219 protein-coding genes and 7 tRNA genes (2 of these 226 only partly in view) are annotated in these 224,009 nt (G+C 73.5%); 145 read left to right on the forward strand and 81 right to left on the reverse strand.

The genetic code is table 11. The annotated features are described in order from the left end of the window. Positions 1-334 carry the final stretch of an ATP-dependent chaperone ClpB gene (gene clpB / locus QWJ41_RS01315; RefSeq protein WP_302705331.1) on the forward strand. It extends 2,291 nt beyond the left edge of the window, so the window shows 334 of its 2,625 coding nt (coding positions 2,292-2,625); its start codon lies off the left edge, out of view; its stop codon occupies positions 332-334. A 37-nt stretch (positions 335-371) separates the two neighbouring features. Here the strand turns inward: clpB and QWJ41_RS01320 are convergent, their stop codons facing one another. Further along, positions 372-782 (reverse strand): DoxX family protein, encoded by a 411-nt coding sequence (locus QWJ41_RS01320; protein WP_302705332.1) that lies wholly within the window; start codon positions 780-782, stop codon positions 372-374. 101 nt (positions 783-883) lie between these two features. Here QWJ41_RS01320 and QWJ41_RS01325 point away from each other — a divergent pair, with 101 nt between their 5' ends. Next, positions 884-1,993, forward strand: a complete 1,110-nt coding sequence (locus tag QWJ41_RS01325) for a hypothetical protein (protein WP_302705333.1) — start codon at positions 884-886, stop codon at positions 1,991-1,993. Positions 1,994-2,233: 240 nt separating this feature from the next. On the opposite strand, the gene QWJ41_RS01330 is transcribed toward QWJ41_RS01325, so the two are convergent. Next, the gene (locus QWJ41_RS01330; protein WP_302705334.1) at positions 2,234-3,460 is read right to left on the reverse strand and encodes a pyridoxal phosphate-dependent aminotransferase; all 1,227 of its coding nucleotides are present in this window, start codon (positions 3,458-3,460) and stop codon (positions 2,234-2,236) included. A 43-nt stretch (positions 3,461-3,503) separates the two neighbouring features. Between QWJ41_RS01330 and pyrE the strand changes: the two genes are divergently transcribed. Together pyrE and QWJ41_RS01340 are read left to right on the forward strand one after the other, a co-directional pair. Further along, a complete protein-coding gene (gene pyrE, locus QWJ41_RS01335; RefSeq protein WP_302705335.1) occupies positions 3,504-4,058 on the forward strand; it encodes an orotate phosphoribosyltransferase in 555 nt (184 codons plus the stop codon). Further along, the gene (locus tag QWJ41_RS01340) at positions 4,055-5,017 is read left to right on the forward strand and encodes a DUF368 domain-containing protein (protein ID WP_302705336.1); all 963 of its coding nucleotides are present in this window, start codon (positions 4,055-4,057) and stop codon (positions 5,015-5,017) included. Before pyrE ends, QWJ41_RS01340 begins: the two co-directional genes overlap by 4 nt. An 83-nt stretch (positions 5,018-5,100) precedes the next feature. Here the strand turns inward: QWJ41_RS01340 and QWJ41_RS01345 are convergent, their stop codons facing one another. Further along, the gene (locus QWJ41_RS01345; protein WP_302705337.1) at positions 5,101-5,754 is read right to left on the reverse strand and encodes a DedA family protein; all 654 of its coding nucleotides are present in this window, start codon (positions 5,752-5,754) and stop codon (positions 5,101-5,103) included. An 88-nt stretch (positions 5,755-5,842) separates the two neighbouring features. Between QWJ41_RS01345 and QWJ41_RS01350 the strand changes: the two genes are divergently transcribed. Beyond that, on the forward strand, positions 5,843-6,490 hold the full coding sequence (locus tag QWJ41_RS01350) for a TrmH family RNA methyltransferase (protein WP_302705667.1): 648 nt from the start codon (positions 5,843-5,845) through the stop codon (positions 6,488-6,490). A 72-nt stretch (positions 6,491-6,562) separates the two neighbouring features. On the opposite strand, the gene QWJ41_RS01355 is transcribed toward QWJ41_RS01350, so the two are convergent. From QWJ41_RS01355 to QWJ41_RS01380, 6 genes are all read right to left on the reverse strand, one after another. Further along, positions 6,563-8,734, reverse strand: coding sequence for a M14 family zinc carboxypeptidase (locus QWJ41_RS01355; RefSeq protein ID WP_302705338.1), 2,172 nt, complete (start codon positions 8,732-8,734; stop codon positions 6,563-6,565). A 170-nt stretch (positions 8,735-8,904) separates the two neighbouring features. Next, positions 8,905-9,291 carry a cupin domain-containing protein gene (locus tag QWJ41_RS01360; protein WP_302705340.1) on the reverse strand — a complete coding sequence of 129 codons (387 nt, stop codon included), beginning with the start codon at positions 9,289-9,291 and terminating at the stop codon, positions 8,905-8,907. Between the two features lie 51 nt (positions 9,292-9,342). Beyond that, positions 9,343-10,104 carry a septum formation family protein gene (locus QWJ41_RS01365; protein WP_302705342.1) on the reverse strand — a complete coding sequence of 254 codons (762 nt, stop codon included), beginning with the start codon at positions 10,102-10,104 and terminating at the stop codon, positions 9,343-9,345. 131 nt (positions 10,105-10,235) lie between these two features. After that, positions 10,236-10,739: a SigE family RNA polymerase sigma factor gene (locus QWJ41_RS01370; RefSeq protein WP_302705343.1), complete on the reverse strand. Its 504-nt coding sequence runs from the start codon at positions 10,737-10,739 to the stop codon at positions 10,236-10,238. Further along, positions 10,736-11,662 carry a hypothetical protein gene (locus tag QWJ41_RS01375; RefSeq protein WP_302705344.1) on the reverse strand — a complete coding sequence of 309 codons (927 nt, stop codon included), beginning with the start codon at positions 11,660-11,662 and terminating at the stop codon, positions 10,736-10,738. The genes QWJ41_RS01370 and QWJ41_RS01375 overlap by 4 nt, the downstream gene beginning before the upstream one ends. 58 nt (positions 11,663-11,720) lie before the next feature. Then, positions 11,721-12,212: a DUF2867 domain-containing protein gene (locus tag QWJ41_RS01380; RefSeq protein ID WP_302705346.1), complete on the reverse strand. Its 492-nt coding sequence runs from the start codon at positions 12,210-12,212 to the stop codon at positions 11,721-11,723. A gap of 110 nt (positions 12,213-12,322) precedes the next feature. Here QWJ41_RS01380 and fbaA point away from each other — a divergent pair, with 110 nt between their 5' ends. Both fbaA and QWJ41_RS01390 read left to right on the forward strand, forming a co-directional pair. After that, entirely contained in the window at positions 12,323-13,354 is a 1,032-nt protein-coding gene (gene fbaA, locus QWJ41_RS01385) for a class II fructose-bisphosphate aldolase (protein WP_302705347.1), read from the forward strand. A 33-nt stretch (positions 13,355-13,387) separates the two neighbouring features. Continuing rightward, positions 13,388-13,810 carry a DUF3151 domain-containing protein gene (locus tag QWJ41_RS01390; RefSeq protein WP_302705348.1) on the forward strand — a complete coding sequence of 141 codons (423 nt, stop codon included), beginning with the start codon at positions 13,388-13,390 and terminating at the stop codon, positions 13,808-13,810. A gap of 61 nt (positions 13,811-13,871) precedes the next feature. Here the strand turns inward: QWJ41_RS01390 and lysS are convergent, their stop codons facing one another. Further along, the gene (lysS, locus tag QWJ41_RS01395) at positions 13,872-15,629 is read right to left on the reverse strand and encodes a lysine--tRNA ligase (RefSeq protein ID WP_302705349.1); all 1,758 of its coding nucleotides are present in this window, start codon (positions 15,627-15,629) and stop codon (positions 13,872-13,874) included. A gap of 273 nt (positions 15,630-15,902) precedes the next feature. Between lysS and QWJ41_RS01400 the strand changes: the two genes are divergently transcribed. After that, the gene (locus QWJ41_RS01400) at positions 15,903-16,895 is read left to right on the forward strand and encodes a helix-turn-helix domain-containing protein (RefSeq protein ID WP_302705350.1); all 993 of its coding nucleotides are present in this window, start codon (positions 15,903-15,905) and stop codon (positions 16,893-16,895) included. 24 nt (positions 16,896-16,919) lie between these two features. On the opposite strand, the gene QWJ41_RS01405 is transcribed toward QWJ41_RS01400, so the two are convergent. Continuing rightward, the gene (locus QWJ41_RS01405) at positions 16,920-17,846 is read right to left on the reverse strand and encodes a diacylglycerol/lipid kinase family protein (protein WP_302705351.1); all 927 of its coding nucleotides are present in this window, start codon (positions 17,844-17,846) and stop codon (positions 16,920-16,922) included. A gap of 129 nt (positions 17,847-17,975) precedes the next feature. Here QWJ41_RS01405 and QWJ41_RS01410 point away from each other — a divergent pair, with 129 nt between their 5' ends. From QWJ41_RS01410 to QWJ41_RS01425, 4 genes are all read left to right on the forward strand, one after another. Beyond that, complete coding sequence (locus QWJ41_RS01410; RefSeq protein WP_439117291.1) at positions 17,976-19,271, forward strand: adenylosuccinate synthase; 1,296 nt, start codon at positions 17,976-17,978, stop codon at positions 19,269-19,271. Positions 19,272-19,321: 50 nt separating this feature from the next. Next, positions 19,322-20,581, forward strand: coding sequence for a phosphoribosylamine--glycine ligase (purD, locus tag QWJ41_RS01415; protein ID WP_302705669.1), 1,260 nt, complete (start codon positions 19,322-19,324; stop codon positions 20,579-20,581). Positions 20,582-20,782: 201 nt separating this feature from the next. After that, a complete protein-coding gene (gene purB / locus QWJ41_RS01420; protein ID WP_439117292.1) occupies positions 20,783-22,228 on the forward strand; it encodes an adenylosuccinate lyase in 1,446 nt (481 codons plus the stop codon). 111 nt (positions 22,229-22,339) lie between these two features. Next, the gene (locus QWJ41_RS01425) at positions 22,340-23,035 is read left to right on the forward strand and encodes a type 1 glutamine amidotransferase domain-containing protein (RefSeq protein WP_302705354.1); all 696 of its coding nucleotides are present in this window, start codon (positions 22,340-22,342) and stop codon (positions 23,033-23,035) included. 48 nt (positions 23,036-23,083) lie between these two features. On the opposite strand, the gene QWJ41_RS01430 is transcribed toward QWJ41_RS01425, so the two are convergent. After that, positions 23,084-24,565 (reverse strand): MFS transporter, encoded by a 1,482-nt coding sequence (locus QWJ41_RS01430; protein ID WP_302705355.1) that lies wholly within the window; start codon positions 24,563-24,565, stop codon positions 23,084-23,086. 132 nt (positions 24,566-24,697) lie between these two features. On the opposite strand from QWJ41_RS01430, the gene QWJ41_RS01435 reads away from it, so the two are divergent. From QWJ41_RS01435 to QWJ41_RS01460, 6 genes are read left to right on the forward strand one after another with little or no spacing between them, the layout of a single operon-like run. Continuing rightward, on the forward strand, positions 24,698-25,333 hold the full coding sequence (locus QWJ41_RS01435) for a CDP-alcohol phosphatidyltransferase family protein (RefSeq protein ID WP_302705356.1): 636 nt from the start codon (positions 24,698-24,700) through the stop codon (positions 25,331-25,333). Continuing rightward, positions 25,330-26,598 carry an ABC transporter substrate-binding protein gene (locus QWJ41_RS01440; RefSeq protein WP_302705357.1) on the forward strand — a complete coding sequence of 423 codons (1,269 nt, stop codon included), beginning with the start codon at positions 25,330-25,332 and terminating at the stop codon, positions 26,596-26,598. Before QWJ41_RS01435 ends, QWJ41_RS01440 begins: the two co-directional genes overlap by 4 nt. Further along, a complete protein-coding gene (locus QWJ41_RS01445) occupies positions 26,595-27,455 on the forward strand; it encodes an ABC transporter permease subunit (protein ID WP_302705358.1) in 861 nt (286 codons plus the stop codon). The genes QWJ41_RS01440 and QWJ41_RS01445 overlap by 4 nt, the downstream gene beginning before the upstream one ends. After that, the gene (locus QWJ41_RS01450) at positions 27,452-28,249 is read left to right on the forward strand and encodes an ABC transporter permease (RefSeq protein WP_302705359.1); all 798 of its coding nucleotides are present in this window, start codon (positions 27,452-27,454) and stop codon (positions 28,247-28,249) included. Before QWJ41_RS01445 ends, QWJ41_RS01450 begins: the two co-directional genes overlap by 4 nt. Beyond that, positions 28,242-29,366 carry an ABC transporter ATP-binding protein gene (locus QWJ41_RS01455; protein WP_302705360.1) on the forward strand — a complete coding sequence of 375 codons (1,125 nt, stop codon included), beginning with the start codon at positions 28,242-28,244 and terminating at the stop codon, positions 29,364-29,366. Before QWJ41_RS01450 ends, QWJ41_RS01455 begins: the two co-directional genes overlap by 8 nt. After that, complete coding sequence (locus QWJ41_RS01460) at positions 29,363-30,037, forward strand: TVP38/TMEM64 family protein (RefSeq protein WP_302705361.1); 675 nt, start codon at positions 29,363-29,365, stop codon at positions 30,035-30,037. Before QWJ41_RS01455 ends, QWJ41_RS01460 begins: the two co-directional genes overlap by 4 nt. Here the strand turns inward: QWJ41_RS01460 and QWJ41_RS01465 are convergent. From QWJ41_RS01465 to QWJ41_RS01475, 3 genes are read right to left on the reverse strand one after another with little or no spacing between them, the layout of a single operon-like run. Next, entirely contained in the window at positions 29,955-31,505 is a 1,551-nt protein-coding gene (locus tag QWJ41_RS01465; RefSeq protein ID WP_302705362.1) for a dihydrolipoyl dehydrogenase family protein, read from the reverse strand. The genes QWJ41_RS01460 and QWJ41_RS01465 overlap by 83 nt on opposite strands. Further along, positions 31,502-31,789: an anti-sigma factor family protein gene (locus tag QWJ41_RS01470; RefSeq protein WP_302705363.1), complete on the reverse strand. Its 288-nt coding sequence runs from the start codon at positions 31,787-31,789 to the stop codon at positions 31,502-31,504. The genes QWJ41_RS01465 and QWJ41_RS01470 overlap by 4 nt, the downstream gene beginning before the upstream one ends. Further along, a complete protein-coding gene (locus QWJ41_RS01475; protein WP_302705365.1) occupies positions 31,786-32,352 on the reverse strand; it encodes an RNA polymerase sigma factor in 567 nt (188 codons plus the stop codon). The genes QWJ41_RS01470 and QWJ41_RS01475 overlap by 4 nt, the downstream gene beginning before the upstream one ends. 120 nt (positions 32,353-32,472) lie before the next feature. Here QWJ41_RS01475 and QWJ41_RS01480 point away from each other — a divergent pair, with 120 nt between their 5' ends. The 6 genes from QWJ41_RS01480 to QWJ41_RS01505 all read left to right on the forward strand — a co-directional run bounded on the left by QWJ41_RS01480 (position 32,473) and on the right by QWJ41_RS01505 (position 38,206). After that, on the forward strand, positions 32,473-33,090 hold the full coding sequence (locus QWJ41_RS01480; RefSeq protein ID WP_302705366.1) for an antibiotic biosynthesis monooxygenase: 618 nt from the start codon (positions 32,473-32,475) through the stop codon (positions 33,088-33,090). Positions 33,091-33,243: 153 nt separating this feature from the next. Beyond that, positions 33,244-34,908, forward strand: coding sequence for a M28 family metallopeptidase (locus QWJ41_RS01485; protein WP_302705367.1), 1,665 nt, complete (start codon positions 33,244-33,246; stop codon positions 34,906-34,908). Positions 34,909-35,060: 152 nt separating this feature from the next. Further along, a complete protein-coding gene (locus QWJ41_RS01490; RefSeq protein WP_302705670.1) occupies positions 35,061-35,933 on the forward strand; it encodes a phosphoribosylaminoimidazolesuccinocarboxamide synthase in 873 nt (290 codons plus the stop codon). Then, positions 35,927-36,385 carry an SRPBCC family protein gene (locus tag QWJ41_RS01495; protein ID WP_302705368.1) on the forward strand — a complete coding sequence of 153 codons (459 nt, stop codon included), beginning with the start codon at positions 35,927-35,929 and terminating at the stop codon, positions 36,383-36,385. Before QWJ41_RS01490 ends, QWJ41_RS01495 begins: the two co-directional genes overlap by 7 nt. Positions 36,386-36,434: 49 nt before the next feature. Beyond that, complete coding sequence (locus QWJ41_RS01500) at positions 36,435-38,006, forward strand: long-chain-fatty-acid--CoA ligase (protein ID WP_302705370.1); 1,572 nt, start codon at positions 36,435-36,437, stop codon at positions 38,004-38,006. Next, complete coding sequence (locus QWJ41_RS01505) at positions 38,003-38,206, forward strand: hypothetical protein (protein ID WP_302705371.1); 204 nt, start codon at positions 38,003-38,005, stop codon at positions 38,204-38,206. The genes QWJ41_RS01500 and QWJ41_RS01505 overlap by 4 nt, the downstream gene beginning before the upstream one ends. 147 nt (positions 38,207-38,353) lie before the next feature. On the opposite strand, the gene QWJ41_RS01510 is transcribed toward QWJ41_RS01505, so the two are convergent. Continuing rightward, entirely contained in the window at positions 38,354-38,857 is a 504-nt protein-coding gene (locus QWJ41_RS01510; protein WP_302705373.1) for a YflT domain-containing protein, read from the reverse strand. A gap of 102 nt (positions 38,858-38,959) precedes the next feature. On the opposite strand from QWJ41_RS01510, the gene purS reads away from it, so the two are divergent. Genes purS through QWJ41_RS01525 form a run of 3 tightly spaced genes read left to right on the forward strand, consistent with a single transcriptional unit; the run spans position 38,960 to position 40,352 of the window. Further along, positions 38,960-39,223, forward strand: a complete 264-nt coding sequence (gene purS, locus QWJ41_RS01515) for a phosphoribosylformylglycinamidine synthase subunit PurS (RefSeq protein ID WP_302705374.1) — start codon at positions 38,960-38,962, stop codon at positions 39,221-39,223. Continuing rightward, positions 39,220-39,888 (forward strand): phosphoribosylformylglycinamidine synthase subunit PurQ, encoded by a 669-nt coding sequence (gene purQ, locus QWJ41_RS01520; protein WP_302705376.1) that lies wholly within the window; start codon positions 39,220-39,222, stop codon positions 39,886-39,888. Before purS ends, purQ begins: the two co-directional genes overlap by 4 nt. After that, entirely contained in the window at positions 39,885-40,352 is a 468-nt protein-coding gene (locus tag QWJ41_RS01525) for a DUF3817 domain-containing protein (protein ID WP_302705378.1), read from the forward strand. Before purQ ends, QWJ41_RS01525 begins: the two co-directional genes overlap by 4 nt. Positions 40,353-40,413: 61 nt before the next feature. Here QWJ41_RS01525 and QWJ41_RS01530 read toward each other — a convergent pair whose 3' ends face one another. After that, on the reverse strand, positions 40,414-41,847 hold the full coding sequence (locus QWJ41_RS01530) for a glycoside hydrolase domain-containing protein (protein WP_302705379.1): 1,434 nt from the start codon (positions 41,845-41,847) through the stop codon (positions 40,414-40,416). Between the two features lie 191 nt (positions 41,848-42,038). On the opposite strand from QWJ41_RS01530, the gene purL reads away from it, so the two are divergent. The 3 genes from purL (at position 42,039) to QWJ41_RS01545 (ending at position 45,959) form a co-directional block, all read left to right on the forward strand. Further along, a complete protein-coding gene (gene purL / locus QWJ41_RS01535; RefSeq protein ID WP_302705380.1) occupies positions 42,039-44,384 on the forward strand; it encodes a phosphoribosylformylglycinamidine synthase subunit PurL in 2,346 nt (781 codons plus the stop codon). Between the two features lie 136 nt (positions 44,385-44,520). Further along, the gene (arfB, locus tag QWJ41_RS01540; RefSeq protein WP_302705381.1) at positions 44,521-44,943 is read left to right on the forward strand and encodes an alternative ribosome rescue aminoacyl-tRNA hydrolase ArfB; all 423 of its coding nucleotides are present in this window, start codon (positions 44,521-44,523) and stop codon (positions 44,941-44,943) included. Between the two features lie 152 nt (positions 44,944-45,095). Next, the gene (locus QWJ41_RS01545) at positions 45,096-45,959 is read left to right on the forward strand and encodes an alpha/beta hydrolase family protein (RefSeq protein WP_302705382.1); all 864 of its coding nucleotides are present in this window, start codon (positions 45,096-45,098) and stop codon (positions 45,957-45,959) included. A 20-nt stretch (positions 45,960-45,979) separates the two neighbouring features. On the opposite strand, the gene QWJ41_RS01550 is transcribed toward QWJ41_RS01545, so the two are convergent. Together QWJ41_RS01550 and QWJ41_RS01555 are read right to left on the reverse strand one after the other, a co-directional pair. After that, positions 45,980-46,792 (reverse strand): DNA-formamidopyrimidine glycosylase family protein, encoded by an 813-nt coding sequence (locus QWJ41_RS01550; RefSeq protein ID WP_302705383.1) that lies wholly within the window; start codon positions 46,790-46,792, stop codon positions 45,980-45,982. A gap of 15 nt (positions 46,793-46,807) precedes the next feature. Further along, a complete protein-coding gene (locus tag QWJ41_RS01555) occupies positions 46,808-47,656 on the reverse strand; it encodes an SCO6745 family protein (protein ID WP_302705384.1) in 849 nt (282 codons plus the stop codon). Positions 47,657-47,749: 93 nt separating this feature from the next. Between QWJ41_RS01555 and QWJ41_RS01560 the strand changes: the two genes are divergently transcribed. The 5 genes from QWJ41_RS01560 to QWJ41_RS01580 all read left to right on the forward strand — a co-directional run bounded on the left by QWJ41_RS01560 (position 47,750) and on the right by QWJ41_RS01580 (position 54,255). Then, positions 47,750-48,109, forward strand: coding sequence for a sterol carrier family protein (locus tag QWJ41_RS01560; RefSeq protein ID WP_302705385.1), 360 nt, complete (start codon positions 47,750-47,752; stop codon positions 48,107-48,109). Between the two features lie 29 nt (positions 48,110-48,138). Continuing rightward, on the forward strand, positions 48,139-49,839 hold the full coding sequence (locus tag QWJ41_RS01565; protein WP_302705386.1) for a phospholipase D family protein: 1,701 nt from the start codon (positions 48,139-48,141) through the stop codon (positions 49,837-49,839). 49 nt (positions 49,840-49,888) lie between these two features. After that, positions 49,889-51,268, forward strand: coding sequence for a dipeptidase (locus QWJ41_RS01570; RefSeq protein ID WP_302705387.1), 1,380 nt, complete (start codon positions 49,889-49,891; stop codon positions 51,266-51,268). A gap of 143 nt (positions 51,269-51,411) precedes the next feature. Beyond that, the gene (locus QWJ41_RS01575; protein ID WP_302705388.1) at positions 51,412-53,763 is read left to right on the forward strand and encodes a molybdopterin cofactor-binding domain-containing protein; all 2,352 of its coding nucleotides are present in this window, start codon (positions 51,412-51,414) and stop codon (positions 53,761-53,763) included. 12 nt (positions 53,764-53,775) lie between these two features. Further along, complete coding sequence (locus QWJ41_RS01580; RefSeq protein WP_302705389.1) at positions 53,776-54,255, forward strand: (2Fe-2S)-binding protein; 480 nt, start codon at positions 53,776-53,778, stop codon at positions 54,253-54,255. Positions 54,256-54,261: 6 nt separating this feature from the next. On the opposite strand, the gene QWJ41_RS01585 is transcribed toward QWJ41_RS01580, so the two are convergent. Further along, positions 54,262-56,037, reverse strand: coding sequence for a sensor histidine kinase (locus QWJ41_RS01585; RefSeq protein ID WP_302705390.1), 1,776 nt, complete (start codon positions 56,035-56,037; stop codon positions 54,262-54,264). A gap of 126 nt (positions 56,038-56,163) precedes the next feature. Further along, positions 56,164-57,921, reverse strand: a complete 1,758-nt coding sequence (locus QWJ41_RS01590; protein ID WP_302705392.1) for a sensor histidine kinase — start codon at positions 57,919-57,921, stop codon at positions 56,164-56,166. A 119-nt stretch (positions 57,922-58,040) separates the two neighbouring features. On the opposite strand from QWJ41_RS01590, the gene purF reads away from it, so the two are divergent. The 4 genes from purF (at position 58,041) to QWJ41_RS01610 (ending at position 62,174) form a co-directional block, all read left to right on the forward strand. Continuing rightward, positions 58,041-59,588, forward strand: a complete 1,548-nt coding sequence (purF, locus tag QWJ41_RS01595; RefSeq protein WP_302705393.1) for an amidophosphoribosyltransferase — start codon at positions 58,041-58,043, stop codon at positions 59,586-59,588. An 18-nt stretch (positions 59,589-59,606) separates the two neighbouring features. Continuing rightward, entirely contained in the window at positions 59,607-60,686 is a 1,080-nt protein-coding gene (gene purM / locus QWJ41_RS01600) for a phosphoribosylformylglycinamidine cyclo-ligase (protein ID WP_302705394.1), read from the forward strand. Between the two features lie 130 nt (positions 60,687-60,816). Continuing rightward, the gene (locus tag QWJ41_RS01605; RefSeq protein ID WP_179614518.1) at positions 60,817-60,996 is read left to right on the forward strand and encodes a DUF3073 domain-containing protein; all 180 of its coding nucleotides are present in this window, start codon (positions 60,817-60,819) and stop codon (positions 60,994-60,996) included. Between the two features lie 203 nt (positions 60,997-61,199). After that, positions 61,200-62,174 (forward strand): type IV toxin-antitoxin system AbiEi family antitoxin domain-containing protein, encoded by a 975-nt coding sequence (locus QWJ41_RS01610; RefSeq protein WP_302705397.1) that lies wholly within the window; start codon positions 61,200-61,202, stop codon positions 62,172-62,174. A 119-nt stretch (positions 62,175-62,293) separates the two neighbouring features. On the opposite strand, the gene QWJ41_RS01615 is transcribed toward QWJ41_RS01610, so the two are convergent. From QWJ41_RS01615 to QWJ41_RS01660, 10 genes are all read right to left on the reverse strand, one after another. Then, positions 62,294-63,394 carry a Glu/Leu/Phe/Val family dehydrogenase gene (locus QWJ41_RS01615; RefSeq protein ID WP_302705399.1) on the reverse strand — a complete coding sequence of 367 codons (1,101 nt, stop codon included), beginning with the start codon at positions 63,392-63,394 and terminating at the stop codon, positions 62,294-62,296. Between the two features lie 86 nt (positions 63,395-63,480). Beyond that, on the reverse strand, positions 63,481-64,896 hold the full coding sequence (locus QWJ41_RS01620) for a hypothetical protein (RefSeq protein WP_302705400.1): 1,416 nt from the start codon (positions 64,894-64,896) through the stop codon (positions 63,481-63,483). Between the two features lie 92 nt (positions 64,897-64,988). Continuing rightward, positions 64,989-68,303, reverse strand: coding sequence for a response regulator (locus QWJ41_RS01625; protein WP_302705401.1), 3,315 nt, complete (start codon positions 68,301-68,303; stop codon positions 64,989-64,991). Between the two features lie 123 nt (positions 68,304-68,426). After that, a complete protein-coding gene (locus QWJ41_RS01630) occupies positions 68,427-68,774 on the reverse strand; it encodes a hypothetical protein (RefSeq protein WP_302705402.1) in 348 nt (115 codons plus the stop codon). A 64-nt stretch (positions 68,775-68,838) separates the two neighbouring features. Further along, positions 68,839-69,042, reverse strand: coding sequence for a hypothetical protein (locus QWJ41_RS01635; RefSeq protein WP_302705403.1), 204 nt, complete (start codon positions 69,040-69,042; stop codon positions 68,839-68,841). A gap of 393 nt (positions 69,043-69,435) precedes the next feature. Beyond that, positions 69,436-71,901 (reverse strand): hypothetical protein, encoded by a 2,466-nt coding sequence (locus QWJ41_RS01640; RefSeq protein WP_302705405.1) that lies wholly within the window; start codon positions 71,899-71,901, stop codon positions 69,436-69,438. An 11-nt stretch (positions 71,902-71,912) separates the two neighbouring features. Further along, positions 71,913-72,821: a hypothetical protein gene (locus tag QWJ41_RS01645; protein ID WP_302705406.1), complete on the reverse strand. Its 909-nt coding sequence runs from the start codon at positions 72,819-72,821 to the stop codon at positions 71,913-71,915. A 154-nt stretch (positions 72,822-72,975) separates the two neighbouring features. Continuing rightward, positions 72,976-73,998, reverse strand: a complete 1,023-nt coding sequence (locus tag QWJ41_RS01650; protein WP_302705407.1) for a CNNM domain-containing protein — start codon at positions 73,996-73,998, stop codon at positions 72,976-72,978. Further along, positions 73,995-75,419 carry a hemolysin family protein gene (locus QWJ41_RS01655; RefSeq protein WP_302705409.1) on the reverse strand — a complete coding sequence of 475 codons (1,425 nt, stop codon included), beginning with the start codon at positions 75,417-75,419 and terminating at the stop codon, positions 73,995-73,997. The genes QWJ41_RS01650 and QWJ41_RS01655 overlap by 4 nt, the downstream gene beginning before the upstream one ends. A 57-nt stretch (positions 75,420-75,476) precedes the next feature. Beyond that, on the reverse strand, positions 75,477-76,271 hold the full coding sequence (locus QWJ41_RS01660) for a TspO-related membrane protein (RefSeq protein ID WP_302705411.1): 795 nt from the start codon (positions 76,269-76,271) through the stop codon (positions 75,477-75,479). Positions 76,272-76,416: 145 nt separating this feature from the next. On the opposite strand from QWJ41_RS01660, the gene QWJ41_RS01665 reads away from it, so the two are divergent. From QWJ41_RS01665 to QWJ41_RS01675, 3 genes are all read left to right on the forward strand, one after another. Continuing rightward, a complete protein-coding gene (locus tag QWJ41_RS01665) occupies positions 76,417-76,845 on the forward strand; it encodes a CBS domain-containing protein (protein WP_302705412.1) in 429 nt (142 codons plus the stop codon). A 103-nt stretch (positions 76,846-76,948) separates the two neighbouring features. Next, positions 76,949-77,650, forward strand: a complete 702-nt coding sequence (locus QWJ41_RS01670; protein ID WP_302705413.1) for an ANTAR domain-containing protein — start codon at positions 76,949-76,951, stop codon at positions 77,648-77,650. Further along, positions 77,647-78,345: a GAF and ANTAR domain-containing protein gene (locus QWJ41_RS01675; protein WP_302705414.1), complete on the forward strand. Its 699-nt coding sequence runs from the start codon at positions 77,647-77,649 to the stop codon at positions 78,343-78,345. Before QWJ41_RS01670 ends, QWJ41_RS01675 begins: the two co-directional genes overlap by 4 nt. A gap of 1 nt (position 78,346) precedes the next feature. Here QWJ41_RS01675 and QWJ41_RS01680 read toward each other — a convergent pair whose 3' ends face one another. Next, positions 78,347-79,087, reverse strand: a complete 741-nt coding sequence (locus tag QWJ41_RS01680; RefSeq protein WP_302705415.1) for a GAF and ANTAR domain-containing protein — start codon at positions 79,085-79,087, stop codon at positions 78,347-78,349. Positions 79,088-79,293: 206 nt separating this feature from the next. On the opposite strand from QWJ41_RS01680, the gene QWJ41_RS01685 reads away from it, so the two are divergent. Then, on the forward strand, positions 79,294-80,031 hold the full coding sequence (locus QWJ41_RS01685; protein WP_302705416.1) for a helix-turn-helix transcriptional regulator: 738 nt from the start codon (positions 79,294-79,296) through the stop codon (positions 80,029-80,031). Here QWJ41_RS01685 and QWJ41_RS01690 read toward each other — a convergent pair. The 4 genes from QWJ41_RS01690 to QWJ41_RS01705 form a co-directional block, all read right to left on the reverse strand. Continuing rightward, positions 79,994-80,731 carry a GAF and ANTAR domain-containing protein gene (locus QWJ41_RS01690; protein WP_302705417.1) on the reverse strand — a complete coding sequence of 246 codons (738 nt, stop codon included), beginning with the start codon at positions 80,729-80,731 and terminating at the stop codon, positions 79,994-79,996. The genes QWJ41_RS01685 and QWJ41_RS01690 overlap by 38 nt on opposite strands. Continuing rightward, on the reverse strand, positions 80,728-81,513 hold the full coding sequence (locus QWJ41_RS01695; RefSeq protein ID WP_302705418.1) for a sigma-70 family RNA polymerase sigma factor: 786 nt from the start codon (positions 81,511-81,513) through the stop codon (positions 80,728-80,730). Before QWJ41_RS01695 ends, QWJ41_RS01690 begins: the two co-directional genes overlap by 4 nt. 222 nt (positions 81,514-81,735) lie before the next feature. Continuing rightward, a tRNA-Phe gene (locus QWJ41_RS01700) sits at positions 81,736-81,809 on the reverse strand. A 34-nt stretch (positions 81,810-81,843) separates the two neighbouring features. Beyond that, the gene (locus QWJ41_RS01705; protein ID WP_302705419.1) at positions 81,844-82,878 is read right to left on the reverse strand and encodes a LacI family DNA-binding transcriptional regulator; all 1,035 of its coding nucleotides are present in this window, start codon (positions 82,876-82,878) and stop codon (positions 81,844-81,846) included. 131 nt (positions 82,879-83,009) lie between these two features. Between QWJ41_RS01705 and QWJ41_RS01710 the strand changes: the two genes are divergently transcribed. The 3 genes from QWJ41_RS01710 to QWJ41_RS01720 all read left to right on the forward strand — a co-directional run bounded on the left by QWJ41_RS01710 (position 83,010) and on the right by QWJ41_RS01720 (position 83,709). Further along, positions 83,010-83,082, forward strand: a tRNA-Glu gene (locus tag QWJ41_RS01710). A gap of 107 nt (positions 83,083-83,189) precedes the next feature. After that, positions 83,190-83,266, forward strand: a tRNA-Asp gene (locus QWJ41_RS01715). 68 nt (positions 83,267-83,334) lie between these two features. Next, complete coding sequence (locus QWJ41_RS01720; RefSeq protein ID WP_302705420.1) at positions 83,335-83,709, forward strand: metallopeptidase family protein; 375 nt, start codon at positions 83,335-83,337, stop codon at positions 83,707-83,709. Positions 83,710-83,725: 16 nt separating this feature from the next. Here QWJ41_RS01720 and QWJ41_RS01725 read toward each other — a convergent pair whose 3' ends face one another. Genes QWJ41_RS01725 through QWJ41_RS01735 form a run of 3 tightly spaced genes read right to left on the reverse strand, consistent with a single transcriptional unit; the run spans position 83,726 to position 85,432 of the window. After that, positions 83,726-84,058 (reverse strand): CrcB family protein, encoded by a 333-nt coding sequence (locus QWJ41_RS01725; RefSeq protein WP_302705422.1) that lies wholly within the window; start codon positions 84,056-84,058, stop codon positions 83,726-83,728. Then, entirely contained in the window at positions 84,055-84,462 is a 408-nt protein-coding gene (locus QWJ41_RS01730) for a CrcB family protein (protein WP_302705423.1), read from the reverse strand. The genes QWJ41_RS01725 and QWJ41_RS01730 overlap by 4 nt, the downstream gene beginning before the upstream one ends. A 52-nt stretch (positions 84,463-84,514) precedes the next feature. After that, a complete protein-coding gene (locus QWJ41_RS01735) occupies positions 84,515-85,432 on the reverse strand; it encodes an ATP-binding protein (protein ID WP_302705425.1) in 918 nt (305 codons plus the stop codon). A 284-nt stretch (positions 85,433-85,716) separates the two neighbouring features. On the opposite strand from QWJ41_RS01735, the gene QWJ41_RS01740 reads away from it, so the two are divergent. Both QWJ41_RS01740 and QWJ41_RS01745 read left to right on the forward strand, forming a co-directional pair. After that, positions 85,717-87,210: an NAD(P)/FAD-dependent oxidoreductase gene (locus QWJ41_RS01740; protein WP_302705426.1), complete on the forward strand. Its 1,494-nt coding sequence runs from the start codon at positions 85,717-85,719 to the stop codon at positions 87,208-87,210. 61 nt (positions 87,211-87,271) lie between these two features. After that, entirely contained in the window at positions 87,272-88,417 is a 1,146-nt protein-coding gene (locus tag QWJ41_RS01745) for an MFS transporter (protein ID WP_302705427.1), read from the forward strand. A gap of 30 nt (positions 88,418-88,447) precedes the next feature. Here the strand turns inward: QWJ41_RS01745 and QWJ41_RS01750 are convergent, their stop codons facing one another. Together QWJ41_RS01750 and QWJ41_RS01755 are read right to left on the reverse strand one after the other, a co-directional pair. Then, the gene (locus QWJ41_RS01750; RefSeq protein WP_302705428.1) at positions 88,448-90,010 is read right to left on the reverse strand and encodes a hypothetical protein; all 1,563 of its coding nucleotides are present in this window, start codon (positions 90,008-90,010) and stop codon (positions 88,448-88,450) included. A gap of 54 nt (positions 90,011-90,064) precedes the next feature. Beyond that, on the reverse strand, positions 90,065-90,799 hold the full coding sequence (locus tag QWJ41_RS01755; protein WP_302705429.1) for a TetR/AcrR family transcriptional regulator: 735 nt from the start codon (positions 90,797-90,799) through the stop codon (positions 90,065-90,067). 74 nt (positions 90,800-90,873) lie between these two features. Between QWJ41_RS01755 and QWJ41_RS01760 the strand changes: the two genes are divergently transcribed. The 3 genes from QWJ41_RS01760 to QWJ41_RS01770 are packed head-to-tail and all read left to right on the forward strand — an operon-like array spanning position 90,874 to position 93,454. After that, on the forward strand, positions 90,874-91,734 hold the full coding sequence (locus QWJ41_RS01760; protein WP_302705431.1) for a 3-hydroxybutyryl-CoA dehydrogenase: 861 nt from the start codon (positions 90,874-90,876) through the stop codon (positions 91,732-91,734). 8 nt (positions 91,735-91,742) lie between these two features. Continuing rightward, positions 91,743-92,915 (forward strand): acyl-CoA dehydrogenase family protein, encoded by a 1,173-nt coding sequence (locus QWJ41_RS01765; protein WP_302705432.1) that lies wholly within the window; start codon positions 91,743-91,745, stop codon positions 92,913-92,915. Positions 92,916-92,968: 53 nt separating this feature from the next. Beyond that, the gene (locus QWJ41_RS01770; protein WP_302705433.1) at positions 92,969-93,454 is read left to right on the forward strand and encodes a VOC family protein; all 486 of its coding nucleotides are present in this window, start codon (positions 92,969-92,971) and stop codon (positions 93,452-93,454) included. A gap of 49 nt (positions 93,455-93,503) precedes the next feature. On the opposite strand, the gene QWJ41_RS01775 is transcribed toward QWJ41_RS01770, so the two are convergent. Further along, the gene (locus tag QWJ41_RS01775) at positions 93,504-94,727 is read right to left on the reverse strand and encodes an ATP-binding protein (RefSeq protein WP_302705435.1); all 1,224 of its coding nucleotides are present in this window, start codon (positions 94,725-94,727) and stop codon (positions 93,504-93,506) included. A gap of 197 nt (positions 94,728-94,924) precedes the next feature. On the opposite strand from QWJ41_RS01775, the gene QWJ41_RS01780 reads away from it, so the two are divergent. The 3 genes from QWJ41_RS01780 to QWJ41_RS01790 are packed head-to-tail and all read left to right on the forward strand — an operon-like array spanning position 94,925 to position 98,162. After that, complete coding sequence (locus tag QWJ41_RS01780) at positions 94,925-96,061, forward strand: glutathione-independent formaldehyde dehydrogenase (protein WP_302705436.1); 1,137 nt, start codon at positions 94,925-94,927, stop codon at positions 96,059-96,061. Positions 96,062-96,064: 3 nt separating this feature from the next. Next, on the forward strand, positions 96,065-96,841 hold the full coding sequence (locus QWJ41_RS01785; RefSeq protein WP_302705437.1) for an MIP/aquaporin family protein: 777 nt from the start codon (positions 96,065-96,067) through the stop codon (positions 96,839-96,841). Next, positions 96,834-98,162: an NAD(P)/FAD-dependent oxidoreductase gene (locus QWJ41_RS01790; RefSeq protein ID WP_302705438.1), complete on the forward strand. Its 1,329-nt coding sequence runs from the start codon at positions 96,834-96,836 to the stop codon at positions 98,160-98,162. Before QWJ41_RS01785 ends, QWJ41_RS01790 begins: the two co-directional genes overlap by 8 nt. Here QWJ41_RS01790 and QWJ41_RS01795 read toward each other — a convergent pair. Then, positions 98,137-99,822, reverse strand: coding sequence for a ribonuclease J (locus QWJ41_RS01795; protein ID WP_302705439.1), 1,686 nt, complete (start codon positions 99,820-99,822; stop codon positions 98,137-98,139). The genes QWJ41_RS01790 and QWJ41_RS01795 overlap by 26 nt on opposite strands. 90 nt (positions 99,823-99,912) lie before the next feature. On the opposite strand from QWJ41_RS01795, the gene QWJ41_RS01800 reads away from it, so the two are divergent. Further along, complete coding sequence (locus tag QWJ41_RS01800) at positions 99,913-101,484, forward strand: peptide chain release factor 3 (RefSeq protein ID WP_302705440.1); 1,572 nt, start codon at positions 99,913-99,915, stop codon at positions 101,482-101,484. 3 nt (positions 101,485-101,487) lie between these two features. Here the strand turns inward: QWJ41_RS01800 and QWJ41_RS01805 are convergent, their stop codons facing one another. Then, on the reverse strand, positions 101,488-102,864 hold the full coding sequence (locus QWJ41_RS01805; protein WP_302705441.1) for an FAD-dependent oxidoreductase: 1,377 nt from the start codon (positions 102,862-102,864) through the stop codon (positions 101,488-101,490). A gap of 100 nt (positions 102,865-102,964) precedes the next feature. On the opposite strand from QWJ41_RS01805, the gene QWJ41_RS01810 reads away from it, so the two are divergent. The 7 genes from QWJ41_RS01810 to QWJ41_RS01840 all read left to right on the forward strand — a co-directional run bounded on the left by QWJ41_RS01810 (position 102,965) and on the right by QWJ41_RS01840 (position 109,936). Continuing rightward, complete coding sequence (locus tag QWJ41_RS01810) at positions 102,965-103,834, forward strand: helix-turn-helix domain-containing GNAT family N-acetyltransferase (protein WP_302705442.1); 870 nt, start codon at positions 102,965-102,967, stop codon at positions 103,832-103,834. A 45-nt stretch (positions 103,835-103,879) separates the two neighbouring features. Next, on the forward strand, positions 103,880-105,028 hold the full coding sequence (locus QWJ41_RS01815; protein ID WP_302705443.1) for an NAD(P)/FAD-dependent oxidoreductase: 1,149 nt from the start codon (positions 103,880-103,882) through the stop codon (positions 105,026-105,028). A 25-nt stretch (positions 105,029-105,053) separates the two neighbouring features. Further along, positions 105,054-105,491: a hypothetical protein gene (locus QWJ41_RS01820; protein ID WP_302705444.1), complete on the forward strand. Its 438-nt coding sequence runs from the start codon at positions 105,054-105,056 to the stop codon at positions 105,489-105,491. Between the two features lie 8 nt (positions 105,492-105,499). Continuing rightward, positions 105,500-106,879, forward strand: coding sequence for an MFS transporter (locus QWJ41_RS01825; RefSeq protein WP_302705445.1), 1,380 nt, complete (start codon positions 105,500-105,502; stop codon positions 106,877-106,879). Between the two features lie 10 nt (positions 106,880-106,889). Next, positions 106,890-107,285, forward strand: coding sequence for a MerR family transcriptional regulator (locus QWJ41_RS01830; RefSeq protein WP_302705446.1), 396 nt, complete (start codon positions 106,890-106,892; stop codon positions 107,283-107,285). 184 nt (positions 107,286-107,469) lie between these two features. After that, entirely contained in the window at positions 107,470-109,008 is a 1,539-nt protein-coding gene (locus QWJ41_RS01835; RefSeq protein WP_302705447.1) for a SulP family inorganic anion transporter, read from the forward strand. Positions 109,009-109,030: 22 nt separating this feature from the next. Continuing rightward, entirely contained in the window at positions 109,031-109,936 is a 906-nt protein-coding gene (locus QWJ41_RS01840; protein ID WP_302705449.1) for a YihY/virulence factor BrkB family protein, read from the forward strand. A gap of 79 nt (positions 109,937-110,015) precedes the next feature. Here QWJ41_RS01840 and disA read toward each other — a convergent pair whose 3' ends face one another. Continuing rightward, on the reverse strand, positions 110,016-111,098 hold the full coding sequence (gene disA / locus QWJ41_RS01845; protein WP_193668094.1) for a DNA integrity scanning diadenylate cyclase DisA: 1,083 nt from the start codon (positions 111,096-111,098) through the stop codon (positions 110,016-110,018). A 110-nt stretch (positions 111,099-111,208) separates the two neighbouring features. Next, positions 111,209-112,612, reverse strand: coding sequence for a DNA repair protein RadA (gene radA, locus QWJ41_RS01850; protein WP_302705451.1), 1,404 nt, complete (start codon positions 112,610-112,612; stop codon positions 111,209-111,211). Between the two features lie 104 nt (positions 112,613-112,716). Between radA and QWJ41_RS01855 the strand changes: the two genes are divergently transcribed. Beyond that, on the forward strand, positions 112,717-113,763 hold the full coding sequence (locus QWJ41_RS01855) for a LacI family DNA-binding transcriptional regulator (RefSeq protein WP_302705453.1): 1,047 nt from the start codon (positions 112,717-112,719) through the stop codon (positions 113,761-113,763). Positions 113,764-113,794: 31 nt separating this feature from the next. Here QWJ41_RS01855 and QWJ41_RS01860 read toward each other — a convergent pair whose 3' ends face one another. The 3 genes from QWJ41_RS01860 to QWJ41_RS01870 all read right to left on the reverse strand — a co-directional run bounded on the left by QWJ41_RS01860 (position 113,795) and on the right by QWJ41_RS01870 (position 116,031). Then, the gene (locus QWJ41_RS01860; RefSeq protein ID WP_302705454.1) at positions 113,795-114,511 is read right to left on the reverse strand and encodes a class I SAM-dependent methyltransferase; all 717 of its coding nucleotides are present in this window, start codon (positions 114,509-114,511) and stop codon (positions 113,795-113,797) included. 11 nt (positions 114,512-114,522) lie between these two features. Continuing rightward, complete coding sequence (locus QWJ41_RS01865) at positions 114,523-115,161, reverse strand: VOC family protein (RefSeq protein ID WP_302705455.1); 639 nt, start codon at positions 115,159-115,161, stop codon at positions 114,523-114,525. An 84-nt stretch (positions 115,162-115,245) separates the two neighbouring features. After that, complete coding sequence (locus QWJ41_RS01870; protein ID WP_302705456.1) at positions 115,246-116,031, reverse strand: DUF3109 family protein; 786 nt, start codon at positions 116,029-116,031, stop codon at positions 115,246-115,248. Positions 116,032-116,077: 46 nt separating this feature from the next. Between QWJ41_RS01870 and QWJ41_RS01875 the strand changes: the two genes are divergently transcribed. The 8 genes from QWJ41_RS01875 to QWJ41_RS01910 are packed head-to-tail and all read left to right on the forward strand — an operon-like array spanning position 116,078 to position 122,910. Next, the gene (locus tag QWJ41_RS01875) at positions 116,078-117,025 is read left to right on the forward strand and encodes a Ppx/GppA family phosphatase (protein WP_302705457.1); all 948 of its coding nucleotides are present in this window, start codon (positions 116,078-116,080) and stop codon (positions 117,023-117,025) included. A 13-nt stretch (positions 117,026-117,038) separates the two neighbouring features. Next, positions 117,039-117,842 carry a sugar phosphate isomerase/epimerase family protein gene (locus QWJ41_RS01880; RefSeq protein WP_302705459.1) on the forward strand — a complete coding sequence of 268 codons (804 nt, stop codon included), beginning with the start codon at positions 117,039-117,041 and terminating at the stop codon, positions 117,840-117,842. Then, entirely contained in the window at positions 117,814-118,563 is a 750-nt protein-coding gene (locus QWJ41_RS01885; protein ID WP_302705461.1) for an ABC transporter ATP-binding protein, read from the forward strand. Before QWJ41_RS01880 ends, QWJ41_RS01885 begins: the two co-directional genes overlap by 29 nt. Beyond that, positions 118,560-119,297, forward strand: a complete 738-nt coding sequence (locus tag QWJ41_RS01890) for an ABC transporter permease (protein WP_302705462.1) — start codon at positions 118,560-118,562, stop codon at positions 119,295-119,297. The genes QWJ41_RS01885 and QWJ41_RS01890 overlap by 4 nt, the downstream gene beginning before the upstream one ends. A 35-nt stretch (positions 119,298-119,332) precedes the next feature. After that, the gene (locus QWJ41_RS01895; RefSeq protein ID WP_302705464.1) at positions 119,333-120,283 is read left to right on the forward strand and encodes a proline dehydrogenase family protein; all 951 of its coding nucleotides are present in this window, start codon (positions 119,333-119,335) and stop codon (positions 120,281-120,283) included. A 43-nt stretch (positions 120,284-120,326) separates the two neighbouring features. Further along, on the forward strand, positions 120,327-121,133 hold the full coding sequence (gene proC / locus QWJ41_RS01900) for a pyrroline-5-carboxylate reductase (protein WP_302705466.1): 807 nt from the start codon (positions 120,327-120,329) through the stop codon (positions 121,131-121,133). Positions 121,134-121,186: 53 nt separating this feature from the next. Next, positions 121,187-121,927, forward strand: coding sequence for a mycothiol-dependent nitroreductase Rv2466c family protein (locus tag QWJ41_RS01905; protein WP_302705467.1), 741 nt, complete (start codon positions 121,187-121,189; stop codon positions 121,925-121,927). A gap of 59 nt (positions 121,928-121,986) precedes the next feature. After that, positions 121,987-122,910, forward strand: coding sequence for a haloalkane dehalogenase (locus QWJ41_RS01910; RefSeq protein WP_302705468.1), 924 nt, complete (start codon positions 121,987-121,989; stop codon positions 122,908-122,910). Between the two features lie 21 nt (positions 122,911-122,931). Here QWJ41_RS01910 and trpS read toward each other — a convergent pair whose 3' ends face one another. Beyond that, a complete protein-coding gene (gene trpS / locus QWJ41_RS01915) occupies positions 122,932-123,921 on the reverse strand; it encodes a tryptophan--tRNA ligase (RefSeq protein WP_302705470.1) in 990 nt (329 codons plus the stop codon). Between the two features lie 246 nt (positions 123,922-124,167). On the opposite strand from trpS, the gene QWJ41_RS01920 reads away from it, so the two are divergent. The 5 genes from QWJ41_RS01920 to QWJ41_RS01940 all read left to right on the forward strand — a co-directional run bounded on the left by QWJ41_RS01920 (position 124,168) and on the right by QWJ41_RS01940 (position 128,383). Continuing rightward, positions 124,168-125,379: an acetoin utilization protein AcuC gene (locus tag QWJ41_RS01920; RefSeq protein ID WP_302705471.1), complete on the forward strand. Its 1,212-nt coding sequence runs from the start codon at positions 124,168-124,170 to the stop codon at positions 125,377-125,379. Between the two features lie 202 nt (positions 125,380-125,581). Next, positions 125,582-125,788 (forward strand): helix-turn-helix domain-containing protein, encoded by a 207-nt coding sequence (locus QWJ41_RS01925; RefSeq protein WP_193668073.1) that lies wholly within the window; start codon positions 125,582-125,584, stop codon positions 125,786-125,788. A 90-nt stretch (positions 125,789-125,878) separates the two neighbouring features. Continuing rightward, positions 125,879-125,980 (forward strand): 30S ribosomal protein bS22, encoded by a 102-nt coding sequence (locus QWJ41_RS01930; protein ID WP_008356322.1) that lies wholly within the window; start codon positions 125,879-125,881, stop codon positions 125,978-125,980. Positions 125,981-126,069: 89 nt separating this feature from the next. Further along, on the forward strand, positions 126,070-127,155 hold the full coding sequence (locus QWJ41_RS01935; RefSeq protein ID WP_302705482.1) for an NAD-dependent epimerase/dehydratase family protein: 1,086 nt from the start codon (positions 126,070-126,072) through the stop codon (positions 127,153-127,155). Continuing rightward, positions 127,148-128,383 carry a lysophospholipid acyltransferase family protein gene (locus QWJ41_RS01940; RefSeq protein ID WP_302705483.1) on the forward strand — a complete coding sequence of 412 codons (1,236 nt, stop codon included), beginning with the start codon at positions 127,148-127,150 and terminating at the stop codon, positions 128,381-128,383. Before QWJ41_RS01935 ends, QWJ41_RS01940 begins: the two co-directional genes overlap by 8 nt. Before the next feature lie 87 nt (positions 128,384-128,470). On the opposite strand, the gene QWJ41_RS01945 is transcribed toward QWJ41_RS01940, so the two are convergent. The 3 genes from QWJ41_RS01945 to QWJ41_RS01955 all read right to left on the reverse strand — a co-directional run bounded on the left by QWJ41_RS01945 (position 128,471) and on the right by QWJ41_RS01955 (position 131,684). Next, positions 128,471-129,694, reverse strand: coding sequence for a DUF5667 domain-containing protein (locus QWJ41_RS01945; RefSeq protein ID WP_302705485.1), 1,224 nt, complete (start codon positions 129,692-129,694; stop codon positions 128,471-128,473). A 121-nt stretch (positions 129,695-129,815) separates the two neighbouring features. After that, positions 129,816-130,670, reverse strand: coding sequence for a sigma-70 family RNA polymerase sigma factor (locus QWJ41_RS01950; RefSeq protein WP_302705487.1), 855 nt, complete (start codon positions 130,668-130,670; stop codon positions 129,816-129,818). Positions 130,671-130,799: 129 nt separating this feature from the next. After that, positions 130,800-131,684 carry an HAD family hydrolase gene (locus tag QWJ41_RS01955; protein WP_302705488.1) on the reverse strand — a complete coding sequence of 295 codons (885 nt, stop codon included), beginning with the start codon at positions 131,682-131,684 and terminating at the stop codon, positions 130,800-130,802. 132 nt (positions 131,685-131,816) lie between these two features. Here QWJ41_RS01955 and QWJ41_RS01960 point away from each other — a divergent pair, with 132 nt between their 5' ends. The 7 genes from QWJ41_RS01960 to hemB all read left to right on the forward strand — a co-directional run bounded on the left by QWJ41_RS01960 (position 131,817) and on the right by hemB (position 139,629). Further along, entirely contained in the window at positions 131,817-133,505 is a 1,689-nt protein-coding gene (locus QWJ41_RS01960) for a class I adenylate-forming enzyme family protein (RefSeq protein WP_302705489.1), read from the forward strand. Beyond that, on the forward strand, positions 133,502-133,750 hold the full coding sequence (locus tag QWJ41_RS01965; protein WP_302705491.1) for a glutaredoxin family protein: 249 nt from the start codon (positions 133,502-133,504) through the stop codon (positions 133,748-133,750). Before QWJ41_RS01960 ends, QWJ41_RS01965 begins: the two co-directional genes overlap by 4 nt. Positions 133,751-133,946: 196 nt before the next feature. Further along, on the forward strand, positions 133,947-134,654 hold the full coding sequence (locus QWJ41_RS01970) for a redox-sensing transcriptional repressor Rex (RefSeq protein WP_439117293.1): 708 nt from the start codon (positions 133,947-133,949) through the stop codon (positions 134,652-134,654). Next, positions 134,651-135,946 carry a glutamyl-tRNA reductase gene (locus QWJ41_RS01975; RefSeq protein ID WP_302705493.1) on the forward strand — a complete coding sequence of 432 codons (1,296 nt, stop codon included), beginning with the start codon at positions 134,651-134,653 and terminating at the stop codon, positions 135,944-135,946. The genes QWJ41_RS01970 and QWJ41_RS01975 overlap by 4 nt, the downstream gene beginning before the upstream one ends. A gap of 47 nt (positions 135,947-135,993) precedes the next feature. Then, positions 135,994-136,959 (forward strand): hydroxymethylbilane synthase, encoded by a 966-nt coding sequence (gene hemC / locus QWJ41_RS01980; RefSeq protein WP_302705671.1) that lies wholly within the window; start codon positions 135,994-135,996, stop codon positions 136,957-136,959. After that, the gene (locus tag QWJ41_RS01985) at positions 136,956-138,605 is read left to right on the forward strand and encodes a bifunctional uroporphyrinogen-III C-methyltransferase/uroporphyrinogen-III synthase (protein WP_302705494.1); all 1,650 of its coding nucleotides are present in this window, start codon (positions 136,956-136,958) and stop codon (positions 138,603-138,605) included. Before hemC ends, QWJ41_RS01985 begins: the two co-directional genes overlap by 4 nt. A gap of 19 nt (positions 138,606-138,624) precedes the next feature. Further along, complete coding sequence (gene hemB / locus QWJ41_RS01990) at positions 138,625-139,629, forward strand: porphobilinogen synthase (RefSeq protein ID WP_302705495.1); 1,005 nt, start codon at positions 138,625-138,627, stop codon at positions 139,627-139,629. Positions 139,630-139,709: 80 nt separating this feature from the next. Here hemB and QWJ41_RS01995 read toward each other — a convergent pair whose 3' ends face one another. Beyond that, positions 139,710-140,924, reverse strand: a complete 1,215-nt coding sequence (locus QWJ41_RS01995; protein ID WP_302705496.1) for a lytic transglycosylase domain-containing protein — start codon at positions 140,922-140,924, stop codon at positions 139,710-139,712. Between the two features lie 353 nt (positions 140,925-141,277). Between QWJ41_RS01995 and hemL the strand changes: the two genes are divergently transcribed. The 7 genes from hemL (at position 141,278) to QWJ41_RS02030 (ending at position 147,678) form a co-directional block, all read left to right on the forward strand. Further along, positions 141,278-142,567, forward strand: a complete 1,290-nt coding sequence (hemL, locus tag QWJ41_RS02000; protein ID WP_439117298.1) for a glutamate-1-semialdehyde 2,1-aminomutase — start codon at positions 141,278-141,280, stop codon at positions 142,565-142,567. Continuing rightward, a complete protein-coding gene (locus tag QWJ41_RS02005) occupies positions 142,564-143,244 on the forward strand; it encodes a histidine phosphatase family protein (RefSeq protein ID WP_302705500.1) in 681 nt (226 codons plus the stop codon). The genes hemL and QWJ41_RS02005 overlap by 4 nt, the downstream gene beginning before the upstream one ends. 2 nt (positions 143,245-143,246) lie before the next feature. Continuing rightward, positions 143,247-143,837 carry a TlpA disulfide reductase family protein gene (locus QWJ41_RS02010; protein WP_302705501.1) on the forward strand — a complete coding sequence of 197 codons (591 nt, stop codon included), beginning with the start codon at positions 143,247-143,249 and terminating at the stop codon, positions 143,835-143,837. Then, positions 143,834-144,589 (forward strand): cytochrome c biogenesis CcdA family protein, encoded by a 756-nt coding sequence (locus tag QWJ41_RS02015; protein ID WP_302705502.1) that lies wholly within the window; start codon positions 143,834-143,836, stop codon positions 144,587-144,589. The genes QWJ41_RS02010 and QWJ41_RS02015 overlap by 4 nt, the downstream gene beginning before the upstream one ends. Next, positions 144,586-146,199 carry a cytochrome c biogenesis protein ResB gene (gene resB, locus QWJ41_RS02020; protein WP_302705503.1) on the forward strand — a complete coding sequence of 538 codons (1,614 nt, stop codon included), beginning with the start codon at positions 144,586-144,588 and terminating at the stop codon, positions 146,197-146,199. Before QWJ41_RS02015 ends, resB begins: the two co-directional genes overlap by 4 nt. Beyond that, positions 146,199-147,212: a c-type cytochrome biogenesis protein CcsB gene (gene ccsB, locus QWJ41_RS02025; RefSeq protein WP_302705504.1), complete on the forward strand. Its 1,014-nt coding sequence runs from the start codon at positions 146,199-146,201 to the stop codon at positions 147,210-147,212. The genes resB and ccsB overlap by 1 nt, the downstream gene beginning before the upstream one ends. 115 nt (positions 147,213-147,327) lie before the next feature. Next, positions 147,328-147,678, forward strand: coding sequence for a hypothetical protein (locus tag QWJ41_RS02030; RefSeq protein WP_302705505.1), 351 nt, complete (start codon positions 147,328-147,330; stop codon positions 147,676-147,678). A gap of 84 nt (positions 147,679-147,762) precedes the next feature. On the opposite strand, the gene QWJ41_RS02035 is transcribed toward QWJ41_RS02030, so the two are convergent. Then, on the reverse strand, positions 147,763-147,993 hold the full coding sequence (locus QWJ41_RS02035; protein WP_302705506.1) for a hypothetical protein: 231 nt from the start codon (positions 147,991-147,993) through the stop codon (positions 147,763-147,765). A 44-nt stretch (positions 147,994-148,037) separates the two neighbouring features. Here QWJ41_RS02035 and QWJ41_RS02040 point away from each other — a divergent pair, with 44 nt between their 5' ends. Further along, positions 148,038-148,298 carry a DUF4229 domain-containing protein gene (locus tag QWJ41_RS02040; protein ID WP_302705507.1) on the forward strand — a complete coding sequence of 87 codons (261 nt, stop codon included), beginning with the start codon at positions 148,038-148,040 and terminating at the stop codon, positions 148,296-148,298. 24 nt (positions 148,299-148,322) lie between these two features. Here the strand turns inward: QWJ41_RS02040 and QWJ41_RS02045 are convergent, their stop codons facing one another. The 3 genes from QWJ41_RS02045 to QWJ41_RS02055 are packed head-to-tail and all read right to left on the reverse strand — an operon-like array spanning position 148,323 to position 150,683. Then, positions 148,323-148,457, reverse strand: a complete 135-nt coding sequence (locus tag QWJ41_RS02045) for a hypothetical protein (protein WP_302705508.1) — start codon at positions 148,455-148,457, stop codon at positions 148,323-148,325. 37 nt (positions 148,458-148,494) lie between these two features. Continuing rightward, the gene (locus QWJ41_RS02050) at positions 148,495-149,367 is read right to left on the reverse strand and encodes a 1,4-dihydroxy-2-naphthoate polyprenyltransferase (RefSeq protein ID WP_302705509.1); all 873 of its coding nucleotides are present in this window, start codon (positions 149,365-149,367) and stop codon (positions 148,495-148,497) included. Between the two features lie 29 nt (positions 149,368-149,396). Next, positions 149,397-150,683 carry an MFS transporter gene (locus tag QWJ41_RS02055; protein ID WP_302705510.1) on the reverse strand — a complete coding sequence of 429 codons (1,287 nt, stop codon included), beginning with the start codon at positions 150,681-150,683 and terminating at the stop codon, positions 149,397-149,399. 36 nt (positions 150,684-150,719) lie between these two features. Here QWJ41_RS02055 and QWJ41_RS02060 point away from each other — a divergent pair, with 36 nt between their 5' ends. Genes QWJ41_RS02060 through QWJ41_RS02075 form a run of 4 tightly spaced genes read left to right on the forward strand, consistent with a single transcriptional unit; the run spans position 150,720 to position 156,275 of the window. After that, a complete protein-coding gene (locus QWJ41_RS02060; RefSeq protein ID WP_302705511.1) occupies positions 150,720-151,763 on the forward strand; it encodes an AMP-binding protein in 1,044 nt (347 codons plus the stop codon). 1 nt (position 151,764) lies between these two features. Then, a complete protein-coding gene (locus QWJ41_RS02065; protein ID WP_302705512.1) occupies positions 151,765-152,754 on the forward strand; it encodes an o-succinylbenzoate synthase in 990 nt (329 codons plus the stop codon). Beyond that, on the forward strand, positions 152,747-154,378 hold the full coding sequence (menD, locus tag QWJ41_RS02070) for a 2-succinyl-5-enolpyruvyl-6-hydroxy-3-cyclohexene-1-carboxylic-acid synthase (RefSeq protein WP_302705513.1): 1,632 nt from the start codon (positions 152,747-152,749) through the stop codon (positions 154,376-154,378). The genes QWJ41_RS02065 and menD overlap by 8 nt, the downstream gene beginning before the upstream one ends. Positions 154,379-154,403: 25 nt before the next feature. Next, positions 154,404-156,275 (forward strand): Na+/H+ antiporter, encoded by a 1,872-nt coding sequence (locus tag QWJ41_RS02075; protein ID WP_302705514.1) that lies wholly within the window; start codon positions 154,404-154,406, stop codon positions 156,273-156,275. Here QWJ41_RS02075 and QWJ41_RS02080 read toward each other — a convergent pair. From QWJ41_RS02080 to QWJ41_RS02095, 4 genes are read right to left on the reverse strand one after another with little or no spacing between them, the layout of a single operon-like run. After that, entirely contained in the window at positions 156,272-157,132 is an 861-nt protein-coding gene (locus QWJ41_RS02080; RefSeq protein ID WP_302705515.1) for an NmrA family NAD(P)-binding protein, read from the reverse strand. The two genes, QWJ41_RS02075 and QWJ41_RS02080, sit on opposite strands and share 4 nt — an antisense overlap. A gap of 52 nt (positions 157,133-157,184) precedes the next feature. Beyond that, on the reverse strand, positions 157,185-158,417 hold the full coding sequence (locus QWJ41_RS02085; protein ID WP_302705516.1) for a cytochrome P450 family protein: 1,233 nt from the start codon (positions 158,415-158,417) through the stop codon (positions 157,185-157,187). Then, on the reverse strand, positions 158,414-158,968 hold the full coding sequence (locus QWJ41_RS02090) for a GNAT family N-acetyltransferase (RefSeq protein ID WP_336623270.1): 555 nt from the start codon (positions 158,966-158,968) through the stop codon (positions 158,414-158,416). Before QWJ41_RS02090 ends, QWJ41_RS02085 begins: the two co-directional genes overlap by 4 nt. Beyond that, positions 158,965-159,645 carry a LysE family transporter gene (locus QWJ41_RS02095; protein WP_302705517.1) on the reverse strand — a complete coding sequence of 227 codons (681 nt, stop codon included), beginning with the start codon at positions 159,643-159,645 and terminating at the stop codon, positions 158,965-158,967. Before QWJ41_RS02095 ends, QWJ41_RS02090 begins: the two co-directional genes overlap by 4 nt. Here QWJ41_RS02095 and QWJ41_RS02100 point away from each other — a divergent pair. Next, positions 159,644-160,288, forward strand: a complete 645-nt coding sequence (locus tag QWJ41_RS02100; RefSeq protein WP_302705518.1) for an MBL fold metallo-hydrolase — start codon at positions 159,644-159,646, stop codon at positions 160,286-160,288. The genes QWJ41_RS02095 and QWJ41_RS02100 overlap by 2 nt on opposite strands. A gap of 64 nt (positions 160,289-160,352) precedes the next feature. On the opposite strand, the gene QWJ41_RS02105 is transcribed toward QWJ41_RS02100, so the two are convergent. The 4 genes from QWJ41_RS02105 to QWJ41_RS02120 all read right to left on the reverse strand — a co-directional run bounded on the left by QWJ41_RS02105 (position 160,353) and on the right by QWJ41_RS02120 (position 164,957). Continuing rightward, positions 160,353-161,219, reverse strand: a complete 867-nt coding sequence (locus QWJ41_RS02105) for a hypothetical protein (protein WP_302705519.1) — start codon at positions 161,217-161,219, stop codon at positions 160,353-160,355. Next, positions 161,216-162,514: an aryl-sulfate sulfotransferase gene (locus tag QWJ41_RS02110; RefSeq protein ID WP_302705520.1), complete on the reverse strand. Its 1,299-nt coding sequence runs from the start codon at positions 162,512-162,514 to the stop codon at positions 161,216-161,218. Before QWJ41_RS02110 ends, QWJ41_RS02105 begins: the two co-directional genes overlap by 4 nt. Before the next feature lie 174 nt (positions 162,515-162,688). Beyond that, complete coding sequence (locus QWJ41_RS02115; RefSeq protein WP_302705521.1) at positions 162,689-163,975, reverse strand: isochorismate synthase; 1,287 nt, start codon at positions 163,973-163,975, stop codon at positions 162,689-162,691. A gap of 82 nt (positions 163,976-164,057) precedes the next feature. After that, the gene (locus tag QWJ41_RS02120; RefSeq protein ID WP_302705522.1) at positions 164,058-164,957 is read right to left on the reverse strand and encodes a L,D-transpeptidase family protein; all 900 of its coding nucleotides are present in this window, start codon (positions 164,955-164,957) and stop codon (positions 164,058-164,060) included. A 126-nt stretch (positions 164,958-165,083) separates the two neighbouring features. On the opposite strand from QWJ41_RS02120, the gene QWJ41_RS02125 reads away from it, so the two are divergent. From QWJ41_RS02125 to QWJ41_RS02205, 17 genes are all read left to right on the forward strand, one after another. Next, positions 165,084-165,773 carry a demethylmenaquinone methyltransferase gene (locus tag QWJ41_RS02125; protein WP_302705523.1) on the forward strand — a complete coding sequence of 230 codons (690 nt, stop codon included), beginning with the start codon at positions 165,084-165,086 and terminating at the stop codon, positions 165,771-165,773. Positions 165,774-165,958: 185 nt separating this feature from the next. Beyond that, positions 165,959-166,318 (forward strand): NADH-quinone oxidoreductase subunit A, encoded by a 360-nt coding sequence (locus tag QWJ41_RS02130; protein WP_302705524.1) that lies wholly within the window; start codon positions 165,959-165,961, stop codon positions 166,316-166,318. A 29-nt stretch (positions 166,319-166,347) separates the two neighbouring features. Further along, on the forward strand, positions 166,348-166,902 hold the full coding sequence (locus tag QWJ41_RS02135; RefSeq protein ID WP_302705525.1) for a NuoB/complex I 20 kDa subunit family protein: 555 nt from the start codon (positions 166,348-166,350) through the stop codon (positions 166,900-166,902). A 104-nt stretch (positions 166,903-167,006) separates the two neighbouring features. Next, entirely contained in the window at positions 167,007-167,681 is a 675-nt protein-coding gene (locus tag QWJ41_RS02140) for an NADH-quinone oxidoreductase subunit C (RefSeq protein ID WP_302705673.1), read from the forward strand. After that, positions 167,681-169,060: an NADH-quinone oxidoreductase subunit D gene (locus tag QWJ41_RS02145; RefSeq protein ID WP_302705526.1), complete on the forward strand. Its 1,380-nt coding sequence runs from the start codon at positions 167,681-167,683 to the stop codon at positions 169,058-169,060. The genes QWJ41_RS02140 and QWJ41_RS02145 overlap by 1 nt, the downstream gene beginning before the upstream one ends. Next, on the forward strand, positions 169,057-169,845 hold the full coding sequence (nuoE, locus tag QWJ41_RS02150; protein WP_302705527.1) for an NADH-quinone oxidoreductase subunit NuoE: 789 nt from the start codon (positions 169,057-169,059) through the stop codon (positions 169,843-169,845). Before QWJ41_RS02145 ends, nuoE begins: the two co-directional genes overlap by 4 nt. A 1-nt stretch (position 169,846) precedes the next feature. Then, positions 169,847-171,157 (forward strand): NADH-quinone oxidoreductase subunit NuoF, encoded by a 1,311-nt coding sequence (nuoF, locus tag QWJ41_RS02155; protein WP_302705528.1) that lies wholly within the window; start codon positions 169,847-169,849, stop codon positions 171,155-171,157. Next, positions 171,154-173,607, forward strand: a complete 2,454-nt coding sequence (locus QWJ41_RS02160) for an NADH-quinone oxidoreductase subunit G (RefSeq protein WP_302705529.1) — start codon at positions 171,154-171,156, stop codon at positions 173,605-173,607. The genes nuoF and QWJ41_RS02160 overlap by 4 nt, the downstream gene beginning before the upstream one ends. Next, on the forward strand, positions 173,604-174,890 hold the full coding sequence (gene nuoH / locus QWJ41_RS02165) for an NADH-quinone oxidoreductase subunit NuoH (RefSeq protein WP_302705530.1): 1,287 nt from the start codon (positions 173,604-173,606) through the stop codon (positions 174,888-174,890). The genes QWJ41_RS02160 and nuoH overlap by 4 nt, the downstream gene beginning before the upstream one ends. Before the next feature lies 1 nt (position 174,891). Beyond that, a complete protein-coding gene (gene nuoI / locus QWJ41_RS02170; RefSeq protein ID WP_302705531.1) occupies positions 174,892-175,482 on the forward strand; it encodes an NADH-quinone oxidoreductase subunit NuoI in 591 nt (196 codons plus the stop codon). Next, positions 175,479-176,342, forward strand: coding sequence for an NADH-quinone oxidoreductase subunit J (locus tag QWJ41_RS02175; RefSeq protein ID WP_302705532.1), 864 nt, complete (start codon positions 175,479-175,481; stop codon positions 176,340-176,342). Before nuoI ends, QWJ41_RS02175 begins: the two co-directional genes overlap by 4 nt. Beyond that, positions 176,342-176,644: an NADH-quinone oxidoreductase subunit NuoK gene (gene nuoK / locus QWJ41_RS02180; RefSeq protein ID WP_302705533.1), complete on the forward strand. Its 303-nt coding sequence runs from the start codon at positions 176,342-176,344 to the stop codon at positions 176,642-176,644. The genes QWJ41_RS02175 and nuoK overlap by 1 nt, the downstream gene beginning before the upstream one ends. Before the next feature lie 13 nt (positions 176,645-176,657). Beyond that, positions 176,658-178,589, forward strand: a complete 1,932-nt coding sequence (nuoL, locus tag QWJ41_RS02185; RefSeq protein ID WP_302705534.1) for an NADH-quinone oxidoreductase subunit L — start codon at positions 176,658-176,660, stop codon at positions 178,587-178,589. Continuing rightward, positions 178,589-180,178, forward strand: coding sequence for an NADH-quinone oxidoreductase subunit M (locus QWJ41_RS02190; protein WP_302705535.1), 1,590 nt, complete (start codon positions 178,589-178,591; stop codon positions 180,176-180,178). Before nuoL ends, QWJ41_RS02190 begins: the two co-directional genes overlap by 1 nt. After that, positions 180,178-181,764 carry an NADH-quinone oxidoreductase subunit NuoN gene (gene nuoN / locus QWJ41_RS02195; protein ID WP_302705536.1) on the forward strand — a complete coding sequence of 529 codons (1,587 nt, stop codon included), beginning with the start codon at positions 180,178-180,180 and terminating at the stop codon, positions 181,762-181,764. Before QWJ41_RS02190 ends, nuoN begins: the two co-directional genes overlap by 1 nt. Beyond that, on the forward strand, positions 181,761-182,783 hold the full coding sequence (locus QWJ41_RS02200; RefSeq protein WP_302705537.1) for a polyprenyl synthetase family protein: 1,023 nt from the start codon (positions 181,761-181,763) through the stop codon (positions 182,781-182,783). The genes nuoN and QWJ41_RS02200 overlap by 4 nt, the downstream gene beginning before the upstream one ends. Positions 182,784-182,922: 139 nt before the next feature. Continuing rightward, a complete protein-coding gene (locus QWJ41_RS02205) occupies positions 182,923-183,294 on the forward strand; it encodes a hypothetical protein (protein ID WP_302705538.1) in 372 nt (123 codons plus the stop codon). 79 nt (positions 183,295-183,373) lie between these two features. On the opposite strand, the gene rarD is transcribed toward QWJ41_RS02205, so the two are convergent. From rarD to QWJ41_RS02225, 4 genes are all read right to left on the reverse strand, one after another. Continuing rightward, the gene (gene rarD, locus QWJ41_RS02210) at positions 183,374-184,282 is read right to left on the reverse strand and encodes an EamA family transporter RarD (protein ID WP_302705539.1); all 909 of its coding nucleotides are present in this window, start codon (positions 184,280-184,282) and stop codon (positions 183,374-183,376) included. Between the two features lie 9 nt (positions 184,283-184,291). Then, on the reverse strand, positions 184,292-185,416 hold the full coding sequence (locus QWJ41_RS02215) for a 2-oxoacid:ferredoxin oxidoreductase subunit beta (RefSeq protein ID WP_439117294.1): 1,125 nt from the start codon (positions 185,414-185,416) through the stop codon (positions 184,292-184,294). Beyond that, positions 185,413-187,383 carry a 2-oxoacid:acceptor oxidoreductase subunit alpha gene (locus tag QWJ41_RS02220; RefSeq protein ID WP_302705540.1) on the reverse strand — a complete coding sequence of 657 codons (1,971 nt, stop codon included), beginning with the start codon at positions 187,381-187,383 and terminating at the stop codon, positions 185,413-185,415. Before QWJ41_RS02220 ends, QWJ41_RS02215 begins: the two co-directional genes overlap by 4 nt. A 192-nt stretch (positions 187,384-187,575) precedes the next feature. Beyond that, entirely contained in the window at positions 187,576-188,067 is a 492-nt protein-coding gene (locus QWJ41_RS02225) for a YajQ family cyclic di-GMP-binding protein (RefSeq protein WP_302705541.1), read from the reverse strand. A 151-nt stretch (positions 188,068-188,218) separates the two neighbouring features. Here QWJ41_RS02225 and QWJ41_RS02230 point away from each other — a divergent pair. Next, positions 188,219-188,301: transfer RNA gene (locus tag QWJ41_RS02230), tRNA-Tyr, on the forward strand. A gap of 229 nt (positions 188,302-188,530) precedes the next feature. On the opposite strand, the gene QWJ41_RS02235 is transcribed toward QWJ41_RS02230, so the two are convergent. Further along, positions 188,531-189,337 carry an alpha/beta fold hydrolase gene (locus tag QWJ41_RS02235; protein WP_302705542.1) on the reverse strand — a complete coding sequence of 269 codons (807 nt, stop codon included), beginning with the start codon at positions 189,335-189,337 and terminating at the stop codon, positions 188,531-188,533. Positions 189,338-189,459: 122 nt separating this feature from the next. Between QWJ41_RS02235 and QWJ41_RS02240 the strand changes: the two genes are divergently transcribed. Beyond that, complete coding sequence (locus QWJ41_RS02240; protein ID WP_302705543.1) at positions 189,460-190,998, forward strand: LVIVD repeat-containing protein; 1,539 nt, start codon at positions 189,460-189,462, stop codon at positions 190,996-190,998. Positions 190,999-191,031: 33 nt separating this feature from the next. On the opposite strand, the gene QWJ41_RS02245 is transcribed toward QWJ41_RS02240, so the two are convergent. From QWJ41_RS02245 to QWJ41_RS02265, 5 genes are read right to left on the reverse strand one after another with little or no spacing between them, the layout of a single operon-like run. Beyond that, a complete protein-coding gene (locus QWJ41_RS02245) occupies positions 191,032-191,973 on the reverse strand; it encodes a metallophosphoesterase (protein WP_302705544.1) in 942 nt (313 codons plus the stop codon). A 10-nt stretch (positions 191,974-191,983) separates the two neighbouring features. Further along, on the reverse strand, positions 191,984-192,820 hold the full coding sequence (locus tag QWJ41_RS02250; RefSeq protein ID WP_302705545.1) for a siderophore-interacting protein: 837 nt from the start codon (positions 192,818-192,820) through the stop codon (positions 191,984-191,986). Positions 192,821-192,849: 29 nt separating this feature from the next. Continuing rightward, complete coding sequence (locus QWJ41_RS02255) at positions 192,850-193,326, reverse strand: nitroreductase family deazaflavin-dependent oxidoreductase (RefSeq protein WP_302705546.1); 477 nt, start codon at positions 193,324-193,326, stop codon at positions 192,850-192,852. Positions 193,327-193,345: 19 nt separating this feature from the next. Then, positions 193,346-194,497 carry a fumarylacetoacetate hydrolase family protein gene (locus QWJ41_RS02260; RefSeq protein WP_302705547.1) on the reverse strand — a complete coding sequence of 384 codons (1,152 nt, stop codon included), beginning with the start codon at positions 194,495-194,497 and terminating at the stop codon, positions 193,346-193,348. After that, positions 194,494-195,327, reverse strand: a complete 834-nt coding sequence (locus QWJ41_RS02265) for a hypothetical protein (RefSeq protein ID WP_302705548.1) — start codon at positions 195,325-195,327, stop codon at positions 194,494-194,496. The genes QWJ41_RS02260 and QWJ41_RS02265 overlap by 4 nt, the downstream gene beginning before the upstream one ends. 71 nt (positions 195,328-195,398) lie before the next feature. Here QWJ41_RS02265 and QWJ41_RS02270 point away from each other — a divergent pair, with 71 nt between their 5' ends. After that, positions 195,399-196,574 (forward strand): homogentisate 1,2-dioxygenase, encoded by a 1,176-nt coding sequence (locus tag QWJ41_RS02270; RefSeq protein ID WP_302705549.1) that lies wholly within the window; start codon positions 195,399-195,401, stop codon positions 196,572-196,574. A 95-nt stretch (positions 196,575-196,669) separates the two neighbouring features. Here QWJ41_RS02270 and QWJ41_RS02275 read toward each other — a convergent pair whose 3' ends face one another. Continuing rightward, complete coding sequence (locus tag QWJ41_RS02275) at positions 196,670-197,839, reverse strand: ROK family protein (RefSeq protein ID WP_302705550.1); 1,170 nt, start codon at positions 197,837-197,839, stop codon at positions 196,670-196,672. A gap of 83 nt (positions 197,840-197,922) precedes the next feature. Between QWJ41_RS02275 and zwf the strand changes: the two genes are divergently transcribed. The 4 genes from zwf to QWJ41_RS02295 all read left to right on the forward strand — a co-directional run bounded on the left by zwf (position 197,923) and on the right by QWJ41_RS02295 (position 202,299). Beyond that, complete coding sequence (gene zwf, locus QWJ41_RS02280; protein ID WP_302705551.1) at positions 197,923-199,437, forward strand: glucose-6-phosphate dehydrogenase; 1,515 nt, start codon at positions 197,923-197,925, stop codon at positions 199,435-199,437. After that, the gene (edd, locus tag QWJ41_RS02285; protein ID WP_302705552.1) at positions 199,434-201,323 is read left to right on the forward strand and encodes a phosphogluconate dehydratase; all 1,890 of its coding nucleotides are present in this window, start codon (positions 199,434-199,436) and stop codon (positions 201,321-201,323) included. The genes zwf and edd overlap by 4 nt, the downstream gene beginning before the upstream one ends. Further along, complete coding sequence (gene eda / locus QWJ41_RS02290; RefSeq protein WP_302705553.1) at positions 201,307-201,933, forward strand: bifunctional 4-hydroxy-2-oxoglutarate aldolase/2-dehydro-3-deoxy-phosphogluconate aldolase; 627 nt, start codon at positions 201,307-201,309, stop codon at positions 201,931-201,933. Before edd ends, eda begins: the two co-directional genes overlap by 17 nt. A gap of 72 nt (positions 201,934-202,005) precedes the next feature. Further along, positions 202,006-202,299: a DUF1905 domain-containing protein gene (locus QWJ41_RS02295; RefSeq protein ID WP_302705554.1), complete on the forward strand. Its 294-nt coding sequence runs from the start codon at positions 202,006-202,008 to the stop codon at positions 202,297-202,299. A gap of 29 nt (positions 202,300-202,328) precedes the next feature. Here QWJ41_RS02295 and QWJ41_RS02300 read toward each other — a convergent pair whose 3' ends face one another. Beyond that, positions 202,329-203,117, reverse strand: coding sequence for a DUF2189 domain-containing protein (locus QWJ41_RS02300; protein ID WP_302705555.1), 789 nt, complete (start codon positions 203,115-203,117; stop codon positions 202,329-202,331). Between the two features lie 179 nt (positions 203,118-203,296). On the opposite strand from QWJ41_RS02300, the gene QWJ41_RS02305 reads away from it, so the two are divergent. The 11 genes from QWJ41_RS02305 (at position 203,297) to QWJ41_RS02355 (ending at position 209,894) form a co-directional block, all read left to right on the forward strand. Continuing rightward, a complete protein-coding gene (locus tag QWJ41_RS02305; RefSeq protein ID WP_302705556.1) occupies positions 203,297-204,295 on the forward strand; it encodes a pirin family protein in 999 nt (332 codons plus the stop codon). Continuing rightward, positions 204,292-204,903 (forward strand): DNA-3-methyladenine glycosylase I, encoded by a 612-nt coding sequence (locus tag QWJ41_RS02310; RefSeq protein WP_302705557.1) that lies wholly within the window; start codon positions 204,292-204,294, stop codon positions 204,901-204,903. Before QWJ41_RS02305 ends, QWJ41_RS02310 begins: the two co-directional genes overlap by 4 nt. After that, positions 204,888-205,268, forward strand: coding sequence for a CidA/LrgA family protein (locus QWJ41_RS02315; RefSeq protein ID WP_302705558.1), 381 nt, complete (start codon positions 204,888-204,890; stop codon positions 205,266-205,268). Before QWJ41_RS02310 ends, QWJ41_RS02315 begins: the two co-directional genes overlap by 16 nt. Continuing rightward, positions 205,265-205,972: an LrgB family protein gene (locus QWJ41_RS02320; RefSeq protein ID WP_302705559.1), complete on the forward strand. Its 708-nt coding sequence runs from the start codon at positions 205,265-205,267 to the stop codon at positions 205,970-205,972. The genes QWJ41_RS02315 and QWJ41_RS02320 overlap by 4 nt, the downstream gene beginning before the upstream one ends. A 58-nt stretch (positions 205,973-206,030) precedes the next feature. Then, positions 206,031-207,440 (forward strand): amidase, encoded by a 1,410-nt coding sequence (locus QWJ41_RS02325; protein ID WP_302705560.1) that lies wholly within the window; start codon positions 206,031-206,033, stop codon positions 207,438-207,440. Positions 207,441-207,501: 61 nt separating this feature from the next. After that, positions 207,502-207,574, forward strand: a tRNA-Thr gene (locus tag QWJ41_RS02330). A 51-nt stretch (positions 207,575-207,625) separates the two neighbouring features. After that, positions 207,626-207,699, forward strand: a tRNA-Met gene (locus QWJ41_RS02335). Positions 207,700-207,753: 54 nt separating this feature from the next. Further along, positions 207,754-207,924, forward strand: coding sequence for a 50S ribosomal protein L33 (gene rpmG, locus QWJ41_RS02340; protein ID WP_179614404.1), 171 nt, complete (start codon positions 207,754-207,756; stop codon positions 207,922-207,924). 86 nt (positions 207,925-208,010) lie between these two features. Further along, positions 208,011-208,415, forward strand: coding sequence for an FAS1-like dehydratase domain-containing protein (locus QWJ41_RS02345; RefSeq protein ID WP_302705561.1), 405 nt, complete (start codon positions 208,011-208,013; stop codon positions 208,413-208,415). Beyond that, positions 208,412-208,819: a MaoC/PaaZ C-terminal domain-containing protein gene (locus QWJ41_RS02350; protein WP_302705562.1), complete on the forward strand. Its 408-nt coding sequence runs from the start codon at positions 208,412-208,414 to the stop codon at positions 208,817-208,819. The genes QWJ41_RS02345 and QWJ41_RS02350 overlap by 4 nt, the downstream gene beginning before the upstream one ends. Further along, entirely contained in the window at positions 208,812-209,894 is a 1,083-nt protein-coding gene (locus QWJ41_RS02355) for a UDP-N-acetylmuramate dehydrogenase (protein WP_302705563.1), read from the forward strand. Before QWJ41_RS02350 ends, QWJ41_RS02355 begins: the two co-directional genes overlap by 8 nt. Before the next feature lie 33 nt (positions 209,895-209,927). On the opposite strand, the gene QWJ41_RS02360 is transcribed toward QWJ41_RS02355, so the two are convergent. Together QWJ41_RS02360 and QWJ41_RS02365 are read right to left on the reverse strand one after the other, a co-directional pair. Beyond that, complete coding sequence (locus QWJ41_RS02360; protein ID WP_302705564.1) at positions 209,928-210,353, reverse strand: hypothetical protein; 426 nt, start codon at positions 210,351-210,353, stop codon at positions 209,928-209,930. Further along, the gene (locus QWJ41_RS02365) at positions 210,350-211,405 is read right to left on the reverse strand and encodes an adenosine deaminase (RefSeq protein WP_302705565.1); all 1,056 of its coding nucleotides are present in this window, start codon (positions 211,403-211,405) and stop codon (positions 210,350-210,352) included. Before QWJ41_RS02365 ends, QWJ41_RS02360 begins: the two co-directional genes overlap by 4 nt. Positions 211,406-211,579: 174 nt before the next feature. On the opposite strand from QWJ41_RS02365, the gene QWJ41_RS02370 reads away from it, so the two are divergent. From QWJ41_RS02370 to rplA, 5 genes are all read left to right on the forward strand, one after another. Further along, positions 211,580-211,652, forward strand: a tRNA-Trp gene (locus tag QWJ41_RS02370). 52 nt (positions 211,653-211,704) lie between these two features. Beyond that, the gene (secE, locus tag QWJ41_RS02375) at positions 211,705-211,944 is read left to right on the forward strand and encodes a preprotein translocase subunit SecE (protein WP_179614398.1); all 240 of its coding nucleotides are present in this window, start codon (positions 211,705-211,707) and stop codon (positions 211,942-211,944) included. Positions 211,945-212,028: 84 nt separating this feature from the next. Then, entirely contained in the window at positions 212,029-212,889 is an 861-nt protein-coding gene (gene nusG / locus QWJ41_RS02380; protein ID WP_302705675.1) for a transcription termination/antitermination protein NusG, read from the forward strand. 137 nt (positions 212,890-213,026) lie between these two features. Beyond that, positions 213,027-213,455, forward strand: coding sequence for a 50S ribosomal protein L11 (rplK, locus tag QWJ41_RS02385; RefSeq protein WP_193668660.1), 429 nt, complete (start codon positions 213,027-213,029; stop codon positions 213,453-213,455). Positions 213,456-213,568: 113 nt separating this feature from the next. After that, entirely contained in the window at positions 213,569-214,288 is a 720-nt protein-coding gene (gene rplA / locus QWJ41_RS02390; RefSeq protein ID WP_302705566.1) for a 50S ribosomal protein L1, read from the forward strand. An 89-nt stretch (positions 214,289-214,377) separates the two neighbouring features. On the opposite strand, the gene QWJ41_RS02395 is transcribed toward rplA, so the two are convergent. Then, positions 214,378-215,661 carry an aspartate aminotransferase type Ic gene (locus tag QWJ41_RS02395; protein ID WP_302705567.1) on the reverse strand — a complete coding sequence of 428 codons (1,284 nt, stop codon included), beginning with the start codon at positions 215,659-215,661 and terminating at the stop codon, positions 214,378-214,380. Positions 215,662-215,927: 266 nt separating this feature from the next. On the opposite strand from QWJ41_RS02395, the gene rplJ reads away from it, so the two are divergent. From rplJ to QWJ41_RS02440, 9 genes are all read left to right on the forward strand, one after another. Beyond that, positions 215,928-216,575 carry a 50S ribosomal protein L10 gene (gene rplJ / locus QWJ41_RS02400; protein WP_302705568.1) on the forward strand — a complete coding sequence of 216 codons (648 nt, stop codon included), beginning with the start codon at positions 215,928-215,930 and terminating at the stop codon, positions 216,573-216,575. Positions 216,576-216,667: 92 nt separating this feature from the next. Then, entirely contained in the window at positions 216,668-217,057 is a 390-nt protein-coding gene (gene rplL, locus QWJ41_RS02405) for a 50S ribosomal protein L7/L12 (RefSeq protein ID WP_193668657.1), read from the forward strand. A gap of 290 nt (positions 217,058-217,347) precedes the next feature. After that, complete coding sequence (locus QWJ41_RS02410; RefSeq protein ID WP_302705569.1) at positions 217,348-218,301, forward strand: ABC transporter ATP-binding protein; 954 nt, start codon at positions 217,348-217,350, stop codon at positions 218,299-218,301. 16 nt (positions 218,302-218,317) lie between these two features. Next, positions 218,318-219,103 carry an MlaE family ABC transporter permease gene (locus QWJ41_RS02415; protein ID WP_302705570.1) on the forward strand — a complete coding sequence of 262 codons (786 nt, stop codon included), beginning with the start codon at positions 218,318-218,320 and terminating at the stop codon, positions 219,101-219,103. A gap of 5 nt (positions 219,104-219,108) precedes the next feature. Then, entirely contained in the window at positions 219,109-219,936 is an 828-nt protein-coding gene (locus tag QWJ41_RS02420; RefSeq protein ID WP_302705571.1) for an MlaE family ABC transporter permease, read from the forward strand. Between the two features lie 4 nt (positions 219,937-219,940). After that, the gene (locus QWJ41_RS02425) at positions 219,941-221,224 is read left to right on the forward strand and encodes an MCE family protein (protein WP_302705572.1); all 1,284 of its coding nucleotides are present in this window, start codon (positions 219,941-219,943) and stop codon (positions 221,222-221,224) included. Continuing rightward, positions 221,221-222,258 (forward strand): MCE family protein, encoded by a 1,038-nt coding sequence (locus tag QWJ41_RS02430; RefSeq protein WP_302705573.1) that lies wholly within the window; start codon positions 221,221-221,223, stop codon positions 222,256-222,258. Before QWJ41_RS02425 ends, QWJ41_RS02430 begins: the two co-directional genes overlap by 4 nt. Further along, positions 222,255-223,235, forward strand: a complete 981-nt coding sequence (locus tag QWJ41_RS02435; RefSeq protein ID WP_302705574.1) for an MCE family protein — start codon at positions 222,255-222,257, stop codon at positions 223,233-223,235. The genes QWJ41_RS02430 and QWJ41_RS02435 overlap by 4 nt, the downstream gene beginning before the upstream one ends. Then, a protein-coding gene (locus QWJ41_RS02440; RefSeq protein WP_302705575.1) for an MCE family protein crosses the window boundary here: on the forward strand, positions 223,232-224,009 show its 5' portion. It continues 374 nt past the right edge of the window; the window shows 778 of its 1,152 coding nt (coding positions 1-778); the start codon lies at positions 223,232-223,234; the stop codon falls past the right edge of the window. Before QWJ41_RS02435 ends, QWJ41_RS02440 begins: the two co-directional genes overlap by 4 nt.

Consider the following 224,009-nt stretch of genomic DNA (forward strand, 5'->3'; position numbering starts at 1 on the left):
CTCGTTCAAGCCCGAGTTCCTCAACCGGCTCGACGAGATCGTCACCTTCGAGTCGCTGAGCCAGGAGGCGCTGACCCACATCGTCGACCTGCAGCTGGCGCTGCTGGAGAAGCGGCTGGCGGTGCGACGCATCTCGATCGAGGTCACCGACGCCGCGCGCCGCTGGCTGGCCGAGACCGGCTACGACCCGGCGTACGGCGCACGGCCGCTGCGCCGGCTGATCCAGACCGCGATCGGCGACCGGCTCGCGCGGATGCTCATCGGCGGCGAGGTCGTCGACGGGGGAGCGGTGCAGGTCGACGTCGGTGACGACGGACTGGTGCTGCGCGCCTGACGTCCCTGCGCGCGACCGTCGGCGGGGGCGGCCGGGCTCAGGCCCGGTCGTCCCCGCGACGCCGGTCGAACCAGCCGCCGCCGAAGAGCGCCCACGCCACCAGCAGCGGCTGGAAGAACAGCCGCACGAGGCGGGCGCGGTCGGTGGTGAGGCCGAACGCGTCGGTGCCCTCGACGTACTGCGCCACGTTGCCGGGGAAGATCACCACGAAGAACGCCGCGAGCAGCGCCCCGACGAGCCGGCGCCGGCGCGGCAGCGCCACGAACGCCGCGCCCAGGGCGATCTCCACGACGCCCGAGCCGACCACGACCAGGTCGTCGTCGAGGGGGAACCAGTCGGGAACCTGGGCCTGGAACTCGGCGCGCTGGGCGGTCAGGTGCAGCACCCCGGCGCCCACCATCGCCGAGCCGAGCAGGAGTCGCGAGGCGGTGCGCAGCGTCGAGGACATGGCGCCAGCCTAGGAGCCCGCCGCAGGCCCCGCGGGCCTCTCACCTGTCGTCTGGTGGAATGGGTGTCATGTCAGATGCCGCTCCCGCCCGACCGCGGCAGGTGACCGTCGCTGCCTGGCTGATCATCCTCGGCTCGGTCTTCGTCGTCTTCTCCGCCTTCGGCCAGGTCTCGGCGGGCAGCTCGCTCGAGACCCGCGAACGCATCGAGACCCTGCTCTCCGAGCCGCCCGCCGACGGGCTGGGCCTCGCGGTCGACACCGTCCTGGAGATCCTGCGGGTCGTCGCGATGGTCGCCGCGGCCGCCGCGACCGCCACCGCGATCCTGGGCACGCAGGTGCTGCAGCGCTCGCGCTCGGCCCGGCTGTGGCTCTCGGTGCTGGCGGTGCCGCTCTTCCTCTCCGCCGCCTTCATCGGCGGTTTCATGGGCGCGCTGGTCGCGGCCGCCGTGGTGATGCTGTGGCTGCAGCCGGCCCGCTCCTGGTTCGCCGGCGAGCCGCTGCCCGAGCGCTTCAACGCCGACGGCACCCTGCGCAAGACCGAGGAGGCGCCCCGCAAGCCGACGCCTCCGCCCGCCGCTCCTCCGACGCCGGAGCGGGAGCACCACCCGGTGGGCCACGGCAGCGCGCCGCAACAGCCCCCGACCTACCCCCAGCAGCCGTACGGCCAGCCCGGCCAGCCCGCTCAGCCCGGCCCGGCGCCGTACGCCGGCTTCGGCCAGGCGCCGGCGGAGCGCGAGCAGGCTTCCCCGTACGCCGGCGCCGCCGAGCGGCCCGCCCCCACCCGTCGCCCGGGCGCGCTGTCGTGGGCCTGCGCGCTGACCTGGATCGGCAGCGGCCTGGTCTCCGGCTTCCTGCTGCTGGCCTCCCTGGCCTTCGCGGTCATCTCCGAGGCCGACTTCGTCGAGGCGACCGCCCAGCAGCCCGAGCTGGCAGAGCAGATCGACGACATCGGCTGGACGACGATCTCGCAGATCGTCTTCGCCACCACCGTCGTGAGCGTGCTGTGGAGCGTCTTCGCGGTCGTCGTCGCGGTGCTGGCCTTCCGCGGCTCGGTCTGGGCGCGGGTCGCCCTGACCATCTCCACCGGCGCCCTGGCCGGCGTCCTCGCGGTGCTCAGCGTGGGCAACCTGGCGATGCTGGTCGTGCTGCTGCCGGTCGCCGCCACCTTCCTGCTCCTGCTGCGCCCCGACGTCCGCTCCTGGCGCACCTGACCCGGCCCGAGCTTCCCGCTGACCCGGCCTGAACTTCCCGCTGACCCGGCCCGGATCTCACGCTGACCCGGCCTGAACTTCTCGTTGACCCGGCCCGGATCTCACGCTGACCCGGCCTGAACTTCGCGCTGACCCGGCCCGGATCTCCTCTCCGGACATCCGGGCCGGCTCGATGCGAAGTTCGGGCCGGCTCGACGCGAAGTTCGGGCCGACTCGGCGGATGTTCGGGCCGGGTCGGCGTCAGGCGGTGAGGTCGGCGGCGGCGAGGCGGGCGAGCCCGTCCTCGATCACCGGCACGGTCTTGCAGAAGGCGAAGCGCACCAGGTGCCGCCCGGCGTCGGAGTCGGGGTAGAAGCCGCGCAGCGGGATCGCGACGACGCCGGCGCGCTCGGGCAGGGCCAGGCAGAAGGCGGTGGAGTCCTCCCAGCCCAGGTGCTCGACGTCGACGCTGGCGAAGTAGGTGCCCTGCGGCACCCGCGCCGGGAGGCCGGCCGCGCCGAGGCCCTCGCAGAGCAGGTCACGCCGGGACTGCAGGTCGCGGGCCAGCTCGAGGGGGAAGTCGGCCTCCTCGGTCAGCGCCTGCGCGACCGCCGGCTGCAGCGGCGAGCCGGAGGTGAAGGTCAGCCACTGCTTGGCGCCCAGCACCGCCTCGACCAGGTACGACGGCCCCGTGGCCCAGCCGACCTTCCAGCCGGTGAACGACCACGACTTGCCCACCGACGACAGGCTCAGGGTGCGCTCGGCCATCCCCGGCAGCGTGCTGATCGGCGTGTGCACGGCGTCGTCGAAGACCAGGTGCTCGTAGACCTCGTCGGTGATCACCACCAGGTCGTGCTCGACCGCGACGTCGGCGACCGCCTGCAGCTCCGCGGGCGACAGCACGGTGCCGGTGGGGTTGTGCGGGGAGTTCAGCAGCACGAAGCGGGTGCGCGGGGTGATCGCGGCGCGCAGCTCGTCCACGTCGAGGCGGTAGTCGGGCGCGCGCAGGGTGACCGGGCGTCGTACGCCGCCGGCCATCTGGATCATCGCCACGTAGGAGTCGTAGTAGGGCTCGAGCACCACGACCTCGTCGCCCGGGTCGACCAGGCCGAGCAGCGCGGCGGCGATGCCCTCGGTGGCGCCGGTGGTGGCGCAGACCTGGGTGTCGGGGTCGAGGTCGATGCCGTAGTGGCGGCGCTGGTGCTCGGCCACGGCCTGGCGCAGCGCGGGCACGCCGAGGCCCGGGGCGTACTGGTTGGCGCCCTCCTCGACGGCCCGAGCGACCCGCGCACGGCTGCTGGCCGGCCCGTCGACGTCGGGGAAGCCCTGGCCGAGGTTGACCGCCCCGGTGCGCATCGCCAGCGCCGACATCTGGGTGAAGATCGTCGGCGGGATGCCGTCGAGACGGTGCGCCGGTGAGGCGCCGCGGGGCCGAGCGGGGGTCGACGCGGCGGAGGAGGAGGCGGACGACGTGCCGGGTGCAGCCATGGCCCCACCGTAGCCAGTGCGCCGGTCGGGTTGAATGTCCCGCGTGAGCGACCTTCCCCCGCACCCCCAGCCCGCCCCCGACGAGGCCCTCGCCGCCGACGTCGACGCGCTGTGCCGCCTGACCGGCACCTTCACGCTGCGCTCGGGCCAGGTGGCCTCGGAGTACTTCGACAAGTACCTCTTCGAGTCCGACCCGGCGCTGCTGCTGCGGGTGGCGCGCCAGATGGTGGGCCTGCTGCCCGACGACACCGAGCTGCTCGGCGGCCTCGAGCTGGGCGGCGTGCCGATCGCCACCATGGTCTCCAGCCTGACCGGCAGCCCGGCGCTGTTCGTGCGCAAGAAGGCCAAGGAGTACGGCACCTGCAAGCTCGCCGAGGGCCCCGGGGTCGAGGGCCGCCGGGTCACGCTCATCGAGGACGTCATCACCACCGGCGGCGCCGTGCGCGACGCGACGAACGCGCTGCGCGCCGCGGGCGCGGTCGTCGAGGTCGTCGTCTGCGCGATCGACCGCAGCCCCGAGGGCGAGAACCCGCTGGCCGACGTCCGCCTCGAGGTGCGCCCCGTGCTCACCAAGGCCCAGCTGGACGCCGTCTCGTGACCGAGGCCCGCACCCTGGCGACCAACCGCCCGCGCCACGCACTGCCCCTCGACCTGGCCCGCGGCTTCCTGATCGGCTCCGCCGAGCTGGTGCCCGGCGTCTCGGGCGGCACGGTCGCGCTGGTCACCGGCGTCTACGAGCAGCTCATCGACTCCGCCCACCACGTCGTCTCGGCCGTACGCCGCCTGGTCACCGGCCCCGACCGGTTCGCCTCCGCGCGGGCCGAGCTCAAGCGCACCGACTGGTTCCTGATCCTGCCCGTGCTGGCGGGCATGGCCACGGCGCTGGTGACGATCGCCGGCCTGATGGGCTCCTTCGTCACCGACCACCCCGAGCTGTCGCGCGGGCTGTTCCTCGGCATGGTGGCGGTCTCGATCCTGGTGCCGCTGCGGATGATGCCCGCGGGGCACCGCCCGGCCTGGGTCGACGCGGTGCTGGTCGCACTGGTCGCGGCCGCCACGTTCTGGACCGTCGGCCTGGCCGGCGGCGGCGCCGAGGCCGACCCGTCCCTCGTCATCGTCTTCGGGGCGGCCGCGATCGCGATCTGCGCGCTCGTGGTGCCCGGCGTCTCCGGGTCGTTCTTCCTGCTGACGGTGGGTCTCTACACCACCACGCTCGAGGCGATCAACGGTCGCGACCTGGTCTACCTGGCCGTTTTCGCAGCGGGCGCGACGCTGGGCCTGGCCTCCTTCGTGCAGCTGCTCAACTACCTGCTCGACCACCGGCGGCGCACCACGCTGCTGGTGATGGTGGGGCTGATGCTGGGCTCGCTGCGGGCGCTGTGGCCCTGGCAGGCGGTGCCCGAGGCGTCCGCCGACGGCGAGGCCCACGGTCCGGGGGCGCTGCTGGCGCCCTACGCGCCGGTGGCCGGCCCGGTGCTGCTGGCGCTGCTGGGCGCCGCGGTCGTGCTGGTGCTCGTGGTCATCGAGTCGCGCGCGAACCGCGACGCCCCCGCCTGACGTCGACCCGGGCCGGCTCGAGGGGAAGTTGGGGCCGGGTCAGCGGGAAGTTCGGGCCGGGTCAGCGGGAAGTTGGGGCCGGGTCAGGTGGCGCGCGACTCGCGGCGCCACTCGAGGACGAGCGGCACGGCGAAGACCGCGAGGATCAGCAGCAGGGCGAAGTCGAGGTTGTCGCCGAGCCAGGCGATCCCGCCGAGGAAGTAGCCGAGCAGGGTGATCGCCAGCACCCACAGCACGGCGCCGACGAAGCTCCAGAGCCAGAAGGTGCGCCGCGGCATGCCGGTCGCGCCGGCCACGACGGTGATGAAGGTGCGCACGAAGGCCACGAACCGGCCCAGCACCAGCGCGGTCGAGCCGTGCCGGTCGAAGAACTCGTGGGTCTGGTCGAAGTGCTTGCGCTTGATGATGCGCCCGTCGCGGGCGTAGAGCGGCGGCCCGATGCGGCGCCCGATCTCGTAGCCGACCACGTTGCCGCCGAAGGCGGCGGCCACCAGCAGCACCATCGAGATCACCAGCTCGGCGACGACCCCGCCGGGGAACAGGTCGATCTGGCCGGTGGCGATGAAGAGGCCGAGGCTGAACAGCAGCGTGTCGCCGGGCAGGAACGGGAACAGCAGCCCGCACTCCACGAAGATGACGACCAGACCGATCCAGAAGAGGGTCTCGCCGAAGTGGCCGAGCCACCACTCCAGCTGGAGCCAGTCGATGCCGAAGAGGAACGGCTCGATACCCAGCACGAGGTCAGACTATCCGGCGGCGCCGACTAGCCTGCGGCGCGTGTCCTCCTCACCACCCGACGACGTCCGCCGAGCGCCGTACGACCCGATGCCGCACGGGCCGGTCGAGGTCGGCGTCGGCCCGTGGGAGGGCGCGTGGCCCACGGGCCCGCAGTGGGACCCCGAGCTGCTCGCCGGCGGCGACCGGCGCAACGTCGTCGACCGCTACCGCTACTGGAGCCTCGAGGCGATCCGCGCCGACCTCGACACCCGGCGCCACGACTTCCACGTGGCGATCGAGAACTGGCAGCACGACTTCAACATCGGCACCGTGGTGCGCAGCGCCAACGCGTTCCTGGCCGCCGAGGTGCACATCGTGGGCAACCGGCGCTGGAACCGGCGCGGGGCGATGGTCACCGACCGCTACCAGCACCTGCGCCACCACGAGGACGTGCCGGCGCTGCGCGACTACCTGCACGCGCTGCCGGGCGGGCCGGTCGAGCTGCACGGCATCGACAACCTGCCGGGCTCGCGGCCGCTGGAGTCCGGGCCGGTGCCGCGGCGGGTCTGCTTCCTGCTGGGCCAGGAGGGCCCGGGGCTCTCGCAGGGCGCCCGCGAGGCCTGCGACGCGACGTTCTCGATCGCCCAGTTCGGCTCGACGCGCTCGATCAACGCCTCGGCCGCCGCGGCGATCGCGATGCACTCGTGGGTGCGCGACCACGCCGACCTGGGCGACGAGCGCACCTGGCGCGGCTGAGCCGGCCCCCGCTGGTGCGCGGGAGCCGGCTCAGGGTGCTGCTGTCGTGCGGTGCTGCCGGGTGCTGTCGGGTCAGCGGCAGGCGCGCTTGAGGTTGAAGCGCTTGACCTGGCCGCGGTCGATGAAGACCTTGCGGTTGGCCATGGTCTTGCCGTCCACCTCGCAGCTGAGCGTGTACTTCTCGCGCTTGCCCTCGGTGAAGGACGCCGTGCTCGCGTACTGCCCGATCTCGACGGTGTACGACGGGCTCACCGAGGCGTAGTTGACGACCCGGACCACGTAGGTGCCGGCGGGAGCGTCGGGCACCTGGACCTGCTCCTTCTCGCCCGGCGCGTTGCCCGAGCTGCCCACCTCGACGAGCTCGCCCGAGGCGTCCTTGCGGTAGACCTCGAGGTCGAAGTCGTCGGGAGTCGGCCAGTCGAGGTCGATGCGCAGCACGTCGGAGGCCTTGGCCGCGACGTACTCGTGGTCGACGGTGCCCACGACGGGCTCGGTGGCGCCGCCCTCGATGGTCTCGCCGGCGAAGGGCTCCTCGTCCAGCTGCTGGATCGGGCGCGACTGCTGCAGCGGGCGCGTGGACGGGTTGACCACCCACGAGAAGCGTCCCTTCCTCCCCACGGTGATCGTCGAGTCGAGGAAGTCCTCGAAGGAGGACTCCCAGGTCGGCGACTCGAAGTCCTTGCGCAGCCGCAGCGTCGCGCCCTTGGGCGCCTTGCCCTTGAGGACGCCGTGCTTGGCGGTGTTGACCGCGTGCTCGAGGGCCAGCAGGTACGCCGCCCGGTTGCCGAGGCCCTCGTGCTCACCGGCGCCGAGGTACTCGTCGACGACGGAGGGGAACGGCGGGTGGAACTCGTCGGGGCCGATCTCGAAGGTGTAGCCGTAGCCGCCGGTGGCGTTGTAGGACCAGTCCTCGGTGGTGCCGGTGGTGTCGTAGAGCTGCCAGCTGTTCTGGTTGGCGTAGCCGTTCTGCGCGCTCATCTCGGCGCCGAGCGCCTTGAGCCCCTTCTCGTCGGGGGCGTTGCCGACCGGGTTGCCGTCGGGGCCGATGGTGGTCGGCGCGACGCCGTTGGGGCGCAGGATGAGGTTGGAGAAGGTGTGGTTCGAGATCATCATCGTCACCTGGCGCTCGCGCACCAGGGTCTGGACGTTCTGGGTCTCCGGCTCGGAGAACGCCGACGCGCCACGGTACGTCGGGTCGAGGAGGCCGGTGTCGACCTCGCCCGGGTTCGGGAACGTGCCCGCCGCCCCGGGGCCGCCCCAGAAGCCGCCGTAGTTGCGGTTGAGGTCGACGCCCAAGGCGAATCCGCCCGGGCTGGCCAACGTCGCGCGGCAGGAGCCGTCGGGGATGTCCTGGCCGTCGACCACGCGGCAGTTCTTGCGCTTGTAGGCCTGGCCGGGGGTGGCCAGGATGGCCGTGGAGCCGCCGAGCGGGTCGGCGCCGGTGTCGTTGAGCGCGCGCAGGTCGACGTACTCGCCGTCGGTGCGCGAGAGGTCGAAGCCGTCGGGGTTGACCACCGGGACGACCAGCACGCGGGACTTCTTCAGCAGCCGGGTGATCTGCTTGTCCTTGCCGAAGCTGGTGGCCAGGTCGATGGCGAACTCCATCGCCAGCTCGCCCGAGGGCCACTCACGGGCGTGGTGCAGCCCCATCAGCAGGAAGGTCGGCTTGCCGGAGGCCGCCTTGTCGACGTCGGCGCCGATCTCGACGGCCTTGACGGTGTTGCCGTCGAGCGTCGGGTTGGCCAGGTCGAACATCCGCACGTGGCCGGGGAAGTCGGCCGCCAGGGCGGTCATGTCGGCCTCGTAGTCGGCCAGGGTGCGGTAGGTGTCGCGGCCCGAGGGCAGCGGCGAGACGTCGACCGAGGCGGCGTACGCCTCGTTGAGCTCGGCGATCTCGACGCCGCGCTCGACGAGGTTCTCGATGCGCACGTCGTAGGTGAAGCCCGCGGCACGCAGCGCGTCGCGCTCGGCGGCGGTGTGCACGATGACCTCGACGTAGTCGTGGCCGGCGTGCTCGGTCAGGTCGAGGCCGAGCTTCTGCAGCCGGGTGCGGTCGGAGCGGTCCGGCGTGTCGACCGTGATGAGCTGCGGTGCGAAGACGCTGGGGGCGCCGGGGTTGGCGGCGGTGGCGCCGACCGTGGCGGCCATCGGCGCGGTCACCGCGAGCGCGGCGAGGGTCGCCAGGCCGGCGACGCGGCGGCGCGCCCGGTGGCGGTGGGGGACGGGGTGGGGTCGGCGGGTCATCGTCGATCTCCTGGCGGGGTCGGAGTGGAGCGGGTGTGCTCCTTCAACGCGCCTTTGCCGCAGAGGTGACGCCATACCCCGCCCGGCACACGCCGAGTCGGCGCCAGTTCCCGCCGACCCGGCGCCAGTTCACGCCGAACCGGCGCCAGTTCCCGCGCAGTCCGGAGCTCTCACTCCTCGTCGGTGAAGACGTACTCCACCTCGTCGAACCGGGCGGCCGCGAAGACGTAGAACACCCGCAGCCGCCCCGGCCCGTCGTTGCGCACCGAGTGCTCGCTGTCGCTCGGGATGTAGGCGACCGAGCCGGGCCCGAGCCGGTGCTCCTGTTGCTCGACGGTCAGGACGCCGTGGCCCTCCAGCACGTAGTAGGTCTCCGGCGGCGCGTGCCGGTGCCGGCCCAGCCACCCACCGCTCTCGAGCACGGCCACGCCCGAGCTGAGGCCCGGGGTGGGCTGGGCGTCGCCGGTCAGGGTCTGGAAGGTGACGGTGCCGCGCACGGGGTCGGCCCACGACCGGGGCTCGACGTCGCTCTCGAGGACGACCTGTGGTTCAGCCATGGCGGCGCGGTACCCCGACGCCGCCGGCGGCATGCGTGCCCGATCGGGTGATCAGCCCCGCTGGTAGCAGACGACGACGTGCTCGCGACGCGTGCCGGTCGGGGCCGCCGACCAGATCCAGGCTCGACCGGTGGTACGGCGGGGACAGCGGCGGTGGGCCACCTCGGCCAGGACGCGCTCCGCGCTGCGGGGCCGGACCCCGTCGACCACGATGGCTGCGGCGTGGACGTAGCGGTGACTGGTCGAGCAGGCGGTGTAGGTGTACTTCCTGGTCACGCATCGACCGACCGTGTCGTCGATGGCCGCCGCCCGGCGCACCCGGGGCAGCTCCTCGGGAAGCCGCAGCAGCGTGTCACCGGTCCGCAGCGACACGTCGCAGCGGAACCAGCGCGCGCCGGCCTCCTGCTCGGCGGCGTCGGGGTAGAAGTACGAGAACTGGACCAACGTGCGGGCGTGCACCCGCGGGTCGTCCTTGACGACCTCGCTGTGCGCCGGGCTGCAGGCCTTCTGCGTCAGCCGGTCCAGGCGGGCCGGCGAGCTGTCCCAGTCGAGACCGTCGGGCAGGGTGAGCACGGCGAGGACCTGGGCGGTGTGCCGGCTGGTGCAGTCGACCGGCTCGGCCGGGGTGGACACGGCCATCAGCTCGTCGTGGGTGAGCTGGTAGCAGGTGCCGACCGCCGGGGCGCCGGCCATCGGGTCCCCGGCCGGCTCAGCCGGCTCGGTCGTGGTCCCGGTGGCGGAGGCCGTGGCGGGAGCCAGCACGAGCAGGGACAGGGAGAGCGCGACGACGAGTGCGCGGGCAGGGCGGAGCACGACGGACCTTTCGACAGGTGCAGGCAGGACGCCGTGGTCCGGCGCGAGCGCATCGTAGGGCGTCGTCACCGCCGGCGCCGCTTCGCCGACCGGGCGCGAGACCCGGGGTCGGGCGCCGGGTCGGGCGCCGGTCAGTCGGTCGTGGTCAGGGTGCGCTGCAGCGCGGCGAGACCACGCGAGGAGTGGCTCTTCACGGTGCCCTCGGAGATGCCGAGCTCCTCGGCCGTCTCCGCGACCGAGAGGCCCAGCCAGTGCCGCAGCACGACCACCTTGCGCTGCTGCTCCGGCAGCGCCTGCACCGCGGCGAAGAGCTCGTCGCGCTCCTCCAGCCCCGGGCCGCTGGCGGCGGTGGGGTCGGCGGCGCCGTGCAGCGTCTCGCCGGCCTGCGACGAGGGGACCTCGCGCCGCCAGGGCCGCCGGCGCTCGTCGACGTCGGCGCGCACGATGATGCGCCGTGCGTAGGCCTCCTCGCGCCCGTCGCGGTGCAGCCGCGGCCACGCGACGTACAGCTTGACCAGCGAGGTCTGCACGAGGTCCTCGGCGCGGTGCCAGTCGCCGCAGCACGCGTAGGCCACCCGGCGCAGGTGGGTGCGCCGGGCGGCCACGAAGGCGCTGAACTCGCTGTCGCGGCTCACTGCACGCCCGCGCCACCCTGGTCGGCGTAGCGCTCGGTGGCCAGCTCGAGGAACGAGTCGATGTCGTCACCGGTCTGCGCGGACAGCGGCGTGGCGACGTAGTCGCGCTCGCCCTCGAGCTCGCGGGCCAGCACGAACCAGGTCAGCCCGTCGCGCTCGACCTGGGCCACGGCGGTGCGGGCCGAGGCCGGGGCGAAGGGCGCCGGCAGGTCGGGGTCGGGGCGCTGCTCGAGGATCGTGGTGCCTGCGCCGGCCTCGAGGGTCTGGCCCGGCCCGAAGGTGACCAGGTCGCGCCCGATGGCCTCGACCGTGTCGACGGCGTACGCCTCGAGCCACTCCTCGAAGCTCCACGCCGGCACGGTCGAGCTCTCCTGGGCGTGGCGCGGTGTCTCGCCGTCGGTCCACAGCAGGTAGCGCCACGACCGCTTGCCGTCGGTCTCCTCGATCGCCAGGGCGGTGGAGGAGACGGCTGGCTCGAGGCCCAGCGGGTCCTGCGCCACCTCGGTCACCGTCAGCCCCTCGCGCACCACGACCTCGTCGTCGACGTACCCGGCGAGCTGGCCCTTGCCCCACGACGCGGGCGCGTCGGTGGAGTACGACGGCGGCTCGGTCTCGGCGGTGGGCTCTGCGGTGGGTTCGTCGTTGGGCTCACCGGGCTCACTGGGCTCGGCCGACGCGGAGTCGCTCGCCCCACCGGCGACCAGCTCGTCCCCGCCCGGGGCGCCGGTCTGGGCCAGCACGCCCCCGAGCCCGACGACGGCCAGCACGGCCAGGGCGCCGCCCCAGGTCGCGGCACGGCGCCGGCGCAGCGCTCCGCGCCCGGCCGCGACGACCTCGTCGACCGGCGCGCCAGGAGGCCCGTCGCCGAAGGAGGCGTCGAAGCGGCGGGAGAGGTCGCGCTCGTTGCTCGTGTGCTCGTCCATGCCCTGTCTACGGATCTCGTGGCCGATCGGTTGTCATGGTGCCCCGCCGATCTCTGGATCAGGCGGCGGCGCGCCCGAGGTCGCGCAGGACCCGTCGGTGCACCAGCTCCATCAGCGTCTCGCGCGCGAGCACGTCGGTGAGCAGGTAGGCCCGGCCCAGCAGGCCCGAGGGCGTGAACGTCACCGTCTGGGCGACCCGGCAGCAGCGGGGGCCCTCGGGCGTGACCAGGGTGCTCAGCCGCACCGTGCCCGGTGCGCGCACCGCCGCCTCGAGGAGCAGGTGGTGCCCGTCCTCGGCCGGACCCGCCTCCAGCACCCGCCAGAACCCGGCGGTGTCACCGGGGCGCAGCACCGGTCGGTCGGGCACCGGCCAGCGGCGCCCGCGGCCCAGGGCCACCCGGTCGACGGCGCCGCGGAAGACGAAGGGCGCGGCGTCGACGTACCACTGCGGGCCGGTGCGGGCCGAGGCCACCAGGGCCCACGCGTGCTCGGCGTCCAGGCGCACCCGGCTGGCGCGCGTGGTGCTGCCCCAGCTCGTGCGCCGCTCCATCCTCGGAGCGTACGCCGCGCGGGCACACCCGCCCGGCGGCCCGGGACGCCCGGGGCCGGGCTCCACTAGGCTGGAGCGACCCACCCACGTCCGTGACCCAGGAGCCTGCAGTGCCGATCGCAACGCCCGAGAAGTACGCCGAGATGCTGGACGCCGCCAAGGCCGGCGGCTACGCCTTCCCCGCCATCAACGTGTCGTCGTCGCAGACCCTCAACGCCGCCCTCAAGGGCTTCGCCGACGCCGGCTCCGACGGCATCATCCAGGTCTCGACCGGCGGCGCGGAGTACCTCTCCGGGCCCAGCGTCAAGGACATGGTCACCGGCTCGGTCGCCTTCGCGGCGTACGCCGCCGAGGTCGCCAAGAACTACCCGGTCAACATCGCGCTGCACACCGACCACTGCCCCCAGGACAAGCTCGACGGCTTCGTGCGGCCGCTGCTGGAGATCTCGCGCGAGCGGGTGCAGCGCGGCGAGGCGCCGCTGTTCCAGTCGCACATGTGGGACGGCTCGGCCGTGCCGCTGGAGGAGAACCTCTCCATCGCCGCCGAGCTGCTCGAGCGGTGCATCGAGGCCAAGATCATCCTCGAGATCGAGGTCGGCGTGGTCGGCGGCGAGGAGGACGGCGTCGAGAACGCCATCAACGACAAGCTCTACTCCACCCGCGAGGACGCCATCGCCACCGCCAAGGCGCTGGGCCACGGCGAGCGCGGCTACTACATGACCGCCCTGACCTTCGGCAACGTGCACGGCGTCTACAAGCCCGGCAACGTCAAGCTGCGCCCCAGCGTCCTCAAGGACGCCCAGGAGGCCGTCGTCGGCGAGTTCGGCCTGGAGCCCGGCTCCAAGCCCTTCCACCTGGTCTTCCACGGCGGCTCCGGCTCGAGCGCCGAGGAGATCGCCGAGGCGGTCGACTACGGCGTGGTGAAGATGAACGTCGACACCGACACCCAGTACGCCTTCACCCGCCCGGTTGCCGAGCACGTGCTGCGCAACTACGACGGGGTGCTGAAGGTCGACGGCGAGGTCGGCAACAAGAAGCAGTACGACCCCCGGGCCTGGGGCAAGGCCGCCGAGGCCGGCATGGCCGCCCGGGTCGTCGAGGCCTGCGAGAACCTGCGCTCCGCGGGCCGCACCCTGGGCTGAGGCCCCGGGGGAGGTGGGTGGCACGATGCCAGCATGAACATCGGACAGGACCTGATGGCCGGACCGCCCCCCACCCACCTCCCCGAGGACCCCGCCCAGGCGCTGCTCGCCGACGGCGGCGACCGCATGGACGTGGCGCGCACGCACCCGGCCTCGCCCTTCGCGTGGGCCGCGCTCGCCGGCGCGGCCGCCGAGGCGCAGGAGGACGCGATCACCGTCTACGCCTACGCCCGCGTCGGCTACCACCGCAGCCTCGACATGCTGCGCCGCAACGGCTGGAAGGGCCACGGGCCGGTTCCGTGGGAGCACGAGCCCAACCGCGGCTTCCTGATGTGCCTGGCGCTGCTCGCGCTGGCCGCCCGCAGCATCGGTGAGACCGACGAGTGGGAGCGCTGCCGCGACTTCCTGCGCGACTCCAGCCAGACGGCGTACGACGAGCTGGTCGCCGACGCCTGAGGCCACCCGGCCCCTGACGCCGAGCCGGCTCGTTCGAACGAGCCGGCTCGGCGTTCGTCGTTCAGGGGGTGAGCAGGCTGCGCACCTTCTCGGCGCCCAGCGCGAGGAACAGCGTGGGCAGGCGCGGGCCGCGCTCGGCGTCGACGAGCAGCTGGTAGAGCAGCCGGAAGAACGCCTTCTGGTCGGCCTTCACCTCGTCGGTGGGGGCGTCGTCGAGGCCCAGCCCGCGTGCCAGCTTGGGCACGCCGTAGATCAGCGCGGTCGTCTCGTCGAGCTCGAGGCGCTCGGGCAGCCGGTCGAGCAGGTGGCGAAGCCACAGCTCCTCGTCCTCGTCGAGCACGGCGAGCCGCGCGGTGTCGGGCTCCGAGCGCACCGTGGTGCGCTCGGACTCCGGCACGTACTCCGACATCCAGGTCATCGCCCGGCTCAGCCGCGGCTCGAGGTCGGCGACCGAGTCGTGCTCGTGGCCCACGTCGCCGACGATGCGGCTGACCATCTCGGCGCTGCCGGCGGTCACGTCGGCCACCGACGACAGCAGCCGGAACGGCACCACGACCGGTGGGGTGGGCAGGGTGCCGGCGGCGGCGGTGGCCGAGGCGCGCTCGTAGGCCAGCACCTGCGCGTCGCGCTTGGCCGGGTCGGCGGCCTTGCGGGCCAGGGAGTCCCACTCGTCGTAGAGGCGCACCACCTCGGGGCCGAAGTCGACGTTGAAGGCCTGCTTGGGCTGGCGGCGCACGTAGAGCCAGCGCAGCACGGGCGCCTCGAGGATCTGCAGGGCGTCGGCCGCGGTCGGCACGCCCCCGCGCGAGGACGACATCTTCACCTGGCCGCCGGCCCCGACGAACGAGTAGCCGACGAACGACGGCGCGCGGGCGCCGTACACGGCCTTCACGACCTCCTTGCCCACGGTGTACGACGACCCGGGGCTGGCGTGGTCGACCCCGCCCGGCTCGAAGTCGACGCCCTCGACCGACCAGCGCATCGGCCAGTCGACCTTCCACACCAGCTTGCCCTCGTGGTCGGTGCGCAGGTTGGTGGTGCCCTCGAAGCCGCAGGAGGTGCAGGCGTAGGAGAGGTCGGCGCTCTCGTCGTCGTAGGCCGTCGCGGTGGTCGTGTCACGGCCGCACTCGCGGCAGTAGGGCTTGTAGGGGAACCGGGCGAGGTCGCCGGCCCCGTTGCCGTCGTCGGCGCCGCTGGCCTCGTCGTCCTCGAGCACCGAGTCGGCCAGGGCGGCGGCCTCCTGCTCGGACTCCGCGACCGGGGCGGCCTTGGTGCGGTAGCGGCCCAGGATGGTCTCGATCCGGTCGCGGTGCGCAACCGCCTGCAGCACCTGCTCGACGTAGTCGCCGCGGCGGTAGGCCTCGGTCTGGGAGACCTCCTCCATCTCCACGCCCATGGCGTGCAGGCTGGCGACCAGCGGCTCCTTGAAGTGCTCGGCCCACGAGGCGTGGCACTCCCACGGGTCGGGCACCGCCGAGAGCGGGCGCCCGATGTGGTCGGCCCAGGAGGGGTCGACCCCGGCGGGGACCTTGCGGAAGCGGTCGTAGTCGTCCCAGCTGTGCAGGTGGCGCACCGGCAGGTCGCGCCGGCGGATCTCCTCGGCCACGAAGTGCACGGTCAGGAACTCGCGCAGGTTGCCCAGGTGGACCGGTCCCGACGGGCTGGCGCCCGAGGCGCAGGTGATGGTGCGGCCCTCGGCGCGCACCGCCTCCTCGCCGCCGGCGTGGCGGATCGCGTCGTCCGCGGCCCGGGTGACCCAGTCGGTGGGAGCGGTGGTCTCGGACCGGTCGGTGCCGCGTGCGTCGCCGCCTCGTGCCATGGGGTGGGGAGCTCCTGCGTCGTGGGTGCTGTGGCGCGGCAACGCTACCCGAGGCCTGCCGGCGCCCTACGCAGAGAGCGCCGGAGCCGTCCCCTGTGGCAGCCCCGGCGCCTCTTCGTGCGGTGGTCGGAGCGACGTCATCCCCCGATGTCGTGAGGCCCCGGACCCCGACCGAGGACGGCGGGGCACCGCTGGGGACGATTGTGTCCTGACCGGTGCCTGCCAGTCGCGGCGTACCTGTCGCTGGCAGCAAGTTGCCAGTACGCTGGCTCGATGGTGCGGTCGAGCTATCCCTCGGTGATCAGTGCGCTGGGCTTCTCCCGCAACGCCGATCGCGCCTACCACCGGGTCCTGCCGCAGTCGGGGCGCGAGCTGGTCTGGGTGGCGGCCTCGCTGCTGCAGACCCCCGAGGAGCTGCTGCGCGACCTGGCGCCGCTGCGCGAGCGGGGCATCGTCACGCTCGAGGACTCCCGGCTCTTCGTGGCATCCCCGGTCGAGGTGGTGGGACGGATGGTGGCCTCGACGGCGGAGTCCGCGGCCGCCGCCCACGCCCGCCTGAGCGCCGTGGCCGAGGCGATCCCCTTCCTCAGCGGCAGCAACGCGCGCCCCGGTCCGATCGACGTCCTCGACGTCGAGCCGATCGACGGCGAGATCAGCTCGGGCGGCCAGCCCGTCGAGCTGTTGACCGCGCTGATCCGCGAGAGCCGCGGCGACATGCTCTGGCTGCGTCCCGACCAGTTCCGCGAGCCGCGGGAGGACGCGATGGCGCACCTGGTCGGCGAGGCGATCCGCAGCGGGCGGCAGTCGCGGGCGATCTACCCGGTGCGCGCGGTCAGCGAGGCGCCCGACACGTTGCGGCTGCGCTCGGAGGTGGGGGAGCAGATCAGGCTGCTGCCCGACCTGCCGACCCGGATGATCATCATCGGCACCACCCACGTGATCCTGCCCGAGCCGCTGGGGTTCATGGACGAGCCGCGCACCCTGGTGCGCCAGCAGGGCTGGGTCGAGGCGATGACGCTGTGGTTCGAGTCGATGTGGGACCGCGCGATGCCCCTCGATCTCGACGGCGCCCGCGACAGCGTCCCCGACATGCGCGAGTTCCTGCTCGAGCAGCTGGCCTCCGGCGCCCAGGACGAGCAGATTGCCCGCCGCCTCGGCGTCAGCCTGCGCACCGTGCGCCGCCGCGTGGCCGAGCTGCTGGCCGAGCTGGGCGCCGACTCGCGCTTCCAGGCCGGCGTCGAGGCCGCGCGCCGCGGCTGGCTCTGAGCGCTGCTCCTCCGGCCCGCGGGCTCAGGAGGGCCGGCGTCGCGGCAGCACCATCGAGTACGCCGCCGGCTCCAGGCGCCAGGTGCGGCGCCGCTCGGGGCCGTAGACCTCGCCGTCGGCCGCGCACCAGAACTCCTCGCCCGAGACCGACACCTCCCTGCCCCGCAGCGAGATCACGTCGTCGCGCTCGGGGTGGCGCCCGCGCACCAGCCCGGCGACGTACCCGAAGCGCGCCAGCGGGCCGACCGAGCGCGAGATCATCACGTCGAGGCGGTGGTCCTCGGTGTCGGCGTCGGGCACCAGGTCGGTGCCGCCTCCCACGCTCGAGCCGTTGCCGACCGCGACCATCAGCACCGGCTGGTCGAAGCCCACGATGCTGCAGCCGTCGACCTCGACGTGCAGGCGCACGAACGGGGGCCGGAACGCCGCCAGCGCCGCCCCGACCGGGTAGCCGAGCTTGCCGAGGTTGACCTTCTGGTAGCCGACCGAGCCCAGCCGCTCCTTCCACCGCGACCCGCGGCGGCTGGCCTGGGCGCCGGCGCCGACGTGCACGCTGTTGACGACCACCTCGCCCACCTCGTCGACGATGAGGTCGACGGGGCGGGCCTCGCCGGAGAGCACCACCCGGGCGGCCTCCTCGACGTCGAGCGGGATGCCGTTGCCGCGGGCGAAGTCGTTGCCGGTGCCCAGCGGCAGCAGCGCCAGGGTGCGCTCGGCGAGCTCGTTGCGCCGGTGCAGCGCCGAGACGACGGCGTGCAGGCTGCCGTCACCCCCCGCGACCACGATGCGGCGCGAGCCCGCGCGGTGCAGGACGCCGTTGAGCTCGCCGGGGTTCGACGTGCCGGCCACCTCGACGGAGGTCCGGGCGCGCAGGACCGCGAGGCCCCGCTCGAGCGTCTCCTCGTCGGCGGTGCCCGCGTCGCTGTTCTTGATGACGAGCAGGGGTTCCATCGCCGGTGACCCTATCCGGCACCCGGGACGGTGGATGGGGAAAGGGCCGGCCGGTCCCGGTTTTGGTAGCGTGGCGCCGCAAGAGGCCCCGGTGCGCTTGTGCCGGGGTTCTTCGATTTCTCGAGGAGAGTGAGCGAGCAGATGCCCGCGATCGCCATCATCGGTGCCCAGTGGGGCGACGAGGGCAAGGGGAAGGCCACCGACCTCCTCGGCTCGCGCGTCGACTACGTCGTGAAGTTCAACGGCGGCAACAACGCCGGGCACACGGTCGTCATCGGCGACCAGAAGTACGCCCTGCACCTGCTGCCCAGCGGCATCCTCACCCCCGGCTGCACCCCGGTCATCGGCAACGGCGTCGTGGTCGACCTCAACGTGCTCTTCCAGGAGATCGAGGGCCTCGAGGCCCGCGGCGTCGACACCAGCAAGCTGGTCGTCAGCGCCAGCGCCCACGTCATCGCCGACTACAACCGCACCGTCGACAAGGTCACCGAGCGCTTCCTCGGCTCGCGCCGCCTGGGCACGACCGGGCGCGGCATCGGCCCGACCTACGCCGACAAGATGAACCGCATCGGCATCCGCGTCCAGGACATCTTCGACGAGAAGATCCTGCGCCAGAAGATCGAGGGCGCCCTCGAGCTCAAGGGCCAGGTGCTGACCAAGATCTACAACCGTCGCGCCCCCTCGGTCGACGAGACCCTCGAGGAGCTGCTGCAGTACGCCGACCGGTTGCGGCCGATGGTCGCCGACACCGGGCTGCTGCTCAACCAGGCGCTCGACCGGGGCGAGACCGTGCTGCTCGAGGCCGGCCAGGCCACGCTGCTCGACGTCGACCACGGCACCTACCCCTTCGTCACCTCCTCCTCGGCGACCGCCGGCGGTGCCTGCACCGGCTCGGGCATCCCGCCGATGCGGATGGACCAGGTCATCGGCATCGTCAAGGCCTACACGACCCGCGTCGGCGAGGGCCCGTTCCCCACCGAGCTCTTCGACGAGTTCGGTGCGCACCTGGCCAGCGTCGGCGCCGAGTTCGGCACCACGACCGGTCGCCAGCGCCGCTGCGGCTGGTACGACGCCGTGATCGCCCGCTACGCCGCCCGGGTCAACGGGGTCACCGACTTCGTGCTCACCAAGCTCGACGTGCTCACCGGGCTCGAGCAGGTCCCGGTCTGCGTCGCCTACGACGTCGGCGGGGTCCGCCACGACGAGATGCCGGTCAACCAGACCGACTTCCACCACGCGACGCCGGTCTACGAGTACCTGCCCGGGTGGAGCGAGGACATCAGCGGCGCGCGCACCATGGACGACCTGCCGAAGGCGGCGCAGGACTACGTGCACCGGGTCGAGGAGCTGTCGGGGGCGCGGATCTCCGCGGTCGGCGTCGGTCCGGACCGTGAGGCCACCGTGGTCGTGCACCCGCTGATCTGAGAGCATCAGGGCCCGTGAGCACCCCCTCCGCGACCGTGCCGACCGGCCCCCTGACCGTCCTCGTGATCGGCACCGGTGGCCGTGAGCACGCGCTGTCGCGGGCCCTGGCCCACGACGCGGGCGTCGCGGCGGTGCACTGCGCCCCCGGCAACCCGGGCGTCGCCGCGGTCGCCGCGCTCCACGACGTCGACCCGATGGACGGCGCCGCGGTCGCCGACCTCGCCGAACGCCTCGGTGCCGACCTGGTGGTCGTGGGCCCCGAGGCGCCGCTGGTGGCCGGTGTCGCCGACGTCGTGCGCGAGCGCGGCATCCCGGTCTTCGGTCCCTCGGCGGCTGCGGCACAGCTGGAGGGCTCGAAGGCCTTCGCCAAGGACGTGATGGCCGCCGCCGGCGTGCCCACCGCGGCCGCGACCAGCTGCAGCACCGCCGAGGAGGTCGCGGCCGCCCTCGACGCCCACGGAGCGCCGTACGTCGTCAAGGACGACGGCCTGGCCGCAGGCAAGGGCGTCGTGGTGACCTCCGACCGCGACGAGGCGCTGGCCCACGCCGCCGGCTGCGAGCGGGTGCTCGTGGAGGAGTTCCTCGACGGCCCCGAGGTCTCGCTCTTCGCGATCTGCGGTTGGGACGACGAGCACGGCGCGGTCGTGCACCCGCTGCAGCCCGCCCAGGACTTCAAGCGGATCCGCGACGGTGACGAGGGCCCCAACACCGGCGGCATGGGCGCCTACACGCCGCTGCCGTGGGCTCCCGAGGGCCTCGTCGACGAGGTGCTGGCCACCGTCCTGCGCCCCACCGTCGAGGAGATGGCGCGACGCGGCACCCCCTTCACCGGCCTCCTCTACGCCGGCCTGGCGCTGACCTCGCGCGGCGTGCGGGTCGTCGAGTTCAACGCCCGCTTCGGCGACCCCGAGACCCAGCCGCTGCTCGCGCTGCTCGACTCCCCGCTCTCGCCCCTGCTCCTCGGCTCGGCCACCGGCACCCTCGCCGACGTGCCCGCTCCGCAGTGGCGCCCCGGCGCGGCCGTGGGCGTGGTGCTCGCCAGCGCCGGCTACCCCGAGTCGTCGTCGAAGGGTGACGTCATCAGGGGCCTCGAGGCTGCCGAGACACTGCCCGACGTGCACGTCATCCACGCCGGCACCGCGCTGTCCGATGACGAGGTCGTCACGGCCGGCGGGCGCGTGCTGGCCGTGGTCGGCGCCGGCGACTCGCTCGCGGCGGCCCGTGCGGCGGCGTACGCGGGGGTCGACGCGATCTCCTTCGACGGCGCCCAGCACCGCACCGACATCGCGCAGGCCGCCGCCGAGGACTGACCCCCGCCCCCTTCCGCGTCCCAGCCGGGTCGTGGTCTGAGTCGTGGCTTGGGTCGTGGCTCGGGTCGTGGTCCCTGGACGCACCATGGCGCGTCCCCAGGCACACGACCCAGACCACGACCGGGAGCACGACCCGGACCACGACCCGGACCACGACCCGCGAGTGCGGGTGCGGCCCCGGCATCGGTGACAATGGGCGCCGTGACCGTGCCGAACGTCCTCGCCACCCGCTACGCCGCCGCCGACCTGGCCCAGATCTGGTCGCCCGAGCACAAGATCGTGCTCGAGCGCGAGCTGTGGGTGGCGGTGCTCAAGGCGCAGCGCGACCTGGGCATCGCGGTGCCCGACGGGGTCGTCGAGGCGTACGAGCGGGTGGTCGCGCAGGGGGCCGATGCCGTCGACCTGGGCTCGATCGCCGCGCGCGAGCGGATCACCCGCCACGACGTGAAGGCGCGCATCGAGGAGTTCAACGCCCTCGCCAGCCACGAGCACATCGCTGTGCAGTCCATCCATGGGGGCATGACCAGCCGCGACCTCACCGAGAACGTCGAGCAGCTGCAGGTCAAGCAGTCCCTCGAGCTGCTGCGCGACCGGGCGATCGCGACCCTGGCCCGGCTGGGGCGCCTGGCCGCCGAGCACGAGACCACCGTGATGGCCGGTCGCTCCCACAACGTCGCCGCGCAGGCCACCACGCTGGGCAAGCGCTTCGCCAGCGTCGCCGACGAGATGCTGGTCAGCCTCGAGCGGGTCGAGGACCTGCTCGGCCGCTACCCGCTGCGCGGCATCAAGGGCCCGATGGGCACCGCGCAGGACATGCTCGACCTGCTCGACGGCGACGAGGACAAGCTCGCCGACCTCGAGCAGCGGGTCGCGGGCCACCTCGGCTTCCAGCGGGTGCTGACCAGCGTGGGCCAGGTCTACCCGCGCAGCCTCGACTTCGACGTGCTCTCCGCGCTCGTCCAGCTCACCGCCGGCCCCTCCAACCTGGCCACCACGATCCGGCTGATGGCCGGGAACGAGATCGTCACCGAGGGGTTCAAGGAGGGCCAGGTCGGCTCCTCGGCGATGCCGCACAAGATGAACACGCGTTCCTGCGAGCGCGTCAACGGCCTGGCCGTCGTCACCCGCGGCTACCTCTCGATGGTCGGCGAGCTCGCCGGCGACCAGTGGAACGAGGGCGACGTCTCATGCTCCGTGGTCCGCCGGGTGGCGCTGCCCGACGCATTCTTCGCCGTCGACGGGCTCTTCCAGACCTTCCTGACCGTGCTCGACGAGTTCGGCGCCTTCCCCGCGGTGATCCAGCGCGAACTCGACCGCTACCTGCCCTTCCTGGCCACCACCAAGGTGCTGATGGCCGCGGTGCGCAACGGGGTGGGCCGCGAGAGCGCCCACGAGGCCATCAAGGAGGCGGCGGTGGGCACGGCGCTGGCGATGCGCCAGGGCCAGGCCGACAACGACGTCTTCGCCAAGCTCGCCGCCGACGAGCGGCTCGGGCTCACCGAGCAGCAGCTCGAGAGCCTGGTCGCCGAGCCGATCGCGTTCACCGGCGCCGCGGTGGCCCAGACCCAGGCCGTCGTACGCCGCGTGGTCGCGCTGGCCGAGCAGCACCCGGCCGCGGCGGCGTACGCACCCGGCGCCATCCTCTGAGCCGACCTGCGCCCAGCTTTTGCCCGGCCTCACCCCTGGGGTCGGAATGGGCACCCCCGGGCATCCGTTGGGACGGGGTACGCAACTTCAGCTGATCGAAGGAGCAACCCCATGAGCAAGATCCTCTTCGTCGTCACCGGCGCTCGTCACTGGACCCTCAAGGACGGCACCCAGCACCCCACCGGCTACTGGGCAGAGGAGCTCGTCGCGCCCTTCCAGGTCTTCACCGGCGCCGGCCACCAGGTCGTCGTCGCCACTCCCGGCGGCGTGCCGCCGGTCGTCGACGAGGGCAGCCTGGCCGCCGAGGCCAACGGTGGCCAGGAGAACTCCGACGCGCTGCGCAAGGCGATCGACGACATCGAGCAGCTGCGCTCCCCGGAGTCGCTCGAGCTGGTCGACCCCACCGCCTACGACGCGGTCTTCTACCCCGGCGGCCACGGCCCGATGGAGGACCTCTCCGGCGACGCCGACTCCGCGCGGCTGCTGGTGCAGACCCTCGAGTCGGGCAAGCCGCTGGGCATCGTGTGCCACGCCCCGGCCGCGCTGCTGGCCACCGAGGGCGCGGACGGCTCGCCGTTCTCGGGCTACCAGCTGACCGGCTTCACCAACGCCGAGGAGACCCAGGCCGGGCTGGCCGAGGGCGCGCCCTGGCTGCTGCAGGACCGACTCGTCGCCCTGGGCGCCGACTTCCAGGAGGCAGAGCCGTGGAGCGAGAACGTGGTCGTCGACCGCTCGCTCTTCACCGGCCAGAACCCCGCCTCCTCGGGCCCGCTGGCCCGCCGGATGCTCGAGGCCATCGGTTCCTGAGCCGACCCGGCTCCGCGGCACCCGCATCGGACGCGCCGGTCGTGAGGCTCACGCCTCGCGGCCGGCGCGTTCGTCGCGCAGGGCCACGACGGCTGCGACCAGCGCCAGCGCCACCAGGGCGGCCGAGACCAGGAACGCGGTCCGCAGGCCGGCCTCCGACCCCCACAGCCCCAGCGCCACCGTGTAGGCGGTGACCCCGAGCGCCGAGCCCACGGCCGAGCCGATCCGCTGTCCGGTCTGCAGCGCGCCCCCGGCGGCCCCGCCCATCCGGGGCGGGACCTGGTCGAGGGTCAGCGTGAAGTTCGGCGAGATCACCGCGCCGCCGCCGAGACCGCCGACGAACAGCAGCGGCGGCAGCAGCGCCCACAGCGCTCCGCCCTCGCGGCCGGGCACCAGCACCGCCATCGCGACGACCGCCCCCACCACGGTCACCAGCGCAGCCACGCTGAGCTGGCGGCCGACCGTGGTCACCACCCGCCCCGCCAGCGGTGCGGAGACGGCCGAGCCGAGCGCGAAGCCGGTGAGCAGCAGCCCGGTGGTCAGGGGCGCGAGGCCCATCTCGGTCTGCAGGTGGATCGAGAGCACCAGCACCAGGCCGGTGAACCCGGTGAAGTAGAGGGTGCCGACCGCGATGCCGTTGGCGAAGCCGGGTGTGCGGCGCAGCAGCGTGACGTCGAGCAGCGGCGCGCCGCCGCGGCGTACGACGCGGTGCTCCCAGCCGACGAAGACCGCGACCAGCACCGGCACCAGCGGCAGCGCCAGCAGCCAGAGGTAGTTCCCGCTCTCGGCTCGGACCACTGGGTAGAGCAGCAGCAGCACGGCCGCGCCCAGCAGCACCGAGCCGAGCGGGTCCAGCCGAGGGCGGGCCTCGCCGCTCTCGCGCGGGCGGGTGTGCGGCACCAGCCGCAGCACCGCCACCAGCGCCGCCAGCCCGATCGGCACGTTGACCAGGAAGATCCAGCGCCAGCCGTCCTCCTCGCCGAAGAGCGCGATGATCAGTCCGCCCAGCACGGGGCCCAGGGCCGCGGAGACCGAGACCGTGAGCCCGAAGATCCCGAAGGCGCGTCCTCGTTCGCGACCGGAGAAGAGCTCCTGGATCAGGCCCGAGTTCTGGGGTGTCAGCAGCCCTGCGGCCGCACCCTGCAGCAGCCGGGCCAGGATCACCAGCTCGACGTTGGGCGCCAGGCCGACGGCCGCGCTGGTGACCACGAAGAGCCCGAGCCCCACCAGCAGCAGCAGCCTGCGTCCGTAGGCGTCGCCCAGCCGGCCGCCGGTGACCAGCACCAGGCCGAAGCTCAGCGCGTAGCCCGAGACCACCCACTGCACGGTGCCGGTCGAGGTGTCGAGGCCCTCCTGGATGGAGGGGATCGCCACGTTGACGATGGTGACGTCGAGCAGCGCCATGAACCCGACGACCAGCGAGACCGCGAAGATCCGCCAGCGCCGGGGGTCGGGCTCGTCCCCGCCGTCGCCGCCCGACCAGGGGGCGAGGGCGTCCGCTGCGCGCGGGGGCTCCCGCTGCTCGACCATGCCCTCCAGCCTGACCTACCACCCCAGACCCGGCGGGGTGGGTCGGCCCGGGATGATGACCGGGGTCCCACCGGGTTCCCGGTCCAGGACATCCCCGATCCGTGACCAGATCCCTGACCAGGAGGCCCCGCCGTGCTCGACGCCCCCGTGCGCCGCGTCATCGCGCCCGGCCTCGACGCCGCCGCGGCCGGTCTCGACCGGCTGGGGGTGCGCCCGCTCGCCGTGACCGGGCTCGGCTGGCTGGTCGGCCTCGCCGCCTGCGTCGCCGTGGCGACCTCGCACTGGTCGCTCGCGCTGGTGCTGTGGCTGGCCAACCGGGCCCTCGACGGCCTCGACGGGCCGCTGGCACGCCGCCGGGGAGCCACCGACCTCGGCGGCTTCCTCGACCTGCTCGCCGACTTCAGCGTGTACGGCGGCTTCGTGCTCGCCGTGGGTGTCGCGGTGCCGGAGGCGCGCCTGGCCTGCTTGGTGCTGCTGCTGACCTACTACGTCTCGGGGACCGCGTTCCTGGCCCTGGCGCCGCTGCTGGAGAAGCGCGGCGCCCGTGGTGACGGTCGCTCGGTGCTCTTCGTGGGCGGGCTGGCCGAGGGCACCGAGACGGTGCTGGCCTACGCCGTGCTCTGCCTGCTGCCGGACCACGCCGAGACCGTGCTCTGGGTCTTCGCCGCGATGGTCGCCCTCACCGCGCTGCAGCGGGTCGTCCTGGGCATCCGCGCCCTGCGTCCGCTCCGAACCACCCCCGGACCACTTCCCGAGGAGATCACGTGACCCGCCGCGCCCGCCGACCCGCCCGCCCCGCCCTGCTGACGACCGCCCTGGCCGCCACCGCGCTGCTGGCCTCCGCGTGCGGCGGCGCCCAGGACGAGGCCGCGGCGGTCGACGCCTCCGACTGGGACGCCGTGCTCGCCGAGGCGCAGGGCCAGAGCGTCGACTGGTACATGTACGGCGGCGACCAGCGGCTCAACACGTTCGTCGACGGCGAGGTCGCCGACCGCCTCGCCGACCTCGGGGTCACCCTCAACCAGGTCAAGATCACCGACACCGCCGAGGCGGTCAACAAGGTGCTCGGCGAGCAGCAGGCCGGACGCACCTCGGGCGGCTCGGTCGACGCGATCTGGGTCAACGGCGAGAACTTCGCCACCGGTGTGCAGGCCGACCTGTGGGCCTGCGGTTGGACCGCCGACCTGCCCAACGCCGAGCACGTCGACCTCGACGACCCAGCCGTGGCCACCGACTTCGGGGTCCCGGTCGAGGGCTGCGAGGCCGCCTGGCAGCAGGCCAGCTCGGCGCTGGTCTACGACAGCGCGGTGCTGGACGAGGCCGACGTGGAGTCGGTCGAGTCGCTGCTGGCCTGGACCGCACGTGAGCCGGGGCGCTTCACCCACCCCGCCCCGCCCGACTTCACCGGCTCGATGGCGGTGCGCACCTTCCTCTACGACACCCTCGGCGCCGAGACCGTCACGGCCGCGGCCGAGGGCGGCGGTCTCGACGACGACGTCTACGAGGAGGCCCGCGACGAGACCTTCGACCGGCTGCTCGACGCCTCCGACGGCTTCTGGCGCGGCGGCGAGACCTACCCGGTGAGCCAGGAGGAGGTCGAGAAGCTCTACGCCGACGGCGAGATCAGCGCCTTCCTGACCTACGGCCCCGGCGCGGTCGGCAGCCTCGTCGAGGACGGCGTCTTCCCCGAGAGCACCCGCGAGACGGTGCTCTCGGTCGGCAACATCTCCAACGTCAGCTTCGTCGGCGTGCCCGCCAACGCCGAGGACCGCGCCGGCGCGATGGTCCTGGCCGACGTGCTGCAGGACCCCGAGGTCCAGCTCGGGCTCTACGAGGCCACCGGCATCTTCCCGGTCATCGACCTCGACACCGTCGAGCCCGCCCTCGCCGAGCGGTTCGCCGCCGTCGACGCGGGCCCCTCGGTGCTGAGCCCCGAGGAGCTCACCGCCGACGCGCTGCCCGAGCTCGACAGCGCCACCCTTGCCCGGATCGAGGACGACTGGAGGGCACGGGTCCTGCGGGGCGAGGGATGAGCCCGCGCCTGCGCATCGCCCTGCTCCTGGCCCCCGCCCTGCTGGTCGTCGGGGTCTTCGTCGTCGGCGGGGTGCTGCAGGCGGTGCTGCAGAGCCTCGGCTTCGCCCCCGTGGTGGGGGAGTCGCAGTGGTCGCTCGACGCCTACCGCCGCGTGCTCGCCGACCCGGCGGTGCACGCCTCGCTGCTGCTCACCGCCCGGGTCTCGCTGATCTCCACCGCGGCCGCCGCCGTGCTCGGCACCGCCCTGGCCCTGCTCGTACGCCGCCTGGGCGGGCGCCGCCGCCTCGCGGTGCTCTTCCACGGCACCCTGGCCGTGCCGCACCTGGTCGGGGCGCTGGCCATCGGCCTGCTGCTGGCCCCCTCCGGCCTGCTCTCGCGCGCGGCGTACCGGCTCGGGCTGGTGGACTCGGTGCAGGACGTGCCGGCGCTGACCCAGGACGCCTTCGGCTGGGGGATCATCGCGGAGTACACGTGGAAGGAGACCTTCTTCGTGGCCGTCGTGGCACTGGCCGCGCTGGGTCGCCGCGTCTCCGACCTCGAGGACGTCGCCTCGACGTTGGGCGCCTCGCGCTGGCAGCGGCTGCGCGAGGTCACGCTGCCGGTGCTGGCCCCGCCGGTCGCGGCCGCGTCGGTGCTGGTGCTGGCCTTCGTCACCGCCTCCTACGAGGTGCCCCGGCTGCTGGGGCGGCCCTACCCGACGACGCTGTCGGTGGAGGCCTTCCAGCGCTACCGCGACATCGACCTGACCTCGCGGCCCGAGGCGATGGCCCTGGCCGTGCTGGTCGCCCTGCTGACCACGCTCGCGGCGCTGGCCTACTTGCGCCTCGTCGGCGGCCTGGCGAGGCGGTCGCTGTGAAGCACTCCCCATGGCGCGGCGCGGCGGTCGCCGTCGTCGCGGTGGTCACGGTGCTGCCGATGCTTCCGGTCGTGCTGTGGGCCGTTGCCGGCGCCTGGCGCTACCCGGCCCTGCTGCCGCCCGAGCTGAGCACCCGGGGGCTGCGACTGCTGCTCGGCGACGGCGTGCTGGCTGCCCTGGGCACCTCCGTGCTGGTCTCCACCAGCGTCGCGCTGCTGGCCTGCCTGGTGGGCCTCCCGGCCGGGCGGGCGCTCGGCCTGCACCGCTTCCGCGGGCGCCGGCTGGTGCAGTTCCTGCTGCTGGCCCCGATCATCGTGCCCCCGCTGGCGGTCACCCTGGGCCTGCAGGTCTTCTTCATCCGCTACGGGCTCGCCGACACCGTCGCCGGGGTGGTGCTGGTCCAGCTGGTGCCGACCGTGCCCTACGCCGCCAGCCTGCTCGCCGCCGCCCACGCCGACCTCGACACCGACCACGAGCAGGCGGCCCGGGTGCTGGGCGCCGGCCCGGTGGCGACCCTGCGCCACGTGAGCCTGCCGCTGCTGCGCCCGGCGCTGGTGACCGCCTTCCTGCTGACCTTCCTGATCTCCTGGAGCGAGTACGTGCTGACCCTCCTCGTCGGTGGGGGCCGGGTCACGACCCTGCCGCTGCTGCTCTTCTCGGCCATCGAGTCCTCCGACCGCACCGCGGCCGCCGCGCTCGGCCTGCTGGTGGTGGCGCCGCCGGTGCTGCTGGTGCTCGCCCTGACCCGGGTCGCCGGACGCGACGTCGCCTGGATGGGGGTCTCCCGTGCGTAGGCGCCGGCACGAGCGCGACCACGAGCGCGACGCCGCCGCCCGGCCGGCCGCTGACCAACCGGCCTCCGGGCCGGCCGCCCGGGTGGCGGTGCGCGACCTGGTGGTCCGCTTCGGGTCCACCACGGCCGTCGACGGGCTCGACCTCGACCTCGAGCCGGGCAGCTTCACCGCGCTGCTGGGCCCCTCGGGCTGCGGCAAGAGCACCACGCTCGCGGTCCTCGCGGGCCTGCAGCGACCCGACGCGGGCAGCGTGCGCATCGACGACGTCGACGTGCTGGGCAGCCCCCCCGAGCACCGCCCGGTCGGGCTGGTGCTGCAGAAGCCGCTGCTCTTCCCGCACCTCGACGTGGCCCGCAACGTCGGCTTCGGCCTGCGGATGGCCGGCGCGTCCCGCGCCCACGAGCGGGCCGAGGTGCGCGACATGCTGCGCCGGGTGCGCCTCGACGACCTCGGCGCCCGGCGTCCGCACGAGCTCTCCGGCGGGCAGGAGCAGCGGGTCTCGCTGGCCCGCGCGCTGCTGCGCCGCCCACGGGTGCTGCTGCTCGACGAGCCGTTCAGCCAGCTCGACCCCGAGCTGCGCGACGACATGCGCGGGCTGGTGCGCCGCCTGCACGACGAGCTCGGGGTGACCACGCTGTTCGTGACCCACGACCGCGACGAGGCCGTCGACGTCGCCGACCGGGTCGTCGTGCTCGACGAGGGCCGCGTCGTGGGCGCCGGCACGCCCGAGGAGGTCTACACCCGCCCCGACACCCTGGCGACCGCGCGCTACTTCGGCCCCGTCAACGAGCTGACCGGCGAGGTGGCCGACGGGCGCTTCACCAGCCACGACGGCACCCTGGCCGTGCCCACCGGCGCCACGGCCGGCCCGGCGGTGCTGGTCGTGCGGCCCGAGGCCCTGGCCCTGGCCGGCGACGCCGCGCCGGCGGCGTACGACGTGCGGGTCGCGGTCAAGGAGGTCCGCTTCGCCGGCACCCACCTGGTGGTCGAGACGGCGCTGGCCGACGGCACCGCGCTGCGTGCGCACCTGCCCGTCGGCTCGGCGGTGGTCCCCGGCGGCGCGGCCCGGCTGGCGCTGTCCCCCGAGCGCTGCCACGTGCTGGAGGGGCAGCGATGAGCCGGGGCGTGCTGCTCAAGGCCGGCGTGCTGCTGGCGCTGGTGGTCGCCGCGGTGGCGCTGCAGCTCAGCGTGGGCCTGCCCAGCCAGGCCGAGCTGCGCTCGACCCTCGACGGGCTCGGCGGGTGGGCGGTGCCGGCGTTCGTGGCGGCCTACGCCGCCATCAGCCTGCTGCCGGCCGGTCCCACCGCGGTGATGACGGTGCTCGGCGGCCTGCTGCTGGGCTTCGGCACCGGCCTGGTCGCCGTGCTCGGCGCCGCGGTGGTCGGCGCCGTGTCCGCGTTCCTGCTGAGCCGGGTGCTGGGTCGCGACGCCGTGCGCAGCCTGACCGGGCAGCGCTTCGCCAGCCTCGACGAGCGGGTGCGCGCCAACGGCTTCGCCACAGTGCTGCTGGCGCGGCTGGTCCCGCTGGTGCCCTTCAGCACCGCCAACTACGCCTTCGGCCTGACCTCGGTGAGCACCCGCACGTACGCCGGCGCCACGGTGCTGGGCATCGTGCCCGGCTCGGCCGTCTACGTGGCCGTCGGCGCCTTCGGCACCGACCCCGGCTCGCCGCCGTTCCTGCTCGCGATCGCCGCGCTGGTGCTGCTCACCGTGCTGGGCGTGTGGCGCCAGCGGCGGACGCGCGGTGCTGCACCCACCGACGCCGACCCCGCGACAGGACCCGTGTGACGGTCGCCGGCAGCGGACGGGCCAGCTCCTCGCGGGTGCGCGCGACGGCGGCCTTCGAGACGCCGTCGCTCCACGCGGGGTAGGGGTGGATGGTGCCGGCGACGGTGCGCAGGCTGACGCCGGCCTGCGCCGACAGGGTCAGCTCGGCCAGCACCTCCCCGGCCCGGGGGCCCACGACGCGGGCGCCCACCAGGCGGCCGCGGCCGTCGAGCACCACCGCGACCTCCCCGTCGGTGTCGCCCTCGGCGACGGCGCGGTCGATCTCGGTGGCGTCGACGCGGTGCACCGTGTGCGACGGGTCGTCGGTCTCGGTGCCGACGCCGAAGGAGGCCACCTCGGGCTGGGTGTAGGTGACCCGGGGGATGGTGTCGAGGCGCACCTTGCGGCGCAGCCCCAGCACCGCGTTGGAGGCGGCCAGGCTGCCGTGCATGCCGGCCACGTGGGTGAAGGCGGGGTGCCCGGTGAGGTCGCCGGCGGCCCAGATGCGGGGGTTGGTGGTGCGCAGCGCGCCGTCGACCACCACGTGGCCGCTCTCGCGCACCTCGACCCCGGCGGAGCCCAGCCCCAGGTCGTGGGTGCCGGGCGTGCGCCCGACCGCCACCAGCACCCGGTCCACGTGCAGCACGGTGCCGTCGGAGAGGTGCGCGGCCAGGTCGCCGGGGGTGCCCTCGACGCGCTCGAGCGAGACGTCCTCCTGCAGGTCGACGCCGTCGGCGCGCAGCGCCGCCGCGACCAGGGCGGCCGCGTGCGCGTCCTCGGGGCCCAGCACGCGCGGGCCCGCCTCGACGACGCTCACCCGGCTGCCCAGCCGGGCGAAGGCCTGGCCCAGCTCGCAGCCGATCGGGCCGCCGCCCAGCACCAGCAGCCGCCCGGGCAGCTCGGTGAGGTCCCACACGTCGTCGGAGGTCAGCGGTGAGGCCTCGGCCAGGCCGGGGATGCCGGGCACGCTGGGGGAGGAACCGGTGGCCAGCAGGGCCTGTGCGAACCGCACCGGCTCGCCGTCGACCACCGCGCTCTGCGGGCCGGTCATCGTGACGTCGCCGTGGGCGACCGCGATGCCCGCCCCGCGCAGCCGCTCGGGGGAGTCGACCGGCTCGATGCGCGCGATGGTGTCGTGCACGTGGCGCATCACCGCGGCGAAGTCGACGTGCACGTCGCCCACGTGCACGCCCAGGCGCGGGGCGCGCCGGGCGGCCGCGGCGGCGTGCGCGGCGGCCAGCATCGCCTTGCTCGGCACGCAGCCGGTCCACAGGCAGTCGCCGCCCGTGCGGTGCCGCTCGACCAGCAGGGTCCGCGCGCCGAAGCCGGCCGCGGTGTGCGCCGCCACCAGGCCCGCCGTGCCGCCCCCGACGACCAGCAGGTCCCAGGGCGCGCCGTCGGGCGTGGTGAGCGGGTCCGAGCGGCGTACGCCGGGCGCGGCGGTCGGCGGAGCGATCGAGGGGGCGGTCGCGGGGTCGGTCGCGGTCATGCGGGGTCTCCGTCGGTCAGGTCGCGGACGAGGTCGTGGGCCCGGCGCAGCGACGCCGGGGGCGGGGCGTGCTGGTCGCCGAGGCGGTCGAGGGCCGCGAGCACGCGGCGCCGCTCGGTGGCCGAGGTGGCGCACCGCTCGCACACCGACAGGTGGCGCTCGAGCCGGTCACGCTCGGCGGGCGTGAGCGGGATCGCGGGCTGCTGCTCGACGTAGCGGTCGAGCACCCGGCCCGACCACCAGCACTCGAGCATCGAGCGGGGGCCCTGCATCCTCCTGGTCACCGGCTGCCTCCTCGGGGTCGGCGGTGGGCCAGCGCGGCCCGCAGGCGGGAGCGGCCGCGGCTGACGCGCGAGACGACGGTGCCCGTCGGCACGTCGAGCACGGCCGCGGCCTCGTCGTAGGTCAGGTGGTCGACGTCGACGAGCAGCACCGCCCGGCGGAACTGCTCGCCCAGCGAGCCCACCGCCTCGGCCACGTCGGCGTCGAAGGCGCGGTCGTCGACGACCTGCTCGGGGGAGGAGGCGTGCGCGGCGCCGAAGGCCGGCCGGTGCCGGGCCAGCACGTCGTCCTCGACCAGGTCGGGGCGGCCGCGCCGCAGGCTGTTGAGGTGGGTGCGTCGCAGGATCGTCAGCAGCCACGCCCGGGGGTGGCGCCCGTCGAAGCGGTCCACCGCCCCCCAGGCCCGCACCAGCGTGTCCTGCACGACGTCGTCGGCGTCGCTCCACGACCCGGTGAGGGTGTGTGCCACCCGCAGCAGCACCTCGACCTCCGGCTCGACCCAGCGGGCGAAGGCCTCCGCACGGGTCGCCTCCCCGCGCTGGGCGGGCGCGGCCGAGGGGGTCATGTCCTCGGAACCCGGTGGGCCCTCGGGTTCCTTCCCGTCTCGCCCGGCCACCACCCCATCCTGTCGCACCCGCGTGCACCCGGTTTGGTGCCCGGGCGCGGCACCGGGAGGATCCGGGCCATGAGTGCCCCCGTCACCGTCTCCATCACCCGGCACCTCGACCCCGGGCGCGAGGCCGAGATGGTCAGCTGGCTGCAGGCGGGCACGGCGCTGGCCCAGCGCTTCCCCGGCTTCCTGGGCGCGGGCTGGGTGCGTCCCGAGGCCGACTCCGAGACCTGGCACATGCTCTACCGCTTCGCCGACGCCGAGGCGCTCGCGCGCTGGGAGGGCTCGCACGAGCGGGAGTGGTGGCGCGACGCGGCCGTCGGGCTGGGGGTGCGCGAGTCCCGCGTCGAGCGGCGTACGGGCATCGAGGGGTGGTTCGACGAGCCCACCAGCCGCGACGTGCGCGACCTGCGCCTCAACCCGCCGCCCCCGCCACGCTGGAAGCAGGCGGTGACCATCTTCCTGGTCTTCTACCCCCTCAGCGTCCTGGTCAACTGGGGCGCCGGGTCGTACGTCGCCGACGTCGCCCTGCCGCTGCGGATCCTGCTGACCGTGCTGGTGATGACCCCGGTGATGACCTACGCGGCGCTGCCGTGGATCACCCGGCAGATGCAGTGGTTCCTGCAGGGCCAGCCGCCCCCGTGGCGGCGCTCCGCGCAGGTCGACCGAACGGGCGACCGAACGGTCGACTGAACGAGAGGTCGGTAATTCGGCGTGGCCCCTTGTGGCCCGGGTCACACCTACCTAAGGTGACGCGCACATGACAGGCCCGCCCCGGAGCAGCCGGGGGTCCGGGCGGACATCTCGGAGGAACTCGTGCGTCTCAGTTCACTGTCCCGTGCCGCCGTGCCGGCACTCGCCGTCACCACGGCCGCAGCACTCGTCGCCGGTGGCGTCGGCTTCACCGCCAACGCCGACGACGACACCACCACCATCCAGGCCGCCGAGCGCGGCAAGAACGGCTCGGCGGGGGGCTTCGACCTCCCCAAGCAGCTGACCAAGCGGGTCAAGGGCGACGGCATCGACGAGCACCTCGACAAGCTCCAGGAGATCTCGGACAAGTTCGACGGCAACCGCGCCTCGGGTACCCCGGGCTACAACGCCAGCGTGCGCTACATCGTGCGCACCCTGACCAAGGCGGGCTACACCCCGGAGGTCCAGGCTTTCGACTTCGCCTACTTCGTCGAGAACGCCCCGGCCGAGCTGGCGCAGACCAGCCCCGACGCGACGACGTACGCCACGCCCGAGGACTTCTCGAGCATGACCTACTCCGGCTCCGGCGACGTGACCGCAGCCGTGGTCGCCGTCGACACCGACGGCACCGCCAACGCCGCCAGCACCAGCGGTTGCGAGGCCGAGGACTTCGCCGCGTTCCCCGAGGGCTCGATCGCGCTGATCCAGCGCGGCAGCTGTGCCTTCGGCCAGAAGGCGCTCAACGCGCAGGAGGCCGGCGCCGCCGGCGTCATCATCTTCAACGCCGGGGTCGAGGGTCGCACCGACTCCTTCGTCGGCACCCTGGGGCAGCCCGGCTACGAGATCCCCGTGGTCGGCACCTCCTTCGCCGTCGGTCAGGACCTCATCGACCCGGCCGGCACCGAGGTACGCCTCTTCGCCGACACCACCTCGGAGATCCGCGAGACCTACAACGTCCTCGCCGAGACCCGCGGCGGCGACAAGGACAACGTCGTGATGGTCGGCTCGCACCTCGACTCCGTGCCCGAGGGCCCCGGCATCAACGACAACGGCTCCGGCTCGGCGAGCATCCTCGAGACGGCGCTCAAGCTCTCCAAGTTCGACAAGAAGGGCAAGAAGAAGGGCCACGGCAAGAAGGCCAAGGGCAAGGGGAAGGGCAAGCTCGAGAACCAGGTGCGCTTCGCCTGGTGGGGCGCCGAGGAGCTGGGCCTGCTCGGCTCCGAGCACTACGTCGCCGAGCTGAGCCAGGAGGAGATCGACGAGATCGCCCTCTACCTCAACTTCGACATGGTCGGCTCGCCCAACTACGTGCGCTTCGTCTACGACGGTGACAACTCCGAGGGTGGCGGCGCGGTCGGCCCGGCCGGCTCCGACGACATCGAGGAGATGTTCAACGAGTTCTTCGCCAGCGAGGGTCTGGAGTCCGAGGCGACGCCGTTCAGCGGTCGCTCCGACTACGGCCCGTTCATCGTCGAGGGCGTCGACATCCCGTCCGGTGGCCTGTTCACCGGCGCCGAGGGCGTCAAGACCGAGGAGCAGGCGGCCATCTACGGCGGAGAGGCCGGCGTCGCCTACGACCCGTGCTACCACGCCGAGTGCGACGACCGCGACAACGTGAGCATGGACGCGATCGACGAGATGTCCAACGCCATCGCGCACTCCGTGGCGACGTACGCCGTCAGCACCGAGGGTCTGGGCGAGGACTCGCCCGCACCTGCCCCGCGCATGAGCAAGGCCGAGCGCAAGGCCGCCGAGAAGGCCGCCCGCAACGCCGAGCTGCACCCGGCGCACGACCACAGCGACGGCCTGCGCCGCTGATCGGCTGACACCCAGCACCACCCGGCAGCACCGGCGGGGCCGGTCCGGAGGAGCGATCCTCCGGGCCGGCCCCGTCGCCGTGCGTGAGGCAGCCCTAGGCTGAGCGGGTGAGCGCCGACCTCAACATCCCGCCCGCCCCCGCCCTCGACGGCATGCGCCACCTGCACTCGGGCAAGGTGCGCGACCTCTACGAGGTCCAGGAGGGCGAGCACGCCGGCCAGCTCCTGGTGGTGGCCAGCGACCGTCTCTCGATCTTCGACTTCGTGCTCGACACCACCATCCCCGACAAGGGCGAGATCCTGACCCGGATGTCGCTGTGGTGGTTCGAGCAGCTCGCCGACCTGGTGCCCCACCACGTGCTCTCCACCGACGTGCCCGCCGCGGTGCGCGGGCGTGCGGTCGTCTGCGAGCGCCTCGACATGTTCCCCGTCGAGTGCGTCGCGCGCGGCTACCTGACCGGCTCCGGGCTGCTCGACTACCGCGCCGGCGGCGCGGTGTGCGGCGTGCCGCTGCCCGACGGGCTCGTCGACGGCAGCCGGCTGCCCGAGCCGATCTTCACCCCCGCCACCAAGGCCGAGCTGGGCGAGCACGACGAGAACGTCTCCTACGCCGCCGTCGCCGAGCGGATCGGCGAGGCCGACGCCGCCCACCTGCGCGAGCTGACCCTGGCGGTCTACGCCCGCGCCGAGGAGCTCGCCCGCGAGCGCGGCATCCTGCTGGCCGACACCAAGCTCGAGTTCGGGCGCTCCGCGGGCGCCGCGCGCAACCCCGCCGGGGCGGTCGTGCTCGGTGACGAGGTGCTGACCCCCGACTCCTCGCGCTTCTGGCCCGCCGCCGCGTGGGAGCCCGGGCGCACCCAGCCGTCGTACGACAAGCAGATCGTGCGCAACTGGGCCCTCTCGCCCGAGGCCGGCTGGGACCGCGCTTCCGGTGGCGCGCCGCCGCCGCTGCCGAGCGAGGTCGTCGAGCGCACCCGGGCCCGCTACGTCGAGGCCTACGAGCTGCTGACCGGGCAGTCGTGGTGAGCTGCTCCGAGCCGGCGGGGGAGCGCACCGTGGGCGGCACCGTCGCCTTCGGCTGCGCGCCGGAGGTGGCCTTCGACTACCTCGTCGACCCGGCCAACCGGGCGCAGTGGCAGTCGAGCCTGGCCCGGGTCGAGGACGTCGTCGGCGAGGTCGGGCTGGGCCAGCGCTGGGTCGACGTCACCCGGCCGGGGCTGCGCCCGGCGATGCGGACCACGACGTACGAGCGCCCGCGCCGCTGGGCCGAGGTCGGCACCTGGCGTGCCGTGCGCGCCACCCTCGAGCTGACCTTCGCCCCGACCGCCGCGGGGTGCGACGTCACCTACGGCTTCCGGATCAGCGGGCCGGGGCCGCTGCGCCCGCTCGGGCTGCTGCTCAGCCTCGGCTCCGCGTTCCCCGTGCGCGCCGACCTGCGCCGGGCGGCCGCGATGTGCGAGGGCCCGTCGAAGGGGTGAGGCGGCGTCGGTAGGTTGGGGCCATCCCCAACGTGACGGAGGCCACCACGTGACCAGCTACAACCTTGCCAGCCTGCTCGAGGGCTCGGCCGAGAAGCACGCCGACCGCGACGCGATCATCTTCGGCGAGACCCGCCTGACCTACGCGCAGGTGAACGGCGCCGCCAACCAGGTCGCCAACCTGCTCGCCTCCCGGGGCGTCCAGCCCGGCGACAAGGTGGCACTGAGCTGCCCCAACCTGCCGTACTTCTCGATCGTCTACTACGGCATCCTCAAGGCCGGCGCGACCGTCGTGCCGCTCAACGTCCTGCTCAAGGGGCGCGAGGTGGCCTACCACCTCGCCGACTCCGACGCGAAGGCGTTCTTCTGCTTCCAGGGCACCCCCGAGCTGCCCATCGGCACCGAGGGCCACGCCGGCTTCAGCGAGACCGACTCGTGCGAGCACTTCTTCATGATCACCGCCGACCCGGCCGCCGAGTCGCCCGTCGAGGGCACCGAGACGATGGGCCGCGCGATGGCCCAGCAGCCGCCGACGTTCGAGTCGGTGGCCACCGACGAGGACGACACCGCGGTGATCCTCTACACCTCGGGCACCACCGGCCAGCCCAAGGGCGCCGAGCTGCGCCACCGCAACATGCGCGACAACGCGCTGGCCGGCAAGGACCTCTTCGGCGCCGACGCCGAGAAGCCCGACACGTTCCTGTGCGTGCTGCCGCTGTTCCACTCCTTCGGCCAGACCGTCATCCAGAACGGCGGCTTCGCCTTCGGCGGCACCGTGGTGATGCTGCCCCGCTTCGAGGCCGAGCCGGCGCTGCAGCTGATGCTCAAGGAGAAGGTCACCTTCTTCGCCGGTGTCCCGACGATGTACTGGGGCCTGCTGGGCGCGCTCACCCCCGACCACGACGTCTCGTCCCTCGCCGACAACCTGCGGGTCGCGGCGGCCGGCGGCTCGGCACTGCCCGTCGAGGTGCACAAGGACTTCCAGAAGAAGTTCGGCGTCACCATCCTCGAGGGCTACGGCCTCTCCGAGACCAGCCCGGTCGCCTCGTTCTCGCCGTACGGCGAGGAGCCCCGCGTCGGCTCGATCGGCAAGCCGATCCCGGGCGTGGAGATGAAGCTGATCAGCCCCGAGCCGGGTGACTGGAGCGAGATCGAGGAGAGCGGCCCCGAGGCCGTCGGCGAGATCGCCATCAAGGGCCACAACATCATGAAGGGCTACTACGGGCGCCCCGACGCGACCGCGGAGTCGATCCAGGACGGCTGGTTCCGCTCGGGTGACCTGGGCCGCAAGGACGAGGACGGCTGGTACTACATCGTCGACCGCTCCAAGGACATGATCATCCGCGGCGGCTACAACGTGTACCCCCGCGAGATCGAGGAGGTGCTGATGAGCCACCCCGACGTCTCGCTGGCCGCGGTCATCGGCGTGCCGCACGACTCGCACGGCGAGGAGATCAAGGCCGTCCTGATCATGAACGAGGGCTCCACCACCACCGAGGACGAGATCGTCGCGTGGTCGAAGGAGCAGATGGCCGGCTACAAGTACCCGCGCATCGTGCAGTTCAGCAAGGACCTGCCGATGACCGCGACCGGCAAGATCCTCAAGCGCGAGCTGTCGTGACCGGAGCCCGGATCCTCGGGCTGGCCGTCGCGGCCGTGATGATCGTCGGAGGGGCCGTGGTGACCTACCTCGGCCTCTCCTACGACGGCGGGGTCGGCGGGGAGACCGCCGGCGGGGACCGCACCCTGGGCACCCTCGGCCCGATCGTCGCCGGTCTCGGCGTCGCCCTGGTCATCGTGGTGCTCCAGCGCCGTCGCTGACCCGGCGCAAATGTCTCGCCGACCCGGCGCAAATGTCCCGCCGACCCGGCCTGAACTTCCCGCCGACCCGTCCTGGATCTCCCCGCCGGAGATCCGGGCCGGGTCGCTGCGAAGTTCGGGCCGGGTCAGCGCGAGATCTGGGCCGGGTCAGGCGAAGGGGTTGGGCAGCGCGCCGGGGAGGTCGGCCAGCAGCTCGCGGGCACGGGCCTGGTGCTTGTGCTCGACCAGCACCTCGTAGCGGGTGGCCACCACCTGGGTGACCGAGGAGAAGTCGCGGCGCCCGCGCGAGGCGGCGTACCCGACGAGGGCGAAGACCACGCCGAAGAGCGCACCGATCACCACCACCGGCAGGAACGTGGCCAAGAAGCCCTCCTCGGTGAAGAGCGTGAAGACCAGGCCGATGAAGGCGCCGAACCAGGCGCCGGAGGCCAGGCCGCCGAGGGCGACGCGGCCCGTGGTCAGGCGCCCGGTGATCCGCTCGACCCGCTTGAGGTCGGTGCCCACGATCATCAGGTGCTCGACCGGGAACTTGTTGTCGGAGAGGTGGTCGACGGTGCGCTGGGCGTCGGCGTAGTCGTCGTACACGGCCAGGGACTGGGGGAACTCCAGCGGCAGGGCGGAGCGGGCGCGGGAGCCGGGGTTCATGCTCATGAGCCCATTGTGCAGGCACCGCACGGGTGGGCGGCTGCCGTCGGCGCCTAGGATGGGACCGTCCCGAGCAGCTGTTCCCGCCCCACCCTCCAGGAGCGCCCCGTGCCCCGTGTCGTCGTCGACGTGATGCCCAAGCCCGAGATCCTCGACCCGCAGGGCAAGGCGGTGCTCGGCGCGCTGCCGCGGCTGGGCTTCACCGGGGTCTCCGACGTGCGCCAGGGCAAGCGCTTCGAGCTCGAGGTCGAGGGCGAGGTGACCGACGACGTGCTGGCCGAGGTGTCCCGGGTGGCCGAGACGCTGCTGTCCAACCCGGTGATCGAGAACTTCACGGTGCGCGTCGAGGAGTCCGTCGAGGTGCGCGCGTGAAGATCGGTGTCGTCACCTTCCCGGGCTCGCTCGACGACGTCGACGCGCAGCGCGCCGTGCGTCTGGGCGGCAACGAGGCCGTCGCCCTGTGGCACGGCGAGCACGACCTCAAGGGCGTCGATGCGGTCGTCCTGCCGGGCGGCTTCTCGTACGGCGACTACCTGCGCTGCGGCGCCATCTCGCGGTTCTCGCCGGTGATGGCCGAGGTCGTCGAGGCGGCCCAGCGCGGGATGCCCGTGCTCGGCATCTGCAACGGCTTCCAGATCCTCTGCGAGTCGCACCTGCTGCCCGGCGCGCTGATCCGCAACGACCACCGCAAGTTCGTGTGCCGCGACCAGCGCCTGCGCATCGAGCGCACCGACACCCCCTGGACCTCCGCCTACTCGGCCGGCCAGGAGATCACGGTCGTGCTCAAGAACGGCGAGGGCGGCTACGTCGCCGACGAGGCCACCCTCGACCGGCTCGAGGGGGAAGGCCAGGTCGTGGCGCGCTACGTCGAGCACAACCCCAACGGCTCCCTGCGCGACATCGCGGGCGTGAGCAACGAGCGCGGCAACGTGGTCGGGCTGATGCCGCACCCCGAGCACTCCGTGGAGTCGCTGACCGGCTCCGGCACCGACGGGCTGGGCTTCTTCACCAGCCTCGTCGAGGCCGTCCTCGCGTGACCCCGCGCCTGCTGTTCCGCCGGCTGGCGGCCGCCGAGGCGGTGACCTGGTCGCTGCTGCTGGTCGGGATGTTCCTCAAGTACGTCACCGAGACCACCGACCGCGCGGTCAGCGTCTTCGGGATGCTGCACGGCGTGGTCTTCGTGGCCTACGCCGTCACCGCGCTCGTGGTGGCCATCGACCAGCGCTGGGGCCTGGCCCGCACCGTGCTCGGCCTGGCCAGCGCGGTCCCGCCCCTGGCCACCCTCCCCTTCGAGCGGTACGCCGATCGACGCGGCCTGCTCGGCGACACCTGGCGGCTGCGGTCCCAGGGGACCGGCGCCACCGGTTCTGGCGCGCCCACCGGGCTCGAGCGTCCGGTCGCCTGGCTGGTGCGCCACCCGGCGCGGGGCCTGCTGACCGGTCTCGCGGCGGTCGTGGCGCTCACCGGCGCCGCGCTGGTGGCCGGCCCGCCGGTCGGCTGATCCCGCGCAGCCCCGACCCCGACCCCGACCCCGACCCGACCCGGCCCGCCCCGCCCCGGGCTCAGCTGCGCTTGCCGGCCTGGAGCTTGCGCCAGGTGGCGGCGTTGACGACGCCCGAGGCGCTCATCCCCACGCGCTTCTGCCAGTCCTTGACGGCCTTCTCCACGGCCGCGCCGTAGACGCCGGTCACGACGACCCGCGCCTTGGGGGAGGCGGCGTTGAGGCTGCGCTGCAGCCGGCGCACGGCGTCGCCGCTGGAGCCGTACTTGGTGGTCGTCTTGGAGCCGGTGGCCAGCAGCGACATCCAGTGGGTGCGCGCCCAGAGGTCCTTCTCGGCGAACCCGTGGTCGCGCTGCCAGGCCGTCGTGGCGGTGACGACGCGGCCGCCGTACGTGCCGGTGATCTCGGTGTCGAAGTAGCCGCGCTGCTTGAGCAGGCACTGCAGGGCCGCGACCTTCGCCGGGTCGGAGCGCTTGGTGCCGTTCTTCGTCTCCCGCGGCGGGCGCAGCATCTCGTAGGAGGGCCAGTTGACGCGGGTGCCGCCGCACATCTCGCCCTGCGGGCGGGCGGTGCTGCCCTTGCCCAGGTCGAGGAAGTTGGAGTCGATGTTGATCCGCACCCCGCCCCAGGTCTCGTCGTGGCCGCCGCGGTACTGCTTGACCCGGCCGCCGGGGCGCCAGCCGTCCTCGCGGACGTAGCTGCTGGAGGTGTTGGCGACACCGTCCCAGCGCGCCAGCCAGATGGCGTCGGGCAGGACGAAGCGGTCGGGGCGGTTGACGCGGGCGTCGTCGAGCGCCTTGATGCCCGAGGAGACGCTGGAGTAGACGCCGGAGACGTAGTCGAGGGTGTGCAGCTTCTGGGTCCACCCGGAGAGGAAGGACAGCGCCGACTCGCGGCAGGCGGTGTTGTTGTGGTCGAAGCCCTCGAGGTCGTACCAGAGCGTGCTGCCCTCGGCGATCTTGAGCGCCTTCGCGGCGGCCACGGCCGAGACGGCCTCGCGCCGGCCCATCTTGAGCGCCTGGACGTAGGTGCCCTTGCGGCCCGGGCGGGGGTCGATCGTGACGTCGTCGTCGTAGCGGGGGAACCGCGGCTGGCAGGAGGCCTGCGGGCCGAGGGTGATCGGCAGCAGGCGCCAGCCCCGGGTGGCCTGCTTGACCACCCAGGTGGGGGTCAGGTTGGGCTGGTCGCGGCAGGCGCGGGACTTGCCGGAGATGTAGATGCCGACCGCCGAGAACGGCGAGGTGCGCCACCAGGTGTTCATCGCCTTCTGGGTGGGCGCCAGGCACTGGTCGAAGCCGTAGCCGGTGAAGTCGCCGGGGGTGACGACCTGGCCCTCCTCGACGGTGGGCGCGCGGCGCTCGCCGGTCGAGCTGCTGCCGCCCTGGTCGGCGGCGGAGGCGAGCGGGGCCTGCGCGGCGACGCCGGTGACGGCCAGCGCGCCGCTGAGGGCGCCGGCGAGGGCGAGGCGGACCCGGGGGGAGGTCTGTCGGGACATCGAGGGCTCCTACGAGGCGGGGAAGAACGGTGCCCGACCTGCCGGGCTGCGCCACCATAACCACTCCAGTCACACGAGTAACAGCGAACGATTGAACTACAGGCGTGTAGTTCTCCCAGGTCAGAGGGGGTGTGCGCGAGCGGTGCCGGTCGGGCGCGGGCGCCGACGACGGCGCCGGTAGATTGGCCCCCGTGCCTGAGGTCCCCCCGCAGCCCCGCGTCTCCGCTCTCGACACCGTCGCCGCCGCGGCCGACGACCCGGGCCGTGAGCAGCCCTGGTCCGACCTGGGCCTGAAGGCCGACGAGTACGCCCGGATCCGCGAGATCCTCGGGCGCCGCCCCACCTCCAGCGAGCTGGCGATGTACTCGGTGATGTGGAGCGAGCACTGCTCCTACAAGTCCTCCAAGGTGCACCTCAAGCAGTTCGGGGAGATCCCGCAGGAGACCCCCGCTGGCGCGATGCTCGCCGGCATCGGCGAGAACGCCGGCGTCATCGACGTCGGCCAGGGCTACGCGGTGACCTTCAAGGTCGAGTCGCACAACCACCCGTCGTACGTCGAGCCGCACCAGGGCGCCGCGACCGGCATCGGCGGCATCGTGCGCGACATCCTGGCCATGGGCGCGCGCCCGGTCGCGGTGATGGACCCGCTGCGCTTCGGCCCGCTCGACGCCCCTGACACCCACCGGGTGCTGCCCGGCATCGTCGAGGGCGTGGGTCACTACGGCAACTGCCTGGGCCTGCCCAACATCGGCGGCGAGGCCGTCTTCGACGAGAGCTACCTGGGCAACCCGCTCGTCAACGCGCTGTGCGTCGGCGTGCTGCGCCACGAGGACCTGCACCTGGCCAAGGCCTCGGGCGTGGGCAACCAGGTCATCCTGTACGGCGCCCGCACCGGCGGCGACGGGATCGGCGGCGTCTCCGTGCTCGCCAGCGAGACCTTCACTGAGTCCGAAGACGGGGGCTCCGGCCCGGCCAAGCGGCCCAGCGTGCAGGTCGGCGACCCGTTCATGGAGAAGCTGCTGATCGAGTGCACCCTGGAGATCTTCGCCGCCGGCCTGGTCGCCGGCATCCAGGACCTCGGCGGCGCCGGGCTCTCCTGCGCCACCTCCGAGCTGGCCAGTGCCGGTGACGGCGGTATGCACGTCGAGCTCGACCGGGTGCCGCTGCGCGACTCCACGCTGGCGCCCGAGGAGATCCTGATGAGCGAGAGCCAGGAGCGGATGATGGCCGTCGTCGAGCCCGGCGACGTCGAGGCGTTCATGGCGATCTGCGCCAAGTGGGACGTCGAGGCCGTCGTCGTCGGCGAGGTCACCGACACCGGCCGGCTCGAGATCGACTGGCACGGCGAGCGCGTGGTCGACGTGCCGCCGCGCTCGGTGGCCCACGACGGGCCGACGTACGAGCGCCCGTTCGCTCGCCCGGCCTGGCAGGACGCCCTGCAGGCCGACGGCGCCGAGGCCCTGGCCCGCCCGAGCGGCGGCGAGGAGCTGCGCGAGACGCTGCTGCGCCTGGTGGCCAGCCCCAACCTGTGCGACAAGTCGTGGATCACCGACCAGTACGACCGCTACGTGCGCGGCAACACCGTGCTCTCGCAGCCCTCCGACTCGGGCATGGTGCGCATCGACGAGGAGACCAACCTCGGCGTCGCCGTGGCCACCGACTGCAACGGCCGCTTCGCCAAGCTCGACCCCTACACCGGGGCCCGCCTCGCACTGGCCGAGTCCTACCGCAACGTCGCCACCGGCGGCGCCGTCCCGCTGGCGATCTCCGACTGCCTCAACTTCGGCTCCCCCGAGGACCCCGACGTGATGTGGCAGTTCGCCGAGGCCTGCCGCGGCCTCAAGGAGGGCTGCCTCGAGCTGGGCATCCCCGTCACCGGCGGCAACGTCAGCCTCTACAACCAGACCGGCGAGACCGCGATCCTGCCCACCCCGGTGGTGGCGGTGCTGGGCGTCATCGACGACGTCACCCGGCGTACGCCGACCGGCTGGCGCTCCGTCGAGGGCGACGACCCGGGCGAGAACGTCTTCCTGCTCGGCGAGACCCGCGAGGAGCTGTCGGGCTCTGAGTGGGCCCACGTCGTGCACGGCCACCTCGGCGGCCTGCCGCCGCGGGTCGACCTGGCCGCGGAGAAGTCGCTCGCCGCGCTGCTCCACGAGGGCGTGGGCCTGCTCACCAGTGCCCACGACGTCTCCGACGGCGGACTGGCCCAGACCCTGGCCGAGTCGGCGCTGGCGAACATGTGCGGCGTGCGCGTCGACCTGGCCGCCGTCGCCGGCGGCGACCCGTTCCTCGCGCTCTTCGCAGAGTCGGCGGGCCGGGCCGTGGTGACCGTGGCCGACGCCGACGCTCCGGCACTGCTCGAGCTGGCCGCCCGCCACGGCGTGCCGGTCACCGAGCTGGGCCGCACCGGCGGCGACGAGCTCGTGGTCGAGGGCGCCTTCGAGGTCAACCTGCTGCGTCTGCGCTCCGCCTGGACGGCCACGCTGCCGGCCGCCCTGGCCGGCGACCCCGCCGCGGTCGCCGCCACCCTCTGACTCGGCCCGAACTTCGCCCCGACCCGGCCCCAACTTCGCCCCGACCCGGCCCGAACCTCGCCCCGAGTCGGCCTGAACTTCACCTCGGGACGACGGCAGGTGCGGCCACGGGGACGGCCCGCGTCATGATGGGCGGGTGCCTGACGACCTGCCCGTGACCCGGACCCTGGTGATCCCGGGGGCCGAGCTCAGCGAGCGCTTCTCCCGCTCCTCGGGCCCGGGCGGGCAGGGCGTGAACACGACCGACTCGCGCGTCGAGCTGTCGTACGACGTCGCCGCCTCGTCTCTGCCCCCGGTCGTCCGCTCGCGGGTGCTCGACTCCCTCGCCGGCCGACTCGTCGACGGGGTGCTGACCGTGAGCGCCTCGGAGTTCCGCACCCAGCTGGCCAACCGGCGCGCCGCGCGCGAACGGCTCGCCGCGCTGGTGCGCTCGGCCGCGGGCCCGCCGCCCCCCAAGCGGCGACCCACCAAGCCGACCCGCGGCTCCCAGCGCCGCCGGCTCGAGGCCAAGAAGCAGCGCAGCCAGACCAAGCGGCTGCGGCGCGGACCCGACGAGTGAGGCACGAGCGGTCACTTCCGCACCATCCACCAGTCAGTTCCGGACCGCCCCTGGGCCGACCATCGACCTCTCGATGGTGCAGAAGTGACTGGTGGGTGGTGAAAAGCTGACTGGTCGGCATCGGGGTGAGCCGCGGCTACGAACCAACGGGTGTGCGTCGACGTACCCTGCTTGCCCTGCCCGCCCTCGCCGGCCTCACCGCCCTCGTGGGAGCCTGCGCCACCGGCCCCCAGGAGGTCCCACCCGTGCCCGCACCTGCCGACGGCTCCGCGACCGAGCGGCTCACCTACGGCGACGACCCCAGCCAGTACGCCGTGCTGACCCGTCCCGCCGGCACCCCGCGCGGGGTCGTGGTGGTGGTGCACGGCGGGTTCTGGAAGGCGGAGTACGGCATCGAGTACGCCGAGCCCCTGGTGCCGGGCCTGGTCGAGGCCGGCTGGGCGGTGCTGGCGCTGGAGTACCGCCGGGTGGGCGCCGCCGGTGAGGACGGCGCCGGGGGCGGGGTGCCCGAGACCCTCGACGACGTCGCCGCCGGCGTCGACCTGCTCGCCGGCACCGACCTCGACCTGGCCACGGTGGTGGCGCTCGGTCACTCCGCGGGCGGTCACCTCGCGACCTGGGCGGCCTCCCGCACCCGCCACCAACGATGGGCGGACGGGGTCGAGCTGACCCACGTCGTCTCCCAGGCCGGGGTGCTCGACCTGGTCGGCGCGCAGGCCGCCGGCCTCGGCGGGGGAGCGGTGGCGGCGTTCCTGGGCCACGCCCCCGACCCGTCCGACCCGGCCGACGCCGCGGTCGACCCGCTGCGCCAGGTGCCGCTCGACCAGCCGGTGTGGTGCGTGCACGGCGCCGACGACACGATCGTGCCGCCCACCCAGTCGCAGCGCTACGTCGACGCCGCCCTCGCCGCCGGTGCGCAGGCCGAGCTGGTGGAGGTCGAGGGCGACCACTTCACCGTCGTCGACCCGACGTCGCCGGCATGGGCCCGCACCCTGGAGATCCTCGACGCGCTCTGAGCGGCTACGACGAGGGGCGGCTACGACGAGGGGCGCGACGGCCCCGGTTGGCAGTGCGGGCACCACCACGTACGCCGGTTAGCCGGGTCGTTCGTGATCTCGTCGACCATCTGCACCGTGGTGCCGCAGCGCAGGCACGGACGGCGCTGGCGGCCCGCGACCCAGTGCGACTCTCCGCGGCGACCCGTGCCGGTGGTGACCTGGTAGGCGCCCGGCACGAGTGCGGAGTGCCGCAGCGCGCGGGCGGCCAGGGTGACCAGGCGCTCGACGTCGACCTCCCCGACCGGGGTCCAGGGGCTGCGGCCGAGGATGAAGGCCAGCTCGTTGGCCCACAGGTTGCCCAGCCCCGCCACCCGGGTCTGGTCGAGCATCGCGCTGACCAGCGGCACCTGGGGGTCGGCGCGCAACCGGCGCACCGCCTCGGCGACGTCGAGGTCGTCGTGCAGCAGGTCGGGGCCCAGGTGGCCGACCAGCCGCGACTCCTCAGCGGTGGCGACCAGGTCGAGCTGGTGCAGGCGCAGCCCCCACGCGGTCGAGCCCTCGGTGGTCTCGAGGACGACCCGCACGTCGGGCTGGAGGCGTTGCGGGAGCCGGCGCCCGGGTCGGGTCACCGACCACTCGCCGTCCATCAGCAGGTGGCTGTGCAGGGTGACGCCGCCCGAGAAGCGGGTCAGCAGGTGCTTGCCGTGGGTGGCGTGTTCGAGGACCGCACGCCCCGCCAGGTCGCGGGTGGCCAACCGCGGCACCCGCAGGTCGGAGCGGGCCACGGTGCGCCCGAGCAACGACCGGTCCAGGCGCCGCGCGAGCTTGTGGACGCTGTCACCCTCGGGCACGTCGTGCGCGCCGCCTCAGGCCAGCACGCCCGCCGGGAAGACGCCCCCGGCGACCATCTGCTTGACCCACGGCCGGCCCAGGGTGCGCAGCCGGTCGGCGCCCTCGTCGCCGAGCGCGGCCCACGGCGCGTGCCCGGCCTCGTCGGTGGCGGTCTCGACCGCGGTGCGCAGCGCCCGGCCCTGCTCGCTGAGCGCCCCGTCGGCCTCCAGCAAGCCGCGCCGGTGCAGGTCGGCCGCGCAGGCCTCCCACTCCTCGCCCGAGTAGCCGCGGGTCGCCTGGGCCGCCGGCACGGTGAAGCCGGTGCCGGTCGCAGTGTGGGTGACCAGCGACTCCAGGCCGCTCAGGCCGTGGGACAGCAGGGTCGCCACGTGTCCGTCGCCGCGGTGCTCGCGCACCAGCGTCAGGGCGTGGAAGAGCGCCAGGTGCGGCTCCTCGGGCCAGGCCAGGTCGGCGTGGGCGGCGTACAGCGCCCGGCCCTCGGGGGTGCAGGCCTCGGCGGCGGTGCGCGCCAAGGCGGCCGCCTCGGCCATCTCGGGCGAGGCGAGCACGTCGTCGCCGAGGAGACGACGGTACGCCGCGTCGACGCCGCGCAGCCGCGCCACCAGCACGTCCTCGGGGGCCGCGGCCTCCCAGCAGGCCGGCACGAAGTGCGCGACCAGCGAGGGGGAGAAGACGTAGAACGTGGCCGCGACCGGCCCCGGCCCGACCCGGCCCATCGCCGCGGAGCGGCCGGCGAAGTAGGCCCCGCGGCCCCGGCGCACGCCGAGGGCGGTGATCTCCTCCTCGACCTCGGGCACGAAGTAGCACATCGCGTGCAGGGTCTCGAGCGAGCGGGCGGTGCGGCCGGAGGAGTGCGGGTCCATGGGCACTGTCTACCCGATCACCCCGAGCACCCAGACACCACCGGCCACCCCTCGCCCTCGCAGCCCGGAGCCGCCCCGCACTAGGCTGCCGCGGTGCCCGCCCGCCTGCGCCCCGCCGACCCCGCCGACGTCGCCGACGCGCTCGAGCGGCTGGGCGCCGGCGCCGAGGAGCGCGCCGACCTGCGGCTGCTGGTCAAGCACTTCCTGGCCGTGCTCGAGCAGCGCGCCCCCGGGCACTCGGTCGAGGTGCGGGTGCCGCCGTACGCCGCCGTGCAGGTCATCCCGGGCGTGCGCCACACCCGCGGCACCCCGCCGGCCGTCGTCGAGACCGACGCCGCGACCTGGATCGCGCTGGCCACCGGGGCGATGACCTGGGTGCAGGCCGAGGACTCCGGCCGGGTCAGCGCCTCGGGCCAGCGCGCTGACCTGGCCCCGCACCTGCCGCTGACCTGAGCCGGGCCGCCCCCGGCTAGCCTCCACGGGTGGCCCTCCGTGCAGACCCTCGCGACTGGTTCCTGTCCCGCGAGGAGCGCGGCAACGAGTGCACCCGGGTCGACGACGCCCACGCGGACGCGGCGTTCTCCACCGGCAACCGGGTCCGGGCGCTGGTGCACGGGCGCACCTACTTCGCCGAGCTGCTGCGCTGCGTCGAGGCGGCCGGTGAGGGCGACCTGGTCTGGTTCACCGACTGGCGCTCCGACCCCGACCAGCGCCTCGGTGACGAGCCGGGCAGCGAGCTGGTGGAGGTCCTGGGCCGTGCCCTCGACCGTGGCGCCGACGTCCGGGCGCTGGTGTGGCGCTCGCAGGCCGCCGCGATGGGCTACGCCCACCAGGAGCACCGCGACCTCGGCGACCTGCTGCAGGAGCGCGGCGCCGACGTCCAGCTCGACATGCGCGTGACCCGCGCGGGCACCCACCACCAGAAGTTCGTGGTCGTGCGCCACCGCGACGACCCGGACCGCGACATCGCCTTCGTCGGCGGCATCGACCTGTGCCACGGCCGACGCGACGACGCGGTGCACGAGGGCGACCCGCAGACCCTGCACGTCGCCGACGAGTACGGCGACCGCGCGCCCTGGCACGACGTCCAGGTCGCCCTGCAGGGGCCCGTGGTGCACGACGTCGAGACCGTCTTCCGCGAGCGCTGGGAGGACACCAGCCCCACGACCCGGCACCCGTGGCGGCGCCTGCGCGACGCGCGCGCCGACCTCGACGGCGCCCGGCGCCCGCTGCCCCCGCAGGCCCCGCCCCCGCCCCCCGCCGCCGACGACCCCGACGACCCCGACGACCCCGACGACGCCGCCGACCGCGAGGACGCAGAGACCGACACCGGCCACGCCGTCCAGCTGCTGCGCACCTACCCGGTGCTCGGCGCCGGCTGGGCGTTCGACTTCGCGCCCCGCGGCGAGCGGTCGGTGGCCCGCGGCTACACCAAGGCGGTCAAGCACGCCCAGCGACTGGTCTACGTCGAGGACCAGTTCCTGTGGGGCCACGAGATGAGCTCGGTGCTGGCCGACGCCCTGCGCAACCAGCCGGGGCTGCACGTGGTCGTGGTGCTGCCCCAGCACCCCGACCAGGACGGCTGGTTCGCCCGCGACCCGCAGGTCCTCGGCCGGCTGCGCGGCGTGCAGCGGCTGCTGCTGGAGGCGCCCGACCGCGTGGCGTTCTACGGGCTCGAGAACCATGCGGGCACCCCCGTCTACGTGCACGCCAAGGTGTGCGTGCTCGACGACGCCTGGGCCTCGATCGGCTCCGACAACTTCTGCCGCCGGTCGTGGACCAACGACTCCGAGCTCTCGGCGGCCATCATCGACCGCGGCGCCACCGAGGGGCGGGCCGGCTTCGCCCAGCGCCTGCGCCTGACCCTGGCCGCCGAGCACCTCGACCGCCTCGACCCCGACGAGCTGACCTCGGTCGACGACATGGACGACGCCGGGCTGCTCGAGGTGATGGCCGACTGCGTCGACCCGGTCGAGATGTTCCGGCGCTTCGCCGAGAGCGCCGACGCGCTGGAGGCCTGGCACGACGGCGGTCGGGTCGGGCCGCGACCGCCGGGCCGGCTGCGGCGCCTGCCCGAGCCCCGCCTGCCGCTGGCGCGCCAGCTGCTGGCCGTGCCGAGCTACCGCTACCTGCACGACCCCGACGGCCGCTCCTGGCGGATGCGCCGGCGCAAGACGTTCTGAGCCGCCGGCCCGTCGTCGCGCCGCGAGCCGCCACGACTACCTTGGCGCCATGAGCCACCACGCCGACACCACCGACCTGCGGGCCCGCGTCGCCGACGTGCTGCCCGGGCTGCGCAGCGACCTCGAGGACCTCGTGCGGATCGAGTCCGTGAGTGCCGACCCCGCGCGCGCCGACGAGGTACGCCGCAGCGCCGAGGCCGTGCGCGCCCTGCTGGCCGCGGAGGGCATGGACACCGAGGTGGTCAGCATCGACGGCGGGGCGCCCGCGGTGATCGGTCACAAGGCCGGCCCGGAGGGGGCGCCGACGGTGCTGCTCTACGCCCACCACGACGTGCAGCCCGAGAACGACCACGCCGACTGGGACTCCCCGCCCTTCGAGCCCACCGAGCGCGACTCGCCCAGCGGGCGCCGGCTCTTCGCTCGAGGCGCGGCCGACGACAAGGCCGGGATCGTGGCCCACCTCGGTGCGCTGCGGGTCTTCGGCGACGACCTGCCGGTCAGCGTCACGGTCTTCGTCGAGGGCGAGGAGGAGGTCGGCTCCGAGAGCCTGCCGGCGCTGCTGGCGGCCCACCAGGAGCGGCTGCGCGCCGACGTGATCGTGATCGCCGACTCCGGCAACTGGGACGTCGGGGTCCCGGCGCTGACCACCAGCCTGCGGGGCCTGGTGCGCGCCGACGTCGAGGTGCGCACCCTGACCCACGCCGTGCACTCGGGCATGTGGGGCGGGCTGGTGCCCGACGCGCTGATGACCCTGAGCCGGCTCATCTCGACGCTGCACGACGACGCGGGCGACGTCGCGGTCGCGGGCCTGCACGCCGGCCCGGCCGCCGACGTCGACTACCCCGAGGAGCGGCTGCGCGCCGAGTCCGGCGCCGCTGCCGGCACGCGGTGGATCGGCAGCGGCTCCGCCGTCGAGCGGCTGTGGACCAAGCCGTCGCTGAGCATCGTCGGCCTCGACGCCCCGAAGGTCGAGGGGGCCAGCAACACGCTGGTGCCGGCCGCCCGGGCCCGGATCTCGCTGCGCATCGCGCCCGGCGACACCACCGAGAACGCCGTGGCCCGGCTGAGCGAGCACCTCGAGCAGCACGTCGCCTGGGGCGCGGAGCTGTCGGTGCGCATCACCGACACCGGCGAGGCCACCCAGATCGACGCCACCGGGCCGGCGTACGACGCGGCGCGCGCGGCCTTCGCCGAGGCCTGGGACGGCACCGAGCCCATCGACATGGGCGTCGGCGGGTCGATCCCCTTCATCGCCGAGTTCCTCGAGGCCTTCCCGCGCGCCAGCGTGCTGGTCACCGGCGTCGAGGACCCCGACACCCGCGCGCACGGCGCCAACGAGGGCCTGCACCTGGCCGAGTTCGAGCGGGTCGTGCTGGCCGAGACGCTGCTGCTGGCCCGGCTCGCCGAGGCGGGCCGTCCCACGTCCTGAGATGCCCCGGAGGGTAAAAATCCGTCCATCTGACAGAACCGAACTCCAGATGTGCGTGACGACGCTCACGCGCGGGTAGAAAGGGGACGCCCGGTCTAGACCGGGACCCTGCCCGACCACGACATGGGGAGCTTCTCGGTCACATGACAGCGCCTGACGCCAGCACCAGCCACGCCACCACAGCGGACACCGGCCCCCCGGGAGGGGTCCGTCGCCGCTCCTTCCTCGGCTACGTGATCGGCGGCACCACGCTCGTGGCCGCCGCCGACCTCACGATGGCCCGTCCCGCCCGGGCGGCGGTCCCCTCGCTGCCGCAGGTGCCCGAGCTCTACGACCTCGAGGACCTGCAGACCGACGCGGCGCTGCCCACCTCGCAGCTGATCACCATCGAGATCAACGACGACGGCACCGCCTCGTTCGCGCTGCCCCGCATGGAGGTCGGCCAGGGCATCACCACCTCGACCGCGATGATCATCGCCGAGGAGCTCGACCTGCCCGTCGAGAAGGTGCGCGTCACCCTGGCCCCGGCCCGCCCCGAGCTGGTCTTCAACCAGCTCACCGGTGGCTCCAACAGCACCGTGTCGACGTACACGCCGATCCGCGTGGCCTCGGCCATCGCGCGCGGTGCGCTCCTCGACGCGGCCGCGCGCCAGCTCGGGTACGCCGTCGAGCGGCTGCGCACCAAGGACGGCGTCGTGATCGGCCCGGCCGGCGAGACGCTGGGCTACGGCGAGCTGGCCCGGCTCGCGGCCAGCCCGGTGACCGAGGTCGTCGACGTGCTCCTCAAGGACCCCGAGGAGTTCACCCGCATCGGCAAGCCGCGCAACCGCGACGACGCGCGGCTCGCGGTCACCGGCCAGAAGGACTTCACCCTCGACCTCGAGGTCAAGGGCGCGCTGCCCACCATGCTGTGCCGCGCGCCCACGCTCAACGGCACGCCCAAGCGGCTGCGTAACAAGAAGAAGATCCTCTCCATGTCCGGGGTCAAGCAGGTCGCGGTGGTCGACACCGGGGTCGCGGTGCGCGCCAAGACCTTCGGCCAGTGCATCGACGCGATCCGCGCGATGGACGTGGAGTGGAACGGCGGGCCGGTCGACGGCGAGTCCGACCAGACCATCCTCGCCCGGTTGAAGAAGGCCGAGCTGCCGCTGGCGGTGCCCGAGGTGCCGCTGCTGGCCAAGACCGTCGAGGAGCGCTTCGAGTTCATGTTCCGCTCCAGCGCGGCGCTGGAGCCCAACTGCGCCATCGCCGACGTGCGCGAGGACTCCGCCGAGATCTGGTCGGGGCTCAAGGTGCCGATCCTGGCCCAGCAGAACATCGCCCAGGCGCTCGGGATGAGCCAGGACCAGGTGAAGGTCAACGTGGTCACCGGTGGCGGGTCCTTCGGCCACAAGCTCTTCAGCGACGCCGCGATCGAGGCCGCCAAGGTCTCGCAGGCGATGGGCAAGCCGGTCAAGCTGATGTGGCACCGCGCCGACGAGCCGCGCCAGGGCCGGCTGCACCCGATGGTCACCTCGCGCATCCGCGCCACGGTGCTGGCCGGGCAGGTGCTCAGCTTCGAGCAGCGCAACACCAGCGTGGTCACCGACTTCAGCCACGGGCTGGGCGAGATCATCACCTCGACCATCGACGAGGCGCCCACCGAGGTGGGCAGGATGGTCGGTGGCCTGGGCTTCTCGCAGACCATCTTCACCCTGACCCAGGAGCTCGGCTACAACTTCGGCGTCGTCACCCAGCTGCTCAACGAGACCGACGACCGCTTCAACACCGGCAGCATGCGCAACATCTACTCGCCCGACACCCGGGTGGCCGCCGAGCTCGTCGTCGACCGGCTCGCCGACGAGGTGGGGCTGGACCCGCTGGAGTTCCGGCTGCGCCACGCCAAGAGCGACAAGGTCCGCAAGGCGCTGGAGAAGGTCGCCGAGGAGGGCGACTGGGGTCGCAGGATGCCCCAGGGGATGGCCCAGGGCATCGCGATCCACCAGGAGTACAAGGGCGCCACCGCCTGCCTGGTCGAGATCGACGTGCGCCCCGAGACCGTCAACCGCAAGATCCGCAACGCCGTCACCGGCCCCCGGGTCACCCGCGCCACCTTCGCGGTCGACGCCGGCCTGGTGATCAACCCGCGCGGGCTGCAGGCCCAGATGATGGGCGGGTTCGCGGACGGCCTGGCGCTGACCCTGACCAGCAGCGTGCACCTGCGCGACGGCCACTTCCTCGAGGCCAGCTGGGACAACTACTACTACACCCGCCAGTGGAACATCCCGCCGCGCTTCGACTGCTTCGTGCTGCCCTCGGAGGACCGGCTGCCGGGGGGTGCCGGCGAGGCCGGGGTCGCCGCCTCGGCCGCCTCGGTGGCCTGCGCCTACGCCCGGGCCACGGGCACCATGCCCACCCGGTTCCCCATCAACCACGGCAAGGTCACCTTCACGCCCAAGTCGTTCGTGCCGTCGGTCCCGAAGTCGCCGACCAACGGCCTCAAGTTCACCTACTAAGGAGAGGCCGACATGCCCAAGCAGACCTTCATCCTCAACGGCAAGCCGGTCACCGTGAACGTCAAGGACGACGTGCGGGTGCTCTGGGTCCTGCGTGACCTCCTCGGGGTCACCGGACCGAAGTACGGGTGTGGCATCAACGTGTGCAAGGCGTGCACGTCGCACATCAACGGCAAGGCCTTCAACCCGTGCTCGGTGCGGGTCGGCGACCTGGGTCGCCGCGACGAGGTCACCACGATCGAGGGGCTCCCCGACACGGTCGGCGAGGACCTGCACCCGATGCAGGAGGCCTGGATCGACCGCGACGTCCCGCAGTGCGGCTACTGCCAGCCCGGCCAGATCATGGCCGCCGTGGCGCTGGTCAAGAAGGTGCGCCGCGAAGGGCGCGAGATCAGCGAGTCCGACCTCGACACGATCCGCAACATCTGTCGCTGCGGCACCTACACGCGCATCCGTGAGGCCGTCGTGCAGGGCGCGCGCGGGATGGCCTGAGCCGCCTCAGCCGGCACTGTTCGTGCTGCCGGTGCTGCCGGTGCTGCCGGGGAGGGTGGCGGTGAACTCGCTGCCCTCCCCGGGAGCCGACTCCACGGCGACCTCGCCGCCGAGGTGGCGCACGATGCGCTGCACGATCGAGAGGCCCAGGCCGGTGCCGGGCTGGCTGGTCGCGGCCGGGTCGGCGGAGCGGTAGAACTCCTCGAAGAGGCGGCGCTGCTCGGCGGGCGCGACCCCGGTGCCGTGGTCGACGACCCGGAGCACCACGTGCGGCGCGGCGTCCTCGACGTGCACGGCGACCTCGCCGCCGTCGTGGGAGTACCTCACGGCGTTGCTGACCAGGTTGACCACCAGCCGCTCGAGGTCGGCGGGCTCCGCGTCGACCCGCGCGCCGCCGGGCGGGGCGTGCACCCGCACCCGCACGCCGCGTGCGTCGGCCTGCACGACCAGGCCCTCGACGACGTCGTGCACGACCGCGGCGAGGTCGTGGGGCTCGGCCGGCACGGGGTCGGTGGCCTCGTCGAAGCGGGCCAGGGTCAGGAGGTCGGCGACGATGTCGTCGAGGCGCCGGGTGGCCCGACCGATCCCACGCAGCGAGCGCAGCACCTGGGGGCCGGTGGCCGGTTCGTCGGCCAGGAACATCTCCAGCAGGTCGACGTACCCGCCGACGGCCGCGAGCGGGTTCTTCAGCTCGTGGGCCATCGTGGCGATCAGCTGTTGGCGGTACGCCGCGGCCTGCTGCTCGCGCTCGAAGCTGCGGGCGTTGAGCACGGCCCGGCCCAGGTCGTGGCCGATGTCGAGGGCCGCACTGGCCTCCTCGTCGGACCAGTCGGTGCGGTCGTGGCGGAACATCAGCAGCCGGCCGACGCACTCGGGCCCGGCGCCGAGCGGCGTCAGCAGCAGGGAGGTGTCGCCCTGGTCGTTGAGGCCGTCGAGCAGCACCGCGTGCTCCTCGGCGCTGAGCAGCGCCGGCGCGGCGCGCCGGTGGGAGACGATGGCCACCTGCTGCTCGCGCCAGCACCGCTCGGCCAGCAGCCGCGACTGCAGCGAGACCTCGTCGAGGTCGGCGACGTCCTCCTCGGCGTGCAGGTGCACCCGCACGTCGTCGACGGCGAACCCGTCGCAGACGCTGTCGATCGTGGTCTGCACCAGACGGGCCAGGTCGAGGTCGGCGGTCGCGGTGCGCACCACGCGGCGCGCGGCATGGGCGAGACGGACCTGCTCGCGCAGCCGCTCCTGCTCGAGCGCCTCGACCATGGTCCGGTTGGCGCGCTCCGCGTGCTCGCCGAGCCGCTGGCGCTGCTCGGGCCCCGGTCGCCGGCCGTCGAGCGGCAGGTCGACCCACACGATGCCCTGCAGGGCGCCGTCGTCGTCGGTGAGCGGCGCCATCAGCAGGTCGCAGGGCTGCCAGGCGTCGACCGGCGCCCCGTCGTGGCGTGCCTCGCCCGCCCCCACCCAGATGTGGTCGAGCAGCTCGACCGCCTGCTCGTGCGGCAGGAAGCGCAGCGGCCCCCACCGCTCGGCGCGCTCGAGCATGGCCATGGCCACCGGGGTCGGGGTGATGTCGCCGGTCAGCTCGGCGACCGCGTCGGGGTCGCCGTCGACGGCGACGAACTCGAGCTCGTCGCTGGCCCGGAACAGGCTGACGGCGGAGACCCGGAAGCCGCCGGCCCGGGCCATCTCGGCCGCGACCGCCCCCAGCACCCGGGCCAGGTCGTGGCGCTCACGCGGCGCACCGGGATCAGCAGGAGCCGCGGGGTCGGTGCCCGGGGGGTGGGTCACGGAGCGGCTCCGGCAGGTGGGCGCAGCGGTGGAAGGTGGTTCCCTCCACCATAAAGGCGGCTCTCAGGGGCCGGACGTCTTTCCACAGGTCGGGTCTCCCCGCAACGGACCCGGCCGGCGACGTCCTCAGCCCGCGACGGGCAGGCGCACCCGGAAGGTGCTGCCTCGGCCGAGCTGCGACTCGACCTCGGTGCGCCCGCCGTGGCGGGCCACGATGCGGTGCACGATGCTCAGCCCCAGGCCGGTGCCGGGCTGGGCCTGCGCGACGGGGTTGGTGGAGCGGAAGAACTCCTGGAAGAGCTGTTCCTGGTCGGCGGGCGAGATGCCCAGGCCGGTGTCGGTGCACTCGAGCAGCGCCTCGCCGTCCTCGACGGCCAGGCAGAGGGTCACCCGTCCGCCGGCGGGGGTGTACTTCTCGGCGTTCCCGACCAGGTTGCTGACCAGCCGCTCGATCTCCTCGAGCTCGGCCATCGCCACCACCGGCTTCTCCGGCTTCTCGACGACGACCTCGATGCCCTTGCGGGCCAGGCTGTGGCCCTGCAGCTCGAGCACGTCGTCGACGACGTCGCCCAGGTCGACGGGCCGCGGCACCACCGGGTGGTCGGGGTCGCCGACCTTCGCCAGCAGCAGCAGGTCGTCGGCCACCCGGGCCAGGCGCCGCGCGCCCCGGTCGATCGCGGCCACCGACGACGCCACGACCGGACCGGTCTCCTCGTCCTGGAGGATCTCGATGTGGCCCACGATCGCCGCCAGGGGGTTCTTCAGCTCGTGGGAGACCGTGGCGATGAGGCGGCCCTTGTAGACGTCGAGCGCCTGCAGCTCCTCGACCAGGCGGTGCTCGCGCTCGAAGGACCGGGCGTTGAGCACGACGCGCCCCAGGTCGTGACCGATGTCGAGGGCGGCCTCACGCTCGGTCTCGCTCCACGCCGGCGCCCCCGGCGGCCGGGTCAGCACCAGGTTGCCCAGCGCCTCGGGCCCGGCGCCGATCGGCACGAACAGCAGCGAGCCGACCCGGATGGCGTCGAGGAAGCCGACGATCTCGGTGACGTCGCGCTCGGTCAGCGTCGAGGCGAAGGGGTGCTCGCGCGAGACCACGTCGACGCGCTGCTGGGCCCACGCGGCCCGGGCCGCGCGCTCGGCGACCCGCACGAGCCGCCCCGGGAGGCTGACCTCGGTCTCGTCGGCCGCCACGATCCGGCCGGTGCCGTGCCCGTCGTCGTCGAAGATCTGCATCCACGCACCGACCGCCCGGAAGCCCTGCATCAGGGCGTCCGCGCTGGCGCCCATCACCTCGTCGACTCCGAGGTGGGCCGGGGCGTCGCGCACGATCTCGCGGGCCGCGGAGGCCAGGCGCACCTGCTCGGCCAGCTGCTCGCGCTCGAGGGCGAGCAGCGCGGCGCGCGCGGCCTGGTCGGCGTACGCCGCCAGCACCCGCTGGGCCTCGGCCCCCGGGCGTCGCCCGTCGTCGGGCACGTCCATCGAGAGCATGCCCAGCAGCTCGCCGTCGCGCCCGTGCAGCGGCGCGCACAGCGCGTCCATGGGGTGCCACGCGTCGGGACCCTCGACGGGCGCGGTGTCGGGCACCCAGCCCCAGACCTGCATCTCGGCAGGGAGCGCCTCGTGGGGGACGAAGAGGAGCGGGCCCCAGTGCTCGGCCAGCTCGAGCTCGGCGAGGAGGGAGACGAGGGGGGTCCGCGAGCCCAGCAGCGCGGCCCGCACCGACTCCTCGCCGGCGACCGCGACGGTCTCCATCTCGTCGCCGCGCACCAGCCCGACCGCGGCGACCTGGAAGCCCACGACCTGGGTCACGCCCTCGGCGATGAGGGTCAGGACGTCGGCACCGGGCGTCGAGGCGTCGGCGCCCGGCCAGGCTCGCTCGGTCACAGTCCCTCGTCCGTCCACGCGTGATGGTCATGCCCCCCCAGGCGCCGCGATCTTAACCTTGGGAGCGGCCGCTCGGGAGGCGAATCGGCCAGTCCGCCCCCGGTGCGTAGACTGCGGACGTGCCCTTCCAGAGCAGTGGCAGCACCCGCCGTGGTGGAGACGGGCGTCTGACGACAGCCCTCGACCCGCAGGACCAGGGGCCGCAGGACGCCTGCGGCGTCTTCGGTGTCTGGGCGCCGGGGGAGGACGTCGCCAAGCTGACCTACTTCGGTCTCTACGCCCTGCAGCACCGCGGCCAGGAGTCGGCCGGCATCGCGGTGAGCAACGGCCGCCAGATCCTGGTCTACAAGGACATGGGGCTGGTCTCGCAGGTCTTCGACGAGACGACGCTCGACTCGCTCAAAGGACACCTGGCGATCGGGCACTCGCGCTACTCCACCACCGGCGCCTCGACCTGGGAGAACGCCCAGCCGACGTTCCGCCCCACACCCGACGGCTCCATCGCCCTGGGCCACAACGGCAACCTGATCAACACCCACGAGCTGCGCGAGGCGGTCGCGGCGCTGCCCGACCCCGACGGCGAGCTCGACCTGCAGCGCCCGGCCGAGACCGCCACCAACGACACCAGCCTGGTCACCGCGCTGATGGCCCACCACCCCGACAGCACCCTCGAGGCACGGGCGCTGGAGGTGCTGCCGATGCTGCGCGGCGCCTTCTGCTTCGTGTGGATGAACGAGGACACCCTGTACGCCGCCCGTGACCCGCAGGGCATCCGCCCGCTGGTGCTGGGCCGCCTCGACCGGGGCTGGGTGGTGGCCTCCGAGGACGCCGCGCTGGCCACGATCGGCGCCAGCGTGGTGCGCGAGGTCGAGCCCGGCGAGATGATCGTCATCGACGGCGACGGGCTGCGCTCGCACACCTTCGCCGAGCCCGAGCGCAAGGGCTGCGTCTTCGAGTACGTCTACCTGGCCCGCCCCGACGCCAAGATCGCCGGCCGCTCCGTGCACGAGGCGCGCGTCGAGATGGGTCGCGAGCTGGCCCGCCAGTTCCCCGTCGACGCCGACATGGTGATGCCGGTGCCCGAGTCGGGCACCCCGGCCGCGTCCGGGTACGCCGAGGAGTCCGGCATCCCCTTCGGCCAGGGCTTCGTCAAGAACGCCTACGTGGGGCGCACCTTCATCCAGCCCAGCCAGACGCTGCGCCAGCTGGGCCTGCGGCTCAAGCTCAACGCGCTCGAGCACATGATCCGCGGCAAGAAGCTCGTGGTCGTCGACGACTCGATCGTGCGCGGCAACACCCAGCGTGCGCAGGTGCGGATGCTGCGCGAGGCCGGTGCCCTCGAGGTGCACGTGCGGATCTCCTCGCCGCCGGTGAAGTGGCCGTGCTTCTACGGCATCGACTTCGCCACCCGCGCCGAGCTGATCGCCAACGGCCTCGACGTCGACGAGATCGCGGCCAGCGTCGGCGCCGACAGCCTGGGCTACATCTCGCTGGAGGGCATGGTCGCCTCGACCGGCCAGGACCGCTCGAGCCTGTGCACCGCCTGCTTCACCGGCGACTACCCGGTCGAGCTGCCCGACGAGTCGCTGCTCGGCAAGCACCTGCTCGAGGCGAGCCTGAGCTCGCCCACCCTGGGCCGCGCGCTGCCGGTCCTCAACAACCCGTGAGCGGCCAGGAGGCCTGACGTGACCGAGACCAACGCCTACGCCCGGGCCGGCGTCGACATCGAGGCGGCCGACACCGCCATCGAGCTGATGAAGGGCTCGGTGGCGATGGCCACGCGGCCGGAGGTCATCGGTGGGCTCGGCGGCTTCGCCGGCCTCTTCGACGCCTCCGCGCTGACCCGCTACACCCGCCCGCTGCTGGCGACCTCGACCGACGGCGTCGGCACCAAGGTCGCGATCGCGCAGGCGATGGACGTGCACGACACCATCGGCCGCGACCTGGTCGGCATGGTCGTCGACGACCTCGTGGTCTGCGGCGCCGAGCCGCTCTTCATGACCGACTACATCGCCACCGGCCGCGTGGTGCCCGAGCGGATCGCTGCCATCGTCCGGGGCATCGCCGAGGGCTGCGCCGAGGCCGGCTGCGCGCTGATCGGCGGCGAGACCGCCGAGCACCCCGGTCTGCTGGCGCCCGACGAGTACGACGTCGCCGGCGCGACGACCGGCGTGGTCGAGGCCGACCGCCTGCTGGGCCCGGCCCGGGTGCGTCCCGGTGACGTGGTGCTGGCCATGGAGGCCAGCGGCCTGCACTCCAACGGCTACTCCCTGGTGCGCCACGTGCTCCTGGGCTCCGCCGCCGACGGCGGCGCCGGGTGGGCGCTCGACCGCGACGTCCCCGAGCTGGGCCGCACCCTGGGCGAGGAGCTCCTCGAGCCCACCCGGATCTATGCCAAGGCCTGCCTCGACCTGGCCGCCCGCACCGCCGTGCACGCCATGTCGCACGTGACCGGGGGCGGCCTGGCCGCCAACCTCGAGCGGGTGATGCCAGTCGAGCTGGCCGCCACGATCGACCGCGCGACCTGGACCCCCCAGCCGGTCTTCGACCTGGTGCGCCGGGTCGGCGGGGTCTCCCAGCCCGACCTGGAGGCCACGCTCAACTGCGGCGTCGGCATGGTCGCGCTGCTGCCCGCGGGCGACGTCGACACCGCGGTGTCGGTGCTGGCCGGGCACGGCGTACGCGCCTGGGTGGCCGGTCAGGTGACCGCCTCGGCCGACCGCGGCGGCCGCGTCGACCTGGTGGGCCAGCACCCCGGTTGGTGAAGCCTGGAGGCCCCTGCGCGAGCCGGGTGTGCGTGAACGCCCCCCCAGCAGGTAGCGTTGTGCCCACGAGATTGCAGAGACAGCCCGGGAGCCATAGCGCCCCGGCCAAGCGTGCGAGGGGGCTGACCCTATGGGGCGCGGCCGTGCAAAGGCCAAGCAGACGAAGGTCGCCCGCGACCTGAAGTACCGCACTCACGAGACGGACTTCGGGGCGCTGGCACGAGAGCTGCATGGCAGTGAAGAAGCGAGTGACACCGAGCAGGGCGACGAGCCCGATGAGTGGTCGGACTACGACCCTCGTCGCGACTGACCTCTGAGGTGGCCTCCGGGCCCCCGTGCGGTTTCCCCGGGTACCCGGGGAACCCGTAAGCGTTCGGGTGTTGCATCACCACAACGCCTACGGTTTCACCCCAACGCCTCGGGTCGTGGCGTCCTGAACCTGCCCCCAGGGCGGTTGTCCACAGGTGCGCGGACCCTGGGTGTGGGGTGCCCCCGCGGGGGCAGGAGGTCCCCATGCGACCTCACGACCTCACCCCACGAGCCGACCACGACCCGCGGCACGCGCCGATCAGCCTGCGCCGCGAGCTGCTGGCCAGCGGCATGTCCGACGCCAACATCCGTCACGAGATGAGGGCGGGCCGGCTCACTCGGGTGCGGCACGGTGCCTACGTCGCCACGCCCTCGTGGGACGCCCTCGACGGCGACGGGCGCCACGAGGTGACCACGCGGGCGGTGCTGCGCCAGGCCCGCACCGACGTGGTGGTCTCCCACACCTCGGCCCTGCCGCTGTACGCCGCGCCCACGTGGGGCATCGGCCTCGACGAGGTGCACGTGACCCGGCGCGACGGCCGGGCCGGTCGCCACGAGGCCGGCACCGTGCAGCACTGCGGGGCGATCCGCGACGGCGACGTGCGGATGCTGCACGGCGTGCCGGTGATGTCCCCGACCAGGGTGGCGCTCGAGGTGACCACCCGAGCGCCCCGGACCCCCGCGCTGGTCGTCGTCAACGACCTGCTCCACCGAGGCCTTACGACCACCGAGGAGCTGGAGGCCCGCTACGCCGAAGGCATCGAGCGCTGGTCGCACACGTTGGCCACCGACATCGTGCTGCGCCTGGCCAACCCGGCGTGCGAGTCGGTGGCCGAGAGCCGGGCGTGGGCGTTCTTCTTCGAGCAGCACCTGCCGCGGCCCGAGTCGCAGTACCTGGTGGCCGGCCCGGGCGGCGAGGTGGTGGCCAGGCTCGACTTCGCCTGGCCCGAGCTGAAGGTGTGGGTCGAGATCGACGGCAAGGTCAAGTACCTCGAACCGTGGCGACCAGGGCAGAGCGCCGGCGACGTCGTCATCGCCGAGAAGGCGCGCGAGGACATGGTGCGCGAGCTCACCGGGTGGCGCTGCATCCGGGTGACCTGGGACGACCTGGCCCACCCCGCCCGCCTGGCCGCGCGGCTGCGGGCGGCGCTGTTCCCGGCCGGCGGCTGGGTCGCCTGAGCCACCCGCGCCGGCGTACGGGGTGAGGCGTTGGGGTGATCCCGTACGCGTTGGGGCGTTGCAACACCCCAACGCCTACGGGTTCCCCGGGTACCCGGGGAAACCGCACGGGGCGGGGCTCAGCCCACCCAGATGGAGCGCAGCCGGCCCACGTCGCGCATCCGGGCCTCGGCGATCCGGTCGGCGGCCAGGGCGGGGGAGACGTGCTCGGCCTCGGCGTGGGCGAGGATCGCCAGCGTGGTGTCGAAGATGCCGGTGGCGCGCTGGCGGGCGCGCTCGAAGCTGAAGCCGGCGGGGTGGAGCTCGTCGGCGACCTGGATCAGCCCGCCGGCGTTGACGCAGTAGTCGGGGGCGTAGACGACGCCGCGGTCGGCCAGCGCCTTCTCGACGCCGGGGTGGGCCAGCTGGTTGTTGGCCGCGCCGCAGACGATCCGGGCGCTGAGCACCTCGACGACCTCGTCGCTGATCGCGCCGCCCATCGCGCAGGGGGCGTAGACGTCGAGCCGCGAGCCCACCAGCTCCTCCGTCGAGACGACGGAGCGAACGCCCGGGTGGGCGGCCAGCACGGCGTCGACGGCGGGCGCGTGCACGTCGGTGACGACCACGTCGGCACCGTCCTCGACCAGGTGGGCCACCAGGTGCCGGCCCACCTTGCCGACCCCGGCGACCCCGACGGTGCGACCGGCCAGCGTGGGCTCGCCCCAGGCGACCTGGGCGGCGGCCCGCATGCCCTGGAAGACGCCGTATGCCGTGAGCACCGAGCTGTCGCCGGCGCCGCCGTCGGCAACGGTGCGGCCGGTGACGAAGTCGCACTCGCGCGCGACGTGGTCCATGTCGGCCGAGAAGGTGCCGATGTCGCAGGCGGTGCGGTAGCGCCCGCCCAGGGTCTGCACGAACCGGCCGTAGGCGCGCAGCAGCGCCTCGGTCTTCAGCGTCGCCGGGTCGCCGATGATGACGGCCTTGCCGCCGCCGAGGTCGAGGCCGGCGAGAGCGGCCTTGTAGGACATCCCGCGGGAGAGGTCGAGCACGTCGCGCAGCGCGTCGTCGGTGCTGGCGTAGGGGTAGAAGCGGGTGCCGCCCAGCGCCGGGCCCAGGGCGGTGGAGTGGATGGCGACGATCGCGCGCAGGCCGGTGGCCGGGTCGTTGGCGAACACGACCTGCTCGTGCTCGGCGCCGGCCTCGAAGACGTCGACGGGGCTGCTGCTGGGGGTCACGGACATGATGGGCCGCTCTCTGCTCGGGCCACGGGGGTGGTGTGGCGGTGGTGGGCGAGACCCGCAGGGGTGGCGCAGGTCTCACTCCCAGCCTACGACGCGGGACCGGTCTCCGTGTCTTCCGCGACCGGGCTCGCCGCAGCAGGGGCCCGCATCACCACGACGTCGCCGTGGCTGCCGTAGCCCACGACCCGCCCGCCCACGCCACGACCGTTGAAGGTGAGCAGCAGCCAGCCCCCGTCGGGCAGCGGCGCCAGGGTCGGCCACGGGATGTTGGTCGGGTACGCCGCATCGAGCGGCGCGCCGTCGGGGCGCAGGTTGAGGTCGAGCACGGGGTACTGGGCCCGGTGCCGGCGTGGGTTGTCGCGCCCGTCGCTGGCCAGCACCCGCCACCGCTCGTCCCAGCGCACCAGCGTGGTGCCCTCGGTGGCGCGCCGCGAGGTCAGCGCGGCCCGCAACGAGAGCCGGTCGAGCGCCGGCCCCTCGGCGAGCACGGGGTGGAAGTCGAAGAACTCCCGGGCGCTGACGTAGCCGACCAGCCACACCGGGCCCTGCCCGAGGTCGGTGCGCACCAGGTGCGGGTCCCACACGCCGACGGAGGCGAGGCCGTCGACGGGCAGCGCCAGCGGCTCGGTGTCGAGCACGTGCCGCCCGCGCAGCAGGTCGACGTCGGTGCGCGCGAGGGTCACCTCGACGCCCGCGTCGTCGCGGCGGTGGTCGAAGTCGCCCCAGGTGCTGGTCGCGACCAGCCAGCCGTCGCCGTCGCGCACCACGTGCGTGGCGTGGTCACCGAAGACCCCCGCCCGCCCGGGCCGCCGGAAGAACAGGTCGGCATGGTGCTCGAGCCGGTAGCCGTCGAGGTCGAGGCGCCACACCGAGGTGTGCGCGGTGCCGAAGAAGCCCGGCCCGGCGCTGGTGGCGCTGAGCCACAGCACCCGGCCCCCCTCGCCCGGCCCGTCGGCGTACGCCGTGCCGTCGGCGTGGGTGATGAGCCTCAGGTCGCGCAGCCCGAGCTGGCCGAAGCCGCCGGCGCGCAGGCGGGCCACCTCGCCGGTGTGCTCGACCTCGAGGCGGGCCAGCCAGGTCTCGTCGCGGCACAGCGCCGACGGCGCCGGGCCCCGGTCGGAGTGCCCCCGCGGCTGGTCGAGCTCGCGCAGGTCAACGCGTCCGTGGGCCCGCCACCCGGTGCCGTCGTCGCCGAGGACGACGGCCTCGGTGCCGGTGAGCGTGAGTGCCAGCCGGCGCAGCCCCTCGGCTCGCGCCGAGCGCCGGCTGCGGTGCCGGCTGGTGTGCGGTCCGGCGCCGGTCGCGGTGGTGACCTCGAGCGAGCAGCGGCCGTCGGCGTGCACCGCGCTCACCGAGAGCGTGTCGTCGCCGAGGCGCAGCCGGACCGGGCCGGTGCCCGTCATCTCGGCCTCGACCGCGACGCAGGGCGCCGGCTGCGGCAGCGGGTGCCTCGAGAAGGAGCCGGGGCCGGTCTCGTCGACCTGCACCGCACCGGGCGACACCAGGTCGAGCGGCCGCCGGCGGGCGACCTCCTCGAACCTGCCCGGCGCTCCGGGCCCGCGCAGGGGGCCGGGCAGGGGGGCGGGCGCCGGGCTCAGGACCGCACCAGCCGTGAGAGCTCGTCGACGGCCCGCGCCACCTCGGCCTCGAGCTCGACGAGAAGCGGCTCGGCCTCGTCGGTGCGCCCGGCGTGCGCGTGCGCCTCGAGCGCGGCCGCGACGGCCGAGACCCGGGGCAGGCCCAGGTTGAGCGCGCTGCCCTTGACCAGGTGGGAGGCGGTGAAGGCACGGTTGGCGTCGCGGGCGTCGACCGCGTCCCGGATCGCTGCGACCTGCTCGTCGATGCGGCCGGAGAACGAGCGAGCCGTGCGGTCGAAGAAGCTCTGCCCGTCCTTGACCAGCTCGTCGAGCACCTGGCGGCGTACGTCGTCGACCACCGGCGGCTCCGGCTCGGCCCCCTCCTGGGCCACGGGCTCGGACCCGGGCTCCGACTCGGGCTCCGACTCGCGCTCGGGCACCGGCTCGGGTGCCCCGGGCGCCTCGACCCCCTGCACCTGCGGTCGCGTCCAGCGCCGCACCACCTCCTCCAGCGCGGTCGGGTCGACCGGCTTGGTCAGGAAGTCGTCCATCCCGACCAGCAGGCAGCGCTCCCGCTCGCCCTCGAGCGCCGAGGCGGTCATCGCGATGATCGGCACCCGGCGTCCGGCCTCCTCGCGGGCGCGGATCACCTCGGTGGCCTCGAAGCCGTCCATCTCCGGCATCCGGCAGTCCATCAGCACCAGCGCGTAGTCGTGCCCGTCGCGCAGCGCCTCGACGGCGCCCAGCCCGTCGTCGGCGACGTCGACGTGCAGGCCCAGCGACTCCAGCAGGCCCGTGGCGACGAGCTGGTTGACGGGGTTGTCCTCGACGACGAGCACCGCGAGGTCGAGGGAGGGCACCACCACCCGGCGCACCGACCGGGGCGCCGGCTCCCCGCCGCGCCCGGTCGCGGTGACCAGGGCGTCGTACAGCTCGGCGTGCCGCACGGGCTTGTTGAGGGTGGTGCTGATGCCGGCGGCCCGGGCGCTGCGGGTGCTGACCGCCTGGTCGGAGGTCAGCAGCAGCATCTTCAGCCCGGCGAGGTCGGGGTCGCTGTGGATCATCCGTGCCAGCTCGAGACCGTCGATGCGCGGCAGCACCAGGTCGAGCAGGGCGACGGTGAAGGGCTCGCCCGACGCGTGCGCCTCGCGCAGGGCGGCCAGCGCCTCGGCCGGCGTGGCGACCGCCACCGGGCGCAGGTGCCAGGCGGCGAGCTGCTCGGTGAGGATGAACCGGTTGGTCTCGTTGTCGTCGACGACGAGCACCCGCTCGTCGCGCAGCGGCTGGGGTCGCGTCGCCGCGCGGCGCGGGGCCACGGACGTGTGCTCGAGCCGGGCGGTGAAGGAGAAGGTGCTGCCGCGGCCGGGCTGGCTGTCGACCTGGATGCGTCCCTGCATCGCCTCCACGAGCTGCTGGGAGATGGCCAGGCCGAGCCCGGTGCCGCCGTGCCGGCGGGTCGTCGACAGGTCGGCCTGGGTGAAGGCGTCGAAGAGCCCGGCCTGGGCCTCGGGCGCGATGCCGGCGCCGGTGTCGGTGACCTCGACGTGCAGCAGCACCCCGTCGCCGTCGCTGCGCTCGACGCGGGCCCGGATCGCGACCTCGCCGTGCTCGGTGAACTTCACCGCGTTGGAGCCCAGGTTGGTCAGGACCTGGCCCAGGCGGGTCGGGTCGCCGCGCAGGAACTCGGGCACGTCGGGGTGGCAGGAGACCACCAGCTCGAGGTCCTTCTCGTGGGCCGGGCCGCTGAGCACGGCCGCGGTCTGCTCGAAGACGCTGCGCACGTCGAAGTCGACGTCCTCCAGCTCGAGCTTGCCCGACTCGATCTTCGACAGGTCGAGGATGTCGTTGATGATCGCCAGCAGCGACAGCCCGGCGCTCTGCACACCGGCGGCCAGCCGGTGCTGGTGGTCGTCGAGCTCGGTGCGCAGCAGCAGCTCGTTGAGGCCGATGACGCCGTTCATGGGCGTGCGGATCTCGTGGCTCATCGTGGCCAGGAACTCCGACTTCAGCCGCGAGGCCTCCATCGCAGCATCGCGCGCGGCGCGCACCTCGGCGGCGTCGCGCTCGCGGGTCGCCACCACCCCGAGCTGGTCGGCGACCTGCGCGGCGAGTCGCTGGTGCTCCTCCCCGACCCAGGGCCCGGTCAGCGCCTGCAGCACGGCCACGACCCGGTCTCCGGCCAGCACCGGCAGGCAGACGAGGCGGCGGGCGGCGGCGCCGGGAGCGTCGTACGGCGCCGGGGCGGGGCCGTCGCTGATGCTCGCTGTGCGCCGCGCCTGCTCGGCGAGGTCTTCGTCGGGCGGGCAGGCGGGCGGGATCGGGAGGTCCAGGCGGCGCAGCGGCTCGGCGTCGGCGTCGGCGCGGTAGCCGGCGACGGGGGACCAGTCGGTGTGCTCGACCAGGGAAGCCCCGACGACCACGACGGCCTCCTCGAGCGTGGTCGCGCTGTTGGCCGCCACGGCCAGCTCCTGCAGCAGGTGGATCCGTCCCGTGGCCTCGGCCGCGGCCTCCTGGTGGCGGTGCAGGGCGGTGACGTCGGCGGTGGTGCCGCTCATCCGCACCGGAGCGCCGGTCGCCGGGTCGCGGGTGACCCGGCCGCGGCCGTGGGTCCAGCGCACCTCGCCCGAGGGACGCAGCACCCGCGCGTCGAAGGCGAACTCCTCGGCGCCCTCGAAGGTGGCCTGCACCCGCTGCTGCACCATCTCGCGGTCGTCGGGGTGGATGCTGTCGAGGAAGCCCTGGTAGGTCGCGACGTGGGCGGCGGGGTCGAGGTCGTAGATGCGGTAGAGCTGCTCGGACCACACGACCCGGTCGGCCGCGACGTCCCACGACCAGCTGCCGATGCCCGAGATGTCCTGCGCCTCGGCGAGCTGGCGCTCGCGCTCGGTGACCTCGGCCAGGCGGCGACGCAGCGTGTCCTCGTCGCTGCTCGGGGTGCTGTCCGGGGCGATGCCCGGGTCAACGGCGGGGGCGGGGGTCAGGCGGTGCAGCCAGCGGACGGGGGCCGCGTCCTCGCGCACGGGTGCGTAGCTGACGAGCACCGGCACCAGCGTGCCGTCGGCGCGCTGCACCTGCATCGCCACGTTGTCGCGGCCCCGCGTCGCGCGCGCCAGCAGCGAGAGGTGGCGCGCGACGCGTGCTCGCGCCTCGGCCGGGAAGGCCTCAGCGGCGGGCAGGCCGACCAGGTCGTCGTCGCCTCGGCCGAGCAGCTCGCCCAGGCGCCGGTTGGCCCACACCGTCGTGCCGTCCACGTCGAGCAGCCACAGGCCGTCGGTGCCGGCCTCGACGAGGGCGCGCCACGAGGGGCCGTCGGTGCCGGCCGGCTCAGCCACGTGTCCCTCCCCGGGTGGTCGTCGCGCGTCGGGGTCGTCGCGCTGTGCCCAGTCTGGCCCGCCTCGGCGTGCCGGGTCCTGGGTTCGCACGCAGTGGTCCCTCCAGAAAGCTCGACACCCGGGTCAACGCAGCGTGACGGCGAGCCCGAGCAGCGTGGGCAACACGCCGAGCAGCAGCCACGGGGAGAGCACGGGGCGCCGGTGGATGGCCCGGGCGACCGCCACGGCGATCATCGCGAAGACACCGGCGATCACCTCGAGGCCCACGACCGGCACCAGGTCGTCCTGGTCGATCGTCCAGGCCGCCAGGAGCAGCCCGAAGGTCAGGTGCAGGATGGTGGTGGTGGCCAGCACCGAGAGCACCCACTGCTGCACCCGGCCCAGCGAGACGCCGCTCGGCGGCGGGGGCGGGTTGGCGGGGTCGATCAGGTGGCGGCGCCGCGGGCGCGTGACGGGCTCCGGTGTCGTCATGGTGCCTCCATCGTCCCACGCAGGACCCCACGGACCAGGGCCGGAGGTCCTGCGGCGGCCCGCCCTAGTTGGAGGGCTCCGGCACCTCGCAGTCGACCTCGGGGTTGACGCCCAGGTAGTTCAGGGGTCCGGCCAGGACGGTGACCGCCGTCGTGCCGGCGGTGGCGCAGCTGACCTCCTGGTCGTCGCCGAAGTAGCCGCGCTGGACGGCGGCGGCCACGCCGATGACGAGCCAGATGACGACGATCGCTCCGAGGATGCCTCGCATGGTGATGCCTCCTTCTCGCGCCGGCGGCGCTCACTGGGAGGTTGTCCTGTCGCGGGGGAGCCCACACCGCCCAAGGGGGTGAGGGCGGCCCCCTTGGGCGGCGGGGTCACGGGTGTGACGGGTGTGTCCGAAGGGGTGTCCCGCGCGGCGGCTGGTCACTGGCAGGTTGGTGCCCCACGATCAGGGTTGGGGGTCCGTCCGGGCGCCCCGCACCCCGTCACCAGGAGGAACCATGAACACTCGCACCATCGCCATCGCCGCTCTCGTCATCGCCATCATCATCCTGCTCTTCCTGGTGCTCTGACCGGCCGAGCCCCGACACGACGGGCCCCCACCCCCGCGGCGTACGCCGACGCCGGGGCGGGGGCCCGTCGTCGTCCCGGGTGGTGCCGCTCAGGGCGTGGCGCTGACCGAGGGTGACGCGGACCCCGAGGACGCCCCGGCCGGCGACGCGCTGCTCGACGGGCTCTTCGACGGGCTCGCCGACGGGCTCGCGGAGCCGGTGCTCGACGGGCTCGATGACGCGCTGGCCGACGGGCTGGACGAGGGGCTCGAGGAGGGACCGGTGCTCGACCCCGCGCCGGAGCTGCCCGTCGGACTGCCCGAGGGGCTCTGCGTGGGACTGCTCGTCGGACTGCCCGAGGGGCTGCCCGTCGGACTGCCCGAGGGGCTGGCGCCCGGAGAGGGTGAGCCCGACTCGGAGCCCGGGACCAGCGGCCCCTGTTCGGCCTCGATGACCGCGACGATCTGCTGCTCGAAGCTGGTCAGCTTGGCCCGGATCTGGTCGAGGGGCACCGACCCGATGTCCTGGCCGAAGGTCACCGCGTCGGCCCAGATCCGCTCGATCTCGGCGGTGGACTCGGCGCTGAGCGGCCCGTCGAGGGTCACGAACAGCTGCACCGCGGCCGAGAAGGTCAGGCAGCTGGTGCAGTCGTAGTTCACGGAGACGGCCGTGTTCTGCGGGACCGCCACGTCGGCCTCGCCGACCACGAGCACCACCTGGAAGGCGACCGCGACCGCCGCGCAGCGCTGGCAGCTGGCCGCGGCGTAGGCCTCGTTGGTGTTGGTCAGCGGCTCCTCGCCGTCGGCCCAGACCAGGGCGAAGGCGACCGAGTAGGCGGCCGTCTCGTCGGTGGTGTTGACCGCCAGGGCCTGGTTGTCGCCGGCGTCGGGCGCCAGCGGCTCGTCGAAGGGGAAGATCCAGGTGTCGCTGCCGGCCTGCTCGACGTCACCGGTCTCGAGGTCGTCCCCGGGTGCGGTCGCGGTGCCACCGGGGGCACCGGCGGTGCCGACGGCGCCGGTGGTGGGCACGAGCACCGCGGCCAGCGTGGGCCGCTCGCGGGTGGGTGCCGCCGCCCCCTCGGGCAGGTAGATGGTGCCGTTGCCCCGGGCGCCGACCTCGTAGCCGGTCGGCGGGCGCACCAGCGTGGCCACGTCGCCCAGGGTGCCGCCCTCCCACGCCTGCACCGGCCGGTAGCGGTCCTCCTGCGGCCACCAGGCCCAGGCCAGCCCGGCCGCCAGCGCGAGGGCGACCAGGATCGCCAGGCCGCGGCGCAGGGGGCGCCCGGAGGTACGCCGCCAGGTGGCGGTGCCGACCTGACGCAGCACCCGGGTCAGCAGGTAGCCGATGGCCAGCACCGGCAGCGCGACCACCACCATCGAGACCGCGTGCCCGGCCGACTCCAGCAGGGTCGGGTCGCCGGTGGCGCCGCCGAGCATCATCCGGCGCTGCGCGTCGGCGGCCGCGAGGGCGGTGCCGACGATGCGGGGCAGGGTCAGCACCAGCAGCACCACGACACCGAGCAGCACCGGCACGACGGTCAGCACCCAGACGGTGACGACCGCGCGGGCCCAGGTCTTCAGGTCGCGGGCGGCGGGCTCGCTCGCCCGCCAGGGCACCAGCGCGCGCAGGGTGGGTCCGATGCGCTGGAAGAGGTCGGGCACGCCGGTGAGGTCGGCGAGCACGTGGTAGCCGTCGAAGCGCACCAACGGGAGCAGCTGGCGCAGCATCTGCAGGATCTGGGTGGCGACCACCAGCAGCACCGCGTCGGAGCCGCTGGCCCACCACACGCCCATCGTGGCCACCACCACGATGGCGTTGAAGTAGAGGCCGCCGAGGTCGGTGCGCAGCCGGCCGGCCCGGCCCAGGCGGTAGGAGTCGGTGACGTCGGTGTAGAAGGCCGGCCAGACCAGGTAGAGGCCGGCGCCCATCACGCCCGGGTCGGCCCCGCCGCGGCGCGCGGCCGCCGCGTGCCCGAACTCGTGGAAGCCGCCCGAGAGCACGGTGACGGCCAGGACCGCCAGCAGCAGCCCCGGGCGGGCGAAGGCCTCGTGCGTGGCCGAGGCCAGCCCCTTGACCACCAGCACCCACACGGTGATGGCGGCGAAGCCGAGCACGACCGGCAGCACGAGGGCGGGGTGGAAGAGACGCGCGAACGGCGTCGCGAGCCGCCGGGTGCGCTCGGGGTCGGTGACCGCGACCTTGAGCCGCAGCGCCAGCAGCGGGTTGCTGCGTCGCACCACGGGCTCGGTGCCGTCGGGACGCACCGCCAGCCCCAGCTCGCGCAGCTTGTCCACCAGCGCCGCGACGTTGTCGGCGCTGACCGGTCGCCCGGTCGTCTCGCGGACCCGTCCTGCGACCTCGTCGAGGCCACGCTGCCCGTCGAGGGCGTCGAGCACCGCGTAGAGCAGTGGCGTGAGCTGGACGGTCTGGCCGTCGGAGCGCCGGGCGAGCGCCGGAGGGGTCCGGTAGCCGGACCCCTCCATCTCGCCGATCAGGCGCACCCCGTCGGCGCGCCGCAGACCGGCCGCCGAGTCGGCGAGCGCGGTCTGCGGCGGCGGGTCGGTCTGCTGGGTCACCGGGGTGCGTCTCAGGGCTGCGAGATGTCGGACGACTGGTCGGAGGTCGCCTCGGCCGCACCCTCGATGTTCTGGTTGATCACGGCGTCCTGCTGGGCCAGGGCGACGGCCTCGCTGTCGACCGAGCCGACGTTGGCGGCCACCGCGGCGTCGATCGGCGCGGCCACGTTGGCGTTGGCGGCCACGGCGCCGTTGATCGGGGCCGCGAGGTTGGCGTCGGCGGCCAGGTCGACGTTGACGTCGAGCAGGTTGCCGTCGGCCAGGTCGCCCACGGACGGCGCTCCGCTGGTCACGCCGCCCACGGCACCCCCGGCATCGCCCACGGCGCCCCCGGCGTCGCCGACGGCACCGCCGACCGTGTCGCCCAGGCCGTCGGTGGCCCCGCCCGTCGCGCCGCCGGTGGCGCCGTCCACGGCCCCGGTCGCACCGTCGACGGCACCGCTCGTGGCGCCCGCGGCCCCGTCGGTGACCCCGTCGGTGGCTCCGCTGGTGCCGCCGACCGCGTCAGGGGCGGTGGGGGTGGTGGACTCCTGCCCGGTCGGGTCGCCCGCGGCGGTGGTGGCCGGGTCGTTGCTCGCGGAGGCGTCGGGCGAGGCGCCCTGCTCCATGGTGCTGTCCTGGGTGGCGTTGGCGATCGCGTCGGCCTCGACGTTCTGGTTGATCACCGCGCCCTGGTCGGCCATCGCCTGGGCGGTGGAGCCCTCGGAGAGCACGTTGGCGCCGACGGCGGCGTCGATGGGGGCCGCGACGTTGGCGTTGGCCGCCACACCGAGGTCGATCGGGGCGGCCGCGTCGATCGCGAGGTCGAGGTCGGCGTTGAGGTCGAGGATCGAGACGACTTCCTTGTCGGGCAGCGCCGCGCCGGTCTCGGCGGCCAGCTCCTCGTCGGTCAGTCCCTGCGGTGCGCGGTTCTCGCTCATCTGGCGTCTCCTCGAGTCGGGTGGGTGCACCGTCCTCTGCCCACCTGGCGCCAAGGTAAAACGCGTGTGCACCGAGGCGATCCCCAAACCACCCGCCCGGGTAGGCCGACGTGCTTACCACCGGCGGTGCGCGCCGCGGCCCCCGGGCCGGGGCCTAGTCGGAGACGACCTGCTCGGCCCGCGCCGTCGCGGGCATCAGCCGCGAGAGCAGGTCGGCGATGGTGACCACCGCGGGCGAGGCGCCCTCGCGCACGACCAGCGCGATCTGGGTGCCCTGCTCGCGCAGCTCGGAGAGGGCCTCGAGCACGGTCGTGCTCCCGTCGAGGCGGTGCAGGTCGCGCACGAAGGGGTCCACCGGGTCGTCGTCGCCGGCGGTCAGGGTGTCGCGCACGTGCACGACGCCGGTGGGGGCGTGCCGGTTGCCGACCAGCACCCGCAGGTGCCCGGAGCTGCGGGCCTGCTCGTGCACCTCGGCGACGCTGGCCCCGCTCTCGACCACGACGAGGTCGCGGTCGCCGACGACCTGGTCGACGGTGGCGCGCGAGGTCTCCAGCGCGCTCACCAGCTGCTCGGAGGAGCCGGCGTCGAGCTCACCGGTCTCGGCGGAGTGGCGCACCAGCTCGCGCAGGTCGTCGGGATCCTGCTCGATGGCCACCTCCGCCTTCGGCTCCACGCCGAGGCGCTGCACCAGCCGGTTGGCGGCCTCGTTGAGCAGGTGCAGCGCCGGGCGGAAGGTCCACATGAAGCCCCGCATCGGCAGCGCCAGCAGGGTCGCGGAGCGCTCGGGGTGGCTGATGGCCCACGACTTGGGCGCCATCTCGCCCACCACGAGGTGCAGGAAGGTGACCAGCAGCAGCGCCAGCGCGAACGACGCCGGGGCGGCGGCGTACGCCGGCAGGCCGACCTGCTCGAGCACCGGCTCGAGCGCGTGGTCGACGGCCGGCTTGGTCACCGCGCCGAGCGCGAGGGTGCACGCGGTGATGCCGAGCTGGCTGCCGGCCAGCAGCAGCGGCACCTCCGAGGCGCTGCGCAGCGCGGCGCGGGCCGAGCGGCTGTCGGCGGCGGCGGCCTCGAGGCGGGTGCGCCGGGCGGCGATCACCGAGAACTCGGTGGCCACGAAGAAGGCGCTCGCCGCGATGATCGCGATGGTGACGGGAATGGCGGCCAGACCGGTCATCGGGCGCCCTCGCTCTCGGTGCTCGGCTGGTCGCCGGGGGTCTCGGGCTCGCTCGTGCGCAGGGCAACGGCGAGCTGGGTGGGCACGTGCCTGGCGACCTCGAGCACCTCGACCTCGAGGTGGCGACCGGGCGGGTCGTCGTCGTGGGCCAGGTCGGCGGGGTCGTCGGGCAGGGCCACCACGACGCGCTCGCCCCGGTCGGGCAGCGCGCCGAACGCGGAGATCACCAGGCCGCCGAGGGTGACGTAGTCGCCCTCGGGCAGCGCCACCCCGATCTCGCGCTCGACCTCGTCGAGCGGAGCGTCGCCGCGCACGCTCCACCGGCCGTCGGCACCGGGCGGCACCAGGTGCGGCGCCTCGTCGACGTCGTGCTCGTCGGTGATCTCGCCGACCACCTCCTCGGCCAGGTCCTCGACCGTCACCACGCCCACGAAGCCGCCGTACTCGTCGACCACGCAGGCCATCTGGTCGCCGCTGCGCTCCATCGCCGCCAGCGCCGCGGGCAGCAGCATCAGGCTCGGCACCACGGTGGCGGGGCGGGCCACCTCGGCCACCGGCCGGGTGGCGGCCGCCTCGTCGTCGCCGACGCCGTGCAGGGCGTCGAGGACGTCGACGAGGTGGACCACGCCCACGACGTCGCCCTCGTCGTCGAGCACGGGGTAGCGCGAGTGGCCACCCTCCATCGCGTCGCGGACCTCGGCGAGCGGGGTGTCCTGGGAGATGACGTCGACGCGGGAGCGCGGCACCAGCGCGTGGCCGACCGGGCGCTGCGGGAAGTCGAGCATCCGGTCGAGGACCAGGCTCAGCTCGGGCGGCAGCTCACCGGCGTCGCGCGAGACCGTGACGATGCGCCGCAGGTCGTGCAGGTTGGCGGAGTGCTCGACGTCGTGCACCGGCTCGATGCGCAGCACCTTGAGCAGCGCGTTGGAGGCGGCGTCGAAGACCCTGATCAGCCAGCCGAAGGCACCCATGTAGAGCAGCGTCGAGCGCGAGAGGCGCTGGGCGACCGGGTAGGGCCGGGCGATGGCGAGGTTCTTGGGGAACAGCTCGCCGAAGAGCATCTGCACGAAGGTCGAGAGGACCAGCACCAGCAGGGTGCCGGCCAGGATGCCGGTGGCGGCGGGCACCCCCACCCCGCCCAGGACCTCGCCGATGGCGGTGCCCAGCACCGGCTCGGCGACGTAGCCGACCAGCAGCCCGGTCACGGTGATGCCGAGCTGGGCGCCCGAGAGCATGAAGGACGTGCGGTCGGTGATGCGCAGCGTGCGGCGCGCGGCCTTGTCGCCGCGCCCGGCCATGGCCTTCAGGCGCGACCGGTCGACGGCCATGTAGGCGAACTCCTGGGCCACGAAGTAGCCGTTCGCCGCGATGATGACGGCGATCAGCAGGGTGCCCGCGACCAGGGTGAGGGCGACGTCCATGCCTCCACTGTCGCAGCCGCGCGCCGCACCGTGGGGGTGGGCGAGGCGGGCAGGTCCTCAGCCGGCCCGGCCGCGAGCGCTCGCTCGCACGGCCACGAGGGTCGCGAGCAGCAGCAGGCCCGAGACCACCGCGGTGACGAGCACCGCGGTCGTGCCGTCGCCGGCGGCCGTCACCCCGATGCCGAGCATCGCCCAGGCACCTGCCAGCGGGTAGGTGACGACGGCGCCGGTGAGCACGGTGACCACCAGGAGGGCCAGTGCCGACAGGGCCAGTGCGACGACCTGCCACCCGGTGTCGCGCACCGAGAGCGGGCCCACCTCGGCCAGCGCCGTCGAGACGTTGAGGAAGACCGCCGCGGTGACCCAGCCGGCGTACAGGCCCACGGCCGCCCGGCTCAGCAGCCGCAGCCAGTCGGGGCCGCCGCGCAGCGTGGCCACGGTCAGCACGGCGAGCGTCGCCGCCACGGCCATCACCACCAGCACCGCGGCGGTGGCCAGCACGCTGTCGACGCCGGCCACCGCGATCCACACCGCGCCGCCGACGTACAGCACGAGCTGGGCGACCTGCAGCCGGCGGCTGGTGTGCTCGGCGCCGGCCGCCAGGACCCCGATGGCCTGGGCGATGGCCAGGGCGTAGATGACGCCCCAGATCGAGAACGCCCAGCCGGCCGGGGTGATCAGCAGTTCGGGCCCGGAGCCGGCGTCGGGGGAGGAGCCGGGCCCGTTGAGGGTGATCGCGGGCGCGACCACCTCGAGGACCGCGGCGGCCAGGACCGCCCAGGCCAGCGCGCGGGTGCCGGGGGTGCGGGCGGCGGACGGTGTCGTCGAGGACTGCTGCGCGGTGCTGGGCATGGCCCCGACGCTAGGCGCGGTCAAGCACCCCTCTCACCACCCGGTCGGGCGGCTGCGCCACGGATGCGGCATGGCCGAGCGAGTGCGCGGGTACCGGGACCGCCGACCGACCGGACCCGCCGGCGGCGCGAACCGAGGAGGCAGGATGACCACTGCACGCGAGCTGATGACCCCCGACGCCCACTGCGCGCGGACCGACGAGACCGTGGCCACGGTGGCCGCCCGGATGCGCGACCTCGGGGTCGGCTCCCTGCCCATCTGCGGCGAGGACCAGCGCCTGCACGGCGTCGTCACCGACCGCGACATCGTCGTGGGCTGCGTGGCCGACGGCAAGGACCCCTCGCAGGTGCTGGTGGCGGAGTTCTGCGGGGAGGAGCCGGTGACCATCGGGGCCGACGACGACGCCAGCGAGGCGCTGCGCACGATGATGGACCACGACGTGCGCCGGCTCCCGGTGATCGACGGGCACGAGCTCGTCGGCATGCTCAGCCAGGCCGACGTGGCGCGCGCGATGCCCGAGGACGAGGTCGGCCGGATGCTGGCGGCGGTCTCCGCGCCGCCCTCCAACGCCTGAGGCGCACCGGGCGTAGGCTGGCGGTGTGTCGGACGCCGTCCGACCCGTCCTGTCCTGTCCACGCTCGTCCCGGCCCACCGGGGCGGAGACCGAGGTGGTCGCCGTGTCGCAGCATGCGCACCTGCTGGTGCAGCTGACCCGGCTGCTGGCGCGCCAGGAGCTGGCGGGGGCGCCGCTCTCGATCCGCCTGTGCACGGCCTACGTGAGCCTGGCCCGCGCCGAGCGGGGCGCGATCTCGTTGGGTGCGCTGGGCGACGAGCGCGCCCTGCTGTGCGCCACCGACGAGTCGGCCGCGCGCTACGAGGACGCCCAGGACCTGGCGGGGGAGGGCCCGACCCTGCAGGCGCTGCGCACGGGGATCGTGGCCTCGGTCGACTCCGACGAGGCGCACGTCCGGACGTGGCCGCGGCTCTCCGGGCTGTCCCCCGAGCACCCCGCCCACGTGCACGCCCTCCCGATGCGCCCCGACGGGGTGGTGGTCGGCGTCGTCACAGTGCACTTCGAGGAGGCCGGGGTGCTCGACGAGGAGCAGGAGAGCCTGCACTTCCTCGGCGACGCCGTCGGTGCCGCGTGTCTGGGCCAGGCGGCGTACGACGACGACAGCCGCGGCCTGTGGTCCGAGCGTGACCGGGTGGCCCAGGCCACCGGCGCGATCGTGGCCCAGCTGAGGATCGGCCCCGCCGACGCGGCGGCCATCCTGCGCGCCCACGCCTTCGCCCACGACGCCAGCGTCCACGAGGTGGCGCGCCGGGTCGTGAGCGGCGAGCTCGACTTCAGCCACGACCCCCACGGAGGTCCCCGATGAGCGACACGACCGTGCGGCACGCCCTCAGCGGCGCGGCGGCCGCGCTGACGCGCGGTCCCGAGGACGTCACGGACGCCCTGGCGACCCTGGTGGCCGACTGCGCCGCCGGGCTGGGGGCTGCGGCGGTGGCGGTGATGACGCGCGACGGCGACGACTCCCGGGTGGCGCTGCTCAGCGCCACCTCGCACCGGGCCGCGGAGATCGAGATGCTGCAGATCCAGCACGACCGGGGTCCGTGCGTGGAGTGCCTGCGCACCGACCGGATGGTGCGCGCGAGCGGCGAGGAGATGGTCCGGCGCTGGGGCGAGGTGGGGCACGGCATCGCCGCGGCGGGCTTCGGGTCGGTGGTGGCGTTCCCGATGCGCTACCGCGCCACGACCATCGGCGGGTTGAACATCTTCCACGCCGAGGGCCGTCTGGCCGCGGAGGACGAGGAGATGGTGCAGGCCGTGGCCGACATGGCCACGCTGCTGGTGGTCCACGCCCGTCCGGTGCCCCGGCACCACGTCGACGGACTGGTGCATGACGCGCTGCGGGCCCGTGAGGTGGTGGAGCAGGCCAAGGGCGTGCTGGCCTACCTCGAGCGGGTCGACATGGCCACCGCCTATGAACGCCTGCTGGAGCGTTCCCGGTGCGACGGCACCACCTTGACCCGCACCGCGCTCGACGTGGTCGCCCAGGCCCAGCGGGGCTGAGTCAGTCCGGTCCCTTGTCGTCCTCGGGGAGCGCGCGGGTGGCGACCACGATGCGGGCCACGTCGCGCAGCTTGGTGTTGGTGCGGCTGGAGTAGCGGCGCAGCAGCTCGAAGGCCTGCTCGTGGCCGATCTCGTAGCGCATCGCGAGGATGCCCTGGGCGACGCCGATCTCGTGCCGCGACTCCAGGGCCGTGCGCAGGTCGGTGACCAGGCGCGCCTGGTTGAGCGCGGTGGCCGCGTGCGTCGCGTAGATCTCCGCGATGTCGAGGGCGTCGTCGGTGAAGGCGCGCGGTCGGCGCGAGTAGAGCCGTAGCGCGCCGATCTCCCTGGCCTCGGTCTGCAGCCGAATCGCCAGGACCGAGCGAAAGCCCTGGTCGACGGCCGCCGCCGACCAGTCGGGCCAGCGACGCTCGTGGCGCAGGTCGTCGGACAGCAGCATCCCGCTGTCGCTCCCTGGCCAGGACGGGCCGTCGCCGTCGCCATCCAGCATCCGCTCGAGCAGCCCGAGCGCGGGCGTCGTGACGGCAGCCGGCACGGCGTCGCGGCGCCGGCGGGCGACGGTGATGGCGCCCTCGTCGCAGCCGGGGACGATCTGCACGGCCCGGCGCACGACGCGCTCGAACGTCACCGGTTCGTCGCCCGAGCTGAGCAGGCCCTCGCTGATGCGGGCGAAGTAGGCCGCGTAGATGCGGTCGTGGTGGCCGGGCTCGCCCGGACCCGGCGGTGTGGAGGCTGCAGACATGGGCCCTGAGGTGCAGGAGGACTCCGTCTTGCCGTGGTCTCCAGCAAGAGTTTCGAGGAGATAGTAAGCCGTGCTCCTGGGCGATCGCGCAGGGACCCGGCGTCTCGGGCGTGATGGTGCAGGTCACACTCGCGGGGCCCGAGCGCCAGGCATGCGCCTAACGGCAGGGGGGTACGGGGGCGACCTCACTTCCCGGGAGGTACACCATGACAACCGCCAGCCTCGCCCCGACGCCGCGTCCGGCCGACGACGGCGTCAGGATCGCCGTGGTCGGCCAGTCCGGGCTGCTCACGCACGGTCTGCGCGCGCTGCTGGAGCCGTTCGTGCCGACGGCGCGCGTCGACGTGCTCGACGCGACCCTGTCGCTGCAGGCGCCCCGGCCGGTGGTCTTCGAGCCCTCGGCGCCGATGAGCAGCGACGACCGGGCGCTCCTGCGGCGCGTCGTCGACCGGGGCTGGCTGCCGGTCGCCTACGTGTGGCCGGGCGAGCAGGGACGGCGGGCCCAGGTGCCCTGCCCCGCGGTGGGAGTGTCCCGGGCGCTGGGTGCACAGGAGCTGCACGCCGAGCTGAGCCGGCTGGCGCACCGGATGGTCGGTCTGGTCGACGTCCCGCCGTCCCGCGAGGCGGACGGGCCCTCGGGGGTTGGCGAGGGGCGCGACGAGACGCTGCGCTCGGTGGGGCCGTGCGCGGTGCCGGTGGAGCTGAGTGCGCGGGAGCGCGAGATGGTCGAGCTGATCGCGCTCGGGCTGAGCAACGAGGAGATCGCGCGGCACTGCTACGTCACGGTCAACACCGTGAAGACGTTCATCCGCTCGGCCTACCGCAAGATCGGTGTCACCCGGCGCACCCAGGCCGTGGCCTGGGCGCTCGAGCACGGGTTGGTCGACCCGTCGGCGGCCACGGGCCTCAGTGCAGCAGCGCCGCGGGGAGACCGCGCTCGCTGAGCACCTGGCGGGCCACGTCGCGCAGCTTGGTGTTGGTGTCGTTGGAGATCCGTCGCAGCAGCTCGAAGGCCTGCTCGTAGCTGATGTCGTAGGTGACGGCCAGCACGCCCTGCGCCACACCGATGTCGTGGCGCGACTCCAGGGCGGTGCGCAGCCCGGTCACCAGCCGGGCCTGGCTGAGCACGCTGGTGGCGTGGATGGCGTAGATCTCGGCCAGCTCCACGCTCTCGTCCCCGAAGGCCTTCGTCGTGCGGGAGTAGAGGTTCAGGGCGCCGATGTTCTCGACCTCGGTGTGCAGCCGGATGCTGAGCACCGAACGCACCCCTAGCCGGGTGACGGAGTCGGCCCACGCGGGCCACCGCTCCTCGTGGCGCAGGTCGCCGGAGACCAGGGTCGTGGCGTCGGAGCTGCCGCGGGCGGAGTCGAGGCAGGGGCCCTCGTCGAGCTCGTACTGCAGCCGGTCGGCCTCCTGGGCCAGCTCCGAGGTCGCGGCCACGGTGCTCTCGGAGCTGCGCCCCCGGCCGCGCAGGGTGATGCCCGCACCCTCGCAGCCGGGGACGACCTCGCGCGCCCGTTCGACGACGCGCTGGAAGGTCAGCGGCGTGGAGGGGTCGCCCAGCAGGCCCTCGCTGATCCGCGCGAAGAGGGCGGCGTACGCCGTCTCGCGGGTGTGCGGGCCGAGGGTCCCCCCTGGAGTCATGCAGCGATGTCCTTTCTCAGCTTCTCGAGGATGCGGGCCAGCAGCCTCGACACGTGCATCTGGGTGATGCCGAGCTCGCGCCCGATCTCGGCCTGGGTGCGGTCCTCGGCGAAGCGCAGCTGCAGGATGCGCCGCTCCCGCTCGCCGAGGCGACGCATCGCCGGCGCCAGGAGCAGGCGCATGTCGCTCGCCTCCTCCTCGTCGTGCTCGTCGACCATCATGTCACCGAGGGTGGTGGTTGTCTGCCCGTCGAGTGGCTGGTCGAGCGAGGTGGCGGCGAAGCACCCGTCGGCACGCTGGGAGTCGTCGTAGTCGCTGCCGTCGAGGCCCGTGTCGGCCAGCACCTCCAGGCGCGAGGGCTCGCGTCCCAGCTGCACCCGGAGCCGGTCGCGCGACTGGGCCACCAGCCGGCGCGCGTCCTGCACGCGCCGCGGCGGGCGCACCGACCAGGCGTGGTCGCGGAAGTAGCGCAGCACCTCGCCGCGGATGGTGGGCACCGCGAAGCCCAGCAGGTCGTCGCCGGCCTCCGGGTCGAAGCGGCGTACGGCGCGGACCAGGCCCTCGAGCGCGATCTGCTCCAGGTCCTCCCAGGCGACACCGCGGTCGCGGTAGCGGGCGGCGACCGCGGTGGCCACGCCCCGGTTGAGCAGCACCACCTGGTCGAGCAGCGCGTCGCGGCCCGGACCGGGCGGCTGGCTGTGGGCCTCGGTGAGCAACCTGGCGGTCGCCGTGCGGCGACGCTCCCTGGTCATGGTCGTGCTGAGGGGGGAGACGTTGTTCATGCGTGGCAACCCGTCGATGGGAGGTGCCTGCCCCGCCGTGGTCTCCAGCGAGGGTCTTTGCCCACCATCCCATCGCGGTCCTCACCCCACAAGTAGCGCCTAGGGGTGAGAGGCGGGCCGGTGCGGAGTGCGGGCCGTAGGGGTCGGGGCGCGTCGACGCGAAGAGCCCCCGTCGCTGGGCGACGGGGGCTCTCGCTGCAGGTCAGAGCCCTGCGGTGCTCGTGGGCAGGGGCGGGGTCGAACCGCCGACCTTCCACTTTTCAGGCGGACGCTCGTACCAACTGAGCTACCTGCCCGAGCGCGGTCACCTTACCGCAGCGTCCCGGGACGTCACGAATCGGTCGGGGGAGGGGCGGTGCTGCCGCGCACGACGAGCGAGGTCGGCATCACGGTCCGGCTCGCGCCGGCGCTGCCGGCAGGGGTGTCGGCGGCGCGCGCGGCGGCCATGACCTGCAGCAGGCCGGCCACCGCGAGCCGGCCCTTCTCGGTGACGTCCTGCGCCACGGTGGTCAGCGCCGGGGCCAGCGAGGTCGCCAGCGGGCCGTCGTCGAAGCCGACGACGGACAGGTCCTCCGGCACCCGCAGGCCCAGCGCCTCCGCGGCGCGCAGGGCCTGGGCGGCGAAGGCGTCGGAGAAGCACAGCAGCGCCGTGGGCCGGTCGGGGCGCTCCAGCAGCCGCAAGGCAGCGTCGTACGCCGCCTCCGGGGGCCGGAACGCCGCGCCCGCCTCGACGAGCGCGGCGCCGGCCGGCTCCAGCACCTCCGCCCAGCCGCGGGCGCGCTCCAGCGAGGGCGGGCTCGGCGGGTCGAGGTTGAGGGTCGCGATGCGCCGGTGCCCCAGGTCGAGCAGGTGCTGCGCGGCGGCCCGGGCCCCGGCGAGGTCGTCGACGTTGATGCTGGGCACGTCGGGCAGGGGGTCCTGGTCGACGGTGAGCAGCGGCAGCTCGCGGCGGCGCAGCCACTCCACGTCGGGCGAGCCGGGCTCGCTGACGTGCACGAGCGCACCGTCCATCGGCACGTCGCGCGCCGGCACCACCTCGCCGCCCACCCCGGCGACGATCAGGGTCAGCGCGAGCCCGTGGTCGGAGAGGGCGTCGGCGACCGCGACGAGGAACTCGGTGCCGACCGCGTCGCGCACGTTGTCGCCCAGCCGCCCGGTGACGAGCAGCCCCACCGTCCCGGTGCGGCCGCGGGCCAGGGCGCGTGCAGCCGGGTCGGGCCCGGCGTACCCCTGCTTCTCGGCGGTGGCCAGGATGCGGGTGCGCAGGTCGGCGCTGAGCTTCTCGGGGCGGGAGAAGGCGTTGGAGACCGTCATCCGGCTGACCCCGACCTCGTCGGCGATCGACTGGAGGGTCGGCTTCGCCATGCGGACCCGTCCCTTCCTCCTCGGCGCGCGCCCACCGTGCGGGGGCGGGCCCAGCCTGCCAGCCGTCCCGGGCCGGTCGCGAGCCGACGCACGCGGGCGCCGGGTGCTCGCGTTATGCTCGGCCGCGTCCTGCCCCCATCGTCTAGCGGCCCAGGACCCCGCCCTTTCACGGCGGTAGCACGGGTTCGAATCCCGTTGGGGGTACTGCTCAAGGCCCGTCACACGGCTCCACCGCCCTCGAATTGGGTGTGGTCGCGGTCGTGGGTTAGGGTTTCGACGCTTCGCCGGTGAGGTTGACCGGCACGAGCGATGGCCCCGTAGCGCAGTTGGTTAGCGCGCCGCCCTGTCACGGCGGAGGCCGCGGGTTCGAGTCCCGTCGGGGTCGCCAGCACGAAGCACGAGAGCTCCGGACCGTCACGGTTCGGAGCTCTCGTGCTTCTCGGGCACGATGGAGCGGTGCCACTCGACCCGCTCGACCCCCTGGTCACCGACCCGGCGCGCTTCGACGCGCTGGTCGAGGCCGCGCTCGACGAGATCCCCGAGGAGCTGGCCTCGCTGGTGCGCAACGTCGTGGTGCTCGTCGAGGAGGAGCCGCCGCCCGAGGAGCCCGACGACCTGCTCGGGCTCTACGACGGGCTGGCGATGACCCAGCGCGACTCCTGGGCGCCCGCGGCGCTGCCCGACCGGATCTTCCTGTTCCGCGGCCCGCTGCTCGACTTCTGCGACACCCCCGAGCAGCTGGCCCACGAGGTGCGGGTCACCGTGGTCCACGAGGTCGCCCACCACTTCGGCATCGACGACGCGCGCCTGCACGACCTCGGCTACGCCTGAGCCGGCCGGTCGCACCTCACAGGCGGGCCCCGACGACGAACCCCAGGGCGCAGAGGGCCAGCGAGCCCGCCAGCGTCACCAGCGCGTACGCCGCCCCTCGGCGACCCAGGTCGTGGGTCTGCACCGCGAACGAGGAGTAGGTGGTCAGCGCCCCGCAGAACCCGGTGCCGAGCAGGGCCAGGGTGTGCCCGCCCAGGGCCAGGCCGAGCAGCAGCCCGAGCAGCAGCGAGCCGACCAGGTTGGCCAGCAGGGTGCCGCGCGGGGACGCGGCCGAGTCGAGGAGGGCGCCCAGGCGCCAGCGCAGCGCCGCACCGCCCGCGCCGCCGAGGGCGACCAGCAGCGGCGTCACCGGTGCTGCTCCTGCGGCCAGCGGCGCCGCGCCAGGGCGACCGCCGCGAGCGAGGCGCCCAGCGTCAGCACCACGAGGGCGGCGGCTGCCGGCACCCGGCCGGCGTCGAGGAGCGACCGGGTCTGCTCCGAGGCCGCCGAGAGCGTGGTGAAGCCACCCAGCAGGCCCGGCCCGAGGCCCAGCTGCAGCAGCGGCGTGCGGCGTACGACGCGCAGCGCGGGGAGGGCGGCGAGCGCGAAGGAGCCGACCACGTTGACGACCGCGGTCGCCACGACGAGCGCGTTGCCGGTCGTGACGACCTCGCCGACCGACCAGCGCAGCAGTGCTCCGGCCGCGCCGCCGGCTGCGACCGCGGCGAGCGCAGCGGGCCCGGCGCTCGCGCCGGTCGGGGGGTGCGGGCTCACCCGCCGACCCTAGTGCGCACCGACTGCCGGCCCGAAGCAGTGCGGGCGTGGGTCAGACGCCGGAGTGGGTCTCGTGGGACCAGGGGACCGGCTGGTCGCCCCGGGCCTGGCGCACGAACTCGCCGAGGTACCACTGCTGGAAGCGTCGCTCCTCCTCGGAGCGGGCCAGGGAGAGCAGCCGCTGCTGGCGGCAGAACGCGTCGGCGGTGTCGAGCAGCTCGATGAAGTGCTCGGTGGTGTCGGCGCTCGAGCGCGCGACCACCACCTCGATGTCGGCCGTGACCTCGTCGTGCGACTCGGCGAGGGCGACCGCATCGGCGCCGAGGCCGTGGCGCAGCTCGCGGTCGACCTCGGAGAAGAGGTCGGAGAGCTCCTTGGCGATCGGGTAGTCGGACTCGTGGGCGAGCGCCAGCAGCCGCACCTCGCGGCGCAGCTCGCTGAAGTGGCGCTGGAAGGCCTGGTGCAGCTCGACGGGGACGTCGCCGACGCGCACGGTCACCGGGTCGGCGGGCGGCGCGACGGGCTGCTCGTCGAGCCCGGTGATGACGCCCTGCACGCCCTCGTCGTCGGCGAAGCTGGCCGCCGGGGCGAACCAGACGACCTTGCCGTCGGACTCCATCTCGGCACCCCAGGCGTCGGAGGAGCGCGCCACGATGCTCAGGCCACGACCGAAGGTGAGCAGCAGGTCGTCCTCGTCGCCGTCCTCGGGCGGCGCGGGCAGCACCGGCCGCTCCCGCGAGGCGTCACGGACCTCCACGCGGGGGTGCTCGCGGGTGCCACGCACCCGGACCCGGATCGGTGCCTCGCCGTGCAGCAGCGCGTTGGTGACCAGCTCGGAGACGCCCAGCTCGGCGCACTCGGCCAGCTCGGGCCGGTCGATGTCACGGCAGGTGTCCACGACCCAGCGCCTCGCGTCCTGGACGCTGCGGGGTCCCGCGCCCAGCAAGAGGGCGGGCCGGTTCAGCGGCACGGGCGGACTCCCACGGTGGACATCAGGACAGGCGGTGGCGACCGCTCTGGTGCCCGCTTACCCACCCGGGCTCCGGGACAAACGGCAGGTACGAGCATTTTCACCTACGTCACCGGGATGTGACCGACCATACGGATGGTGGAGGGGGCGGTGCTGGTTGAGACGATGGTGGACGGGGCATCGGGGATGATGGGGCGGACGTCCGCACGACCCGGCGCCGCACGACGACCGCACGACGTACGACGAACCGGGGCAGCGCCCCCGGACACGAGAGGTGAGCACCCATGACCGCGACCCAGGACGCATCGCCCGACGCGGGACGACGCCACCGGGTGGTGGTGATCGGCTCCGGCTTCGGCGGCCTCTTCGGCACCAAGCAGCTGCGGCGCTCCGACGTCGAGGTCACCATGGTCGCCAAGACGACCCACCACCTCTTCCAGCCGCTGCTCTACCAGGTCGCCACGGGCATCCTTTCCGAGGGCGAGATCGCCCCGCCGACCCGTGAGGTGCTCAGCGGGCAGGACAACGCCACCGTGCTGCTCGGCGAGGTCACCGACATCGACCTGGAGCAGCGCCGCGTCACCTCCCACGTGCTGGGCCGCGAGACCGTCTCGGAGTACGACTCGCTGATCGTGGCCGCCGGCGCGGGGCAGTCCTACTTCGGCAACGACCACTTCGCCGAGTTCGCGCCCGGCATGAAGAGCATCGACGACGCCCTCGAGCTGCGCGGGCGCATCTTCGGCGCCTTCGAGATGGCCGAGCTGGCCGCGCGCCGCGGCGAGGAGGTCGACCACCTGCTGACCTTCGTGGTCGTCGGCGCCGGGCCGACCGGCGTCGAGATGGCCGGCCAGATCGCCGAGCTCGCGCACCGCACGCTGCGCCGCGACTTCCGCTACATCAACACCCGCAGCGCGCGGGTGCTGCTCGTCGACGCCGCCCCGCAGGTGCTGCCGCCCTTCGGAGCCAAGCTCGGCGAGAAGACCAAGAAGGAGCTCGAGGACCTCGGCGTCGAGGTGATGCTCGGGGCGATGGTGACCGACGTCGACGAGCGCGGCCTGGAGATGTCCTACAAGGACGGCCACACCGAGCGCGTCGAGGCCATCACCAAGATCTGGGCCGCCGGCGTGCAGGGCAGCCCGCTCGGCAAGACCCTCTCCGAGCAGACCGGCGCCCCGCTCGACCGGGCCGGCCGCATCAGCGTCAACCCCGACCTGACCCTGCCGGGGCACCCGGAGGTCTTCGTCGTCGGCGACATGATCTCCCTCGACAACCTCCCGGGCGTGGCCCAGGTCGCCATCCAGGGCGCCAAGTACGCCGCCAAGGAGATCGACGGCCGCCTCAAGGACAAGCCCGCCCAGAAGCCCTTCAAGTACTTCGACAAGGGCTCGATGGCCACCATCAGCCGCTTCCGCGCGGTCGCGATGGTCGGCAAGCTGCGCCTGACCGGCTTCATCGCCTGGCTGATGTGGCTCGCGGTGCACCTCTTCTACATCACCGGCTTCAAGAACCGCGTCACCGCGGTGTTGCACTGGTTCGTCTCCTTCCTGGGCCGCGGCCGCTCCGAGCGGACCGCCACCGAGCAGCAGATCTTCGGGCGCAACGCCTTGAGCCGTCTGCAACGCGGCGCCACCGACCTGGTCTCCGAACCGGGCGAGTACGACGACCTGCGCCACCGCAGGGACTCCGAGCGCCGCGAGGAGCTCGAGGCCCAGGCCGCCGAGGAGGCCCGCCTGACCGACGCCGGCGAGCGCGGCACGAAGGTCGGCGACCGGGTCTGAGCGCCGGGACGACGGCGACGTCGTCGCCTCGCGCGGCGGGACCCGTGCGAGGCTGGGCCGGGTGACCTGGAGCCCGGATCGACGACTGGCGGTGCTGCTGCTCGCGGTGGCGACCGGGACCAACGTCCCCACCCCTCTCCTGCTGCTCTACAGGGAGCGGCTCGCGATGACCGATGCGTCGCTGACTGCGATCTTCGGCGTCTACGCCCTCGGCCTGATGCTGGCGCTGGCGTTCGCGGGCCGGGCCGCCGACCAGCTCGGGCGGCGCCGGGTCGTGCTGCCGGGGGCGGTCTGCGCGGCCGCCGCGTCGGCGCTGTTCGTCCTCGCGGTCGACAGCGAGCTGCTCCTCTACGTCGTCCGGTTCCTCCAGGGGGCCGCCTCGGGGACGGTGTTCAGCGTCGGCAGCGCCTGGCTGGTCGAGACCGCCCTGCGCCGCGGCAGTCCTGCGGGTCCTCGCACCGCCGCGGTCGCCATGACGGGAGGCTTCGCGATCGGTCCGGTCTACGCCGGCCTGATCGGCCAGTGGGGGCCCTGGCCCCTGGTCCTGCCCTACCTGCTGCACGTGGTGGTCCTGCTGGTGGCGCTCCTGGCCGCGCGGTCGGTGGCCGAGTCGCTGGTCCGGCCGCCGAGCAGCGCTGGTGCCTCCCCTCCAGGGGCGTTCCGGCCCGGTGCCCGGCGTACCGCCCTGCTCGTCGTCGCCCCACTGGCGATCTGTGTCTACGCCTTCCCGGCGAGCGCGATCGCTGCGGTGCCGGTCCTCGTCGGGTTCCCGGTCGCACCCGTGGCGCTGACGGGGCTCATGGGCGGTCTCGCCCTCGGTGCGGGAGCCCTGGCGGCGCCGCTCCAGGGTCGGCTCGGGCCGCGCACCGCACCCGTCGCGGCCGCCTGCGGAGTCGTCGGGTTGGGCGGTACGGCGCTTGCGGCGGCCGTGCCCGGTCTCCTGCTGCTGGCCGTCCCGGCCTCGGTGGCGCTCGGGGCCGGCGGCGGTCTCGCGCTCGCCAGCGGGATCTCGCGGCTGCCCCCGCTGGCGAACGAAGGCCGGTTGGGCACCGTGTCGGCGGCCTTCTACGCCACCGCCTACATCGGGTTCGGGTTCCCACTGATGATCACCACGCTCGCGCAGCGGTTCTCGGTGGCTCCTGTGCTGGCGGTCCTGGCCGGGTTGTGCGCGGTGCTCGCCGTCCAGCAGGAGCGGGCCCGGTTGTGACCCGGCTCGTCGGTTGCGCTCTCGCGCGGATCAGCTGCGCTGCCCCACGGCCTCGGTCGGAGCGGCCAGGTCGGGACGGTGGAGCAGCAGGACCTCGGTGAAGGCGGCGGGGTCGACCATCGAGGCGTCGATGACGAAGGGCGCCATCGCGCGACGGTGGAAGAGCACCTTCCAGCCGCGCGACCCGGGGCGGCCGCGGACCTCGATCGAGGTGTGCGGGTTGCCCAGGTCGAAGAGGTGGCGCCCGGCAGCGCTCTGGATCTCGAGCCGCCCCTGCTGCAGCGACATCCGGGTCGGGCTGGCGCTGGCGCGCACCGCCCAGATCACGGCGGTGAGCAGCGCCAGCACACCTGCGACGCCGAGAGCCGTCTCGGTCGGATCCTGGTAGGCGACGTAGCCGGCGATCCCGGTCGCGACCAGCGCCAGCAGGAGCAGCACGCCGGTCGCGGCGCGGACGCCGCCGGGCGAGTGCAGCTCGGTCGGCAGGGCGGTCGACGGTGGGGCGGGTGGCGTCGAGACCCTGGCGGGGGCCGGGTCCGACGCCGGGGCCGGTGCCGGTGCGGCCGGCGGGGGCGCGGGTCGGGCGACCTGCTGCTCGGGGTCTCCCGACACGGCCCGCTGCACCCCCGCCCGCAACGACGAGGCGACAGCGCCCAGGCGCGGCGTGCGGGCCGGGCGGGGCTCGGGCTCGGGTGTCGGCTCGGGCTCGGGCTCCGGGTCACCCACGGGCTCCGGGTCAGGCGTCGGCTCCGGTTCCGGCTCGGGCTCCGGGTCAGGCGTCGGCTCCGGTTCCGGCTTGGGCTCCGGGTCAGGCGTCGGCTCCGGTTCCGGCTCAGGCGTCGGCTCCGGTTCCGGCTCGGGCTCCGGGTCAGGCGTCGGCTCCGGCTCCGGCTCGGGCTCGGGCGTCGGCTCCGGCTCCGGGTCGAGCGTCGGCTCGGCCACCGGCGCCGGCGTGGCAGCGCCCAGGAGTGCGAGCACGTCGCGACCGGCGCCCACGTGGTCGGGCGGCGCCGGAACCTCGGGCTCCTCCGCCGCGTCGGGGCTGGGACCGGCCATGTCGGTCTCTGGGCTCACCACCGGCTCGGCGACCGGCTTGGCGACAGCCTCATCGGCGCGGCGTCGGCCGCGACGTGCCCGGCTGCCTCGCTGCTCGCCCTGCTCGAGCGCACGCCGGGCCGACGCGGTCAGCACCGGCTCGAAGCCCGCGAGGTCGATGCCGACCTCGGAGGCGGCGGCAGCGGCCACCGGGGTCGACTCCGGCGGCACGGCTGCCGGGGTCTCGAGCTCCTCGGCGTTCTCGGCGTTCTCGACCTCCTCGAGCTCCCGAGCCTCAGCCTCCTCAGCCTCGTCGAGCTCCTCGTCGGCCGTGACCGCGTCGGCAGGGACGTGCGCCACGCTCGCGGCCGCGGACGGACGCGGCGCGGGTGGTTCGGATGGCGCGGGCGCGTCCGGGGACGCAGTACGACCGGCCGGCTGGGTGCGCGCGATGCCGTAGGTGCGCGGCCGGGTCGCCGGGTCCTCAGCGGTCTGGGCGCGGTGCGCGAGCCACCGGTCGACGAGGTCGTCGCCCGGGGTCTGGTCCTCGGTGCTCATGGTGCACCGATGGTCCCACCGCAGGCGGCGCGCCGTGCGGGAATCGGCCCGGCCTCAGCGTGGCGCGTCGTCGGCGAGCGCGCGGCGCAGGGCCGGCAGCACCGCGTCGACGTCGTACGGCGTGCGCAGCACCACGATCGAGGTGCCCTCGTCGGCGGGCCGGGGGAGCGCGCCGTTCGGGCCGGTCCCCAGCGCCTCCTCGAGCGCCAGGCCCAGCTCCTCGACGGCGCCGGCGCCGTCGACGACGCCGCGCAGCCACCGGCGCAGCACGTGGTTGTGGGCGGTGACCACGGCCGCGGCGAGCAGCTCGGCGCGCAGGTCGCGCCCGGCCTCCTCGCCGGTCCAGGCGCGCAGCGCGTCGCGGTAGACACGGTGGTACTGCAGGGTGCTGGCCAGCTCGCGGTCGCGCAGCGTGGTCACGGTGCGGGTCAGCCGGTAGCGGGCGCGGGCCAGGTCGCCCTCCTGGAGGTAGTGCTCGAGCACCAGCCGGGTCGCCTCGGCGATCCCGATCAGGGTGGCCGCGCCGGGTGTGGTCGCGGTCTCCAGGCGGCTGCGCACCCGCTCGAGGAGGGCGGTGTGCTCGGGGAAGATCACGTCCTCCTTCGACCCGAAGGCGCGGAAGAAGGTGGTGCGCCCGACGCCCGCGGCCTCGGCGATGTCGCCGACCGTCGTGGCGTCGTACCCGCGCTCCTCGAAGAGGGCGAAGGCGGCGGCCCGCAGCCGGTCGCGGACCTCGCCCGCGCCGGGTCTGCTGGTGGGCCTGCTCGTGGGCCTGTTCGAAGCAGGCACCGGACCTCCCAGGATTGGTGAGACTCGATGCCGAGAGTACGGTACTGAGTACCGAATAGAGAGGTGGAGCGCGCGTGACGAGTGTCGAGAACGTCGGAGTGGTGGGCTGCGGCCTGATGGGAGCCGGCATCGCGGAGGTCTCCGCGAGGGCGGGCCTCGACGTGGTGGTCGTCGAGTCGAGCCAGGCGGCGGCCGAGGCCGGACGGGCCCGGCTCGAGGCCTCGCTGCAGCGCGCGGAGTCGCGCGGCAAGCTCGACTCCGCCCAGGAGGTCCTGCAGCGCATCCGGGTCGAGACCGAGCTCGACGCGCTTGCCGACCGCGGCCTGGTCGTCGAGGCGATCGTGGAGGACGAGGCGGTCAAGGTCGACCTCTTCAAGCGCCTCGACCAGGTCGTCACCGCCCCCGACGCGATCCTGGCGAGCAACACCTCGTCGATCCCGATCATGAAGCTCGGCGTCGTGACCTCGCGGCCCCAGCAGGTGCTGGGCATCCACTTCTTCAACCCGGTGCCGGTGCTCAAGCTCGTCGAGCTGGTGCCGAGCCTGCTGACCTCGGAGGAGACGACGACGACCGCGCGGTCCTTCGTCGAGGACCTGCTCGGCAAGCGCTCGATCCTCTGCCAGGACCGCGCCGGCTTCGTCGTCAACGCGCTGCTGGTGCCTTTCATCCTCTCCGGCATCCGGATGATGGAGTCGGGCTTCGCCTCGGCCGAGGACATCGACCAGGGCCTGGTGCTCGGCGCCGCCCACCCGCAGGGCCCCTTGGCCCTGGCCGACCTGATCGGCCTCGACACGACCAAGGCCGTGGCCGAGTCGCTGTACGAGGAGTTCAAGGAGCCCCTCTACGCCCCGCCGCCGCTGCTGGCCCGGATGGTCGACGCCGGTCTGCTGGGCCGCAAGTCGGGCCGTGGCTTCTACACCTACGACAAGAAGTGAGTGCACCCGTGAGCGAGACGACCGACCTGTACGCCCTCTCCGAGGAGCACCGCGCGATCCGCGGCGCCGTGCGCGACCTGGTCGAGGCCAAGGTGGCGCCCTACGCCGCCGCCGTCGACGAGGAGGCGCGCTTCCCGCACGAGGCCTCGGCCGCGCTGCAGGCCGCCGACTTCCACGCCCCGCACGTGCCGGAGGAGTTCGGCGGCGCCGGCGCCGACGCGCTGGCGACCGTGCTGGTGATCGAGGAGGTGGCGCGTGCCTGCGTGTCGTCCTCGCTGATCCCCGCGGTCAACAAGCTCGGCTCGCTGCCCGTGCAGATCGCCGGCTCGCACGAGCTGAAGGCGACGTACCTCGGCGCGCTGGCACGCGGGGAGGGCGGCTTCTCCTACTGCCTCTCCGAGCCCGAGGCCGGCTCGGACGCGCTGTCGATGAAGACCCGCGCGGTGCGCGACGGCGACCACTGGGTGCTCAACGGCACCAAGCGGTGGATCACCAACGCCGGCGAGTCGGAGTTCTACACCGTCATCGCCGTCACCGACCCCGAGAAGCGCTCGAAGGGCATCTCGGCCTTCGTGGTCGAGAAGTCCGACGAGGGCGTCTCCTTCGGTGCGCCGGAGAAGAAGCTCGGCATCAAGGGCTCGCCGACCCGCGAGGTCTACCTCGACAACGTGCGCATCACCGCCGACCGGATGATCGGCGAGGAGGGCACCGGCTTCGAGACCGCCATGAAGACCCTCGACCACACCCGCGTCACCATCGCCGCCCAGGCCGTCGGTGTCGCGCAGGGCGCCCTCGACTACGCGCTCGACTACGCCAAGGAGCGCGAGCAGTTCGGCAAGTCCATCGCCGACTTCCAGGGCCTGCAGTTCATGCTCGCCGACATGGGCATGAAGGTGGAGGCCGCGCGCCAGATGACGTACGCCGCCGCTGGCCGCTCCGAGCGCGGCGACGCCGACCTGACGTTCTTCGGCGCCGCGGCCAAGTGCTTCGCCTCCGACGTGGCCATGGAGGTCACCGTCAACGCCGTGCAGGTGCTCGGCGGCTACGGCTTCACCCGCGACTACCCGGTCGAGCGGATGATGCGCGACGCCAAGATCACCCAGATCTACGAGGGCACCAACCAGGTGCAGCGGATCGTGATGGCCCGCCAGCTCCTCGCCGGGGTCCAGTCGCAGATCTGAGCCGCACGCGGCGCGGGCGATGAGTCGCCCGCGCCGCGACGGTCCACCTCCTCATGACGAACACGACGATGTACCCCTGCCTGTGGTTCGACGGGGTGGCCGAGCAGGCCGCCGAGCACTACGTGGGGATCTTCCCCGGCAGCCAGGTCGAGAAGGTGTGGCGCTCGCCCGCCGACACCCCGGCCGGGCCGGCCGGACAGGTGCTGGTCGTCGACTTCACGCTCGCCGGCCAACGCCTCCAGGCCCTCAACGGCGGGCCCGAGTTCCGCTTCAGCGAGGCCGTGTCGCTGGTCTTCGAGTGCGACGACCAGGCCGAGGTCGACCGGCTGTGGGACGCGCTGGGTGCCGACGGCGGTGAGCCGGGGCCGTGCGGGTGGATCAAGGACCGCTTCGGGCTGTCGTGGCAGGTCGTCCCGCGACGGCTCAACGAGCTGCTGGACGACCCCGACCCCGACCGTGCCCGCCGCGCCATGGAGGCGATGCTGACCATGGGCAGGCTCGACGTCGCCGAGCTCGAGCGGGCCGCTGCCGGCGCCTGAGCCGCGGGTCGCGCGGGCGGTCCGTCGGCGCGACGCCTACTGCGCTCGCTCAGTCCTTGGCCCGGGTCTTCTTCGACCGCTCGGGCGGCATGATGAGGTCGGGAATTGCGCGAAGCATGAACTTGTCGAAGTGCGGCACGGTGAACGCCGCATACCCATGCTCAGGCGTGTAAAGCAGTCCCATGTTGATCAATTGGGCCCGAGTGGGTCCCATCTGGGTGGACTTCCGTCCGATCACGGCCGCGACGTCTTGCGCCTTCTGGGCTTCTGGACCGAGCTCAGCCATCGCGCGGAGGTAGATGCGCTCCATCTCGGTTGCGCGGTCCAGACGGACCCGGAAGAACGACTCATCGAGCTTCGCCTCATAGAGCGGCACGGCTAGCTCGACGTCGTCACGCGTGATTGTGGGGCCCGCTGCCACACCCCATACTGCGTAGCCGAGTTCTTGGATGAAGTAGGGGTAGCCGCTCGTGACCTCGAGGGCGAGGTCGAGAGCATCGTTGCTGTAGCCAGCCCCCTCGGCGTTGGCGGGCTCGACCAGGGCGGCCCGTGCGTCCCCGTCCTCGAGGTTGCCGATGTGCGGGAACTTGAACAGTCGTTCCGAGTAGGATTTGGCGTCGCCCGCCAGTTCGGCGATCTGGGGAAGGCCCGCGCCGACCATCGTGACCGGCAGCCCGCGTTGCACCGTCTTGTGGAGGGCTGAGATCAGAGCTTCCAGTTGTTTGGTCGACAGGAACTGCACCTCGTCGAAGAGCAACACCAGTCCCCGCCCGGTGTCCTGCGCGGCTTCGCCGACCGCCACAAGCAGGTCGGAGAGATCGGCCTGCAGATCCTGCTGGTCGGCGAAACCTTCGGCTGCATCGACGTCCATGCCGCCGGTCAAGGTCCCGGCCGGGTCGACCGAGATGCTGAAGGACTTGAGCACGGCTGCTGCGCGAAGCACCCTGTCGCTCCAGCGAGCCTTGGGTGACATCTCGAACAGCGATGTCCGGATGGCGCTCACCATCTGCCGGCGGAAGTGCTCGTCGTCGTGCTTGGAGACCTCGCGTTCGACCACGACCCAGTTCAGCTCTTGGGCCTTGCTGCGGAACTTGCCCAGAAGGACTGTCTTTCCGACGCCACGCAAGCCGGTGATGATCATGGACTGCTCGGTCCGGCCGACGCTCATCCGGCGAAGGAGGAGGTCGAAGGTCTGCATCTGGACGTCGCGTCCCCGCACCGCGAGGGGCTGCGCGCCTGCGTTGGGCGTGTAGGGGTTCGCGACGGGGTCCATGGCGCGACCTTAGGTTCTTTATCCACGTTTATCTACTACGCGTAAAGCTGCCTAAAGAACTTAAGGCTGCAAGTCCCGGTGGGTGGTCGCCGCCACAGCCGCTGTTCACCGCCGCGATGTTTGCAAAGGACACCGGCTGGTTACGGGTGCGCCATCGCGCTGCCGCGCGACCCGTCCCGACACCAAGGAGGAGCGAGATGCGAGCTGTCGTCTACAAGGAGCCGCACCAGGTCGAGGTCGAGGAGGTCGACGACGCCAGGATCGAGGACCCGACCGACGTCGTGATCAAGGTGACCACCGCCGCCATCTGCGGTTCCGACCTGCACATGTACGAGGGGCGCACCGGCGCCGAGGCCGGCATCGTTTTCGGCCACGAGAACATGGGCGTCGTCGAGGAGGTCGGCAGCGGCGTCGCGTCGCTGAAGAAGGGCGACCGGGTCTCGATCCCCTTCAACGTCGCCTGCGGGTTCTGCAAGAACTGCCTGGCGGGCAAGACCGGCTTCTGCCTCACGGTCAACGAGGGCTTCGCCGGCGGTGCCTACGGCTACGTGAGCATGGGCCCGTACCGCGGCGGCCAGGCCGAGTACCTGCGCGTCCCCTTCGCCGACTTCAACTGCCTCCCGCTGCCCGAGGGCGACCAGCACGAGCGCGACTTCGCGATGCTGAGCGACATCTTCCCGACCGGCTACCACGCCGCCACGATGGCGCAGGTCAGCCCGGGCGAGACCGTCGCGGTGTACGGCGGCGGCCCCGTCGGGCTGATGGCCGCCTACTCCAGCCTCATCAAGGGCGCGTCGCGGGTCTTCCTCGTCGACAAGGTCCCCTCGAGGCTCGACCTGGCCGAGAAGATCGGCGCCATCCCGGTGAACTTCGCCGAGGTCGACCCGGTGGAGGTGATCACCGACCAGACCGCCGGCGAGGGCACCGACAAGGGCATCGACGCGGTCGGCTACCAGGCGACCGTCTCGGAGGGCGAGGAGCAGCCCGCCATCGTCCTCAACCAGCTCGTGCACACCGTGCGGCCCACCGGCAGGCTCGGCGTCGTCGGCCTCTACGTCCCGAGCGACCCCGGCGCACCCGACGAGAACGCCGCCGAGGGCAAGCTGCTCTTCGAGATCGGCAAGTTCTTCGAGAAGGGCCAGACGATCGGCACCGGCCAGGCCGACGTCAAGGCCTACAACCGCCAGCTGCGCGACCTGATCATCGCGGGGCGGGCCGAGCCCGGGTTCGTGGTGTCCAAGGAGCTCCCGCTCGAGGGAGCGCCGGAGGCCTACGAGCGCTTCGACAAGCGCGAGGAGGGCTACTCCAAGGTCCTGCTGCACCCCTGGGAGTGAACGATGGCGGCGACGAACGAGTCGACCGGAGCCCGTCAGGGCCGGGCGGCTGCGGGGACCGCCGCGTTCTTCGCCGAGGTGGTGGGCACCTTCATGCTGGTCTTCGCGGGGACCGCGGCGGTGCTCGCCACCCAGCGGCTGGACCCGAGTGAAGGCTTCAGCGTCGTCGACGACGTGGCGATCGCGCTCGCCTTCGCCTTCGGGATCCTCGCGGCCGTCTACACGGTGGCTGAGATCTCAGGCGCCCACATCAACCCGGCGGTGACGATCGCACTGGCCGCGGTCGGGCGCTTCCCGTGGCGGGTCGTGCCGGCGTACGTGCTGGCCCAGCTCATCGGCGGGCTGCTGGCCGGGTTGATGAACTGGCTGATGTTCGGGGACGTGGCGAAGGAGCTGGCGCTCGGCGGGACGCAGCCGGGCGAGGGGGTGAGCTGGTGGACGGCGTTGGTCACCGAGTTCGTCATCACCGCGGTGCTGCTGGTCGTCGTGATGGCCACGGCTGTCTACGAGGGAGCCCCCGGCGCGGGGACGTTCGCCGGTCTCGCCATCGGGCTCTGGGTCGGCGCGGCCGTGCTGCTCGCGCTGCCGATCTCGGGTGCCTCCCTGAACCCGGCACGCACCCTGGGCCCCGACATCGTCGCCGGGGCCTTCCCTGGCTGGTGGATCTACGTGGTGGGGCCGGTCGTCGGTGGCATCGCCGGGGCCGCGCTGTGGACGCTGCTGCTCGAGCGGGGCGACAAGCAGGTCGTCGAGTCGATGGGAGCTGATGACGATGACTGAGACCGCGACGCGTGACGCCGCCCGACCACGGGTGGTCGTCGTGGGGGGCGGCTTCGCCGGCCTGAGCGCCGTACGCCGGCTGCGCGACGAGGACGTCGACGTCACGCTGGTCGACCGGCACACCTACAGCACGCTGCAGCCGCTGCTCTACCAGGTCGCGACCGCTTCGCTGAACGCCGGCGACGTCACCTGGTTCCTGCGCACGATCCGGTCGAAGCAGAAGAACGTGCGGGTCATCAACGCCACGGTCGAGGCGATGGACCACGACGCGCGCGAGGTCGTGCTCGACGACGGGCAACGGGTGGCCTACGACCACCTGGTCGTCGCCGCCGGGGCCACGGCCAACTTCTTCGGGATCAAGGGGGCCCAGGAGCACGCGCTGCCGCTCTACACCCGCTCCCAGGCGCTGGCGATCCGCGACGAGGTCTTCTCCCAGCTCGAGCGGGCCGCGGCTCGTGACCCCGACCGCGAGCTGCGGATCATCGTCGTGGGCGGTGGTGCGACCGGGGTCGAGACCGCGGGTGCGCTGGCCGAGCTGCGCAACCGCGACATGGCAGTCACCTATCCCGAGCTCGACCCCGCCAGGACGCACATCACGCTGCTGGAGATGATGCCGGTCCTGCTCAAGCCCTTCTCCCGCAAGGCGCAGGAGTACGCCCTCGCGTCGCTGGTCGAGCGCGGGGTCGACGTGCGGGTCGACACCGCCGTGCAGGAGGTGCGCCCCGACGGGGTCGTCGACGCCGACGGCAACCACATCCCGGCCGGCATCGTCGTGTGGGCCTCGGGCGTGACGGTCCACGACGTCGTGTCCCAGTGGGACCTCCCACAGGGCAAGGGCGGCCGGGTGCAGGTCGACGACCACCTGCGGGTCGTCGGCCGCGACGGTGTCCTCGCCGCCGGCGACATCGCCGCCGGACCCGGCGACGACGCGCTGCCGCAGCTGGCCCAACCCGCGCTGCAGGGCGGGCGGTACGCCGCAGGCGTGATCGCCGCGAGGGTCCGGGGCGAGCCACCGCCCCCGCCGTTCCGCTACCGCGACAAGGGGATGATGGCCACCATCGGCCGCCGCGCCGCGGTGGCGCAGGTCAAGCACCTGCCCACCATCACCGGCACCCTCGCCTGGCTGCTGTGGATGGCGGTGCACGTGTTCTACCTGCTGGGCGTGCGCAACCGGATCGCCACGATCGTCAACCTGTCGGCGCGCTACGTGTTCTGGCGCCACGGCCACGACGCGATCGTGGGTGAGACGGACCTGCGAGGCCCCGGTCCCGGCACCCGGGACCGGGACCTCGAGGTCAGGCGTCGACGACCACCGGGATGATCAGCGGGCTGCGGCGGAAGGTCTTGTGCGCCCACCGGCTGACGTCGCGGCTGATCATCTGCTCGAGCTGGTGGGCGTCGCCGATGCCCTCGCCGGCGGCGCGGGCCAGGGTCTTCTCGATGACCTGGACGGCCGGGTCGAAGGCCTTGGGCTCGTGCACGAAGCCGCGCACCAGGAAGTCGGGCCGGTCGGCGAGCTTGCCGGTGTCGGCGTCGACGATCGCGAGCACCGTCACCACGCCCTCCTCGGCCAGCGTGCGCCGGTCCTTCAGCGTGGCCTCGGTGACGCCGCCGACCTGCTGGGCGTCGACGAAGACGAGGCCCGCGGGCACCTTGCCGGTGATCTTGGCGCGGCCCTTGACCAGGTCGACGACCACGCCGTCCTCGGCCAGCACGACGTTGTCGGGGTTCATGCCGGTGGCGATCGCCAGGTCGGCGTTCGCGCGCAGGTGGCGGTACTCGCCGTGCACGGGCATCACGTTGCGCGGCTTGATGATGTTGTAGCAGTAGACGAGCTCGCCGGCGCTGGCGTGGCCCGAGACGTGCACCTTGGCGTTGCCCTTGTGCACGACGTTGGCGCCCCAGCGGGTCAGCCCGTTGATCACGTTGGAGATGGCGTTCTCGTTGCCCGGGATCACCGAGCTGGCCATCAGGATGGTGTCGCCCTTGCCGACCCGGATCTTGTGGTCGCGCGAGGCCATCCGCGAGAGCGCGGCCAGCGGCTCGCCCTGGGAACCGGTGCAGATCAGGGTGGCCTTGTTGGCGGGCAGCCGCTCGAGCTGGTCGAGCGGCACGATCAGGCCCTCGGGCACCTTGAGGTAGCCCAGGTCGCCGGCCACGCCCATGTTGCGGACCATGGAGCGGCCCACGAACGCGACCTTGCGGCCGTGCGCGTGCGCGGTGTCGAGCACCTGCTGGATGCGGTGCACGTGGCTGGCAAAGCTGGAGACGATCACGCGGCGCGGCGCGGTGCGGAAGACGTGCTCGATCGCCGGGGTCAGGTCGCGCTCGGAGGTGGTGAAGCCGGGCACCTCGGCGTTGGTGGAGTCGGTCATGAAGAGGTCGACGCCCTCCTCGCCCAGCCGCGCGAAGCCGCGCAGGTCGGTGATCCGGCCGTCGAGGGGGAACTGGTCCATCTTGAAGTCGCCGGTGTGCAGCACCATGCCGGCGCGGGTGCGGATGGCCACGGCGAGCCCGTCGGGGATCGAGTGGTTGACCGCGACGAACTCGCAGTCGAAGGGGGCCAGGTCGATCCGGTCGCCCTCCTTGACCTCGCGCAGCTCGGGGCGGATCCGGTGCTCCTTGAGCTTCTCCTTGATCAGCGCCAGCGTCAGGCGCGAGCCGATCAGCGGGATGTCGGGGCGCTCGCGCAGCAGGTACGGCACGCCGCCGATGTGGTCCTCGTGGCCGTGGGTCAGCACGACGCCGACGATCTTGTCGAGGCGGTCACGGATCCAGGTGAAGTCGGGGAGGATCACGTCGACGCCCGGCTGGTGCTCCTCGGGGAAGAGCACCCCGCAGTCGACGATCAGCAGCTTGCCCTCGTGCTCGAAGACCGCCATGTTGCGGCCGATCTCGCCGAGGCCGCCGAGCGCCACGATCCGCAGGGCGCCGGAGGGCAGCTTCGGAGGCGCCTGCAGCTCGGGGTGGGGGTGGCTCACTCGGTGTCCTCACGTGCGTAGGGGAAGCAGCCGGGTCACCCGGCCGCCCCGTCAGGGTAGTGGTCCCCGGCCGCCACGTAGAGTCGACGGGTGGATGAACCCGACCTCCGACCGCGCCGGACCTTCGCCGTCATCAGCCATCCCGACGCCGGCAAGTCGACGCTGACCGAGGCGCTGGCCCTGCACGCGGCCGTGATCGCCGAGGCCGGAGCGGTGCACGGCAAGGGTGGTCGCAAGGGCACGGTCTCCGACTGGATGGAGATGGAGAAGGCCCGCGGCATCTCGATCACCTCCGCCGCGCTGCAGTTCGCGTACGGCGACCACGTGGTCAACCTGGTCGACACCCCCGGCCACGCCGACTTCTCCGAGGACACCTACCGGGTGCTCTCGGCGGTCGACTCCGCGGTGATGCTCGTCGACGCCGCCAAGGGCCTCGAGCCGCAGACCCTCAAGCTCTTCCAGGTCTGCGCCCACCGGGGCATCCCGGTGATCACGGTCATCAACAAGTGGGACCGCCCCGGCCTCGACCCGCTCGAGCTGCTCGACTCCATCGAGAAGCAGATCGGGCTCCGGCCCACCCCGCTGACCTGGCCGGTCGGCGTGGCCGGCGACTTCCGCGGCGTCCTCGACCGGCGTACGGGCGGGTTCGTGCGCTACACCCGCACCGCGGGCGGCAGCACCCGGGCGCCCGAGGAGCACCTCGACGCCGAGGCCGCCGCCGCCGCGGAGCCCGAGCGCTGGGCGGAGGCGCAGGAGGGCCACGAGCTGCTCAGCGCCGACGGCGCCGACCACGACCAGGAGAGCTTCCTGGCCGGCCGGACCACCCCGGTGCTCTTCGCCTCGGCGCTGTCGAACTTCGGCGTCGCCCAGCTGCTCGGGGTGCTGCTCGAGCTGGCCCCGCCGCCGGGGCCCACCACGGCCGTCGACGAGAGCGAGCGCCAGCCCGACGACGACTTCAGCGCCTTCGTCTTCAAGGTGCAGTCGGGCATGGACACCGCCCACCGCGACCGGCTCGCCTACGCCCGCGTCTGCTCGGGCACCTTCGAGCGAGGCATGGTCGTCACCCACGCCACCACCGGGCGCCCCTTCACCACCAAGTACGCCCAGGCCGTCTTCGGCCGCGAGCGCACCTCGGTCGAGCGGGCCCGTCCGGGCGACATCATCGGTCTGGTCAACGCCTCGGCGCTGCGGGTCGGCGACACGATCCACGCCGGCCCGCCGGTGCGCTACCCGCCGATCGCCAGCTTCGCGCCCGAGCACTTCGCCACCGTCAGCGTCACCGACACCGGGCGGTGGAAGCAGTTCCGCAAGGGCATCGAGCAGCTCGACCAGGAGGGCGTCATCCAGGTCCTGCGCTCCGAGCTCCGCGGCGAGCACGCCCCGGTGCTGGCCGCCGTCGGGCCGATGCAGTTCGAGGTGGTCACCTCCCGGATGGAGGCGGAGTACCGCGCCCCGGTGCGCCTGGAGCACCTCGACTACTCCATCGCCCGCCGGGTCGACCCCGAGCAGCGCGACGAGGTGGCCGCGCTGCGCGGCGTCGAGGTCATGCAGCGCACCGACGGGGTGCTGTTGGCGCTCTTCTCCGACCGTTGGCGCCTCGAGGCGATCGAGCGGATGAACCCGCACCTCGACCTCCAGGCCCTGGTGGCGGGCCGGGGCTGAGCCCTACCTGACGGCGGGCACGCCGAGCAGCTCCGGGCCGGCGGGGGAGCAGCAGCCGGCCCCGGCCTGCGCGTCGCCCTCGGTGTCGCCCTCGATGTCGTACGTCGGTGCCGCGCCGCACACGCCGGTCTCGGGCAGCACCAGCTCGACCCGGTCGGCGGCCTCCTGGTCGCCGGCGATCTCGGCCACCACCGAGCGGACCTGCTCGCAGCCGGTCAGCGTCAGGAACGACGGCGCCCGGCCGTAGGACTTCATGCCCACGATGTAGAGCCCCTGCTCGGGCTGGCGCAGCACCGAGGCGCCGTGCGGTGAGACCGAGCCGCAGGAGTGGTGCTCGGGGTGGATCTCGGGGGCCAGCAGCCGCGGCGCCGACAGCTCGGGGTCGAGGTCGAGGTGGACCTCGCTGAGCCACGACACGTCGGGGCGGAAGCCGGTCACGGCCACCACCTCGTCGACGCCCGTGACCTCCCGACCGTCGAGCGAGGTCAGCACCAGTCGCCCGGTCTCCTCGACGCGGCGCACGGAGGTGGTCCGGAAGCCGGTGACGGTCTCGACGGTGCCCGACGCGGCGACGGCGCGGGCGCGCTCGCCCAGGGCACCGCGGGCCTCGAGCTCGTCGGCGTCGCCGCCGCCGAAGGCGTGCCCGACGTCGCCGCGCCGCAGCAGCCAGGTCACCCGGGTGCCGGGCTCCTCGGCGGCGAGCCGGCCCAGCGCGACCAGCGCGTTCTGCGCCGACGCCCCGGCCCCGGCCACCACCACGTGGCGGCCGGCCAGCCGGGCACGGACGGCGGGGTCGTCGACGTCGGGGACGGCGTACGTGACGTGGTCGGCGTGCTCGCGCTCGCCCGGGGCGGGGTAGCCGTCGGTGCCCAGCGGGCCGGGCCGGCCCCAGGTGCCGGAGGCGTCGACGACCGCGGCGGCGCTGCGCACCTCGTGGCCGCCAGGGGTCTCGACGTGCACCGCGAACGGCACCCGCTCGCGGTCGACGGCGACCAGCAGGTCGCGGCCCTGGCGAGCCACCCCGGTCACGCGGTGCCCGGTGCGGACCTCGACGCCGGCGGCGACGAGGGCCTCGGCCAGCGGGCACAGGTAGTGCTCGACCCACTCGGCGCCGGTGGGCGGGGTCGGGTCGGTGGGCCGGGTCCACCCTGTCGGCTCGAGCAGCCGCGCCGCGGCGTCGTCGACGAGCTCGGACCACGGCGAGAAGAGCCGCACGTGGCCCCACTCGGTGACGGCCGCCGCCGGGCTCGCGCCGGCCTCGAGCACGACGACGGGCAGCCCGCGCTCGTGGGCGTGCGCGGCGGCGGCCAGCCCGATGGGCCCGGCGCCGACGACGACGAGCGGCTGGGCGGTGGTGGGGGTCAGGGCGAGGTACGGCATCGGGTCCTCAGTTCATCGACGACGGTCGATGTAGACGGTATCGACTGTGATCGATGGACGCAACCATCGATCTGTGTCGATCGAGGCTAGGCTGGTCGTCATGACCAGCGCCACCCGCACCGGACCCGCCGTGGGCCTCGACCTCGACACCGCGACGACGTACGCCGAGTGGTTCGCGACCCTGGCCGACCCGACCCGGGTGCGGCTGCTGCACGCGGTGGCCTCGAGCCCCTCGGGTGCGCTGCGGGTCGGCGACCTGGCCGCCGCGCTGGGCATCAGCCAGGCCACCTGCTCCCACCACGTGCGCCGGCTGGCCGAGCTGGGCTTCGTCGTCGTCGACAAGGTCGGCACCGCCAGCCTGGTCTCGGTCAACGACGCGTGCTGCACCGGGCTGCCGCACGCGGCCGACGTGGTGATGGGCACCCTGGCCGCGTCGCCCTGCTGCCCCGAGGACCTGCCCGGCGACGTGCGCACCCGGGCGATGACCGAGGCCGACCTGCCGCGCGTGCAGGAGATCTACGCCGAGGGCATCGCCGGGCGCCAGGCCACCTTCGAGACCGAGGTCCCCTCGCTCGACGTGCTGCGCGAGCGCTGGCTGCCGGGGCACCGCTGGGTCGCCGAGCTCGCGGCCGAGCCGGGCCGGGTCGTCGGGTGGACCGGGGTCTCACCGGTCTCGGCACGCGCCTGCTACGCCGGGGTCGGCGAGACCACCGTCTACGTCGCCGCCGAGGCCGGCGGGCGCGGCGTGGGCCGCTCGCTCCTGCACCGCCAGGTGATCGAGGCCGACGCCGGCGGGCTCTGGACGCTGCAGGCCGTCGTCTTCCCCGAGAACCGGGCCAGCCTCGCGCTGCACCGCAGCGCCGGCTACCAGGTGCTCGCGGTGCGCTCCCGCATCGCGCGCCTCGACGGTCGTTGGCGCGACACGGTGCTGCTGGAGCGGCGCCGCGCGGACGATCCCTTCGAGGGCTGAGCGACCGCCCGGGCGGGTGGGGGCGCGGCTGGTTGGCTGGGAGCCATGTCGACTTCCGCACCAGCCGTCCAGGTCGAGCAGGTCCCCTCCGTCGCCTCGGGTCCGCCCCGGGTCGCGGTCATCGGGGCGGGGATCGTCGGGCTCAGCACCGCCTACGCCCTGCTCGAGCGGGGCGTCGAGGTGCGCGTCTACGAGCAGGGCGAGCCCGGCAACGGCCAGTCGGGCGGGGTGTCCCGGATCTTCCGGCACGCCCACGACGATCCGCGGCTGGTCGCCGCCGCGCGCGCCAGCCGCGCGGCCTACCGCGAGTGGGGCGAGCGGCTGGGTGTCGAGATGGTCTCCGCCGACGGGGCGGTCGCGATCGGCCCGACGGTCGACGAGCACCTGCCGCTGCTGGTCGACGGGGGCGTCGCCGCCCGCCGCATCGACGCCGACGAGCTGGCCGCCCGCGTGCCGCTGCTGGCCGGCTTCGACGGCGCGGCGATGCTCGACGAGGAGGGCGGCTCGATCCGCACCACCGCGACCATCGCCGCGCTGGCCGCGGCGCTGGGCGAGCGGCTGGTGCGCGACGAGGTGATCTCCGTGCGCCCCCTCGGGGACGGCGACGGCGTCGAGGTGCGCAGCGGCGGTCGCACCGACACCTACGACCGCGTCGTGGCCTGCGCCGGGCGCGGCACGCCCGCGCTGGCCCGCACCCTGGGGCTCTCGCTGCCCGTGGCGCAGGCCGCGCACGTGCGGCTGACCTTCGCGGTGCGGGGCGAGGCGCCCCGCACGCTGGCCACGCTCCAGGACTCGAGCGGCGTCTTCGGCGAGACCGGCGTGTACGCCGCCGCGGCGCCCGGCAACGCGACGTACGGCGTCGGGCTGAGCCAGACCACCCCGGCCCGCGACGACGCCAGCCTGCCGGTGCCCGCCGGGCTCGACGAGCTCGCCGCCCGGGCCCGCGACTACGTCGCCCGGGCGCTGCCCGGCCTCGACCCCGACCCGGTCGACGTGCGGCACTGCTGGGTCACCACGCTGCCCTGGAGCGACGACGCGATGGCGGTGTGGGAGGCCGGCGGGGTGCTGCTGCCGGTCGGGCACAACCTCTACAAGCAGGCGCCCGGGCTGGGCCGCCACCTCGCGGCCGCGGCCGACGGCGAGCCGCTCGACGCGTCGCTGCGCCCCGAGGCCCGCCTCGGATCCCCTCGGTGACCGCGTCGTCTGCGAGGCTGGGCCCATGACCTCCTGGCGTGACTCCCTGAGCAAGACCGTGGCCGGTGAGATGGACGAGCTGCTCGACGCCTCGCTCAAGGCCGCCAAGGAGCGGCTCGACGCCGACGACGTGCTGCTGCCCTTCGTGCAGGTCGTCGAGGACGACGGCAGCCAGGGCACCCGCATGGTCGAGATCGTCGAGGACGTGCGCCCCGACCAGCTGCTCGAGGAGCTCTTCGAGAAGCTGCGCACCGAGCGCGACCAGGTGCGCGCCGTCGCCGTGGTCTTCGACGCGATCGTGGGCGGCGCCCGGGCGGTGCAGGTGCTGCTCGAGCACCGCAGCCCGAAGGCCCCCGCGCTGGTGCTCGCCGCGCCCTACAAGGCCCAGAAGCGCCGTCACCAGATCGGGGAGGTCCGCGCCGCCGAGGGCGAGCGGCGGATCTGGCCCGTCGCCACCGACTGAGCCGACCGATGAGCACGTCCACGGGCGCCGGGGACCGCGCCGGGGCGCGCCCCGCCCGGACCCCGCTCCTGGGCCCGCGCTACCGCGGCGCCACCACGGGCGCCGTCGCCCTGGTCTTCCTGGCCGCCTTCGAGGCCCTCGCGGTCGCCACGGTGATGCCGGCCGTGACCCGCGACCTCGACGGACGCGCCTGGTTCTCCGTGGCCTTCTCCGCGACCCTGGCCGCCAGCGTCGTCGGCATGGTCGCGGTCGGGCTGTGGTCGGACCGCCGCGGCGCGGTGCGCCCGCTGCTGACCTCGGTCGCGCTCTTCGCCGTCGGGCTCCTGGCCGCCGGGCTCGCCCCGACCATGGGGCTGCTGGTGGTCGGCCGCTTCCTGCAGGGCCTGGGCCTCGGCGGCCTCGTCGTCGCGCTCTACGTGCTCGTCGCGCAGGTCTTCGACCCCGTCGACCGGCCCCGCATCCTCGGCCTCTTCGCCGCCGCGTGGGTGCTGCCCGGCCTGGTCGGCCCGTTCCTGGCCGGCGTCGTCGCTGACACCCTCGGCTGGCGCTGGGTCTTCCTCGGCGTCGTCGGCATCGCCGCCGCGGCGCTCGCGCTGCTGGTGCCGACCCTGCGTGCCGTCGAGCCGCCCGAGGCCGGCGCCGCGCCCCGGGGCGGCGGCGTACGACGTCTGGCGCTGGCGGCCGCGGTCGCCACGGCCGTGGTGGGCCTCAACCTCACCGGTGCGCTGCCCGCCGCGACCCGGGCCGGGGTCGCCGCGGTCGCGGTCGCCCTCGCGCTGGTCGCCGTGCGCCCGCTGCTGCCGCGGGGCACTCTGCGCGCAGGGCGCGGCGTACCGGCCGTGATAGCGCAGCGCGGCCTGGTCGGCGGCACCTTCTTCGCCGCCGAGGCATACCTGCCCTTCCTCCTGCAGGAGCAGTACGCCGCCGCCACCTGGGTCAGCGGCCTGGTGCTGACCGTCGCCACGCTGGGCTGGGCCGGGGCGTCGCACGTGCAGGGACGGCTCGGCGACCGGCTGCCCGACGAGGCGGCGCTGCGCCTGGGGGCCCTGGTGCTGGGCGCCGGCATCGTGGCGGTGCTGCTGGTGGCGGCGCTGGGCCTGCCCGGGGTGCTGGTCGGCGCGGGCTGGCTGGTGGCGGCCGCAGGCATGGGGCTGATGTACCCGCGGATCACCTCCACCGTGCTGGCGCGCACCGCCGTGCACGAGCGCGGCACTGCCTCCTCGGCGGTCACCATCAGCGACTCGGTCGGGGCCGCGGTCGCGGTCGCGGTGGCCGGGCTGCTCTTCACCGCGGTGGGCACCGCCGCCGACCGCTCGGCCTTCGTGGCGGTGCTCGGGCTCTCCGCCGGGCTGGCCGCGCTGGCGGTCGTGGTCTCGCGGCGGGCCTAGACTCGCCGCCGTGTCCGCACACATGCAGATCGGCGAGGTCGCCACGCTCACCGGCCTGAGCCTGCGCACCCTGCGCTACTACGAGGAGGTCGGGCTGGTGACCCCCTCGGCGCGCTCGGCGGGCGGGTTCCGGCTCTACACCGCCGTCGACGTCGACCGCTTCGAGCTGGTGAAGCGGATGAAGCCGCTCGACTTCTCCCTGGAGGACATGCGCGGGCTGCTGGCGGTCGTCGACGCCCTCGACGCCGAGCCCGACGACACCGAGCGGGCCCGGCTGCTGGGCGAGCTGGAGTCGCTGCGGGCCGCGGCCGAGGAGCGGGTCGACACGCTGCGCACCCGCCTGGCCTGGGCCGAGGAGTTCGCTGCTGGCCTCGACGAGCGGGTGCGCGCCCAGCGCGAGCGGTGAGCCGTGCCAGCGTCGCGGCGTAGGCCGACGATGCGCACTCTCCCGTCACGTCAGGGTAGAGTCACCCCGTCGGCGGCGGTGTCACGCACCCGCGCGCCGCTCCAGACCTCGCACCACCAGCCCGACGTCGGCCGGTCGCAGCGCCGCTCCCGGACGACGTGCCCCGCACCGCCCAGGAGAGCCCGTGAGCAACCCCGCGCCCGACCAGACCTCGCTGCTGCAGCCCTCGCCGACCCTGCCCCCGGCCGAGACGCACACCGTCATGGGTGCGCTGCGCCGCCCTGCCGTCCTGCGCCGCGAGGTCGTCGCCGGTCTCGTGGTGGCCCTCGCGCTGATCCCCGAGGCGATCTCGTTCTCGATCATCGCCGGTGTCGACCCGCGCCTGGGCCTCTTCGCCTCCTTCACGATGGCGGTCTCGATCGCCTTCCTCGGTGGTCGCCCCGCGATGATCTCGGCCGCGACCGGCGCCATCGCGCTGGTGATCGCGCCCGTGGCGCGCGACTACGGCGTCGACTACCTGATCGCCACGGTGATCCTCGGCGGCGCGATCCAGGTCGTGCTGGGCGTGCTGGGCGTGGCCCGGATGATGCGCTTCATCCCGCGCTCGGTGATGGTCGGCTTCGTCAACGCCCTGGCGATCCTGATCTTCATGGCCCAGATCCCCTACCTGGTCGACGTGCCGTGGCTGGTCTACCCGCTGGTGGCCTTCGGCGTCGCCGTGATCGTGCTGCTGCCGCGGGTGACCAACGCCGTGCCCGCCCCGCTGGTGGTCATCGTGGCCGTCACCGGTGCCGCGCTGCTGGTCGGCTGGGCGCTGCCCGACGTGGGCGACGAGGGCGACCTGCCCGAGACGCTGCCGGCGCTGTTGATCCCCGACGTGCCCTTCAACCTGGCCACGCTGGAGATCATCGCGCCGTACGCGCTGGCGATGGCGCTGGTGGGCCTGCTCGAGTCGCTGCTGACCGCCAAGCTCGTCGACGACATCACCGACACCCACTCCCAGAAGACCCGCGAGGCGTGGGGCCAGGGCGCGGCCAACATGATCACCGGCTTCTTCGGCGGCATGGGCGGCTGCGCGATGATCGGCCAGACGATGATCAACGTGAAGGCCTCGGGCGCCCGCACCCGCATCTCCACCTTCTCCGCCGGCGTGCTGCTGCTCGTGCTGGTCGTCGGCTTCGGCGACCTGGTCGCGCAGATCCCGATGGCCGCGCTGGTCGCGGTGATGATCATGGTCGCGGTGGGCACCTTCGACTGGCACTCGGTCGCCCCGCGCACCCTGCGCCGGATGCCCAAGAGCGAGACCACGGTGATGCTCTCGACGGTCGTGGTCACCGTGACCACGCACAACCTGGCCATCGGGGTCGGGGTGGGCGTGCTGGTCGCGATGACCCTCTTCGCCCGCCGCGTGGCCCACCTGGCCACCGTGGAGCGCGAGCTGGTCGAGGTCGACGGGCGCCCGCAGGCCCGCTACACCGTCGTCGGCGAGCTGTTCTTCGCCTCCTCCAACGACCTCTACACCCAGTTCGAGTACGCCGACGACCCCGAGCACGTGGTCATCGACCTCGCCGACTCCCACGTGTGGGACGCCTCGACCGTGGCCGCGCTCGACTCGATCACCTACAAGTACGAGCGCAAGGGCAAGACCGTCGAGATCCACGGCCTCAACGAGCAGTCGCTGCACATGCACGGCCGGCTGAGCGGCCAGCTGGCCGCGCACTGAGCCGGGTGCGAGGCTCGGTCCCGTGACCCGTCGTCGTGACCTCGTGCTGGCCCGCGGCCGCTCCCTGGGGGCCGTGCTGGTCGACGAGGTCCGCAAGGACCGCGTCGCGGGGCTGGCCGCCGAGATCGCCTTCTTCGCGGTCCTGAGCCTGTTCCCGGCGCTGCTGATCGCCGCCAGCCTGCTGTCCTACCTCGAGGCGCTCGTCGGTGCCGAGGTGGCCGCGCGCACCGAGGCCCGCGTCGTCGACACGCTCGGGCTGGTGCTCACCGAGCGCGGCGAGCCGGTGCTCGACTCGGTGCGTGCCGTCTTCGATGGCGAGTACGGCGGCCTGCTCACCATCGCCGCGCTGGGTGCGCTGGTCACCCTGTCGGGGGCCTGGGCGGTCGTGGTGCAGGCGCTCAACCTGGCCTACGACAGCGACGAGCACCGCCCGTGGCTGCGCCGCCGGCTGCTGGGCCTGGGGCTCGGACTGATGACCGTCCTGGTCGTGGTGGTCGCCCTGGCCGTCGTCGTGGTCGGCCCGCTGCTGGGCCGCGGCACCGACGTGGCCGACGTCGTCGGTCTGGGTGGCGCCTTCGAGTACTTCTGGGACCTCGCCCGGCTGCCGGTGCTGGCCCTGGTGCTCGTCGGCTGGCTGGCGCTGGTCTTCCACCTGGCACCCAACCGGCGTACGCCGTGGCGGGCCGCGCTGCCCGGCGCGGTCGCGACCACCGTGCTCTGGCTGGCCGCCAGCGGCGGCTTCGGCCTCTACCTGCGCACCATCGGGGAGGGCAACCCGCTGCTAGGCGTCTTCGGCGGCGGCATCGTGGTGCTGACCTGGGTCTACCTGCTCGCCCTGGCCCTGCTCCTCGGCGGTGAGCTCAACGCGCTGCTGCACGACGGCAAGCACCGCGCCCGCGAGCGGGGAGATTCATCGGCCGGCCGATGAATCTGGCGGGTGGACGATGAAGCTTCATCGGCCACCCAGGAGATCTGTCGGCCGGCCGATGAAACTCCCCGCGGGCGGCTCAGACGTAGCGCTCGAGGATCGTGGACTCGGCGAGGCGGGAGAGGCCCTCGCGGACGCTGCGGGCGCGCAGCTCGCCGACGCCCTCGACGGCCTGGAGGTCGTCGATGCCGGCGGAGAGAAGCTTCTGCAGGGTGCCGAAGTGGTCGACGAGGCGGTCGACGACGGGGCCGGGCAGGCGCGGGACCTTGGCCAGCAGCCGGTAGCCGCGGGGGGCCACGGCGCCGTCGAGGTGCTCGCCGTTGCCCAGGCCCAGCACCTTGGCGGTGGCGGCGGGGTCGACCAGCGCGGTGGGGGAGAGGGCCTCGAGCTGGTGCAGCAGCTCCTCGGGGGTGGAGGCCTTGCGCCCGGCCGGCAGGTAGTCGCGCACCACCAGCTCGCGCTCGGTGTCGACGCCGGTGATCAGCTCCTCGAGCTGCAGCGAGAGCAGCCGGCCGTCGGTGCCGAGCTCGAGCACGTAGTCCTCGATCTCGCGGGCGATGCGGGTGACCATCTCGAGGCGCTGGGCGACCACCGCGACGTCGCGCACGGTGACGAGGTCCTCGATCTCGAGCGCCGAGAGGGTGCTCGAGACCTCGTCGAGGCGCAGCTTGTAGCGCTCGAGGGTGGCCAGGGCCTGGTTGGCGCGCGAGAGGATCTGGCCGACGTCCTCGAGCACGTGGCGCGTCGAGCCGACGTACGCCGCGATGATCTGCATCGACTGCGACACCGAGATCACCGGGAAGCCGGTCTGGCGGGCCACCCGGTCGGCGGTGCGGTGCCGCGTGCCGGTCTCCTCGGAGGGGATCGTGTGGTCGGGCATCAGGTGCACCGCGGCGCGCACGATGCGGGTCAGGCCCGCGTCGACGATGATCGCGCCGTCCATCTTGGCAAGCTCGCGCAGGCCGGTGGCGGTGAAGGGCACGTCGAGGTCGAAGCCGCCGGTGCTGATCTCGTCGACCCGCTCGTCCTGGCCGATCACGATCAGGGCGCCGGTGCGACCGCGCAGGATCCGCTCGAGGCCGTCGCGCAGGGAGGTGCCCGGGGCGATCGAGGCCAGCGTCTCGCGCAGGCGCAGCAGGTCGTCCGAGCGTTCGGCGGGCACGGGGGCTCCTCCATGGGGGGACGGGCGGTCGATCCGCCCTGACCTGCGAAGTCTAGAGCGGCGCGCCCGGGTGCGCGTCATCATTCCGGGCGGCGTCGGATCGTGGTGGCTCAGCCGGGCCGGTCGGTCAGGCGCAGCACCTCGAGGGCGCTGGCGATGCCGGGCACCTCGAGCACCCGCATGCCCTCGATCTCGCGGGGTGTGCCGACCCCCTGGCCTCGGCGGCCGGGTTCGGTCGGCACGACCGCGTGCCGGAAGCCGAGCCGGGCGGCCTCGGCGATGCGCTGGGGCAGGTCACGGACCCGGCGCAGCTCGCCGGCCAGCCCGAGCTCGCCGATCGCGACCACGCCGGTGGGCGGCGCGATGGCCAGGTGCGAGGAGACCAGCGCGATCGCCACCGCCAGGTCGCTGGCCGGCTCGTGCAGACGCGCGCCGCCGACGGTGGAGGCGAAGACGTCCTGCATCGAGAGTCGCAGCCCGCAGTGCCGCTCCAGCACCGCGAGCACCATCGCCACCCGCGAGCCGTCCAGCCCCGACGTCGTACGCCGCGGCCGGTCCAGGGGCGAGGGGGTCACCAGGCCCTGCACCTCGGCCAGCATCGGTCGCCGGCCCTCCATGGTCACCGCGACGCAGGTGCCGGGCACCCGGCCGTGGTGCTGCTCGACGAAGAGCCCGGTGGGGTCGGCCACCGCGCTGATGCCGTCGGGGCCGAGGTCGAAGCAGCCCACCTCGTCGACCGGGCCGAAGCGGTTCTTCATCGCGCGCACCATGCGGAAGCGGGAGTTGCGGTCGCCCTCGAAGTGCAGCACCACGTCGACGAGGTGCTCGAGCACCCGGGGCCCGGCGATCGCGCCGTCCTTGGTGACGTGGCCGACGAGCACGGTGGTGATGCCGCGGGTCTTGGCGACCCGGATCAGCGCGGCGGCGACCTCCTTGACCTGGGTGACGCCGCCGGGGACCCCGTCGACCCCGGAGGCACCGATCGTCTGCACCGAGTCGACCACGATCAGCTGGGGCCGGGTCTCCTCGATGTGGGTCAGTACCGCCCCGAGGTCGGTCTCGGCGGCCAGGTAGAGCTCGTCGTGGACGCCGCCGGTGCGGTCGGCGCGCAGGCGCACCTGGGAGGCCGACTCCTCACCGGTGACGTAGAGGGTGCGGCGCTGGTAGCGCGCGGTCTGGGCGGCCACCTCGAGCAGCAGCGTGCTCTTGCCGACCCCGGGCTCGCCGGCCAGCAGGATCGCGGCGCCGGGCACCAGGCCGCCGCCGAGCACCCGGTCGAGCTCGGGCACCCCGCTGGTGCGGAAGCCGGCCTCCTCGACCGACACCTCGCCGATCGGGACCGCGCGGGTGGTGACCGGCGAGGCCGCGGTGCGCAGCGTGGGCGCCGCGGCGGCCTCGGCCACCGACCCCCAGGCCTGGCACTCGCCGCAGCGCCCGACCCACTTGCCGGTCTCCCAGCCGCACTCGGAGCAGCGGTAGGTGGGCCGAGCGGCACGTGCGGAGGACTTCGCCATGACCGGCACGCTAGGCCAGGGCGCCGACAGCGCCGAGCGGCCGTCGTGGTTACAGTGCTCCCGTCGGACTTGGAACGATCAAGAGGTGGCGAGGGGTGGTGACCGTGTCCCGCACCAGCTCCCGCACGTCCGGGCCGCCGCCCACGCTGGCCGACGTCGCCGAGCGCGCCGGTGTCTCGCGCCAGACGGTCTCCAACGCGGTCAACAACCCCGACCTGCTGCGCGCCGACACGCTGCTGCGCGTCCAGCAGGCCATCGCCGACCTCGGCTACCTGCCCAACCGCGCGGCCCGCAACCTGCGCACCCGCGCCTCCCACCTGATCGGGCTGCGCATCCAGGCCGCCCAGGAGGGCACCGCCAACGCGACGATGGACCGCTTCGTGCACTCGCTGGTCGAGACCTCGCGCGAGGCCGGCTACCACGTGCTGCTCTTCACCGGCGACCCCACCGACCCGCTGTCGGGCTACGAGGACCTGCTGCGCTCGACCGCGGTCGACGCCTTCGTGGTCACCGACACCTACCTCGGCAACCCGCAGGCCGAGTGGCTCGACGGGCGCCGGGCGCCGTTCGTGGCGTTCGGCCGGCCCTGGGAGAACTCCGAGGCCACGCACGCCTGGGTCGACGTCGACGGCGCCGCCGGCTGCGAGAGCGCCACCCGCCACCTCCTCGCCAAGGGCCACGAGCGGATCGCCTGGATCGGCTGGCGCAAGGACTCGCGCATCGGTGAGGACCGCCGCGCCGGCTGGCACCGCGCCATGAAGGAGGCCGGGCTGCCTACCTCGGGGCTGGCCTCACGCGTGGAGGACACCGTGGCGAGCGGCCGCGAGGCCAGCGAGGTGCTCCTCGACGAGGCCGCGCCCACCGCCTTCGTCTGCGCCTCCGACACCCTCGCGATGGGGGTGCTGCACACCCTGGGGCTGCGCGGGCTGCGCGTCGGCGACGACGTCGCGGTCGTCGGCTTCGACGACTCGCAGGTCGCCCAGGTCGTGCGACCCGGGCTGAGCTCGGTGCGCCAGCCCCTCGAGGACGTCGCCATCGAGGTCGTCACCGCCCTCGAGGGCCTGCTGGGCCGGCCCCGTGTCGCCCAGCAGGGCGTGCTGCTCACCCCGTCGCTGGTCGTGCGCGACTCCTCGGGCCCCGACCGGTCCTGATCGGCCCCGACCGGGCCCGATCGGGCTGCGCTCAGAAGCGGCGCCACCACACGTCGACGGCGTAGTCGACCTCGGTGCCACCGCCGGCGGCGGCGTGCTCGGCCAGCGCCTGCTCGGCGGCCGGGCCGGGCAGCTCGATGCGCACCACGGCCTCGAGGTCGGCGAGGGTGTCGAAGGCCCAGCGGGTCAGCACCGGCTCACGCTGCCAGCCCTGCGCGGCCCAGAACTCCTGCTTCACCGCGGGGCTCGGGTGCTCGGGGAAGCCACGGGCGAACCAGGCGCCGAAGGTCGAGCGGCTCGCGTCGTTGTCGACGACGTACGCCGTCGCCCCGGGGCGCGCGACCCGCTCGAGCTCGGCGAGACCGGGCTCGCAACCGGGTCCGAAGAAGTAGGCCCAGCGCGCGTGCACCACGTCGATGCTGGAGTCGGGCAGCGGCAGGTCCTGGGCGGTGCCCTCGAGCACCGTGACCTTACGGTCGGCCGCCAGCCGCCGGGTGCGGCGCCCGGCGATGGCGCGCAGGTCGGGGTGCGGCTCGACACCGGTCACCGACGCGGCGGCGCGCGCGAAGCGGGTCAGGTGGAAGCCGGTGCCGCAGCCGACGTCGAGGACGTCGCGGTCGGCCCAGCCACCGAGCTCCTCGATCACGGCCTCGACGCGCCGGTCGGGGTCGAAGGCGTGGTTCTCGAGCTCGTAGGTGTCGGTGTGGTGCCAGATGTTGGGGCTGGGGCGGGTGCCCTCCGGCAGCACCGTCGGCTCCCTCAGAGCCGGACCAGGCCGCCGGGGGTCTGGATCTGCACGGCGATCACGCCGGGGGTGCCGTGCGGGGCCACCCAGTCGACCTTGACGTCCTCGAGGGGCGCCTCGACCGGCTCGCCCAGCCACTCGCTGACGCGCAGCGGGTCGCCGGCGATCTCGAGGCAGGCCAGGGCGTAGGCGTCGTCGGCGCCGTGGCTGGGGTGCAGGTCGGCGGGCACCTCCCACTGCAGGAAGAACGGCAGCTGCGGGTCGGCCATCAGGCCGTTGATGCCGATCTGCTTCCAGCGCAGCTCGGTGCCGTCGGGGCGGTGCCGGCTGCCCTGCGCGGCCTCGCGGCCCAGGCGCTGCTCGGCCACCGAGATGTCGTCGACCGCGACGGCCCAGCCCAGCCAGCCGCCGCCGAGCGCCGAGCGGGCGCGCACGGCCTGCCCGAAGGGCGCCTTGTCGGAGGCGGGGTGGTCGAGGACCTCGACGATCTCGAGGTAGGTGTCCTGCGCCAGCGGCAGCACCATGTTGCGGGTGCCGAAGCGCGGGTGGATGCCGCCGTCGGTGAAGTCGCGGCCCAGCAGCCCGCCGATGCGCTGCGCGGTGCTGGCGAGACCGTCGGGGCCGGCGGCGTAGGAGAGGTGGTCCAGGCGCATGCCTACGATTGTGAACTCCGCAACGTCACGGGGCGACGGCGGGGTCGGTTCTCTCGATGTCGAGAAGCCGAGAGGGCCGAGGGGTCAGTGCGGGTCGGCGGGGTGCAGCGCCAGCGCCGAGCGCGAGCGCAGGTGCGCCTCGCAGTGGCGCACCAGCTCGTCGTACGCCGCCGAGCCCATCAGCTCGCGCAGCTCGGCCTCGTTGGTGACGTAGACCGGCTCGACCGCGACGTGCGCCTCGGTGTTGCCCGAGCAGTACCAGTCGAGGTCGTGCCCGCCCGGTCCCCAGCCGCGTCGGTCGTACTCGCCGATGCTGACCTCGGTGTACTCGGTGCCGTCGGTGCGCTCGACCTCGCGGAAGGTGCGGCGGATCGGCAGCTGCCAGCACACGTCGGGCTTGGTCTCGAGGGGGTGCAGCCCCAGGTCGAGGGCCAGGCCGTGCAGGGCGCAGCCCGCGCCGCCGGGGCCGGCCTCGGGATCCTCGGGGGCGAAGCCGGGCCGGTTCTGGAAGATGCAGGCCTGCTGGCCGTCGACCTCGGTGACCCGGGTCTTGCGGGCGCCCTCGTCGTCGAGCTCGACCCAGTCGTCGCGCGCAACCGCGCGCCCCGGGTGCTGCTGCCACTGGTGCGGGGACAGCTGGTCGACGAAGCCCGCGACCCGCTCCTCGTCGCTGTCGTCGGCGAAGTGCGCGCCGAGCGTGCAGCACCCCACGTCTGGGGCGTCGGCGAAGATGCCGGGGCAGCCCTGGCCGAAGATGCAGGTGTACGACGACGTCAGCCAGGTGAGGTCGCAGCGCAGCACCTCGTCGTGGTCGTCGGGGTTGACGAACTCGACCCAGGCGCGGGGGAAGACGAGGTCCACTTCGGGCACCGGGCCACCCTACGTTCCGGGGAGGTCCCGGGAGTACGTTGGACCCATGCGGCTGGGCGTCCTCGACATCGGCTCGAACACCGGGCACCTGCTGGTGGTCGACGCCCACGGTGGTGCGGCCCCCCTGCCGGCGTACTCCTACAAGGAGCCGCTGCGCCTGGCCGAGCACCTGGTCGAGCACGGCCCCGACGAGGGCGCGGTCTCCGAGGCGGGGGTGCAGGCCCTGACGGCCTTCACCGCCCAGGCGGTCACGGTCGCCGAGGACAAGGGCTGCCAGGACATGCTGGCCTTCGCCACCTCCGCGGTGCGCGACTCGGCCAACGCCGACGCGGTGCTCGACCACGTCCACGAGCAGACCGGGGTGCGGATCGCGGTGCTCTCCGGCGAGGACGAGGCGCGCCTGACCTTCCTGGCCGTACGCCGCTGGTTCGGCTGGTCGGCCGGGCGGCTGGCGGTCTTCGACATCGGCGGCGGGTCCCTCGAGATCGCGGGTGGGCCCGACGAGGCGCCCGACGTGGCGTGGTCGCTGCCGCTGGGCGCGGCGCGCCTGGCCCGCACCCACTTCGGCTCGGGCGCACCCGACGACGAGGCGATCCGTGAGCTGCGGCGCCGGATCCGCGCCGAGATCGCCCGCGACGCCGGCCACCTGCTGCGCGCCGGGGCGCCCGACCGGGCGGCGGCGACCTCGAAGACCTTCCGCTCCCTGGCCCGCATCTGCGGGGCGGCGGCGTCGTCGGAGGGCCCGCTCGTGCCGCGGGCCCTGCCGCTGGCGTCGCTGAGGGAGTGGATCCCCAAGCTGGTCGCGATGAGCCACGACGAGCTGGCCGCGCTGCCCGGCGTCTCGCCCAGCCGCGCCCACCAGGTGCTGCCCGGCGCGCTGGTGGCCGAGGCCTGCATGGACATCTTCGACCTCGGCGAGCTCGAGATCTGCCCCTGGGCCCTGCGCGAGGGCGTCATCCTCGAGCGCCTCGACCAGCTCAGCGTGCTGGGTTGAGGCGGGAGCGGTCGTGACCACCCGGATCGGGCTGTCCACCTCGTCGGTCTACCCCGAGTCGACCGCGCACGGGTTCGCCTACGCCGCGCAGCTCGGCTACGACGCCGTCGAGGTGATGGTCGGCATCGACGCGCTGAGCCAGCAGACTTCTGCGGTCCAGCAGCTCTCCGAGCACCACGAGATGCCGGTGTGCGCGGTGCACGCGCCGTGCCTGCTCTTCACCCAGCGGGTCTGGGGCACCGAGCCCTGGGGCAAGCTCGAGCGCTCCGCCGAGATGGCGCACGCGGTGGGTGCGCGCACCGTCGTGGTGCACCCGCCGTTCCGCTGGCAGAAGGACTACGCCCGCGGCTTCGTCGACGGCATCGCCGCGCTCGAGGAGTCCACCGGGCTGTTCTTCGCGGTCGAGAACATGTACCCCTGGCGCGCCCAGGTGACCTCGCGGGCCGCGACCGGCATGCAGATGTACCTGCCCGGCTGGGACCCCTCCTCCGAGACCTACGCCAGCACCACCATCGACCTCTCCCACGCCGCGATCGCCGAGGACGACCCGGTCGAGATGGCCGAGCGGCTGGGGGAGCGGCTGCGCCACGTGCACCTGACCGACGGCACCGGTTCGCCCAAGGACGAGCACCTGGTGCCCGGACGCGGCGAGATGGACGCCGCCGGCTTCCTGCGCCACCTCGCCGGCACCGGCTTCGACGGCGACATCGTGCTCGAGATCAACACCCGTCGCTGCGACTCGCGCGAGGAGCGCGAGGCCGACCTGCGCGAGTCGCTGGAGTTCGCCCGTGAGCACTTCGCGGTCGCAGCCACCTGACCGGTCGGTCGAGGCGCCGGTGGCCGAGGTCACCGGGCTCGTCGTACGCCGCGGCGGGCGCACCGTGCTGGCCGGGCTCGACGCCCGGCTCGGGCACGGGGTGACCGGGCTGCTGGGCCCGTCGGGCTCGGGCAAGACGACGCTGATGCGGGCCCTGGTCGGCAGCCAGGTCGTCAGCAGCGGCAGCGTGAGCGTGCTCGGCCACCCCGCCGGCAGCCCCGCCGTGCGCGGCCGGGTCGGCTACGCCACCCAGGCCGCCGGGGTCTACGACGACCTCACCGTGGCCCAGAACCTCGCGTTCTTCGCGCGGGTGCTGCGCGCGGGCGCCGCCGAGGTCGACCGGGTGCTCGAGGTCGTCGACCTGCACGAGCAGCGGGGCCAGGTGGTGGCCCGGCTCAGCGGTGGCCAGCGGGGCCGGGTCGGGCTGGCGCTGGCGCTGCTGGGCCGACCCGAGCTGCTGGTGCTCGACGAGCCGACGGTGGGCCTCGACCCGGTGCTGCGGGCCCGGCTCTGGACCCGCTTCCACGAGCTCGCCGAGGCCGGTGCGGCCGTGCTCGTCTCCAGCCACGTGATGGACGAGGCCGAGCGCTGCGACCGGCTGCTGCTGGTGCGCGAGGGTCGGCTGGTCGCCGACGGCACCCCCGCCGGGCTGCGCGAGCGCACCGGCGCCGGCACCATCGAGGAGGCCTTCGTCGCCCTGGTCCACCAGGAGCAGCCGTGAGCGCCCGCGTCACCGCCGCGGTCGCGGTGCGGGTGCTGACCCAGCTGCGCCACGACCACCGCACGATGGCCATGCTGCTCCTGCTGCCCGCGCTGCTGGTCTCGCTGCTGTGGTGGATGTTCGAGGACGTCGACACCGGGGCCTTCGACCGCGTCGGCCCGGCGCTGCTGGCGATCTTCCCCTTCACCGTGATGTTCCTGGTCACCAGCGTCACCACGCTGCGCGAGCGCACCAGCGGCACCCTCGAACGGCTGCTGGTGCTGCCCACCGCGCGCCTCGACCTGCTCGGCGGGTACGCCGCCGCCTTCGGGCTGGTCGCCGTCGTGCAGTCGCTGGTCACGGTGCTGGTCAGCACCACCCTGCTCGGCCTCGAGATCACCGGGCCGGTGGCGATGCTGGTGCTGGTGGCCGTGGTCGACGGGCTGCTCGGCACCGCCCTGGGCCTGTTCGTCAGCGCCTTCGCCCGCAGCGAGTTCCAGGCCGTGCAGTTCATGCCCGCCGTGGTGATCCCCCAGCTGCTGCTCTGCGGGCTGTTCGTGCCCCGCGACGCGCTGCCGCCGGTGCTCGAGACGGTCTCCGACGTGCTGCCGCTGTCCTACGCCGTCGACGCGATGCTCACCCTGTCGACCTCGACCGGCACCGGGGAGGTCTGGCGCGACCTGGCGGTGGTGGCCGGCTTCGTGGCCGGTGCGCTGGTGCTGGGCGCCGCGACGCTGCGGCGGCGTACCGCCTGAGACGGGGGTGGGGGCGCCGACGTAGCCTGCTGCCCATGGCCCTCCTCCGGCAGCCGCTGCTCCTGCTCGCCCGCAGCCAGCAGGTCAAGAACCTCGTCAGCACCCTCCCGGTCTCGGCCGGCATCGTCCGGGGCTACGTGCCCGGCGAGGGCACCGAGGACGCGGTGCGTGCGGCCGGCGAGCTCGCCGCCGACGGCCTGACCGCGACGCTCGACTTCCTCGGCGAGGACACCAGCGACCGGGCCCAGGCCGATGCGACGGTGGCGGCGTACCTCGACGTGCTCGCGGCGCTGTCGGCGAAGGGCCTGGCCTCGGGCACCGAGGTCTCGCTCAAGCTCAGCGCGATCGGGCAGTTCCTGCCGCCCGACGTCGCGCCGGAGGGCGGGCACCGGGTCGCGCTCGAGAACGCGCGCACCATCTGCCGCGCCGCGCGCAACGCCGGCACCACGGTCACCCTCGACATGGAGGACCACACCACCACCGACTCGACGCTGGCGACCCTGCGCGAGCTGCGCAAGGACTTCCCCGAGACCGGCGCGGTGCTGCAGTCCTACCTGCACCGCACCGAGGACGACTGCCGCCAGCTGGCCCACGAGGGCTCCCGGGTGCGGCTGTGCAAGGGCGCCTACGCCCAGCCCGAGTCGGTGGCCTACCAGGACGCCGCCGACGTCGACCGCTCCTACGTGCGCTGCCTGAAGGTGCTGATGGAGGGCCAGGGCTACCCGATGGTCGCCACCCACGACCCCCGCCTGGTCGAGATCGCGACCTCGCTGGCCGGTCGCGCGGCGCGCCCGCAGGGCAGCTACGAGTTCCAGATGCTCTACGGCGTGCGGCCCGACGAGCAGCGCCGCCTGGCCGCCAGCGGCGAGCGGGTGCGGGTCTACGTGCCCTACGGCCAGGAGTGGTACGGCTACCTGATGCGCCGCCTCGCCGAGCGCCCGCAGAACCTGGCCTTCTTCGCGCGCTCGCTGGTCTCCAAGAAGTGACTCCTGCCCGCGCCGGGCGGCGCGGGCTGGGAGGATGGGCGCCATGACCTCTCAGACAGCGATCCTGGGCGCCGGCGTGATGGGGGAGGCCCTGCTCTCGGGCCTGGTCCGTGCGGGGCGTCGTGTCGACCGGCTGATGGTCGGCGAGAAGCGGCCCGAGCGCGCCCACGAGCTCGAGGAGCGCTACGGCGTGGCCGTGCTCGACAACCGCAGCGCCGCGGCGAAGGCCGACACGATCGCGCTGGTCGTCAAGCCGCAGGACATGGCCGACCTGCTCGAGGAGATCGCGCCGGTGCTGCGCCCCGGCGTGCTGCTGGTCAGCCTCGCCGCCGGCATCACCACCGCCTACATCGAGTCGCGGGTGCCCGAGGGCGTCGCGGTCGTGCGCGTCATGCCCAACACCCCCGCGCTCGTCGACGAGGGGATGACCGCCATCTCCCCGGGCTCGCACTCCAGCGAGGCCGACCTCGCCGAGGTCGAGACCCTGATGTCGTCGGTCGGCAAGGTGCTGCGCATCCCCGAGCGCCAGCAGGACGCCGTGACGGCGATCAGCGGCTCGGGGCCGGCGTACATCTTCTTCGTCGTGGAGTCGATGATCGAGGCCGGCGTGCACCTGGGCCTGCCCCGCGCCACCGCCACCGACCTGGTCATCCAGACCCTGGTGGGCAGCGGCAAGATGCTGCGCGAGACCGGCACCCACCCCACCGTGCTGCGCGAGCAGGTCACCTCGCCCGGCGGCACCACCGCCTCGGCGCTGCGCGAGCTCGAGGTGCACAAGGTCCGCGCCGCCTTCCTGGCCGCCATGGAGGCCGCCCGCGACCGCTCCCGCGCCCTGGCCCAGGGCTCCTGAGCGCCCGGACAGGTGGTGGCCGGGCCGACCGGCGGGCTGGCAGGGTGGGTCCCATGAGCGACACAGCGGTGCAGCCGCACGTCCGGTTCTGGTTCGACCCCGTGTGCCCCTTCGCCTGGATGACCAGCAAGTGGGTGCGGATGGTCGCCGAGCAGCGCGGCCACGAGGTGGAGTGGCGCTTCATCTCGCTGCGCCTGCTCAACGCGCACGTCGACTACGACTCCCACTTCCCGCCCGAGTACGAGGCCGGCCACACCTCCGGCCTGCACCTGCTGCGCGTGTGCGCCCGGGCCCGCGACGAGCACGGCCCCGACGCGGTGGCCCGGCTCTACCCGGCCATCAGCTCGCGCATCTTCGACGTCGACCCCGGTGAGAGCGGCGGCGGGATGCCCGCCGGCGAGCGGGTCCAGGAGCTGCTGGGCGCCGCGCTCGAGGAGGCCGGTCTGCCGGCCGAGCTGGCCACCGCCTACGACGACGAGTCGTACGACGCGCAGCTGCGGGCCGAGACCGACGAGGCGCTCGCGCTGACCGGCAAGGACGTCGGCACCCCGATCCTGCACATCGCCCCGCCCGAGGGCGCGGCCTTCTTCGGTCCGGTGATCAGCCGGCTGCCCAGCGAGGAGGAGGCCGGCGCGCTGTGGGACCACGTCGTCGGGCTGGCCACCTTCCCCGGCTTCGCCGAGCTCAAGCGCAGCCTGCGCGAGCTGCCCCAGCTGCGTGCCTTCGGCGTCGACGAGGGCGAGGCCGGCGTGCAGGAGGACTGGCACGGCGGCTCGCGCCGCCAGAAGAAGTAGTCGCCCAGCCCTGCCACACTCGCCCCCGCCCGACCCTCCGACCAGATGGAGAGCCACCCGTGAAGACCCTGCGCACCCCTGACGACCGCTTCGCCGACCTGCCCGACTTCCCGTGGCAGCCGTCGTACGCCGAGCTCACCGACCCCGACGGCGGCGAGCCGCTGCGGATGGCCTACCTCGACGTGGGGCCCGCCGAGGGCTTCGACGACGCCCCGGTCGCGCTGCTGCTGCACGGCGAGCCGTCGTGGTCGTTCCTCTACCGCCACGTGATCGGGGTGCTGGCCGCGGCCGGCGTGCGCTGCATCGCCCCCGACCTGATCGGCTTCGGGCGCTCCGACAAGCCCACCCGGCCCGAGGACCACAGCTACGCCCGCCACGTCGAGTGGGTGCGCGAGCTGGTCGTCGACGACCTCGACCTGCACGACGTCACCCTGGTCGGCCAGGACTGGGGCGGGCTGATCGGGCTGCGCCTGGTCGCCGAGAACCCCGACCGGTTCGCGCGCGTCGTGGCGGCCAACACCGGTATGCCCACCGGCGACTTCGACATGCCCGAGATCTGGCACCAGTTCCGCAAGGCCGTCGAGAGCGCCGACCACCTCGACGTGGGCCGCTTCGTGGAGTCCGGCTGCGTGCGCGGGCTCAGCGACGAGGTGCGTGCGGCGTACGACGCCCCGTTCCCCACCCAGGAGATGGTCGCCGGGCCGCGGGCGATGCCCGGGCTGGTGCCGACCAGCACCGACGACCCGGCCACCAAGGCCAACCGGGCGGCCTGGGAGTCGCTGGGTCGCTGGGAGAAGCCGTTCCTGGTCGCGTTCTCCGACTCCGACCCGATCACCGGGGCGATGGCGCCGCTGATGAAGAAGCTGGTGCCGGGCACCCGCGAGGTCGAGCACCCGGTCATCGAGCGCGCCGGGCACTTCTTGCAGGAGGACGCCGGCGCCGAGCTCGGCCACGCGGTGGCCGAGTTCATCGCCGCCACCTGAGCCGGCGGTCGCCGCGGCGGGTCACAGCCCCATCGCCGCCTCGGCGGCCGCCAGCACGGGCGCGGTGACCCCGCGGCACCGCTCCTGCCCCGCGTCGTACGCCGCGTGCAGACGCGCCGGGTCGGCGAGCAGGTCGGCGTGGCGACGCTGCACCGGCTCCAGCACCGCCACGACGGCGTCGGTGACCGCGCGCTTCAGCGCGCCGTAGGTGCCGATGCCCTCGGCGGAGCCGCCACAGGCCACGAGCACGTCGAGCAGGTTGGTGACACCGGGCTTGGCCGCACGGTCCGCGCGCACGGCGGTGGGCCCGGTGTCGCTGTCGGTGACGGCTCGCGCGATCTTGCGCCGCACCACGTCGGGCGGGTCGAGCAGGCCGACCACGCCCGACAGGTCGGTGCTCGACTTGCTCATCTTGCTGGTGGGCCGCTGCAGGTCCATCACCCGCGCCCCGGCGGGTGCCACCACGATCTCGGGCACCGTGAACACCTCGCCGTAGGTGCGGTTGAAGCGCACCGCGAGGTCGCGCGCCAGCTCGACGTGCTGGCGCTGGTCGTCACCCACGGGCACCTGGTCCGGCCGGTAGAGCAGGATGTCGGCGGCCATCAGCACCGGATAGGTCAGCAGCGCCGCCCGGCTCGATCCGTCGGCGCGCCGACGCTGCTTGAACTGGATCATCCGCCCCAGCTCGCCGCTGGACGCGACGCACTCGAGCAGGAAGGCGAGCTGGCGGTGCGCGGGCACCCGGCTCTGCACGAACAGGGTGCTGCGCTCGAGCCCCACCGCGAGTAGCAGCGCGGCCAGGTCGCGGCTGCGCTCGCGCAGCAGCCGCGGGTCGTGGCCGTCGGTGAGCGCGTGCAGGTCGCTGACGCCCACGAAGCAGTCGTGGGCGTCCTGGCCCGCGACGAGGGGGCGCAGCGCGCCGAGCAGGTTGCCGAGGGTGGGGCTGCCGCTGGGGGTGACCAGCGAGAGCCGGCGGGTGCCGGCGCTGGACGGTGCGAGGTGCGTGGACATGTCGTCTCCTGGTGGGTGCGTGCCCACGCGAGGCTGTCCGGAGAAGACGAACGGCCGCCCGTGGACGGCCGTGGGATGAGGAAGGTGCGCTCGATCGGTGGTCCGCCGTCAGGCGGCCCACCACGGGGAGCACGGCACGAGACCCGCGCAGGCGGGGCTCGGGACGGGGCTCGGGGTGGTGACCAGCACGTGGGCACAGTAGCGCCGCGAGTGGCCGGCGTCACCCGCGGCGGTAGCGTCGGGGCCGTGCTCGCCTGCTCCGGACCCTCCACCGTCGTCTTCGACCCCCGCCTCACGGAGTACGACTTCGGTGTGGGCCACCCGATGTCGCCGGTGCGGGTGGACCTGACGATGCGGCTGGCCCAGGAGCTGGGCGTCGTGAACGGCGCCGGCGGCGCCGGCGGCGCCGGCGGCCTTCGGCAGGTGCCGGCGCCGATCGCCCCCGACGACCTGCTGCTCACGGTGCACGAGCCGGTGCTGCTCGAGGCCGTCCAGGACGCCGGGCGGCGGGTCCGGCCCCGGCTCGACGTCGGGCTGGGCACCGACGACAACCCCGTCTTCGCCGGCATGCACGAGGCCGGCGCGCACGTCGTGGGCGCCACGGTCGAGGCCTGCCGGCAGGTCTGGAGCGGCGAGTCGCTGCACTCGGCCAACATCACCGGCGGCCTGCACCACGCCATGCCCGACCGGGTCAGCGGCTTCTGCGTCTACAACGACATCGCCGTGGGCATCCGCACGCTGCTCGACCAGGGCGCCGAGCGGGTGGCCTACGTCGACATCGACGTCCACCACGGCGACGGGGTCGAGAAGATCTTCTGGGACGACCCGCGGGTGCTGACGATCTCGTTGCACGAGACCGGCCAGATCCTCTTCCCGGGCACCGGCTTCCCCAACGACCTCGGCGGGGCCGGGGCCGAGGGGAGCGCGGTCAACGTCGCGCTGCCGCCCGGCACCTCCGACGCCGGCTGGCTGCGCGCCTTCCACGCCGTGGTCGGGCCCCTGCTGCGGGAGTTCGCCCCGCAGGTGCTCATCAGCCAGCACGGCTGCGACTCCCACGCCGACGACCCGCTCGCCCACCTGATGCTCTCGGTCGACGGACAGCGCGCCGCGCACGAGGCCCTGCACGACCTGGCCCACGAGGTCGCCGACGGGCGCTGGGTGGCGCTCGGCGGCGGTGGCTACGAGCTCGTCTCGGTCGTGCCGCGCTCGTGGACCCACCTGCTGGCCTGCGTCGCGGGCACCCCTCTCGACGTGCAGACCGCGACCCCCGGCGCGTGGCAGGAGCACGTGCAGCGGCTGCTGGGCCAGGTGGCCCCACGGCGGATGACCGACGGCGTGACCCCGGCCTACCGTGACTGGGCCGAGGGCTACGACCCCGACACCTGGCTCGACCGGGCCGTGCAGGCCACCCGGGTCGCGGCCTTCCCGCTGCACGGGCTCGACCCGCAGGCCTGGTAGCGCGGGGAGCGCCGGGCGAGCACTGGGGTAGAACATGACCCATCTGGGTCATTTGCAAGCCGACACGCCGACGAATGCCGAGTCACTTGCGATTGCCCCTTCCCCACGAGTCACTCCAGGCCCTATTCTCACCACTGCGTGGCCGTGGAGTCGCCGGCGGGGAAGCCGGCGGACGTGCCACCCAGGAAGTCGGTGCAAGCTCATGGTGACCAGCTCTTCGGGAGACATCTCCGAGGCCAAGTTCCTGACCGTTGCCGAGGTGGCCGCGATGATGCGGGTCTCGAAGATGACGGTCTACCGCCTCGTGCACAACGGCGACCTGCCCGCGGTCCGGGTCGGGCGCTCGTTCCGGGTGCGCGAGGAGGACGCCAACGAGTACATCCGCAAGTCCTTCTACGACGCGGGCTGAGCCGATTCTCCCAGCCCGCCACCGGCCCAGTAGGCTGTCGGCGTCCTTCGCGCCTCTGCGCGGGACCACCAGCTGGGAAAGGAACAACCTGTGGGTTCGGTCATCAAGAAGCGGCGCAAGCGCATGGCCAAGAAGAAGCACCGCAAGCTGCTGAAGAAGACGCGCGTCCAGCGTCGCAAGCTCGGCAAGTAGTCGCGGGCCACCGCGCGGGCCACGGGCCCGCGCAGGTGGCGCACCACCCAGCACGACGTCGATAGCTCTCGAGGGAATCGGACGCGAACATGGGCAAGGTCGTCCTGGTGACCGGGGTCTCACGAGACCTCGGTCGTCGTTCCGCGCGCTCCCTCGCCTCCGACCCCGCGGTATCGCGGGTGATCGGGGTCGACGCCGTGCCCCCTCGCGGCGACATCGGCGAGGTCTCCTTCGTGCGTGCCGACATCCGCACCCCGGTGATCGCCAAGGTGATCGCCAAGGAGGACGTCGACACCGTCGTCCACATGAGCGTCATCGCCACCCCTGGCAGTGCCGGCGGGCGGGGCACGATGAAGGAGCTCAACGTCATCGGGACGATGCAGCTGCTCGCGGCCTGCCAGCGCGCACCCAGCGTGCGCGACGTCGTCGTGAAGTCGACGACGACCGTCTACGGCGCCAGCAGCCGCGATCCCGCGATGTTCACCGAGGACATGGAGCCGCGTCGCGCCCCGCGCGCCGGCTACGCCAAGGACGTCGCCGAGGTCGAGGGCTACGTGCGCGGCTTCGCGCGCCGTCGCGGCGACGTGCGGGTCACCCTGCTGCGCTGCGCCAACGTCGTGGGCCCCCACGTGCAGAGCCCGCTGACCTCCTACCTGCGCCTGCCGGTCGTGCCCACGGTCGCCGGCTACGACCCGCGCCTGCAGCTGCTGCACGAGGACGACCTCTTCGCGGTCCTGCACCACGCGGTCACCCACGAGGTGGCCGGCACCTTCAACGTCGCCGGCGACGGGGTCGTGATGCTCTCCCAGGCACTGCGCCGGCTGCGCCGCCCGACCCTGGCCCTGCCGGGCTTCGCGGTCGGCTCGCTCGGCTCGGCGCTGCGCTCGGCCCGGGTCGCCGACTTCTCGCCCGAGCAGGTCAGCTTCCTGACCTACGGGCGCGGGGTGGACACCACGCGGATGCGCACCGAGCTGGGCTTCCACCCGGTCCGCTCCACCGCGGAGGCGCTCACCGACTTCGGGGCCACCCTGCCGCGCACCGGCGGGCGGGCCGAGCGCCTGCTCGACGGGTTGGCCGCGGCCTTCCCCGAGCAGGGCGAGACCCCGGACCGGCCCGAGCCGCTGCGCCCGGTCGACGACGACGAACGACGAGTCCCGGGAGGTCGGCATGGGTGACGCCGAGATCATCCCCATCGGCACCCGCGGACGCCCCGGTCGGGGCACCGGCACGCAGCCGTCCTCGGCCGCCCGCGGGCTGGCCGGGCCGCCGCGCCGCCGGTCGACCCCGCCCCCGGGGGAGGACGCCCCCACCGACAGCCCGGACGTCGCGGACCCGTCGGAGTCGGACAACCCGCCCTCGCCCGAGGAGGCGCCGCAGCCGCCCGCTAGCGACCGGCCCGCCGCCTCCGACCGGTCCCAGGATCCGGCCCAGGCCCAGCAGACCCGGTCCGGGCAGGACGGCGCGGACCCGCGTCCGCCCACCACGACCGAGGAGCGCCACCCCTCGGCCGGCATCCCCGTCGGCGACTGGCTCTCGGCCTTCCAGCACGCCGCCCGCGAGCTCTTCGGCGAGGAGTGGGAGGGTCAGCTGGCGCGCTTCCTCGCGTTCCTGCGCCGCCGGGTCACCGGCGACTACGTCGTCGACGAGTACGGCTTCGACGCCGAGGTCACCCAGCGCTTCTTCATGGCCGCCCTGCGGCCCATCGCCCAGAAGTGGTTCCGCATCGAGGTGCGCGGGATCGAGAACATCCCCGCCGACGGCGGGGCGCTGGTGGTCTCGAACCACTCCGGCACCGTGCCCGTCGACGGGCTGATGACGATGGTCTCCATCCACGACCACGCCGAGCGGTTCCTGCGCCCCCTGGGTGCCGACCTGGTCTTCCGGCTGCCCGTGGTCAACGCCCTTGCCCGCAAGGGCGGCGCCACCCTGGCCTGCCAGGAGGACGCCGAGCGGATGCTGCGGGGTGGCGAGCTGGTCGGCGTGTGGCCCGAGGGCTTCAAGGGCATCGGCAAGCCGTACGCCGAGCGCTACAAGCTGCAGCGCTTCGGTCGCGGTGGCTTCGTCTCGGCCGCGCTGCGCACCGGGGTGCCGATCGTGCCGTTGTCGGTCGTGGGCGCCGAGGAGATCTACCCGCTCGTGGGCAACGTGCCCTCGCTGGCGCGGCTGCTCGGCGTGCCCTACATCCCGATCACGCCGCTGTTCCCGCTGCTGGGCCCGCTGGGCCTGGTGCCGTTGCCCTCCAAGTGGCTGCTGGAGTTCGGCGAGCCGATCCGCACCGACGAGTTCGAGGACGGCGCGGCCGACGACCCGATGCTGGTCTTCAACGTCACCGACCAGGTGCGCGAGACGATCCAGCAGACGCTCTACACCCTGCTGCGCCAGCGCGAGTCGGTCTTCCGCTGACCAGCGCCCCGACGACGTCGGGGCGGCACGGACCGCAGCGGGTGCCAGGTCGGGTGAGACCAGTTCGTCAGTCCAGGTCCGGTCGGATCAGGGGTGCAGCGGGTCGGTGAGGCCCTCGACGAGCCCGTTGACGCCGTCGACGACGTCCTCGACCGTCTCGGACACCACACCGCCGCCGCCCTTGCCGCCGCCACCGTTGCCGGTGGAGGTGCCGGTGCCGGGCAGGTTGCCGGTGACGCCCGACAGCGGGTGCTGGCCGGTGCCGGAGCCCGAACCACCCTGCTGGTCGCCGCCGCCCGCGCCCTGCGAGGGCGCGGAGCCCGGGGTCGGCAGCGTGACGGTGCCCGGAGGGGTGCTGGTCGACGGGGCGTCGCCCGAGCCGGCGCCGTTCTTCTTGGGGCCCTTGCTCGGTCCGGAGCCCTCGCGCGACCCGTCCGCCGCGCGGCTGTCGTCGGAGGAGGGGGTCACCAGGTCGCCGAGCAGGGCCTCGGCGGCGCTGACGAGGAACGCGGGCACCTGCCCGATCGTCGAGCCGGGGCAGGCCGGGCAGAGCTGCTGGGTGGCCTGGTCGATCTCGGCGAGCAGGGTGCCGGCCGTGACCAGCACGTCCTGGGCCGGCGCCGGCAGCACCGCGGAGAGGTCCTCGAGGGTGTCCATGCTCTCGACCGTGAACTCCTGGAGCTCCACGATCGTGGACTCGTCGCCGGTCTCGGCGTAGTCGCTGATCAGGACCTGGCTGGCCTCGGCGGCCTGCTCGGTGAAGGTGACCAGCGTGCTCTCGATCGCCTCGAGGTCCTGGCCGTCCTGGGCACGGGAGAGGGCGTCGACCTCGGCGAGACGGCCGGCGGCGTGGGAGAGCAGGCTCCCGCCGCGGCGCTCGTCGCTGGTGCTGACGCCGGTGGAGACGTTCTCGATGGCGCGCTTGAGCGGGTAGAGCACGTCGCCGGGCAGCGCCGACTGGGAGGCGACCGCCATGGTGCTCGACGCGCCGACGATGGCCAGTCCGCCCACGGCGGCGGCCAGGCGGCGGTCGCGGCGGGTGCGCTGGGGCGCCACGGTGAGGCGCGCGGCGGTGGCCGGCGAGGCCGTGGCGGCCGGGCGCAGCTCGGTGGCAGCGGCGGTCATCAGCTGCTCGCGCAGGTCGGCCACGAACTCGGGGCGGGCCTGCGGCTGGGGGGTGGAGCGCAGGGCGCCCACGACGTCGAGGAGGTCGTCGAACCGCGCGTCGTCGACCGGCCGGCCCGCGGTGCGGGCCTCGACCAGGGCGTCGAACTCCTCGGCACGTCGTCGTGCCGCGAACACGGGGCTCATCGGTGGGTTCCTTCTCGGTGGGCGGGGCTGGGGTGCGAGGCGTCAGCACGACGACTCGACACCCGGCTCAACGACCGGTCGCGAGGGTTGGTTACGGCCTGTGACGCAGGCGTCATCGGGCTCATCGCAGGCCCTCCGGCATCAGCTTGGCGAGGTTGCGCACGCCGCGCAGCTGCAGCTGCTTGATGGCCCCGTCGCTGCGACCGAGCACCGCCGCGGTCTCGGCGATGCTCATCCCCTGCAGGAAGCGCATCACCAGGCAGTCGCGCTGCTCGTCGGGCAGCTCGGTCAGGGCCTTGAGCAGGATCTCGTTGGTCAGGCCCGCCAGCACCATCGCCTCGGGACCCTCGGTCGCGTCGTCGTGCTGACCCATGTCCTCGGTGGTCATCTCGAGGCGCGTGCGGCCGGCCTTGAAGTGGTCGGTGGCCAGGTTGCGGGCGATGGTCATCAACCAGGCGCCGAAGTCCTTGCCCTGCCAGCGGAAGCCCTGCATCGAGCGCAGGGCCCGGAAGAACGTCTCGGAGGTGAGGTCCTCGGCGAGCGTCGCCGAGCGGGTGCGGTGGAAGAGGAAGCGGTAGACCGAGCCCTGGTAGTGGTCGTAGAGCAGGCCGAAGGCCTCGACGTCGCCCTTGCGGGCCAGCTCGACGAGGGCGATCAGGCGCTGGCGGTCGGTCGCGGACTCCTCCGACGACGTGGCCAGGGCGCTGTCGTCGTACGCGCCGCCGGGCGTGGCGGGGCCGGCCGGGCCGGCCGGACCGTCGATGTCGGCGTGCAGGCTGTCGTCGGAGACCGTCGCCATCAGCAGCGCGAGCAGCCGCGAGGGCGAGGCGCCGGGCGTGGCCGCAGAAGCCAGGGCCGGGGTCAGGGCGGGGAGCGGTGCGAGGGTGGAGGTCGCGCGAGCGGCGTCGTCGAGGGCGCGGATGACCAGGCGTCGCAAGGCGTCGAAGCCAGGCTTCACGTCGGCGTGCGGCGCCATCGAGTGTTCCCTCCCATGCATGCTCTCTCCCAGAGCGACTTCGAGGGTACGACGGATCCGGGGGTCTGGGAACCGAAACAGTCGTATACCGAAAATCTTTCTGCGAGGGCGTGAGGCGCGCGGGGCCGGTCAGTGTCGGCGGGAGCGGAGCGCCACCCCGGCCGCGACCGTGCCGCTGACGGCGCCCGCCGCCGCGCCGACCAGCAGCCCGGCGCGCGCTGCCTTGCGTCCAGTGCGGTAGTCGCGCACCCGCCACCCCGCCTCGCGGGCGTGCGCGCGCAGCCGGGAGTCGGGGTTGATGGCGCAGGGGTCGCCCACCATGGTGAGCATCGGCAGGTCGTTGAAGGAGTCGGAGTACGCCGAGCAGGCCTGCAGGTCGAGGCCCTCGCGCTCGGCCAGGGCCCGCACCGCCTCGGCCTTGGCCGGGCCGTGGAGCATGTCACCGACGAGGCGGCCGGTGTAGACGCCGCCGTCGTGCTCGGCCACGGTGCCCATCGCGCCGGTCAGGCCCAGGCGCCGGGCGATGACCTGGGCGATCTCGATGGGGGCGGCGGTGACCAGCCAGACCCGCTGGCCCTGGTCGAGGTGCAGCTGGGCCTGGGCCCGGGTGCCGGGCCAGATGCGGTGGGCCATCGCCTCGTCGAAGATCTCCTCGGTGAGCTCCTGCAGCTCGGCGACGGTGTGCCCGGCGATGAAGCCCAGCGCGGAGTTGCGGGCGTCGGCGACGTGCTCGGGATCCTCGACCCCGACGACCCGGAAGTAGGCCTGCTTCCAGGCGGCGCCGGCGATCTCGCGAGTGGTGAAGAACTTGCGTCGGTGCAGGCCGCGGGCCAGGTGGAAGATGCTGGCGCCCTGCATGATCGTGTTGTCGACGTCGAAGAAGGCCGCCGAGGTGGGGTCGCTGGGTGTGGTCAACGCCGTCTCCACCTCGGCGGCGGCCGCGGCCGCCTCGCCCGCCAGCGTCGAGCGTTGCTGGAGGTTCGGCAGGGTCCGGCGCTCGGCGGGCGGGGTCACGTCGCCACCCTAGGAGATCGCGGCCCCGGCTCCCAGGGCTCCCAGGGCTCTCGTCGGCCTGTCGGGCGCGGGAGCGGTGACCGGTTCCTGCACCCGCCTGTCGTGCCGCCGACGATGTGGGAGCATCGCCGGATGGACCAGGGCAGCACGCGGGGGCGTCCCGATGACGACGCCGACCAGGTCGCGCCGCTCCCCGAGGACCTCAGCGACCTCGTCGTGGCCGCCGCGGCCGAGTCGCCCGACAAGCTCGCCCTCGTCGAGGCCGACGGCCGCAGCGTGACCTGGGCCGAGCTCGAGGACGAGGTGGCGCGGCTGGCCCACGGGCTCGCGGCGGTCGGCGTGGTCGCCGGCTACCGGGTGGTGCTGGCCCTCGAGAACACCATCGAGCTCGTCACCACCTATCTCGCCGTCCTGCGCGTCCACGCCGTGGCCGTCCCGGTCAACCCGCGCTCCACGCCCAGCGAGCTGACGCGCATGCTGGCCGACTCCGGCAGCCGCCTCGTGGTGGCCGGGCCCGCGGCCATCGACGTCGTACGCCGCGCGGTCGCCGACCTCGCGGCCGCTCGTGCCGGCGAGGCCCCGGGCGAGGAGCTGCCGGCCGAGCTGCTGGCGCGGGCGGCCGATCCCCGGGTCGTGGTGGTCGGCGCCGAGCCCGGTCCGGGGGAGTGGGCCTTCGCGCGGCTGCGCGCCGACGCGACCCCCGTCGAGGTGCCCCGGGTGCGCGACCGCGAGCGGCTCGCGGTGCTGCTCTACACCTCCGGGACCTCCGGGCACCCGCGCGCGGCGATGCTCAGCCACCGGGCGCTGCTGGCCAACATCGAGCAGGTCGGCGCCGTGCGCCCGCCGATGATGCACGGCGACGACGTGGTGCTGGGGGTGCTGCCGCTCTTCCACGTCTACGGGCTCAACGCCGTGCTCGGCAGCGCGCTGCGCCACCGCGCCAAGCTGGTGCTGGTGCGCGAGTACGACCCCGAGACGATCCTCGACGTCGTCGACGACGAGGCCTGCAGCGTGCTGCCGGTGGCGCCGCCGGTCTTCCGCCACTGGCGTGCCGACGAGACGCTGGCCGAGCGGCTGGGCCCGGTGCGGCTGATCCTCTCCGGCTCCGCGCCGCTCGACCCGGCCGCCGTCGCGCGCTTCACCGCCGCGACCGGGCTGGTGGTGCACCAGGGCTACGGGCTGACCGAGGCGGCCCCGGTCGTGACCAGCACCCTGTGCGTGCCACCGCCCGCCGGGGCGGGCGAGCCGGCCCGGCCCACCCCGGGCTCGGTCGGCAGCGCGCTGCCGGGCATCGAGCTGCGCCTGGTCGACGAGTCGGGGCGCGCGGCCGAGCCGGGCGACCCGGGCGAGATCCGGGTCCGCGGCGACAACCTCTTCAGCGGCTACTGGCCCGACGGGGCCGACGGTCCCGACGCCGAGGGCTGGTTCTCCACCGGCGACGTCGGGCTCCTCGACCCGCGCGGTGAGCTGTTCCTGGTCGACCGGGTCAAGGAGCTGGTCGTCGTCTCCGGGTTCAACGTCTACCCGACCGAGGTCGAGGACGTCGTGCGCGAGGTCGAGGCCGTGCGCGAGGCCGCCGTGATCGGGGTCGACGACGACGTGACCGGCGAGGCGGTGGTGGCCTTCGTGGTGGCCCCCGAGGCCGACCCCGCCGAGGTCGTCGCCGCCGTGCAGGCGCACTGCGCCGAGCGCCTGGCCAGGTTCAAGGTGCCCGGCCGCGTCGAGGTCGTCGACTCGCTGCCGGTGACGGTGACCGGCAAGGTGCGCAAGGGCACGCTGCGCGCCCAGGAGCGCCGGCGCGCGCTGGAGCTGCTGTCGTGAGCGCCCCCGAGCCGCGGGTGCGGCTGCTGACCCGACCGGGCTGCCACCTGTGCGACGACGCGCGCACGGTCGTGGAGGCGGTCTGCGCCGAGCTGGGCGAGCGCTACGACGAGGTGTCGATCGACGACGACCCCGAGCTGACCCGCCGCTACGGCGAGGAGATCCCGGTGACCTTCGTCGACGGCCGCCAGCACGACTACTGGCGGGTCGACCCGGTGCGGCTGCGGCGGGCCCTCGGCGCCTGACGCGCGTCGACCGCGGCCCGCGCCGGCCTCGTGGGGCCCGGTGGGGGTGGGGGTTCTCACATGTGCTAGCCCACCTGCCGGACCGGCTCCGGCTCGGTTTGTTCTCGCGTTCACAAACTCCTACAGTGGCGAGGTCGCTCGGACGATCCGGGGCCCCTCGGTCCCCGTCCCGCGGCTGGGCATGGAGAGCACTGAAGTGACCGAACGGACCCCCTCCGAGGCGTCGCGGGACATCCCCGAGGCGACCGTCGCACGGCTGCCGGTCTACCTGCGAGCCCTCACCGGCCTCTCCGAGGCCGGCACCGCGACCTGCTCCAGCGAGCACCTCGCGACCGCGGCCGGTGTCAACAGCGCCATGCTGCGCAAGGACCTGTCCCACCTCGGCAGCTACGGCACCCGCGGTGTCGGCTACGACGTGGAGTACCTGCGCTACCAGATCGCGCGCGAGATCGGCGTGACCCAGGACTGGCCCGTGGTCATCGTCGGGATCGGCAACCTGGGCCACGCGCTGGCGAACTTCTCGGGCTTCCGCAGCCGCGGCTTCCGGGTCGTCGCGCTGCTCGACGCCGACCCCCGCCGCCACCAGGAGGTCGTGGCCGGTGTCGACGTGCGCCCCTTCTCCGACCTCGAGGCGATCGTGCACGAGCACGGCGTCGCGATCGGCGTGATCTCCACCCCGGCCCCCGCGGCCCAGGACGTCGCCGACCACATGGTCGCCGCCGGCATCCGCAGCATCCTCAACTTCGCGCCGACCGTGCTCGCCGTGCCCCCCGGGGTCGACGTGCGCAAGGTCGACCTGTCCATCGAGCTGCAGATCCTCGCCTACCACGAGCAGCGCAAGGCGCTGGGTGCTGCCGCCGTCGAGCGTCCCGTCGACGGGGCGCTGGAAGGAAGGCCCGCATGAGCGTCCTGGTCGTGGGCCTCTCCCACAACTCCGCCCCCGTCTCCCTGCTCGAGCGGGTCGCCGGCACCGACGACGACAGCGTCGCCAAGCTGGTCGGCGCCGCCTCCGGCGCGGCCCACGTCGCCGAGGCCACGGTGATCTCGACGTGCAACCGGCTGGAGATCTACGCCGACGTCGACCGCTTCCACGGCTCGGTCGAGGAGCTCTCGACCCTGCTCATCGAGCGCGCCGGCGAGAGCACCGAGGCGATGCTGCCGCACCTCTACGTGCACTACGACGACGGCGCGGTCTCGCACCTCTTCCAGGTCGCGGCGGGCCTGGACTCGATGGCCGTCGGCGAGGGCCAGATCCTCGGCCAGACCCGCGAGGCGCTGCGCCTGGGCCAGGAGCTCGGCACGGTCGGGCCCGCCCTCAACAGCCTCTTCCAGCAGGCGCTGCGCGTGGGCAAGCGCTCGCGCGCCGAGACCGACATCGACCGGGCCGCCCCGTCGCTGATCGCCTCGGCCCTGCGGCGCGCCAGCAGCACCCTCGGCGACGTGGCCGGGCGCCGCGTCGCGGTGCTGGGGGCCGGGTCGATGGCCGGGCTGGCCACCGCGACCCTGGCCCGGCACGGCGCTGCCGACATCGTGGTGCTCAACCGCACCGCCGAGCGCGCCGAGCGGCTGGCCCGCGAGTACGGCGCGCGCACGGCCCCGGTGGACCGCCTCGCCGACGAGGTCGGCGAGGTCGACCTGCTGGTGACCTGCACCGGCGCCACCGGCGTGCAGGTGGGCGCCGCGATGCTCGAGGAGACGCTGGCCGGCCGCCCGCTGACCATCATCGACCTGGCCCTGCCCCACGACGTCGAGCCGAGCGCCGCGGACCTCGACGGGGTCACCCTGATCAACCTCGCGGCCCTGGCCAGCGAGGTCGACGACAACGAGGCCGGCACCGAGGTGCGCGCGGTGCGCGACATCGTCACCGAGGAGGTCGCCGCCTTCCTGACCGCGCGCCGCCAGGCCAGCGTGACCCCGACCGTGGTGGCGCTGCGCTCGATGGCCACCGGCGTCGTCGACGCCGAGATGTCGCGTCTCGAGACCCGGCTGCCCAACCTCGACCAGGCCGCGCGCGCCGAGGTGCTGCACACCGTGCGACGCGTCGCCGACAAGCTGCTGCACGAGCCGACGGTGCGGGTGCGCGAGCTGGCCAACGAGACCGGCGCGGTGTCGTACGCCGCCGCGCTCGCCGAGCTCTTCGCGCTCGACCCCGAAGCCGTCTCCGCCGTCACCAGGCCGGAGGGACTGTCCTCATGACCGACATCACCGACCAGACCACCAACCCCGCTGTGGACCCTGCTGCGCTGCCGCCGGTGCGGGTCGGCACCCGCCGCTCCACGCTGGCCACCACCCAGTCGGGGCACGTCGCCGAGATGATCCGCCAGCGGCTGGGCCGCGAGGCGGTGCTCGTCGAGGTGACCACCGACGGCGACCGCAGCCAGGCGGCCAGCACCTCGCTGGTCGGCTCCTCCTCCACCGGCGTCTTCGTCAGCGCCCTGCGCGACGCGCTGCTGCGCGGCGAGGTCGACGTGGCGGTGCACTCCCTCAAGGACGTGCCCACCTACCCCGCGGAGGGGATCGTGGTGGCGGCCGTGCCGCTGCGCGAGGACCCCCGCGACGTCGTCGTCGCCCGCGACGGCCTGACCCTCGGCGAGCTGCCGGTCGGCTCCGTGGTCGGCACCGGCTCCCCGCGGCGCGCCGCGCAGCTGCACGCCCTCGGGCTCGGTTTGGAGGTGGTCGGCGTTCGTGGCAACGTCGACACCCGGATCGGCAAGGTCCGCAGCGGCGACTACGACGCCGTCGTGCTGGCTCGGGCCGGCCTGTCCCGCATCGACCGGCTCGCGGAGGTCACCGAGGTGCTCGACCCGCTGCAGGTGCTGCCCGCCCCCGGGCAGGGCGCGCTCGCGGTCGAGTGCCGGGCCGACGACGAGCTGGCCACGGCGCTCGCGGTGCTCGAGGACGTCCCGACCCGGGCAGCCGTCGACGCCGAGCGGGCCGTGCTGGCCACCCTCGAGGGCGGCTGCTCGGCCCCCATCGGGGCACTGGCCGAGGTCGTCGAGGGCGAGGACGAGGAAGAGCTGTGGGTGAGGGCCGTGGCGCTCTCGCCCGACGGGACGCTCTCGGTGCGGATGTCCGCCACCGGGAGCCCCGCCGACGCCGTGGGCGTCGGGACCCGGTTGGGAGCAGAGATGCTCGCCGACGGGGCAGGACAGCTGGGCCAGCCAGGTCCAGCGGCCACCACCGAAGCAGACAAGGTGCGAGAAGCATGACGCGAGGCAAGACCACGACCGAGCCGACCGAGCGGGCACGCGGCTGGGTGTCGTTCGTCGGCAGCGGCCCCGGCGACCCCGACCTGATGACCCTGCGCGCGGTCGAGCTGCTGCGCCAGGCCGAGGTGGTCGTCACCGAGTCACCCGAGCACGAGGAGCTGGTCAGCCGGCTGCTGGGCACCGAGGTGGGCGACGGCGAGCCCGGCGCCCCCGAGGTCGTCGACGGCGGCTTCGGCGAGGACGGCCAGCCGCTGACCCACGCCGCACGCGCCAAGGTGGTGCTCAAGCACGCCAAGAAGGGCCGCCGCGTGGTCCGCCTGATGACCGGCGACCCGTTCCTCTACGCCTCCGGGCCCGAGGAGGCCCAGGCCTGCGCCAAGGCGGGCCTCGGCTTCGAGATCGTGCCGGGCGTCTCCTCGGTCGGCGCCGTCCCGGCGTACGCCGGCATCCCGCTGACCACGAAGGACCACCGCGAGGTCGCGGTCGTGACCTGCGACGGCACCGTCGACTGGAGCCAGTACGCCGACGACCGCACCCTGGTGCTGCTCTCGGGCGTGGGCCAGGTCGCCGAGATCGCCAAGGCGCTCGTCTCGGCGGGCCGCTCGCCCGCCACCCCGGTCGCGATGACCCGGGTCGGCACCACCACCGAGCAGGCCACCGTCACCTCGACGCTCGCCGACATCGGCGCCGACGCCCGCGCGGCCCGGATGGCGCCCCCGGCCGTCATCGTGGTCGGCAAGGTCGTCGACCTGCGCGAGACGCTGTCGTGGTTCGAGACCAAGCCGCTCTTCGGCTGGCGGGTCCTGGTGCCGCGCACCAAGGACCAGGCCGGTCCGCTGACCACCCGCCTGCGCGGCTACGGCGCGGTGCCCGAGGAGGTCCCCACGATCTCCGTCGAGCCGCCGCGCAACCCCCAGCAGATGGACAAGGCCGTGCGCGGCCTGGTCGAGGGCCGCTACGAGTGGATCGCCTTCACCTCGGTCAACGCCGTCAAGGCCGTGCGCGAAAAGTTCGAGGAGTACGGCCTCGACGCCCGCGCCTTCTCCGGGCTCAAGATCGCCGCGGTCGGCGACAAGACCGCCGGCGCCATCGCCGACTGGGGCCTGCGCGCCGACCTGGTGCCCTCGGGCGAGCAGTCGGCCGCCGGGCTGCTGGCCGACTGGCCCGAGTACGACGACGTGCTCGACCCGATCAACCGGGTCTTCCTGCCGCGCGCCGACATCGCGACCGAGAACCTGGTCGCCGGCCTGATCGACCTGGGCTGGGAGTGCGACGACGTCACCGCCTACCGCACCGTGCGCGCCACCCCGCCGCCGGCGCCGACGCGTGACGCGATCAAGTCGGGCAAGTTCGACGCGGTCGTCTTCACCTCCTCCTCCACGGTGCGCAACCTGGTCGGGATCGCGGGCAAGCCGCACCCCTCCACCGTCATCGCGGTGATCGGTCCGGCCACGGCCAAGACCGCCGAGGAGCACGGGCTGCGCGTCGACGTGCTCTCGCCCAAGCCCGACGTCGACGTGCTCGTCGACGCGCTCGCCGACTTCGGCGCCGCGCGCCGGCTCGCGCTGCTCGAGGAGGGCCAGCCGGTCACCAAGCCGTCCGAGCGCAAGCCGGCGGCCCGGCGCCGCGCGACCTCGCGGTCCTGAGCGGGGCGGGGGAGCCACGGTGAGCAGCGACGGGCTCGAGGGCGCGGTGGCCGGACCCGTGGTCCGGCCACGCCGGCTGCGCACCACCCCGGCCATGCGCCGGATGGTCGCCGAGACCCAGGTGGCCCCGCGCCAGCTGGTGCTGCCGCTCTTCGTGCGCGAGGGGATCAGCGAGCCGCAGCCGATCTCCTCGATGCCCGGGGTCGTGCAGCACACCCGCTCCAGCCTTCTCGCCGCGGTCGCCGAGGCCGCCGAGCTCGGGCTGGGCGGGGTGATGCTCTTCGGCATCCCCGAGACCCGCGACGCCACCGGCTCGGGGGGCGTCGACCCCGCCGGCATCCTCAACCTGGCGATCACCGACGTGGTCGGCGAGGTCGGCGACGCGCTGACGGTGATGAGCGACCTGTGCCTCGACGAGTTCACCGACCACGGGCACTGCGGGCTGCTGACCCCCGACGGGCGCGTCGACAACGACCGCACGCTCGCGGCGTACGCCGAGATGGCGCGCGCGCAGGCCCACGCCGGCGTCGACATGGTCGGGCCCAGCGGGATGATGGACGGCCAGGTCGCGGTCGTGCGCGAGGCGCTCGACGCCGCCGAGCACACCGACGTCTCGATCCTGGCCTACTCCGCGAAGTACGCCTCCGCCTTCTACGGGCCCTTCCGCGAGGCGGTCGACTCCTGCCTCGAGGGTGACCGGCGCACCTACCAGCAGGACCCAGCCAACGCGGTCGAGGGCGTGCGCGAGGCGCTGCTCGACGTCGCCGAGGGTGCCGACGTGGTGATGGTCAAGCCGGCCCTGGCCTACCTCGACGTGGTGCGCCGGGTGCGCGACGCCGTCGACGTGCCGGTGGCGGCGTACAACATCTCCGGTGAGTACGCGATGGTCGAGGCCGCCGCCGCGAACGGCTGGATCGACCGCGAGGCCGCGATCCTCGAGACGCTCGGCTCGATCCACCGCGCCGGCGCCGACGTCATCCTGACCTACTGGGCGGCCGAGGCCGCACGGCTGCTGCGCACCTGAGCACCTGAGCCGCACAGACGCGAGGAGCCCCGACCGGTGACCGGTCGGGGCTCCTCGCTGATGTAGTGCTGGGTGGTGGGCTACTTGCCCATGTACTTGTTCACGCACTTGTCGAAGGGGTCGTTGCTGCTGAGGATGTTGTCGACGTAGCCGTCGAGCGTGCACTGCAGCACCGCCTGGGCGTAGCTGAGCACCTCGTCGACGACCGACACGCTGGTCGAGGGCAGGGCCGGCAGCGTCGGCGTCGGGGCGCCGGGGATGCCCAGGCCGCCGCCGCCGTTGCCGCCGTTGCCGCCGCCGACCGGCGGGGCCGGCGACTCGGGCTCGGGCTCGGGGGCGGGCTCGGGCGCCGGCTCCGGGGCCGGCTGCGAGGGGCCGGGGCCCTGCTGCGACGGGCCCGGCTGGGGGCCCTTGGTCGGCCTGGCCGGCTTCGGGGGCGTGAACGTCGGGTCCGGGGCGAAGGTCTGCGCGGCCATGGTGTTGGTGGGCACCGAGGTGTAGTCGCCCGACATGTAGGCATCCATGATCGAGAGCACCAGGTCGACGTACTCGTCGGAGTTGTTGTAGCGGAAGACCGCCTTCTCCTGCCCGGCGGTCGTCGACAGGTCGTCGTCGCCGGAGCAGAGGTAGACGGCGGTGCCGAGCGCGGCGTCGTCGACGTCCTGCGGGTTGCGCTGGCCGTCACCGTCGGCGTCGACGCCCACGACCGACCAGGTGGAGGGGATGAACTGCATCGGGCCGATCGCCCGGTCGAAGGTGGTGTCCTTGTCGAACTGGCCGGCGTCGGTGTCGCGGATCAGCGCGGTGCCGCGCTTGCCGTCGAGCGGGATGCCGTAGATGCCGGGACGGGCCACGCCCTCGTCGTCGAGCACGTTGCCGCCGTAGCGGCCGTGGTCGGACTCGACGCGCCCGATCGCCGCGATCAGCTGCCAGGTGACGTTGCACGACTTGTCGGCCTCGTTGATGACCGTCTCGGCACGCTGGTAGGCGGCCAGGGCGGCGGAGGGGATGTCGGAGTTCGAGGCGGTGGCCACCACGCGCTGCGCGTTCTTGCCGCGCAGGCCCGCGGCGACGACGTCACCGGTCGACACGCTCGCCGGGGCCTCGATGGCCTCGGTCGGCACGCTGGTGCCGTCGGGCAGGGCGGAGACCTCGGTGGGGCTCACGACCTGCTCGGAGGCGTTGATCGTCGCGGGGGAGGCGCCGACCAGGCTGGCGGTGACCGCTGCCGAGAGCAGGCCGAGCGGCACCAGGGCCGTCGTCCTCTGCAGGCGGCCTGTTCGCTGTGCGGGCATCGCGTCGTCTCCCCTTGTCGTCCTGCCGGCTGCTTCGCGCCGGCGCTGCTGGTAGGTGTGCTCCCTCAAGCACCTGTGACCGACCTAACGATCCTCCCATACCGACGTTACGGGCACAGCCGTTCGCCGGAGCCCGGGCCGCGGACGGCCGGCCGCCCGCACCAGGACGGTGCCCCCCGTCCGGGCAGGGCAAACCCGGCCACGAGGGGGTGGGTGGCCGGGGCTCGGGCAGTGGGCTGGACCACCCCGCCCGTCGGGGCCGTCGGCACCGGCGTGACGCGCTTTTCGGTGATGGGGACAATGGCCGGGTGAGCGCAGGCCAGCAGCACGTGACGACCGACGCCTCGGCGGAGATGTTCCGCCGGGCCCACCGCGTGACCCCGGGCGGGGTGAACTCGCCGGTGCGCGCGTTCAACGCCGTCGGCGGCACGCCGCGCTTCATCCGCTCCGCCCAGGGGGCGTGGCTGCACGACGTCGACGGCAACTCCTACGTCGACCTGATCTGCTCGTGGGGCCCGATGCTGCTGGGCCACGCCCACCCCGAGGTGCTCGAGGCGGTGCAGGCGGCGGTCGCGCGCGGCACGTCGTACGGCACCCCGACCGAGCCGGAGGTGGAGCTCGCCGAGGAGATCGTCGAGCGCACCTCGGTCGAGAAGGTCCGCTTCGTCTCCTCCGGCACCGAGGCCACGATGTCGGCGATCCGGCTGGCGCGCGGCTTCACCGGCCGCGACGTCGTGGTGAAGTTCGCCGGCTGCTACCACGGCCACGTCGACGCGCTGCTGGCCTCGGCCGGCTCGGGCCTGGCCACCTTCGCGGTGCCCGGCACCCCCGGCGTGCCCGCGTCGTCGACCGAGCTGACCCTGGTGCTGCCCTACAACGACCGGGCCGCGGTCGAGGCGGTCTTCGCCGAGCACGGCGACCGGATCGCCTGCCTGGTCACCGAGGCCGCCGCCGGCAACATGGGCGTGGTGCCGCCCGAGCCGGGCTTCAACGAGTTCCTCGCGGCGACCTGCGCCCGCCACGGCGCGCTGTTCGTCAGCGACGAGGTGATGACCGGCTTCCGCGTCTCGCGGCAGGGCCAGTGGGGCCTCGACGGCGCCGTCGAGGGCTGGCGCCCCGACCTGGTCACCTTCGGCAAGGTGATGGGCGGCGGCTTCCCCGCTGCGGCCTTCGGGGGGCGCGCCGACGTGATGGGCCACCTCTCCCCGGAGGGCCCCGTCTACCAGGCGGGCACGCTGTCGGGGAACCCCGTCGCCACCACCGCCGGCCTGGCCACCCTGCGCCTGGCCACCCCCGAGGTCTACGACCACCTGACCCGCGCCGGCGAGACCATCAAGGCCGCCGCCGCCGAGGCGCTCGAGGCCGCCGGCGTCGCGCACACCATCCAGTCGACCGGCACGATGTTCTCGGTCTTCTTCGCCGAGGGCCCGGTCCGCGACTTCGACGACGCCTCGCGCACCGACACCGCGGCGTACGGCGCCTTCTTCCACGCGATGCTCGAGCGCGGGGTCTACCTCCCGCCGTCGGCGTACGAGGCGTGGTTCCTCTCCGCAGCCCACGACGACCGCGCGGTGCAGACCGTGCTCGACGCCCTGCCCGAGGCCGCCCGAGCGGCCGCCGCGACCGAGAGGCCCGTGCGATGACCGGCACCCCCGACACGATCGTCCACCTGCTGCGCCACGGCGAGGTGCACAACCCCGACGGCGTCCTCTACGGCCGCCGCGACGGCTTCCACCTCTCCGACCTCGGTCACCGGATGGCCGAGCGGATCGCCGAGCAGATCGGGCACCGCGACATCGTGCACCTGCGCTCCTCGCCGCTGGAGCGCGCCCAGGAGACCGGCCGGCCGCTGGCGAAGGCCCTGGGCCTCGACATCGTCACCGACGACCGCGTCATCGAGTCGACCAACGTCTTCGAGGGCGAGCAGTTCGGCCCGGGCCACAACGCGCTCAAGAAGCCCTCCACGTGGCGGCACCTGTGGAACCCCTTCAAGCCCTCGTGGGGCGAGCCCTACAAGGAGGTCGTCGCCCGCATGATGAGCGCGGTGCACGACGCGCGGCGCGAGGCGCAGGGCCACGAGGGGGTCCTGGTCTCCCACCAGCTGCCGATCTGGACGACCCGGCTCGCGGCCGAGGGCCGCTCCTTCCTGCACGACCCCCGCAAGCGCCAGTGCACGCTGTGCTCGCTGACCTCCTTCCACTTCGTCGGCGAGCGTCTCGCGCAGGTCTCGTACTCCGAGCCCGCGGGCGACCTGATCCCGACCGGCGACCGCTCGGCGCCGTTCTCGGCGGGCGGCGCCCCGGAGGAGAAGCGGCCTTGAGGATGAGAAGCCGGCTGGCGGCCCGTGGGCTCGCCCCCGTGGTCGCGCTCGTGCTGCCCCTGGCCGGGTGCTCGTCGCTGTCGGGCACCAACGACGCCGGCTACGTGCCCGGCGACGGCCAGGTCGTGGAGTACGAGGTGGGCGACCGCGAGGGCCCCATCGAGCTCTCCGGCGAGACCGTCGACGGCGGCACCTACGACCTCGCCGACCAGCGCGGCAAGGTCGTGGTGGTCAACGTGTGGTGGAGCGGGTGCGGGCCGTGCATCAAGGAGATGCCGATGCTCACCGAGGCCGACGCCGAGACCGGTGACGACGTCGCCTTCGTGGGCATCAACATCCGTGACAACTCCGCCGCCGACGCGCAGGTCTTCGAGGACCGCCTCGGTGTCGACTACCCCTCGATCTACGCCCCCGACGGGCAGGCCCTGCTGGCCTTCCCCGGGCGCACCTCGCCCAAGGCGACGCCCTCGACCCTGGTGCTCGACGCCGAGGGCCGGGTGGCCTCGGTGATCAGCGGCGAGATCCCCTCGAAGACCACGCTGCTGACGCTGGTCGAGTCGGCCCAGGAGTCGACCCAGGAGTCCCCCTCGTGACCGACTGGCTGCAGCAGACCGCGTCCTCGGGCTCGCTGGCGCTGGCGGCGCCGTTGGCCGTGCTGGCCGGCCTCGTCTCGTTCTTCAGCCCGTGCGTGCTGCCGCTGCTGCCGGGCTACTTCTCCTACGCCACCGGGCTCTCGGGGGCCGACATCGCCGAGGGCCGGGGCAGCCGCGGCCGGATGGTGGCCGGCTCGGTCCTCTTCGTCGCCGGCTTCGGGGCCGTCTTCGTGACCCTGGGCGCCCTGGCCGGCTCGGTGAGCACCTGGCTCCGCTTCAACCAGTCGACCATCAGCTTCTGGCTCGGCCTGTTCACCATCGTGCTGGGCCTGGCGTTCATCGGGCTGGTGCCGTGGCTGCAGCGCGACCTGCGGGTGCACAAGGTGCCGGCCGTCGGTCTGGGCGCCGCGCCCGTGCTCGGGTTCCTCTTCGGGCTGGGCTGGACGCCCTGCATCGGGCCCACCCTCGGGGTGATCCTCGGGCTGGGCTACAGCGAGGGCACCGCCGGGCGCTCCGCCCTGCTGCTGGCCTTCTACACCCTCGGCCTCGGCGTGCCGTTCGTGCTCGCCGGGCTGCTGTGGCGCCGCGCGTTGGGCGCCTTCGCCTGGGTGCGCCGGCACCAGGTCTGGGTGACCCGCGCCGGCGGGCTGATGATGGTGGCGGTCGGCGTGCTGCTGGTCACCGGCTGGTGGGACTACGCGGTCACCTGGTTGCAGGGCGAGCTGGTCTCCGACTTCGAGGTGGCGATATGACCGGCACCGACCTCGACGCCGGCCCCGGGGCAGGCGCCGCCGGCGAGCCCCGCCCCGACGGCCGGCGGGCCGGCGAGCTGACCCCGCGCGAGCTGGGCCGCTGGGCCTGGCGCCAGCTGACCTCGATGCGCACCGCGCTGATCCTGCTGCTGCTGCTCGCCCTGGCCGCGGTGCCCGGCTCGGTGGTGCCCCAGCAGGGCGTCGACGCGCTCGCCGCGTCGCGCTGGCGCGAGGACCACCCGCGGCTGACGCCGGTCTACGAGTGGCTCGACCTCTTCGACGTCTACGGCTCGGTCTGGTTCGCGGCCATCTACGTGCTGCTGATGATCAGCCTCGTCGGCTGCATCATCCCGCGCACCCTCGTCTACGCCCGCAACATCCGCGCCGTCCCGCCCGCCGCGCCGCGCAACCTGGGCCGCCTGCCCGACCACGCGTCGTACGAGAGCCAGGAGGGGGTCGAGGAGGTCCTCGAGCAGGCCCGTGCCGAGCTACGGCGCCGCCGCTACCGCCTGCGCCCGGTCGAGGCCGAGGGGCCCGGCGCCGGGGCGGTCTCCGCCGAGCGCGGCTACCTGCGCGAGGTCGGCAACCTGGTCTTCCACCTCTCGATCATCGTGGTGCTGGTGGGCTTCGCGATGGGCAGCCTGTTCGGCTACAAGGGCGGCGTGATCGTGCTGGTCGGCAACGGCTTCTCCAACAACCTCACCCAGTACGACGACTTCGTGCCCGGCTCGGCGTTCTCCGCCGACGAGATGGAGCCGTTCTCCTTCGACGTCGAGGACTTCGAGGTCGAGTGGCTCACCGAGGGCCGTGCCCGGGGACAGGCCCGCAACTTCGTGGCGCAGCTGCGCTACCGGGAGGAGCCGGGCGCCCCCGAGCAGGACTACGACCTGCGCGTGAACCACCCGTTGCAGATCGGCGACTCCGAGGTCTTCCTGGTCGGCCACGGCTACGCGCCCGTGATCACGGTGCGCGACGAGCGGGGCGAGGTCGTGGCCAGCGGGCCGCGGGTCTTCCTGCCGCAGGACCAGAGCTTCCTGTCCTTCGGCGTCATCAAGGCGCCCGCCGCCGAGCCCGACGGGCTCGGCCTGGAGGGGCTGTTCTACCCGACCTTCGTCAACATCGGCGGCGACCCCGTCAACGTCATGGGCGACACCCTCAACCCGGCCATCTCGATGCTGGTCTACCGCGGCGACCTGGGCCTCGACGGCGGGCGCTCGCAGTCGGTCTACATCCTCGAGAAGGACGACGCCGAGCAGGTGACGAAGGCCGACGGCAGCCCGCTGCGCGTCGACCTGCAGCCCGGCGCCACCCAGGAGCTGCCCGACGGCCTCGGCAGCGTCACCTTCGAGGGCGTGCAGCCGTGGGTGCGGGTGCAGGTCAGCCAGAGCCCCGGCAAGGTGGTGGCCCTCGTCGGCGTCGTGGCGGCCCTGCTGGGGCTGCTGGGCAGCCTGTTCATCCGGCCGCGCCGGGTGTGGGTGCGCGCGCGCCGTGAGGGTGGGCGCACCGTCGTGGACCTGGCCGCCCTCGACCGCTCCGGCGGCGGCGACGTGGCGTTGGTGCTCGCCGATATCGTGGAGTCGCTGCGTCCCGCAGCCGAGAAGGAGCAGTGATGACCGACCCGTCCTGGGAGGCGTTGAGCCAGCAGGCCGTCGCCGCCGCCGGCGCCGTCTACTTCCTGGCGATGCTCTCGCACCTGGTGGAGTGGAGCCTGCTGCGCAAGGTCCCCGCCTCGGCCGAGGTCGCACGCGTCTCGGCGGGCGCCGGGGGAGACCTCGCCCTCGACGAGTCGGGCACCTCGGGCTCGTCGGGCACCGACGAGACCCACGAGCGCCGGGTGCTGATGGCCGGCCGGCTCGGGCTGCTGCTGACCTGGCTGGGCGCCGGCGTGCACCTGGTCGCGCTGGTCGCGCGCGGGATGGCTGCGGATCCCAACCGGGTGCCGTGGGGCAACATGTACGAGTTCACGCTCTCAGGGACCTTCGTGGTCGCCGCCCTCTACCTGGCCACCCGCCGCCGCTTCGCCCTCGGCTGGATGGCCCCGATCGTGGTCGCCACCGTGCTGGTGCTGCTGATGGTCGCCGAGATCTGGCTCTACGCCCCGGTCTCGCCGCTGACCGAGGCGCTGAACTCGCCCTGGCTGGTCATCCACGTCGTCTCCGCCGTGATCGCCACCGGCGCCTTCACGCTCGGCGGCATCACCTCGGTGCTCTACCTGCTCAAGGAGCGAGCCGCGGCCAAGCACCCCGAGCGCACCACCGGCTACCTGGCCCGGGTGCCCGCCCCGGCCGTCCTCGACCGGGTCTCCTACCGGATGCACGCCTTCGGCTTCCCGGTGTGGACCTTCGCGGTGCTCATCACCGGGCCGATCTGGGCGCACGAGGCCTGGGCGTCGTACTGGAACTGGGACCCCAAGGAGGTCTGGGCCTTCATCACCTGGGTCGTGTACGCCGCCTACCTGCACGCCCGCTCCACGGCCGGCTTCAAGGGCCGCAACGCCGCGATCATCGCGCTCGTCGGGCTCGCGACCCTGTGGTTCAACTTCATCGGGATCAACTTCTTCTCCAGCAGCTCCCAGCACTCCTACGCCGACGCCTCCAGCGCCGTCGCCTCACCCCTCGACTGACGAGCAGTCACCTTCGCACCACCGACCGGTCACTCCCGCACCACCGAGCAGTCGGCTCCGCACCTCCGGGAAACCCCGTTGCCCGAGGAGCGGCCGCTGGTGGACAGTGCTGACGGTGACGACCACCGAGCACGTCCTGCGCCTCCCGGACCACGTCTCGCAGGAGCACCGCGACGTGCTGCACGAGGTCGCCGGGCGCAACGCCGTCTTCTCCCTGGCGGGCCGGGTCCGGCCGTACCACAAGCACCTGCCGTGGGAGCTGCGCGCGCACCCGCTGCCGGGCTGGGAGGCCGAGCGGCTGCTCGGGCTCGTCGTCGGCACGCTCGACGGCGACCCGGCCGCGATCAGGGAGACGTTCAGCGAGGTCGTGGCTCGATGCTCCGCCTTCGACGCCGAGCGCCCGCGCCCCGTGCTGGGGCCCGTCGTCGACGGCTGGGGCAGCGAGCTGGAGCTGTTCCGCCCCTGAGGCCGTACGCCGCTGCGGTGCGGAGGCGACCGGTGGCTGGTGCGAAAGTGACCGGTGGCTGGTGCGAAGGTGACTGCTCGGCCGTCAGGCGGGGCTCTCGGGGTCCTCGGGGTGGCGACGCTTGCGCTCGAGGTCGCGCAGGAAGTCCTCGTCGTCGTCGGGGGCGACCATCTTCGGCTTGGGCTTCGGCCGGGGGCCCGGCAGGGGGCGGCGGGCCGCGGGCGTGCCACCACCGGGCAGGCGCCGCTGCACCAGTCGGACGGCGAGGTAGGTGACGAGACCGACGACGGCCACCACCAGCAGGAACTTCAGCACCCCTCCAATGTAGGCGCTGCCCGGTGACGACCTACCCTGGAGGGGTGAAGGAGTTCGCTGTCTACACCGGTCTGCGCATCGTGCTGTTCCTCGCCTCGCTCGGGGTCGTGAGCGGCATCTGGCTGCTCGTGGCCGGCGAGGCCAACCTGCTCGGCGTCTTCGTGATCGCCTTCGTGCTCAGCGGGATCGGGTCGTTCTACCTGCTCAACGCGCCGCGCGAGGCGCTCGCGCAGCGCGTCGACGCCCGCGCCCGCCGCGCGGGCGAGCGCTTCGAGGAGCGCAGGTCGCGCGAGGACGTCGACTGACGCGCAGCCCGTGACAGCGCCGGCTCAGTGCTTCTTGCGGCCCAGGTGCCGGTCGACCCGGCCCGAGGACTGGCCCAGCACCTTGCCGAGCAGGACGCTGCGCATCCGCCAGGCGGCGACGATGGCGACGATCACGATGATGAGCAGCAGGAACTTCATGACCCGAGCCTAGCCCGCGGGCGGGGGCCGGGGCGGCTCAGAGCACCAGCAGCGGCGCGGCCACCAGCACCGACCACACCAGCTCGGCCGTGCCCGTGGCCTGCAGCACCGGCACCAGCCCCGGGCCGGTGGCGCCGCCGCCGACCGTGCGCAGGCCCGGCAGCGCCGCGACCAGGAAGCCCAGGCCCAGCAGCGCCCACCAGGTGGTGAGTGCGGCGACGCCGACCACGGCCAGCGCTGCGGCCGCGACCAGGGCGGCGTACAGGGCGCGGGTGCGGGGGTCGCCGAGCAGCACCGCGAGGGTGCGCTTGCCGGCGAGGGTGTCGGTGGGGATGTCGCGCAGGTTGTTGACCACCAGGATCGCGCAGGCCAGCGCGCCGATGCCGACCGAGGCCGCCAGCGCCGCGGGCTCGAAGGTCTGCGTCTGCACGTAGGTGGTGCCCACGACCGCGACCAGGCCGAAGAAGACGAAGACCATCACCTCGCCCAGGCCCAGGTAGCCGTAGGGCTTGTCGCCGCCGGTGTAGTACCAGGCGGCCAGCACGCTCACCGCGCCGACGGCCACCAGCCACCAGGCGGTGGTGGCGGCCAGCACCAGCCCGGCCGCGGCGGCCACGCCGAAGGCGAGGAAGGCGGCCCGCTTGACCGCGGCCGCGGGTGCGGCGCCCGAGCCGACCAGCCGCATCGGCCCGACCCGGTCGTCGTCGGTGCCGCGCACCCCGTCGGAGTAGTCGTTGGCGTAGTTGACCCCGACCTGCAGGGCCAGGCTGACCACGAGGGCCAGCAGCGCCTTCCACCACACCGGCTCGTCGACGTACGCCGCGACGGCGGTGCCGGCGAGCACCGGCGCGACGGCGGCGGGCAGGGTGCGGGGGCGGGCGCCGGCGAGCCACTGGGCGGGAGCTGTCACCGGACGATTCAACACCGGCCGCGCCGTCCTCAGCGGGCCGGGTCGAGCTCGTGGCGCTCGAGGAAGCGCTGCGCCATCCGCGCGGAGGGGTGGATGGCCACGGCGGCGACCAGGATGATCGCGGCGATCACCAGCCAGCCCTGGGTGCCCCAGCTCAGCGCCAGCCACGTGTAGGCGGCGGGGGCCCACACGAAGCCGAGCGTGCCGCCGAGGTTGCCGGCACCCTGGTACTCGCCACGCCGGTCGGGGTCGGAGAGCTCCGACTCGAAGGCCCAGCTCGCGGCCGAGAGGAACAGCTCGGCGAAGGTGACGACGATGTGTCCGGCCCACATCAGGGCGATGGTCTGCCACCCGAGGGTGTCGCGGGTGACCATCGTGATGATGCAGGCCAGCACGAAGAACGCGCTGCTGACCCGGGCCGCGCGCAGGGCCGTCGGCAGGCCCGTCACGGTGCGGGCCACGGCCATCGGCAGCACGATGCACATCAAGGTGTTGGTGGCGAAGAGCGCCGCGAGCAGCACCCGGGGTGCGTCGGTCTCGGAGAGCAGCCACAGCGGGATCACCGTGTGCAGCAGCACCTGGTTGGTCATCAACACGCCGCTGAAGAACGAGGTGAGCAGGTAGCCGGGGTTGCGCAGCGCGCCCGGGACGGTGCGCGGCGCCTCGGTCTCGTCGACGGCGGCGGTGATGGCCGTCTCGAGCGGCGAGGGGCGCTCCTTGTGCGGGGCCTTGGGCAGCCGGGTGATCCAGTAGCCGTTGACCAGGCTCAGCGCCGCGGTCAGCAGCGGCAGACCGGTCAGCAGCGTGTCGCCCTCGAAGGCGAGCGCGACGAAGCTCAGGCCGGCGCCCACGGTGAACCCGAGGTTGGTGGCGGCGTACATGTAGGCCTGCGAGCCGATCCGCTCGGCGCGCGGCAGCACGTCGAGCACGTAGGCGCCGCGCGCCGCCCCGCCGGTGGAGTTGACCACCTCGAGCACCACGCTGACGACCAGGAACGCGACGAAGCCGTCGATCCAGGGCCAGGTGGCGTACGTCGCGGCGGTGCCGACCGCGCCGATCGCCCACAGCCGCTGCGGCCCGATCCGGTCGGCGAGCTTGCCGGCGGGCACCGCGACCAGGAAGGAGGCCACGCCGGCGACGGTGATGCCGATGCCGACCTGCGCCGGCGAGAGGCCGACAACGACCAGGAAGAAGGCCGCGCTGGCGGTGATGAACGCGCCGTCGCCGACCGCGAACAGCACCGACTGCACCGACAGCTTGCCCGCCAGCGGGGTCGGGGGGACGAACTGCTGCAGGAAGCTGGGACGGGTCGGCACCGGAGGATGAGACCACGCCCGGCTAGCGTTCGTCGCATGGATATCGGGCCCGGTGGCGCACGTCACGCGGTGGCGTCGCTGCGGGCCTGGCTGGGCGCGCCCGACGAGCCGGCGCCATGGGTGGTGGAGACCTCCGGGTCGACCGGACGGCCCAAGAGGGTCGTGCTTCCGCGCGCCGCGGTGCTGGCCTCGGTGGCGGCCTCCGCGCGCCGCCTCGGGGCCTCCGGCGCGTGGGTGCTGGCGCTCCCGGCGTCGTACGTCGCCGGGGTGCAGGTGGTCGCCCGCTCGCTGGTCGCGGGCCACGAGCCGGTGCTGGTCGAGGAGCACGGCTCGCTGGCGGCGGCCGTCGCCGCGCTGCCGGCCGGGGTCGACGGGTTCGTCTCGCTGGTCCCGACCCAGCTGCACCGGGCGCTCGACGACCCCGAGGACACCGCGGCGCTCGCGTCGCTGCACACCGTGCTGCTGGGCGGCGGGCCGATCGACGCGTCGCTGCGCGAGCGGGCAGCCGCGGCCGGGGTGCACGTGGTCGCGACGTACGGCTCGGCCGAGACCGCCGGGGGCTGCGTCTACGACGGGGTGCCGCTCGACGGGGTCGGCATGGCGCTGGGTCCCGACGGACGGATCCGCCTGGGCGGGCCCACCCTCTTCGCGGGGTACGACGGCGACCCGGCGCTCACGGCCGAGGTGCTGGTCGACGGGTGGTTCCACACCTCCGACGCCGGGCGCCTCGACGACGACGGGCGCCTGCAGGTGCTCGGACGTCTCGACGACGTGGTGGTCACCGGCGGGGTCAACGTGCCGGCGCCCGCGGTCGCGGCCCGGCTGCGCGAGCACCCCGGCGTCGCGGCCGCCGAGGTGCTGGGGGTGCCCGACGACGAGTGGGGCGGCCGGCTGGTCGCGTTCGTGGTCGGCGCCACCGGCCCGGTGGCGCTCGACGAGCTGCGCGCCTGGGTCGCCGACGCGCACCCGCGGTCGTGGGCGCCGCGCCAGGTCGTCGACCTCGAGGCCCTGCCGCTGCTGGCCAACGGCAAGCCCGACCGGGTCGCGCTGCGGGCGATGGCCGCCGAGGGGGGTGGCTGAGGTGGACGAGCCGAGCGACCTGCGGGTCTTCGCGATCCCGATGCGCACCCGCTTCCGCGGCATCACCGTGCGCGAGGGCGTGCTGCTGCGCGGGCCGGGTGGCTGGGGCGAGTGGTCGCCCTTCCTGGAGTACGACGACGTGGTCGCCCAGCCCTGGCTGCGCTGCGCCGAGGAGGCCGCCGCGGGTGACTGGCCCGCGCCGCTGCGCGACGAGGTGGCCGTCAACGTGACCGTGCCGGCCGTCGACGCGCAGACCGCGCACGCCATCGTGCGCCGCGGCGGCTGCCGCACCGCGAAGGTCAAGGTCGCCGAGCCCGGCCAGGACGAGGCCGACGACCTGGCCCGCCTCGAGGCGGTGCGTGCGGCGCTCGACGCCGACGGACCCGGCGGGCGGGTGCGCATCGACGTCAACGGGCTCTGGGACGTCGACACCGCGGTGTCCTCGCTGCCGCGCTACGACCGTGCCGCCGGCGGGCTGGAGTACGTCGAGCAGCCCTGCGCCGCCGTCGAGGACCTCGCGCTGGTGCGCCGCCGTGTCGACGTGCCGGTCGCCGCCGACGAGTCGATCCGACGCGCCGCCGACCCCTACCGGGTGCGCGACCTCGAGGCCGCCGACATCGCGGTGCTCAAGGTGCAGCCGCTGGGCGGGGTGCGCGCCTGCCTGCGCATCGCCGAGGACATCGGGCTGCCGGTGGTGGTCTCCTCGGCGCTGGAGAGCTCGGTGGGGATCGCGGCCGGGGTCGCCCTGGCCGCCGCCCTGCCCGAGCTGCCGCACGCCTGCGGGCTGGCCACGGTGCAGCTGCTCACCGACGACGTGGCCGACGAGCCGCTGCTGCCCGTCGGCGGGGTGCTGCGGGTCGGTCGGCCCGCGGTCGCGCCGGCAGCCCTGGAGCGCCTGGCCGCCGACCCGGCGCGGGTCGAGCACTGGCGGGCGCGGCTGGCCCGGGTGTCCCACGCGTCCCGCGTGCGGGAGGATCGGGCTCGTGGCTGAGGAGCACGAGCGGGACAACGACGCGACCCGCACCGCCCGAGCCGTGGTCGCCGCCCTGCTCGGCGCGGGGGTGCGCGACGTCGTGGTGGCGCCAGGCTCGCGCAACGCGCCGCTCTCCTTCGCCGTCTGGGACGCCGCCGCCGCGGGCCTGCTGCGCCTGCACACCCGCATCGACGAGCGCTCGGCCGCCTTCGTGGCGCTCGGGCTCTCGCGCACCGGCGCGCCCGCCGCCGTCGTGTGCACCTCCGGCACCGCGGTGGCCAACCTGCACCCCGCGGTGCTCGAGGCCGCCCACGCCGGGGTGCCGCTCGTGGTCGTCACCGCCGACCGGCCGGCGCGGCTCGCCGGCACCGGCGCCAACCAGACCACCGAGCAGGTCGGGATCTTCGGGCCCCTCGTCGAGACCCGCGACGTCGGCGCCGACGGCCCGCCCGACTGGGTGATGCTGTGGCTCGACGACGGGCCCATCCATCTCAACGTGCGCCTCGACGAGCCGCTGCTGCCCGCCGCGCCCTGGCGACTCGACGCCGAGGACCTGGCGACGACGACCCGCCACGACGCCGACGGCCCGCGCTGGCCCACCCACCACAGCCCGCTCGACCCCGGGCCGCGCACGGTGGTGGTGGCCGGCGACGACGCCGGACCGCCGGCACGGCTGCTGGCCCAGGCGGCGGGGTGGCCGCTGCTGGCCGAGCCCTCGAGCGGGTCGCGCACCGGCACCCACGCGCTGCGCGCCTACCGCCTGCTCCTCGACACCGACCTGGGCCGCAGCATCGAGCGGGTCGTGGTGGCCGGGCACCCGACCCTGAGCCGGCCGGTGACCCGGCTGCTGGGCCGCGACGACGTCGAAGTGCTGGCCGCGCCCGCCCGCGGGGTGTGGGCCGAGCGCCCCTTCGCCGTCGACACCCACCTCGAGGGCGCGGCCCCGCACCCCGACCAGCAGGGCGCCGACCCGGCCTGGCTCGAGGCCTGGCTCGCCGCCGACCGCTCGGTCTCGCGCCAGCTCGACGCGCTCCTGGGCGCCGAGCCCGGCCTGACGCCGTACGACGTCGCGGGCGCGGTCGCGCGCGCCCTGCCGCCCGAGGGGCTGCTGCACGTGGGCGCCTCGAGCCCGATCCGCGACCTCGACCTGATGCTGCACGGCTGGCGGGTGGGTGCGCGCCGCAAGGTGGTGGCCAACCGCGGGCTGTCGGGCATCGACGGGGTCGTGTCCACCGCGATCGGGGCGGCGCTGGGCCGGCCCGCCAGCAGCCGGGCCCTCGCGCTCATGGGCGACGTGACGTTCCTGCACGACGCCAACGGGCTGGTGCTGGGCCCCGGCGAGCCCGAGCCCGACCTGACGATCGTGGTCGTCAACGACGACGGCGGGTCGATCTTCTCGATGCTCGAGCAGGGCGCCCCCGCGCACGCCGACCGGTTCGAGCGCCTCTTCGCCACCCCGCACGCCGTCGACCTGGCCGCGCTGTGCGCCGCGACCCGCACCCCGCACTGGCGCGTCGACAGCCTGCCCGAGCTCGAGCAGGCACTGGCCTCGCCCAACGGCGGCATCGAGGTCGTCGAGGCGCGGGTGCGCCGCCACGACCGCCGCGCGCTCGACGAGCGGATCCGCGCGCTGCGCCCCTGACCCGCGCGGGTGGGAGGATCGGGGGGTGGAGATCGCCCTGCTGCTCATCGCCCTGGCGGTCACCGTGCTCGTCATCACCGCGCTGGCCGACCGGATCGAGGTGCCCGCGCCGCTGGTGCTGATCGTGGTCGGCGTCGCGGGCTCCTACGTGCCGGGCGTCCCCGAGATCACCCTGTCGCCCGAGGTGGTGCTGGTCGGCCTGCTGCCCCCGCTGCTCTACGCCGCCGCCATCCAGACCTCGCTGGTCGACTTCAACGCCAACCGGCGCTCGATCCTGCTGCTCTCGGTGGGCCTGGTCGTCTTCACCACCGTCGGGGTGGGGGTGCTGGTGCACGCGCTGCTGCCCGGGGTCGGCTGGCCGGGCGCCCTCGCGATCGGCGCGGTCGTGGCGCCGCCCGACGCGGTCGCCGCCACCGCGGTCGGGCGCCGGATCGGCCTGCCGCGGCGCATCGTGACGGTCCTCGAGGGCGAGTCGCTGCTCAACGACGCGACCGCCCTGGTCTCGCTGCGCACCGCGATCGCCGCCGGCGGCGCCGGGATCAGCGCGGTCGGCGTCGGGCTCGACTTCGCGCTCGCGGCCGGGGGCGGCGTGGCGGCGGGGGCGCTGCTCTACCTCGTCATCGCCTGGGTACGCCGCCGGGTCGAGGACCCGCTCACCGACACCGCGATCTCGCTGGTCACCCCCTTCACCGCCTACGTGCTCGCCGAGGCGATCAACGCCTCGGGCGTGATCGCGGTCGTGGTCGCCGGGCTGCTGCTGGGGCACCGCTCGCCGGTGCTGCAGACGGCCTCGTCGCGGATCGCGGAGCGGATGAACTGGCGCACCATCGCCTTCGTCCTCGAGAACGTGGTCTTCCTGCTGATCGGCCTCCAGGCCGCCCGCCTCGTCGACGACGTGGGCCGCAGCGAGCTCGGCCTGGGCCGGGTGGTGCTGGTCTGCGGCGCCACCCTGGTGGCCGTCGTCGTGCTGCGCGTCGTGTGGGTCGCCGCGGCCCGGGTCGTGCTGCTGCAGCCCGGCCCCGACGGCGTACGCGTGCGCCCGACGTGGCGCAACACGCTCCTGGTCGGCTGGGCGGGGATGCGCGGGGTGGTCACCCTGGCCGCGGCGTTCGTGATCCCCTCCGACGTCGAGCACCGCGAGGTGCTGCTGATGATCGCCTTCACCGTGGTGGCCGGCACCCTGCTGGTGCAGGGGCTGACCCTGCCCTGGCTGGCGCGCCGGCTGCGGGTGCCCTCGCCCGACCCGATGGACGACGCCCTGGCCCGCGCGACGCTGCTGCAGCAGGCCTCGAAGGCGGGCTTCGCCACCTTGGCGCAGATCGAGGCCGACGAGGCGCACGAGGACCCGCACGGCGTCCTCGACCTGGTCCGCCAGCGCATCGACCAGCGCAACTTCGCCGCCTGGGAGCGGCTGGGCACCACCCCGGGCCAGGAGACCCCCAGCGAGCTCTACGCCCGGGTGCGGGTGGCGATGATCGCCGCCGAGCGCGAGCGGGTGCTCGAGATCCGCAGCTCGGGCCGGGTCGACTCGGTGGTGGTCGCCGAGGTGCTGGCGATGCTCGACGTCGAGGAGTCGCTGATCGACCGGGTGCTGCCCCAGCACGAGCAGGAGGAGCCGGTGGGCCTGCGCCCGGCGCCGCTCGAGAGCTGTGCCCACCTCGCGGCCACCTGGGCCGTGGAGACCAGCGACGCCGGCGTGTGCGAGGACTGCCTCAGGGACGGCACGTCCTGGGTGGCGCTGCGCCAGTGCTTGGAGTGCGGCCACCTGGCCTGCTGCGACTCCTCACCGGCCCAGCACGCCACCGCCCACTTCCGCGACACCGCCCACCCGGTGATGCAGTCCGCCGAGCCGGGGGAGCACTGGCGCTGGTGCTTCGTGCACCACGTCACGAGCTAGCCGCGCTGCTCAGGGGCCCGCTCGAGGGCCTGCTCGAGGGTCCGCGGGGCGCGGCCGAGCAGCCGCTCCAGGTCGGGGCTGACCCGCTCCAGCGACCCGTCGGCGATCGCGGTGTAGGTGCTCACCCAGGCGTCGAGCTGCCACTGCTCGGCGTCGGGCCACCCCGCGCGCCGCGACTCGTAGGCCTCCTCGACGCCCTCCTCGACGTAGCGCAGCTCGCGCCCGAGCACCGCGCCGGCGCGCGCCGCGACCTCGTCGAGGCCGAGCGCCTCCGGCCCCGTCAGGTCGTACGCCGCCCCCGCGTGGTCGGCCGGGTCGCGCAGCACCACCGCGGCCGCGTCGGCGACGTCGTCGCGGGCCACGGCCGAGAGCCGCCCGCGCCGGCCCGGACCGCGCAGCACGCCGTCCGCGTCGGCGAAGCCGGGCAGCACGTCGAGGTAGAAGTTGTCGCGCAGGAACGTGTGGGCCATCCCGCTCCCGGCGATGGCCTGCTCGGTGTCGTGGTGGTCGCGGCCCAGGGTGAAGGTGGTGTCGGGGCCGGCGGCCACGAACGAGGTGTAGACGACGTGGCGCACCCCGGCCTCGGCGGCGGCTGCGACGAAGGTGCGGTGCTCCTCGCGGCGCTGCGGGCCCTCGTGGGCCGAGACCATGAACAGGGTCTCGACACCGCGCAGCGCCGCCAGCGCGGCGTCGTGGTCGGCGTACGTGCACTCCCGCACGTCGGTGTCGACGTCGGGGGCGCGGGCGGCGTCGCGCACCAGCAGCCGCAGGTCCAGACGCATGTCGGCGCCCGCGAGCAGGGAGGTCACCCGCCCGCCCAGGGCTCCGGTGGCTCCGGTGATGGCGATGGTGGTCATGGGTCTCCTCGCGGTCGGTGCGGGACGGACGGGCTGGACTGTCGGGGTGGGCTCAGGTGGGGGTGAACCGCAGCGGGAACGACACCGCGCCGGTGTTGCCCGAGGCAGGCAACCACTCGCCGGGCCCGTCGCATTCCGCGTCGGGCATCCGGGCCGCCAGCAACGGCAGCACGACGGCCATGTCGACCCGGGCGACGTAGTGGCCCAGGCAGTGGTGGATGCCGGCGCCGAAGCCGGTGTGCAGCACCCGCTCGCCGCGCGCCGCGGCCTCGAGGTCGAGGCCGGTCGCGCCGCCGGCTGCGGCGACCGGGTCGGTGCCGGCGGCGTGCGAGAGCACCTGCACGACGCCGCCGGCCGGCACCACGAGACCGTCGCCGAGGTCGACCTCCTCGAGCGCCTCGCGGGTCACCCAGGTGACGGTGGGGTCGACCCGCATCACCTCCTCGACGCAGGCCGCGCCCAGGTCGGGGCGCCCGGCGAGCAGCCGCCACTGGGCGGGGTGGCGCAGCAGGGTGCGCACCGCGAGCGTCAGCTGGTTGCGGGTGGTCTCCATGCCGGCGAAGACCAGGAAGACCAGGGCGACCGAGAGCTCGTGGTCGCTCAGGCCGGCCTCGCCGTCCGGTGGCGCGTCGGCCGCGCCCACCAGCGCGGTCAGGAAGTCGTCGCGCGGCGCGGCCCGTCGGTCCGCGACCACGTCGGCGAGGTAGCCGCTGAGGCCGTCGAGCGCGGCCTCGATGCGCGGCACCTGCGCCGCGACGTCGGTCGAGAAGGAGGCGCCGAGGTCGTCGGCCCAGTGCGCGACCTGCGGCCAGTGGTCCTCGTCCAACCCGAGGAGGCGGCAGATCACCCGGGCGGCGTACGGCTCGGCCAGCTCGCTGACGAGCTCGACGCGCCCGCGGCCGGCGAAGCCGTCGACCAGCTCCTCGGCCAGCGCGGTGAACGAGGGCCGCATCGCTTCGATCGAGCGCTTGCGGAAGGCCGGCAGCAGCAGCCGGCGCACCCGGTGGTGGTCCTCGCCCTCGAGGCTCAGCAGCGTCTCGGCCCACCAGTCGTGGAAGAGGCCCGAGTGGATGCCGTTCTGCTCCGGCCACCGCGCGTTGCCCTGCACGAAGCGCCGGTCGCGCAGCAGCGCGGCACCCTGCTGGTGGCGCAGCACCGCGGCGCCGTACGGCGTGCGCGCCCACCACGAGCGCTCGCGCGCGGCGTGCACCTGCTCGCCGTTGGTGTCGAAGCCGGGGTCGGCCAGGTCGAGCCAGGGCACGTCGGAGGTCGCCGGCGTGCTCATCGGCGCACCATCCGCAGGTGCCGACCGTGCTCGTCGCTGTCGTCGGCCGCCCCGTCGAGCACGAAGCCGTGCCGCTCGTAGAAGCCGGTCGCGCGGTCGTTGCCGGCCAGCACCCACAGGTACGCCGCCCGCTCGCCCAGCGTGGCGACCAGCAGCCGGTGCCCCAGCCCGGTGCCCCAGCAGCGGGCCCGTACGTAGAGGGCGCTCAGCTCGAGGACCGGCAGGCCCGGCTCCTCGTCGCGACCCGGCCCGGCCGAGGCGAAGCCGACCAGCCCGGTGGGGTCCTCGGCCAGCCACACCGGCTCGGCGTCCGGATCGGCATCGAGGGCCGCGGCCCGGGCCGCCAGGACCCGGCGCCACGACGCCACCCGCTCCTCGGGCCGCGCGCGCCGCTCGGCCAGCACCTGCGCCGGCATCAGCCCGGTGTAGGCGTCCTCCCACACGTCGAGGTGCAGGTGAGCGAGGGCCTCGGCGTCGGAGGGCCCCGCGGCCGGGCGCAGCCGGGCGTCGCCGGCCTCCGCCGGCCGCACCGGCTCCCGCTGCGTGCTCACCCGAGCATCGTATGCAGCGCCAGGCCCCCCACCGTGGCGGCCGCCACCAGGCCGCTGAGCCGCCGGCCCCGGGGCCCGCTCAGCGCCTGGCCGAGCAGCGCACCGCTGGTCGCCAGCACCAGCTGCCAGGCCGCCGAGGCCACCAGCGCCGCGGCCACGAACACCGCGCCCTCCGTGGCCCCGTCGACGAGGTCTCGGTTGCCCAGCACCACGGCGGCGAAGTAGACCAGCGTCGTCGGGTTGAGCGCGGTCATGCCGAGGAAGAGCAGGTACGCCGCTCCCGGGCCGGGCTCGCGCCGGGCCTGCTGGGCGGCAGCAGCGCCGGGCCGCTCCGGTCGCAGCGCGTGCAGCGCCAGCAGGGCGGCCACCCCGAGCAGGACCAGCCCGGCCGCGACCTCCAGCGCCCCGGCGATCGGCACGAGCGCGGTCGAGACGGCGGCTCCGGCCAGCACCGCGACAGCGGCGTACACCCCGTCGACGGAGGCGACCCCGAGCGCCGCTGCGGCGCCGACCCGCCAACCGGCACGCGAGGCCAGGGTCACCAGGAGAGCGCCCACGGCTCCGACCGGCACCGCGATCGCGAGGCCGGTCAGGGCACCGGAGACCGCGACGTCGAGCACGCCGGCGATCCTGGCAGCGGCCGTGAGCCGGCGCCAGCCGTTTACGGTGGGACGCATGCGGATCACCAAGTTCGGCCACTCCTGCGTCCGCGTCGAGCACGACGGCACCGCGCTGGTGCTCGACCCGGGCGCGTTCACCCCCGACGCCCCCGCAGCCGTCGACGGCGCGGCCGGGGTGCTGGTCACCCACGAGCACCCCGACCACTGGACGCCCGAGGCGCTGCGCGCCGCCGACGCCCCGATCTGGACGATCGCGGCGGTCGCTGCACGCATCGGCGAGCAGGCCCCCGACCTGCTCGAGCGGGTCACCGTCGTGGCCCCCGGCGACTCCCTCGACGTGGCCGGGGTGCCGGTGCGGGTGGTGGGCGAGAAGCACGCCGTGATCCACCCCGACCTGCCGCACTTCGACAACTCCGGCTACCTGCTGACCTGCGGCTCCGAGCGGGTCTTCCACCCCGGCGACGCCCTGACGGGCCCCGGCGAGCCGGTCGACGTGCTGCTGGCCCCGGTCTGCGCGCCGTGGATGGCGATCGCCGAGGGCATCGAGTTCGCCCGCTCGGTCGCCGCCCCGCGCACCCTGGCGATCCACGACAAGGTCTACTCCGACCTCGCCCTGGGCATCGTCGACCAGCACTTCGGCCGGTTCCTGGGTGCCGACGGCCTCGAGTTCGTCCGCCGCGCCGACGGCGCCGACCTCTGACCCGGCCCGAACTTCCCGCCGACCCGGCCCGAACTTCGCGCCGACCCGGCCCGAACCCACGGGGCTAGCGGGCCCGCACCACCACGCCCACGTGGTCGGCCGCCCCGCTGCCGAGCCCTGCGGTCGCGTCGACCCGAACGACCAACCGGTCGCCCACCTCGGCCGCACCACGACGGCGTACGACGACCTTCAGGTCGGCGTGCCCGCCGGGCTCGATCGCGGGGCTGCGCCAGGTGCCGCGCCGCACAGCGCCGGTGACGTCCTCCCCGCGGAAGCGGTAGCGGACCTTGAAGCCGTCGGCGCTGCCCGTGCCGCTGACCGCGACCCGGTCGGCGACGCCCGCCTCGTGGCGCAGCCGCACCAGCAGCCGCTGCTGCTGGCCGGTGCGGCGCAGGTCGGCCCGCACCTTCTGGCGTCGCCACGACCCGGTGGTGCCCTCGCCGCGCAGGTCGCGGGCGCGGGGCCCGACCGCGGCGTCGGCCCTGCTGTCGCGCACCCGGTAGGCCACGGTGCTGGTCGAGGTGAGACCGGCGCCGTCGGTGGCGGTGACCGCCACCCGGTGCTCCCCGGGCTCGTCCGAGACGGCGTCACCCACCTCACAGGCCACCAGCCCCGACCCGCCACGGTCGGCGCAGCGCACGCCCAGCACGCCGACGGTGAGCTCGGCGCCCAGACCGACCACGGCCTCGGCAGCGGGCTCGACCGTGGGTGGCGTGGCGTCGGGCACCGCGCCCAGCGCTGCCCGGTAGCTGAAGAACGCCCGGTCGGTGGGGTTGCTCGCGTCGCGCACCGACCACAGCACCTCGCCGTCGCGGCCGACCTCGCTGGCCATGACCCGCCGCTCGGCGGCCCAGCCGACCAGGGTGTTGCCGTTGGCCAGGCGCTGCGAGGAGCCGGCGAAGATCGCGAGGTGGTCGGTCGGCTCGGTCACCCGGTGCTCGAAGACGGTGCGGCCTCGCCGCTCGCGTCGTCGAGCTCGTACTCCGTGACCCGGCTCCACAGCCGCGGGACCGTCGGCCCGTCGGGGTCGGCCTGGTCGACGCAGAGCGTGCCGTTGTGGGTGAACGAGGCCGACCCGTTGTCGAAGAGGACGATGCTGCCGCTGTCGGTCTCGGCGGCGGTGTGCTGGGCGCAGGGGCCGGTTCCCGCCTCGTCGTCGGGGAAGCTCCAGTCGCTGCGGCGACCGCCGAGGCGCCACACGACGTCGCCCTCGGCGAAGCCGTCGTGGGCGGTGCGCGCGATCTTGAGGACGGCGCTGAGGTGGCGGAAGGAGACGAGCAGGTCGCCGTCGTCCATCACCTCGACGGAGTTGACGTGCGCCCAGTCGGGATCGGTGCCGGCGGTGCCCTCGACGGCCCGGTCGACGTGGTCGGCGGCGTCCCACTCGAAGAGCACCTCGCCCTCGGCGCTCACGTGCTGCAGCACCGCGCCGATGAGCTTCTCGCCCGAGCGCTCGTCGGGCTCGTAGGCCATCAGGTAGGCGCTGCCGTCGTCCTGCCAGGCCACGTCGTGGCCGTCGGTGTCCACCAGGCCCACGGTCTCGTACGCCGCGACCTCGCGGAACTGCTCGTCGAGCCGCACCAGCCTCGACCCGGTGCGACCCGGGCTCGTCGTGGGCTGGCGGAAGATGCTGTAGCCGCCCGGCACCTCCTTGAGGTCCATCGACGCGCCGCCATCGGTGGTGCGCACCCATGCGGGCACCCCGTGGCGATCCATCGCCACCTCGTAGCTGTCGGACTCCGAGATCCAGCGGTCCAGCGTCAGGAGCACCTTGCCGTCGGCGACCGCGCCCGGTTCCGGCGTGGTGGTCACCTCGATCTCGGGGAACTCCACCGGCAGGTAGACGATCGAGTACGCAGCCCGCCCGGCGCTGTCGTCCACCCAGACGGTGACCTCGTCGCCCTCCTCCAGCCCGGTGACCCGGGCTCGGCCGTCGAGCTCGAGCGCGCCGTCGACGTACACGCGGGCGCCCGGGTCGCTGCTGGCGGCTGCCACGGTGAGCCGGCCACCGGTCGCCGCGGTGGTGGTCGCGGCGTAGCGGTGCACGGCCGGGTCAAAGGACGGGTAGCTCCCCACCTCCTTGCCCATGACCCGCAGGGAGTGCTCGGGCTCGGCGGCCCGGGCGGTCGATCCCGCAGGGGCGGCGGAACCGGCGGGAGCGGCCAGCAGGCCCAGCGGGAGCGCCAGGGTCACGGCAGCGGACAGGGTGGCAGGACCGAGACGCATGCCCCCGAGGGTAAGTGGGCCGGATCGCGCTGTCGGACAGAACAGCGCCGTCGAGACCACCTCGAGACCTGCCGGTCCGGGCCGGCTCGGCGCGAGATACGGGCCGGGTCAGCGCGAGGTTGGGGCCGGGTCAGCGGGAGGTCTGGGCCGGGTGGGCGGGAAGATCGGGCCGGGTCAGGTGGCGAGGGAGTCGCGCACCGGCACGAACTTGGCCTGGGCCTCGGCCAGCTCGGCCTCGGGGTCGGAGTCGGCGACGATGCCGCAGCCGGCGAAGAGCCGCACGCTGGGTCCGTCGACGGTGCCCGAGCGCAGGGCGATGCCCCACTCGCCGTCGCCGCTGGCGTCCATCCAGCCCACGGGCCCGGCGTAGCGGCCGCGGTCCATCCGCTCGATCTCGGTGATCAGCGCGGTCGCCTCGGGGGTGGGGGTGCCGCCGACGGCTGCGGAGGGGTGCAGCGCCGCGGCGAGGTCGAGGGAGGAGACGGTCTGGGCGTCGTGGACGACCCCGGCGACGTCGGTGGCCAGGTGCATCACGTTGGGCAGGTGCAGCACGAACGGCGCCTCGGGCACGTTCATCGACGAGCAGTGCGGCTCGAGCGCGTCGGCGACCGAGCGCACGGCGTACTCGTGCTCCTCGAGGTCCTTCGACGACCGCGCCAGGGTGGCGGCCAGCGCCAGGTCGCGCTCGTCGTCGCCGGTGCGGCGGATGGTGCCGGCCAGCACCCGCGAGGTCACCAGCCCGCGCTCGCGGCGCACCAGCATCTCGGGGGTGGCGCCGAACATGCCGTCGACGTGGAACGTCCAGCACATCGGGTACGCCGCCGCGAGACGCTGCAGCGGCCACCGGACGTCGACGTCCTCGTCGGCGGTGGCCACCAGGTCGCGCGCCAGCACGACCTTCTCGAGGTCGGCGCCGCCGATGCGCGAGACGGCGTCGGCGACCGCCGACATCCACTCCTCGGAGTTCAGGGCGCCGTCGGCGAAGGTGATGCCGGCGGGCGCGTCGGGCGCGACGGCGGGGGACAGGCGCGGCTCGAGGTTCTCGAGGCTGCCCCGGCCCACGACGGTCATCCAGGCGCGGTCGCCACGGCGGCCCACGACGACCGAGGGCACCTGCAGCACCGAGTCGCCGGGCTCGTCGGCGAAGGCGAACGTGCCGAAGCAGACCAGCCCGGTGCCGGGCTCCTCGACCTCGTCGCGCACCACCGAGCGGGCGGTGGTCTCCTCCCACCACTTGGCGGCGTCGCTGAAGCGGGCGGGCCCCGCGGTGCGCACCTGCGCGGCGCAGCCCCAGCCGACCAGGCCCTCGCCGCGGCGCAGCCAGCTGACCGGGTGGTCGGGCGGCAGCAGGTCGAGCAGCGAGCCCAGCGCGTCGAGCTCGGAGACGTCGACGGACACGGTGCGCGCCACCAGGGGAGCGTCGATGGCGCCCTGGGGTCCGGGGCTCGCGCTGGTCGTCACGGGGTCGAGGGTACTCAGCGCACGGCCGCTCCCGGAGCCCGCGTGGGCGACCTCACGGCCCGGGACCCGCACCGCAGCCCGGTCAGCTGCGGTGCACCACGACCCGGTCGCCGATCGAGACCTGGTCGTAGATCGCGGCGATCGCGGCGTGGTCGCGGATGTTGACGCAGCCGTGCGAGGCGCCGGCGTACCCCACGGCGGCGAAATCGGGGGAGTAGTGCACGGCCTGGCCGCCGGAGAAGAACATCGCGAACGGCATCGAGGTGTCGTAGAGGCTCGAGACGTGGTCGCGGCTCATCCGCTGCACCGTGAACAGCCCCTCGCGGGTCGGCGTCGTGGCGCCGCCGAAGCGGGCGTCGAGGGTGCTGCGCACCTGCCCGTCGACGACGAACGACAGCGTGGCGGTGGTCTTGTCGACGCACAACGCGGTGCCGACCAGGCAGCGCGGGTCGAGGGTGGCCGGCGCCGCGGCCACGACCCGCTCGGGGTGCAGCTCGTCGGTCGTGGGCTCGCGGGTCATCGCCAGCAACCGGTCGAGGGTGCGCCGGTCGACCTCGCCGGTCACCGGGACCTCGCGCTTGGCCTGGAAGCCGCGCACCGAGGCCGCGGTCACTTCGCCGTAGAAGCCGGTGACGCCGGCGGAGAACCAGCCGATCTGGGCCAGCCGGGCCTGCAGGTCGCGCACGTCCTCGCCCTCGCCGCCGGGGCCGAGCAGCGTCGGGCCCGGCACCATCGCCGGCTCGATCGGGGCCGGGGCGGGCGCCACCGGCTGCCGGGCGGGGCGCGCCGGGCGCGCGGGCCGCTCGGGCTGCTCGGTGACGTCGCGGCGCGACGGCGCGGGCTGGGCCACGGCCGGAGCCCCCTGGGTCGAGGGCTCCGCGCCGCCGGCCCAGCGCTCCTGGGCCAGCCCGGCGCCGTACGCCGTCGCGGGCAGCAGCAGCACGAGCGCGACGAGGATCGCGAGGCGGGTGGGGTGCGTCATGAGGGGTCCTTCCGGGTGCAGCGGGCCGCGCGGGCGGTGGTGGTGACACCAGGGAGACGCACGAGCGGGGCGGAAGGTTGCGTCCCGCCCGCGAGCGTCCTCGTCGGGGGCCTCTACGCTGCGACCGTGGCCCGAGCAGACCTGGACAAGCAGCCGACCGACGTACGACGCATGTTCGACGCCGTCGCGAAGCGCTACGACGTGACCAACGACGTGCTCTCCCTGGGCCAGGACCGCCGCTGGCGCACCGAGGTGCTCGAGGCCGTGGCCCCGGTCCCCGGCGAGCGGGTGCTCGACCTGGCCGCCGGCACCGGCACCTCCAGCGCGCCGTTCCACGACCGCGGCGCCACCGTGGTGCCCTGCGACTTCTCCCTGGGGATGCTGCGGGTGGGCAAGCAGGCGCGCCCGCACCTGCCCTTCACCGCCGGCGACGGCACCCGGCTGCCCTTCGCCGACGACACCTTCGACGCGGTGACCATCTCCTTCGGCCTGCGCAACATCGTCGACCCCGCGGCCGGCCTGGCCGAGATGCGCCGGGTCACCCGCCCCGGCGGGCGCCTGGTGGTCTGCGAGTTCAGCCACCCGACCTGGTCGCCGTTCCGCACCCTGTACGTCGAGTACCTGATGCGCGCGCTGCCGCCGGTGGCCCGCGCCGTCTCGTCGGCCCCCGACGCCTACGTCTACCTGGCCGAGTCGATCCGCGCCTGGCCCGACCAGGCCGGGCTGGCCGACCTCGTGGCCGGGGCCGGCTGGAGCGGCGTGGAGTGGAAGAACCTCTCGGGCGGCATCGTCGCCCTGCACCGCGCCACCGCCTGAATTACGCAACGCCGACGTGCGTTAAATGCCCAGGTCAGGGCCCCGATCCCGGGCCCGAGCACGGCCCCACCCCCCGGGTCGCCACCCGTGCGGGGGAGTGGCAGACTGTGCCCCACGCCACTAGTGATTCGGTTCACAAGGTCACAACCCGGGCTGCGTGGCGCACGTAGGAGGAAGGGATCGCGATGGAGCTCTACACCCCGGTGCTGGTGCTGGCCGCGCTGGCCGCCGGCTTCGCCATCTTCTCGGTGGGCGTCAGCACGCTCACCGGCCCCAAGCGCTACAACCGCGCCAAGCTCGACTCCTACGAGTGCGGCATCGACCCCACCCCGCAGCCCGTCGGCGGCGGCCGGGTGCCGGTGAAGTTCTACACGGTCGCGATGACCTTCATCATCTTCGACGTCGAGATCATGTTCCTGGTGCCGTGGGCGGTGCACTTCGACGCCCTGGGCGGCTTCGGGCTGCTCGCCGTCGTGCTGTTCCTGGTCAACATCACCGTCGCCTACGCCTACGAGTGGCGTCGCGGCGGGCTCGACTGGGACTGACCGGACCACATCTGCGAAAGGACCCAGTCATGGGTATCGAGGAGAAGCTCCCCAGCGGCGTCCTGCTGACGACCGTCGAGGGCGTGGCCGGCTACATGCGCAAGGCCTCGTTCTGGCCCGCCACCTTCGGCCTGGCCTGCTGCGCCATCGAGATGATGACCAGCGGCGGCCCGAAGTACGACATGGCCCGCTTCGGCATGGAGGTCTTCCGGGCCAGCCCCCGCCAGGCCGACCTGATGATCGTCGCGGGCCGGGTGAGCCAGAAGATGGCCCCGGTCCTGCGCCAGATCTACGACCAGATGGCCGAGCCCAAGTGGGTGCTGGCCATGGGTGTGTGCGCCAGCTCCGGCGGCATGTTCAACAACTACGCGATCGTCCAGGGCGTCGACCACGTCGTGCCCGTCGACATGTACCTGCCCGGCTGCCCGCCGCGCCCGGAGATGCTGATCGACGCGATCCTCAAGCTGCACGACCAGGTCCAGGCCACCAAGCTGGGCGCCAACCGCGCCGCCCAGATCGAGGAGCTCGAGAACGAGCGCCTCACCGCGCTGCCGACCTCCGACATGAAGGGCCTGCTGCGGTGAGCGACGACGACAAGCGCGAGGTCGAGAAGGACGTGACCTCGGCCGAGCCCGAGGGTCCCGAGCAGACCCCCGGCCAGCCCGCCGTCGAGCAGTCGCCCGAGAACCTGCCGGCCGCGCCCGGCCAGGTCCACCAGGTCGGCACCCGCCACGGCATGTTCGGCGTGCGCGGCAGCGGCGACACCAGTGGCTACGGCGGCCTGGTCTCGGCCGTCACCTACCCCGCACCGTCCCAGCGCCCCTACGGCGGCTGGTTCGACGAGGTCGCCGACGCCCTCGAGGCCGCCACCCGGGCCGCGGGTGTCGAGCAGGCCGTGGGCAGCGTGGTCGTGCACCGCGGCGAGATCACCTTCCACGTGCGCCGCGAGGACCTGCTCACCGTCGCGCGCGTGCTGCGCGACGACGAGGCGCTGCGCTTCGAGCTGTGCTCGAGCGTCAGCGGCGTGCACTACCCCGACGACACCGGTCGCGAGCTGCACGTGGTGATGCACCTGCTCTCGATGACCCACAACCGGCGGATCCGCGTCGAGGCCACGGCCCCCGACGCCGACCCGCACGTGCCCTCGGTCGTGTCGGTCTACCCGACCGCCGACTGGCACGAGCGCGAGGCCTACGACATGTTCGGCATCGTCTTCGACGGCCACCCCTCGCTCACGCGCATCCTGATGCCCGACGACTGGCCGGGCCACCCCCAGCGCAAGGACTACCCGCTGGGTGGCATCCCCGTGGAGTACAAGGGCGGCACCGTGCCGCCTCCCGACCAGCGGAGGTCGTACAACTGATGGCTAGCAACACGGGCACCGACCCCGGCGCCGGCTCGACCACCGGCGAGCAGGACCTCTACGCCGGCACCCAGGAGACCACCGAGGGGCGCGTCTTCACCGTCTCCGGCCAGGACTGGGACTCCATCTCCGAGGGCCTGGAGGAGGGCGCCGAGGAGCGCGTCGTCGTCAACATGGGCCCCCAGCACCCCTCCACCCACGGCGTGCTGCGCCTGATCCTCGAGCTCGAGGGCGAGACGGTCACCGAGGCCCGCTGCGGCATCGGCTACCTGCACACCGGCATCGAGAAGAACATGGAGTTCCGCTCCTGGACGCAGGGCGTCACGTTCTGCACCCGGATGGACTACCTCTCCCCGTTCTACAACGAGGCCAGCTACGTGCTCGGCGTCGAGCGGCTGCTCGACATCGAGGACGACGTGCCCGAGAAGGCGCAGGTCATGCGGGTGCTCCTGATGGAGCTCAACCGCATCTCCTCGCACCTGGTGGCCATCGCCACCGGCGGCATGGAGCTCGGCGCCCTGACCGTGATGACCATCGGCTTCCGCGAGCGCGAGCTGGTCCTCGACCTCTTCGAGCTGATCACCGGCCTGCGGATGAACCACGCGTTCATCCGCCCCGGCGGCGTCGCCCAGGACCTCCCCCCGGGTGCCCTCGACGAGATCCGCGGCTTCCTCGACCTGATGCGCAAGCGCCTGCCCGAGTACGCCGCGCTGGCCAACGCCAACCCGATCTTCAAGGGCCGCCTCGAGGGCGTGGGCCACCTCGACCTCGAGGGCTGCCTCGCGCTGGGCCTGACCGGGCCGCCGCTGCGCGCCACCGGCTACCCCTGGGACCTGCGCAAGTCCGAGCCCTACTGCGGCTACGAGACCTACGACTTCGACGTGCAGACCTGGGACACCGCCGACGCCTACGGCCGCTTCCGGGTGCGCCTGGCCGAGATGTGGGAGTCGCTGAAGATCGTCGAGCAGGCCGCCGAGCGGCTCGCCGCCCTCGAGGGCGCGCCGATCATGGTCGCCGACAAGAAGGTCGCCTGGCCCAGCCAGCTCTCGATCGGCTCCGACGGCATGGGCAACAGCCTCGACCACATCCGCCACATCATGGGCGAGTCGATGGAGGGGCTGATCCACCACTTCAAGCTGGTCACCGAGGGCTTCCGGGTCCCGGTCGGCCAGGCCTACGTGCCGGTGGAGTCCCCGCGCGGCGAGCTGGGCGCCCACGTCGTCTCCGACGGCGGCACCCGCCCCTTCCGGGCGCACTTCCGCGACCCGTCGTTCACCAACCTGCAGGCGACGTCCGTGATGAGCGAGGGCGGCATGGTCGCCGACGTCATCGTGGCCATCGCCTCGATCGACCCCGTGATGGGAGGCGTCGACCGATGACGCTGTCGCAGACCACCCTCGACGAGATGCGCGAGATCGCCGGGCGCTACCCCGAGGCCCGCTCCGGCCTGCTGCCGATGCTGCACCTGGTGCAGTCCACCGAGGGCCGGGTGACCCCCGAGGGCATCGAGGCCTGCGCCGAGATCCTCGACATCTCGGCCGCCGAGGTCAGCGGCGTGGCCACCTTCTACACGATGTACAAGCGCCGTCCGGTCGGCGATTACCACGTCGGGGTGTGCACCAACACCCTGTGCGCGGTGATGGGCGGCGACCAGATCTTCGAGCGGCTCAAGGACCACCTCGACGTCGGCAACGACGAGACCACCGAGGACGGCTCGATCACCCTCGAGCACGTCGAGTGCAACGCGGCCTGCGACTACGCGCCGGTGATGATGGTCAACTGGGAGTTCATGGACAACATGACCCCGGAGTCGGCGGTCTCGCTGGTCGACGACCTGCGCGCCGGCAAGGAGGTCACCTCGACCCGCGGCCCGCGCCTGTGCACCTGGCGCGAGGCCGAGCGGGTGCTGGCCGGCTTCCCCGACGGTCGTGTCGACGAGGGTCCGGGCGCGGGCCCCGCCTCGCTGGTCGGCCTGCAGATCGCCCAGGAGCGCGGCTGGAGCGCCCCGGCCGTGAAGGCCTCCGGCGCCACCGGCACCGAGCCCACCGGCGACGGCGCCCAGGCCGCGAGCCGCACCGACACCTCCGTGGAGGCCGAGTCGGCTGCGGTCGAGGCGGAGAGCGGCAGCGACGAGAGCGCAGCCGAGAAGAAGGAGGCGAACTGACGTGGTCGACACCCTGACCCCCGTCCTCACCGCCAACTGGGGCGCCGAGCGCTCCTGGACCCTGGCGTCCTACGAGGAGCACGGCGGCTACGCCGGTCTGCGCACCGCCCTGGGCATGGCCCCCGACGACGTGATCACCGCGGTCAAGGACTCCGGCCTGCGCGGTCGCGGCGGCGCGGGCTTCCCCACCGGCATGAAGTGGGGCTTCATCCCGCAGGACAACCCCAAGCCCAAGTACCTCGTCGTCAACGCCGACGAGTCCGAGCCGGGCACCTGCAAGGACATCCCGCTGATGATGGCCAGCCCGCACACGCTGGTCGAGGGCGTCATCATCAGCTCCTACGCCATCCGCGCCAACAAGGCGTTCATCTACATCCGCGGCGAGGTGCTCCACGTGATCCGCCGGGTGCAGGCGGCCGTGGCCGAGGCGTACGCCGCCGGCCACCTCGGCACCGACATCCACGGCAGCGGCTACGACCTCGACATCGTGGTGCACGCCGGTGCCGGCGCCTACATCTGTGGCGAGGAGACCGCGCTGCTCGAGGGCCTCGAGGGCCGGCGCGGCCAGCCGCGGCTGCGCCCGCCGTTCCCCGCGGTGGCCGGGCTCTACGCCAGCCCCACCGTGATCAACAACGTCGAGTCGATCGCCTCGGTGCCGGCCATCGTGGCCAACGGCGCCGACTGGTTCGCCTCGATGGGCACCGAGAAGTCCAAGGGCTTCGGCATCTTCTCGCTCTCGGGCCACGTCACCCGGCCCGGGCAGTACGAGGCGCCGCTGGGCATCACGCTGCGCGAGCTCATCGACCTGGCCGGCGGCATGCGCGCCGGGCACGAGCTGAAGTTCTGGACCCCCGGCGGCTCCTCGACCCCGCTGCTGACCGCCGAGCACCTCGACCTGCCCCTCGACTTCGAGGGGATGGCCGCGGCCGGCACCATGCTCGGCACCCGCGCGCTTCAGCTCTTCGACGAGACCACCTGCGTGGTGCGCGCGGTGCTGCGCTGGACCGAGTTCTACAAGCACGAGTCGTGCGGCAAGTGCACCCCGTGCCGCGAGGGCACGTGGTGGCTGGTGCAGACCCTGGCCCGCCTGGAGAAGGGGGAGGGCCGCGAGGAGGACCTCGACCTGCTCCTCGACCAGTGCGACAACATCCTGGGCCGCTCGTTCTGCGCCCTCGGTGACGGCGCGACCAGCCCGATCTCGAGCTCGATCAAGTTCTTCCGCGACGAGTACCTCGCCCACCTGACCCATGGCGGCTGCCCCTTCGACCCCGCAGCCTCCACCGTCTTCGCCACCGCTGGAGCACAGGCATGACGACCACCCCCGCGACGACCACCGGCGCCGAGCGCGACGTCGATCTGGTCCAGGTGACCATCGACGGCATCGAGGTCAGCGTCCCCAAGGACACCCTGGTGATCCGGGCCGCCGAGCAGGTCGGGGTGCAGATCCCGCGCTTCTGCGACCACCCGCTGCTCGAGCCGGTCGGCGCCTGCCGCCAGTGCCTGGTCGACGTCCCCGACGCCGGCAACGGGCGCGGCTTCCCCAAGCCGCAGGCCTCCTGCACCCTGCCGGTCGCGCCCGGCATGGTCGTCAACACCCAGGCCACCAGCGAGGCCGCCGACAAGGCCCAGCAGGGCGTGATGGAGTTCCTGCTGGTCAACCACCCGCTCGACTGCCCGGTCTGCGACAAGGGCGGCGAGTGCCCGCTGCAGAACCAGGCGATGTCCAACGGACGCGGCGAGTCGCGCTTCACCGCCTCCGGCGGCGTGAAGCGGACCTTCCCCAAGCCGATCAACCTCTCCCCGCAGGTGCTGCTCGACCGTGAGCGCTGCATCGTGTGCCAGCGCTGCACCCGCTTCGCCGAGGAGATCGCCGGCGACCCGTTCATCGCGCTGGTCGAGCGGGGCGCGCAGCAGCAGATCGGCATCGCCGAGTCGGCTCCGTTCCTGTCCTACTTCTCCGGCAACACCATCCAGATCTGCCCCGTCGGCGCGCTGACCTCGGAGTCCTACCGCTTCCGCTCGCGCCCCTTCGACCTGGTCTCCACCCCCAGCGTCGCCGAGCACGACGCCTGCGGCTCCGCGATCCGCGTCGACCACCGCCGCGGCAAGGTGATGCGCCGCCTGGCCGGCAACGACCCCGAGGTCAACGAGGAGTGGATCACCGACAAGGACCGCTTCGCCTTCACCTACGCCGCCCTCGAGGACCGGCTGGGCTACCCGCAGGTGCGCGACCGGGTCGAGGACGGCGGCGACGGCTCGCTGCGCCCCGCCTCGTGGCCCGAGGCCTTCGCCGTGGCCGCCCGTGGCCTCGCCGCCGCGGGCGCCTCCGCGGTGCTCACCGGTGGCCGGATCAGCACCGAGGACGCCTACGCCTACGCCAAGCTGGCCCGGGTCTCGCTCGGCACCAACGACATCGACTTCCGGGCCCGCCCGCACTCCGCGGAGGAGGAGCAGTTCCTCGCCGCCCACGTCGCGCTGGGCACCCCCGGCGCCGGGGCGGTCACCTACGCCGACCTGGAGTCCGCGGCCACCGTGGTGCTGGCCGGCCTGGAGCCCGAGGACGAGGCGGGCGCGGTGTTCCTGCGCCTGCGTCGCGCCGCCCGCCACGGCACCCGCGTGCTCGCGGTGGCGCCGTACCTGACCCGCGGGCTGGGCAAGCTCTCCGCGCACCTGGTGCCCACCGCGCCCGGCGCCGAGGCCGACGCCCTGGCGGCGATGGTCGAGCACGCCGAGCACGGGGTCGACGCGACCACGGTCGTGCTGGTCGGCGAGCGCCTGGCGACCTCGCCCGGCGCGCTGACCGCGGCCGCCGACCTGGCCGCGCGCACCGGCGCCCGGCTGGCCTGGGTGCCTCGCCGCGCCGGTGACCGCGGGGCCGTCGAGGCCGGCTGCCTGCCCGGCCTGCTGCCCGGTGGCCGCCCGGTCTCCGACGCCACCGCCCGGGTCGATGCCGCCGCCTCGTGGGGCGTCGCCTCGCTGCCCGAGCAGCCCGGCCGCGACGCCGACGCGATCGTCGCCGCGCTCGTCGCCGGCGAGGTCCGCGGCCTGGTCGTCGGGGGAGTCGACCCCGCCGACACCACCGACCCGGCCGCCACCCGGGCCGCTCTCGAGGCCGCCTCCTTCGTGGTCGCCCTCGACCTGCGCGAGACCGAGGTGACCCGCGTCGCCGACGTGGTCTTCCCGGTCGCCGCGGCCGTCGAGAAGGCCGGCACGTTCATCAACTGGGAGGGCCGAACGCGTCCCTTCGAGGCGGTGCTGCCCAGCCCCTCGGCCCTGCCCGACCTGCGGGTCCTCGCCGGCATCTCCGAGGAGCTGGCTGCGGCCGGCCACGGCGCCGCCCTGGGCTTCCGCACCGTCGACGAGGCCCGCGCCGAGATGAGCGACCTCGGTGCCTGGGACGGCGATCGCCCCGCCATGCGGGCGGCCGGCGCGACCGGTGCCGCCTCCGGCGAGGGCCTGGCGCTCTCCACCTGGAAGCAGCTCGTCGACGACGGCGTCATGCAGGCCGGCGACAAGCACTACGCCGCCACGGCCCGCCCCGCCGTGGCCCGCGTGAGCCCCGCGACGTACGCCGCCGCCTCGCTCTCGGGCGAGCACGTCACCGTCGTGGGCGACCGCGGCGAGCTGACCCTGCCCGTCGAGCAGGTGCCCGGCATGGTCGACGACGTCGTCTGGGTGCCGATGGCCTCCTTCGGGACCTCCGTCCTCGAACGCCTGGCCTCGCCGGGCAGCCGCGTGCGCCTGAAGGGAGCCTCGCTGTGAACGAACTGCCCCTCTTCGGCCAGGACGTCTGGTGGCTGGTGCTGGTCAAGGCCGTGCTCATCTTCGTCGTCCTCGTGCTGCTGACGCTGTTCAACATCTGGTGGGAGCGGCGCGTCGTGGCGCGCATGCAGCACCGCATCGGCCCCAACGTGCACGGCCCCTTCGGCCTGCTGCAGTCGCTGGCCGACGGCGTGAAGCTGGCGCTGAAGGAGGACATCATCCCCAAGGCGGCCGACAAGGTCGTCTTCGTCCTCGCCCCGGTGCTGGTGGTGATCCCGGCCTTCGTGACCTTCTCGGTGATCCCCTTCGGACCCGAGGTGACGATGTTCGGCGAGCGCACCCCGCTGCAGCTGACCGACATGCCGGTGGCGGTGCTCTTCGTGATGGCGATCGCCTCGATCGGCATCTACGGCATCGTGCTCGGCGGCTGGTCCAGCGGGTCGACGTACTCGCTGCTGGGCGGGCTGCGCTCGAGCGCGCAGATGATCTCCTACGAGGTCGCGATGGGCCTGGCCCTGGTCGCGGTCTTCCTCTACGCCGGCTCGCTGTCGACCTCCGAGATCGTCGCCGCCCAGGAGGACTGGTGGTTCGGCGCGATCCTCTTCCCCTCCTTCGTGATCTACGTGATCTCGATGATCGGCGAGACCAACCGCGCCCCCTTCGACCTCCCCGAGGCCGAGGGCGAGCTGGTGGGCGGCTTCCACACCGAGTACTCCTCGCTGAAGTTCGCGCTGTTCTTCCTCGGCGAGTACATCAACATGGCGACCGTCTCGGCGCTGGCCACGACGCTGTTCCTCGGCGGCTGGCGCGCCCCGTTCTGGATCGACGAGATCTGGGCCGGCGCCAACGAGGGCTACGTGCCGCTGATCTGGTTCTTCGGCAAGATGCTGCTCTTCATCTTCTTCTTCATCTGGCTGCGCGGCACCCTGCCCCGGATGCGCTACGACCAGTTCATGGACCTGGGCTGGAAGGTGCTGATCCCGGCCGCGCTGGTCTGGGTCGTCCTGGTCGCCACCATGCGCTACGTCTCCACCGCCTACGAGCTGGGCACCCAGGAGATCCTGATCGGTGGCGGCGTGCTGCTGGCGCTGATCCTGCTGTGGGGCTTCTTCGGGCCCGAGGAGACCGGCGAGCCGGTCGAGGACATCCACACCGCACCCACCGGCGCCTACCCCGTCCCGCCGATGCCGAGCGGAGGTGCCCAGCGCGGCGCCGCCGCCCCGCTCACGTTCCCGTCCCGCACGCAGGCCACCGTGACCCACGGTGCCTCCGAGGAGAGCTGACATGGCTGAGTCCCCCGGCGCCAAGAGCATGAAGGAGCAGTTCTGGGACCCCATCGCGGGTTTCGGGGTCACGTTCCGCACCATGTTCCGCAAGGTCGTCACCGAGCAGTACCCCTTCGAGAAGCAGCCGACCGCGCCGCGCTTCCACGGCCGTCACCAGCTCAACCGCTGGCCCGACGGGCTGGAGAAGTGCATCGGGTGCGAGCTGTGCGCCTGGGCCTGCCCGGCCGACGCGATCTACGTCGAGGGCGCCTCCAACGCCGACGAGCCCGGCTCGCCCGACGGGTCGGGCCGCTTCAGCCCCGGTGAGCGCTACGGCCGCGTCTACCAGATCAACTACCTGCGCTGCATCCTGTGCGGGCTGTGCATCGAGGCCTGCCCGACGCGCGCGCTGACGATGACCAACGAGTACGAGCTGGCCGACTCCACCCGCGAGAGCCTGATCTACGAGAAGTCCGACCTGCTCGCCCCGCTGCTGCCGGGCATGGAGCAGCCGCCGCACGCGATGCTGCTCGGCGACGACGAGACCGACTACTACCGGGGCCAGTACGCCGCCCCGGCGCCCGGCACCAGCGCGGAGGGTGCCAAGTGATCGCCTTCTGGGTCCTCGCGCCCCTCATGGTCATCGCCGCGCTCGGCGTGGTGCTGGTGCGCCGCGCGGTGCACTCGGCGCTGCTGCTGGCCGTGGTGATGATCAGCCTCGCGGTGCTCTACCTGACCCTCGAGGCGCCCTTCCTCTTCGCGGTGCAGATCATCGTCTACACCGGCGCGATCCTGATGCTCTTCCTCTTCGTGCTGATGCTGGTCGGCGTCGACGCGGCCGACTCGGTCGTCGAGACGATCCGCGGCCAGCGCCTGCTGGCCATCACCGGCGGCCTGGTGATGGGTGTGCTGCTGGTCGTCGTGGTCGCCCAGATCTCGCTGGGCACCATGGTCGGGATGGGCGCGGCCAACGCCGGCGGCAACATCGAGGGCCTGGCCGACCTGCTCTTCTCGCGCTACGTGCTCTCCTTCGAGGCCACCGCCGCGCTGCTGATCACCGCCGCCCTGGGCGCGATGCTGCTGGCCCACCGCGAGCGCCTCGAGCCCAAGGAGGGCCAGCGGGCGATGGCCGCGCGCCGCATGCAGGAGTACGGCACCAGCGGGCGCCACCTCGGCCCGCTGCCCTCGCCCGGCGTCTACGCCCGCCACAACGCGGTCGACACCCCGGCGCTGCTGCCCGACGGCACCCCGGCCACCGACTCGGTCTCGCGGGTGCTGGCCGCGCGCGGCACCGTGCGCTCGGCCCCCGCGCTCGGCGACGTCGAGGACGTGCAGCGCACCCTCGGTGACGTCGGCGGCATCTCCGGCGGCTCCGGCAGCGCGACCGACACCTCGGCCGGCGGCGGCTACAACACCGAGAACCCCGACACCCGCCCCCAGGGCGACGACTGGCCCGAGGGAGACGAGTGATGGACGACGTCACCCCCTACATCGTGCTCAGCACGATCCTGTTCACGATCGGCTCGGTCGGTGTGCTCACCCGCCGCAACGCCATCGTGGTGTTCATGAGCGTCGAGCTGATGCTGAACGCCTGCAACCTCGCGCTGGTGGCCTTCGCCAAGCAGCACGGCAACCTCGACGGGCAGGTCGCCGCCTTCTTCGTGATGGTCGTGGCCGCCGCCGAGGTCGTGGTCGGGCTCGCCATCATCATGACCATCTTCCGGACTCGTCGCTCGGCCTCGGTCGACGACGCGAGCCTGCTGAAGTACTAGGAGCCCGTCGCAGATGTTTCTCTTGTCCGAGGGTGGCGCGTCCATCCCCGTGGTCGATCCCCTGGGCGCCGACGGCGTCTTCTCGCTGCTGTGGCTGGTGATCGCGCTGCCGCTGGCCGGCGCCACGATCCTGCTGCTGGGCGGGCGGCGTACCGACGCGTGGGGGCACTGGCTCGGCACGCTGACCGCGGTCGGCTCGTTCGTGCTCAGCCTGGTGCTCTTCGTCTCGATGCTCGGTCGCGAGGAGGGCCAGCGCCAGGTCGTCCAGCACCTCTACGACTGGATCCGCGTCGGTGACCTCACGGTCTCCATCGACCTGCTCCTCGACCCGCTGTCGGTGCTGTTCCTGCTGCTGATCACCGGCGTCGGATCGCTGATCCACGTCTACTCGATCGGCTACATGGAGCACGACCCGCGCCGGCGCCGGTTCTTCGCCTACCTCAACCTCTTCGTCGCGGCGATGCTGATGCTGGTGCTCAGCGAGAACTACCTCGGCCTGTTCCTGGGCTGGGAGGGCGTCGGCCTGGCCTCCTACCTGCTGATCGGCTTCTGGCAGCACAAGCCCTCGGCGGCCGCCGCGGCCAAGAAGGCCTTCGTGGTCAACCGGGTCGGCGACATCGGGCTGAGCCTGGGCATCGCGCTGTTCTTCGTGACCTTCGGCTCGACCAGCTTCACCGTCATCAGCGCCAACGCCTCGGGCGCCAGCGACGGCGTGCTCACCGCGCTGGGCCTGCTGCTGCTGCTCGCGGCCTGCGGCAAGTCCGCCCAGGTGCCGCTGCAGTCGTGGCTGCTCGACGCGATGGAGGGCCCGACCCCCGTCTCCGCGCTGATCCACGCCGCGACCATGGTCACCGCGGGCGTCTACCTGGTGGTGCGCTCCAACTTCGTCTTCGAGCTCGCCCCGCACGCCCAGACCGCGGTGGTCGTGGTCGCCACGGTCACGCTGCTGTGGGGTGCGGTGATCGGTTGCGCCAAGGACGACATCAAGAAGGCGCTGGCCGGCTCCACGATGAGCCAGATCGGCTACATGATGCTGGCCGCCGGCCTGGGTGTGTACGGCTACGCCTTCGCGATCTTCCACCTCATCACCCACGGCTTCTTCAAGGCCAACATGTTCCTGGGCGCCGGCTCGGTGATGCACGGCATGAACGACGACGTCGACATGCGCCGCTACGGCGCGCTGCGCAAGGCGATGCCGGTGACGTTCCTGACCTTCGCCATGGGCTACCTGGCGATCATCGGCTTCCCGGGCTTCTCGGGCTTCTGGTCCAAGGACAAGATCATCGAGACCGCGCTGATCGAGAGCCCGGTCGCGGGCATCGGCGCGCTCATCGGCGCCGGCGTCACCGGCTTCTACATGACCCGGCTGATGCTGATGACCTTCTTCGGCGAGAAGCGCTGGAAGGACGACGTGCACCCGCACGAGTCGCCCTCGGTGATGACCGGCCCGCTGGTCGTGCTGGCCGCGCTGTCGGTGCTCGGCGGCCTGCTCTACCTGGGCCACTGGATCGTCGACTGGCTCTCCCCGGTCGTGGGCACCGCCCCCAAGCACGAGCCGCCGGTGCCGGCGATCGTGATCACCCTGCTGGTCCTGGCCGTCGTCGCGGCCGGTGTGGCCACCGCGTGGCTGCTCGTCGGCAAGCGGCCGGTGCCGGTCACCGCGCCCCAGGACGTCTCGTTCGCCACCCGCGCCGCCCGCGCGGACCTCTACGGCGACACCATCAACGAGACCCTGGTGATCAACCCCGGCCGGCACGCCACCGCGGGGCTCACCCGCGGTGACCGGAGCCTGGTCGACGGGCTGTTCACCGGCAGCGCCGGCGTCACCGCCGCGCTCGGTGCCCAGCTGCGCAAGGTCCAGAACGGCTTCGTGCGCTCCTACGCCCTCTCCGTCGTCGGCGGGGTCGTCCTCGTCCTCGCTGCGCTCCTGGTGGTGAACCTCTGATGTCCGACGTCCCCTGGCTCAGCCTGCTCGTCCTGCTGCCCCTCGTGGGCGCGGTGGCGGTGCCCTTCGTGCGCGGCTCGGCCGCGCTGACCAAGCAGGTCGGCCTCGGCGTCTCGCTGGGCACCCTGGCGCTCGCCGTCGCGGTCGCGCTGCAGTACGACGTCGACGGCGGCATGCAGCTCACCGAGACCCACGACTGGATCAGCGCCTTCGGGGTGCACTACGCCCTGGGCGTCGACGGCCTCGGCCTGCTGCTGGTGCTGCTGACCGTGGTCCTGGTGCCGGTCGTGCTGCTGGCCTCCTGGCGCGACGACGAGGGCTACCTCGACGGTGGCGCCCAAGGCTCCCCGGCGGCGTTCGTGGCCTGGACCCTGGCCCTCGAGGCGCTCTCGCTGGCGGTCTTCCTGGCCACCGACGTGTTCCTCTTCTACGTCGTCTTCGAGGCGACCCTGATCCCGGCCTACTTCCTCATCGGTGGCTTCGGCCGCGCCGGGCGCAGCGCCGCCGCGGTGAAGTTCCTGATGTTCCAGCTCGCCGGTGGCCTGGTGCTGCTCGGTGGCGTCATCGGCCTGTACGTCGTCTCGGCCCAGGAGGGCACGCCGTCGTACCTGCTCTCCGACCTGGCCGCCCTCGACATCGACACCGCTGCTGGTCGTTGGCTCTTCGCGGCCTTCTTCATCGCCTTCGCGATCAAGGCACCGCTCTTCCCGGTGCACACCTGGCTGGCCGACACCACCGAGCGCGCGACGCCGGGCACCGCGGTGCTGCTGGTCTGCGTGCTCGACAAGATCGGCACCTTCGGGATGCTGCGCTTCTGCCTGGGCCTGTTCCCCGAGGCCTCCCAGTGGGCCACCCCGCTGGTCGTGGTGCTCGCGCTGGTCTCGATCGTCTACGGCGCGCTGGTCGCGATCGGCCAGGACGACCTGATGCGCCTGATCGGCCTGACGTCGCTGAGCCACTTCGGCTTCATCACCCTGGGCATCTTCGTCTTCTCCAGCCAGGGCGGCACCGGCTCGATCCTCTACATGGTCAACCACGGCCTCGGCACCGCGGCGCTGTTCCTGGTCGCCGGCTACGTCGTCTCGCGCCGGGGCACCGCCTCGATCCGCGAGATGGGCGGGGCCGAGAAGGTCACGCCGGTGCTGGCCGGGCTCTTCCTGGTCGCCGGCCTGGCCGCGCTGGGCCTGCCGGGCCTGAGCACCTTCGTCTCCGAGATGCTGGTGATCATCGCGGCCTTCGACTACGCCTGGTACGTCGGCGCGGTCGCCGTCACCGGCATCGTGCTGGCGGCCATCTACGCCCTGTGGATGTACCAGCGCACGATGACCGGGCCGACCGTCGAGCCGGTCGCGGCGGGCGTGCGCACGAGCCGCGACCTGTCCACCCGCGAGCTGGTCGCCGTGGCCCCGCTCTTCGTGGGTCTGGTGCTCTTCGGCTTCTACCCGATGCCCCTGATGGAGGCCGCCGACCCCTACGTCGGTGAGCTGCTCGAGCAGGTGGGCGTCAGCGACGACCCGCCGGAGGTGGGTGCCCCGGCCGAGGCCGAGGCCCACAGCGACTCCGACACCGCCGAGGAGGGCGAGAACTGATGGGCGAGTTCACCCAGCCGTTGATGGAGTACGGCAGCATCTGGCCGCTCTTCGTCGTCTTCGGCGTGGCCTGCCTGGGCGTGCTCGCCGAGGCCTTCCTGCCCCGCGGTCGGCGCCACGTCGTCCAGCTCGTGCTGGCCGTCGCCGGCCTGCTCGCCGCGCTTGTCGGCACCGTCCTGGTCGGCATGGACCTCGAGGTCACCGAGGGTGGCGCCGCGCGCGGCCTCTTCGGCGCCGCGGGCGCCGTGGCCGTCGACGGGCCCACCGTCTTCCTGTGGGGGATGCTGCTGGTCTTCGCGCTCACCGGGGTCGCGCTCTTCGCCGAGCGCCGCCTCGAGAGCGGGGTCTCCGCCTTCGCCGGCCAGGCCGCGGCCCTCCCGGGCACCGAGGCCGAGCGTCGTACCCAGGCGCTGGACCACACCGAGGTCTACCCGCTGCTGATGTTCGCGGTCACGGGCATGATGCTCTTCCCGGCCGCCGCCGACCTGCTGACGCTGTTCGTGGCCCTCGAGGTGCTCTCGCTGCCGCTCTACCTGCTGGCCGGGCTGGCGCGTCGCCGCCGCCTGCTGAGCCAGGAGGCCGCGCTGAAGTACTTCCTGCTCGGCGCCTTCTCCTCCGGCTTCTTCCTCTACGGCGTCGCGCTGGTCTACGGCTTCGCCGGCTCTATGAGCTTCGCGGCCATCGACGAGGCGGTGCGCAACGACACCGAGAACCGCGGCCTGCTGCTCGTGGGCATCGGGATGCTGATGGTCGGCCTGCTCTTCAAGGTCGGTGCGGTGCCGTTCCAGGCCTGGACGCCCGACGTCTACCAGGGCGCCCCCACCGCGGTGACCGCCTTCATGGCCGCCGGCACCAAGATCGCGGCGTTCGGCGCGATCCTGCGCCTGCTCTACGTCGCCTTCGGCGCCGAGCGCTGGTCGTGGCAGCCGATGCTGTGGGTGGTCGCGATCCTGACCATGCTGGTCGGGGCCGTGCTGGCCATCGTGCAGACCGACGTGAAGCGGATGCTGGCCTACTCGGCGATCGCGCACACCGGCTTCCTGCTCACCGGCGTGCTCGGCGTCCAGGGCGCCTCCGCGCTGGCCGAGGGCCAGGTCACCTCGCTGCAGTCGGTGCTCTTCTACCTGCTCACCTACAGCTTCGCCACGGTCGGTGCCTTCGCGGTGGTCACCCTGGTGCGCGACTCCTCGGGCGAGGCGAGCGCGATGGAGCGCTGGGCCGGCCTGGGTGCGCGCTCGCCGCTGGTGGCCGGTGCGTTCGCGTTCTTCCTGCTCTCGATGGCCGGCATCCCGCTGACCGCCGGCTTCACCGGCAAGTGGGCGGTCTTCACCGTCGCGCTGGCGGCGGGAGCCTGGCCGGTGGTGCTGGTGGCGATCGCGGCGAGCGTGGTGTCGGTGTTCTTCTACATCCGCCTGATCCGTGTCATGTACTTCGCGGTGCCCGAGGGCGAGGTCGCCTCGGTGACCACGCCGTCGCCGCTGACGACCGCGGTCATCGTGGTCGGTGTGGTGGGCACCCTGGCGCTCGGCGTGGTGCCGGGCCCGGTGCTCGACCTCGCGGCCGATGCCGGACAATTCATCAGGTGAGCTCGACCCCGCCCCTGGCCAACCTGGCGCTGCCCGTCACCGACGAGGCCCTGGCCGCGCGCCTGCAGCAGCGTCTCGACACCATCGAGGAGCTGCTGGCCGGCTACGTCCAGGGCCGCACGAAGTACGTCTCCGAGGCCGCGGCACACCTGATGTCGGCCGGCGGCAAGCGGTTCCGGCCGCTGCTGGTGCTGCTGGCCGCCGAGACCGGCCCCGAGCCGGGCTGCGAGGAGGTGCTCACGGCGGCCTGCGTCGTCGAGATCACCCACGTGGGCTCGCTCTACCACGACGACGTGATGGACGAGGCCGACCTGCGCCGCGGCGCCGACTCGGCCAACGCCCGCTGGGACAACCTGGTGGCCATCCTCACCGGTGACTTCCTCTTCGCCCGCTCCTCCGAGCTGACCGCCCGCCTGGGCGCCGACGCGGTGCGCATCCAGGCCGAGACCTTCACCCGGCTCGTCGAGGGCCAGATCCTCGAGACCGTCACGCCCGGCCCCGACGAGGACCCGCTGTGGCACTACCTCGACGTGGTCGCCGGCAAGACCGGGTCGCTGATCGCCACCTCGGCGCGCTACGGCGCCCGCTTCAGCGGCGCCCCCCGCGAGGTCGAGGAGGCGCTGGCCGCCTACGGCGAGATCGTCGGCGCCGCCTTCCAGCTCTCCGACGACATCCTCGACGTGGCATCCGAGACCGACGAGTCCGGCAAGACCCCCGGCACCGACCTGCGCGAGGGCGTGCCGACGCTGCCGGTGCTGATGGCACGCGCGAGCGCCGCCGGGTCGAGCGACCCCGCCGACGTACGCCTGCTCGAGCTGCTCGACGCCGACCTCACCGACGACGCCGCCCTCGCCGAGACCCTGGGGCTGCTGCGCGCCCACCCGGCGATGGACCAGGCCCGCGCCTACGTCGTCGCGCAGGCCCAGGAGGCCAAGGGCCACCTCGGCGTGCTGCCCGCCGGCCCCGTGCGCGAGGCCCTGGAGGCCTTCGCCGACCTCGTGGCCGTCCGCACCGGCTGAGCCCCGCCCGGGCCCTGCAGGACGTCGTACGGGCGGGACGTCGGAGTGCTGGTCATTGCCCAACCAGCCGGTGCAGACTCGCCGCATGCCTCGGGGACGACGACCGCAGCTCCGAACCGCGACGACGGTCGCTGCGACCATGGCCCTGCCGGCCCTCCTGGCCGGGTGCGGCGGCTCGGACGTCGTCACCGCCGGCGACGTGACGGTGCTCGTCGGCGAGCGATCCCAGGAGGGGATGGAGGCGCTGCTGTCGGGTCGGGTGGCCGTCCTCGACGGTTGTCTCGGACTCGAGTCCGAGGAGGCGGCTGCCTCCTACGTCGTCATCTGGCCGCACGGGACGGAGGTCGTGGGCGAGGACCCCGTGACCATCTCCGTCCCCGACGACGGCGAGTACAGCGTGGGCGACCGGCTCCAGGTCGGTGGCGGCGAGACGGCCCCCTCGGGGAGACCCGGCGAAGTCGATGTCGAGGCTGAGTGTCCTGGTGCCGCGGTCTGGCTGGCACACGACTGAGCCCTCCGGCCCGCAGGACGTCGTACGGGCGGGACGTCCGTCCGTGCGAGACGTATGACGTCCCGGCGAGCGGAGCGCGTCAGCCGACGGCCGCGGCGACGGTCAGCCGCAGCTGGCGGCGCCGGTGCCGCAGGGCCTCGAACGTGAAGATCACCAGCGCCACCCACACCAGCACGAAGCCGATCCACCTCGCCGCGGGCATGTCCTCGCGGAAGTAGAGGACCCCGAGCAGGAACTGCAGCGTCGGGGTGAGGTACTGCATCAGCCCGATGGTGGTCAGCGGGATGCGGGTGGCGGCCGCGCCGAAGCACAGCAGCGGCACCGCGGTCACCACGCCGGTCGTGGTCAGCAGGAGCGCGTGCACGAGCCCGTTGTCGCCGAACTCGGCCGCGCCGCTGCTGCCCAGGAACGCCAGGTAGGCCAGGGCCACGGGTGCGATGAAGAGGGTCTCGAGGGTCAGGCTGGGCACCGCGCCGGCGTTGGCCGTCTTCTTCAGGAGCCCGTAGGTGCCGAAGGACAGCGCCAGCGCCATCGCCACCCAGGGCGGGCGGCCGTAGCCAACGGTGAGCACCGCCACGGCCACCGCGGCCACGCCGAGCGCGACGACCTGCAGGCGCCGCATCCGCTCACCGAGCAGCAGCACGCCCATCAGCACCGTGACCAGGGGGTTGATGTAGTAGCCCAGCGCCGTCTCGACCACCCGGTCGTGGGTGACGCCGTAGATGTAGACGCCCCAGTTGACGGTGATGGTCACGGCGGCCGCGAGCAGCAGCCGCGTGCGTCGCGGGTCGGCCAGCAGCGCCCGCAGCGCCGCGAGCTGGCTCAGCGCCAGCACCACGACCACCATCGTGACGGCCGACCACACCACCCGGTGCCCGAGCATCTCGAGCGAGCCGGCGGGTTCGAGCAGGGGGAAGTAGAGGGGGAAGGCTCCCCACATCAGGTAGGCCGCTGCCCCGAGCAGGACACCGCGGCGGGACTCGGCCACGAGAGGAGGCTAGACGACCGTCCAGGTGTCGGCGCCGGTGATCAGCGCGCTGAGACGCTCGGCCGGGTCGGCGTCGCTCGAGGCACCCGCGGTGGCGAGCTGGGCGCGCGCCTCGTCGTCGTACGTCGCGCGCTCGACCTGGCGGAAGATCCCGATCGGGCTGGTGTGCAGGTAGCCCGCGTCGGTGAGCCGACTGATCGCGAACGCGACCGAAGGGTCGGGGTTGTGGGCGTCGTGGACCAGCAGCTCGCTCTCGGACAGCTGGCCCTCGCCGTCGCCCACCTCGACGACGCGCACGCCGCCGGTGGCCGGGTCGTGGGCCACGCCCTTGGTGGCGCGTCCGTCCTCGGTCGGCACGCCGAAGGTGATCGGCTCGCCGTGCACCAGAGGGATGATCGCGTCGGCCTTGGTGTCGCGGTCCTTGATCGCGTCGAAGGCGCCGTCGTTGAAGATCGGGCAGTTCTGGTAGATCTCGACCAGCGAGGTGCCGCGGTGGGCGGCGGCCGCGGCCAGCACCTCGGTGAGGTGCTTGCGGTCGGAGTCGATGGTGCGCGCCACGAACGACGCCTCGGCGCCGAGCGCCAGCGAGACCGGGTTGAACGGGTGGTCGACCGAGCCCATCGGGGTCGACTTGGTGACCTTGCCGGCCTCGGAGGTGGGGGAGTACTGGCCCTTGGTCAGGCCGTAGATGCGGTTGTTGAAGAGCAGGATCGTCATGTTGACGTTGCGGCGCAGCGCGTGGATGAGGTGGTTGCCGCCGATCGAGAGCGCGTCGCCGTCGCCGGTGACGACCCAGACCGACAGGTCCTCGCGGGCCGTGGCGATGCCCGTGGCGATCGACGGCGCGCGGCCGTGGATCGAGTGCATCCCGTAGGTGTCGAGGTAGTAGGGGAAGCGGCTCGAGCAGCCGATGCCCGAGACGAAGACGATGTTCTCCCGGCGCAGCCCGAGGTCGGGCAGGAACGACTGCACGGCCTTGAGCACGGCGTAGTCGCCGCACCCGGGGCACCAGCGCACCTCCTGGTCGGAGGTGAAGTCCTTGCCGGTCTGCGGCTGGTCGGTGGTGGGCACCGACTCGGTGCCCGAGCGCAGGCCCGGGGTGGGCAGGTCGGCGCGGTTCGAGGTGAGCGTCACTGGTGGACCTCCTGGCTGGTCGCGACGGAGAGGTCGAGCTGGTCGGCGGGGATGCCCTCGGCCTCGGCGACGAGCTCGCCGATGACCTGGGCGAGCTCGGCGGCCTTGAGGGGCATGCCGTTGACCTGGTGGTGGCCGACGGCGTCGACGAGGTACTTCGCGCGCAGCAGCATCGAGAGCTGGCCGAGGTTCATCTCGGGCACGAGGACCTTGTCGTAGCGGGCGAGGATCTCGCCGAGGTCCTTCGGGAACGGGTTGAGGTGGCGCAGGTGGGTCTGCGCGACGTCGTAACCGGCGCGGCGCACGCGGCGCACGCCGGCGCCGATCGGGCCGTAGGTCGAGCCCCAGCCGAGCACCAGCACCTTGGCCCGGCCCGAGGGGTCGTCGACCTCGAGCGGCGGCAGCGAGTCGGCGATCCGGTCGACCTTGGCCTGGCGGGTGCGCACCATCAGCTCGTGGTTGGCCGGGTCGTAGGAGATGTTGCCGTGGCCCTCGCCCTTCTCGAGGCCGCCGATGCGGTGCTCGAGGCCGGCGGTGCCGGGCACGGCCCAGGGCCGGGCCAGGGTCTCCTCGTCGCGCAGGTAGGGCCAGAACTCCTCGGTCTCGGTGACCGTGCCGTCCTTGGCGGTGCTGGTCGAGGTGTGGTTGGTCGCGGTCGCGAACGCCGGGTCGATGACCGGCAGGTCGGCGACCTCGGGGATCCGCCAGGGCTCGGAGCCGTTGGCCAGGTAGCCGTCGGAGAGCAGCATCACCGGGGTGCGGTAGGTGATGGCGATCCGCGCGGCCTCGATGGCGGCGTCGAAGCAGTCGCCGGGCGACTGGGGCGCCACGATCGGCACCGGCGCCTCGCCGTTGCGCCCGAACATCGCCTGCAGCAGGTCGGCCTGCTCGGTCTTGGTGGGCAGGCCGGTCGAGGGCCCGCCGCGCTGGACGTCGACGACCAGCAGCGGGAGCTCTGTCATCACGGCCAGGCCGATGGCCTCGGACTTCAGGGCGACACCGGGCCCGGAGGTCGTGGTGACGCCGAGCGCGCCCGAGAAGGAGGCGCCGATGGCGGCGCCGACGCCGGCGATCTCGTCCTCGGCCTGGAAGGTGGTGACACCGAAGCCCTTGTGCTTGCTCAGCTCGTGGAGGATGTCGCTGGCCGGGGTGATCGGGTAGGAGCCCAGGAAGAGCGGCAGGCCCGACTGCACGCCCGCGGCCACCAGGCCGTAGGAGAGCGCCAGGTTGCCGGTGATGTTGCGGTAGGTGCCGGCCGACATCGGGGCCGGCTTGACCTCGTAGCGGACCACGAAGGTCTCGGTGGTCTCGCCGAAGTTCCAGCCGGCGCGGAAGGCCGTGAGGTTGGCGTCGCGCACCGCGGCGTCCTTGGCGAACTTGCGGGCCAGGAACGTCTCGGTGCCCTCGGTGGGGCGGCCGTACATCCACGACAGCAGGCCTAGCGCGAACATGTTCTTGGCCCGGGCGGCGTCCTTGCGCGAGAGCCCGAACTCCTTGACCGCGCCCACGGTGATGCCGGTCAGGTCGACCGGGTGCACGTTGAAGCCGTCGAGCTCGGAGCCCGGCGTCTCGAGCAGGTCGAGCGGGTTGGCGTCGTAGCCGGCCTTGGTCAGGTTGCGCGCGGAGAAGTCGTGGGTGTCGACGATGATCGTCGCGCCCTTGGGCAGGTCGCCCAGGTTGGCCTTGAGAGCGGCCGGGTTCATCGCCACCAGCACGTCGGGGGCGTCGCCGGGGGTGAGGATGTCGTGGTCGGCGAAGTGGACCTGGAAGGAGCTGACGCCCGGGAGCGTGCCCTGGGGGGCCCGGATCTCGGCGGGGAAGTTGGGCAGCGTCACCAGGTCGTTGCCGAAGGAGGCCGACTCGGCGGTGAACCGGTCGCCGGTCAGCTGCATGCCGTCGCCGGAGTCGCCCGCGAAGCGGATGATGACGCGGTCGAGCTGCTTGACCTGCTTGGTGTTCTCGGACACGAGGTGCCACTCCTGTGATCGCTGCGCGGACAGACCGGCCGAGCATACTCGGGGTATGTCGGAATGAGAACCTGTTCTAGTTCTCCGTGTTTCCGGGCTCGCCGGACGCCTTCTACTGTACGGCGGGGCGGTAGCCCGGCCCGTCTCGGCCGAGGAGCGGACCTCGTCCGCGAGGACGGCCGGAATGTGCTGTCAGCGGTAGTTGGTGAACTGCACCGCGAAGTCGTAGTCCTGCGACTTGACCAGCGAGATGACCTCCTGGAGGTCGTCGCGCTTCTTGGAGGAGACCCGCAGCTCGTCGCCCTGGATCTGCGCCTTGACGCCCTTGGGGCCCTCGTCGCGGATCAGCTTGGAGACCTTCTTGGCGTCCTCGGAGGAGATGCCCTCCTTGAGCGCGATCGAGATCTTCGACTGCTGGCCCGAGGGGCGCGGCTCGGAGGCGTCGAGCACCTTCAGCGACACGTCGCGCTTGACGAGCTTGCCCTTGAAGACGTCGAGCACCGCGCTGGCGCGGTCGTCGGCGGAGGCGGTGATCTCGATCGCGTGCTCGCCGGACCACTCGATGCTCGCGCCGGTGCCCTTGAAGTCGAAGCGGGTCGAGATCTCGCGGGCGGTCTGCCCGAGCGCGTTGTCGACCTCCTGGCGGTCGATCTTGGAGACGATGTCGAAGGACGAGTCGGCCATGGGGTCCACCTGGTTCTCGGTCGTAGCGGTCTGGTCGGGGTGCGAGGGGTCGCCTGCGCGGGGGTGTCCCGGCGGTTTGCGGTCGCACCCGGGGGCTGCGCTATTGTTTCGTCTCGTTGTCGCGTGGCCAAACGCCCGCACGACAGCACCCGGCAGATTGCCCGAGCGGCCAATGGGAGCGGACTGTAAATCCGTCGGCTTTTGCCTTCGAAGGTTCGAATCCTTCATCTGCCACAGAGGTGCACAGGGCCCCCGGCCGGCGTCACGCCGACCGGGGGCCCTTCTCGTGCGCGAGTGGGACCAGCAGGTCGGCGGCTCGGGCTGTCGCGGGCGCCTGAACACCCCCTCCGTGGAGGCGCTGTGCGCCAGCGCCCCCTCGCCGTAGGCCGGGGCTGTGCAGGCCGACCTCGCCCTCAGCGCCTGAGCGGACCGGCTGCACGACCCCGGCACCGCCCCGCGCCGCTCACCGGCCGAGGAGGTCGTTGACGGCGCCGGCGACGACGTCGGGGTGGTCCTCCGGGGTGAAGTGCTTGCCGCCCCGGATGCGGGTCAGGGTCGTCCCGAGGTCGGCGGCCAGCCGCTCGCCGTACGAGACCTTCTGGAACCGGTCCGCGTCGCCCCACACGACCCGGGCGGGCAGCTGCAGCGTCGACAGCTGCCTGGCCACGGCGATCGTGTTCCCCACGTCGAGGGCGTCCACCTGGCGCATCAGGCTCCGCGCGGCGCCGTGGACCGTGTAGGGGCGCCAGTGCGTCCTGATCGCCTCGCGCGCCGTGCCGACGTCGTCGTGGCCGCGCAGCAGCAGCTGGACGAAGGCCGGGTACATGGCCGGGCCCGGCAGGTGCCGCAGCACACCGGAGACGGCCCGCATCATCTTCACGCTGGGGATCGGCCAGGAGTCGTAGCAGACCGCGTTGGTCAGGACGAGTCCCGAAAACCGGTCGGGCGCCCGGGTGGCGGCGATCTGGGCGACTCCTCCGCCGAGGTCGTGCCCGACCAGGACCGCGCCGTCGAGCTCCAGCGCGTCGAGCCAGGAGAGCAACCGGTCGGCCTGGCTCGACAGGCCGATGTCGTGGGCGTCGGCATCACCGATGCTGGCCCCGTAGCCGAGCATCTCGACCGCCAGCGTGCGCCCCTCGACGAGGGGCATCACCCGTCGCCAGAGCGCGGGCGAGGTGGGGATCCCGTGCACGAGGACGACCGGTCGTCCCTCGCCGTGCTCGAGCCATCGCACCGGGCTGTCGTCGAGGGTCGTCGTTCGCTGCTCCACGGGGGCTCCTGGCTGCGGGTGGGGAGTGGACGCCGGACCCGTACCCCGTCCGGGTCCGCACGATGCCCCGGCCACCCCAGGCGCGCCCGTGACCACTGGGTGCCTGCCTCGTTGGTGGGGGCATGACGCGTCGCGCCGGCTCCACCCTCCTCGCCCTGACCCTGACCGCCATGGCCTCGCTGCTCGCGGCGCCACCGGCCCTGGCCCACCAGGGCGGTGACCTGCCCACCAACACGCGTGCGGCCGAGGTCGCGACCGAGGGCGAGGGCGTGGCGATGAAGTACGTCGCCAACCTGCAGTACGACGACACCGGCGAGGCGCAGAACGGCACGGACATCGAGTTCATGCGCCTGGGCAAGCGCGAGTACGCGCTCGCCGGCACGCTGCGCGGCGGCCTGCAGATCATCGACATCACCCGGCCCCGCAAGCCGAAGCCGGTCGCGGTCTACGACTGCAAGATCTCCCAGGGCGACATCCAGGTCTGGAAGCGTCGCGGTCGGGTGCTGGCCAGCTACACCGCCGACGGCACCGTCGGCGCCGCCGGCGCCGCCTCGCGCTGCGGCACCGAGCTGGGCCTCGAGGCCGGCGACGCCGGCACCGTCATCGTCGACCTGACCGACCCGAAGCGCCCCGGCACCGTCAGCTGGCTGCCGGTGCCCGCGGGCTCGCACAACATGACGATCCACCCCAGCGGCAAGTGGCTCTACAACTCCAACTCCGACCTGCTCACCGCCGGTCCCGAGCCGCACATCACCATCTACGACATCCGCCGCCCGACCCGTCCGGTCAAGGTGCAGGACTTCGTGATCCCGTTCGTGCCCTCCTCGCTGGGCTCGGAGTCGCACGACATCACCTTCAGCGCCGACGGCACCCGCGCCTACTCCGCCGCGCTCTCGCAGACGCTGGTGCTCGACACCACCGACCCGGCCGACCCCGCGATCCTCGGCCAGATCGTCGACCCGGCGGTCAACGTCTCCCACCAGGCCGACCCGGTCACGCTCAAGGACTCCGACGGCAACAAGCGCACGATCCTGGTCGTCACCGACGAGCGTGCCGGCGCGGCTGCCTCGGCGGAGTGCCCCGGCGGCGGTCTGCACCTCTACGACGTCACGGGGGACCTCGAGTCCGACCCGGCCAAGATCGGCACCTGGTTCGCCCCGGAGTACTCGGTCCAGGACGGCACCACCTGCACCTCCCACGTGCTGCGTATCTACCCGCGCCAGCAGCTGCTCACCATCGCCTGGTACGCCAAGGGCGTGCGCGTCCTGGACATCTCGGGGCTGGCCGACGCCGCCGCCGACCCGCTCGCCGGACCGGCCGCCATCGCCTTCGGCGACGGGGTCGGGATGAAGGAGGTCGGCCACTTCACGATGCCCGACTCCGACGCCTGGTCCTTCAAGACCAACAAGATCCGCAAGAACGGCTCCTTCTTCGGCTACGCCAACGACCTGGTCCGCGGCTTCGACGTGTTCCGCTACGACGGCTCGACCATCGGCGACGTCAAGCCCCTGAAGCCCCGGGACCTGAAGCCGCGCCGCAAGGGCAGCGTCGCCGCCGACCGGGTCGACGCCTCCACCGCGGCCGGTCTGGCCCTGGTCGTGCCGGCCACGCTCGGCGCGCTGCTGCTGCACCGCCGGGCCGCACGACGCCGCCGCGACTGACGGGCCCAGTCGAGAGGGCCCAGTCGACGGGGCTCAGTCGACGGCCAGGGGCCCGGCGTTGAAGGGCGAGTCCTTGCGCGAGATCAGCTCGCGGCGCTCCTCGGGGCTCAGCGCCTCGACCTGGGCCACGACGTCGGAGGGGAAGCCGCTGACCTCGGGTGCCGGCGACAGCGGCACGACCGTGTGCACCACCCGGTCGGCGTACACGTGGACGGTGTTGAGGCCCTGGTGGCCGTCGACGCCGGAGACGAAGCGCTCCAGCGGGGCCGGGTCGGTGGTGTAGCAGGACGCCGAGGCGACGCTGACCGGGATGCCGGCCACGGTCGAGTGGCTGGAGTAGTGGTAGTGCCCACCGAGGATCGCGCGCACGTCGGAGCCGGCGAGCACCTCGGCCAGCAGGTGCTGGTCGGCGAGCTCGATGGTCTCGGCCGCCCGCAGCATCGGCAGCGGGATCGGCGGGTGGTGCATCGCCAGGACCGTGCCGTGCGGGGCGGGCACGGCCAGCTCCTCGGCCAGCCACACCAGCTGCGCCGGCGTCAGGTCGCCGTGGTGGTAGCCCGGCACGCTGGTGTCGAGCGCGATCACCCGCAGCCCGTCGACGTCGTGCACCCGGTCCTGCGGCGCCTCGGGGTCGGCGTCCTCGCCGAAGAGCCCCCGCGCATAGGGCTCCCGCTCGTCGTGGTTGCCCATCACCCACACCACCTGAGCGCCCATCTCGGCCGCGGCCGGCTCGACGAGCTCGCGCAGCCGTGCGTACGCCGCCGGCTCGGCGCGGTCGGCCAGGTCGCCGGTGAAGACCAGCGCCTGGGGCGCGGGGCTCATCCGGCGCAGCCGCTCGAGGGCGAGCACCAGGCCGGCCTCGGGATCCACGACGTCGTACTGCAGCGCGCCACCGGCGAGCAGGTGCGGGTCGCTGAGGTGGGCCAGGACGTGGCCGGCGGGCGGGTGCTGGCCCAGCTGCACGGGGTCGCTCACCCGGTCGAGCCTAGGCGACCGGCTGGGGGTGCGGGTGGGCCTTGTAGAAGCCCGAGAAGCAGATGCGTGCCGCGGGCAGGCCGCTGCGGCGCAGGTGGCGGCGACCGCCCGTGGCCAGCGTGGACTCGCCGACCACGAACGCGTAGTCGAGCGGGTCGACCGGGCCGGTGCGGGCCTGCACCGCCTGGAGGGCGCCGGCGCCGGGGCTGTCGTGGCGGCCCCCGCGGCTGACCCAGGTGACCTGGACGCCGGCGGGGTGCACGAGCCCCGGCTCGACGTCGTCGTCGGTCGGCACCTCGATGACGGCGGTCCCGGTGGTGCCGGGCGCCAGGTCGCGCAGGATGCCGCGCACGCCCGGCAGCCCGCTCTCGTCGGCGGCCAGGTGCACCCGGCGGGTGTCGGCGGGCGGGTCGAACATCGGCCCCTGGTCGAGCAGGGCCACCGGGGTGCCCGGGGCGGCCGAGACCGCCCAGCGGGCGACCCGGCCGGCCAGGTGCCCGGCGCCGTCGGTGTGCAGCACCACGTCGACGTCGATCTCGGTGCCGGTGCCGGATCGGCGCAGGTCAGCGACGGTGTAGTTGCTGCAGTGCGGGCGCTGCGCCTCCTCGATGGCCAGGTAGGCCTGCCACCAGGAGCGGCCCTCGACCTCGGGGAGCACCAGCGCCGCGCCGGGGGTCGCGGGCACGAAGAGGCGGAACCAGTGGTCGTGGCCCTGCCAGGCGAACCCGTCGAGCGCCGGCCCGCCGAGCGTGACCCGCTGGAAGGACGGGGACACCCGCGCGGTGGCCAGGACCGTGGCGCGGAACATCTGGGGGTCGGTCGGCATCAGCCGGGGCAGCTCGCTCACGCTCGGAGTCTACTTAGGTAAGCCTATGCTTAGCCAGGGGTCTTCGGAATGAGACGGACGACCGGGATCAGCCGCTCGGTCCGGGCCTCGTAGTGCGCGTAGTTGGGCCAGGTCGCGAGCATCGTGGCCCAGGCCTCTGCACGCTCCTCACCGGCGAGCTCGACGGCGCGCACCCGGGTCTCGCGGCCGCGGACGTGGATCGTGGCCGTGCCGGCCGCGCGCAGGTTGTGCACCCACGCGGGCACGACCGGTCCGCCGAAGTTCGACCCGGCGACCAGCCAGCCCCCGCCGTCGGGCACGCACAGCAGCGGCACCGAGCGGGGCAGGCCGCTGTGTCGACCCGGCACCGTCAGCATCAGGTTGGGCAGCCCCGCCAGGTCGAGCAGGCTGACCCGGCCCCGCGTCGCACGCTGCAGCCGGATGTCGACCGCGACGACCTGCGGCAGCAGGCGCGGCAGCCACGGCTGGGCGCCCAGGCGCACGGCGAGCGGGGTGAACAGGCCCATGACAGTTGACCCAGCCGACCTAGCGGGCCGGGAGGACCCGGCCGCTGACCTCGCCCAGGGTGATCCGGCCGCCGCCGGTGCCGGGTGCGCTGTAGCGCAGCACCACCTCGTCGCCGTCGTCGAGGAACCGCTCGCCGCGCCACAGCTCGATCAGCGAGCCGACCTCGTCGTCGCCCGGTCCGCTGATGGTGCCGCTGGCGTAGAGGTCGCCGGTGCGCAGGCTGGCGCCGTTGACCGTCAGGTGCGCCAGCATCTGGCCCGGCGACCAGTACGTCGTGCGGTAGCGCGGGCGGCTGACCACCTCGCCGTTGAGCACCACCTCGACGTCGACGTCGAGCCCGCGGGTGTGGCCGGGGTCGAGGTAGTCCAGCGGTCGCGGGTCCTGGCCGGGCAGGTCGCACCACGCGGCCTCGAGCGCGGCCAGCGGGGTGACCCAGTGGCTGACGGAGGTCGCGAACGACTTGCCGAGGAACGGGCCGAGCGGCACGTACTCCCACGCCTGGATGTCGCGGGCCGACCAGTCGTTGACGCCCACCACCCCGAAGACGTGCTCGGCCAGCCCGGCCGCCGGCACCGGGTCGCCGAGCGAGGACGGGGCGCCGACCACGAAGCCGAGCTCGGCCTCGATGTCGAGGCGCTGCGACGGCCCGAAGACCGGGGCGTCGCCCTGGCCCGGGCCCGGTCGGCGCTGGCCCGACGGGCGCACCACCGGCGTGCCGCTGGGCACGACCGTGCCGGCGCGGCCGTGGTAGGCCACCGGCAGGTGCTTCCAGTTCGGCAGCAGCGGCTCGCTGTCGGGCCGGAACATCCGGCCCAGGTTGGTCGCGTGGTGCTCGGAGGCGTAGAAGTCGACGTAGTCGGCGACCTCGAAGGGCTGGTGCAGCTCGACGTCGGCGAGCGGGACGCCCTGCGTGGTGGTCGCCAGCTCGGCCGCCTGCGCGCGGGTCTGGCGCCACACCTCCAGGCCCAGCGCCATGAACGCGTTGAGCGAGCGCGACTCGAGCTCGGGCCGGCCGGTCGCCTCGTGCAGGTCGAGCACCGTGTCGCCCAGCCGCACGCCGACCCGGCGCGGGCCGCCGTCGCGCGAGAAGACGGCGTACGGCAGGTGGTCGAGGCCGAAGCCGCCCCTGTCCTCGTGGCTGTCCTCGGTGGAGCCGTCGTGGTCGGTCATGCGAGCACCCCCAGGGCGTCGAGGTCGGCGAGCGGCTCGGAGACGGAGCAGGAGCCGAAGGAGCGGAACCAGCGGCGGGCGCCGGCGAGGTCCTCGGCGGCCACGGCGGCGGCCAGCGCGGTGCCGTCGCGCTCCTCGAGGGTGGCGACCACGTCGTCGCGGGTCGCGCCGTCGAAGGCGCGCCGGGTCGCGAGCAGCAGGTTGAGGAAGCCGTGCCGCTCGATGCCGTCGTCGCCGGTGTGCCGCACCGCGCGGTGCAGCCCGGCGGTGCACTTGAAGGCGGTCTCGCGGTCGAGGGCGGCGTCGATCCAGGCGGCCAGCGTGGGGGAGTCGGGGTGGGCGTCGGCGTCGAGGCCGCCGGTGCGCAGCTTGAGCAGCAGCTCGGCCGAGGCGACCTCGTCGGCCGCGGCCAGCCAGCCGTACGTCGGCTCGCCGGGCAGGGCGGGCAGCTCGACGTGCACCGCGACCTCGTCGTCGAGGTCGCCGGCGGCGCGGGCCGCGTCGACGGCCGCCACGACCCGGCGGGCGTTGCCGGGCAGGTCGTCGAGGTCGCGCAGCGCGATCTCGAGCCGCGCCAGGGCGTGGCCGCGACGGGTGGCCAGGCCGGCCGGGCCGCCCACCTGGCCCGCGCCGCCGGTCACGACCACCGCGAGCGGCGGGCCGGGCTCGACCTGCGGCAGGTCGGTGTCGCGCAGCACGAAGGCGCCGACCAGCGGCTCCTCGCGCTCGCGGTACGCGGCCAGGGCGGCGTCGAGCGGCGCGTCGCCGGGCGGGAAGATCGCGGCGTCGTCGACGAGGCCGCGCCAGAGTGGTTCCGTGGTGGCAGGCACGCGGCTACTCTTACCACGACGCGGATAGCGGACACATCTGTCCGACTTTCGAACAGTGAGGAGACTGGGCGGTGGCCTACTACCGACGACTCGGCGAGGTGCCCGGCAAGCGGCACACCCAGCTGCGCGACCCCGAGGGCCGGCTCTACCGCGAGGAGCTGATGGGGGAGGAGGGCTTCTCCTCCGACTCCTCCCTGCTCTACCACCGCGGCGTGCCCTCCGCGCTGGTGGCCACCGACGTCTGGGAGCTGCCCGACCAGTCCCGCACCCCCAACCACCCGCTCGCACCGCGCCACCTGCGCCTGCACGAGCTCGAGACCGGGCCCGACGCGGTCACCGGTCGCCGCCTGGTGCTGGGCAACAACGACGTGCGGATCTCCTACGTGGTCACCGGCGTCGAGGCCTCCGCGCTCTACCGCAACGCCATCGGCGACGAGTGCGTCTTCGTCGAGGCCGGCAGCGGGGTCGTCGAGACCGTCTTCGGGGCGGTGTCCTACCGCGCGGGCGACTACGTGGTGGTGCCGCGGGCGACCACCCACCGGTGGCTGCCGGCCGAGCCGAGCCGGCTCTACGCCATCGAGGCCAACAGCCACGTCGCCCCGCCGCGCCGCTACCTCTCGCGCTACGGGCAGCTGCTCGAGCACGCGCCGTACTGCGAGCGCGACCTGCACGGCCCCGCCGAGCCGCTGCTGGCCGAGGGGCGCGACGTCGAGGTGCTGGTCAAGCACCGCACCTCCGCCGGGGTCGTGGGCACCCGGATGGTCTACGACACCCATCCCTTCGACGTGGTCGGCTGGGACGGCTGCCTCTACCCCTACACCTTCAACATCGACGACTACATGCCGATCACCGGCAAGGTGCACCAGCCGCCGCCGGTGCACCAGGTCTTCGAGGGCCACAACTTCGTCGTGTGCAACTTCCTGCCGCGCAAGGTCGACTACCACCCGCTGGCGATCCCGGTGCCCTACTACCACTCCAACGTCGACTCCGACGAGGTGATGTTCTACGTCGCCGGCGACTACGAGGCGCGCAAGGGCTCGGGCATCGGCCTCGGGTCGGTCTCGCTGCACCCCGGCGGCCACGCCCACGGCCCCCAGCCCGCCGCGATCGAGGCGTCCCTGGGTGCGGAGGCCTTCGAGGAGTCGGCCGTCATGGTCGACACCTTCGCCCCCCTCGAGCTCGGCGAGGCCGCGCTGGCCGTCGAGGACGCCGACTACCCGTTCAGCTGGGCGGGCCGCCGGCTCTGACGAGCAGTCACTTCTTCACCACCGAGCGGTCACTTTCGCACCGACCCGAGGTGCGGAACTGACTGCTGGATGGTGCGAATGTGACCGCTCGTGCGTCAGCGGCGGGTGCGCAGCAGGGCGTCGACCGCGGCGGGCGCCAGCGCGGCGTCGATGGCCAGCGCGGCGCAGCCCAGCAGGCCCGCGGCCTCGCCGTGGGTGGCGGGCAGGAAGCGCAGGTCGCGCACGGCCGCGGGGTGGGCGCGGGAGTAGAGCGTCTCGCGGACCCCGGCGGTGTAGAGGTCGAAGGCGGCGCCCATGTCGCCGCCCACCACGACCGCGCCGGGGTGCAGCAGGTTGACCGCCACGGTGAGCACCTCGCCCAGGTGGCGCCCCGACTCGCGCAGCAGCCCGCGCGCCAGCGGCTCGCCGTCGAGCGCCAGGGTGACCAGGTCGCGCACGTGCCGGGCCTGCACCCCCGCCTCCTGCAACCGGTTCACCAGCGCCCAGCCGCCGGCGATGGTCTCGAGGCAGCCCGTGGCGCCGCAGCGGCACAGCAGGTCGCCGGCCGCGTCGACGCGGGTGTGGCCCAGCTCGCCGGCGGCTCCCCGGCGCTCGCCCACGATGCGCCCGTCGGCGACGACGCCCAGGCCCAGCCCGGTGGAGGCCTTGACCACGAGCATGGTCGGCGCGGCCGGCACCCGGCCGAACATCTCCGAGCGGGTCAGGGCGGCGGTGTCGTTGTCGAGGTGCAGCGGCGCCTCGGTCAGCTCGGCGACGTACGCCGCCAGGTCGACGCCGTCCCAGCCTTTCAGCACCGGCGCGTCGACGCTGGTGCGGCGCACGGGGTCGACGCTGCCGGGCAGGCTCATCCCCACGCCGACGACGGGGGGAGTGACGCCCTCGAGGAGCCCGCCGAGCCGGGACACGACGTCGGGCATCAGCTCGGCGGCGGCCACCCCCGGCTCGTGGTCGCGGGTGTCGCTGGCGATCTCGCGCCCGGCCAGGTCGAAGACGCCGACCTGGCTGCGGGAGCGGCCGACCGCGATCGCCAGCACCACCGCGGCGTCGGGGTCCAGCGCCAGTGCGCCGGCGGGGCGCCCACCGGTGGAGGCGACCTCGCCGCCCTCGACCAGCAGGCCCGCGGCGGCCAGGGCGCTGAGCCGGGCGGTGACCGCGCCGCGCGACATGCCCGTCAGGCGCACCAGCTCGGAACGGGTGCCGGCGCGTCCAGTGCGCACCAGGGTGAGGAGGTCGCCGGCGGTGGAGCCGGGGCTGGTCTCGGTCATTCTGCGATTACAGCACCGACTTTTGCTCGAAACAATCACAAGTGGGCTTGTATCGATCCAAAGTTCCTGCGACCGTGGAGCCCATGACCTCTTCCGACGTCGCTGCCACGCTGCCCCAGGCGTGCGACTTCACCGTCTTCGGCGGCACCGGTGACCTGGCGCTGCGCAAGATCCTGCCCGCGCTCTACCACCGCGACCTCGAGGGCCACCTGCCCCCAGACACCCGCATCATCGGGGTCTCGCGCTCCGAGATCGACGACGACGGCTACCGCGCCGAGGTGCGCGCCGGTCTCGAGACCCACCTGGCCCCCGAGCACCTCGACCCCGACGCGGTCGAGCGGCTGCTGGGCCGGCTGCACCACCTGTGCCTCGACTCCGGGTCGGGGGAGGGCTGGCACCTGCTGCACGACCTGCTCAAGGACCGGCCCCACGCTGACGAGACCGTGCGCGTCTTCTACCTCGCCGTCGCACCCCGCCTCTTCGGGCCGACGTGTGCCCGGCTCGCCGAGATCGACGTCGTCGACGAGCGCGCCCGCGTGGTCATGGAGAAGCCGATCGGGCACGACCTGGCCTCCGCCCGCGAGGTCAACGACGCGGTCGGCGAGGTCTTCGAGGAGCGCCAGATCTTCCGCATCGACCACTACCTGGGAAAGGAGAGCGTCCAGAACCTGCTGGTCACCCGCTTCGCCAACACCTTCCTCGAGCCGCTGTGGAGCTCGCGCTGGGTCGACCACGTGCAGATCACCGTCGCCGAGACCGTCGGCGTCGGCTCCCGCGGCGGCTACTACGACCATGCCGGCGCGCTGCGCGACATGGTGCAGAACCACCTGCTGCAGCTGCTGTGCCTGGTGGCCATGGAGCCGCCGACCTACGTGGGGCGCGAGAACGTGCGCGACGAGAAGCTCAAGGTGCTGCAGGCGCTGAAGCCGCTGAGCCCCGAGGACGTCGACCGCGACACCGTGCGCGGCCAGTACGCCGCCGGGCTGACCGCCGAGGGGCCCGTGCCGTCGTACGCCGACGACCTGGCCGGTCCCGAGACCGCCGGCGCCCCCGACTCGTGGACCGAGACCTTCGTGGCGCTCAAGGCCGAGGTGCGCAACTGGCGCTGGGCCGGGGTGCCGTTCTACCTGCGCACCGGCAAGCGGATGGACCGGCGCGTCTCCGAGATCGTGGTGGTCTTCAAGGAGCCGCCGCACGCGATGTTCCCCGGCTCGGAGGGCGTGACCACCGCCAACCGGCTGCACATCTGCGTGCAGCCCGATGAGGGGATGCGCCTGCACCTGACCGCCAAGGAGCCCGGCCCCGGTGGCATCCGGCTGCGGCCGGTCTCGCTCGACCTCTCCTACGCCGACGCCTTCGACCAGCGCTCGCCCGAGGCCTACGAGCGGCTGCTGATGGACGTCATCCGCGGCAACCCGACCCTCTTCATGCGCCGCGACGAGGTCGAGGCCGCGTGGTCGTGGGTCGAGCCCGTCCTGGCCCGCTGGGCCGACTCGCCCGAGCGGCCCCGCCGCTACCCCGCCGGCACGCCCGGCCCCTACGCCGCCGCCGCTCTCCTCGAGCGTGACGGCCGAGCCTGGCAGGAGACCGACCAGTGAGCACACCCATCGAGATGCACCCCGTCGTGGCCGAGGTGACCGAGCGCCTGGTCGCCCGCAGCGCCGCGACCCGCGCGGCGTACGTCGAGCGCAACCGCGCCGCCGCCCAGGCCGGCCCGGCCCGCACCCGGCTGGCCTGCGCGAACCTCGCCCACGGCTTCGCCGCCGCGGAGCCCGCCGACAAGGAGGCGCTGCGCGGCACGGTCAAGCCGAACCTGGCCATCGTCACCAGCTACAACGACATGCTCTCGGCGCACCAGCCGTTCGAGACCTACCCGCGCCAGCTGAAGAAGGCCGTGATCCGCGCCGGCGGCATTGCGCAGGTCGCCGGGGGAGTGCCCGCCATGTGCGACGGCATCACCCAGGGCCGCGCCGGCATGCAGCTCTCGCTGCACAGCCGCGACGTGATCGCGATGTCGGCCGCCATCGGGCTCTCCCACGACATGTTCGACGCCGCGATGATGCTCGGGGTCTGCGACAAGATCGTGCCCGGGCTGCTGATCGGCGCGCTGTCCTTCGGGCACCTGCCGACGGTCTTCGTGCCGGCCGGGCCGATGGAGTCGGGGCTGGCCAACAAGGAGAAGGCCGCGGTGCGCCAGCGCTTCGCCGAGGGCCTGGCCACCCGTGAGGAGCTGCTCGAGGCCGAGGCGGCGTCGTACCACTCGGCGGGCACCTGCACCTTCTACGGCACCGCCAACTCCAACCAGCTGCTGATGGAGGTGCTGGGCCTGCACCTGCCCGGCGCGTCCTTCCCCAACCCCGGTACGCCGCTGCGCGCGGCGCTGACCGACGCCGCGGCCGCGCGGGTGACCGCGATCGCCCGCGGCGAGGCCGAGGACGCCCAGGTCGGCGACGTGGTCGACGAGCGCTCGCTGGTCAACGCCTGCGTGGCGCTGCTGGCCAGCGGCGGCTCGACCAACCACACGCTGCACCTGGTCGCGATCGCCCGTGCCGCGGGCGTCGACCTGACCTGGGACGACCTGTCGCAGCTCTCGGCCGTGGTGCCGTCGCTGTGCCGGATCTACCCCAACGGCTCTGCCGACGTGAACCACTTCCAGGCCGCGGGCGGGATGGCCTTCCTGGTGCGCACCCTTCTCGACGCGGGGCTGCTGCACGAGGACGTGCAGACCGTCGCCGGGCCCGGGCTGCGCCGCTACACCCAGGAGCCGCGCCTGCTCGAGGACGGCTCGGTGACGTGGGTCGACGGGCCCAAGGAGTCCCTCGACCCCGAGGTGCTGCGCCCGGCCACCGACCCCTTCGCCGCCGACGGCGGGCTGCGGGTCCTCGACGGGCCGCTGGGCCGCGCGGTCATCAAGACCAGCGCCGTGGCCGGCGAGCACCGGGTGGTCACCGCGCCGGCCGTGGTCTTCGAGGACCAGGCCGACCTGCTCGCCGCCTTCGAGCGCCACGAGCTCGACGGACGCGACCTGGTCGCGGTGGTGCGCCACCAGGGCCCGGCCGCCAACGGGATGCCCGAGCTGCACAAGCTCACGCCCGCGCTCGGTGTGCTGCAGGACCGCGGCCAGAAGGTCGCGATCGTCACCGACGGCCGGATGTCCGGTGCCTCCGGCAAGGTCCCCGCCGCCATCCACGTCACGCCCGAGGCCGCGCTCGGCGGACCGCTGGCCCGCATCGTCGACGGCGACGTCGTCACCGTCGACGCCGATCGGGGACTGCTGAGCATCGCCGACCCCGAGACCGTGCTGGCCCGCCCCGCGGTGCAGCGTCCCGAGGGCGCGGCCGACCTGGCCGGCACCGGTCGCGAGCTGTTCGCCATGTTCCGCGCCACCGTCGGGCCCGCCGACGCCGGCGCCAGCGTCTTCCCCTTCGCTGCGGAGAAGGACGCCCTCTCGGCCCAGGAGGCCCCCGTTGCCCAGCACGCCTGAGTCCCTGCTCGACCTCGCGCCGGTCATCCCGGTCGTCACCGTCGAGTCCGTCGCCGAGGCCGTGCCGCTGGCGCGTGCCCTCGTGGCCGGCGGGCTGCCGGTGATCGAGCTGACGCTGCGGACCCCGGTGGCCCTCGACGCGGTGCGGGCCGTCGCGGCCGAGGTGCCCGAGATCGCGCTGGGCGTCGGCACCGTCACCACGCCCCGCCAGGCCGAGGAGGCCGCCGCGGCCGGGGCCTCGTTCCTGGTCTCGCCCGGCACCACCCCGCGGCTGCTGTCGGCGATGCTCGGCACCGGGCTGCCGTTCCTGCCTGGCACCGCGACCGTCTCCGAGGTGCTCGCCGTGCTCGAGGCCGGCGTCAGTGAGATGAAGCTGTTCCCGGCCGAGGCGTCCGGGGGAGCGGCGTACCTGCGCGCGCTCTCGGCGCCGGTGCCCGCCGCCCGCTTCTGCCCCACCGGCGGCGTCACCCTCGCCTCCGCCCCCGACTACCTCGCCCTGCCCAACGTGGGCTGCGTCGGCGGCACCTGGCTCACCCCCCGCGACGCGGTGGAGTCCGGCGACTGGGCGCGCATCGAGAAGCTCGCCGCCGAGGCCGCCGCCCTCCGCTGACCCGTCCCGAATCTCGCGTCGAGCCGGCCCGGATCTCCCGTGCCCGGGCTCCCACGGCGCCAAGATGGACGGATGAGCGATGCGTGGGCGTTCGACGCCGAGGTGTGGCTGGCCGAGGGCGGGTCCTGGGCCTTCGTCACCGTGCCGGGCGAGGTCGACGACGACATCCGGCTGCTGGCCGGGCCGCGGTCGGGCTTCGGGTCGGTGCGGGTCGAGGTCGAGCTCGGTGCCACCACGTGGCGGACCTCGGTCTTCCCCGACAAGGCACGCGGCTTCGTGCTGCCGCTCAAGCAGCAGGTCCGCCGTGCCGAGGAGGTGCACGTCGGCGACCGGGTGCGGCTGCGGCTGCGGCTGGTGCAGCCGTAGCCCGACCCGGGCCGTAGCGACACCCAGCGTCAGGCCGCGACCTGCTGGCCGGTGAAGCGCTTGTAGGTGTAGGCCGTGCCGAGCAGCACCACCGGCACGGTGACCAGCGCGCCCAGGCCGCAGAGCAGGAAGCCCGCTGCGGCGACCAGGCCGCCGACGAGGTACCAGACCACCGCGTTGGCGAGGTTGTCGAGCACCAGCTGCACGCTGGCCTTGATCGCCTCGACCGCACCGAGGTCGCGGTCCATGACGAAGTACATGGTGTACGACGTGGCGAAGCCGACCACCAGCCCCGGCAGGTAGCACAGCAGCGTGCCGACGAAGGTCAGCACGGCGATGATCGCTGCGGCTGTCACCACCTGTCCGAGCTTGTCGGTGCGGACCACGTCGCTGAACTGGAAGGGCCGGCCCTCGGTGACCGCAAGGCTGGCGCGCACCAGCCCGGCGCCGACGACGAGTGCGACCAGCAGCAGCAGCGCACTGACCATGGCGCTGACCACCAGCGACGCCACGAAACCGCTGCCGCCCTCGCAGACGAGCTCGCCCGTGGCGTCGAAGCGGCACTCCGACTCGGAGGTCAGCAGCGCGGTGAGGCCGAAGCCGACGGCGCCGACGACCCCCATGGCCACGATGAGCACCAGCGCCGAGAGCAGGATCTGGCCCACGTTCGCCTGGAACTTCGCCCACCCGAACGACAGCGCGTCACCGAGCTGCCAGGGGACCCCGTCCGGCCCCGGCCCCGGGGCGCCGGGCGGGGGTGCGCCGTACCCGTCTCCGGGCGGCGGTGGTGGCGGCGGTGGTGGCTGGTTGACCGACATGGCGGACTCCTGGGGCCATAGAGGGGCGTGCTCGACCAGTGCCAGCAACCTAGCGGCGACGCCGGGTGCGGGCGAGGTGGTCCAGAGGGCTGCCCGGGGTCGGTTCGGGCCGACTCAGGGCGAAGTTCGGGCCGGGTCAGCGCGAGATCTGGGCCTGGTCGGCGACTAGTCTCGACGAGGTGAGCAACCCCGAGCCGCACCCCGACGAGGTCACCTGCACGCCCGGCCCGCCGGCGGGCGGCGTGGAGGTGCTGCCGGCTCGCGAGGTGCCGCTCGGCGGTCCCCGCGCCATGCTCGTACGCCGCACGCTCCCGCAGCGCTCGCGCTCGCTGGTCGGCGCGTGGTGCTTCGTCGATCACTACGGCCCCGACGACGTCGGCGCGACCGGGGGCATGAAGGTCACCCCGCACCCGCACACCGGCCTGCAGACCGTCAGCTGGCTGTTCAGCGGCGAGATCGAGCACCGCGACTCGGCCGGGCACCACGCCGTGGTGCGGCCCGGCGAGCTGAACCTGATGACCGCCGGGCGCGGCATCAGCCACTCCGAGATCAGCACGACGACCACCGGCATCCTGCACGGCGCGCAGCTGTGGGTGGCGCTGCCCGACGCCAGCCGGCACACCGATCCAGGCTTCGAGCACTACGCGCCCGAGCCCGTCGAGGGCCCCGGCTGGCGCGCCCGGGTGTTCCTGGGCGAGCTGCTCGGGGAGCGCTCGCCGGTGGGCACGCACACCCCGCTGGTGGGCGCCGAGATCGTGCTCGAGCCCGGCACCACGCTGCGCCTCGACGTCGACGAGACCCACGAGCACGGGGTCCTGGTCGACCTGGGCGCCGTCGAGGTCGACGGGGTCGCCGTGGCCGGCCACGAGCTGGGCTACGTGCCGCCGGGGCGCCCGAGCACCACCCTGGTCGCCGGCGGGGAGCCGACCCGGCTGCTGCTGCTCGGCGGCACCCCGGTCGGCGAGTCGATCGTGATGTGGTGGAACTTCGTGGGCCGCAGCCACGAGGAGGTCGTGGCCTTCCGCGAGGAGTGGCAGGCGCAGGTCGAGCGCGACGGCGAGGTGGTGGCCGACGCCCAGCAGGTCGCCCCCGGCCGCTTCGGCGTCGTCGAGGGCGACCACACCCGCCCCATCCCGGCGCCGCCGCTGCCCAACGCGCGGCTCAGGGAACGCGGATGAACGGCCCGGTCGTCGGCGTCGACGACGGGGTGCCGCGCTGCCCCTGGGCGGGCGCCGCGCCCGGCACGATGCGCGACTACCACGACCACGAGTGGGGCCGACCGGTCGAGGGCGAGAGCGCGCACCTCGAGCGGCTGACGCTGGAGGCGTTCCAGTCGGGGTTGTCGTGGGCGACGATCCTCGCCAAGCGGCCGGCCTTCCGCGAGGTCTTCGCGGGCTTCGACGCCGAGCGGGTCGCGGCGTACGACGCCGCCGACGTCGAGCGGCTGATGGGTGACGCCCGCATCGTGCGCAACCGTCGCAAGATCGAGGCGGCGCTGGTCAACGCGGCCGCCACCGTGGAGCTGCGCGAGGACGGCGGGCTGGAGGCGCTGGTGCGCTCGCACGCGCCCGCGGTGCCGCCCGCCCCGGCCACGACCGAGGAGCAGCAGACCACCTCGCCCGAGTCGCTGGCGCTGAGCAAGGACCTCAAGCGCCGCGGCTTCGTCTTCGTCGGCCCGACCACGATGTTCGCGCTGATGGAGGCGATCGGGATCTTCGACCCGCACCTGGTGGGCTGTCATCGCCGGGCGGCGTCGGCCACACTGACCCGGTGCTCCTCGGACTGACCTGGCTGCTGGCCTGCCAGCTCGCCGGTGAGCTCGTCGTCGAGGCGACGGGCGTGCCCGTGCCCGGGCCGGTGGTCGGCATGGTGCTGCTGCTCGTGGTGCTGGTGCTGCGCGACCCGCCCGACGACAGTCCCGTGCACCGCACCGCCGACGCGCTGCTGCCGCACCTGCAGCTGCTCTTCGTGCCCGCCGGGGTCGGCATCGTCGCCTACGCCGGCGTGCTGCGTGACGACCCGCTCGCGGTCGCCGTCGCGCTGGTCGGCTCGTGGCTGCTGGGGCTGGGCGTCGTCGGCGTCCTGGCCGACCGGCTCGGACGCCGCACCCGCGTCGTCGACGAGCCCGGAGCCGCCGGGGGAGCCCCGTGAACGGCGCCGCGGACGCCGTGCTCGACCAGCCGCTGCTGTGGCTGGTGGTGACCCTGCTGGCCTACCGGCTCGGCCTGTGGCTGCGCGAGCGCACCGGGTCGCACCCGCTGGCCCAGCCGGTGCTGGTCGCGATCGTGCTCGTGGGTGCGCTGGTCGTGCTCCTCGACGTCGACTACGCGTCGTACGCCGACGACACGGCGCTGATCACCTTCGCGCTCGGTCCGGCCACCGTGGCCCTGGCCGTGCCGCTGCACCGCCAGCTCGCCCGGCTGCGCGGCTTCGTGCTGCCCCTGCTGAGCGCCGTCGTGGCCGGTGCCGTCGTGTCGGTGGCGGCTGCGGTGGGACTCGTGCGCCTCCTGGGCGGCGACGACCTGCTCGCGCGCAGCATGGCCCCCAAGGCCACGACCACCCCGGTCTCGATCGCGGTCTCCGACACCCTCGGCGGCCTGCCGCCGCTGACCGCCGCGCTGACGATCACCGCCGGCATCCTCGGCGCCGTCGCCGGGCCGGGCGTGCTGGGCCTCCTGCGGGTGCGCGACCACCGCGCCCGCGGGCTCGCCGTCGGCTCGGTCTCCCACGGCATCGGCACCGGCCGGATGATCGTCGACCACCCGGTGGAGGGGGCGTTCTCGGGGCTGGCGATGGGGCTGACGGCGCTCGTCACGAGCGTCGTGGCGCCGCTCCTGGTCGCCCTGCTCCTCTGACCTCGGCTCTCGCGGACTCGCCCACCCGTCCGGTCGGGGGACGCTAGGTTCGCTGCCCATGAGCGTGCACGCGTACACCGACGACGCCCTGGGCCACCTCGACGCGGTGGGCACCGTGGCGGCGCTGGCCGCCGGTGAGGTCAGCGCGCGGGAGGTGGTGCAGGCCGCGATCACCCGCACCGAGGCCGTCGACGCCGAGCTCGGCGCCGTGGCCTGGCGGGCCTGGGAGCGGGCCCGGGCCGAGGCGGCCGCCCCGCGCGGCGGCTTCTTCTCCGGCGTGCCGACCTACCTCAAGGACAACGTCGACGTCGAGGGGATGCCCACCCTGCACGGCACCGACGCCTTCGTGGGGCGCCCGGCGCGCCGCGACGGCGACCTGACCCGGATGTACCTGGCCACCGGGCTGGTGGCACTGGGCAAGACCCGGCTCTCCGAGCTCGGGTTCAGCGCCGCCGCGGAGCACCCCCGCCTGGGCCCGGTGCGCAACCCGTGGGACCCCGCCCGCACCGCCGGCGCCTCGTCGGCCGGCTCCGCGGCGCTGGTCGCCGCCGGCGCGGTGCCGATCGCGCACGCCAACGACGGCGGGGGCTCGATCCGCATCCCCGCGGCCGTCAACGGCCTCGTCGGCCTCAAGCCCACCCGGGGCCGGCTGGCCCAGGACGTGCTGCTGCGGCGGATGCCCGTGCGCATCATCAGCGACGGCGTGCTGACCCGCTCGGTGCGCGACACCGCGGCCTTCCTCCGCGAGGCCGAGAAGGTCTACCGCGACCTGTCGCTGCCGCCTATGGGCGACATCACCCGCCCCGGGCGCCAGCGCCTGCGCATCGGGGTCACGACGACGGGGGCCGGACGCGCCGCGACCCCCGAGGTCGCCGAGCAGACCTTGCGCACGGCCGCACTGCTCGAGGAGCTGGGCCACCACGTCGAGGAGGTCGCGGCTCCCGCGCCGGCCTCCTTCGCCGACGACTTCCTGCTCTACTGGGCCTCGCTGGCCGCCGCGTCGCTCGTCGGCGGACGCAGCCAGCATGGCCGCACCTTCGACCGCACCCGCCTCGACGAGCTCACCCACGGCCTGGGCGAGCACGTACGCCGCCACCTGGTCCGACTGCCCGGCGCGGTGGCCCGGCTGCGTCGCACGGCCGGGGTCTCGGCACGCTTCCACGAGCGCCACGACGTGCTGCTGACCCCCACGCTGGCCACCCCGACCCCGCTGGTCGGCCACCTCGCGCCGGGGCTCGGCTACGACACCGTCATCGAGCGGCTGCAGGAGTGGGTGGCCTTCACGCCGTGGCAGAACGCCACCGGCGACCCGGCCGTCTCCCTGCCCCTCGCGACCGATGCCGACGGGCTCCCGCTGGGCATGATGCTCAGCGCCGGGCACGGGCGCGAGGCGCTCCTCCTCGAGCTGGCGCTGGAGCTGGAGCAGGCGCGTCCGTTCACGCATCTGGGCAGGTCAGAGGGGGTGTGACCCAGGGCGGGGGGCCTCGATTTCCACTCCCCGGGGGGTGTGTGTAATCTTCTTCCGCGTTGCCCCTTTAGCTCAGTCGGCAGAGCGTCTCCATGGTAAGGAGAAGGTCTACGGTTCGATTCCGTAAAGGGGCTCTGGGAGAGGTTGGCCCGCCGGACTATCCTGGCGGGCGGACCCGGCCCCGTGGCGGGGTAGCTCAGGTGGTTAGAGCACACGACTCATAATCGTGGTGTCGCGGGTTCGAGTCCCGCTCCCGCTACTGCACCTGACGAGCGACACCTCAAGCACCCCGAACCGACCCAAGGACTTCCCCGTGGCCTCCAAGAGCTCCGACGTTCGCCCCAAGATCACTCTCGCCTGCACGGAGTGCAAGGAGCGCAACTACATCACCAAGAAGAACCGCCGCAACGACCCCGACCGTCTGGACCTGGCGAAGTTCTGCCCCCGGTGCCGTCAGCACACGACGCACCGCGAGACCCGCTGAGACCAGCGGCTCACCAGCTCGTCGCGAGCGGCCCGTCCGGGACACCGGGCGGGCCGTTCGTCGTTCCCGCGTACTAGGTTGGAGACATGGCGCTGGACCCCTCGCTCGTCGGCCGCTCGTTCCCACCGACCCGGCCGTACGCCGTGACCGAGGAACGGCTGCGCACCTTCGCGGCCGCCAGCGGCGCCACCTGGGAGGGCGGCCCGGCCCCGGCGACCTTCCCGATCGTGCTGGCCTTCGAGGCGATGAACGCCTTCCTCGAGTCCGAGCAGGTCGAGCTGCGCCGCATCGTGCACGGCGAGCAGCGCTTCACCTACGAGCGTCCCGTGGTGCCCGGTGACGTGCTCACCACGACCCTGAGCGTCGCCTCGCTGCGCCAGATCGGCGGCAACGACATCATCGGCACCCGCAGCGAGGTCCACGACGAGACCGGCGCCCTGGTGTGCACCGCCGGGGCGACCCTGGTGCACCGCGCGGAGGAGCAGGCATGACCCACCTCGAGCCCGGCGCCGTCCTCGCGCCGCAGGAGTACGCCGTCACCCGCGCCGGCCTGGTCGCCTACGCGGCCGCCAGCGGCGACCTCAACCCCATCCACTGGTCCGACCGCGTCGCCACCCAGGTGGGCCTGCCGGGCGTGATCGCCCACGGCATGTACACCATGGCGCTGGCCGCCCGTGCGGTCGCGACCTGGACCCACGACGCCCCGGTGCTCGAGATCGGCTGCAAGTTCACTGCCCCCGTCGTGGTGCCCGACGACGACGAGGGCGTCGTCGTCGTGGTGGGCGGCAGCGTGAAGTCCGTCGAGGACGGGCGGGCCACGATCGTGCTCGAGGTCACCTGCGCGGGCACGAAGGTGCTCGGGATGCCGCGCGCCGTGGTGGCCGTCGATGGCTGAGCCCACCGGCGACGGCACGACCCACCCGCGGCTCTCGGAGCGCACCACGCTGCGCCTGGGCGGCCCTGCTGCGCGCTGGGTGCGCGCGAGCACCGAGGCCGAGCTGGTCGCAGCCGTCGCCGCCGCCGACGCGGCGGGGGAGCCGGTGCTGCTCCTGGGCGGCGGGAGCAACCTGGTGGTGGCCGACGAGGGGTTCGCCGGCACGGTGGTCGAGGTGGCCACCCGGGGGGTCGTGCCCGACGTCGACGCCGGCGGCGACGACGCGGCCTGCGGCGGCGTGCTGGTGACGGTCGCGGCGGGGGAGGACTGGGACGCGTTCGTGGCGACCGCCGTCGAGCGCGGCTGGGTCGGTGTCGAGGCGCTCTCCGGCATCCCCGGCAGCGTGGGGGCCACGCCGGTGCAGAACGTCGGTGCCTACGGCCAGGAGGTCGCCCAGACGATCGCCTCGGTGCGCACCTACGACCGGCGCGACCAGCAGGTCCGCACCCTGGCCAACGCCGACTGCGACTTCTCCTACCGCCACTCGCGGTTCAAGGCCGAGCCCGGGCGCCACGTGGTGCTCTCGGTGACTTTCCAGCTCGCCACCGGCACCCTGGCCGCGCCCGTGCGCTACGGCGAGCTGTCGCGGGTGCTGGGCGTCGAGGCCGGCCAGCGGGCGCCGCTGCGCGCGGTCCGCGACGCGGTGCTGGGCCTGCGTGCCGGCAAGGGCATGGTCCTCGACGCCGACGACCACGACACCTGGAGCGCCGGCTCCTTCTTCACCAACCCGGTCGTCGACGCCGACGCGCTCCCCGAGGGCGCCCCGGCCTGGGAGCAGCCCGACGGGCGGGTGAAGACCAGCGCCGCCTGGCTGATCGAGCACGCCGGCTTCGCCCGCGGGTACGGCGCCGACGTCGGCAGCGGGCGCGCGCGGCTCTCGAGCAAGCACACCCTGGCCCTGACCAACCGGGGCGAGGCGAGCACCAGCGACCTGCTGGCCCTGGCCCGCCACGTGCGCGACGGCGTGCAGCAGCGCTTCGGCGTACGCCTGGTCAACGAGCCGGTGCTGCTCGGCTGCGACCTCGACGACGACTGACTGCGCGGCCTGAGACCGTCGCGGTCCGGCCGATCAGGCGGAGGCGCCGATGACCAGCAGCCCCACGAGCAGCACCCCGGCGAGCAGGCCGAGGGCCAGCAGCACCGTCGAGACGATGCCCAGCACCATCCCGGCGCCGGCCTCGCTGCCGCCGGTGTAGTGCTGCGGTGCCGCCTCGATCTCGCGCTTGACCTTGCGGCCGGTGTACCAGGCGAAGGGGCCCGCCAGCAGCGGCAGCCCGCAGAGCATGCCGCCGGCCAGCGACACGATGCCCAGCACCAGGGCGGTATTGGCCTGCGGGTGGATCGTCGGGCCCTGGCCGGGCACGTGCTGGCCCTGCGGGTAGTAGGGCTGGCCGTAGCCCTGCGGCGGGTACGGCGACCCGTGCGGGTCCTGCCGGTACGGCGGCGGGGTCGAGGGGCTCGAGGGAGTCGTGTCGTCCGGGTCCCGATCAGTCACGGCGTCATCCTCTCACTGCGCGGCTCCCCGTCGTGGGGGCCGGGAGCCGCGAGCCAGGCGTCGATGTCGGCCAGGGCTCGCTCGTGCACGTCGGAGGGCGCCCGGGAGCCGCGCAGCGACATCCGGGCCAGCTCGGCCAGGGTGGCGTCGTCGAGGTCGTGCGCGGCGCGCATCGTGGCGTACTGCCCGGCCAGGCGTGAACCGAAGAGCAGCGGGTCGTCGGCGCCCAGCGCGACCTGGGCGCCGCCCTCGAGCAGCGTCGGCAGCGGCACCGAGGTGAGGTCGGAGTAGACCCCGAGGGCGACGTTGGAGACCGGGCAGACCTCCAGCGTCACGCCGTCGGCGGCGACCCGCTCGAGGAGAGCGGGGTCCTCGGCGACCCGCACCCCGTGCCCGAGCCGGTCGGCGTGCAGCTCGTCGAGGCAGGTGCGTGCGTGCTCGGGCCCGCGCAGCTCGCCGCCGTGGGGGGCCAGGAGCAGGTCGGCGCGGCGCGCGATGCGGAACGCCGCGGCGAAGTCGCTGGTCGTGCCGCGCCGCTCGTCGTTGGAGAGGCCGAAGCCGACCACGCCCCGCCCGGCGTACTGCGCGGCCAGCCGGGCCAGGGTGCGGGCGTCCAGCGGGTGCCGGGTGCGGTTGGCCGCGACCAGCACCCCGATGCCCAGCCCGGTCTCGCGCGAGGCCTGGTCGACGGCGTCGAGGACCAGGTCGGTGAAGGCGGTCGCGCCGCCGAAGCGCGCGGCGTAGCCGCTGGGGTCGACCTGGATCTCCAGCCAGCGACCGCCGTCGGCCACGTCGTCCTCGGCGGCCTCGCGCACCAGGCGGCGTACGTCGTCCTCGGTGCGCAGCACCGAGCGGGCCACGTCGTAGAGGCGCTGGAAGCGGAACCAGCCCTTCTCGTCGGCGGCGCTGAGGCGCGGCGGCCACTGGTCGACCAACGAGTCGGGCAGCGCCACCTGGTCGCGCGCGGCCAGCTCGAGCAGCGTCTCGTGACGCATCGAGCCGGTGAAGTGCAGGTGCAGGTGGGCCTTGGGCAGCTGGTGCAGGTCACGCAACGTCTGGTCCCGGGTCCGGTCCTGGGTCCTGTCCTGGCCACTCGCTCATCCCCCCACCCTAGGGGCCGGCGCGACGCTCGACGCCGGGGCCGGTTTGGACGGGGCAGGGGCCTTCCCCGTAGACTCCTCGATTGGTGGATCCCCACATGCTTCGGCATGCCCGGGTGCCACCGGAGGGCACTAGCTCAACTGGCAGAGCATCGGTCTCCAAAACCGAAGGTTGGGGGTTCAAGTCCCTCGTGCCCTGCAGGACATCTGGTCGGTGAGGCCGGACGGACGAGCGAAGGAATGGTGACGGCGTGTCGGACAGCAAGCCGGTCCGCGACGGCGAGAAGGCCGAGCGCACGAACCCGGTGACGTTCTACCGACAGGTGGTCGCCGAGCTCCGCAAGGTCGTCTGGCCCACCCAGGAGCAGCTGGTCACGTACTTCATCGTGGTCATGGTCTTCGTCCTGATGATGATGGCGATCATCTCGGCCCTCGACCTCGGTCTGGGGCGCTTGGCGTTCTTCGTCTTCACCGGCCAGTCCGACCAGTGACCGCAGTCGCGACGGTGACCCGTCGTGGCCACGGCCCCTTGCGACCGGCGCACGCCGGCGCAGGCAATTGAGCACAGCAACGTGATGGAGCAGCGCGTGACGGAGCAGTACGACTCGGTCGAGACCGAGGAGACGGAGACGTCGGAGAACCCCGAGGTCGACCCGGTGGAGCCGGTGTCGCACCCGGAGGCCGACGAGGCCGTCGACGGTGCCGTCGACGACAGCGCCGCCCAGGCGGTCGCTGACGCCGAGGCCGACGAGGCGGAGGTGGCCGACGAGGTCGACGCCGAGGACGCCCCCGAGCCCGAGGAGGACGCCGACGACCCGCTCGAGGCGTTCCGCCGCGAGCTGTGGGCCAAGCCGGGCGACTGGTTCGTCGTGCACACCTACTCCGGCATGGAGAACAGGGTGAAGTCGAACCTGGAGAACCGCATCATCTCCCTCAACATGGAGGACTACATCCACGAGATCGTGGTCCCCACCGAGGAGGTCGCGGAGATCAAGAACGGCCAGCGCAAGATGGTCAAGCGCACCGTCCTCCCCGGCTACGTGCTGGTCCGCATGGACCTCACCGACGAGTCCTGGTCGGCCGTGCGGCACACGCCCTCGGTGACCGGCTTCGTCGGCAACTCCCACCAGCCCGTCCCGCTCACCATGCGTGAGGTCGAGGACATGCTGGCCCCCGCCGTCGTGGCCCGCGCCGAGGCCGAGGCCGTCGCCGCCGGCACCGCGTCGCCCGGCTCGCAGACCACCGCCAAGAAGCCCGTCGAGGTCGCCGACTTCGAGGTCTCCGACTCGGTCATGGTCGTCGACGGTCCGTTCGCGACGCTGCATGCCACGATCACCGAGATCAACGCCGAGGCCCAGCGGGTCAAGGCGCTGGTCGAGATCTTCGGCCGCGAGACGCCGGTCGAGCTCAGCTTCAGCCAGATCCAGCGGGTCTGAGGCACCACCCCGTCCGGTCCGATTGGGCCGGCGGGGCCCGCGCGCCGCACAATGGTGGGCGCGAGACGCAACACGCAGGTGGCAGAGGGCCCAGCCCGCCCTCGTCATGACCACGAGAGAGAAAGAGAACCAGCTTCATGCCTCCCAAGAAGAAGATCGCCGCACTGGTCAAGGTGCAGCTGCAGGCCGGCGCCGCGACGCCCGCCCCGCCGGTCGGTACGGCCCTGGGCCCCCACGGCGTCAACATCATGGACTTCTGCAAGGCCTACAACGCGCAGACCGAGTCCATGCGCGGCAACGTGATCCCCGTCGAGATCACCATCTACGAGGACCGGTCCTTCACCTTCATCACGAAGACCCCGCCGGCCGCCGAGCTGATCAAGAAGGCCGCGGGCCTGCAGAAGGGCTCGGGCGTCCCGCACAAGGAGAAGGTCGGCAAGCTGACCAAGGACCAGGTGCGCGAGATCGCCCAGACCAAGCTGCCCGACCTCAACGCGAACAACATCGACGCCGCGATGAAGATCGTCGAGGGCACCGCCCGCTCCATGGGCATCACCACCGACTGACCGACCCGTCGTCGCACGCCGCACCCGCCCCGTGCGGGTCGGCGTACCGCACCTGTGGCAGGGCCGCGCTGGCCCACCTGACCACACCTGGACCAAGAAGAGAGAGACCAGACATGCAGCGCAGCAAGACCTACCGCGCGGCCGCGGAGCAGTTCGACCAGGACGAGCTCCACGCCCCGCTGTCCGCGATCAAGATCGCCAAGACGACCAGCAAGAAGAAGTTCGACGAGACCGTCGACGTGGTCATGCGCCTCGGCGTCGACCCCCGCAAGGCCGACCAGATGGTGCGCGGCACCGTCAACCTGCCCCACGGCACCGGCAAGACCGCCCGCGTCCTGGTCTTCGCCAACGGCGACAAGGCCGAGGCGGCCCGCGAGGCCGGCGCCGACGAGGTCGGTGGCGACGAGCTGATCGAGAAGGTCAACGGCGGCTACCTCAACTTCGACGCCGTCGTGGCCACGCCCGACATGATGGGCAAGGTCGGCCGGCTCGGTCGCGTCCTGGGCCCCCGCGGCCTGATGCCGAACCCGAAGACCGGCACCGTGACGCCGGACGTGGCCAAGGCCGTGTCCGACATCAAGGGCGGCAAGATCGAGTTCCGCGTCGACCGCCACGCCAACCTGCACTTCATCATCGGCAAGGCCTCCTTCGGCGAGACCCAGCTGGCCGAGAACTACGCCGCCGCCCTCGAGGAGGTGCTGCGTCTCAAGCCGGCCAGCTCCAAGGGCCGCTACATCAAGAAGGTCACCGTCTCCACGACGATGGGCCCCGGCGTGCAGGTCGACCCCAACCGCACCAAGAACGTCGCGTCCGAGGACGAGGTCCAGGCCTGATCGCCTGAGCCTCCTTCGTACGCCGAAGGCCCGGTCCCTGCTCGACAGGGACCGGGCCTTCGTGCGTCGTGGCGCGTGGTGGGGGAGCCTCAGCTCGCGCTGAGCTGCTCGGCGGCGGCCAGCGCCACGCAGGTGGCCACACCGGCCATGGCGGTCTCGACCTGCTCGAGCGGGGGGAAGGTCGGCGCGAGCCGGATGTTGCGGTCGCGGGGGTCCTGGCCGTGCGGGAAGGACGCGCCGGCGGGGGTCAGCGCGATGCCGGCCTGCTTGGCCAGCTCGACCACGCGGGTGGCGGTGCCGTCGAGCACGTCGAGGTTGACGAAGTAGCCACCGGTGGGCCGGGTCCACTCGGCGATCTCGAGGCCCTCGAGCGTGCCGGTCAGCGCCGCGTCGACGGCGGCGAACTTGGGCGCGATCAGCGCCCGGTGCTTGCGCATGTGCTCGCGCACCCCCTCGGCGTCGCCGAAGAGCTGCACGTGGCGCAGGTGGTTGACCTTGTCGGGCCCGATCGAGGCCATCGAGAGGTGCTGCAGGAACCAGGCCTTGTTGGCCTCCGACATGGCCATGAAGGCCACCCCGGCGCCCGCCCAGGTGATCTTGGAGGTCGAGGCGAACATGACCGGCCGGTCGGGGTTCCCGGCCTCGGCGGCCAGGCCGAGCGCGTCGGCGCTGCGGACCTCCTCGTCGCCCAGGTGGTGCAGCGCGTAGGCGTTGTCCCAGAAGACCCGGAAGTCGGGAGCCGCGGTGGGCATCGACATCAGCGCCTGGGCGACGTCGGGGGAGACCACCGAGCCGGTCGGGTTGGCGTACGTCGGCACCACCCACATGCCCTTGACCGCCGGGTCGTCGGCCACCAGCGCGGCGACGGCCTCGACGTCGGGGCCGTCGTCGTGCATCGGCACGGTGAGCATCTCGATGCCGAAGTCGGCCAGCATGGAGAAGTGCCGGTCGTAGCCGGGCACCGGGCAGACGAACTTGACCACCGGCTCGTCCTTCCAGGCCCGCTCGGAGCCCGGCCCGCCCCACAGCAGCAGGTAGGTCAGTGCCTGGTGCATCATCGTCAGGCTGGAGTTGCCGCCGCAGATCAGCTGCGCCTTCTCGACCTCCAGCAGCTCGGCGAAGATCTCCCGCAGCTGCGCCAGGCCCTCGAGGCCGCCGTAGTTGCGCACGTCGGTGCCGGTGGCGTCGGTGGTGGAGGTGGGCAGGTCGAGCAGGGCGTCGGAGAGGTCCAGCTGGGCGCTGGACGGCTTGCCGCGGGTCAGGTCGAGGCCCAGGTCGCGTGCCTGCAGGGCGGCGTAGGCCTCCTGCTGGGCGGCCAGGAAGGTCGCGAGCTCGTCGGCGGACAGGGAGCGGAGCGGCGAACGCGTGGTCATGGTGACGATCCTGCCAGCCCGCCCGCGACGAGCCGATTTGGCCGGCCCCGCGTGGACGGCGTACTGTCCTGCTCGTAACCAGAGACCGCCGGTCGTCGCGCCACGCACGTGGGGTGACCGAAGGCTCCGAGTGATCGGGCGACCAGCGCAGGAGTACAGAGCACCCCGTCCATGACGGGGACCACGCCCTGAGCCTGCGCTCGGGGCGTTCGTCGTCTCAGGGCCAGGCCCACCGGACCACGGTCTCACCGTCCGGAAGGAGACCCATGGCGCGGCCAGACAAGCAGGCAGCCGTCGCAGAGATCGTTGAGCAGTTCAACACCTCTGCTGGCGCTGTGCTGACCGACTACCGCGGTCTCACCGTGAAGGAGCTGCAGGACCTGCGGCGCTCCCTCGGCGAGAACGCCAACTACGCCGTGGTCAAGAACACGCTCGCCAAGATCGCCGCCAACCAGGTGGGCATCTCCGGCTTCGACGACATCCTCGTCGGCCCCACCGCCATCGCCTTCATCGAGGGTGACGTGGTCGAGGCCGCCAAGGGTCTGCGTGACTTTGCCAAGGCCAACCCCGCCCTGATCATCAAGGGCGGCATCCTGGACGGCAGCCCGCTCTCCGCGCAGGAGGTGGCCAAGCTGGCCGACCTCGAGTCGCGCGAGGTCCTCATGGGCAAGCTGGCCGGCGCGATGCTCGCGTCGCTCCAGAACGCCGTCTCCCTGTTCCAGGCCCCGATCGCCCAGGTCGCCCGTCTCGCGGGTGCGCTGGAGTCGAAGGCCGAGCAGGACCCCTCGATCCTCGCAGGTGGTGCCGGCACCCCGGCCGCCGCCGAGGAGGCCCCGGCTGCGGCCGAGGCCCCCGCCGACGAGGCCCCCGCTGCGGCGGAGGCCTCCGACGAGGGCGACACCGCCGAGGCCTGAGCCTGACGGCTCAGCACGGCAGCACACCACCTGAAACCCGGCCGAACCGCACCTGATCGGGTGCCGGCCACCTAACGGAAGGAACCGCCACCATGGCGAAGCTCAGCACCGACGAGCTCCTCGACGCGTTCAAGGAGATGACCCTCATCGAGCTCTCCGAGTTCGTGAAGCAGTTCGAGGAGACCTTCGACGTCACCGCCGCCGCCCCGGTCGCCGTTGCCGCCGCCCCCGCCGCCGGCGGTGCCGCCGGTGGCGAGGAGGCCGCTGCGCAGGACGAGTTCGACGTCGTCCTCGAGGCCGCTGGTGACAAGAAGATCAACGTCATCAAGGAGGTGCGCGCCCTCACCTCGCTCGGCCTGAAGGAGGCCAAGGAGCTGGTCGAGGCCGCCCCCAAGGCGATCCTGGAGAAGGTCGACAAGGCTGCGGCCGAGAAGGCCAAGGAGGCCCTCGAGGGCGCCGGCGCCACCGTCACCCTCAAGTGACGACACGTCGCTGACTCCGACGACCCCCGTCGACCTCACGGTCGGCGGGGGTCGTTGCATTTGCGCAGGTCGCGCGCGGTGAAACCGTCGTCCGGGGCAGTGTCCGGGGCAGTGTCTGCGGGATGTTCGGACAAGTGGTGACGGGTTGGTCTCGAAACCCCGCGCGCGAGTGACGGAGGCGACAATAATGCGTAACCTCACGGCGCAGGCAGCGTTGTTACTGATGAGTGTGAGCCGGTCCGGGCTCCAGCACGGGGACGACGAGCGCAGACCGCGAAGGGGAGCACGGCATGGGCGTGGAGATCGAGGTCAACGACTTGACCAAGTCGTTCGGCAAGCAGCTGATCTGGGGTGACGTGTCGCTGACGATCCCGGCTGGCGAGATCTGCGTGATGCTCGGTCCTTCGGGCACCGGCAAGTCGGTGTTCCTCAAGACGCTGATCGGCCTGCTCAAGCCCGACCGCGGCTCGATCATCATCGAGGGCACCGACATCGCCTCCTGCTCCGAGCGCGAGCTCTACGAGATCCGCAAGCTCTTCGGCGTGCTGTTCCAGGACGGCGCGATGTTCGGCTCGATGAACCTCTACGACAACATCGCCTTCCCGCTGCGCGAGCACACCAAGAAGAGCGAGTCCGAGATCCGCGCGATCGTCATGGAGAAGCTCGACATCACCGGCCTGATCGGCACCGAGCACAAGCTGCCCGGCGAGATCTCGGGCGGCATGCGCAAGCGCGCCGGCCTGGCCCGGGCGCTGGTCCTCGACCCCGAGATCGTGCTCTTCGACGAGCCCGACTCGGGCCTCGACCCGGTGCGCACCTCGTTCCTCAACCAGCTCATCGTCGACCTCAACGCCCAGATCGACGCCACCTTCCTGATCGTGACCCACGACATCAACACCGCCCGCACGGTGCCCGACAACATCGGCCTGCTCTACCACAAGCACCTGGCCATGTTCGGCCCGCGCGAGATGCTGCTGAGCTCGGAGGAGCCGGTCGTGCGCCAGTTCCTCAACGCCCAGAAGATCGGTCCGATCGGCATGTCGGAGGAGAAGGACGCCGACGAGCTGGCCGCCGAGTCCGACCAGGAGCTGCCGCCGCTGCCGCCGATCCCGATGCAGCTCGAGCCCTCCAACGGCATCGCCCGCCGCTCGCAGCGCGAGCCCGGCGCCTGGTGCCGCGAGCAGGGGATCACCCCGCCGCCCGGCTCCTTCGAGGACAACATCTCCATGGCGCCCGGGGCCTGAGGGGGACCTGAGACACGTGGCATCTTCAACGGCGACCCGGGTCCTCGCGCCCGTCGGGGCCGCAGGCAACCTCTTCGCCTTCGCCCTCGACGTGGGGCGTGGGCTCTTCCGTCGTCCCTTCCAGCTGCGCGAGTTCATCCAGCAGGCCTGGTTCATCGCGTCGGTCACGATCATCCCCACGGCCCTGGTCGCGATCCCGTTCGGTGCGGTCATCGCGCTGCAGGTCGGCGGCCTGATCAAGCAGTTCGGCGCCCAGTCGTTCACCGGCTCGGCCTCGGTGCTCGCGGTGGTCCAGCAGGCGGCGCCCATCGGCACCGCCCTGCTGATCGCCGGCGCCGGTGGCTCGGCGATCGCGGCCGACCTCGGCGCCCGCAAGATCCGAGAAGAGCTCGACGCCATGATGGTGCTGGGCATCGACCCGATCCAGCGTCTCGTGGTGCCGCGCGTGCTCGCGGCGATGCTGGTCGCGGTCTTCCTCAACGGCCTGGTCAGCGTGGTGGGCGTGGCCGGCGGCTACGTCTTCAACGTCGGCCTGCAGGGCGGCACACCCGGCGCCTACATCGCCAGCTTCACCGCGCTGGCCCAGCTGCCCGACCTGTGGGTGGGGCTGCTCAAGGCGCTGATCTTCGGCATGATCGCCGCCATCGTCGCGGCCTACAAGGGCATGAACGCCAACGGCGGCCCCAAGGGCGTGGGTGACGCGGTGAACGAGTCCGTGGTCATCACCTTCGTCCTCCTGTTCATCGTCAACTTCGTCCTGAGTGCGATCTACCTCCAGGTCGTCCCCCCGAAGACGGGCTGAGGCAGATGGCAAGCATCAAGTCGGTCTACACCAAGCCCGCCGGAGCGCTCGACCGCCTCGGCGAGGAGCTGGCGTTCTACGTCCGCGCGCTGATGGCGACCCCGCGGTCGATCAAGCGCTACCCCAAGGAGATCCTGCGGATCCTCGCCGAGGTCACGCTCGGCTCGGGCGCGCTGGCGGTCATCGGCGGCACCGTCGGGGTCATCCTGGCGATGACGTTCTTCACCGGCGCCCAGGTCGGCCTCTCGGGGTACGCCGCGCTCGACCAGCTCGGCACGGCGCCGTTCGCCGGATTCGTCTCGGCGTACTTCAACACCCGCGAGATCGCCCCGCTGGTGGCCGGCATCGCCCTGGCCGCGACCGTCGGCTGCGGCTTCACCGCCCAGCTCGGCGCCATGCGCATCTCCGAGGAGGTCGACGCCCTCGAGGTGATGGCGATCCCCTCGATGCCGTTCCTGGTCACCACCCGCATCGTCGGCGGCCTGATCGCGATCATCCCGCTCTACGTGGTCGGGCTGCTGTCCTCCTACTTCGCCACCCGCCTGACCGTCACCCAGTTCTTCGGGCAGAGCGCGGGCACCTACGACCACTACTTCAACCTGTTCCTGCCACCCGGTGACGTGCTGTGGTCCTTCGGCAAGGTGCTGGTCTTCGCCGTGGCGGTGATCCTGATCCACTGCTACCACGGCTACAACGCCGGCGGCGGCCCCGCCGGGGTGGGCGTCGCGGTCGGTCGCGCGGTGCGCACGAGCATCGTGGCGGTCAACGTGATCGACCTGTTCCTGTCCATGGCCATCTGGGGCTCCAGCACGACCGTTCGCTTGGCGGGTTGAGACGATGATCCTTCGACAGTTCAAGCTCCTGGGCATCGTCTTCCTGGCGATGCTGGTGGGTGGTGCGTGGCTGACCTACGCGATCTTCACCAAGAAGTTCGTCGACTACGACGAGGTGACCCTGCAGAGCTCGCGCATCGGCCTGCAGCTGCCCGAGCGCGCCGACGTCAAGATCCGCGGCGTCATCGTGGGCGAGGTGCTCGACTACGTGCCCACCGAGGCCGGTGCCGACATCACCCTGGGTCTCTACCCCGACGAGGTCGACACGATCCCCGCGGGCGTGACCGGCTCGATCGTGCCCAAGACCCTCTTCGGCGAGAAGTACGTCTCCTTGATCATCGAGGACGACGCCGAGGTCGGCGGCCGGAGCATCGAGGCCGGCGACACCATCGACCGCACCGAGGTCGCGACCGAGGTCGAGAAGGTGCTCTCCGACCTCTACCCGCTGCTGCGCACCGTGCAGCCGGCCGAGCTCAACATGACCCTCAACGCCCTGGCCACCGCGCTCGAGGGCCGCGGCGACCAGCTCGGTGACAACCTCGAGACGCTCGACTCCTACCTCAAGCGCTTCAACCCCCAGCTGCCCGGCGCCATCGAGGACCTGCGGCTCACGGCCCAGGTCTCCGACATCTACGCCGACGTGCTGCCCGAGGTGGGACAGATCCTGCGCGACCAGGTCACCACCCTGGGCACGCTGGAGGAGCAGTCCGACACGCTCAACGCCCTGTTCCGCGACGTCAGCGCCTTCTCGGGCAGCGCGCGCACCTTCCTGGCCGAGAACGAGCAGAACCTGGTCCGGCTCGGCGAGGTCTCCGAGCCCCAGGTGCGGCTGCTGGCCAAGTACTCCCCGCAGTTCACCTGCCTGACGCGCGGCATCGTCAACGCCGGCAAGCTGCAGGCCGAGGCGTTCCGCAACTTCACCCTGCACATCGTGCTGGAGACGCTGCCCAACCAGCCGCGCCCCTACACCGCGCAGGACCAGCCCCGCTACGGCGAGGACCGCGGGCCCAACTGCCTCAACCTGCCCACCCCGCCCGGAAGCCAGGAGAACCCGAACCAGGTGCAGCCCGACATGGACGACGGCGTCGACGAGCCGACCGGCAAGGGCACCAGCAGGGTCGCGCCCGGCTTCGCCTTCGAGCAGGGCTACGCCGGCAGTGCCGCCGAGACCGACCTGCTGCGCTCCCTGCTCGCCCCGGGCATGGGCGTGAGCACCGGTGACGTGCCCGACCTCGGTGCGCTGCTGCTGGCCCCGATGGCGCGTGGCGCGGAGGTGAGCCTGCGATGAGGAAGCTGCTCGACGCCCAGACCTTCAGCGCCCTGGTCAAGCTGCTCGTCTTCGTGGTGATCACGACGATGGCCACCGGCGTCCTGATCATCACCATCGGCAACATCTCCTTCGCCGGATCCGACGAGTACCAGGCCGAGTTCGTCGACGCGACGGGCGTGGTCTCCGGTGACGACGTCCGGGTCGCGGGCGTCAAGGTCGGCACCGTCACCGACGTGGAGGTCGTCGACCGCAACCGTGCCCTGGTCAGCTTCGACCTCGAGGACGAGGTGAGCCTGACCCAGTCGAGCCGTGCCTCGATCCGCTACCGCAACCTGGTCGGCCAGCGCTACATCTCGCTGACCCAGCAGGTGGGGGACACCGAGCAGCTCGAGCCGGGCGGCACGATCGACGTCTCCAACACCTCTCCCGCGCTCGACCTGACGGTGCTCTTCAACGGCTTCAAGCCCCTCTTCCAGGCACTCTCGCCGGCCGACGTCAACAAGCTCTCCTACGAGGTCGTCCAGGTCTTCCAGGGCGAGGGCGGCACGCTCGAGAGCCTGCTGGCCAGCACCGCCTCGGTGACCAGCACGCTGGCCGACCGAGACGAGCTGATCAGCGACCTGATCAGCAACCTCGACCAGGTCCTCGACAACCTCGGCGACCGCGACGACCAGCTCAGCGACCTGATCCTGAACTTCCGGACCCTGGTCAAGGGGCTCAAGCAGGACCGCGGCGCGATCCTCGGGTCGCTGGAGCAGATCTCGGCGCTCTCGGAGGAGACCGCCGACCTGGTCGGCGGCATCCGCCAGCCCTTCACCAACGACATCAAGCAGCTGCGCCGCTTCGCGGGCAACATCAACCGCAACAAGAGCGAGCTCGACCGCGCCCTGCAGGTGCTGCCCATCAAGCTGACCAAGGTCGGGCGCACCGCGATCTACGGCAGCTACTTCAACTTCTTCCTGTGCGGCTTCGAGGGTCGGGTCCGGCTCCCGGGCGGGCAGGCGGTGCCGGTCGACTTCAAGACCGGTGCGGAGAGGTGTGATCTCGGATGACCCCCTTCCGTGAGCGCAACCCGGTGATCATCGGGCTGGTGAGCATGAGCGTGCTGGCCGTGCTGCTGGTCGCGGCGTTCCGTGCCCAGGACCTGCCGGTGATCGGCGGTGGCGACACCTACTACGCCGAGTTCGCCGAGGCCGGCGGGCTGCAGTCCGACGACGAGGTCCGCATCGCCGGCGTGCGCGTGGGCCAGGTCAAGAGCATCGAGCTGGCCGACGGCGTGGTCCGGGTGGCCTTCCAGGTCAAGACCGACTCCGGCTTCGGCCCCGACAGCCGTGCCGACATCAAGGTCAAGACCCTCCTGGGCTCGATGTACATCTCCCTGGACCCCGCCGGGTCGGGTCAGCTCGAGGAGGGCGCGACGATCCCGGTCGAGCGCACCTCGTCGCCCTTCGACGTGGTGGAGGCCTTCGAGGGCCTCGCCGACACCGCGGGCGACATCGACACCGACCAGCTGGCTCGGTCGCTGACCACGCTGGCCGACCTGACCCGCAACACGCCCGAGGAGTTCCGGGCCGCCCTCGACGGCGTCTCCCGGCTCTCGACCAACATCGCGGACAAGAACGAGGAGATCGGCAGCCTGCTGCAGAACCTCGAGCGGGTCTCCTCGGTGCTCGACGACCGCGACGAGGACCTCGTCGACCTGATGTCCGACGCCGACGTGCTGTTCCAGGCGCTGGTGGCGCGTCGCGACCAGATCCACCGCCTGCTGGTCTCGACCCAGGAGCTCTCGCGCGAGCTCACGCGCCTGGTGCGCGACACCCGGGGCGACCTCGAGCCGGCTCTGCAGGAGCTCGAGGACGTGCTGGCCGTGCTGAACAAGAACGAGGACAACATCGACGACAGCATCCGGTTGATGGCCCCCTTCTACCGGGTCTTCACCAACACCCTGGGCAGCGGTCCCTGGTTCGACACCTACATCCAGAACCTGCCCCCGGTCCCCGAGGTCCTCAACGGAGGTGGCATCTCGTGAGCGTCTTCCGCCGCTTCGCCGCGCCGCTGGTCATCGTCTCCCTGCTGGTCGCCGCCGCCCTGACCTTCCTGGGGGGCGAGGACCGCAAGATGCTCACCGCCCAGTTCCCGCGCACGGTCTCGGTCTACGAGGGCTCCGACGTGCGGATCCTGGGAGTGCCGGTCGGCCAGGTCGAGACCGTGGTGCCCTCGGGCACCGAGGTCGTGGTGACCATCTCCTACGACGCCGACGTGCAGGTGCCGGCCGACGCCAGCGCCGTCATCATCGCCCCCTCCATCGTGGGCGACCGCTACATCCAGCTGACCCCGGTCTACGAGGAGGGCGACGAGCTGGCCGAGGGCGAGATCCTCGGCGTCGACCGCACGTCCGTGCCGCTCGAGCTCGACGACATCTACGCCAGCCTCGACCGCCTCAACGTCGCGCTGGGCCCCGACGGCGCCAACAAGAACGGTGCCCTCACCGACCTCCTCGAGGTCACCGCCGAGAACTTCGGCGGCCAGGGCGCGCAGTTCAAGCAGACGATCGGCGACTTCAGCCGCCTCTCCGAGACCCTCGACGACAACAAGGACGCGCTGTTCGACTCGCTGGCCGAGGTGCAGTCCTTCGTCAGCACGCTGGCCGAGAACGACGCCACGGTGCGCCAGTTCAACCGGTCGCTGGCCGACGTCTCCGAGCTGCTGGCCGGTGAGCGCGACGAGCTCGCGGGCTCGCTGGCCAACCTGTCCACCGCGCTGGGGGAGGTCAACGACTTCGTCAAGACCAACCGCGAGGTGC

The organism is Nocardioides cremeus, from assembly GCF_030518195.1.
GTDB lineage: Bacteria > Actinomycetota > Actinomycetes > Propionibacteriales > Nocardioidaceae > Nocardioides > Nocardioides cremeus.

Excerpts from the sequence above, each read along its gene's own strand:
- QWJ41_RS01490 (WP_302705670.1), top strand. The coding sequence starts at position 35,061 with ATGCGCCACCTGCACTCGGGCAAGGTGCGCGACCTCTACGAGGTCCAG.
- QWJ41_RS01580 (WP_302705389.1), top strand. The coding sequence starts at position 53,776 with ATGCCCAAGCAGACCTTCATCCTCAACGGCAAGCCGGTCACCGTGAAC.
- rplK (WP_193668660.1), top strand. The coding sequence starts at position 213,027 with ATGCCTCCCAAGAAGAAGATCGCCGCACTGGTCAAGGTGCAGCTGCAG.
- QWJ41_RS01820 (WP_302705444.1), top strand. The coding sequence starts at position 105,054 with ATGACCTCCTGGCGTGACTCCCTGAGCAAGACCGTGGCCGGTGAGATG.
- rplA (WP_302705566.1), top strand. The coding sequence starts at position 213,569 with ATGCAGCGCAGCAAGACCTACCGCGCGGCCGCGGAGCAGTTCGACCAG.
- QWJ41_RS01960 (WP_302705489.1), top strand. The coding sequence starts at position 131,817 with ATGGACCAGGGCAGCACGCGGGGGCGTCCCGATGACGACGCCGACCAG.
- QWJ41_RS01705 (WP_302705419.1), bottom strand. The coding sequence starts at position 82,878 with ATGGCGAAGCCGACCCTCCAGTCGATCGCCGACGAGGTCGGGGTCAGC.
- QWJ41_RS01805 (WP_302705441.1), bottom strand. The coding sequence starts at position 102,864 with ATGCCGTACCTCGCCCTGACCCCCACCACCGCCCAGCCGCTCGTCGTC.
- trpS (WP_302705470.1), bottom strand. The coding sequence starts at position 123,921 with ATGTCCACGCACCTCGCACCGTCCAGCGCCGGCACCCGCCGGCTCTCG.
- QWJ41_RS01680 (WP_302705415.1), bottom strand. The coding sequence starts at position 79,087 with ATGTCTGCAGCCTCCACACCGCCGGGTCCGGGCGAGCCCGGCCACCAC.
- QWJ41_RS01570 (WP_302705387.1), top strand. The coding sequence starts at position 49,889 with ATGAGCCACCACGCCGACACCACCGACCTGCGGGCCCGCGTCGCCGAC.
- QWJ41_RS01630 (WP_302705402.1), bottom strand. The coding sequence starts at position 68,774 with ATGACGACACCGGAGCCCGTCACGCGCCCGCGGCGCCGCCACCTGATC.
- proC (WP_302705466.1), top strand. The coding sequence starts at position 120,327 with ATGACCTCTCAGACAGCGATCCTGGGCGCCGGCGTGATGGGGGAGGCC.
- QWJ41_RS02160 (WP_302705529.1), top strand. The coding sequence starts at position 171,154 with ATGACGACCACCCCCGCGACGACCACCGGCGCCGAGCGCGACGTCGAT.
- QWJ41_RS02095 (WP_302705517.1), bottom strand. The coding sequence starts at position 159,645 with ATGCGTCCCACCGTAAACGGCTGGCGCCGGCTCACGGCCGCTGCCAGG.
- QWJ41_RS02425 (WP_302705572.1), top strand. The coding sequence starts at position 219,941 with ATGATCCTTCGACAGTTCAAGCTCCTGGGCATCGTCTTCCTGGCGATG.
- QWJ41_RS01875 (WP_302705457.1), top strand. The coding sequence starts at position 116,078 with ATGCGGCTGGGCGTCCTCGACATCGGCTCGAACACCGGGCACCTGCTG.
- QWJ41_RS01695 (WP_302705418.1), bottom strand. The coding sequence starts at position 81,513 with ATGAACAACGTCTCCCCCCTCAGCACGACCATGACCAGGGAGCGTCGC.
- hemL (WP_439117298.1), top strand. The coding sequence starts at position 141,278 with ATGTTCCGCCGGGCCCACCGCGTGACCCCGGGCGGGGTGAACTCGCCG.
- QWJ41_RS02355 (WP_302705563.1), top strand. The coding sequence starts at position 208,812 with ATGGCTGAGCCCACCGGCGACGGCACGACCCACCCGCGGCTCTCGGAG.
- nusG (WP_302705675.1), top strand. The coding sequence starts at position 212,029 with ATGGAGCAGCGCGTGACGGAGCAGTACGACTCGGTCGAGACCGAGGAG.
- QWJ41_RS02120 (WP_302705522.1), bottom strand. The coding sequence starts at position 164,957 with ATGACGCACCCCACCCGCCTCGCGATCCTCGTCGCGCTCGTGCTGCTG.
- QWJ41_RS01895 (WP_302705464.1), top strand. The coding sequence starts at position 119,333 with ATGGCCCTCCTCCGGCAGCCGCTGCTCCTGCTCGCCCGCAGCCAGCAG.
- nuoI (WP_302705531.1), top strand. The coding sequence starts at position 174,892 with ATGGCTGAGTCCCCCGGCGCCAAGAGCATGAAGGAGCAGTTCTGGGAC.
- QWJ41_RS02130 (WP_302705524.1), top strand. The coding sequence starts at position 165,959 with ATGGAGCTCTACACCCCGGTGCTGGTGCTGGCCGCGCTGGCCGCCGGC.
- QWJ41_RS01530 (WP_302705379.1), bottom strand. The coding sequence starts at position 41,847 with ATGTCCCGACAGACCTCCCCCCGGGTCCGCCTCGCCCTCGCCGGCGCC.
- QWJ41_RS02240 (WP_302705543.1), top strand. The coding sequence starts at position 189,460 with ATGACGCGTCGCGCCGGCTCCACCCTCCTCGCCCTGACCCTGACCGCC.
- QWJ41_RS02085 (WP_302705516.1), bottom strand. The coding sequence starts at position 158,417 with ATGAGCACGCCGGCGACCTCCGACGTGCCCTGGCTCGACCTGGCCGAC.
- QWJ41_RS02060 (WP_302705511.1), top strand. The coding sequence starts at position 150,720 with ATGGATATCGGGCCCGGTGGCGCACGTCACGCGGTGGCGTCGCTGCGG.
- QWJ41_RS02420 (WP_302705571.1), top strand. The coding sequence starts at position 219,109 with ATGGCAAGCATCAAGTCGGTCTACACCAAGCCCGCCGGAGCGCTCGAC.
- lysS (WP_302705349.1), bottom strand. The coding sequence starts at position 15,629 with ATGGCACGAGGCGGCGACGCACGCGGCACCGACCGGTCCGAGACCACC.
- QWJ41_RS01475 (WP_302705365.1), bottom strand. The coding sequence starts at position 32,352 with ATGACCCCCTCGGCCGCGCCCGCCCAGCGCGGGGAGGCGACCCGTGCG.
- QWJ41_RS01905 (WP_302705467.1), top strand. The coding sequence starts at position 121,187 with ATGAGCGACACAGCGGTGCAGCCGCACGTCCGGTTCTGGTTCGACCCC.
- QWJ41_RS01330 (WP_302705334.1), bottom strand. The coding sequence starts at position 3,460 with ATGGCTGCACCCGGCACGTCGTCCGCCTCCTCCTCCGCCGCGTCGACC.
- QWJ41_RS01460 (WP_302705361.1), top strand. The coding sequence starts at position 29,363 with ATGAGCCGGGGCGTGCTGCTCAAGGCCGGCGTGCTGCTGGCGCTGGTG.
- QWJ41_RS01935 (WP_302705482.1), top strand. The coding sequence starts at position 126,070 with ATGGGCAAGGTCGTCCTGGTGACCGGGGTCTCACGAGACCTCGGTCGT.
- QWJ41_RS01750 (WP_302705428.1), bottom strand. The coding sequence starts at position 90,010 with ATGAGCACCGAGGACCAGACCCCGGGCGACGACCTCGTCGACCGGTGG.
- QWJ41_RS02395 (WP_302705567.1), bottom strand. The coding sequence starts at position 215,661 with ATGACCACGCGTTCGCCGCTCCGCTCCCTGTCCGCCGACGAGCTCGCG.
- QWJ41_RS02005 (WP_302705500.1), top strand. The coding sequence starts at position 142,564 with ATGACCGGCACCCCCGACACGATCGTCCACCTGCTGCGCCACGGCGAG.
- QWJ41_RS01785 (WP_302705437.1), top strand. The coding sequence starts at position 96,065 with ATGGCGGCGACGAACGAGTCGACCGGAGCCCGTCAGGGCCGGGCGGCT.
- QWJ41_RS02010 (WP_302705501.1), top strand. The coding sequence starts at position 143,247 with ATGAGAAGCCGGCTGGCGGCCCGTGGGCTCGCCCCCGTGGTCGCGCTC.
- QWJ41_RS02345 (WP_302705561.1), top strand. The coding sequence starts at position 208,011 with ATGGCGCTGGACCCCTCGCTCGTCGGCCGCTCGTTCCCACCGACCCGG.
- QWJ41_RS01665 (WP_302705412.1), top strand. The coding sequence starts at position 76,417 with ATGACCACTGCACGCGAGCTGATGACCCCCGACGCCCACTGCGCGCGG.
- QWJ41_RS01575 (WP_302705388.1), top strand. The coding sequence starts at position 51,412 with ATGACAGCGCCTGACGCCAGCACCAGCCACGCCACCACAGCGGACACC.
- QWJ41_RS02310 (WP_302705557.1), top strand. The coding sequence starts at position 204,292 with ATGAACGGCCCGGTCGTCGGCGTCGACGACGGGGTGCCGCGCTGCCCC.
- QWJ41_RS01405 (WP_302705351.1), bottom strand. The coding sequence starts at position 17,846 with ATGGAACCCCTGCTCGTCATCAAGAACAGCGACGCGGGCACCGCCGAC.
- nuoK (WP_302705533.1), top strand. The coding sequence starts at position 176,342 with ATGGACGACGTCACCCCCTACATCGTGCTCAGCACGATCCTGTTCACG.
- QWJ41_RS01675 (WP_302705414.1), top strand. The coding sequence starts at position 77,647 with ATGAGCGACACGACCGTGCGGCACGCCCTCAGCGGCGCGGCGGCCGCG.
- QWJ41_RS01480 (WP_302705366.1), top strand. The coding sequence starts at position 32,473 with ATGAGTGCCCCCGTCACCGTCTCCATCACCCGGCACCTCGACCCCGGG.
- QWJ41_RS01975 (WP_302705493.1), top strand. The coding sequence starts at position 134,651 with ATGAGCGTCCTGGTCGTGGGCCTCTCCCACAACTCCGCCCCCGTCTCC.
- resB (WP_302705503.1), top strand. The coding sequence starts at position 144,586 with ATGACCGGCACCGACCTCGACGCCGGCCCCGGGGCAGGCGCCGCCGGC.
- QWJ41_RS01780 (WP_302705436.1), top strand. The coding sequence starts at position 94,925 with ATGCGAGCTGTCGTCTACAAGGAGCCGCACCAGGTCGAGGTCGAGGAG.
- QWJ41_RS02275 (WP_302705550.1), bottom strand. The coding sequence starts at position 197,839 with ATGACCGAGACCAGCCCCGGCTCCACCGCCGGCGACCTCCTCACCCTG.
- QWJ41_RS01465 (WP_302705362.1), bottom strand. The coding sequence starts at position 31,505 with ATGACCGCGACCGACCCCGCGACCGCCCCCTCGATCGCTCCGCCGACC.
- QWJ41_RS01400 (WP_302705350.1), top strand. The coding sequence starts at position 15,903 with ATGGTGCGGTCGAGCTATCCCTCGGTGATCAGTGCGCTGGGCTTCTCC.
- QWJ41_RS01610 (WP_302705397.1), top strand. The coding sequence starts at position 61,200 with ATGCGACCTCACGACCTCACCCCACGAGCCGACCACGACCCGCGGCAC.
- QWJ41_RS01815 (WP_302705443.1), top strand. The coding sequence starts at position 103,880 with ATGTCGACTTCCGCACCAGCCGTCCAGGTCGAGCAGGTCCCCTCCGTC.
- QWJ41_RS01555 (WP_302705384.1), bottom strand. The coding sequence starts at position 47,656 with ATGGACCCGCACTCCTCCGGCCGCACCGCCCGCTCGCTCGAGACCCTG.
- QWJ41_RS02045 (WP_302705508.1), bottom strand. The coding sequence starts at position 148,457 with ATGAAGTTCCTGCTGCTCATCATCGTGATCGTCGCCATCGTCGCCGCC.
- QWJ41_RS01940 (WP_302705483.1), top strand. The coding sequence starts at position 127,148 with ATGGGTGACGCCGAGATCATCCCCATCGGCACCCGCGGACGCCCCGGT.
- QWJ41_RS02225 (WP_302705541.1), bottom strand. The coding sequence starts at position 188,067 with ATGGCCGACTCGTCCTTCGACATCGTCTCCAAGATCGACCGCCAGGAG.
- QWJ41_RS02135 (WP_302705525.1), top strand. The coding sequence starts at position 166,348 with ATGGGTATCGAGGAGAAGCTCCCCAGCGGCGTCCTGCTGACGACCGTC.
- QWJ41_RS01655 (WP_302705409.1), bottom strand. The coding sequence starts at position 75,419 with ATGGACGTCGCCCTCACCCTGGTCGCGGGCACCCTGCTGATCGCCGTC.
- ccsB (WP_302705504.1), top strand. The coding sequence starts at position 146,199 with ATGACCGACCCGTCCTGGGAGGCGTTGAGCCAGCAGGCCGTCGCCGCC.
- QWJ41_RS02295 (WP_302705554.1), top strand. The coding sequence starts at position 202,006 with ATGAGCGATGCGTGGGCGTTCGACGCCGAGGTGTGGCTGGCCGAGGGC.
- QWJ41_RS01320 (WP_302705332.1), bottom strand. The coding sequence starts at position 782 with ATGTCCTCGACGCTGCGCACCGCCTCGCGACTCCTGCTCGGCTCGGCG.
- QWJ41_RS01360 (WP_302705340.1), bottom strand. The coding sequence starts at position 9,291 with ATGGCTGAACCACAGGTCGTCCTCGAGAGCGACGTCGAGCCCCGGTCG.
- QWJ41_RS01380 (WP_302705346.1), bottom strand. The coding sequence starts at position 12,212 with ATGGAGCGGCGCACGAGCTGGGGCAGCACCACGCGCGCCAGCCGGGTG.
- QWJ41_RS02350 (WP_302705562.1), top strand. The coding sequence starts at position 208,412 with ATGACCCACCTCGAGCCCGGCGCCGTCCTCGCGCCGCAGGAGTACGCC.
- QWJ41_RS02260 (WP_302705547.1), bottom strand. The coding sequence starts at position 194,497 with ATGACCGACCACGACGGCTCCACCGAGGACAGCCACGAGGACAGGGGC.
- QWJ41_RS01810 (WP_302705442.1), top strand. The coding sequence starts at position 102,965 with ATGACCAGCGCCACCCGCACCGGACCCGCCGTGGGCCTCGACCTCGAC.
- QWJ41_RS02410 (WP_302705569.1), top strand. The coding sequence starts at position 217,348 with ATGGGCGTGGAGATCGAGGTCAACGACTTGACCAAGTCGTTCGGCAAG.
- QWJ41_RS02205 (WP_302705538.1), top strand. The coding sequence starts at position 182,923 with ATGGCCCTGCCGGCCCTCCTGGCCGGGTGCGGCGGCTCGGACGTCGTC.
- QWJ41_RS01355 (WP_302705338.1), bottom strand. The coding sequence starts at position 8,734 with ATGACCCGCCGACCCCACCCCGTCCCCCACCGCCACCGGGCGCGCCGC.
- QWJ41_RS01445 (WP_302705358.1), top strand. The coding sequence starts at position 26,595 with ATGAGCCCGCGCCTGCGCATCGCCCTGCTCCTGGCCCCCGCCCTGCTG.
- QWJ41_RS01945 (WP_302705485.1), bottom strand. The coding sequence starts at position 129,694 with ATGAGCCCCGTGTTCGCGGCACGACGACGTGCCGAGGAGTTCGACGCC.
- nuoN (WP_302705536.1), top strand. The coding sequence starts at position 180,178 with ATGGGCGAGTTCACCCAGCCGTTGATGGAGTACGGCAGCATCTGGCCG.
- QWJ41_RS02100 (WP_302705518.1), top strand. The coding sequence starts at position 159,644 with ATGCGGATCACCAAGTTCGGCCACTCCTGCGTCCGCGTCGAGCACGAC.
- QWJ41_RS01350 (WP_302705667.1), top strand. The coding sequence starts at position 5,843 with ATGCCGCACGGGCCGGTCGAGGTCGGCGTCGGCCCGTGGGAGGGCGCG.
- QWJ41_RS01390 (WP_302705348.1), top strand. The coding sequence starts at position 13,388 with ATGAACATCGGACAGGACCTGATGGCCGGACCGCCCCCCACCCACCTC.
- nuoL (WP_302705534.1), top strand. The coding sequence starts at position 176,658 with ATGTTTCTCTTGTCCGAGGGTGGCGCGTCCATCCCCGTGGTCGATCCC.
- QWJ41_RS01685 (WP_302705416.1), top strand. The coding sequence starts at position 79,294 with ATGACAACCGCCAGCCTCGCCCCGACGCCGCGTCCGGCCGACGACGGC.
- QWJ41_RS01995 (WP_302705496.1), bottom strand. The coding sequence starts at position 140,924 with ATGCCCGCACAGCGAACAGGCCGCCTGCAGAGGACGACGGCCCTGGTG.
- QWJ41_RS01660 (WP_302705411.1), bottom strand. The coding sequence starts at position 76,271 with ATGCCCAGCACCGCGCAGCAGTCCTCGACGACACCGTCCGCCGCCCGC.
- QWJ41_RS01690 (WP_302705417.1), bottom strand. The coding sequence starts at position 80,731 with ATGACTCCAGGGGGGACCCTCGGCCCGCACACCCGCGAGACGGCGTAC.
- QWJ41_RS02190 (WP_302705535.1), top strand. The coding sequence starts at position 178,589 with ATGTCCGACGTCCCCTGGCTCAGCCTGCTCGTCCTGCTGCCCCTCGTG.
- QWJ41_RS01865 (WP_302705455.1), bottom strand. The coding sequence starts at position 115,161 with ATGCGCCTGGACCACCTCTCCTACGCCGCCGGCCCCGACGGTCTCGCC.
- QWJ41_RS02080 (WP_302705515.1), bottom strand. The coding sequence starts at position 157,132 with ATGACCACCATCGCCATCACCGGAGCCACCGGAGCCCTGGGCGGGCGG.
- zwf (WP_302705551.1), top strand. The coding sequence starts at position 197,923 with ATGACCTCTTCCGACGTCGCTGCCACGCTGCCCCAGGCGTGCGACTTC.
- QWJ41_RS02145 (WP_302705526.1), top strand. The coding sequence starts at position 167,681 with ATGGCTAGCAACACGGGCACCGACCCCGGCGCCGGCTCGACCACCGGC.
- nuoE (WP_302705527.1), top strand. The coding sequence starts at position 169,057 with ATGACGCTGTCGCAGACCACCCTCGACGAGATGCGCGAGATCGCCGGG.
- QWJ41_RS02430 (WP_302705573.1), top strand. The coding sequence starts at position 221,221 with ATGAGGAAGCTGCTCGACGCCCAGACCTTCAGCGCCCTGGTCAAGCTG.
- QWJ41_RS01605 (WP_179614518.1), top strand. The coding sequence starts at position 60,817 with ATGGGGCGCGGCCGTGCAAAGGCCAAGCAGACGAAGGTCGCCCGCGAC.
- QWJ41_RS01775 (WP_302705435.1), bottom strand. The coding sequence starts at position 94,727 with ATGGACCCCGTCGCGAACCCCTACACGCCCAACGCAGGCGCGCAGCCC.
- radA (WP_302705451.1), bottom strand. The coding sequence starts at position 112,612 with ATGGCGAAGTCCTCCGCACGTGCCGCTCGGCCCACCTACCGCTGCTCC.
- QWJ41_RS01645 (WP_302705406.1), bottom strand. The coding sequence starts at position 72,821 with ATGAGCGAGAACCGCGCACCGCAGGGACTGACCGACGAGGAGCTGGCC.
- rplJ (WP_302705568.1), top strand. The coding sequence starts at position 215,928 with ATGGCGCGGCCAGACAAGCAGGCAGCCGTCGCAGAGATCGTTGAGCAG.
- QWJ41_RS01615 (WP_302705399.1), bottom strand. The coding sequence starts at position 63,394 with ATGTCCGTGACCCCCAGCAGCAGCCCCGTCGACGTCTTCGAGGCCGGC.
- QWJ41_RS01950 (WP_302705487.1), bottom strand. The coding sequence starts at position 130,670 with ATGGCGCCGCACGCCGACGTGAAGCCTGGCTTCGACGCCTTGCGACGC.
- QWJ41_RS01430 (WP_302705355.1), bottom strand. The coding sequence starts at position 24,565 with ATGGTCGAGCAGCGGGAGCCCCCGCGCGCAGCGGACGCCCTCGCCCCC.
- QWJ41_RS01985 (WP_302705494.1), top strand. The coding sequence starts at position 136,956 with ATGACGCGAGGCAAGACCACGACCGAGCCGACCGAGCGGGCACGCGGC.
- QWJ41_RS02325 (WP_302705560.1), top strand. The coding sequence starts at position 206,031 with ATGAGCGTGCACGCGTACACCGACGACGCCCTGGGCCACCTCGACGCG.
- QWJ41_RS02110 (WP_302705520.1), bottom strand. The coding sequence starts at position 162,514 with ATGCGTCTCGGTCCTGCCACCCTGTCCGCTGCCGTGACCCTGGCGCTC.
- QWJ41_RS02435 (WP_302705574.1), top strand. The coding sequence starts at position 222,255 with ATGACCCCCTTCCGTGAGCGCAACCCGGTGATCATCGGGCTGGTGAGC.
- QWJ41_RS02255 (WP_302705546.1), bottom strand. The coding sequence starts at position 193,326 with ATGGGCCTGTTCACCCCGCTCGCCGTGCGCCTGGGCGCCCAGCCGTGG.
- QWJ41_RS01825 (WP_302705445.1), top strand. The coding sequence starts at position 105,500 with ATGAGCACGTCCACGGGCGCCGGGGACCGCGCCGGGGCGCGCCCCGCC.
- QWJ41_RS01510 (WP_302705373.1), bottom strand. The coding sequence starts at position 38,857 with ATGAGCATGAACCCCGGCTCCCGCGCCCGCTCCGCCCTGCCGCTGGAG.
- QWJ41_RS01770 (WP_302705433.1), top strand. The coding sequence starts at position 92,969 with ATGACGAACACGACGATGTACCCCTGCCTGTGGTTCGACGGGGTGGCC.
- QWJ41_RS01650 (WP_302705407.1), bottom strand. The coding sequence starts at position 73,998 with ATGACCGGTCTGGCCGCCATTCCCGTCACCATCGCGATCATCGCGGCG.
- QWJ41_RS01740 (WP_302705426.1), top strand. The coding sequence starts at position 85,717 with ATGACCGCGACCCAGGACGCATCGCCCGACGCGGGACGACGCCACCGG.
- QWJ41_RS01425 (WP_302705354.1), top strand. The coding sequence starts at position 22,340 with ATGAGCAAGATCCTCTTCGTCGTCACCGGCGCTCGTCACTGGACCCTC.
- QWJ41_RS01790 (WP_302705438.1), top strand. The coding sequence starts at position 96,834 with ATGACTGAGACCGCGACGCGTGACGCCGCCCGACCACGGGTGGTCGTC.
- QWJ41_RS02300 (WP_302705555.1), bottom strand. The coding sequence starts at position 203,117 with ATGTCGGTCAACCAGCCACCACCGCCGCCACCACCGCCGCCCGGAGAC.
- rplL (WP_193668657.1), top strand. The coding sequence starts at position 216,668 with ATGGCGAAGCTCAGCACCGACGAGCTCCTCGACGCGTTCAAGGAGATG.
- QWJ41_RS01375 (WP_302705344.1), bottom strand. The coding sequence starts at position 11,662 with ATGGACGAGCACACGAGCAACGAGCGCGACCTCTCCCGCCGCTTCGAC.
- QWJ41_RS01635 (WP_302705403.1), bottom strand. The coding sequence starts at position 69,042 with ATGCGAGGCATCCTCGGAGCGATCGTCGTCATCTGGCTCGTCATCGGC.
- QWJ41_RS01925 (WP_193668073.1), top strand. The coding sequence starts at position 125,582 with ATGGTGACCAGCTCTTCGGGAGACATCTCCGAGGCCAAGTTCCTGACC.